This is a genomic window from Pontiella sulfatireligans (assembly GCF_900890705.1).
Taxonomy (GTDB): Bacteria; Verrucomicrobiota; Kiritimatiellia; order Kiritimatiellales; family Pontiellaceae; genus Pontiella; species Pontiella sulfatireligans.
This window is the reverse complement of sequence record NZ_CAAHFH010000001.1, coordinates 1,903,157-2,133,842: the sequence shown is the minus strand read 5'-3', so window position 1 is coordinate 2,133,842 and position 230,686 is coordinate 1,903,157. Positions and strand designations below refer to the sequence as shown.

Annotated in this window: 146 protein-coding genes, 1 tRNA gene and 1 pseudogene (2 of these 148 cut by a window edge); 105 read left to right on the top strand and 43 right to left on the bottom strand. The window is 53.4% G+C overall.

Annotation, left to right across the window (positions count from 1 at the left end; translation table 11 throughout):
* The 7 genes from SCARR_RS07145 to SCARR_RS07115 form a co-directional block, all read left to right on the top strand.
* Window positions 1–2,336: the 3' portion of a hypothetical protein gene (locus SCARR_RS07145; RefSeq protein ID WP_222846213.1), read on the top strand. The gene continues 67 nt to the left of window position 1, outside the view; only the last 2,336 of its 2,403 coding nucleotides appear in the window; its start codon lies beyond the left edge, outside the window; its stop codon occupies window positions 2,334–2,336.
* Window positions 2,337–2,525: 189 nt separating this feature from the next.
* Complete coding sequence (locus SCARR_RS07140) at window positions 2,526–4,520, top strand: DUF2961 domain-containing protein (RefSeq protein ID WP_136062129.1); 1,995 nt, start codon at window positions 2,526–2,528, stop codon at window positions 4,518–4,520.
* 12 nt (window positions 4,521–4,532) lie between these two features.
* The gene (locus SCARR_RS07135) at window positions 4,533–6,071 is read left to right on the top strand and encodes a sulfatase family protein (RefSeq protein WP_136060807.1); all 1,539 of its coding nucleotides are present in this window, start codon (window positions 4,533–4,535) and stop codon (window positions 6,069–6,071) included.
* Window positions 6,072–6,091: 20 nt separating this feature from the next.
* Window positions 6,092–7,141, top strand: a complete 1,050-nt coding sequence (locus tag SCARR_RS07130; RefSeq protein WP_222846211.1) for a glycoside hydrolase family protein — start codon at window positions 6,092–6,094, stop codon at window positions 7,139–7,141.
* A 59-nt stretch (window positions 7,142–7,200) separates the two neighbouring features.
* A complete protein-coding gene (locus tag SCARR_RS07125; protein ID WP_342803688.1) occupies window positions 7,201–7,890 on the top strand; it encodes an SGNH/GDSL hydrolase family protein in 690 nt (229 codons plus the stop codon).
* A gap of 50 nt (window positions 7,891–7,940) precedes the next feature.
* Window positions 7,941–9,344, top strand: coding sequence for a sulfatase (locus SCARR_RS07120; RefSeq protein WP_342803687.1), 1,404 nt, complete (start codon window positions 7,941–7,943; stop codon window positions 9,342–9,344).
* Window positions 9,345–9,377: 33 nt separating this feature from the next.
* Entirely contained in the window at window positions 9,378–10,307 is a 930-nt protein-coding gene (locus SCARR_RS07115) for an alpha/beta hydrolase (protein WP_168433083.1), read from the top strand.
* 252 nt (window positions 10,308–10,559) lie between these two features.
* Here the strand turns inward: SCARR_RS07115 and SCARR_RS07110 are convergent, their stop codons facing one another.
* Genes SCARR_RS07110 through SCARR_RS07100 form a run of 3 tightly spaced genes read right to left on the bottom strand, consistent with a single transcriptional unit; the run spans window position 10,560 to window position 12,278 of the window.
* Complete coding sequence (locus tag SCARR_RS07110; protein WP_136060802.1) at window positions 10,560–11,600, bottom strand: Fic family protein; 1,041 nt, start codon at window positions 11,598–11,600, stop codon at window positions 10,560–10,562.
* A 5-nt stretch (window positions 11,601–11,605) separates the two neighbouring features.
* Window positions 11,606–12,073 carry a JAB domain-containing protein gene (locus SCARR_RS07105; RefSeq protein ID WP_168433082.1) on the bottom strand — a complete coding sequence of 156 codons (468 nt, stop codon included), beginning with the start codon at window positions 12,071–12,073 and terminating at the stop codon, window positions 11,606–11,608.
* Window positions 12,066–12,278: a helix-turn-helix domain-containing protein gene (locus SCARR_RS07100; protein WP_136060800.1), complete on the bottom strand. Its 213-nt coding sequence runs from the start codon at window positions 12,276–12,278 to the stop codon at window positions 12,066–12,068. The genes SCARR_RS07105 and SCARR_RS07100 overlap by 8 nt, the downstream gene beginning before the upstream one ends.
* A 211-nt stretch (window positions 12,279–12,489) precedes the next feature.
* On the opposite strand from SCARR_RS07100, the gene SCARR_RS07095 reads away from it, so the two are divergent.
* The 7 genes from SCARR_RS07095 to SCARR_RS07065 all read left to right on the top strand — a co-directional run bounded on the left by SCARR_RS07095 (window position 12,490) and on the right by SCARR_RS07065 (window position 26,265).
* Entirely contained in the window at window positions 12,490–13,554 is a 1,065-nt protein-coding gene (locus SCARR_RS07095) for a glycoside hydrolase family protein (RefSeq protein ID WP_136060799.1), read from the top strand.
* An 81-nt stretch (window positions 13,555–13,635) separates the two neighbouring features.
* Entirely contained in the window at window positions 13,636–15,987 is a 2,352-nt protein-coding gene (locus SCARR_RS07090; RefSeq protein ID WP_168433081.1) for a sialate O-acetylesterase, read from the top strand.
* A gap of 103 nt (window positions 15,988–16,090) precedes the next feature.
* Window positions 16,091–18,019 (top strand): sulfatase family protein, encoded by a 1,929-nt coding sequence (locus SCARR_RS07085; RefSeq protein ID WP_136060797.1) that lies wholly within the window; start codon window positions 16,091–16,093, stop codon window positions 18,017–18,019.
* 116 nt (window positions 18,020–18,135) lie between these two features.
* Window positions 18,136–19,194, top strand: a complete 1,059-nt coding sequence (locus tag SCARR_RS07080) for a glycoside hydrolase family protein (RefSeq protein ID WP_187356364.1) — start codon at window positions 18,136–18,138, stop codon at window positions 19,192–19,194.
* A 528-nt stretch (window positions 19,195–19,722) separates the two neighbouring features.
* On the top strand, window positions 19,723–21,696 hold the full coding sequence (locus SCARR_RS07075; protein ID WP_136060796.1) for a beta strand repeat-containing protein: 1,974 nt from the start codon (window positions 19,723–19,725) through the stop codon (window positions 21,694–21,696).
* A 208-nt stretch (window positions 21,697–21,904) separates the two neighbouring features.
* Window positions 21,905–25,129, top strand: a complete 3,225-nt coding sequence (locus SCARR_RS07070) for a sialate O-acetylesterase (protein WP_136060795.1) — start codon at window positions 21,905–21,907, stop codon at window positions 25,127–25,129.
* Between the two features lie 32 nt (window positions 25,130–25,161).
* Window positions 25,162–26,265, top strand: coding sequence for an alpha-L-fucosidase (locus SCARR_RS07065; protein WP_136060794.1), 1,104 nt, complete (start codon window positions 25,162–25,164; stop codon window positions 26,263–26,265).
* Window positions 26,266–26,481: 216 nt separating this feature from the next.
* Here SCARR_RS07065 and SCARR_RS07055 read toward each other — a convergent pair whose 3' ends face one another.
* The 3 genes from SCARR_RS07055 to SCARR_RS07045 are packed head-to-tail and all read right to left on the bottom strand — an operon-like array spanning window position 26,482 to window position 28,143.
* A complete protein-coding gene (locus SCARR_RS07055) occupies window positions 26,482–27,708 on the bottom strand; it encodes a transposase (protein ID WP_222846209.1) in 1,227 nt (408 codons plus the stop codon).
* On the bottom strand, window positions 27,663–27,851 hold the full coding sequence (locus SCARR_RS07050; protein WP_136059844.1) for a hypothetical protein: 189 nt from the start codon (window positions 27,849–27,851) through the stop codon (window positions 27,663–27,665). The genes SCARR_RS07055 and SCARR_RS07050 overlap by 46 nt, the downstream gene beginning before the upstream one ends.
* The gene (locus SCARR_RS07045; RefSeq protein ID WP_136059843.1) at window positions 27,844–28,143 is read right to left on the bottom strand and encodes a DUF6788 family protein; all 300 of its coding nucleotides are present in this window, start codon (window positions 28,141–28,143) and stop codon (window positions 27,844–27,846) included. Before SCARR_RS07045 ends, SCARR_RS07050 begins: the two co-directional genes overlap by 8 nt.
* Before the next feature lie 181 nt (window positions 28,144–28,324).
* Here SCARR_RS07045 and SCARR_RS07040 point away from each other — a divergent pair, with 181 nt between their 5' ends.
* The 19 genes from SCARR_RS07040 to SCARR_RS06950 all read left to right on the top strand — a co-directional run bounded on the left by SCARR_RS07040 (window position 28,325) and on the right by SCARR_RS06950 (window position 77,965).
* Window positions 28,325–29,806: a sulfatase-like hydrolase/transferase gene (locus SCARR_RS07040; RefSeq protein WP_136060792.1), complete on the top strand. Its 1,482-nt coding sequence runs from the start codon at window positions 28,325–28,327 to the stop codon at window positions 29,804–29,806.
* A gap of 218 nt (window positions 29,807–30,024) precedes the next feature.
* Entirely contained in the window at window positions 30,025–33,468 is a 3,444-nt protein-coding gene (locus SCARR_RS07035; protein WP_136060791.1) for a M60 family peptidase N-terminal accessory domain-containing protein, read from the top strand.
* Window positions 33,469–33,644: 176 nt separating this feature from the next.
* On the top strand, window positions 33,645–36,029 hold the full coding sequence (locus SCARR_RS07030) for an autotransporter outer membrane beta-barrel domain-containing protein (RefSeq protein WP_136060790.1): 2,385 nt from the start codon (window positions 33,645–33,647) through the stop codon (window positions 36,027–36,029).
* Between the two features lie 89 nt (window positions 36,030–36,118).
* The gene (locus SCARR_RS07025; RefSeq protein WP_136060789.1) at window positions 36,119–38,716 is read left to right on the top strand and encodes an alpha-galactosidase; all 2,598 of its coding nucleotides are present in this window, start codon (window positions 36,119–36,121) and stop codon (window positions 38,714–38,716) included.
* Window positions 38,713–42,426: a glycosyl hydrolase gene (locus SCARR_RS07020; protein WP_136060788.1), complete on the top strand. Its 3,714-nt coding sequence runs from the start codon at window positions 38,713–38,715 to the stop codon at window positions 42,424–42,426. The genes SCARR_RS07025 and SCARR_RS07020 overlap by 4 nt, the downstream gene beginning before the upstream one ends.
* Before the next feature lie 242 nt (window positions 42,427–42,668).
* The gene (locus SCARR_RS07015) at window positions 42,669–47,633 is read left to right on the top strand and encodes a glycosyl hydrolase (RefSeq protein ID WP_168433080.1); all 4,965 of its coding nucleotides are present in this window, start codon (window positions 42,669–42,671) and stop codon (window positions 47,631–47,633) included.
* A 220-nt stretch (window positions 47,634–47,853) separates the two neighbouring features.
* Window positions 47,854–50,043: a hypothetical protein gene (locus SCARR_RS07010; protein ID WP_168433079.1), complete on the top strand. Its 2,190-nt coding sequence runs from the start codon at window positions 47,854–47,856 to the stop codon at window positions 50,041–50,043.
* A 55-nt stretch (window positions 50,044–50,098) separates the two neighbouring features.
* Window positions 50,099–53,095 carry a prolyl oligopeptidase family serine peptidase gene (locus SCARR_RS07005; RefSeq protein WP_168433078.1) on the top strand — a complete coding sequence of 999 codons (2,997 nt, stop codon included), beginning with the start codon at window positions 50,099–50,101 and terminating at the stop codon, window positions 53,093–53,095.
* Between the two features lie 83 nt (window positions 53,096–53,178).
* On the top strand, window positions 53,179–54,864 hold the full coding sequence (locus SCARR_RS07000; protein WP_168433077.1) for a LamG domain-containing protein: 1,686 nt from the start codon (window positions 53,179–53,181) through the stop codon (window positions 54,862–54,864).
* A 105-nt stretch (window positions 54,865–54,969) separates the two neighbouring features.
* Window positions 54,970–56,793: a sulfatase-like hydrolase/transferase gene (locus tag SCARR_RS06995; protein WP_136060783.1), complete on the top strand. Its 1,824-nt coding sequence runs from the start codon at window positions 54,970–54,972 to the stop codon at window positions 56,791–56,793.
* Window positions 56,794–57,068: 275 nt separating this feature from the next.
* Window positions 57,069–59,234: an alpha-L-fucosidase gene (locus tag SCARR_RS06990; protein WP_222846208.1), complete on the top strand. Its 2,166-nt coding sequence runs from the start codon at window positions 57,069–57,071 to the stop codon at window positions 59,232–59,234.
* A gap of 38 nt (window positions 59,235–59,272) precedes the next feature.
* Entirely contained in the window at window positions 59,273–62,818 is a 3,546-nt protein-coding gene (locus SCARR_RS06985; protein ID WP_136060781.1) for a sulfatase-like hydrolase/transferase, read from the top strand.
* 83 nt (window positions 62,819–62,901) lie between these two features.
* A complete protein-coding gene (locus SCARR_RS06980) occupies window positions 62,902–65,943 on the top strand; it encodes a LamG-like jellyroll fold domain-containing protein (protein ID WP_168433076.1) in 3,042 nt (1,013 codons plus the stop codon).
* A gap of 101 nt (window positions 65,944–66,044) precedes the next feature.
* Window positions 66,045–67,208 carry a glycoside hydrolase gene (locus SCARR_RS06975; RefSeq protein ID WP_136060779.1) on the top strand — a complete coding sequence of 388 codons (1,164 nt, stop codon included), beginning with the start codon at window positions 66,045–66,047 and terminating at the stop codon, window positions 67,206–67,208.
* A gap of 57 nt (window positions 67,209–67,265) precedes the next feature.
* Window positions 67,266–68,831: a sulfatase gene (locus SCARR_RS06970; RefSeq protein ID WP_136060778.1), complete on the top strand. Its 1,566-nt coding sequence runs from the start codon at window positions 67,266–67,268 to the stop codon at window positions 68,829–68,831.
* Between the two features lie 46 nt (window positions 68,832–68,877).
* Entirely contained in the window at window positions 68,878–70,782 is a 1,905-nt protein-coding gene (locus SCARR_RS06965) for a M60 family metallopeptidase (RefSeq protein WP_222846207.1), read from the top strand.
* The gene (locus tag SCARR_RS06960) at window positions 70,779–73,181 is read left to right on the top strand and encodes a glycoside hydrolase family 95 protein (protein ID WP_222846206.1); all 2,403 of its coding nucleotides are present in this window, start codon (window positions 70,779–70,781) and stop codon (window positions 73,179–73,181) included. The genes SCARR_RS06965 and SCARR_RS06960 overlap by 4 nt, the downstream gene beginning before the upstream one ends.
* A 160-nt stretch (window positions 73,182–73,341) precedes the next feature.
* Window positions 73,342–74,790 carry an arylsulfatase gene (locus SCARR_RS06955; RefSeq protein ID WP_407984805.1) on the top strand — a complete coding sequence of 483 codons (1,449 nt, stop codon included), beginning with the start codon at window positions 73,342–73,344 and terminating at the stop codon, window positions 74,788–74,790.
* Between the two features lie 4 nt (window positions 74,791–74,794).
* Complete coding sequence (locus SCARR_RS06950) at window positions 74,795–77,965, top strand: glycoside hydrolase family 2 TIM barrel-domain containing protein (RefSeq protein ID WP_222846204.1); 3,171 nt, start codon at window positions 74,795–74,797, stop codon at window positions 77,963–77,965.
* 338 nt (window positions 77,966–78,303) lie between these two features.
* Here the strand turns inward: SCARR_RS06950 and SCARR_RS06945 are convergent, their stop codons facing one another.
* Together SCARR_RS06945 and SCARR_RS06940 are read right to left on the bottom strand one after the other, a co-directional pair.
* The gene (locus SCARR_RS06945) at window positions 78,304–79,770 is read right to left on the bottom strand and encodes a sulfatase-like hydrolase/transferase (RefSeq protein WP_136060775.1); all 1,467 of its coding nucleotides are present in this window, start codon (window positions 79,768–79,770) and stop codon (window positions 78,304–78,306) included.
* An 86-nt stretch (window positions 79,771–79,856) separates the two neighbouring features.
* The gene (locus SCARR_RS06940) at window positions 79,857–81,359 is read right to left on the bottom strand and encodes an alpha-L-fucosidase (RefSeq protein ID WP_168433075.1); all 1,503 of its coding nucleotides are present in this window, start codon (window positions 81,357–81,359) and stop codon (window positions 79,857–79,859) included.
* A 164-nt stretch (window positions 81,360–81,523) separates the two neighbouring features.
* Here SCARR_RS06940 and SCARR_RS06935 point away from each other — a divergent pair, with 164 nt between their 5' ends.
* Window positions 81,524–83,767: a right-handed parallel beta-helix repeat-containing protein gene (locus tag SCARR_RS06935; protein ID WP_168433074.1), complete on the top strand. Its 2,244-nt coding sequence runs from the start codon at window positions 81,524–81,526 to the stop codon at window positions 83,765–83,767.
* Here SCARR_RS06935 and SCARR_RS06930 read toward each other — a convergent pair.
* A complete protein-coding gene (locus SCARR_RS06930; protein WP_136060772.1) occupies window positions 83,732–85,297 on the bottom strand; it encodes a sulfatase family protein in 1,566 nt (521 codons plus the stop codon). The genes SCARR_RS06935 and SCARR_RS06930 overlap by 36 nt on opposite strands.
* A 160-nt stretch (window positions 85,298–85,457) precedes the next feature.
* Here SCARR_RS06930 and SCARR_RS06925 point away from each other — a divergent pair, with 160 nt between their 5' ends.
* Window positions 85,458–87,527: a serine/threonine protein kinase gene (locus tag SCARR_RS06925; RefSeq protein ID WP_136060771.1), complete on the top strand. Its 2,070-nt coding sequence runs from the start codon at window positions 85,458–85,460 to the stop codon at window positions 87,525–87,527.
* Between the two features lie 234 nt (window positions 87,528–87,761).
* Here the strand turns inward: SCARR_RS06925 and SCARR_RS06920 are convergent, their stop codons facing one another.
* Window positions 87,762–88,418 (bottom strand): RNA polymerase sigma factor, encoded by a 657-nt coding sequence (locus SCARR_RS06920; RefSeq protein ID WP_168433073.1) that lies wholly within the window; start codon window positions 88,416–88,418, stop codon window positions 87,762–87,764.
* A 208-nt stretch (window positions 88,419–88,626) separates the two neighbouring features.
* Between SCARR_RS06920 and SCARR_RS06915 the strand changes: the two genes are divergently transcribed.
* The 19 genes from SCARR_RS06915 (at window position 88,627) to SCARR_RS06830 (ending at window position 121,413) form a co-directional block, all read left to right on the top strand.
* Window positions 88,627–90,933: a hypothetical protein gene (locus SCARR_RS06915; RefSeq protein ID WP_136060769.1), complete on the top strand. Its 2,307-nt coding sequence runs from the start codon at window positions 88,627–88,629 to the stop codon at window positions 90,931–90,933.
* Between the two features lie 83 nt (window positions 90,934–91,016).
* Window positions 91,017–91,844 carry a PEP-CTERM sorting domain-containing protein gene (locus SCARR_RS06910; RefSeq protein ID WP_136060768.1) on the top strand — a complete coding sequence of 276 codons (828 nt, stop codon included), beginning with the start codon at window positions 91,017–91,019 and terminating at the stop codon, window positions 91,842–91,844.
* A 120-nt stretch (window positions 91,845–91,964) separates the two neighbouring features.
* Window positions 91,965–94,958, top strand: a complete 2,994-nt coding sequence (locus SCARR_RS06905) for a CBM96 family carbohydrate-binding protein (RefSeq protein ID WP_136060767.1) — start codon at window positions 91,965–91,967, stop codon at window positions 94,956–94,958.
* Between the two features lie 22 nt (window positions 94,959–94,980).
* Window positions 94,981–95,757, top strand: a complete 777-nt coding sequence (locus SCARR_RS06900; protein WP_222846203.1) for a polysaccharide lyase family 7 protein — start codon at window positions 94,981–94,983, stop codon at window positions 95,755–95,757.
* Window positions 95,758–95,892: 135 nt separating this feature from the next.
* On the top strand, window positions 95,893–98,940 hold the full coding sequence (locus tag SCARR_RS06895; protein WP_168433072.1) for a right-handed parallel beta-helix repeat-containing protein: 3,048 nt from the start codon (window positions 95,893–95,895) through the stop codon (window positions 98,938–98,940).
* Between the two features lie 35 nt (window positions 98,941–98,975).
* Window positions 98,976–101,972, top strand: coding sequence for a glycosyl hydrolase (locus tag SCARR_RS06890; protein WP_136060765.1), 2,997 nt, complete (start codon window positions 98,976–98,978; stop codon window positions 101,970–101,972).
* Window positions 101,973–102,026: 54 nt separating this feature from the next.
* A complete protein-coding gene (locus tag SCARR_RS28065; protein ID WP_168433071.1) occupies window positions 102,027–102,200 on the top strand; it encodes a hypothetical protein in 174 nt (57 codons plus the stop codon).
* Window positions 102,201–102,386: 186 nt separating this feature from the next.
* Entirely contained in the window at window positions 102,387–104,561 is a 2,175-nt protein-coding gene (locus tag SCARR_RS06885) for a PDZ domain-containing protein (RefSeq protein ID WP_136060764.1), read from the top strand.
* Between the two features lie 196 nt (window positions 104,562–104,757).
* Window positions 104,758–107,739 carry a CBM96 family carbohydrate-binding protein gene (locus SCARR_RS06880; RefSeq protein ID WP_136060763.1) on the top strand — a complete coding sequence of 994 codons (2,982 nt, stop codon included), beginning with the start codon at window positions 104,758–104,760 and terminating at the stop codon, window positions 107,737–107,739.
* A 67-nt stretch (window positions 107,740–107,806) separates the two neighbouring features.
* Complete coding sequence (locus tag SCARR_RS06875) at window positions 107,807–109,483, top strand: alpha-L-fucosidase (RefSeq protein ID WP_136060762.1); 1,677 nt, start codon at window positions 107,807–107,809, stop codon at window positions 109,481–109,483.
* Between the two features lie 8 nt (window positions 109,484–109,491).
* A complete protein-coding gene (locus tag SCARR_RS06870) occupies window positions 109,492–111,072 on the top strand; it encodes an alpha-L-fucosidase (RefSeq protein WP_136060761.1) in 1,581 nt (526 codons plus the stop codon).
* Between the two features lie 20 nt (window positions 111,073–111,092).
* Complete coding sequence (locus SCARR_RS06865; protein WP_136060760.1) at window positions 111,093–111,419, top strand: hypothetical protein; 327 nt, start codon at window positions 111,093–111,095, stop codon at window positions 111,417–111,419.
* A gap of 160 nt (window positions 111,420–111,579) precedes the next feature.
* Window positions 111,580–112,461 (top strand): dTDP-4-dehydrorhamnose reductase family protein, encoded by an 882-nt coding sequence (locus tag SCARR_RS06860; RefSeq protein ID WP_136060759.1) that lies wholly within the window; start codon window positions 111,580–111,582, stop codon window positions 112,459–112,461.
* A 107-nt stretch (window positions 112,462–112,568) separates the two neighbouring features.
* Window positions 112,569–114,785 (top strand): right-handed parallel beta-helix repeat-containing protein, encoded by a 2,217-nt coding sequence (locus SCARR_RS06855; protein ID WP_136060758.1) that lies wholly within the window; start codon window positions 112,569–112,571, stop codon window positions 114,783–114,785.
* A 71-nt stretch (window positions 114,786–114,856) separates the two neighbouring features.
* A complete protein-coding gene (locus tag SCARR_RS06850) occupies window positions 114,857–116,347 on the top strand; it encodes an alpha-L-fucosidase (protein ID WP_168433070.1) in 1,491 nt (496 codons plus the stop codon).
* A gap of 4 nt (window positions 116,348–116,351) precedes the next feature.
* The gene (locus SCARR_RS06845; protein ID WP_168433069.1) at window positions 116,352–117,938 is read left to right on the top strand and encodes a sulfatase family protein; all 1,587 of its coding nucleotides are present in this window, start codon (window positions 116,352–116,354) and stop codon (window positions 117,936–117,938) included.
* A 1-nt stretch (window position 117,939) separates the two neighbouring features.
* Window positions 117,940–118,944, top strand: coding sequence for an SGNH/GDSL hydrolase family protein (locus SCARR_RS06840; protein WP_136060755.1), 1,005 nt, complete (start codon window positions 117,940–117,942; stop codon window positions 118,942–118,944).
* Between the two features lie 97 nt (window positions 118,945–119,041).
* Window positions 119,042–120,607 carry an alpha-L-fucosidase gene (locus tag SCARR_RS06835; RefSeq protein ID WP_168433068.1) on the top strand — a complete coding sequence of 522 codons (1,566 nt, stop codon included), beginning with the start codon at window positions 119,042–119,044 and terminating at the stop codon, window positions 120,605–120,607.
* Window positions 120,604–121,413: a glycoside hydrolase family 16 protein gene (locus SCARR_RS06830; protein ID WP_136060753.1), complete on the top strand. Its 810-nt coding sequence runs from the start codon at window positions 120,604–120,606 to the stop codon at window positions 121,411–121,413. The genes SCARR_RS06835 and SCARR_RS06830 overlap by 4 nt, the downstream gene beginning before the upstream one ends.
* A 206-nt stretch (window positions 121,414–121,619) precedes the next feature.
* Here the strand turns inward: SCARR_RS06830 and tnpC are convergent, their stop codons facing one another.
* The 3 genes from tnpC to tnpA form a co-directional block, all read right to left on the bottom strand.
* Window positions 121,620–123,143: an IS66 family transposase gene (gene tnpC / locus SCARR_RS06825; RefSeq protein ID WP_168432867.1), complete on the bottom strand. Its 1,524-nt coding sequence runs from the start codon at window positions 123,141–123,143 to the stop codon at window positions 121,620–121,622.
* Between the two features lie 64 nt (window positions 123,144–123,207).
* On the bottom strand, window positions 123,208–123,555 hold the full coding sequence (gene tnpB, locus SCARR_RS06820; RefSeq protein WP_136060751.1) for an IS66 family insertion sequence element accessory protein TnpB: 348 nt from the start codon (window positions 123,553–123,555) through the stop codon (window positions 123,208–123,210).
* Window positions 123,543–123,872 carry an IS66 family insertion sequence element accessory protein TnpA gene (gene tnpA, locus SCARR_RS06815; protein WP_136059628.1) on the bottom strand — a complete coding sequence of 110 codons (330 nt, stop codon included), beginning with the start codon at window positions 123,870–123,872 and terminating at the stop codon, window positions 123,543–123,545. The genes tnpB and tnpA overlap by 13 nt, the downstream gene beginning before the upstream one ends.
* Before the next feature lie 142 nt (window positions 123,873–124,014).
* On the opposite strand from tnpA, the gene SCARR_RS06810 reads away from it, so the two are divergent.
* Genes SCARR_RS06810 through SCARR_RS06785 form a run of 6 tightly spaced genes read left to right on the top strand, consistent with a single transcriptional unit; the run spans window position 124,015 to window position 133,114 of the window.
* Window positions 124,015–125,679, top strand: a complete 1,665-nt coding sequence (locus tag SCARR_RS06810; RefSeq protein ID WP_168433067.1) for an alpha-L-fucosidase — start codon at window positions 124,015–124,017, stop codon at window positions 125,677–125,679.
* Between the two features lie 18 nt (window positions 125,680–125,697).
* Complete coding sequence (locus SCARR_RS06805) at window positions 125,698–127,335, top strand: sulfatase family protein (protein WP_136060749.1); 1,638 nt, start codon at window positions 125,698–125,700, stop codon at window positions 127,333–127,335.
* 14 nt (window positions 127,336–127,349) lie between these two features.
* A complete protein-coding gene (locus SCARR_RS06800; protein WP_136060748.1) occupies window positions 127,350–128,912 on the top strand; it encodes a sulfatase-like hydrolase/transferase in 1,563 nt (520 codons plus the stop codon).
* Window positions 128,913–128,930: 18 nt separating this feature from the next.
* Entirely contained in the window at window positions 128,931–130,439 is a 1,509-nt protein-coding gene (locus SCARR_RS06795; RefSeq protein ID WP_136062125.1) for a sulfatase-like hydrolase/transferase, read from the top strand.
* A gap of 30 nt (window positions 130,440–130,469) precedes the next feature.
* Window positions 130,470–131,087 carry an RNA polymerase sigma factor gene (locus tag SCARR_RS06790; RefSeq protein ID WP_136060747.1) on the top strand — a complete coding sequence of 206 codons (618 nt, stop codon included), beginning with the start codon at window positions 130,470–130,472 and terminating at the stop codon, window positions 131,085–131,087.
* Window positions 131,087–133,114, top strand: coding sequence for a protein kinase domain-containing protein (locus SCARR_RS06785; protein ID WP_136060746.1), 2,028 nt, complete (start codon window positions 131,087–131,089; stop codon window positions 133,112–133,114). The genes SCARR_RS06790 and SCARR_RS06785 overlap by 1 nt, the downstream gene beginning before the upstream one ends.
* Window positions 133,115–133,129: 15 nt before the next feature.
* Here the strand turns inward: SCARR_RS06785 and SCARR_RS06780 are convergent, their stop codons facing one another.
* Complete coding sequence (locus SCARR_RS06780; RefSeq protein ID WP_168433066.1) at window positions 133,130–133,396, bottom strand: EF-hand domain-containing protein; 267 nt, start codon at window positions 133,394–133,396, stop codon at window positions 133,130–133,132.
* A 272-nt stretch (window positions 133,397–133,668) separates the two neighbouring features.
* Here SCARR_RS06780 and SCARR_RS06775 point away from each other — a divergent pair, with 272 nt between their 5' ends.
* The 3 genes from SCARR_RS06775 (at window position 133,669) to SCARR_RS06765 (ending at window position 140,834) form a co-directional block, all read left to right on the top strand.
* A complete protein-coding gene (locus SCARR_RS06775) occupies window positions 133,669–136,647 on the top strand; it encodes a hypothetical protein (protein ID WP_136060744.1) in 2,979 nt (992 codons plus the stop codon).
* Between the two features lie 100 nt (window positions 136,648–136,747).
* On the top strand, window positions 136,748–138,160 hold the full coding sequence (locus SCARR_RS06770; RefSeq protein WP_136060743.1) for a right-handed parallel beta-helix repeat-containing protein: 1,413 nt from the start codon (window positions 136,748–136,750) through the stop codon (window positions 138,158–138,160).
* Entirely contained in the window at window positions 138,111–140,834 is a 2,724-nt protein-coding gene (locus SCARR_RS06765) for a CBM96 family carbohydrate-binding protein (protein WP_136060742.1), read from the top strand. The genes SCARR_RS06770 and SCARR_RS06765 overlap by 50 nt, the downstream gene beginning before the upstream one ends.
* 146 nt (window positions 140,835–140,980) lie before the next feature.
* Here SCARR_RS06765 and SCARR_RS06760 read toward each other — a convergent pair whose 3' ends face one another.
* Together SCARR_RS06760 and SCARR_RS06755 are read right to left on the bottom strand one after the other, a co-directional pair.
* Entirely contained in the window at window positions 140,981–141,616 is a 636-nt protein-coding gene (locus tag SCARR_RS06760) for an RNA polymerase sigma factor (RefSeq protein WP_136060741.1), read from the bottom strand.
* 173 nt (window positions 141,617–141,789) lie between these two features.
* Complete coding sequence (locus tag SCARR_RS06755; protein ID WP_136060740.1) at window positions 141,790–142,464, bottom strand: PEP-CTERM sorting domain-containing protein; 675 nt, start codon at window positions 142,462–142,464, stop codon at window positions 141,790–141,792.
* Window positions 142,465–142,729: 265 nt separating this feature from the next.
* Between SCARR_RS06755 and SCARR_RS06750 the strand changes: the two genes are divergently transcribed.
* The 4 genes from SCARR_RS06750 (at window position 142,730) to SCARR_RS28060 (ending at window position 148,989) form a co-directional block, all read left to right on the top strand.
* Window positions 142,730–144,205 carry a sulfatase-like hydrolase/transferase gene (locus tag SCARR_RS06750; RefSeq protein WP_168433065.1) on the top strand — a complete coding sequence of 492 codons (1,476 nt, stop codon included), beginning with the start codon at window positions 142,730–142,732 and terminating at the stop codon, window positions 144,203–144,205.
* 93 nt (window positions 144,206–144,298) lie between these two features.
* Entirely contained in the window at window positions 144,299–146,101 is a 1,803-nt protein-coding gene (locus tag SCARR_RS06745) for an alpha-L-fucosidase (RefSeq protein ID WP_136060738.1), read from the top strand.
* Between the two features lie 13 nt (window positions 146,102–146,114).
* Window positions 146,115–148,694: a right-handed parallel beta-helix repeat-containing protein gene (locus tag SCARR_RS06740; RefSeq protein ID WP_136060737.1), complete on the top strand. Its 2,580-nt coding sequence runs from the start codon at window positions 146,115–146,117 to the stop codon at window positions 148,692–148,694.
* 124 nt (window positions 148,695–148,818) lie between these two features.
* Window positions 148,819–148,989, top strand: a complete 171-nt coding sequence (locus SCARR_RS28060; protein WP_168433064.1) for a hypothetical protein — start codon at window positions 148,819–148,821, stop codon at window positions 148,987–148,989.
* 148 nt (window positions 148,990–149,137) lie between these two features.
* Here SCARR_RS28060 and SCARR_RS06735 read toward each other — a convergent pair whose 3' ends face one another.
* Window positions 149,138–151,426, bottom strand: a complete 2,289-nt coding sequence (locus SCARR_RS06735; protein WP_136060736.1) for a right-handed parallel beta-helix repeat-containing protein — start codon at window positions 151,424–151,426, stop codon at window positions 149,138–149,140.
* A 133-nt stretch (window positions 151,427–151,559) separates the two neighbouring features.
* Here SCARR_RS06735 and SCARR_RS06730 point away from each other — a divergent pair.
* Window positions 151,560–151,751: pseudogene (locus tag SCARR_RS06730) on the top strand (transposase); the annotation flags it as partial.
* Window positions 151,752–151,824: 73 nt separating this feature from the next.
* On the opposite strand, the gene SCARR_RS06725 reads toward SCARR_RS06730, so the two are convergent.
* A complete protein-coding gene (locus tag SCARR_RS06725) occupies window positions 151,825–152,469 on the bottom strand; it encodes a response regulator transcription factor (RefSeq protein WP_136060735.1) in 645 nt (214 codons plus the stop codon).
* Window positions 152,448–154,460, bottom strand: a complete 2,013-nt coding sequence (locus SCARR_RS06720; protein WP_136060734.1) for a sensor histidine kinase — start codon at window positions 154,458–154,460, stop codon at window positions 152,448–152,450. Before SCARR_RS06720 ends, SCARR_RS06725 begins: the two co-directional genes overlap by 22 nt.
* Window positions 154,461–154,714: 254 nt before the next feature.
* Here SCARR_RS06720 and SCARR_RS06715 point away from each other — a divergent pair, with 254 nt between their 5' ends.
* The 13 genes from SCARR_RS06715 to SCARR_RS06655 all read left to right on the top strand — a co-directional run bounded on the left by SCARR_RS06715 (window position 154,715) and on the right by SCARR_RS06655 (window position 174,690).
* Entirely contained in the window at window positions 154,715–156,226 is a 1,512-nt protein-coding gene (locus SCARR_RS06715; protein WP_136060733.1) for an arylsulfatase, read from the top strand.
* 22 nt (window positions 156,227–156,248) lie between these two features.
* Window positions 156,249–157,913, top strand: coding sequence for a glycoside hydrolase family protein (locus SCARR_RS06710; protein WP_136060732.1), 1,665 nt, complete (start codon window positions 156,249–156,251; stop codon window positions 157,911–157,913).
* 36 nt (window positions 157,914–157,949) lie between these two features.
* Complete coding sequence (locus SCARR_RS06705; protein ID WP_136060731.1) at window positions 157,950–159,200, top strand: hypothetical protein; 1,251 nt, start codon at window positions 157,950–157,952, stop codon at window positions 159,198–159,200.
* A complete protein-coding gene (locus SCARR_RS06700; RefSeq protein ID WP_136060730.1) occupies window positions 159,197–160,801 on the top strand; it encodes an alpha-L-fucosidase in 1,605 nt (534 codons plus the stop codon). Before SCARR_RS06705 ends, SCARR_RS06700 begins: the two co-directional genes overlap by 4 nt.
* Before the next feature lie 17 nt (window positions 160,802–160,818).
* Window positions 160,819–162,345: an alpha-L-fucosidase gene (locus SCARR_RS06695; RefSeq protein WP_136060729.1), complete on the top strand. Its 1,527-nt coding sequence runs from the start codon at window positions 160,819–160,821 to the stop codon at window positions 162,343–162,345.
* Between the two features lie 8 nt (window positions 162,346–162,353).
* Complete coding sequence (locus tag SCARR_RS06690) at window positions 162,354–163,736, top strand: sulfatase (protein WP_136060728.1); 1,383 nt, start codon at window positions 162,354–162,356, stop codon at window positions 163,734–163,736.
* Between the two features lie 112 nt (window positions 163,737–163,848).
* Entirely contained in the window at window positions 163,849–165,429 is a 1,581-nt protein-coding gene (locus SCARR_RS06685) for a glycoside hydrolase family 32 protein (protein WP_136060727.1), read from the top strand.
* Between the two features lie 2 nt (window positions 165,430–165,431).
* On the top strand, window positions 165,432–166,847 hold the full coding sequence (locus SCARR_RS06680; protein WP_136060726.1) for a sulfatase: 1,416 nt from the start codon (window positions 165,432–165,434) through the stop codon (window positions 166,845–166,847).
* A gap of 5 nt (window positions 166,848–166,852) precedes the next feature.
* On the top strand, window positions 166,853–168,238 hold the full coding sequence (locus tag SCARR_RS06675) for a sulfatase-like hydrolase/transferase (RefSeq protein WP_136060725.1): 1,386 nt from the start codon (window positions 166,853–166,855) through the stop codon (window positions 168,236–168,238).
* Between the two features lie 8 nt (window positions 168,239–168,246).
* Window positions 168,247–169,740 (top strand): sulfatase, encoded by a 1,494-nt coding sequence (locus SCARR_RS06670; protein WP_136060724.1) that lies wholly within the window; start codon window positions 168,247–168,249, stop codon window positions 169,738–169,740.
* 156 nt (window positions 169,741–169,896) lie between these two features.
* Window positions 169,897–171,390: a sulfatase-like hydrolase/transferase gene (locus SCARR_RS06665; protein WP_136060723.1), complete on the top strand. Its 1,494-nt coding sequence runs from the start codon at window positions 169,897–169,899 to the stop codon at window positions 171,388–171,390.
* A 151-nt stretch (window positions 171,391–171,541) separates the two neighbouring features.
* The gene (locus tag SCARR_RS06660; protein ID WP_136060722.1) at window positions 171,542–173,194 is read left to right on the top strand and encodes a sulfatase family protein; all 1,653 of its coding nucleotides are present in this window, start codon (window positions 171,542–171,544) and stop codon (window positions 173,192–173,194) included.
* 23 nt (window positions 173,195–173,217) lie between these two features.
* Entirely contained in the window at window positions 173,218–174,690 is a 1,473-nt protein-coding gene (locus SCARR_RS06655) for a sulfatase family protein (protein WP_222846201.1), read from the top strand.
* Between the two features lie 456 nt (window positions 174,691–175,146).
* Here the strand turns inward: SCARR_RS06655 and SCARR_RS06650 are convergent, their stop codons facing one another.
* Entirely contained in the window at window positions 175,147–177,642 is a 2,496-nt protein-coding gene (locus SCARR_RS06650; protein ID WP_136060720.1) for a multiheme c-type cytochrome, read from the bottom strand.
* A gap of 319 nt (window positions 177,643–177,961) precedes the next feature.
* Here SCARR_RS06650 and SCARR_RS06645 point away from each other — a divergent pair, with 319 nt between their 5' ends.
* From SCARR_RS06645 to SCARR_RS06610, 9 genes are all read left to right on the top strand, one after another.
* Window positions 177,962–179,749, top strand: coding sequence for an FAD-dependent oxidoreductase (locus tag SCARR_RS06645; RefSeq protein WP_136060719.1), 1,788 nt, complete (start codon window positions 177,962–177,964; stop codon window positions 179,747–179,749).
* A 97-nt stretch (window positions 179,750–179,846) separates the two neighbouring features.
* A complete protein-coding gene (ccoS, locus tag SCARR_RS06640; RefSeq protein WP_136060718.1) occupies window positions 179,847–180,026 on the top strand; it encodes a cbb3-type cytochrome oxidase assembly protein CcoS in 180 nt (59 codons plus the stop codon).
* Entirely contained in the window at window positions 180,026–180,499 is a 474-nt protein-coding gene (locus SCARR_RS06635; RefSeq protein WP_136060717.1) for a QcrA and Rieske domain-containing protein, read from the top strand. Before ccoS ends, SCARR_RS06635 begins: the two co-directional genes overlap by 1 nt.
* A gap of 21 nt (window positions 180,500–180,520) precedes the next feature.
* On the top strand, window positions 180,521–181,864 hold the full coding sequence (locus tag SCARR_RS06630; RefSeq protein WP_222846200.1) for a cytochrome b N-terminal domain-containing protein: 1,344 nt from the start codon (window positions 180,521–180,523) through the stop codon (window positions 181,862–181,864).
* Window position 181,865: 1 nt separating this feature from the next.
* Window positions 181,866–183,626, top strand: coding sequence for a c-type cytochrome (locus SCARR_RS06625; protein ID WP_136060716.1), 1,761 nt, complete (start codon window positions 181,866–181,868; stop codon window positions 183,624–183,626).
* Window positions 183,626–184,999 (top strand): cbb3-type cytochrome c oxidase subunit I, encoded by a 1,374-nt coding sequence (locus SCARR_RS06620; protein WP_136060715.1) that lies wholly within the window; start codon window positions 183,626–183,628, stop codon window positions 184,997–184,999. Before SCARR_RS06625 ends, SCARR_RS06620 begins: the two co-directional genes overlap by 1 nt.
* Window positions 185,000–185,013: 14 nt before the next feature.
* Window positions 185,014–185,598: a cbb3-type cytochrome c oxidase subunit II gene (locus tag SCARR_RS06615; RefSeq protein WP_136060714.1), complete on the top strand. Its 585-nt coding sequence runs from the start codon at window positions 185,014–185,016 to the stop codon at window positions 185,596–185,598.
* Window positions 185,599–185,721: 123 nt separating this feature from the next.
* The gene (locus SCARR_RS28055) at window positions 185,722–185,862 is read left to right on the top strand and encodes a hypothetical protein (protein WP_168433063.1); all 141 of its coding nucleotides are present in this window, start codon (window positions 185,722–185,724) and stop codon (window positions 185,860–185,862) included.
* Window positions 185,863–185,945: 83 nt separating this feature from the next.
* Entirely contained in the window at window positions 185,946–186,710 is a 765-nt protein-coding gene (locus tag SCARR_RS06610; RefSeq protein ID WP_136060713.1) for a 4Fe-4S binding protein, read from the top strand.
* 213 nt (window positions 186,711–186,923) lie between these two features.
* On the opposite strand, the gene SCARR_RS06605 is transcribed toward SCARR_RS06610, so the two are convergent.
* Window positions 186,924–191,375, bottom strand: a complete 4,452-nt coding sequence (locus tag SCARR_RS06605) for a GEVED domain-containing protein (RefSeq protein WP_136060712.1) — start codon at window positions 191,373–191,375, stop codon at window positions 186,924–186,926.
* 301 nt (window positions 191,376–191,676) lie between these two features.
* On the opposite strand from SCARR_RS06605, the gene SCARR_RS06600 reads away from it, so the two are divergent.
* Window positions 191,677–193,392, top strand: coding sequence for a PTS sugar transporter subunit IIA (locus tag SCARR_RS06600; RefSeq protein WP_168433062.1), 1,716 nt, complete (start codon window positions 191,677–191,679; stop codon window positions 193,390–193,392).
* Window positions 193,393–193,584: 192 nt separating this feature from the next.
* Here SCARR_RS06600 and SCARR_RS06595 read toward each other — a convergent pair whose 3' ends face one another.
* From SCARR_RS06595 to SCARR_RS06585, 3 genes are read right to left on the bottom strand one after another with little or no spacing between them, the layout of a single operon-like run.
* Complete coding sequence (locus SCARR_RS06595; protein WP_136060710.1) at window positions 193,585–194,502, bottom strand: 3-keto-disaccharide hydrolase; 918 nt, start codon at window positions 194,500–194,502, stop codon at window positions 193,585–193,587.
* Window positions 194,502–195,137 carry a 3-keto-disaccharide hydrolase gene (locus SCARR_RS06590; protein ID WP_168433061.1) on the bottom strand — a complete coding sequence of 212 codons (636 nt, stop codon included), beginning with the start codon at window positions 195,135–195,137 and terminating at the stop codon, window positions 194,502–194,504. The genes SCARR_RS06595 and SCARR_RS06590 overlap by 1 nt, the downstream gene beginning before the upstream one ends.
* The gene (locus SCARR_RS06585; RefSeq protein WP_136060708.1) at window positions 195,137–195,904 is read right to left on the bottom strand and encodes a 3-keto-disaccharide hydrolase; all 768 of its coding nucleotides are present in this window, start codon (window positions 195,902–195,904) and stop codon (window positions 195,137–195,139) included. Before SCARR_RS06585 ends, SCARR_RS06590 begins: the two co-directional genes overlap by 1 nt.
* 201 nt (window positions 195,905–196,105) lie before the next feature.
* Here SCARR_RS06585 and SCARR_RS06580 point away from each other — a divergent pair, with 201 nt between their 5' ends.
* On the top strand, window positions 196,106–197,512 hold the full coding sequence (locus SCARR_RS06580) for a Gfo/Idh/MocA family protein (RefSeq protein ID WP_136060707.1): 1,407 nt from the start codon (window positions 196,106–196,108) through the stop codon (window positions 197,510–197,512).
* 14 nt (window positions 197,513–197,526) lie between these two features.
* Window positions 197,527–198,876 carry a Gfo/Idh/MocA family oxidoreductase gene (locus SCARR_RS06575; RefSeq protein ID WP_136060706.1) on the top strand — a complete coding sequence of 450 codons (1,350 nt, stop codon included), beginning with the start codon at window positions 197,527–197,529 and terminating at the stop codon, window positions 198,874–198,876.
* 118 nt (window positions 198,877–198,994) lie between these two features.
* Here SCARR_RS06575 and SCARR_RS06570 read toward each other — a convergent pair whose 3' ends face one another.
* The 5 genes from SCARR_RS06570 to SCARR_RS06550 all read right to left on the bottom strand — a co-directional run bounded on the left by SCARR_RS06570 (window position 198,995) and on the right by SCARR_RS06550 (window position 206,888).
* Window positions 198,995–200,080: a Gfo/Idh/MocA family protein gene (locus tag SCARR_RS06570; RefSeq protein WP_136060705.1), complete on the bottom strand. Its 1,086-nt coding sequence runs from the start codon at window positions 200,078–200,080 to the stop codon at window positions 198,995–198,997.
* Window positions 200,081–200,180: 100 nt separating this feature from the next.
* The gene (locus SCARR_RS06565) at window positions 200,181–201,617 is read right to left on the bottom strand and encodes a divalent metal cation transporter (protein WP_136060704.1); all 1,437 of its coding nucleotides are present in this window, start codon (window positions 201,615–201,617) and stop codon (window positions 200,181–200,183) included.
* A gap of 61 nt (window positions 201,618–201,678) precedes the next feature.
* On the bottom strand, window positions 201,679–202,824 hold the full coding sequence (locus SCARR_RS06560) for a Gfo/Idh/MocA family protein (RefSeq protein WP_136060703.1): 1,146 nt from the start codon (window positions 202,822–202,824) through the stop codon (window positions 201,679–201,681).
* Window positions 202,825–203,452: 628 nt separating this feature from the next.
* Window positions 203,453–205,702, bottom strand: a complete 2,250-nt coding sequence (locus tag SCARR_RS06555) for an HzsA-related protein (RefSeq protein ID WP_136060702.1) — start codon at window positions 205,700–205,702, stop codon at window positions 203,453–203,455.
* 1 nt (window position 205,703) lies between these two features.
* Window positions 205,704–206,888, bottom strand: a complete 1,185-nt coding sequence (locus SCARR_RS06550) for an ROK family transcriptional regulator (RefSeq protein WP_136060701.1) — start codon at window positions 206,886–206,888, stop codon at window positions 205,704–205,706.
* Between the two features lie 184 nt (window positions 206,889–207,072).
* Here SCARR_RS06550 and SCARR_RS06545 point away from each other — a divergent pair, with 184 nt between their 5' ends.
* The 4 genes from SCARR_RS06545 to tatA are packed head-to-tail and all read left to right on the top strand — an operon-like array spanning window position 207,073 to window position 210,905.
* Window positions 207,073–208,551, top strand: a complete 1,479-nt coding sequence (locus tag SCARR_RS06545) for a hypothetical protein (RefSeq protein ID WP_136060700.1) — start codon at window positions 207,073–207,075, stop codon at window positions 208,549–208,551.
* 39 nt (window positions 208,552–208,590) lie between these two features.
* Window positions 208,591–210,120: a S1 family peptidase gene (locus SCARR_RS06540; RefSeq protein WP_136060699.1), complete on the top strand. Its 1,530-nt coding sequence runs from the start codon at window positions 208,591–208,593 to the stop codon at window positions 210,118–210,120.
* Window positions 210,120–210,569 carry a hypothetical protein gene (locus SCARR_RS06535; protein ID WP_136060698.1) on the top strand — a complete coding sequence of 150 codons (450 nt, stop codon included), beginning with the start codon at window positions 210,120–210,122 and terminating at the stop codon, window positions 210,567–210,569. The genes SCARR_RS06540 and SCARR_RS06535 overlap by 1 nt, the downstream gene beginning before the upstream one ends.
* A 9-nt stretch (window positions 210,570–210,578) precedes the next feature.
* Window positions 210,579–210,905 (top strand): twin-arginine translocase TatA/TatE family subunit, encoded by a 327-nt coding sequence (gene tatA / locus SCARR_RS06530; RefSeq protein ID WP_136060697.1) that lies wholly within the window; start codon window positions 210,579–210,581, stop codon window positions 210,903–210,905.
* A gap of 56 nt (window positions 210,906–210,961) precedes the next feature.
* Here the strand turns inward: tatA and SCARR_RS06525 are convergent, their stop codons facing one another.
* The 4 genes from SCARR_RS06525 to SCARR_RS06510 form a co-directional block, all read right to left on the bottom strand.
* Complete coding sequence (locus SCARR_RS06525) at window positions 210,962–211,687, bottom strand: M48 family metallopeptidase (RefSeq protein ID WP_136060696.1); 726 nt, start codon at window positions 211,685–211,687, stop codon at window positions 210,962–210,964.
* Between the two features lie 73 nt (window positions 211,688–211,760).
* Window positions 211,761–212,708, bottom strand: coding sequence for an RnfABCDGE type electron transport complex subunit D (locus SCARR_RS06520; RefSeq protein ID WP_168433060.1), 948 nt, complete (start codon window positions 212,706–212,708; stop codon window positions 211,761–211,763).
* Window positions 212,699–213,697, bottom strand: coding sequence for a 4Fe-4S dicluster domain-containing protein (locus SCARR_RS06515; RefSeq protein WP_168433059.1), 999 nt, complete (start codon window positions 213,695–213,697; stop codon window positions 212,699–212,701). The genes SCARR_RS06520 and SCARR_RS06515 overlap by 10 nt, the downstream gene beginning before the upstream one ends.
* Before the next feature lie 32 nt (window positions 213,698–213,729).
* Complete coding sequence (locus SCARR_RS06510; RefSeq protein ID WP_136060693.1) at window positions 213,730–214,248, bottom strand: hypothetical protein; 519 nt, start codon at window positions 214,246–214,248, stop codon at window positions 213,730–213,732.
* Between the two features lie 220 nt (window positions 214,249–214,468).
* On the opposite strand from SCARR_RS06510, the gene gap reads away from it, so the two are divergent.
* The 3 genes from gap to SCARR_RS06495 all read left to right on the top strand — a co-directional run bounded on the left by gap (window position 214,469) and on the right by SCARR_RS06495 (window position 218,287).
* Window positions 214,469–215,464, top strand: coding sequence for a type I glyceraldehyde-3-phosphate dehydrogenase (gene gap, locus SCARR_RS06505; RefSeq protein ID WP_136060692.1), 996 nt, complete (start codon window positions 214,469–214,471; stop codon window positions 215,462–215,464).
* A 148-nt stretch (window positions 215,465–215,612) separates the two neighbouring features.
* A complete protein-coding gene (locus tag SCARR_RS06500; protein ID WP_136060691.1) occupies window positions 215,613–216,605 on the top strand; it encodes a sodium:calcium symporter in 993 nt (330 codons plus the stop codon).
* A gap of 155 nt (window positions 216,606–216,760) precedes the next feature.
* Complete coding sequence (locus SCARR_RS06495; RefSeq protein WP_136060690.1) at window positions 216,761–218,287, top strand: hypothetical protein; 1,527 nt, start codon at window positions 216,761–216,763, stop codon at window positions 218,285–218,287.
* A gap of 156 nt (window positions 218,288–218,443) precedes the next feature.
* Here the strand turns inward: SCARR_RS06495 and SCARR_RS06490 are convergent, their stop codons facing one another.
* Entirely contained in the window at window positions 218,444–218,860 is a 417-nt protein-coding gene (locus tag SCARR_RS06490) for a hypothetical protein (RefSeq protein WP_136060689.1), read from the bottom strand.
* Between the two features lie 263 nt (window positions 218,861–219,123).
* Here SCARR_RS06490 and SCARR_RS06485 point away from each other — a divergent pair, with 263 nt between their 5' ends.
* Entirely contained in the window at window positions 219,124–220,323 is a 1,200-nt protein-coding gene (locus tag SCARR_RS06485) for a phosphoglycerate kinase (protein ID WP_136060688.1), read from the top strand.
* A gap of 49 nt (window positions 220,324–220,372) precedes the next feature.
* Here SCARR_RS06485 and SCARR_RS06480 read toward each other — a convergent pair whose 3' ends face one another.
* The 5 genes from SCARR_RS06480 to SCARR_RS06460 form a co-directional block, all read right to left on the bottom strand.
* A complete protein-coding gene (locus SCARR_RS06480; RefSeq protein WP_136060687.1) occupies window positions 220,373–220,645 on the bottom strand; it encodes a DUF1294 domain-containing protein in 273 nt (90 codons plus the stop codon).
* Entirely contained in the window at window positions 220,642–221,118 is a 477-nt protein-coding gene (locus SCARR_RS06475) for a TIGR00725 family protein (RefSeq protein ID WP_136060686.1), read from the bottom strand. The genes SCARR_RS06480 and SCARR_RS06475 overlap by 4 nt, the downstream gene beginning before the upstream one ends.
* A gap of 53 nt (window positions 221,119–221,171) precedes the next feature.
* On the bottom strand, window positions 221,172–222,392 hold the full coding sequence (gene pcnB / locus SCARR_RS06470; RefSeq protein WP_136060685.1) for a polynucleotide adenylyltransferase PcnB: 1,221 nt from the start codon (window positions 222,390–222,392) through the stop codon (window positions 221,172–221,174).
* Between the two features lie 88 nt (window positions 222,393–222,480).
* Window positions 222,481–222,852: a DUF4186 family protein gene (locus SCARR_RS06465; RefSeq protein ID WP_222846199.1), complete on the bottom strand. Its 372-nt coding sequence runs from the start codon at window positions 222,850–222,852 to the stop codon at window positions 222,481–222,483.
* A gap of 167 nt (window positions 222,853–223,019) precedes the next feature.
* A tRNA-Arg gene (locus SCARR_RS06460) sits at window positions 223,020–223,096 on the bottom strand.
* Between the two features lie 159 nt (window positions 223,097–223,255).
* Here SCARR_RS06460 and hisG point away from each other — a divergent pair.
* Both hisG and SCARR_RS06450 read left to right on the top strand, forming a co-directional pair.
* Entirely contained in the window at window positions 223,256–224,128 is an 873-nt protein-coding gene (gene hisG, locus SCARR_RS06455; protein WP_136060683.1) for an ATP phosphoribosyltransferase, read from the top strand.
* 40 nt (window positions 224,129–224,168) lie between these two features.
* Window positions 224,169–224,258, top strand: a complete 90-nt coding sequence (locus SCARR_RS06450; protein WP_136060682.1) for an AURKAIP1/COX24 domain-containing protein — start codon at window positions 224,169–224,171, stop codon at window positions 224,256–224,258.
* A gap of 191 nt (window positions 224,259–224,449) precedes the next feature.
* Here the strand turns inward: SCARR_RS06450 and SCARR_RS06445 are convergent, their stop codons facing one another.
* From SCARR_RS06445 to SCARR_RS06430, 4 genes are read right to left on the bottom strand one after another with little or no spacing between them, the layout of a single operon-like run.
* The gene (locus SCARR_RS06445) at window positions 224,450–225,136 is read right to left on the bottom strand and encodes a CpXC domain-containing protein (protein WP_136060681.1); all 687 of its coding nucleotides are present in this window, start codon (window positions 225,134–225,136) and stop codon (window positions 224,450–224,452) included.
* On the bottom strand, window positions 225,133–226,122 hold the full coding sequence (locus SCARR_RS06440) for a serine/threonine protein kinase (protein ID WP_136060680.1): 990 nt from the start codon (window positions 226,120–226,122) through the stop codon (window positions 225,133–225,135). The genes SCARR_RS06445 and SCARR_RS06440 overlap by 4 nt, the downstream gene beginning before the upstream one ends.
* Window positions 226,119–226,784, bottom strand: a complete 666-nt coding sequence (locus tag SCARR_RS06435; RefSeq protein ID WP_136060679.1) for an HAD family hydrolase — start codon at window positions 226,782–226,784, stop codon at window positions 226,119–226,121. Before SCARR_RS06435 ends, SCARR_RS06440 begins: the two co-directional genes overlap by 4 nt.
* 8 nt (window positions 226,785–226,792) lie before the next feature.
* On the bottom strand, window positions 226,793–227,371 hold the full coding sequence (locus tag SCARR_RS06430) for a hypothetical protein (RefSeq protein WP_136060678.1): 579 nt from the start codon (window positions 227,369–227,371) through the stop codon (window positions 226,793–226,795).
* 469 nt (window positions 227,372–227,840) lie between these two features.
* Between SCARR_RS06430 and SCARR_RS06425 the strand changes: the two genes are divergently transcribed.
* Together SCARR_RS06425 and SCARR_RS06420 are read left to right on the top strand one after the other, a co-directional pair.
* Complete coding sequence (locus SCARR_RS06425; RefSeq protein WP_136060677.1) at window positions 227,841–230,288, top strand: GH36-type glycosyl hydrolase domain-containing protein; 2,448 nt, start codon at window positions 227,841–227,843, stop codon at window positions 230,286–230,288.
* Window positions 230,281–230,686 carry the 5' end (the start) of an MFS transporter gene (locus SCARR_RS06420; RefSeq protein WP_168433058.1) on the top strand. The gene runs 1,019 nt beyond the window's last position, so only the first 406 of its 1,425 coding nucleotides appear in the window; the start codon lies at window positions 230,281–230,283; the stop codon falls past the right edge of the window. Before SCARR_RS06425 ends, SCARR_RS06420 begins: the two co-directional genes overlap by 8 nt.

The window sequence follows — 230,686 nt, the reverse complement described above, 5'->3', positions numbered from 1 at the left end:
CTTTTGCTAAACAGGAACCCCTTAATATTTCGGGCGTCTATCCGCACTTGACGATGTTCAACAAACATGGCGAATGCGGTTCGGGCGCGGTCGTTCCGTGGGCGGGCAAATTATGGGCGATCACCTATGGTCCGCACATGCCCAATGGCTCTTCCGACAAGCTCTATGAAATTGCCCCCGACCTGAAACAGACCATCCGCCCCGAAAGCATCGGTGGCACCCCCGCCAACCGCATGATTCATAAAGAGTCCAACCAGCTCTTTATTGGGCCGTATGTCATCAGTGGGGAAGGGGACGTTCGAGTCATTCCTGTGAAAAATATGCCCGGCCGCCTCACTGGAAATGCGCGGCACCTAACCGATCCCTCCGGAAAAATCTATTACGCCACAATGGAGGAAGGGCTCTATTCCTTAGACGTCAACACGCTGGCCGTTAAGGAGCTTATTGCGGATGGGAACAGAAAACAGCCTTTGCAAAACGGTGTTGTTTCCCATCTCCCCGGCTATCACGGCAAAGGCCTCTATTCAGGACAAGGCCGCGTGGTCTATGCCAACAACGGCGAAAAGAGCACAGCCGCAAAAGCGAATCCCACAACGCCGTCCGGCGCGCTTGCGCAGTGGTTTGGGGAAGGCGACTGGCAGCTCGTCCGGCGCAACCAGTTCACGGAACTCACGGGCCCGAATGGAATTCATGGCAGTGAAAATCCGAAAACCGACCCCATTTGGGGCATGGGCTGGGACGCCCGCTCGCTGCTGCTCGGGTTGCTTGAAGACGGCGGATGGAGTTTTTACCGCTTGCCGAAGGGCAGCCACTCCTACGACGGCGCACACGGCTGGAACACCGAATGGCCGCGCATTCGCGAGATCGCCGAAGCCGATCTGCTCGCCACCATGCATGGAACCTTCTGGAAGTTCCCGGCCACCTTTTCCAAAGCAAACTCGGCAGGCATCGCGCCGCGCTCCAACTACCTCAAGGTGATCGGCGACTTTTGCCGTTGGAACGACAACGTCGTGATGGGTTGCGACGACTCGGCAAAGGCTGAGTTTCTGAACACGCGATCTTTCAAGGCAAAGCACGGCGCACCGAAACAGTCCAATTCGAACCTCTGGTTCGTCGAACCGGAACAACTCGATGGCTTCGGCCCGGTTATCGGGCGCGGCTCGGTCTGGCTGCGCGACGAGGTCAAAGTCAATACGCCCAGCGATCCCTACCTTTTCTCCGGCTACGACCATCGGCAGCTTTGCCTGACGCATTCGACGCTTTCGCCCGTCACATTCACCCTCGAAGTGGATACAACGGGGACCGGCGCATGGACAACGCTTCGCCGCATTACGCTGAAACCCAACGGCACGGAAATTCTCTTTTTCGATGAAGAGGAAGCCGGTACATGGATTCGGTTGGCGGCGAATAAAAATGCCACGGGCGTCACCGCCCATTTCCAATACCGCACCCGCGACCCGCGCACCGCGCAAAACGATCCGCTGTTCAACGGTATTGCGATCCCGGAGAAAGATGCCGCAACCGCCGGCGTCATGCGCAGCCTTGCGTACAATAGGCTAGGTCTTGCCCTTGCCGACGGCGGGTACTATGAACTGAATCCGAAAATGGAATTCACTAAAGTCAATGACGACAAAAAGGCTGCAGAATTGATCAAAGCAGTCGCCCAGCCTGCCAAGGCGTTCAGCGTCGATGCCGCATCGGCCATCATGGAAGAGGACGGTAAACGTTACCGTTTTCCGAAGAGCGATGCCTTCTCGGAAGACGGCTCACGTGTCTGCCGCGAAGTGGCCACGGAGCGCGATCTGCTCAACCTGCACGGCACCTTCTACGAACTGCCCGCGCGTAACGCGCAGGGCATGGCTAAGATTCGACCTGTCGCCACGCATAACCTGGCCATCCACGATTTTTGCTCCCACAACGGACTGCTTTTGTTCACTGGCCTCAATGACGGCGCAGCAGACGGGCATATCTTCCGCAGCGCCGATGGGAAAGCCGCCGTCTGGGCGGGGGTGGTCGACGACCTTTGGAAGCTCGGCAAGCCACGTGGCGAAGGCGGCCCGTGGAAAGATACCGCCGTCAAGGCCGGCGTCCCGTCCGATCCGTATATCATGACCGCCTACGACAAAAAGAGCGTCAAACTTTCCGCTTCCACTGCAACGCGCATCACGCTGGAAGTCGATATCGACGGAACGGGTCTGTGGGTTCCATACAAGACCTTCGAGGTGAAAGCCGGTGAAATGGTTTTACATGAATTTCCTGAAGCCTTCAGCGCTTACTGGGTACGGGCAACGAGCGACCACGATACCACCGCCATAACATGGTTTGTTTATGAATAAACCTGGGGGTTTGAAGAGAGTAATCCGGTCGCCCGCCGCTTGCGTTGTGTGATGCGTTAACGAACACTTGGAGAATGGATGATGTGTAAAAGACTAATGATTGCAGCCACGGCATTCCTGCTGTCGGTGAGTGCGTTCTCCTCGGTTGGGGCCGGAGAGCCTGTTTCGGTTGAATCGCTCTTGAACGAGATGGTGGACCGCTATGCCGTGGCGCGTTATCCGGAAGCGGATTTCCGACTGAAGCAGCACAGCAGCTACAATCGGGCGTCCAAGACGCCGGATGATCCTGAGGGGTGGTTTAACAACAAGGACAACAATACGAACGACAAGCATGACAGTTTTATTCGCATCGAAGAAAACAACGGACAAAAAGAATGGGTATTGATGGATCATCAGGGGCCGGGCGCGATCGTGCGCACGTGGATGCCTTGGCGAAATCCTAAGAACGGCGGTGCCGGCATTAACATGAAGATCTATCTGGACGGTTCCGATGAGCCGGCGCTTGAGGGCAACATGCTGGGCATGTTTGATGGGACGGGTATAATTCCATATCCTTTTGCCCATCCGTCCCTACGGTCATCTGTAAACTTTTTTCCGATTCCCTATGCGAAAAGCTGCAAGGTCACCACGGATAAAATGCCGTTTTTCTATATTTTCACGTTTCGTGAATATGATGAAAGTACACCGATCAAAACCTTCACGATGGATGATTTTGAGGCGGCCAGGGGTTTGACCGAAACTACGGGCAAGGCACTCTTGAACCCGGTCGCATCCGGTGCGGGTGAGCCGCTTCGTTTCAGTGCCAAGCTGGTAAGTCAGGAAGAGAAATCGATTGAGCTTCCGGCGGGCGGGGCTTCTGTGCGGGAACTTACAGTGAAGCTGGGCAGTTATGAGAATCTAGATGTGACGCGTCAGGTCATTCTCAAGATGGAATTTGACGGAAAGGAAACGGTATGGTGTCCAATTGGGGATTTTTTTGGTTCGGGAATCGGCCTGAATCCGGTGCAGGGCTGGTACCGCACGGTGGCGGAAAACGGAACCATGAGTTGCCGCTGGGTTATGCCCTACCAAAAGGGCGGCAAGGTTTCGCTGCTGAACCTCAGTGGTGCTCCGGTGGATGCTGAACTGGAAGTCAAAACCGGGGAGTGGGCCTGGGATGATCGTTCTATGTATTTCCACGCGGGCTGGCGCGGGCAGTATCCTGTTCCGACACGCCCGTATTCGGATTGGAACTATGTTGCGCTTAAGGGCCGAGGCGTGTATGTCGGCGATACCCTGACCATCATGAATCCGGTTGCGAGATGGTGGGGCGAAGGCGACGAAAAAATCTGGGTCGACGGGGAAGGTTTTCCGTCACTCTTCGGCACGGGAACGGAGGACTACTACGCCTATTCATGGGGAGGGCAGAGCACGGACTTTTATGAGCACCCATTCCACGCACAGCCAATGGCGTATAAATATAACAAGCTGAACCGTAAAACCGCCGAAAATGAACGCAATTCTATGGGCTACAGTGTAGAGACGCGCAGCCGCTCGCTAGATACCATGCCCTTCGGCAGTTCGCTGAAGCTGGATATGGAGGTCTGGTCCTGGACGGATTGCGATATGGGCTACGGCGTCGGGGCTTATTGGTATGGCTTCGTCGATACCACGTCCAACCGGAAACCGGAACCGGAAGAGGTGCTGAATGTTCCGCCGCTTCCGGATATGGATGGTGTTGCGCCGGAAGCTGCGACTACACCGTTTAAGGGTGCGGTCGAGATTGCCCCGAAGCTTGTCGTTTCCAAACCGGATACAATCGTACTCAAACCGCAGGATTTGAAAAAGATGAAGCTCAAGGGGGCATGGAACTCAGGGAATCATCTGCTGTTCAGGAACGCCCGGATTGGCGATGGGATTGAGATTCGCATCCCGGCCGCCAGTCCGGTTGCTGAAAAGTTGACCCTGCATGCCACGAAATCAAAGGACTTCGGTATTTTGCGTATCTCCGTGAACGGCAAACCTGCCGGTGTGGATGTAGATTTGTATGCCGCCAAGCCGGTTCCGTCCGGAGCGATCGAGCTGGGAGCCTTCGATCCGGTCGACAGCGCCTATGTGCTGCGCATCGAATTGGTTGGGGTGAACTCGAAAAGCAAAGGAACGTTCTTCGGTCTCGATTGTGTGACGCTGGTTGAAGCGAAATAGTTGAGAAATCGTATGAAACACGCTGCACTGAAAATACGAGTCTTATTGCATGCCCTCTTGCTGTTGGCGGGAGCCGTGATTGCGGAACAATCTCCCAACATTGTTTTGATTTTTACCGATGATCTCGGTTACGGCGATCTGAGTTGCTATGGAGCAACCAAGTTGAAAACGCCGAATATTGATAAGCTTGCCGTCGAAGGCCGCCGCTTTACCGATGCGCATTCGGCCTCTGCGGTTTGTACGCCTTCGCGCTATGCCCTGCTGACGGGCGACTATCCGCATCGGAGAAATCTTCGCAGTCCCGTCTTCCTGAAAAGCGGCCTGGTGATTGATGCAGAACGGCAGACATTGGCCGATGTCATTAAGGAAGCCGGCTATGCGACCGCCTGTATCGGCAAGTGGCATTTGGGGTTTGGTGAAAAAACGCCCGATTGGAACGGCGAGTTGAAGCCGGGGCCGCTTGAGCTCGGCTTTGATTATTATTTCGGTGTGCCGACGGTAAACAGCCACCCTCCGTTTGTTTATGTTGAAAACCATCGGGTCGTGGGGCTGCTGCCGGAGGATCCTTTTGTCTATGGCAAAAAAGCAAAGACCCAGGAGATTCATGAAAAAATGAGGCTCGACGAGATCGGTGGAGCCGACGCGTCTCACGCGCTTTATGACGATTATTTTGTGGGAACGAAGCTGACCGAAAAAGCGGTCGAGTGGATTAAAGCCCGGAAGAAGAAACCCTTCTTCCTCTATCTGGCCACTACGAATATTCATCACCCCTTTACTCCGGCTCCCCGTTTTCAGGGAACCAGCGAGTGTGGTCTCTATGGCGACTTTGTCCATGAACTCGACTGGATTGTGGGCGAGGTGATGAAGACGCTCGAAGAGCAGGGCGTGGCCGACAATACGCTCGTTATTTTTACCAGCGACAATGGCGGCATGTTTAACGTTACCGCTCAGGATGCCTGGGACGTGGGGCACCACCTCAATGGTGAACTGCTCGGCTTTAAGTTCGGTGCATGGGAAGGGGGACACCGCGTTCCCTTCATTGCTAAATGGCCGGGAAAAATTGAAGCAGGCTCTGTTTCAAAACAGCTCGTATGCAATGTCGACATGGTGGCAACAATTGCCGCGCTGACCGGGGTGGAGATTCAGGAGGGGCAGGCGCGCGATAGTGTGAATATGCTGCCGGCGCTGTTGGGCACTCCGGCGGAATCAGTGCGCAAGGATCTCGTCATTGCACCGAACAAGCTCAACTGTCTCTCTGTTCGCAAAGGCAAATGGATGTATATCGGAGGGAAAGGCAGCGGCGGATTCAACGGCACCAGGCGCGGTGTACATAGTTTTGCGGGACCGGCCGCCATCACGTATGCCGGTTATACAAACAGCGACATTGCTAACGGCAAGATCAAAAAGGGTGCGCCGTCCGCTCAGCTCTATAATCTGGAAAAAGATCCGCAGCAGACGACCAACCTTTATCGTGAGTATCCCGAGGTCGCGAAGGAGTTATCTGCTCTTTTGGCGACATACAAGGGCCCCGAGACGGAAAAGAAAAAATAAGGGAGCACTCGATGGAGATAATGATGAAAATGAAAACACTGCTGATCTGTTTGTTCGTGCTGCCCATACTGGCTTTGGCGCAGCCCGCTGGATTTGATTTTGAGTATGTGGGGCCAGCGGTGCAGACGGAGGGCATGCATGTCTGGGGTTCATCGCCGGTAATCGGTCCTGATGGAAAGGTTCACGTCTATGTGGCGCGGTGGCCGTTTGATTCACAGCCCAATTTTAATGGATGGTATAAAGACTGCGGAATTGCACACTATGTGGGCGATAAGCCGGAAGGGCCGTTCGAGTTTGTTCGTGTGGCCGTAGCGGATCAGGACGGCACCTTCAACGCGCCGCATAACCCGACCATTCAGCACATGGACGGAAAATATGTGCTCTGCTTTATCGTGAATGAAAACGACAAGCTGAAGACCCAGCGCATCATCATGTTAGTGGCCGATGATCTGAACGATACGTGGCAACCCGCTGCGGGGGCGGAAGAGGACGGAACCATTCTGCGCAAGTCAGCGGATTCCAATGATTGGAATCATACCGCAAAGCTGGGGGTCTCGAATCCGTCGCTGATCAAATTCAACGGCAAATACATGCTCTACATAAAATCCGTCATTCCAAAGGGCGGTTACACCTACGGTGTCGCGGTGTCGTCTAAACTTGAAGGACCTTATAAAAATCATCCGAAAAAGGTGACGGACGGAGGGATCGAAGATGCCTATGCGTTTACGATGGACGACACGGTTTACCTGCTTAGTCGCAATTTCGGGCATATAAAGGGGGGCTCTCACGGCGGCGGTCTCCTTTGGAGGTCCGAGGATGGTTTCTGGTTCCCGAAGGGCGATGTGGAGCTGTCCTTTAAACCTTTGTCGCATTATGTCGGCACTGCAGCTCTGAAAAACGGCACGAAATATCGGCCGCCGGCTAAGGTGAAGGACTATTCCGGCCGTCTGGAACGTCCGCAGATCCTGATGATTGATGGAGAGCCCGCCTATGTTTATATGGCGACCGGAATCAGCACCCGGGACGGATACGGCAGTTGCTCACATGTGTTCAGGATGAAGAAGCGTTGATTAATGATATGCATGACGCTTTAAAACATCATTGTTGCATATTCCTGCTCATGGCAACTGTGTTGAATAGTCGTGGAGCTGAAGGTCTGGCCAGTCAGACCGAGCTGTATACAGGGAAGGAATTTTCCAAGGCTTTTGCTAACCCGGAGGATGATCCGGCCCGTCCGGATATCCTGTTGATCGGGGATTCAATATCTATTGGCTACACGGTCGATGTGCGCAAGAAACTAAAGGGAAGGGCCGATGTGTTCCGCATTCCAACCAATGGAAAGTATGCCGCTTTCGGCGTGGAAAACCTGGACCAGTGGTTGGGTAAGCGCAAATGGGATGTCATCCATTTCAACTGGGGCCTTTGGGATATCTGCTACCGGAACCCGGAATCAAAAAACCAGGGGCATCGGGATAAAGAAAAGGGATCGCTGACTGCGACGCCGGAGCAATATCGAAAGAGCATGGACGCGATTGTGGCCCGGTTGAAGCAGACGGATGCCGTGCTGATTTGGTGCACAACAACTCCTGTACCGGAATTTGAAGCGGGTCGTAAGGTCGGAGATGAAATCAGGTACAATGGGATTGTTGAAGAGATTGCGATTAAGCATGGCATCCGGATAAATGATCTTCACTCCCATGCGCTTTTAAAGCTCCCTGAGGTACAGAAGAAAAAAGGGGATGTCCATTTTACGAATGAGGGGTATATCTATCTGGCTGGTAAAGTTGCTCAGGAGATAGCTGCGGTAATTTCAGAATGAGGAAGGGATTTAAAATGAAAGCATATGTTGGGTTCGTTATTTTTTGTTTCATGGCAACCATGTCTGCACGCGCTGCGTTGCCGAACGTGGTGGTCTTTCTGGTTGATGACCTGGGCTACATGGACGTGGGGGCCAACAATCCGAACTGTTTTTATGACACGCCGAATATTGACCGTTTGGCAAAGTCGGGTATGCGCTTTACAGATGGCTATGCGGCCAATCCGGTTTGTTCGCCAACGCGCTACAGCCTGATGACGGGGAAATATCCTACCCGTGCACGTGCGACCCAGTTCTTTGGGGGGAAAAACCGGGCGGAAAAATTCAATCCAGCCCCTTTTAACGACAATATGCCGCTGGATGAAATCACCATCGCACAGGCGTTGAAGGCCAAGGGCTATGCCACCTTCTATGCCGGAAAATGGCATCTGGGGGAATCCGAGGAGTACTATCCCCAGAACCGGGGCTTCGACGTCAACATTGGCGGGTGGAAAAAGGGCGGACCTTATACAGGGGGAAGATATTTCGCACCGTTCAAAAATCCGGAAATCAAGGAAGAGAGCCCGGATGGGGAACATCTTCCTGCTCGGTTGGTGCGGGAAACCGCAGGCTTCATTGAGCAGAATAAAGACAACCCCTTCTTCGCGTATCTCGCATTCTATTCCGTACATACGCCCCTGATGGGGCGCCCCGATCTCGAGGCGAAATATAAAAAGAAAGCCGCAAAAATTTCCGGTGATGGATTTGCTGAAGAAGAGCAGGTATGGCCGACGAACAAGCCTCGCAACGTTCGCGTGCTGCAGAAGCACGCGGTTTATGCCGCCATGGTGGAGGCGATGGACGAAGCGGTCGGAACGGTTCTCCAACAGTTGGAAGATTCGGGCGTGGCAGACCGTACGATCGTTATTTTCACCTCCGATAACGGGGGGCTTTCCACTTCGGAAGGATCGCCGACGAGCAACCTTCCGTTGCGCGGCGGGAAGGGATGGGTCTACGAAGGCGGCATTCGCGAGCCGTGGATCGTACGCTATCCCGGGGTCACTCGCCCCAATTCGATCAGTACCGAACCGATCTGCTCAATCGATCTGTTCCCGACGGTCGCGGCGGTTGCAGGAGCTGACGTGAAACACGAAATTGACGGGATCAATATTCTGCCGGCGCTCAAGGGCGGGACGCTGAACCGGGAATCGCTTTTCTGGCATTATCCGCATTATGCGAATCAGGGCGGTTTTCCCGGCGGGGCCATTCGAGAGGGAGACTATAAGCTGGTGGAACGCTATGAAGACGGGCAGGTGCACCTCTATGATTTGAAACAGGATATCGGCGAGCAGAACGATCTAGCCGCGAAATATCCTGAGAAGGTGGAACAGATGCGCAAGCGCCTGCATGCCTGGTATGAATCGGTCGATGCTCAGTTTCTTCGCGAGAAAGACGGAAACGCGCCTTGGCACCCTTAACCCCGGAAAAGAAGCTAACGGATGCGGACGACGATGAAGAGGATCTGGTTGAGTTGTTTTGTGCTGGTTTCAGTGGTCGCCTATGGCGGAGCCACCTGGGAAAAACAACAGGCAGTTGCCGAAAAAGCTGCCGCTGAATATCAGGCGAAATATCCTGATGTCAGCTCGGATAAAATCGTTTTCAAAACGGTTTCGCTTCCGGATGGCCGTATGTTGGAACTGGATTTTCGGATCGAACGCCCGAAGGAAGGCGGACCGTTCCCGGTGGTCTTCTATGTTCATGGCGGCGGCTGGGTTTCCGGCAGCAAGTCCGTATTTACACATCAGTCGTTTGTCTTGGCAGAACACGGAATGGCCGGGGTGCGTCTGGAATACCGCTGGAAAAGTCAGGGTGCGAAAGTTACAGAGGCCCTCAGCGATGTCATGGATGCCATTGATTATGTCCGACAGCATGCTGCCGAGTTGAACCTCGATTTTTCCAGGGTCGGATTAGCGGGCAGTTCGGCGGGCGGGCACCTTTCGGCCCTTGCGGCCCAGATGACGCCGGAGTGCATCTGCTACGACGGGTATAACGGATTGTTTGATGCCTTCAACCGGGATCGCAGTCGTTTCGGTGGCGGAAACTATACCGGCACGACCGAAAAGGAAAAAAAGGCGGCCTCTGCTCTGTACAATATTAAGACACCGCCGCCGGACACATTTCTCTACCACGGCACAGCTGATACCACGATTGATATCCGGCAGTCATACCGGTTTGCAGAGGCCCTGCGCAAAAAGGGCGGTGCGGCCGAGGTGCTGGTCTATGAAGGGGCCGGACACGCTTTCTGTAATAAAGAACCGTATCTGACAGCGACCACCGAGGCGCTGCTGGCACATACGGCGAACGTCTTTGGACTGACGGATAAAAAGCCAGTGCTTTCCGACGATGTCCTTACGCTGAACAATGACCCAGATAATAGATAGCTAAATCAGAAAATTGACTGTTGCTGATAGGAATGGTCCTCGTCGTGAAAACATAGTCAGTGACCTGCTGCTGTAACCATCTTCCAAAATGACGAACCGAGCCAGTGGCGAGCTGGGCTGGAGGAACGACAGCAACGAAGCGCAAATCATAGAGCCGGCTCGTCGTGGCATGTATTTTTATTCCGCAAGCTCGATTCTGAATGAGGCCATGTCGCAATTTGTCGCGATACTCTGACACGAAATGTCGCAATACTATTTGATGAATTCATAATTCGATTGACGGGCTGAACCCGTGATGCGAATAAGGTTGAGCTCGATCAGGCCGTTCATATCCCGTTGTAAAGTCCGGCGGGTTACGCCGGGACAAAGTTCTTCAACTTTAGAAATATGCACAGAAGTGCTCTTCATTAACAAATCGAGCGCTTTTGTTTGGCGCTCATTCAGTCCGTATTTTTGCACAAGAACATCACGGCGGATGACCTGTTCTCCACGTTCTTTCACTTCGATCATTTGGGTTTCGAGACCGGTGATGAAGTAGTCGAGCCAGTTGGTCATATCCATACTGTTTTCGCGGACGCTCTGGATCTTTTTGTAGAAGGTAGGCCGGTCTCGGTCGTAGTATTCGCTGATGGTGAATAGGCGCTTGAAGTCGTAGCCAGCTTTGTACAGGCAGAGGGTCGACAGCAAACGGGATGCGCGGCCGTTGCCATCCAAAAAAGGATGGATATGTACTAGTTGAAACTGGGCGATGCCGCTTATCAGCACGGGATGGATATCCAGCTCGGCATTCAGCCACTTTACCATTTCCGACATCATGATCGGCACTTCGACGGCCGAAGGCGGGGTATAGATGACTTCGCCAGTTGCAGCGTTGGCAACATAGTTCTGAAGTCGGCGATAATTGCCGGGGTCGGCTTTACCCCCACGAACACCTTCCACTAATTTTCGGTGAATCTCCCGAATCATTCGTTCATGGATCGGGTCTCCACTGTCCAGGCACTCAGAAACATATTCAAAAGCAGAACGGTAATTTAATAGCTCGCGTGTATCATCAGGGTCAGCTTCTGGGACGGCTTCGCCGCGCCATAACCGCTCCGCCTGATCCAACGTCAAATGCGTTCCTTCAATATGGGTCGTGTGATGCGCCTCTTTGATCAACGCCTCAGCGCCCATGTCCCGCACCCAGTCCTCCGACAACCGCGCCGCTTCCAAAAATCCGCGCGCTCGTTCAATCTGCGTAATTGCGGACGTCATTCGGTTGGTGATTGTGAATTTTGGGTTGAATGAGTTCATGATGATTAAACGACCGACTGAGTGGGTATGCCTTCAGAAATCAAACGTTCAGCCAAAAGATTGTTCTGCCCGTCTAGCAACAGGGCAATAAACTGCTCATCGCGCTTTCCTTCAAATTTGGGGTAACAATAGGCTGCAATCGCCTCTGCGGAATCAAACGACATCGGTAGAACATTCAGCCTGCGCACACGTTTCCCGATTTCGATGGCAGCTTTGAGCTGAGCGGTCTTGGCAATGCCCAACCCTTTAATTGCCATGATTTCTTCGGTGTGTGCTCTATCGATTCCTTGAAGTCCGCCCAATTCATCAACGAGTAAGCGTCCCATATCGATGGCTGAAGAACCTTCATTGCCGACTCGAAGGAGAATCGCCACGAGTTCCGCATCAGTCAGGGACTCTGCTCCGCATTGAATCAATTTCTCTCGTGGCCGTTCCCCTTCAGGCCATTTTCGAATGGGAAAGCGTTCAGTCATGAAGTGCTCCCTTTTCGCGTTGTTCTTTGCAGAAGGAGACAAATTGTTTTTTGGCCAATTTAGAAGGTGACGTCTTGCCATTCTCCCAACGATTCACCGTAGCGAAGCTGACACCAAGAGCATGAGCAAAATCTTCCTGACTTAATTTGAGCTGCGAACGGACGGTTTTTACGTGTGCACCAAAATTGTTCTGTTCATCGTTCATGATTTCACTTTCCTCCGCACTTGATAGGTAACAGGAAATATAGCATCCGTTATGTCATCTGCAAATTGAAAATAGTTCCGTGCGATTTTTGTCATACTGTAGGTCGGTTTGGCGTTTACGTATATATATGCTGAATCGTTTTTCGAGAAGGGACTGGATCAGCTTGGTCTCTATGCAAATGAAGTTTTTAGTAATTATATAGGAAAGAAATATGAAGATAAACTTGATGTTATTCGCGGGGCTGCTGGCTACCATCGGTGCACTCACGGTTTCCGGGGAAGAACATCTGGATCGTTCCTGGGCGGATCGCCTGGAATATGTCGGGGTTGCGGTTGAGGAACCGGACTATCATGTTTGGGGGTCGAGCCCGGTTATCGGGCCGGAAGGAAAGACGCATCTCTTTGTTGCACGCTGGCCCCTCAAGGAACAATTCAAGGCCTGGTTAACCCATTGCGAAATTGCCCGCTATGTGAGTGACAGTCCGGAAGGCCCTTTTGTATTCCAGGAGGTGGTGGTGAAGGGGAGCGGGGAAAAAGGAGCCTGGGATTTCCAGTCGCCGCATAATCCCACGATACAGAAAGTGGCCGGCCGCTATGTGCTCACCTACATCGCCAATGCCGGCGGAGTGAAAAGTGAACAGGTTGCATCGCAGCGGATCGGAATGATGATTGCCGATCGTCCCGAAGGCCCCTGGAAAAAGGCGGGGGATAACGGGATGATTCTTGCGCCTCCGACCGACCCTTCCATCTGGAGTTATCAATCAACGGTCGGGGTGAATAATCCCGCGCTCTTAGCACATCCTGACGGTCGTTTTTTGCTGTATTACAAGGCGATGGTAAAAGGTGATGTTCGTCGTATGGGTGTTGCGGTTGCTGATCAGGTTGACGGACCCTATAAATTTATGCCTGAACCGTTGACGAGCAACTCAACGACGATTGAGGATGGGTATGCCTTTTGTGAGAATGGAAAGGTCTATCTTCTGACCACGCACAACAAAGCAGGAACCGGCTATCTCTGGCCATCGGACGATGGAATTCATTTTTCTGAGCCCATGCTGGGTTACGATAAAATGAGTCAGTATCTGGATGCGCCGTTGCTTGCCAAAGCCAAGGTGCTGCGCAGTAAGAAGATGGAGCGTCCGCAGGTGCTTCTGCAGGATGGACACCCGACGTATCTCTATGTTGCATCGGGCGTAAATCTGAATGGTGGAAGGGGCAGTCACTCCTGCCTTTTTCGAATCAAAAGCCCGAATAAGTCCCGCTCCGGTTCAAAGTAGATGCCAATGAAACGACAGCACCTTAGGTTGGAGAATTAGATGCATTTTTTTAATATAGAAACGGGCCGAAAGAGAGCCGTCATGATGTTGATTTTATGGGTTTCATTGCAATCCATTTCTCATGCAAAACATTATAAGGTTTATCTGATCGGAGGGCAGTCCAACGCAACGGGGCGGGGCGATGCCGCCGAGCTGTCGGCCGGACTACAGGCAGCCCAGACCAATGTGCAGTTCTACTATCACAAGACGCTGGCTGGAGCTGATAACAATATGTTGCCTGAAGACGCGTGGATTGATCTGGCGCCGGGATCGGGGCATGGAAAAAATAGTCCGCCGGCGACACCCGGTGTGATTGAGTTTGGGCCGGAGGTAACATTCGGGCATGACCTTGCCTCCGCTTTTCCATCGAAGAATATTGCGATCATTAAATATTCATACGGCGGAAGCAACCTGCACTCGCAGTGGTCCGAGACGGGCGACCTTTATGCGATTTTTTTGACGACAGTCGACGAGGGGCTTGCCGCGCTGACCGCCGCCGGGCACACCTATGAGTTGACCGGCATGATCTGGCAGCAGGGCGAGGCGGACACCGGCGCGAGCTATGCACCTTTATATGAAGCAAACCTAACCGACCTGATTGCCCGCGTCCGCACCGATGTCTTCGGCGGGCTGAACCTCCCATTTGTCATCGGTGGCCTCTCTTTCAACCAGTATTCGGATATTACAAATCCATCCACCGGTGCCTACACGGTGCGGCTTGCGCAGGAAACCGTCGCCGCGAATGTGGATAGTGCCGGGTTTGCCGATGCAGACGACTGCGACACGTACGACGACTATAACATCCATTTGTCCGGGTTGGGGCAGGCGGTGCTCGGATCAGTCCACGCGGCGGAAATGATTGAGCTGGAGGCATTGGATCTGGATTCCGACGGCCTGTCGGCTGATCAGGAAATCGCGTTGGGAACGGATCCTGCAAATCCGGATTCTGACGAAGATGGCCAGAAGGATGGGGTTGAGTTCCGAGCCGGAACCAGCCCGACCGATTCAAATTCATTTTTCCGGGTAACCGGCATCGTTGCATCAACCAATAACGTTACGCTCACATGGCCCAGTAAGTCAGGGAATTCATACCGAGTGGAATACAGTACTAATCTATTGGAGTGGGCCGATACCGTATTGGATTATCCGGCATCGACTGTGGACTCAAATACCGTGTGGTCGAGCGCGGATGTCGGCGCAGAACCCAGCGGCACGAATATTTTAGCGTTATACGATGCCCAGACCGCAAACAACGGCGATTTTAATACCGACGCCTTCGATTCCGTGGATACGGAAAGCGGCACCACGGCAACGCGTCTGGCACAGGGCGGATCGTTATCCGGCGGCGGCTCAGCTGCATTCGTGCTGGCGAATGCGTTGTTTAATACCAGTGCCTCCGGTTCGCCCGGCTTCAATTTGGCGGACGTCAATCTCGCCAGCCAGAGCGCGGCGGCAGCGGCGGGCGACTGGTTCTCCTTTACGCTCCAATCGAACGATGAAACCGTTGACTATGCATCACTCTCGTTCTATGCGGACCAGCATTTAAGCGGCGCCAAGGTGGATGTCAGCTATACCGTAGGTGGAACCGAAACATTTGTTCTCCAGAGCTATGAACCCGTGGGCGCGAATGCCTCCGTCGCTTTGGTGGAGGTTGACTTTGCCAACTTTTCCAGCAGCGAGAATGTCATCTGGACCTTTTATCTGTATGGAGCGCCGACCACCGCCAATGGGACCCGCTTCGACGACATCACGCTGCGCGGCGCAGCAATCGCCCCTCCGAGCAGTGTCATTGCGCTCTACGATGCTCAGACCGGGATCAACGGCGACTTCAACACAACCGCGTTCGACTCCGTCGATGCTGAAGCCAGCACCACGGCAAGCCGGTTGTCGCAGGGCGGGTCATTGACCGGTGGCGGTCAGGATCTGTTTGTATTGTCGCACAGCATTTACGACAATACCGCATCCGGCTCGCACGGGTTCAACCTGGCTGGATCGACCATGGCAAGCCAGAGCGCGGCCTCAACAGCAGGCGATTGGTTCTCCTTTGCCGTCGAACCGAATGGAAACACGGTCGATTACCAAAGGATCACGTTTTATACGGATCAATGGGGAAGCGGCGGAAAGTTGGATATCAGCTATACCATCGGGGCGACCGAGACATTCATCCTCCAGGGGTATGTCATGCTGGAAGGCAATGTTCCCCTGGAGTATGACGAAGTGGACTTTGTTGATTTTTCCAGCGACCAGAATGTGGTCTGGACCTTTTATCTTTATGGAGCAGCGGCTGAGCTTAATGGAAACCGCTTCGACGACATCACGCTCTATGGGGCGTCGGGGGAGATTGAAAATACGGATCGTCCTGCATCTGTCTTCTATCGGGTTAATCTGCAATAGCTGGAAAGTTTTTAGAAAGGGCTTCCTATATTCATTGCCACTAAAGTTTACGAAGAGCCTAAGAGTAAGAATAAAAAATGAATGAACAGATAAGGAGTTTGAGATGAAGCGATTGATGTGCATCATTCTGTTGATCGGTTGCTTGGTGCAGGCAAAGCAGCCGAATGTACTTTGGTTGACGTTTGAAGATACGAGTGCCTATGAGTTCGGGTGCTATGGCAATCCGAACGTTTTAACGCCGACCGTGGATGGCCTCGCGAAAAGGGGTATCCAGTTCATGAATGCCTATTCGTCCGCACCGTATTGTTCTCCGGCCCGGTCGACCCTGATTACGGGCTGCTATGCAACGACGTATGGCATGGATAACCACCGACATCGGTGGGATACGCCGGCCGGCATTTTTTATCCGGAGCTGATGCGCAAGGCCGGTTACTACTGCACCAATAATTCGAAAACGGATTACAACACCACGCGCAATCATAAAGCGATGTGGAACGAGTGTGGAGGCCAGGCGACCTATAACAGCCCGAAGCGCAAGACGGATCAGCCGTTTTTTGCCGTTTTCAACGCCAATATCACGCACATGAGCCGCCTCACGAGTGTGACTCTGGAAGGCCGTCGCGACTTTTCAAAAGAAGGGCTTGATCCGGCAAAATTACAATTGCCGCCGCATATTCCAGACCTGAAAGAAACGCGGTCTGATTATGCCTTCCATCTTGAAGGCGTTCAGGACGTCGATAAATGGGTCGGGCTTTTCCTGAAGGATCTGGAGCAGCGCGGGCTTGCGGACGACACCATTATCTTTGTCTATTCCGATCACGGCGGCTGTCAGCCGCGCGGCAAAGGCTTCCCTTTTGATTCCGGCTTGCACGTTCCGATGGTTGTACACCTGCCGAAAAAATATGAATATTTATCGCACATGAAGCCCGGCATGCAGTCCGATCGACTGGTGGGCTTTGTGGACTTTGCTCCGACCCTATTGAGTCTGGTTGGTGTAGAACCGCCGGAATTCATGCAGGGCAAAGCCTTTATGGGGCCGTACGAAACCGCGCCTCGGACGCTGCAGTTTGCCTTCCGGACGAATCAGGAAAAACACTACGATCCCTGTCGCGCGGTCACGGACGGGCGCTGGAAATATATCCGTTCGTATCTGCCGAATAAGCCGTTTTGCCTGCGCAATGCGTTCCAATGGCAAATGCCTTCAAACCTCGGTTGGGATCAATATGCACTCGATCACCGCACGCCGGAAGCCGGACCGGCTAATCCCGCGTGGATGCAGCCGTATCAGTCAAAGGCTCCGGAAATGCTGTTCGATTTAAAAGTCGATCCGTTCGAATTGAACAACCTGGCTGACGATTCCGACTATTTCCAAACCTTGGAAAAAATGCGCGCGGCCGTTTCAGCACATATCCGCGAAAGCGGGGATCTCGGGTTTTTTCCGCCGACGACCAAGGTGAAACAACCGGGAGTCGCTTTGTATGATTGGGTGCGAGACACGAATTATGATTTAAATCGGTTGCACGAGGCCGCCGAAACCGCATCGGTTCCGGATGCTGGAAATCGAAATATTTTAATTTCCTATTTAGGCGATGTTCACCCGGAAGTTCGTTTCTGGGGGGCTTCTGGTTTGGGCCTGCTGGCCTCGCAGGGCCTGTTGGGTGCGTGTCCGGCAGAACTACGCACGGCTGTTGCTGATCCCGATCCCGCGGTGGCGGCGGCCGCGGCCGAGGCGTGTTGTTGCGCAGGAGCGTTTCCGTTTGGTATCGATCCGTTGATTCAAGGGCTGGAAACCATGAAAGGGGAGCAAAAAGATCCCTTCTACTCCGCCCTGGAAACGCTTTCATGGAACCCATCCATGCGCGAGAGGCTTCGGGATCATCTGGATCGCATTGTGGCCGCCGGAGGGTTCCCCGCAAGATCACTGAGTATTAATCTAAGTAATAAACCTGCTGGCAGCCTGTTTAATCCGCAGGCCCGTAAAAAGGGCATCCAGGTCAACAAGGATCGCCGGAAACTCAACCCCACTCCATAGCACCTGAGCGTTGCCCGATGACGCTGATGTCACTTTGCTTGTCTATTCGGCGTTAATGAGAATGTGCGGGCCACTAGCGCGCGATAATTTTGTATTTAACGACTTGGAGTAGTGGAATGAAATTCAAGATTTTGCTGTTTTTTGGGTGTGCGCTTTCCATGCTTAGCATGGCGGAGCCCTGTGAATTTGAGTTTGAATATGTGGGTAAGGCGGTGGAAACGGAAGGCATGCATGTCTGGGGTTCTTCGCCCGTAATCGGCCCGGAAGGGAAGGTGCATCTCTATGTGGCCCGTTGGCCAACGGCGACGCGGAAGGATTTTAACGGGTGGTATCGGGAGTGCGAGATTGCGCACTATGTGGGCGATAAGCCGGAAGGGCCTTTTGAATTTGTCCGGGTAGCCGTGCCCGATCAAGACGGAAAGTTTAACTCGCCGCATAATCCATCGATCAAAAAAATCGATGGGAAATATGTGCTCTGCTTTATCGTCAATGAAAACAACGACCTGAAAACACAGCGCATTGTTATGTATGTCGCCGACGACCTGAATGATGACTGGAAACCGGCTGCCGGAGCCGAGGCCGACGGAACCATGGCGCGGAAGTCCACCGAGCCTACGGATTGGAATTATACCGCCCGGCTTGGTGTTTCAAATCCTTCGTTGATCAAGCACGACGGGCAATATTTGCTGTACGTTAAATCTGTGGTCTTCCCATGGCCCAATTCAAAAAAACGAAAATATATGTATGGCGTTATGGTCTCCGATAGCCTCGAAGGGCCTTACAAGCATCACCCGAAATATGTTACTCCGGGCACCATGCCACTCGAAGACGCCAATGCGTTCAGCCTGGACGGTTCGGTCTACATGCTCAGCCGCGACTTTGGCGCTTCAAAAGGGTCCAGCGGCGGTGGACTGTTGTGGAAATCGAAGGATGGATTCCATTTTGATAAAAAAGACGTCACGCGCGCCTATGAAGACCTGGCGCACTATGTGGGCGAAGAGTCTTTGCATAATGCCACTGCATACCGGGGAAAGCGCGATGGCCATATGGAACGCGCGCAGGTATTGGCCATTGACGGCGAGCCCGCCTATCTCTATATGGCGACCGGAGTCAACACAACGCCCGACCACGGCAGCTGCTCGCACGTATTCCGGATGAAAACGCGCGGAGAATGATCAAAACGGTCGATATGCGGTAGGTATGTTCCGCATTCCATGTGCGCAAGCGTCTCGAAGGTCCATCCCGACCTTCCAGCCATTGGGATTTTACAACCTCTGGAATTTTCCATGCATTGGAATCTTCCAGACATTGGAAGTGTTGGTGGGATTGTAGACCTGTGGTTGTCTTGCGCAGGCTCAGACTCGCTCCGCGTCGTGTTAATGGCTCCAATTTAGGGTCTTTTGCACAAGAATGCGGCACAATGTACCGCCCGCATCTTGCGGGCTTCATGAAGCCGCCAAGATGGCGGCGATACGGTTTGCCTGCTCCTCGCAGAGAAAATATGGTTTATTCGGGAGCTAGCCTATACGGGACAAGCAATACGTAATACGCAGTACGAAAAAAATAATCATTTTCGTGTCACCATCCTGAATCTTCCGGCGTTAAAGGTGTGTTGAAGGAGGCTCTCTTAGAGGCAAATAATACCTTTTTGCTGGGGTTTCTGGATATTTTATATTCAAAATTGAAACGAATAGGAGAAGAGGATGACTAAAAAAATTATGACACTCGTCGCTGGCTTGCTGGTTTTCGGCATGACGGTAAATGCGCAAACCACCCAAACCTGGGATCCGGACGGTAACGGCACCAGCGATGGCGGTAACGGCACGTGGGCTACCTCCGCGAACAACTGGATTACGGCTTCTCCCTGGGTCAACGGCAACAACGCCATTTTCGGTGATTCCGGTGCAAACTACACCGTCAATATTGCGGATGGTGGTGTGACGGTGGGCGATCTGACCTATTCTGGATCCAACAAGCTACAGCTTAAGTCGGTAACCGACAATCTCGGTAGAATTACCATCAAGTCCGGTGGAGCGACATGGAATACGGGTGGCGGCGAGATCGAATTTCTCAACAACCAGCTCAACGATACTCCGCTTTCGATCAGTAGTGGCGACACATTGACCATTGCCGGCGGCGGTGTATTTGATGCGGGCGAAAAAAATAACGGTGCCGACTGGGTAGCTGCCGGAGCGACCCTTGACTTGACGTCTGCGACAACCGTGCGTGGGAATGCTGTAAACATCGGCAAGTTCGAAGCGGTAAATCTCGCTGGTGGCAGTACCTACATCAACGAGCGCAACGCAAATCAAACATTAGGTGTTAAATGGGGACTGGGTTCGGGTGTGGTATCTTTCGGCTCGCGTTATTCAAGGCAGGCCATATACAACGATGTGGTTAGCGGAGTTGGAACACTGGAAGTGAAATACAATTCCTTTAATGAGACCGCACAGGATTATTCAGTGGCTTTGAATGCGGCCAATACCTTTACCGGCGGTGTGATCGTTGACGGAACCGCCGCGACTACGATTCTTCAGATTAACCAGGAAAACCGTCTGGGTGCGACCCCCGGTTCTTTTGATGCGGACAACATCACACTCCGTAACGGGGGATATCTTAGAATCAACCAGGGTGGAGGCGGAATGACGCTCAATGCCAACCGTGGAATCACCCTTGACGGTGGCGGAGGGATCATCAACGGTAGCGGTCCCCATACCCTCAACGGCGCGATCACAGGTACAGGCGGGCTTGAGATCGGACGCGCTGGCGATAATTTCGGTAATACCATCACGTTTAACTCGGCTGCCAGCGACTACACAGGCGAGACGAAGATCACACGAGGTAAAATCATCCTGGGAACTGATAACGCCCTTTCTTCGGAAACTGTTGTGGCTGTGTCGGGATCAAGTGCCTCAACATCGGCACTTGTGATGAACGGGAAGGACGTGACCATTGCGGGCTTGAGATCTGAAGGCACAAACACTCGACAGCTCGAAAATGACGGTGGTTCGGCTTCCACGCTTACGCTTAATGTCGGCACCGGTGAAAGTTATACGTACGGTGCAAACTTAACGGGTGCCGATGCAATTAACATCGTTAAAACCGGTGATGGAACGCAGACATTCAACCGGGCTGGCGGATTTTCCACCGACGTCGGAACCATTGAGGTTAATGGCGGCTTGCTGGTTTGGAATGTGCTCGGCGGCGGTGCAACCTCCGTCGGAACCGGCGGCACGTTGGGTGGGTCGGGAACATTTGACGGCGCGGTAACGGTGGCCGGCAACCTGAACCCCGGCAACAGCCCGGGAACCCTGACCTTCAACGATGCCCTGACGCTGGAATCCACCGCAACTACAACGCTTGAACTAACCGGACTTCTTGCAGGCGAGTTTGATGTTCTGGCCAACGACGGCGGGGACACCTTGACGCTCGACGGCATCCTTGCCTTCGACACTACGGGGTACACCGCTGTATTGGGCGACAGCTTTCTTGTTTTTGATAACTGGGGCACTATTGCTGGAAGCTTTAGCAGCATTACCGGAACCGATCTGGGTGGCGGATTGAGCCTTGAATTGGCAGGAAGCACGGTCTCGGTCATTCCGGAACCGGCGACGTTGGGTCTGGTGCTTGCCCTTGGCGGAGGACTGCTCTGGATCCGCCGCGTGTTCATGGTTTAAGCTGAACTTGCTTTAAAATACTGGAGGGGCGGTTTTCTGCCCCTCTTTTTTTCTGCCTGCAAATGGATAATGCCAAACTTGAAAACTTATCAGCGAGTAATGTTTTCATAGAACCCACACTACAACAACGCTGCGCATTGTAGAGTCGGCTCTATGAGCCGAAATAAATGCCGGAAGGTTTAGGCTTGGTATAAATAGGAAAGGTCATATGAAAGTTCCACATATTTTGATGATGGCTTTGAGTGGACTGCTCGCCGGGGCGAATGCCGAGTTCGTTGTCAATGGCGATTTCGAGGCGGATGATATCACTGCCAATAATACCGTCACGAACATCACGGGGTGGACGGGGAACGAAACCGGCGGTGCCCTGAGAATGGATTACAATATAAGCGAGATTCCGGAAAATCCGAATCAGGTCGTTCGGATGACCGGCAACAAATGGATACGGCAGGATGTCAGCGGTTCATGGAGCTCCAACGATGTATTCACCTTTTCATTCAATGCCTGTGAGGTGTCGTGGAAATCCGGCGTCGCTGGAAACGCAGTGTGGGCCATGCTTAGAAATCCTGCGAATGACACCAAATATTTTTCCACGAAGGTTGTTCTTGATGGTACGCATGGCGGAAGTGGTGTCACGTACGCGGAGTGGCAGACCAACCAGACCTTCAGCTTCGAAATTCCCGCATATGCACTCATTGACGGAACCGCAACAGGCTCTGAGGGGAATGCCACGGAAGGTCAGGATCTAAGACTCTATTTTTATACAACCACGGATGCTGATTCGATCAACTGGGTTGACCACATTTCGCTGACCGCTGTGTATGGTGGCCCGCCTCCGCCGCTGAAGCTGGCTTCGCCGTTTCAGGATGGCATGGTGTTGCAGCGCGGTAAGCCGGTCAAGGTCTGGGGAACGGCTGATCCGACAAATCTGGTGACCGTTTCGATCAACGGAACGAACGCTGCCGCGATGTCGGATATTGATGGCAACTGGAAGGTTGAGCTGCCTGCCTTGTCTGCTGGCGGGCCGTATGAGCTGATGACGGTCAGCGGCAGCCAGACCAATACCCTGACCGATGTGCTGGTCGGCGATGTCTGGATCGCCTTTGGACAGTCCAACATGATTCGCCCTCTGAGCGAAATGACCAACAAACAGACCTACATCGATGATATTACCACCAACCGCATGATCCGCTGCCTGGAGATTGCCCAGGATGCGGCCCTGACGCCGCAGGAGAGCGGTTCGATGACCTGGCGCGACAATTCCAATCCCGGAGGCTGGAGCTCGGTTGCGGCCGTATTTGCCCATCAGATGCACGAGGGCAGCGGTGTGCCGACTGCGGTTATCTGGGCGGCGTGGGGCAGCTCCTCCATCGAAGGTTGGATGCCGATCCAGATGGCCGATGACTTCCCGCACTTTGATGCGATGATGGATCATTATCAAAGCATCGGTGAGTACAACGATGGCGTCACCACCTCGTCGATGTTGCCGGGTGGCTATGCCACGAATCTGGAAGGGATCGAAGCTATGATAAATGGCTCGGAAGCATGGAATGATGTCTTCATCCGCACGCGCCCGAACATCATCTACAACCAGCGGATTCATCCGCTGCTGAACTTCGGCATTTCCGGGTTTGTCTGGTATCAGGGCGAGGCGAACGCCGGTACTCCGGAGAACGTCGCCCAATACGGTTTCACGCTTCCCGCCTTTGTATCGGAATACCGCGAACTGTTCGACCAAGGCGACCTGCCGTTCCTTGGCGTGCAGCTGCCGTCGTATAACAGTACCTATTGGGCATGGTTCCGCGAGTCACAGAGTCGGGCCACGGCGCTGAGTAACGCCTATGTGGCCGTGACCATCGATACAGGGCTGGTGAACAATATACACCCTTACGACAAGGAGCCGATCGGCCAGCGCCTGGCGTTGCTGGGGCGGAAATATGCGCTTGGCGAGGACCTTGTGGCACACGGCCCAACCTTTGAGTCGATGAGCATCAGCGGCAATGAAGCGACCATCACCTTCAGCCAGGCTGACGGACTGACGACGGATGATTCGGCGGCTCCTGCAGTATTTGAGCTGGCCGGTTCGGACAAGGTCTGGCATGCAGCGACCAGTTCTTCGATTAGCGGTACGAATGTGATTATCAGTTCAAGTTCGGAACCTGCGCCGGTGGCGGTTCGCTATGCTTGGTCGCCCGCACCGGTGAACACGGTAAACCTCGTTAACAGCGATGGCTTGCCCTCCGCGCCGTTCCGTACGGATGACTGGCCTGCGACGGGGCTCGGTGCTCAGGCTCCGATGGCCGTGAAAGATGCCTATGGAATTCTTGAGGGCGAAACGCTGGCGGTGCCGGCGGCGGACGGTGTATTGGAAAACGACATGGACCTGAACTACGATGCGCTCTCGGCTTCGCTGGTTGCCGACGTGGCGTACGGCACGTTGGCTTTGTTGGGCGACGGTTCGTTCACCTACACGCCTGTTACAGGTTTTACCGGTAACGACTATTTTACCTATGCGGCGTCGGATGGCGTCCTCTCCAATGAAGCGGCGGTCACGATTTCGGTAAGCCCAACCAATGAACCGACGAGCTTTGTGGATTCGTTCGACAACGATGGACTCGGCTTGAACCTCGGCGAGGGCGGGGGCATGGTGAATCATACGATTGCCACCTCTTTCTTTTCGGATGACGGGAACTTAACCGCTTCGGGATCCGGTAATGGTACGCACCGGGCATCGGTCTACACGGCCAATGCATTTACGTTCACCAACGGATTCAGTTTAGATGTGACGTATGATATTGGCGTCGTAAATACGGAGATCGCCGATTCAGGCTCGTTTGGCTTGATGCATACCACCTCGCACCTCGACGGCCTGTTTATCGGGGACAATATCCTGGAAGGCATTGGCATGAGCCTGACCACCCGTCCAACCGGTGGCGATGGCTCGCAACAGGGGCTGAACCAGTTTTCCGGATTCGTTGGCTCCAGAACAAATCTAAGCAATGCGCAGATTGTGACCGCCGGAACGAACAAGACCTTTAACCTGACCGTTTTGGCCGATGGAAGTTTTACCTACAGCATCGACGGTGCGCCGGCCACGGCAGGAACGACCACGCTGGATCTGACGAAGGATTATCATTTTGCCGCCTACACGCAGCGGGATGCGCAGTTTGCGATCCAAAGCGTTTCGCTCGTGCCCATTGTGCCGGTCACGGAAATCGGCAATGTCGATTTTGAGATTCAGCCGGGAGGAACCGAGCTGGGCTTCAGCTGGTATGGCCAGATTGGTGCGACCTACGTCCTTGAAGCAACGGAAGATTTGGTGGATGGCCCGTGGCTAATGGTCACTAATATTCCAGGCTCTGGAGCGCCCATTTCAGTTACGGAAGAAATGGACAAGACCAACGCCTTCTACCGGGTCTATCTGGCCGAGTGATGAATGTTGAATGTCGAACAAGGAGAACTATTATGCCGATTCAAAATATAAACCGTCGATCGCTCCTGTGCAGCGGAGCCGCAACCACCGCAGCTTTGGCCGTGTCGCCGTCGGTGTTTGGGGACAGCGCGGTTCCCAGCTATTTGAAGGACTACGCGGCGCTGTATAAAAAAGATCCGCGTGCCGCTGCTCTGCAATATTTCAAAGAAGCAAAATTCGGTCTGTTTATTCATTACGGTCTATATTCACTGCTGGGCCGGGGAGAGTGGGTGCAGTTGCAGGGTAAAATTCCTGTTCGGGAGTATGCAAAACTGGAAAACGACTTCACGGCGAAAAACTTCGATGCCGATTTCATCACCGATATGGCGCTCGAAGCCGGGATGAAATATGTCAACATCACGACCCGGCACCATGACAGCTTCTGTCTCTTCGAATCCAAGTACACGGACTTCACGAGCACCAACTCACCGGCCAAACGGGATCTCGTTGCGGAGCTGGCCGAAGAGTGCCGGAAGAAGGGGCTCGGGTTTTACCTCTACTACTCACACGGTCGCGACTGGCGCCATCCACATGCGCCCAACAACGGGGACTGGGGAGGCAACGCCCGGCCGAAATATGATTCTCCAGAACCGTTCTATAAATACGGCGAGGATCAGGACCTCCAGATTTATGTAGAGTTCATGAAAAACCAGATTACCGAGCTGCTGACCAACTACGGCCCGGTCGGCGGCATCTGGCTTGACGGGGTTGCAACCCCCGCATCCCGCAAAGGAAAGCTGCATCTGTTCGAAACTCAGGAGCTCTACGACCATATCCATTCGTTGCAGCCTCAGGTTCTGGTTTCCTATAAACAGGGTCTGATCGGCACCGAGGACTTCAAAGCCCCCGAACGTCATTTTAAGGGAACATCTGATGTTCCCCTGGAATTCTGCGATACGCTGCAACCTTGGAAATGGGGATACGACAAAAGTTTGGACGGGAAGCATAAGACGGCGGATCAGGTCATGGAAATGCTCAGCAAGGCAAACAAAATGGATGCCAACCTGCTGCTCAATGTCGGCCCGCTGCCGGACGGCTCCATCCATCCGGAAGATGTGAAGACGCTGGCTGAAGTCGGCAGAAAGCTCAAGGCCTAGGCATGCACCTTCGATATCGTGCTGTGCTGACCGTATTGTTCGGCTTATTGGCCCACAGCGGAGTCTGCGCCAAAGCCCGGCCGAATATTCTCTTTCTGTTGGCCGACGACCAACGGGAAGGAACGCTGAGCATCGATGGGCATCCGGTGATCAAAACCCCGAACCTCGACCGTTTGGCCGGGGAGGGGCTTAATGGGAGGGAGGTTAAGCATTTTTTTACTCCCTTTGGCCGTACTGTTGCGCGAGTATTTCGTACTCAACGCTTAGGAATTTCGCTGTTTCAACCTCCGTTAGCATTTCAGCTCCTTTTTGAACGGAAAATTCCGACGGAGGCGTGCGGCAAATCCGTGGCTCTGCCCGCCATGGCTTATAGATGAACCAGCAGCCTCTGATTGCCCTCAGGCTCGAATCCATCTTTTTCCTGATCCCGCGCCGCGGCCCCAGGGCGGCTTGAAGGAAGGTATGAACCAGCTCTATGCATAATGTGAAGCAGTGTAGCTTTATCCCTGCCTTTTCAGGAAGAAGGCTGGGGCGTCTGATTCTGTTCCTGAGTGCCGCCGACAGATTGAACAGTACGATCGCAGCAAACAGAAGCTGTTCAATTCGCAGGAGCTTTCGTTTGCGGATTCTCTCAATCCCGATCCTTGTCTTCAGGTGACGGAAGGCGAGTTCGACGCAATAGCGCTGCAGGTATAGCTTCGTCACTTCCCGCCACCCGAAGACAACTTCGTCAATCAAGGTGGTAATCAATACTTGCGAACGGAGCTTGGAGGTGCCGCGCGTTCGGATCAGGCGCACCTTTATGCACGTCCCCAAAAGATGATGGTGGCCTGGATAGTTGGCCAAATGGATTTTGCTCAGCTTGATGCCGATGACAGCGGAGCGCTTTTTTGCCTTGAGGAACTTCTTTGCAAGTGCGCAGTTCTTGAGCGGCATCAGCAATTCATGGTTCTTATCCATGCTGATCGCGATGAATGCCATGCCGTTGTACCCTGCATCGGCCATGTACAGGGATCGGGTCGCATTCGAACCCATATGCCCAATGGCAATGGCTCGTTCCGGGGTGTTGCAGTGCTCGAACCTGAAATCCTCGAACGTACCGGTGGATAACTCATAGAAGCCGAGTGCTTGGGACTGGACATAATGACCCTGCCCCGCTCCGTATTTATCCCTTGTCGGCTGTGTATCGGCGAACGAAACCTTGGTTCCGTCAGGTATCAGGACCTTTAGGCCATGGAATGTGCGGCCGTTCGTTCCATATTCATTCCGATGGCTATGCACGTGCAGTTGCCGCACGATATCGGCAGGCAGTTTGGCGCATGCCTCATCATTCGCTTCCCTTGCAGGAAGCATCCCGTCTCTCTCCCTGACAATGCCCAGTTCAAACAGTTTGGCGATCAGCCGGGCAACGCCGCACCCAAAGCCCTGCTGGGCATCGAGCACAAGGGAGAAAAGAACAACCTCCAGCGGGAAAACACGCGATCTGGAAAACGCCCTTTTTTTAGGGCCGTCATATCGAAGGTTTCTTTCGACACAAGCTCTCCGAAGCTTGCAAGGAGACGGTTGGACTTGTCGGTGTTAATCATCGTGGCCTCCCTTCTTGATCAATTTCATGTTTATCGTGCTCAGTTCGTTGTGCAGCAGCCTTATCCTTGCCCCCTGGGCCGCTGCCGCCTTGAATTGGTTTAGATGCGCCGCCGAGATGTAGGTAATCTTGTTTTTTCCCCTGATGCTATGGGAGAGGTAGTAGAACGGGCTCTCCTTGCCGCAGGTCTTTCGGGTCGTTTCAACAACCGACCCGTTCACCCAAAGCGGCGCTTCACCTATTTCCTTCAACAGCACATCGCGTCGTGTCCTCAATTTTTCGACTTCATCCATCCCCGCCGCGCTCCTTTTTTTGAATATGCGTATACGCATATCACACGGCGCAGAAAAAAACAACCTGCGTTCTGCGAAATCTTGACAGGATGGCGAGTTAAGGAGGCTGTTCCCTCTTCAGAAGAGGAGTTGCAACGTTCATTTATCGGTGCGTAGCGGTTGGCCGCAACTCAGCATCAAAATGCTTAACCTCCCACCCATTAGGGAGGGGCTGCGGTTTTCCAATGCCTATATTTCCAACCCGATTTGCATGCCCAGCCGTGTGTCGTTTCTGACGGGGCAATACGAACGGGTGCATGGCGTGGGGTTTTCATCCCGCCATGAGCTCTCCATGAAACAGTGGAAGCAAACCTATCCGCAGCTGCTGCGGAAGAACGGATATTTTACCGGCTTTATCGGCAAGCTGGGCGTCGATAAATATCCCTTCAAAAACGGCCGCGGCGGAGAAACCTTCGACTTCTGGTGCGCCCACGACGGGTGGGCCGCATTCTTTCCGAAAGGAAAGAAAAACTGCATTGCGTATGAAGGCCTGAAGGAAGACATCATCACCCCCATGATGGGCGAGGCCTTTGAAAATTTCCTTAATCAGAAGGATGCCGATAAACCCTTCTGCCTATCGGTCAGTTTTTCTGCGCCGCATGGATCGATTACCGGTTCCATGATTCCGTGGGAGCAGGGCAAAGGCCGCATGAAGCATCCGGCCAATGGAAACAAGAGGCTGGCCGGACATCCGATTTATGGCGACCTCTACCGTGATGTGAAGATTGAGCTTCCTGTAGAGACGGCTACAGACGCCGGACAATTTATACCGTCGGAACTGATGAAGCAGGACGGCCGGAAAAACACCTACTCCTTTAGCTATGACCTCAAGACCAGCTTGGAGCAGCATTACCGCTACTACCAGCTGATCACCGGAATCGACCACGTTGTCGGACGAATGATCCAAGGTCTGGAAAAACGCGGCCTGCTCGAAAACACGATCATCATATACTCCAGCGACCATGGGCTGCTGATGGGCGAATACGGAATGGGTGGGAAAGCGCTGGCCTATGACCTGACGGCCAAGGTGCCATTCATTCTGTACGATCCCAGCTTGCCGAAGGACCGTCGTGGCGAGGTACTCGACGCCTTGGTTATGAATGTAGATGTTGCCCCGACCATTCTGGACTATGCCGGCCTTCCTGAACTTGATTTTTGCCAAGGGAGGAGTCTCGTTCCGCTCGTTCAGAATCCCGATATTCCTTGGCGCGATTCCGTATTCATTGAAAACCTGTTTGTCGGACGCGACAACCCGTTCGTCGAAGCCGTTCGTTTCAAGAAGTGGAAATATGTCCGCTACTTCGATCATTCCAAAGGGTGGAACTACGACGATAAAGACGTCGACTTCCGTAATCAAACACCGGTCTTTGAACAACTGTTTGATCTGGAGCGCGATCCGGAAGAACGCGTTAATCTGATGGAAACCGGTGCGTTCCCGGAAACCCTCGAACAACTTCGAAAAAAATGCCGATCAGAATCAAAGGCCATGATCGAGTTCCGCAATGCGTTCCGAAAACGCATATCCTCGTTAAATTTGTCGCATCCTCACGGGATCTGGATGGGAAGGGGTAAGGTAGGGCCTTACCGCCGGGGCGTCCGTCCACACGAGTGGCTTTGCGACTGAGGGGCACATTCGGCGAACGCGCCCTACCATTGCAATGCGTCAAACTAAACCGGAAATGCTTCTAACACCGCAAATGAACGGCCAGAAGGCGTTCCTGTCTACAATTGCAGGGGTAGCTCCATATTTCCCGGTTTTGCGTCACCATTTGCACAAATTCAGCGTCACCTTGGGTTTGCAGTCGGCGTTTAAGGGATTGTGGAAGCTAAAAGAGGAAATGAATGAAATTTTGGAATATTAGAACCAAAATATCCGTAACATTGATCGCCATTGCGTTCTTTGCAATTAATGGCAGGGCGAAGGCTTCCAACCAGATTATCGCCGGGTGGCACGATTTTAATGACGGCTGGCAGTTGTATAGAGACTCAGGTTCTTCCAAATCGGCGGATGAGTTTTTGACCGGTATTTCGGCCACGCTTTACGGCGGGGACGGGACCCGCGATGCGTGGGGTTCAACCGACGGAACCTATGGGATCTCCAATGTGGTGGAAACGTCCGCGACAGACGGTGCAATGTCTCATCGCACAGACAAACCAAACATTTACCTTACGCTGGTGAACAATACAGGTTCAGATGCGGTGCTCGAGCAGGTGGTTTTTGATCTAGCCAGCGTTTCGCTGAATGCCCCCCAGGAGTTGATTCTTTATTACGACAGCGGCGATCTGGCGGTTGCCGATGACACCCAGATAAATTCCGCTGCGGGCGTCAACTCGAACGGGTTGGCCAATGTGAGCGACTATCAGGACTACAACTGGTCATTGTCTGGTCTCGCTGATCAGACGTTGGCGAGCGGTGAAACCGCCGCATTCCGTCTCTTTGTCACGAACGCCAATAACAATTTTCAGGCATTGGCTCTGGATAATATTGCGGTTCTGGGGCAGGGCACGCCGGGCGATCTGCTGCTGGCCGCCATGGCGGCACTGAAAAACCATATTACCGGAGCGAATACCCTGACGACCGCTCAAATCAAAACGCAGGCTGGAATTTTTGCCACGTATGCAGATGAGGTGGGGGACTCTGAAACCAATATTGTGCAGGCCCTCGATCTGGTTGAAACCTATGAGTCCGTTGCCGGGTATCTCTTTAACACCGGTGAATTTTCCCGCACGGATGCTTCAACTCCGGCGAAGGCGCTTCGTCTTGCAATGTTCGACGTTTACCAGGCCATACTTGACGATGTCTATAACGCCTCAAATCTGGTGGCTCACCGCAGCTTGCTGGACAATTACAAGTTTGAGTCTTCTGACTATTTCCCCGGCGCGGTCACCCCGCCCGCCGACTCCAATGCCGTCTATTCCGTGCAGATCAATGCTTCGCAGCCTGAGGCGTGGGGCTATGAGGTGTCGTTCCAGTTTGAAGCTGCGCGCCGTCCGACCGGGGCCTACCTGGCTCCCGGCAGCATCGCCACCGTAACGGTTCCGACCGCGCTCGTCGGCCAAGGATACGAGATCCGCGTCGGCGCTCATGTGGCCGATCTTAAGAACCGCCCGAATAACTACAAGCGGTTGAACCGGGTTTCGCTGACTTATCCGATCAACAGCACCACGGTCGAGATCGCCAGTCCATTTGGCGGGGGTATCTATATTGAAGTGCCGTACGGAATCGAGGAAAGGCTGGCAACAGTTGAGTTCAAGAATACGGTTCGTGCACCGTTTTATTCCAACTCCTCCACCCGCCAGACCACGCTTTCAGAATGGCAGAATGCGGAGCGCAGCCATCCCGGCGCGTGGGCGGACTTCGAGACGGACAAGTTCATGCTCACCGTGCCCACCGACTGGATTTATGCCTATGACGATCCTGTAACGCTGATGGCTGATTGGGACAAGGCGATGGATGCGTGTTCCGATATGCAGGGGCTGCCGCGCGTGCGCCCCAAAACCGTGCTTTACTGCATCATCGATGTTACGCTGGATGCCAACGTCTTTTCGCCTGGTTATCCACAGTCGAACGACAACTACAACCCCACTTCGTCGGCGGGTGGCAACAAGGATCACGACTATCTCAACGGGCCCAAGTTTGCGGGATATCACCACCTGCATGAGTTCGGGCATGCCGCCTATATCACCAAGTTTACCGGAGAATTGGAGTCGGCGGTCAATCTATTCTACGTCCCGGTGCATCATCGTATGTTCAATGTCTCCCTCGATGAAGCTTTCGGCCGTTCCATCGGAGACTATGGAAGCCGCACCATCGGCCGCGACCAGGCCGCTCTTGGGTGGATACTCTCTGAAAACTTCCAGACGGGATATCCGATGGACGGAACATCGACGACCAATAACCAGATGAAATACCAGCATCGCGGTTATGGAAAATATGTCGATATCGCTGGCATTTTCGGATGGGATGCATTGAGCAATTTCTGGCACTCGGTGGCGGTAGACGCTGAGAACGGGAAAACATATCCAAGAAATACCGATCCCGCCGACAGCCGCATCCTGCGTATGTCGAAGGCCGCCGGGGTGGACCTGACTCCTCTGATTCATTTCTGGGGCATTCACCCGGTTAATGCGTCCAACCTCAAGGCCGCCATCAACGCGGAAGGTCTGCCTAAATCTGCACTCATTTACGACCGCCTCGTGCGTTATCAAACGGTTGTTCCAATGGATGCGGCCGGATTTGAGGCTCATTATCAGAAATATAAATCCGGGATTAAGCAGAATACAGAAGGCGACCGCTATGAAGCCATGCGGACAGATTGGAATGCAACGCTCGGCGCATTGACCGTTTCCCGTGTGCAGGAAATCATCGATGAATATTTTCCCAATGGCCGCCCCGCCGCGGGAGAAGTCCAGTCTCTTCCTTATGCCGAAAGTTTTGAAACCGACCTCGGGGCATGGGTGCAATCGGTTGCAGATGATTTTGATTGGACATTGAACGGCGGATATACCGACACGACCAATACCGGCCCTAGCGGAGCCTCGGATGGCGGCCAGTATCTCTATCTGGAGGGACACGATAACGGTGTGCAGTACAAAACGGCTTCGGTGGAATGCCTGTTTGATCTCAGTGCGGTCGATCATGCGGAACTGACCTTTGATTATCACATGTACGGCGAATACATCGATTACCTGTCGGTCGATGTTTTCGATGGAGCCACTTGGACTTTCGATGTCTGGATTCGTACGAACCAACATCACTTCAGCAGCGAAGCTGCATGGTCAAATGCGGTGGTGGATCTGACCGCTTTCGTGGGGAACGACGAGGTAACCCTCCGTTTCCGGGGCAAGCAGAAGCAGTGGCATACCGCCGATACGGCCATTGACAACATTACCGTGACGGGCGCGGTATATACCCCCTTTGAGCAATGGACCGTAACCGCCTTTTCCAATGCCCCGCCCGGAACGGATCTAACCGCATCCGGCAACCCGGACGGCGACCGGTTCAACAACGAACATGAATGGGCCCTGGTCCTTGATCCCATGGTTGGTGATCGTCCTGCAATGAATATGATTTTTGATGATCCCAATTTCATCGTCACATACAACCGCAGATTGAACAGCGGAATTTCTGTTAGTGCAAGCTGGTCAGATTCGTTGGTGGATGCTGACTGGAGCACAGCCGGCATGATCGAAGTCTCCATTGGACAAAATGGAGATGTCGAGACCATGGCGGCTATTGTGTCGTTTTCAGGAACAAACCGGTTTGTCCGGATGGAAGTGCAGTAAGTGCCATCAGACAACCCTATTGATGGGTTTCGCGGGCGAAGAATATTTTTTTCACCTCCGTGTCACCATCCCGCCGTTGCAGGCGTTAGAGCTTATGTAGGTGGGAGTTTCGTTAGCCTTTAGAGCCGGAACTTCCAATAAGAGCGAGAGAATCAACAAACATCAGGAGGAACACGATGAATAGGATTAAATTACTTACAACTTGTGCAGTTATAGCGGTACTGCAGGCGTCGGTAGTTCAGGCGCAATTAACTTGGGACGCAGTGGCTGGTGATGGTGTTGTAACCCATTCGAACGGGGTTTGGGATACCAGCACGGCAAACTGGACGTCGGATGACGGTGTAAACAATACGACATGGGTGAACGGCTCAGACGCAGTTTTTACGAAGAATGCGAGTAATACGGTTGCGACCGTTTCCGTTGATTCAGGGATAACCGTTGGAAATCTTACCGTTTCTCCAACCAATGGAAACGGGCAGGTCACGCTGGCGGGATTGCTCGACAATACTCAATTGACGGTGAAATCGGGTGGCGCAACATGGGCGCTGGGCGGACGAATTCTGGAAATACTTGGAAACCAAGCCAACGACCTCGGTCTTACGATGACCTCGGGAGACACCTTGACGATCACCGAAGGCGGAGGCACCGGCGGAACTTTTGATGCGGGTGAAAAGGCAAACGGCGCGGACTGGGGCGTTGCCGGGTGTACGCTGGACTTTCAGGTTCCGGGCACCCTGAAAGGGCACGTGGCCAACGTTGGAAAGTTTGACCTTGTTAAGATGGTGGGTGGATCAAAATATATTCATGAACGCAATACCGACCAGGGTTACGCCAATAATTGGGAGCTCGGTGCAGGGATTGTGACCTTCGACAACCGTTATTCACGCAATTTAGTAATGAATGGAGTCATCAGCGGCGCGGGCACTCTGAAAGCGCAAAATCTGGGAACGAGGTTGTTGAAGCTGGTCAACACCAACAATACATTCAGTGGCGGTATCGTGGTTGACTCGGCAGCAAACCGTACCGAGATTCAGAACTTTAGCGGCAGCGACGCTGCCTTTGGAGCGGTTCCTGGAACGTTTGATCCCGATAACATCACGCTTATGAATATGGGCGAACTGAAGGTGCAGAACATTACCATCAACCCGAACCGTGGAATCACGCTCGATAACGGCGGAATAATCATCAACAATGGTGGCGCTACCGTCTATGACGGAACCATCACCGGAACCGGACCGCTGCAGGTTGGACGTGCTTCCGGGTCGGACGGCAATACGCTGTTGCTTACCTCGAACACGCACGATTATACTGGTGGAACTCATATCTGGCAGGGATCGATCACAATGGGTATCGATAATGCCATTCCGACCAACAGCTTGCTGACCATTGGCGGTACAGGTAGCTCAAGATTGTATATGAACGGGTATGATCAGACCATCGCCGGATTGAATACTGCAGGGAGCAATACACGGGAGATTAAAAACGATGGTGGCGGAACGAACGCGACGCTGACGATTAATGTTGCGAATGGCAAAAACTATACCTATGGATCCGCTATTTCGGGAACCGACGCGATCCATCTCGTCAAGAATGGCCTCGGCACACAAACGATCAGCACCTCCGGATTTACTACCGACCCTGCCTCGTTGACGATCAACGATGGCTTCATGGCCTGGAATGCGGGCGAAGGACCGAGCGGCTTGACCACCGTGAATTCAGGCGGAACCCTGGGCGGCACCGGTACCTTGTCTTCCGACGCGGCGTTAAACTCAGGCGCACGGATCGCACCGGGAAATAAAGGCGGACATAATAAACTGAAGTTCCTGGCCAACCTGGATCTCAGTGCAATGATCGACGACAATGCCGGAGGGATTGAAATCTCGTTTGGCGGATTGGATGATCAGATCGTCGTAACCAATGCCGCAGCCAATGGAACCATCAACATGAGCAACCCCTCCTTCGATGAGTTTTTCGACTTAGGCTTTGCCGACTTTACCTTCATCGATACGACCGGTATTGCCGATGGCGTTTACACCGTAATGGTGGCCGATGCGGTCTCGGGCACTCTGGACCCGACCGATTTGAGTGGCCCCGTGGGCGCCAAAGGTGCCACAGGCACGCTGTCGATCGATACCGGCGTAGTGTTACTGACCGTCGTAGCGGGTAATTATACCCCATACGGTGAGTGGTTGACTAAGTATGGTCAAGATGATGGCGAAGCCGATCCCGATTTCGATAACTACAACAATCTTCAGGAATATGCCTTTGGCGGCGATCCGACCAATGCGGCTGTACAGGGTCATGTTCCCGTCTCTGAAGTGATTGTGGATGGATCGACGAACTGGTTGACCTACGCCTACGGCTACCGCTCCGATACCAACAGTGGTGTCACTGTAACTGCCGAAACAACAGGTAATCTGGTGATTGGCACTTGGACAACCGCAGGTGTTACCGTGCTGGGAACCAACACGATTGATGGCACCTACGATACAATCACCAACGGGATTCCAATGGACGGAACAACGGACTTCCTCGGAGTATTTGTTGAGCAAACACCCTAATAGAAATTCGTAGTTGAAGATGGGCCGGGGACAGGCGGAACGCTGGTTTCCGGCCCATTGAATTATACAAGACACGAAGGTAAAAGTTCATGTATCGGCTGATCACCTTTCTTATTGCATCCATCTCCCTGTCGGCTTCGTATGGAGGCGTTTTCCAACCCTTGGAAAAATCCCTCGGGGCGGCATCGGTTCGGGCCGGCGACGATGAGATTATTGTTTCGTCGGGTTTGGTCGAGCGGCGCTGGAAATGGACCGGAAGCGGTCTGGCGACCAGCGGCCTGCGCGATCTGCGCTCTGGAAACGAGTGGATTGAACAGGCGGTCGATATCCGTGCTGACTGGAACTTTCCCGGGCTGGCCGAAGGCCGGGCCAAACTACTTTCTTTGACCGCCGAAGAGTCGGACGATGAGGGTTTCACCTCCCGGCATCTGGAAGTGGTGGCGGAGATCGAATATCCAGCCACTGGAACTTTTCTTAAATATGTCATCTGGGCGTATCCGGATGCTCCCGGACTTCGCACTCAGATTTGGTTGAAGGGTGATCCTGAAGGTTGTGACATCACGCAAGCTGCTGGCGATGGCGTATCCATCGGGTTGGCCTCAGGAAAGCCACACCGAATTCCTGCAAACATGCCGGAATGTTCAATTGCTCCCGAATACCACACATCCACTCTCTATCATGGGAAAGAAGTTGAACTGAAGATAGAGGGCATGAAGCGCGACCGGAATTATAAAGCGATGCTGACCTGGTGGGATACCGGCTCGGGGAAAAGGCGTACGCAGTCCGTTAAAGTTTTAAGTATGGATGGCGAAAGTGCGGTGCAGGTTGTTCCGCCAACGGAATTGCCGGCGAGCCGCGATCAGCAAAGGCCTGCGGAAGTGGTTTTCAATATTCCGGATGAAGTCCGAATCGGCGACATGGTCCGAGTTAAGGTGCAGAAAGAAAAGGGCGTGAATGCCCATCTGTTTGAATTCTGGGTCTACGAAGAAGGAAACGCTTCTTCGGAGCCACATTTGAGCGGCAATGAAAAACGGCTGGCGGAACTAAAAAGCAAAGCACCCGCTGGTTACCGTCTTGCGGCCTATCTTGACTGTGGCTGCAAGTCTGCTCCCTCGCCGGCGGCATCGGCGGGCAATGGCAATCGCGTGGACTTTCTTCCGGTGGTTGGAAGTCAATTAACAGCCTTTGGATACTTCAACGATACGCAGCATCGGCACACACCGGATCACCACATGGTTCGCGAAGAAGCGCTTTCCGGAAAATCGGTGGATTGGGCCAGTGTCCTGTTTGTGGAAAAGAAGCAGGGCGGGATTGCCTGGGTCAAGGAATCGCACAAATGCGTCAACCGTTCCGGTGTCGATACCGGCGAATTTATTTCCGATGCTTCGGGACTACATAACACGGGCTCCGCACTTTCGGCAGCTGATCTGATGCCGGACGAATACCGCTGGTGCTGGGCCACCTGGACGGTGTTGTATCCGGAAAACACGGAGTATGCCCGTCAACTCGCGATGAAGCGGTTCGGCCGTGCACGCTTTCCGGTCGATCCCAATCGCGATGTGTTCGTGAAGGCCAATACCTGGGGCAGCGGCAACAGCGGTGAAGAGTCGATGGCCATGGCTTCAGAAAAGGAAGTGCTCAGGGAGATCAAGTCGGTTGCCGACCTGGGGATCGATGTGCTGCAGATTGATGACGGCTGGCAGTGCGGTAGACAGCAACCCTCGAACAAAGCGCAGGCTTGGCATGTCCGCGAGGACTGGTATCCCGCCGGTTGGGAAAATGTGCGCGCCGCAGCGAAAAAGAAAAATCTTAAGCTGGGGCTTTGGACCGCGGCATACGCCGGACTGGATGACCTGAAGCGCAACTATGACGAAGGCGGATTCGTGACGTGGAAATATGACTTCGCCCGCATTGCCAACTACAACGATCTCTACAGCCATTGGAGCAAGCTGCGCGCGTTTCTGCTCTATACGGGTCACAATGCCCGGATGGCGGTGGATGTGACCGAAAATGCGCCGCGATTCGGCTATTTCTGGGCCCGCGATTTCGGCTGCGTCTGGCTTTCGAACCGTAAACCGGAAAATCCGTCGAACACTATTCCGAAGCCGACGCTGATGCTGCGCGAAAATCGCGAGCTTTCAAAATACGTTAACCTCAACAAGTTTGAGCTGCCGATTCAAAATTTTCAGCGGGTGAACCAACAGAAGAGCGACGCGCATTTGTATGGCCACCCCTATGAAGTCGCGTTGGGACTCATGGGCATCCCGACCTTTTTTCAGACAACCTATTATTATGAAGGTCAGGCGCGCAACGAAGTCCGGGGTTTGGTCCAACTCTACAAAAAGTATCAGCAGGAGTTGTACAAGCACTATGTCTTTGCCATTGGTGATGATCCGAATGGAGCGGCATGGAGTGGTTTCCAATGGTTGGAACCCGATTCCACCGAGGGTTTTCTGCTCATCTTCCGCGAACGGGGAAACAAAGAGACCCATAAGTTGATCCCGCTGATGAACGTTGCGGAAGGGCAAAGGGTCGAATGGGTAGACCTGCGCTCCGGCCGGAAAGGGCGCGTTGTCCTTGGTGAAAACGGAAGTGCTCCCCTTCAAATCCAGCAGCCGGCCGATTTTCTTTTTTTGAAATACCGTCTTAAAGAATATGAGATTACCAAAGTAGATGTGATGAAATGAAAAAAGCAATTTTAGTTTGGGCGGTTTGTCTCTTATCCATTCAGGGCATTTGGGCGCAGGAGACGTTTAATCTGGCCAGATACCAGTCGGTCACCACGGACTCCTACGCAACGGACAAGCCGGAGCAGTTTGCCAACGACGGTTTTATCTCGCAGGACAGCCGCTGGGTAAGTACTGGTGTTGGCCCGCACTGGCTCGAAATTGAGCTGGCGGTTCCGATGACGATCGGCAGTGCCCACCTGTTCAGCGGCGGAACCTGGAATGCAGCCATGGCCAACTTTGTGCTGCAGTACGATAATGGCGGAAGCTGGATCGATATTGCCGGCACCGATGTGTCCGGCAACACGCTGCCCGAACTCAATCTGATGTTTACCACTCCGGTGACGGCTCAAAAATTCCGGCTCTACACGACCGATGGAACCGCCCGCGTCATTGATCTTGCGCTCTATCCGCCGACCTCAGACGGTTCGCCGGTTCCCTTCGGCACCGATGTGGATCTAAATCTGGCCAAGCTGCGGCAGGTCGAAGCGTCGTCCATCAGCGGCGTGAATTATCCCAAGCTTGCCATCGACGGCTACGCCGACGACACCTCCTGCTGGGTGGGTGGACCCGGAACACAAGAGCTGGAAATTTCCTGGCTTCAATCGGAAAAAATTCGCGGCATCCATCTCTATTCGGGGTTGGAAGGCCAGACCGGCACGCAGATCCAGAGTTTTAATGTGGATTACTGGGATGGTGCTGCATGGGTCACCTTTTCCGGTGGCTCGGTGACCGGTAATACCGCGCTGGAGCGGGACGTGCGCTTTGATGCCGCAGCGACGACCTCCCGAATCCGCATCCAGACGCTGGATGCCGCTGCACCTCGAATTCGCGAGCTGGCCGTGCTGCCGGAAAACAATACGGGTGGCTATCCGCTTTGGACGGACGTGTTGGATGAAGCACCGCCAACGGAAAGCTTTATCGATTATGGCGATAGCTACTATACCATTGAAAACCGCGATGCGGGACTCAACCTGTCCGTTTCGACGAACGGATCGATTGTGACAGCTGACGAGCCGTTGTTTCAGGTTCTGCTCAATATCGGAACGGACTCCTACCGCTTGCGCAGTAAAGACAGCGGAGAATGTTTCGAGGTTTTACTCGCCGCCACGAACGAAAGTGCGGCGGTTGTGGAGGGCGTCTATTCCAGCATGCCGCACCAGCGCTGGCGGCTGGTCGACTCCGGCAACGGCACACCTTTCCGCATCGTCAATATCTGGAGCGGTAAGGCCCTCGATGTCGAGGGCGGGGCGGTTGTTCAGAAAAGCATCACCTCCGATGCCTCCCAGGAGTGGTCGTTCAATTATCAAACGCACTATCCCAAGAAGGGGCAGGCGGCGTTTTTCCACTACAACTACATGTATCAGCCGAGCTGGTTCTACGGTTGGAATCATAATCAGGAGGATGAGTGTGAATACGGGCAGTATGCGCCCATGCAGTGGGGCGGGATCGCCTCAAGCACGCCCGGCATTCTTCGCAGGCAGCCGGGCTGGTATGCCAAGGCCAACCAGACTTCCGTGCTGGGTTTCAACGAGCCGGACAAGGCGTATCCACAATCGAACATTGCCGAGGAAGCCGCCGCGGATATGTGGCCGCGGCTCGAACGCATGAACCTTCCGCTGGTCGGGCCGTGCCCGGCGCAGCACAACGGGTCGTGGCGCCAGAACTATGAAGCGATTGCCGAGGTTCGTGGCCTGCGCTCTGAATACATGGCGCTGCACTGGTATGCCGGCTGCAACGGCGGCAGCCCCCAGAACATCATCAATGTGATCAACAGCGTCTACAACGCCTATGGCAAACCCATCTGGATCACGGAGTTTGCCGTGAAGGACTGGTATGCAACCGGCTCCTGGAGCCGGAACGACAACTATAATTGGCTGGCCGAATTTCTGTGGCGCGCCGAGGGCATTGCCCATCTGGAAAAATATTCCATCTTCGAATGGGGCACCGAGGACAACAATGCCGACCCGACCGTTGGAGACGGCCCGACCATGGGGCTGCATGTTCGCAATGACAAGACCAACTCGGGTTATGAAGATTTATCGGAGTGCGGCCTGCTGCTGGCGGGGTGGGATGGCGATACCACCATACGCGACGAAAAAGAATACATCATTCATAACAAGGGGCGCAGTCTGCGTTTGATTGACCATCCGGCAAGCAATACGGTTTCCCATGCCAATATCCTGCACCGGGGAGGGACGGATCAGTTCATGTTCCAGTCTGCGCCGAATGGGAATAAATATATCGTTGGCGTCAACGATGGTCGCCGACTCCATTACAACGGTTCGACCGTCGGCCTGTCGCCGGCCGGAACCACTGGATCGACGGTTGAATGGGAGCTTACGGCGGATCAATACGGATGGTTCTTTATCGATCATCCTTCAACCAGTAAGCGACTCCGCATTGCCAGTGATAATGTGATTAATGTCGATGGCAAAAATGCTTACGATAATCTTAAGTTCCGGTTTATCAAGCCGGCGCAGCCCATCGGGATTGCGGAAACACAATCGCTGCCGTATGCCGAAAGCTTTGAAGAAAGCATGGGCGGCTGGGTTCAGTCCGTTGTGGATGACTACGACTGGCGGCGCAACAGTGGCGGAACGGCCTCACCGGCAGCCGGCCCCAGTGGTGCATCGGACGGCGATTTTTATCTGTACGCCGAAGGGCATGATTCGGGCGGGTCCTACAAGGCTACGACGATTCAATGCTCCTTCGACCTCAGCGGGGCAACCTCCGCAGAGATGAACTTCGACTATCATATGTATGGCACGTACATCGACTATTTATCGGTTGATGTTCATGACGGCTCGGCGTGGGCTTCCAATGTCTGGACGCGTTTGGGCCAGCAACACTCCACCAGTACGGTTCCATGGTCCGTTGCAACGGTTGATCTGACGGGCTATAGCGGAAACAGCAACGTAACGATTCGCTTCCGGACGAAACACAAGCAGTGGAACTCAGCGGATCCGGCTATCGACAACATCCGGGTGGGGGATCCAGGGGGCTTAATCGTCACGGTTCCTGTGGCCACGGCGGAGCCGGGCGATGCGTCCGTGACGGTCAGTTGGTCAGCGAGCTCGGGGAATCCCCCGATCACTTATACGCTCCAGCGCAGCACGGTTTCCGGCGGGACCTATACTGAATTGACCAATGGAATGTCTTCAACCAGCTATACCGACAATGCCGTCACCAATGAAATGACCTATTATTACGTGGTTTATGCAACCGATGCGGACAGTATGGATTCTGAGCTTTCAGAGGAAGTGTCAGTCACACCGTCGGTGTTCTACGGTCCCTACGGAACCTGGGCAGCAGAGGCCTTTGCCGGCGCGCCGGGAGGGACCGACGCAACCCCGGCAGGCAATCCGGACGGCGATGCGAATGCCAATGAACTGGAATGGATTCTGGCCACGGATCCGATGGTGGTCGATTCGCCGATTACTTCCATGTCGTTTGATGATCCACATTGGATCATCACCTACACCCGCCGTAAAATCGACGGAGTCAGTGTCTATGCCGAATATTCGCCTGAGCTGACAGACCCCAGCTGGGGAACAGCCGGGATTGTCTATGAAGGGGTTATTGGGACGAGCGGGGATGTAGAAACCGTGGCTGTACTGATTGAATATGACCTGGATTATAAATTTATTCGGCTCCGGGTTGCGCAATAGTTGCGGGGGATGCCCTGGGCAGACAGCCCGTTCCCATGTCACTTCCCGTTAAATACCGGCGTTAAAGCTTATAACCGCCTGATCAGCTATTCCCGGTTTAGTGGTGGTTTGTGCGGTGCTTTAATCCGCTTAACGGGCAAAAAATCTAAGAATGAACAGAGTTGGACGCGGATAGTCGAATAAATGGGATGGTTGTGTCATTCCGTGGATCATTCCTGCATCCGGATTTAAGAGGAGTTTTAATGAGAATGAAAAAAGCAGTTTTAGTACTAGCAGGTGGCCTTTTATCCCTTCAGGGCGCCTTTGCACAAACCGTGGTGTTTGAGGCCGACTTTGAGTCGGGCACGAACGCAACGTCCGGCACGATCACGTACACCGCAGGTTACAACGTCCAGACGGCCGTCACCGCCGGTCCGGATGCAACATTGGGCAGTAATGTACTTTATGCCGATCCGACTGACGGATCGGCTGCGGCCACGGACATTACACTGACGCCGTCGAATGCGGTATCGCTGGCCGGCGGACAGTCAGCGGTGGTATCGTTGGATATGGCGATCCGGCGCACCAACGGAGCCACCAAAAGCCACTACGTGACCGGCTACGATTCAAACGACAGCATCATCTTTCAATTCGTCTTGGGGGAATTAAATGAATTTGGAAACGGCGGCGCTGATCGCCAACGCCCCGGATATGCTGACAGTGGCGGAAGCCATTCCTTCTCTGCGGGCCAGATTGCTTCGGGCACGAACCCTGGAAGCTTTTGGTTTGGCAGTGACGGGAACGCTGCCGACGGACTCAACGCCACTAAAGACGCGCATTTCGAGATCACCGTCTCCTCGGGGGGCTGGTCTCTTTACACGGTAAAGGCGGACGGAACCACCACGGCGCAGACCACCACGCTGCCGACCTACGACAGCGGCACGTTTTCAGAACTCGCCTATGTCAAGGTGACCGGTGAGAGTGCAGCGGCCGGGGGCTTTTTTGACAACCTCACCATTCAGTCTGTCGCCGGACCGGTAATCCTGCCGGATTCGCACGACTTTTATTTTAATCTGGCCAAATACCAGTCGGTGACCGCGGACTCATCCGCATCGGCCAATCCAGTCCAGTTTGCCACCGACGGCTTTGTATCGCAGGACAGTCGCTGGGTCAGCACCGAGAACGGACCGCACTGGCTCGAAATCGAGTTGGCCGCTCCGATGGCGATCGGCAGCGCCCATCTGTTCAGCGGTGGGGCATCGGATTCAGCGATGGCCGATTTTGTGCTGCAGTACGACAATGGCGGAAGCTGGGTCGATATTGCCGGCACGGATGTGTCCGGCAACACACTCCCCAACCTCAACCTGGCGTTCGACGCGCCTGTAACAGCACAGACGTTCCGCCTCTACACAACGGATGCAACGGCCAGTGTGAAGGAGCTGGTGCTCTATCCGCCGACGCTCGTCGGATCGAATGTGATGTTTGGAGTGGATGTGGACCTCAATATCGCTAAACTGCGCCAGTATGAATATTCCTCCGTAGACGGTGTGCATTATCCGCGTTTGGCCATCGATGGCTATGCCGACAACGCTTCCGCCTGGGCCAGCACCAACGTCGCCGGGCCGCATGATTTGGAAATCCATCTTCCGCTAGGGGAGAACATCCGCGGCATCCAGCTTTACTCCGGCTATGAGGGCGCAACGGGCACGCAGATCCAGGATTTTGAGGTGGCCTACGATGATGGTGGCAGCTGGGTTCTTTTTAACGGCGGATCCGTTTCAAACAACACCGAGCTGGATCTGAATCTTTGGTTTGGTGCCGCGGTAACCACCACCAAAATCCGCATCCGGTCGCTCGATTCCAGCCAGGCCGTGATCCGCGAGTTGGTGGTGCTGCCTGAAAACAATGCGGGCGGATATCCGCTCTGGACGGATGTGCTCGACGAAGCCCCGCCGACGGGAAGTTTCATGGAGTATGAGGATGCCTACTATACCATTGAAAACCGTTCCAATGGTTGGAGCCTTTCCTCTTCGACCAACGGGTCGACCACCGTGACCAACGAACCGTGGTTCCAGGTGCTGCTCAATATCGGCACCGACACCTACCGTCTGGTCAGCAAGGACAGCGAGCGCTGCTTCGAGGTGTCGCTGGCTTCCACGACCGGCGGCGCGGCTATTGTTGAAGGTGACTATTCCTCCATGCCGCATCAGCGCTGGCGGCTGGTGGATACCGGCGACGGCACGTATTTCCAAATTAAAAATGTCTGGAGCGGAATGGTGCTCGGTCTCGACGGCACCAATGTGGTGCAGCAGGCGGCCGGTTCGGAGTTTTCCAAACATTGGAAAATCAACTACGAAACCCATTTCCCGAAACAGGGCGAAGCGGCCCATTTCCACTTTAGCTCCATGTTCAAACCCAGCTGGGTCTACGACTGGAGAAATCAACCAAAGGTTCCTGTAGATTTTCCGCATATGCCGATGCAGTGGGGCGGTGCCGGAGCCGCTGCGCTGGATATCCTGAAGTATCAGTCGGAATGGTACGGCCGGGCCAGCCAGACGACGGTGATGGGATTCAATGAGCCGGATCTGCATGATCAGGCGAATATGGCTACGAACGTTGCGGCCTATCAATGGCCGCGCCTAGAACGCATGAAGCAACCGTTGCTGGGCCCTTGTCCGGCCGGCTACAAAAACTACTGGCGAACCGGTTATGAGGCGATTGCCGAAAAGGAAGGCCTGCGCTCCGAATATATGGCGATGCACTGGTATTCGACGGCAGGAGCAAAAGACGGAAGCCCTAGCACGCTCATCAGCAATATGGAGTATCTCTACAACCTCTACGGCAAGCCGATCTGGCTGACGGAGTTTTCGACCCGCAATTTTAACGGCACGATGACAAACTGGAGTCGCAACCACAACTATAACTTCCTAGCCGAATTTGCATGGCGCGCGGAAACCCTGCCGTGGTTAAAAAGATGGTCCCTCTTTGAATGGGGTAATGGCGGAGGGGATCCGGCAACAACGGATGCCGGCAGTGATGACCCGACCGATATGAATTCCCCGAGGCTGGCGCTGCACTTTAACAACGACAGTTCGGATCCCGGCTGGGAAGACCTGACGGAGTGTGGTCTGCTGCTGTCCGGCTGGGACGGCAATGCCAATGTCGTGGATGAGACGTCATACATTATTCACAACAAGGGACGTTTCCTGCGCCTGATCGACCATCCGGCCTCCAACACGGTGAGCACTGCCGATGTCGAAAACCGCGCCGACACCGAACAGTTTATTCTCGAGGCTGCGCCGGGCGGAAATAAATACATCACCGGTCTCAGCGACGGCCGCCGCCTTTCATACAATGGCTCCATCGTCGGGCTCGCGGCGAAAGGCACCACCGGGACGGTGGTTGAATGGGAGCTGAACGAATATCAGTACGGATGGTTCTATATTGATCATCCTTCAACGGGCAAACGACTGCGCATCAGTAACGCCAATGCGATTGATGTCGTGAATGATACCATAACGGACGACAACCTGCACTTCCGTTTCATCAAGCACTATCTGCCGATCACCCTGACGGAAGTGCAGACGCTTCCATACCGGGAAAGTTTTGAAGAGGGCATCGGCGCCTGGCGGCAGTTTGATGAGCAGGACCGGTTCTGGGAAGTGGGTTCCGGCGGAACACCGACTGCGGCATCGGGCCCGAATGGCGCGGCGGATGGCAATTTTTATCTCTTCTCTGAGGGGCATGATGCCGGATCCTATGTAACGAATGTAGTGGAGTGTTCCTTTGATTTTAGCACGGTTTCCTCGGCGCAGCTGGGTTTCGACTATCACATGTATGGCAACTACATCGCGTTCGTGGCGCTGGATGTTTTCGATGGCTCCACCTGGATTTCCAATGTCTGGAAAAAGAACAACCAGCAGCATTCCGGCCGTGATCAGGCCTGGACGAAGGCGGCGGTTGACCTTTCAGCTTATGCGGGCAACAGCAATGTGAAGCTGCGCTTCCGCCCGGCGAACAAGCAGTTCAACGCGGCCGACCCGGCCATTGATAATATTCGCATTGATGAAGACAACTCCAACAGCCCCGTTGCCAACCCGCTGAGCTTCGTAATCGATGAAGACACGGCAGTCGCGACTACGCTGTCCGGCAGTGATGCCGATGGAGACATTCTCAGCTACAAGGTTACAACACAGCCTTCCGGCGGAACGCTGAGCGGCACCGCTCCGGATTTAACCTACACGCCCGGTGGAGATTTTTATGGTTCAGACAGCTTCACCTACACCGTCAATGACGGTTTGGCCGAAAGTCCGGAAGTCACGGTTTCAATCACCGTTAATCCGATCCTGATCTCGCTGCCCTATGCAGAAAGTTTTGAGGCGGGGATGGGTGATTGGCAGCAGGTTGCTGCTGATGACTATGACTGGACGCTCCGCAGCGGCGGAACGCCGAGTGGTGCGGCCGGCCCGAGTGGAGCTTCCGACGGCACATATTATCTCTATGCTGAAGGTCATGATGCCGGAGGTTCCAACAATACAGCTTCCGTGCTGGCCCGTTTCGATTTCAGTGAGGCGAGTACACCCGAATTGACATTCGACTACCACATGTACGGCGGCTACATCGATTATCTTGCTCTGGATGTTTTCAACGGCTCTACCTGGACGCTCAATGTCTGGAAAAAGAACGGCCAGCAGCACGGCAGCAGCGCAGCCGCCTGGTCCTCTGCAATGGTTGATCTTTCCGCCTATGCGGGCACCAGCGTTTTGACGCTTCGTTTCCGCACGGCGAATCTGGAATGGAATTCGGCCGATCCGGCCATCGACAACATTGAGATTGTGGACAACATGCTTTCCCCGTACGAGCAATGGGCCGAGGATGCCTTTGCCGGAGCCCCGGGCGGGTCGGACACCTTTGCAACTGGCAATCCAGACGGGGACTCAAACAACAACAATCTGGAATGGATCCTCGCCACCGATCCGATGGTTGCCGATTCGCCCATCACGGCGATGACGTTCAGTGATCCAAACTGGATCATCACCTACACCCGCCGCAAAATCGACGGGATCAGTGTCTATGCGGAATATTCGCCGGAACTGGAGCCTCCGAATTGGGGGACCACTGGTTTCGTTGAGGTGGTTATCGGCGACGACGGCGAAGTTGAAACCGTGGCGGTTCTGATCGCCTACGATCTGGATTATAAATTTATCCGGCTCCGGGTAGATCAATAGAATTTATCCGGATTGAGGCGGAATGCTGACGGTATGTGTGGTCGGCATTTCGCCTTTCTTTTTCCGTAACTGCTGAATACGAGGAACACTCTGATTTAATCGTGAACGATATGATAGAAGGAAAGAGACAATCGGTTTTTGGGCGTGTTGAGACGCTCCGGGAAGATTCTTTCTCCGGGCTGTCGCTTTCATGCTGTTGCAAGAGCCGAAAAGGAGTCTCATGAGGCGTTCCATATGGGTGGCGGCCTTGTTGATGGGGGCGTCACTGGGCTGGGGGCAGTCGATCACCGTTAACCCAACTAATTACCGGCAAGTCATTGATATGATGGGGGGGGACATGGAGCGAAGCTCCAAGGCCATCCAGAATGCATCGAACAAAGCTGAGATGATTCAGTGGGGATTTGGCGACATTGCCTTTAATACATGTCGCGTACAATATGATAAGAACCAGGAGCTGGAGGAAGGCACTAAAAACTGGGCCTTCTATGACAAGCAAGTGGCGACCATGCAACAGATTAAAGCAGTCAATTCAGACATCCGTTTTTTTGCCACCTTGCGGTCTGATTACGATGGGTATGGCGACAACAACAATCTGCCTGACTGGTTTTGCAACTATTCCACCAAAGTAGTCGATACGGACAAATATGGAATTTTCCTGGCCGACTATGTGGAATACATGAGTCAGCAGGGAGTTCCCGTCGACATGATGTGCATCGCCAAGGAATGGAAAGCTTATTTTCCGGCGGCGGTTGCCAAAGACGTGATTATCAAACTCAACAGTGAACTAAACGCACGCGGCGTTGCCGTGCCCTTAATCAGTGATCAGGGATTCTGGAATCTAAGTGGCTGCATCAGCTATATCGAAGATGTCGCGAGTTTGGGAACGGAAGATCTCTATTGGTCCTTCAGTTGCCATGATTATCAAAACCAGGGTCTTTCATACTGGATGACCGTTGAATCAAAGGCAGCAGCTCTGAGCAAATCGGTCTACAATGATGAAAGCAGCCACGGTGGCGGTGGCCCGACCTATGGCGAAGAACCCGAAATTTCAAAGCCCATAGGTGCCTACGTGGGTAAGTGCGAAATGTATGCCGCCGGGATAAAAGGGGAGATGATGTTCGAAATCTGGTCGCGCGGCATAAACCGGGAAACCCGGCCGATCTACTGCCCCTCAGGAGGAACCGGGGTACGGAAGCGTGGATATTACATCATGAAACTGTTCGCCAATCATGCGGTGGACAGCACCTACATTACGTCCGATGTTGAGTCGATGAGCGATGTTCACACCATGGCCTTTCGAAAGAATGATCAAATTGTCCTCTGGGTTATCAATGAAGGCACAAACTCCTTCAACTCCGTCCCGATCGCATTGGACGCATCAGCGATCAGTGGATCCGTGAACGGGAGCTTTTGGACTGCGGATACGAGTATCACAGGATCGGCAAGTTCGCATCCGGCTTCAGGCAGTAGTTTTGTTGCATCCATTCCTGCGGAAAGCCTGAACTGCTACATCTTTAATATCGGTACTCCCGGGGTGCCGTATGCCGAGAGCTTCGAAAGCGGATTCGGCGCGTGGACGCAGTCCGCGGACGATGATTTCGACTGGACGCGTTGGAGCGGCTACACCCCGACCACCAACACAGGCCCCAGCGCCGCTTCGGATGGAACAGGGTATCTGTACATTGAGGGGAATGATGATTACAACGGCCACCACAAGATTGCGCAGATTGAAAGCATTTTCGATTTCAGCACGGCTACTCATCCGGAACTGATATTCGACTACCACATGTATGGAGTAAACATCGATTATCTGGCCGTCGACGTGTCCGATGGCACCAGCTGGACTTCCAATGTCTGGATGGGTTCGGGGCCGGTGCACACCAATAGCGAAAGCGCTTGGTCGAATGCGGTGGCTGATCTCTCGGCCTATGCCGGAAATGATGAAGTAACCATCCGCTTCCGGGCCAAAGAGGGGTATTGGCATGTTTCCGATGTGGCCATTGACAACATTCTTGTGCAGGAGCATGAATATACCCCTTACGAACTATGGGGGCTCGATATGTTTGCCGGAGCTGCGGGCGGAACGGATGCCTCCGCAGAAGGCAATCCGGATGGCGATGCGAATGCCAACGGGCTGGAATGGATTCTGGCCACCGATCCACTGGTCTCCGATTCGCCGATCACCTCGATGTCGTTTGATGATCCAAACTGGATCATCACCTACACCCGTCGTGTCATCGATGGCGTTAGCGTCTATGCTGAATTTTCGCCCGAACTGCCGGCCCCGAGCTGGGGAACAACCGGGCTCACTGAAGTGGTCATCGGAGGCGAAGGAGAAGTCGAAACCGTAGCTGTGCTCCTTTCCTGTGATCTGGATTATAAATTTATACGTCTACGGGTTGAACAATAAAATTGAACACTGAAACATGGGGAGTCGTGTCGAACGTGATCCCTTAAAGGAACATATGAAACGGATTTATATTATAGGTTTGTTGTTGCTGGCTGTGGGAGCGAGTACCTGGGGCGCTGTTCTCTTCGAAGCGGACTTTGAGTCGGGGACGAACGCGAATACCGGCACGATTACGTATAACGCGGGCTACAATGTCCAGACGGCGGTAACCGCGGGGCCGGATGCGACGCTGGGCAGTCAGGTGCTGCTGGCCGATCCAACCTCAGACGGGGCTGCAGCCACGGATATTACGTGGACGCCGATGTCTGCGGTATCGCTCGCCGGCGGTCAATCGGCGGTGGTGTCGCTGGATGTGGTGTGGTGGCGCAACAATGGAGCGAAAAGCCACTATGTGACCGGCTATGATTCCGGCGACAACATGATCTTTCAATTTGTCATGGCGGATCTGGATGAATTTGGAAACGGCGGTGCCGACCGCCAGCGTCCCGGATATGCCGACCAATACGGGGCCTATGCTTTCACCTCCAACCTGATTGCTGCAGGCGTGAGTCCCGGCAGCTATTGGTTTGGCGCGGACACCAACCCTACCGATGGGCTTCTCTCCACCAAAGACGCGCATTTCGAAATTACCGTCTCCTCATGGGGCTGGTCTCTTTACACGGTCAAGCAGGACGGAACCACTACGGCCCAAACCACCACACTGCCGACCTACGGCGGTGGAATCCATTCGGAACTCGCTTACATTAAGTTAACCGGCGAAAGTTCCGCTTCTGGGGCGTATTTCGACAACCTCACCATTCAGTCTGTCGCCGGGGCGGATCTCCTTCCGGACATCTGGCTGGATGCCAGCCAGGGACTCGGGTTGGTTGATGAACGTGTGGCCGTCTGGACGAATCTGGCCGCACAGGGTACCTTCGATGCAGTGCAAACTACGGTCTCCAAGCGCCCTGCGCTTTTGTATGAAGCCTGGCCGGGCCATCAAGTCATTCATTTCGACGGCGTAGACGATATTCTGACGCTGACCAACACCGCAGGGAATGCGCTTTTTGAGGACGAAGTGACTGTGTTTTATGTGGGTCGGACAACAGGCGGAAGCTTCGCCGGCACCGGTGGTTTTGTCGGCAACTTCCAGACCGGTTCGAGTTACAAGAACGGCTGGAACTTGCGTGCGCAGTCGGACGGCTCGTATCACTTTCTGGTCGGCAATGGAGCCTGGAACGATGTGGCGGGCGGAACAGCCCTGCTTGGCGATGATTTTGTGCTGCTCAACGGTCGCTATTCCAACGAGGGCGACGGAACCGGAACCATGGAACTGTTCAGTAGCCTGCTCGAAAATCCAGCGACGCTCGGAACAAGTCCCTTTACACCGAGCCCGAGCAGCGTTGATATTTCCATTGGCATGTTTTGCGGCTGGCAATCGTTGGCCTTCAATCAGGCGGTTGAGTGCGACGTGGCGGAAATCCGCATTTATGGCCGGGCGCTTTCCGACCTCGAACGGGAGGCGGTTTGGGGCGAGCTATCGGCGAAATATGCCGTAGCCGAAGAGCAGGCGATCACGGTGAACAGCTTTTCGCCCTCCGGTTATGACGTGCCGGCGGACACCTCCGTTGAAGTGACGTTTAATATTGCGATGAACCCCGCAAGCGTCACGAATGTCGTGGTCGGCATAGGAGGTCTTGACGGTCTTCCGGAAAACAGTGACTGGGTGCGTGCCACGGGGCAGTGGACGGCTTCGGCGGGCGATACTGTGTTTGCCTTTACGGCGGACCCGGCGTTTGAACCCGGTGACCTGGTCATGGTTGAGATTCCTAATGCCGTGGTTTCGGCCGGGGGAACCGCCTATGCAACGTCGAGTCGTAAAACCTACGCCTTCATCATCGAAAACGGGGTGACCTATCCGGTTACCACCACGTTGATTGATCCGATGTCGATCGTTTATCACGACAACGGGGATGAGCATATTCTTCCGCTCAAGCTGTTTGTTCCGGCCACCGATGAGCCATGCCCGGTCATGTTCTGGGTCAACGGTGGCGGGTGGTCGGGCGGGAACTCCGGCACATGGGAGCGCTCTGCGGTTGGCGAGGGGATGATGGGTGATTATTTGAGTGAAAAGCTGGGCGTTGCGGTGGCAGACGTTGCATGGCGCAGTTCGAGTAATTCCGAGGGAACCTTCTCAAAGGCCGTTACCGATATCGGTCTGGCCGTTGAGTATGTGATCGCTCATGCAGACACCTATGGCATCGACATCTCCCGGATGGGGCTCTATGGCGGGTCGGCCGGAACACCGACGTCCGCGCTGGTCTCACAGCTCAATACCAACATCAGCTGCTATATCGGCTTTAATGGTCTGTACGACTTTGTGACCCGCACCGGTACGTGGTCATTCGGCGGCGGAACCAGCTTCGAGCAAAATGTGCCGAGCTATACGGCGAATTCCGCAGCGCTTAATATTCGGGCAAATCCGCCCGATACCTTGCTGCTGCACGGGTCCGCCGATACGACGATTGAGCATCAGCAAAGCGAGCGGTATAGGGACAAGATCCAGCTGGCCGGAGGAAACGCATCGGCCCTGATTTATCGTGATGAAGTCCACGCCTTTTTTAACCCGGGTCGTGCGATGCATTTGCCAACCCTGTATGCGTGTACAAAACATCTCAATCGGGTTTTCAACCTTGGGTATGGAAACTGGGCACGGTCGTTTAATCTTTCTGAAGGAGAAGGCGGAAACGATGACAACGATGATTTGAGCAACCTCTATGAGTATGGGTTGGGCGGTAATCCAACCAATTCGCTGGATACCGGAATGCTGCCAACCTTCGGAACAAACGGGGAGGCGATGCAATACATCTATCCCCGCCGTACGGCGGCTGACAGCGGTATTACCTATTCCCTGGAGCTGACCGACAACCTGATTTCCAACGACTGGAAAAGCACCGGCTATACCGAAAGCGGCGCGGGTGCGATCGACGATGTCTTTGAGTCGGTCACCAACGACGTTCCAATCCTTGGAACCACCAACCGGTTCATTCGTCTCAAGATCATAAGGCAATGATGCAAACGTGTATAACAAGGTCTATCTGCATCACCGTAGTTGCCATGGCCGTGAGTTCGTTCGGGTCGATCTACACGAACGATATGGATTATGTGCTGGGTGATGTTAAGCAGGCATTTATTCAAAATAAGATTTCTACGGAGGCGCAGTGTAACAATCTTCTGGTTGGGTTTCAGAAAATGGGGGTGAATGGGATTCGCGTGCCGATCTTTGCAACAGGACTTGATCCTAATAAACCCATGTTCGATTATTTTTATCAACAAGCCGTGGCTCAGGGATTCCTGGTTTTTGCCAATCCGGCCCAATCGAGTGGAGGCCACCGAATCGCCTGTGGCGTTTTAGGCGGTGATCGTTATCCTGTTAAGGATGATCCAGTAGCCACTCAAACGCTGATCAATAGGATTCAGGATTTTGCGGCAGAATATCCATGCAAGTGGATTAATGCATTCAATGAAGATGGACAGGCTGGAGCGGTTTGGAGTGCTGATCAGATGAATACCATTTATTCCACGCTGCATACTAATTTGAATGGGGCAGAGCAGGTCGGGCCTGGTGTGTGGGGGATTCCTGCAAGTATTCAGGTGTTAAACAATACCGACATGAGAGACTATATTGCCGTCGCTACAACCCATAATTTGGGTTTCCATCACAGCTCCTGGTCAACATTCATTGCTTTGGCCGATGCGGCGAATTTGCCCGTTTGGGATTCCGAAGTGAATCATTATGATAAGTACGGAACAGGAACTCGTTTGGAAGCTGCTATCGCAAATGAGGTGGATGGTTTGGTGCTATACGATTCATGGAAAGGCATCAGTTTGACCGATGGTTCTGTAAGTTCGGCTAACCAGACTCAGATGGCTTTATATTTGAAATCAACACCTGGTCTTGTGGCGAATTGGTCGATGAACGAGGAATCGGGTATCACCGTTCCGGATGATTCCGGCAGTGGGTTTGATGGCGTGACGACCAATGCTGCGTGGACTGACGGTATGGATGGAAACGCATTGCTGCTGAATGGAAGCAATGCGCTGGTCACCATTCCCGCAGCGGCTTTCGGAACCATTCGCGATGAGGTCACCGTTGCCATGTGGGTGTTTGGCGGCACGAATCAACCGTCTGACGATTCAGTTTTTTATGCAGAGGATGCCTCGGGGAATCGCATCATCAATATTCACCTGCCATGGAGCGATTCCAAGGTCTATTGGGATGTCGGGAACGGCAATGGATATGATCGCATCAGCAAAACGGCTGCATCGAACCTGTTTATGAATGCATGGAATCATTGGGTGTTTACAAAGAATGCGGCCGTGGGAAGCATGAAGGTTTATGTGAACGGGGAACCCTGGCATTCCGGTACGGGAAAAACGAAAGTTCCGGCAGGGATCATTTCGGCGGCCATTGGAACGGAAATGAATGGGACTTTTTACGACGGCCGTGTGGATGACGTTCGCCTTTATAACTATGCGTTGTCGACGAATGACGTGAGTAACCTGTATCAGAGCTATCCATATGTGGCAGGAACCTATGAACTGGAGATCAGTTCGGGCGGAATAGTAGACGATGGTTTTGGCGGCCAGACCATCACGTTCTCGGTCGTTGATTCTTTCCTTGGGCATAATTATCGGATCCAAGGGGCGGACGATCTGGTTAACTCGGATTGGAAGGACGCATCCAGAATTGTTCCCGGCAACGGGGGGGAGCTGCAAATTGCTATCCCCATGGATTCGGGAAAAACAAACCAGTTTTACAGGCTGGAAGTTTGGAAATAGCAGCGTTTTTTACCCATGCTAGGCGTCACATTAAGGGCTGTCGGGGAGTTTAAATATCGGATGAGCTATCGGCAGTGCCCTGCAAAATACGGAGTGGATTTAAAAATGAAACAATTCGAATGGTTGGCCATTTTCTGTGCCTTGAGCCTTGCGGCCATGGGCAATGCGCATAAGCCGAACATAGTTTATGTTTTGTGCGATGATCTCGGTTGCGGCGAAGTAGGCTACAACGGGCAGGAGATGATCCAGACGCCACAGCTGGATGCTTTGGCTGCCAAAGGCATGCGTTTTACAGCACACTATTGCGGTAGCTCGGTCTGCGCGCCTTCACGCGGTTCATTGATGACCGGAAAGCATCCGGGGCATGGCTATATTCGAGCCAACAGCCCGGGCTATCCCAATGGACAAACCCCCATTCCGGCCGACTCGGAGACACTGGGCAAGCTGATGCAGCGGGCGGGATACAAAACCGCGTGTATCGGAAAATGGGGGCTGGGCGGCGAAAAGCCGGACGGTACGCTGAACTACGGATTCCCGACCAAACAGGGGTTCGATTATTTCTTCGGCTATGCCGACCAGCGCCGGGCACACAACTATTATCCTGCATTCCTCTGGCGCAACGAAGAGAAGGTGCAGCTCGGCGGCAAGGTCTATAGTCACGACCTGATGACAGAGGAAGCGCTCAAGTTTGTCTCCGAAAATAAGACCCGTCCGTTTTTCCTCTATCTGGCTTATACGATACCTCACACCAAATATCAGGTTCCGGATCTCGGTCAGTATGCCGATAAGGATTGGCCGGAAAAAATGAAGATACACGCCGCGATGACTTCGCGCATGGATCGTGATGTGGGCCGCTTGATGCAACAGCTTGAAAAGTTAAAGCTTTCCGAAAACACCTTGGTCATTTTCAACAGCGACAATGGTGCGCACGGCGAACAGGGTTCCGAAAAATTCTTCAACACCTCCGGCGAATTACGCGGCATTAAGCGCAGCATGTACGAGGGCGGGGTGCGGTCGCCGATGTTTGCCTATTGGCCCGGAACCATCCGGGCGGGAACGGTCAGCGACCACATGTCCGCATTCTGGGATATGCTGTCGACGTTTTCCGAGCTGACGGGCGAACCGGTGCGTGGGGATACGGACGGAATCTCCATGCTGCCAAGCTTGCTGGGCAGGCCGCAGCCGCAAAAGCACGACTATCTCTATTGGGAACTTTACGAGCGTGTGCCGAATCAGGGGGTGCGCATGGGCAAGTGGAAAGGCGTGGTCGTGGATCGGCGCAAAGGACAGAAAATCGAGCTTTACGATCTGACCGCCGATGAAGGCGAGCAAAAGGATCTGGCGAACGAATACCCCGAGGTGGTGGAGCGCATCCGTCAGGCTATGAACGATTCGCATGAACCCAGCCCGTTGTGGGATAAATCATTCCCCGACCGTATGTTTAATGTGGACGCCGCCCGTAACGCTTCCGGCATTGCAAATGAGAAGCAGGTTTTTGCTAAGGTGCCGTCCGATTGGAAATGGGTTTCGCGCGACGGCACGGTGTCGCATAGTTCGTTGTCCGCTGAATGGGGTGTGCCGCACAACCATACGCTGCTGACGACGATGGAGGGCAAGCAGTCGTTTCACACCGATGCGGAAAAGGCGCCGTGGGTGATTATTGATCTCAAACAGGCGCAACCTGTGGTGGGACTCGAAATCCTGAACCGACCCGATGGCCATGCCGGGCGAACCCGCAATCTTCATGTCTGGATTTCCACGGATGGGAAAAACTGGCAGCAGGTATTCAAGACCGACAAGGCCGAACGCCAGTGGTTGGTGGATCTTCACCAGCCGAAACAGGCTCGTTATGTGAAAATCGGTTTGGTGAATTCTGAGCCGGAATATTTCCACCTGAAAGGTGTGAAGGTCTTTGCAGAAAAACACTAAGCCTCCGCATCGGGAACAGAAGAGCGTCGCGACCGTGAAAATATACAGATGTGCGCCAGATGGACGTAGTCGCTGACCAAACCCAAGTGGCACTTTGACGGAGACGGAATATCTGAGAGTTCAATCGGATTGAATGGAGATTCGGATACGATTGCGGTGTCGGTTCCGATGGATGCAACAAAATAAGTGTGTTCAGGGTAAAGCGCTCGAACGACGGGGACGGTTAGAATATGAAATGGATTGGTCTTTCAGGTTTATTGTTACTCGGAACTCACTTGATCTATGCCGCAGCACCGGCAGAAACGGTGGAGATCGATCCGGAAATCCGCGGCGTACTGATCACGGATCGGGGTTGCGACATCAAGAGTGCCAGTCAGATCAATGGCTTGACGGCAGCGGGCGAGCCCTATGACGGGAGTTGGGAGTCGTTGCAGAAGATGCCGGTTCCGGCATGGTTTGATGACGGGAAAATCGGCATCTTTATCCATTGGGGGCCTTACAGTGCCATCGGGTATCGCCAGGGAGGACGGGGTTATGCCGAGCACGTCCCCAAGCAAATCTATTCCGGGCGGGACCATTACTACCCCTATTTGAAGGAGCGCTGGGGAGCGACACCGCCGGAGTTCGGCTACAAAGATATTATTCCGGAGTTCAAAGCGGAAAACTGGGATCCCGAGGCGTGGGCGAAGCTCTTTGCGGATGTCGGGTTCAAGTATTGCGTTATGACGGCTGAACATCATGATGGCTGGGCAAACTGGGATTCAGATCTCACTCCTTGGAATGCAATGGACAAGGGCCCGAAGCGGGATCTCGTGGGCGATCTGGGAAAAGCCCTGAAGAAGCAGGGGCTTAAATATGCGCCGTCCTATCATCGTGAACGTCACGCCTCATTCTTCGGAAAGAAACTCTACGTTGTGAATGTGGAGCCTCAGGATGATATTGCCGAAGAGATCAGGCGTGTTCCCGAGGCGGCCTCTCTCTATGGTCCGTTCGGAATCTCCACGGCGTTTGTCGATGATTATGTGGCTCGTTGGAAAGAGATTCAGACGAAGTATCAGCCGGATTTCCTGTGGATAGATGATATCCCGATCTGGACCCGTGATGGAAACAAGGTGCTGGCTGGCCAGGCGAAACCTGAAGTTCAGTATTTCTACGATCAGTGCCGGCTCATGATCACCGATTTCATGAACGACGGTGCGGCGCGGGGGGCGGAAGTTTACGTCAACAACAAGGGCGGCAACCGCAACTGGCCGGATGGAGTGGGTTGTTTGGAGAAAGACAACCTCAAGCTCAAAGTGATCGGCCCAAAATGGGAAAGCTGCACGACCTTTGGAACGTCGTTCGGATATTTGGAGAACGATACGTACAAGTCGATCCCGAGCATCATCCACGAGATGGTCGAGGTGATCAGCCGCAACGGGAACTTTCTCGTGAATATTGGGCCTAAGCCGGACGGGACCATTCCGGAGCCTCAAATGGAACGTTTGCTGGCGATGAAGAGCTGGCTGAAGGTCAACGGCGAAGCCATTTACGGATCCCGCTACTGGAAGGCGAGCGAGCAGAAAAATGCGCGATTGGCTTTCACGACACATGGGAAAAACCTCTATGCGATCAGGTTCAAAAAGCCTGACGCGCCATTCGTCATTACAGGCACGGCAGCGTGGGGTGCGGAGAAGATTAAATCCGTTCGCCTGCTCGGATCAGATGCCAGCGTGGTTTGGCAGATGACGCCCCAAGGTTTAAGAATCACGCCACCTGCGGATCTTGGTCAGAGTGACCATGCCTGGTCTTTCGAGATTGTGACCGATGAGGAACAGCACCACCCGAACGTGATCCAACACAACGCGACCAAGGCCTTGCAAGGCACGAAAGAGGTCGATTTAGAAGGACATGATACAACGAAGATACGCGCCGTTCCGGGCTCAACGGTCGTGGTCGAAACCGCATCGAATGCCGATGGTTTTCAGAAGTTTCTTCCTCCGTCCGCTTCGGGCGCGAAGGTCACCGCGAACCAGAAAACCGGCAACGATCCACTAGCGTCACTAACGGATGGAAAAGTGGCCGCGAAGTTTGGTCCAGTGTTTGGAAACGGTATTCAAAATGGAGCCTATAAAATGGATTTGGGTTCGGTGAAATCGGTTTCGGCCATTACCAGCTGGTCTCATAATATGAAGGGATTCCGCGGGGCTCAAAAGCTGACCCTTTACGGATGCAACGCAACGGCCGATCCGGGGTGGGATCTGAACCGGTTTACACCGCTCGGCCTGATCGATACGACCGGAGAAGCCAAGGCGCCGTTCACGGCAGCCTCTCTGCGGGCCTCTGCCGGAAAGCCGCTTGGTGAGTTCCGCTGGATTATTTGGGCCGTTTCACCGATTACTGAAAAAGGCGGCGGCGAAAACACCGCTTTTCAGGAGCTTTCCGCCGAGTGCATCAAATAGGCATTACGTAGAGGTCTAAACCAGGACATACCTTAAATATGCAAATTAATAGAATCAGCTTAATCGTTGTTTTGGTTTCCGCCTTTGCTTCGGCTCATGCGGAAGAATGGTTATGGACGGGTGCGGACGATGGCACCACGTTTGACAATCCGTTGAACTGGGATCCTGCACCATCTTCCTTCCCCTCTCCGGCGACAAATGATCTTTGGATTGCGGGCGGTGCGCCGGTTGCGGTTTCCAATATTTATCTAGGCGCTCAGCGTCTGCGCATTTCATCCGGCTCGCTGGTTGCGGAAGGGATTTCCGCTGATGGAGATACCTCCGACCGTCGCGCCGGAATGATTCTTGAAGGTGGCTCGGTCGAGGCCGACTATCTCGAAGACGTGATGTGCGGGCTGGAAGGCGATGCCTCGCTGGTGCTGCGTAATACGAACTCCCCGCTGCGCGATGCGTGGATCGATCTCGGCTCGCTGGACTGTTCGGTGGTTTTCCAAGGGTTGGAACCCGCCGCTGTTGAGGCGCTGGCCAACCTGCGCGTTTCGGTGTTTGGAATCCAACCGGTCAGGAACAAAAACTATCGGCTGATCGATACCGGTTCGGACACCATCCTTGAACCCTGTTTCTATGAATGGACGGGCGACGGCGATGGCGTTTCGCTTTATCAGGGCGCAAACTGGGATACGGATCCCGATACAGCGGGCACTCAGTCAACGGATAATTGGAGCAGCACGAAGAAGGCTCCGGCCGGGCTCTATATTCCATCCGGCAACGTGGGGGGCGGCGGATTCGGCGTAAACCTGAATCTCTACCAGTTCCACATCGTTATGACCGGTGGAAAAATGAAGGGGCAGGGCGGGGGCGGCATCGTGGGTGGTGTGAATGCGCGTAATGACCGCAATCCGTTCCATCTTTCCGGCGGTACGCTGGAAATCGATTGGCTACGGCAGCTTGAACTGCATATGAGCGGGACAGGAAAAGCCGTTTTGCGCAGTGTCACTGAGGCGCTCGACAATGCGGTCGTCACCATGAAAGGCGAAGGCGTCTCCATTGAATTTACACAGGCCACATTCAATCAGGTGACCGATTATTACCTGCCTATGATTTCTGCTGACGGTGCGCTGGCGGTATCGCCGACCAACGGTGGTTTTGTCATCAATGTTCATCGCGACGCCGATGACGACGGCATGGACGATATTTGGAAAGCCAACTGGGCAGGTGCCGAGGATGGTGACGGCTTGGGTCTGTTGGGTGAATATTGGGCAGGCACCGACCCTTCGAATCCGGACACCGACGGCGATACGCTCCTGGACGGTGTAGATCCCGATCCGCTCAAGACTGATGCCGATGGCGACGGGCTGGCCGATCCCGACGAACTCGCAGCCGGAACCGATCCTCTCAACCCGAATTCCGATGGCGATCGTTTCCTAGATGGCGGCGAAGTGCTGCGCGGCACCGATCCGCTTAATCCGGAAAGCCAGCCGAGTGCGCCAAATATTATTCTGGTTATGGCGGACGATGCCGGCTGGGGCGAGCTGGGGTGCTATGGCAATACGGCCGTGCAGACGCCCGTACTCGATCAGATGGCGACGGAAGGGCTCCGCTTTACCAGTTTCTATGCCAGTGGCTGCGTCTGCGCGCCGACGCGCTATTCCATTTTGATGGGGCAGCACACGGGGCGCGCCGCGTTGCGCTCGTGGAATGTGCGTCTGCGCCCCGGCGACCAGACTCTCGCCACCATGCTTCGCGATGCCGGATATAATACCGGAGTGTTCGGCAAGTGGGGTGTCGGCGACGCCGGCAACGGGGGCATGCCGACGCAGGGCGGGTTCCATCGCTTTTTCGGCATCGTGGATCATCAGGAAGGCCACCGCCACTATCACCGCTACATGTGGCGCGATCTTGATCCGGTCTTCTATAATCCAGTAACTGCATGGAAGCACTGCGACCAAGCACTGGATTTTCCAGGGTCTGGAAATTCGGGAATCATGAACGGCAGCCTTGAAGCGAACCGTGGGAATCTTCATTCGCACGATCTCATCACACAGGAGCTGTTCTGTTTCATTCAAGATCATACCAACGAGGCGTTTTTTGCCTATTGGAATCCCATTCATCCGCACGGGCCACTGCAGGAAAGCGCACATCCGGACGATCTCGACGATGGCGACGGTCTTCTCGCAGACACCTCGGTGCGCAGCATGATTGACGCCTTCTATTCCGGTTCCGGCCTCGGCGGCGACCAGTCGATCCGCGCTTCTCAAACCACGTCCATCGATCACGACATGGGGCGATTGATCACGATGCTCAATGAAAAGGGTATAGCTGACAACACAATCATTCTGTTCACGTCCGACAACGGGGCGGATGCGGTTTGGGCGGATGATCCATCTCTGATGCTTGTGGGCGACTTAAACGGCAATAAGTGGATTCTGCACGAGGGCGGCATCCGCGTTCCGCTGATCGCATGGTCGCCGGCACTGATTCCGGCCAACGAAACCATCGACCATCCGACCGCGATGGATGATCTGTATCCAACGCTGGCGGAACTTTGCGGCGGTTCCAACCATCGGAACCTCACAGGGCACTCATTTGCCTCGCTGCTGACGGGCTGCGCATCGGCATCGCTCGACCCATGGCCGCTCTATTGGGAATGGGCGAGCGGAAACTATTGGGAGCGCGCACTGCGCTACGGCGATTGGAAACTGCGCCGCCTGCGTTCGAAGACGGATGCAACCGATACCTATGAACTCTACAACCTGACCGCAAACCGCCAGGAATCGATTAATCTGGTATTGACCGAGCCAGAAATGTTCGCGCAGCTCGCCAATATGATGGACGATCCCTACTGCCACGATGTCGGTTTTGAAAACTTCCGGGCGACGGACGAAGTGGCGCTGGCCGATGGCGACCAAAAGCTGGCAAAGGGAACCGTGGGTTTCATTCTCGACGAAGGAATGGCCACCTGGACGCCGCTGGCTGTGGCGCAGTCTAATGCGATCGGCATCACGCTCCGCATGAAACTTGATGCCGGGGAGCAGGGGAGCTTTGCCCTGACGGATGATAGCGCAACTGTTTTCCTGACTTTGGAAATTGATGAAGCAACGGGAACCTTCCGGCTGAACGGCACATCCGGTGCGTTGCCTGTTCCCGACGCCGATGGAGCATGGACGGCTACATTGGTTTGGGAACCGAATGGGCTGAGCCATGTGGATGTTGGCGGGACTATTGTTCAGCTTTCGTCGCCAGCCGGGATGTCGAACGTGGCGCAGGTGCGCTGCCAGTCGCCGGTCGGAACCGCCGAGTTCGGCAGCTTCCGCCTGCACGGAGTGGCCGCGCAAGTGGCGTTGGCGAAACTGGTGGTTGATCCAAAGGTTGGAAGCCAGCAATTGATCCAGACCCGACAAAGCGGTGCGAAGCAAGGCTGGGTCTACAAGCAAACGGACAGTTTAACCAACGGCTGGATCAATGCCCCTGTCTTGAAGGAATCCATACTGCCGGGCTACGGCGGATGGGAAACGGTCGAAACCAGCTTTCCGCTGGAATATCCATTGCCCGACCAGCGCTTCTACTCCTCCGTGTTTGAATAGGAGCATTCATCCCAGAGAGAATAAGTGCTGTGGCATGTCATTCCTAAGCCCTCACGAACGTTAAAGATTATATGAAGAAACTCATGATAATTGCACTATGTCTTACCGTTTCGGGCGTTGCACATGCTGCCACGTCCGGAGATGTAGTCGTATCCCCGGAGAATAAAGGTGTTTTCATTGATAAATTCTTTAAGGATTATAAATCAGGAAACAATCCCAATCCCAGTAACGGCGCGTTGGATGATCTGTTTATCGACGACGGCTTGAACGGTATCCGCACGCCGATCTGGGGCAATATTAACCAGCCTGCACACCCGACCAACGGGGTCGTAATCAGTTCCTATTACACGGGGCATGTGAATACCATCCTGCGGGCAAAAGAGCGAAATCCCGACCTGATTGTTTTCGCCAGCAAAAAACTCAATGGCGACGATTCCTTTCCGGACTGGACGAAGGATGGGAGCGGCGTTCTGGCCACGCCCTACGCCGAAATGCTGGCGGACTATATTGAATACATGGCCACACAAGGCATCGAAATCGATGTGCTAGGCATCGACAACGAACGGCAATACAACGAAGGCAACATCACTCCGAGCCGCCACAAGGATATTGTTGATGAACTCCAGGCGCTTTCTACGGCACGCGGTTTTCCCATGCCGCTGATCATCGGCCACGAAGACTTCCAGCCGAACCGCAACAGCTGGATGGCCAATCTGATGAATAATGGTTGGGGCGACCGGCTCGATCTCTTTGGTACGCACTACTATCCCAATTCCCGCCCGCTGGCCAATCTGCAGTCGGATCTTGGATGGGCGGGGTCCCGCGAAAAGTGGCACACCGAGCTGCATTGGGACACCAAAGCGGAAAATGATGATATGGACGAAGCCGAACAGGCCATCTGCGCTTTGTGGGATTGTATTGACAATGGAATGAACGGGTTCATGTGGTGGAGTTATTCTCGTACAGGATTCCGGGGAAGCCTGATGAAGGCCTGCTCTGTTCCGATCACTCAGGCGCATGCTCTTGCCGTGGACGATTTTGACGGGGCGGGAATTTCAACGCTGGGTAAACTGCAAACCCGCGCTTTTCTGAAGGGCAGCCAATTGACCATCTATGCGTTAAACGTCAATTCCGGTTCTGATTATTCCAATATGGTTTTCCGCATCGACAGTGGCCGCATCCTCGGCCATGTTTCGGCGCAGCAGTGGACGAGCACGAATCAGACGTCGGGAACGGTTTCAGCAATGGTTCCGCTGGATGGCCAATCCTTTGAGTTCACGCTGCCGGACCGCTCTATCAGCTCGTTCACCTTCACGTATGCGCCCGGCGGCTTATTTTCGCATTATCCGTTCGAAGGCGATGCCGATGACATTTCGCCCAATGCATTGCACGGCACAGAAATCGGTGGCGTGTCCTATCCGGCAGGGCGCGCCGGCTTCGCGGCATCCGGCACCATCGGTATTCCTTTTGCCTCGTTCGATGATCTGCTCGCCGCCTTCTGGCTGAAGACTGATGTCTCCAGCGGTGCCCTGATTGCGGGCGATGAGCTGACCGTGGATTTGGCGGCTTCGAACGTGGTCTTTTCCATTGGCACGAATTCGGTCACTTCGTTCAAGCCAATCAACGACGGACGGTGGCATCATGTGGCTGCCGAACGCACGGTGGCCGTCGGCGAAATGCGGCTCTATGTTGATGGCCGTCTCGAAGCCTATGGCAACGGTGCGGGCGCAGCGCTGAGCGAAACCAGCCTCGTGCTGGGTGGTTTTGCGGGGCTGCTGGACGAAGTCAAATTTTATGACCGTGCGCTGCAGTCCAACGATGTCTCCAATCTTTATGCTCCATCTGTTCTGCTGGATGTGGGAGGCAATGCCGAGGAAAGGGGGCCAGTCGAAAGCTTTGTTGCATTGACGCAATGTCCAGCTGGCTCGGACTACCCCTATATAGATCTGGTTGAAGATGACGGATCATGGCTGCCCGGCTATAACGGGACGACAAAACGTAATATGGCCACCGCAACGGCGAGCGATCCGGCATTGCCTCCAAACGCAGGAAGCCAGTATTTCAAGACCACGACCGGAAGCTGGTGGCGCGGCATGAACAAGCCACAACTTGACAACCTGCTGGTCGAGGCGGGCACCTACACCGTGAGCTTCTACGTCGGCGACGCCGATACCAACGTGCTGTTTTGCTCGGCGGGCGATACCAATCTTCCTGTCGCCGGAAACCACGTCGGCCTCACCGCTACCGATCCGGTCAACCCGGTGCTGCCCGACATGAATGCTTCCGTCAACTCGCTGCTGCACTATCTTGATCCAGCGGTGACGGTAAACTTCAATGTGACCGCTGTACCCGGTGATGGCCAGTGGATGCAATGGGGCATCGACTACACCGTACCGACCAATTCCCCTATGATTGGAAGAGAGCTGGGGTTTCTTTTCCGTAAACCGTCCTCCAGCATCCCAGAAACTACGGCCGCTTTCGATGGGCCGCTTATTATTGATTTTATCCCGGCTGAAACGGGTTCTGAACCTTGGCCACTGATTGAGTATGATCTTGCCGGGAGTACTGCGACGCCGACAAATGATTACGATGCACTGCCTTCGCTGCTGGTTATGGGAACGAATGCCATCGTGCCGGTCGCCGACCTTATCGAAGAAGGGACAGAGCACATTGTCCTGGATCTGATCCCATCGACTAATTACTACATCGCCGGATCCGCAAGTGGAATCATTGCCATCATTGATCACCCCATGGATGCGTGGCGCGCCGAGGAGTTTGGGGCCAATGCCGCAAATCCCGCCATTGCGGGTGATGTGGCGAATCCGGATGGGGATGCGCTAAGCAACGAACTCGAGTGGACGTTGGTGACCGATCCTCTTGTGGCAGACCGGCCGGCCATGACCCCGACCATCAGTGACCCTTATTTCATTGCCAGCTATAAACAGCGTTTGAACGGCTTCTATACGGTGGGCGCGAGCTGGAGCTGTTCTTTGACCGATCCTGATTGGCGAACCGATGACATGATAACGTCGAAAATCGGGGAAAGCGGCGATGTCGAAACATGGGCTGTACTCCTGTCGCTCGAAGGGACGAACAAGTTTGTACGAATTGAAGTGAGTGAGTGAGTAAGGTGCCAATTATGTTGAGAGTTGCGATAACAGTTTTAGGTCTGTGTGTTAGTGCGAATGCATACGACGAGGTAGTGGTGTTTCCAAAGGAGAAGGGGGTGAAGATCAACCGCTTCTTTTATGATTTCAAATCACCTTCCGCTCCCAGGAAGTTTTCCCAGAACGGGTTTGCGAAAACGCTGTTGGAGGATTATGGGTTCCATGGCATTCGCACCTCAATCTACGGTACCGGAAAAAAGCCGGCTCATCCGGAACCCGGGGTGGTGTTGGAAGAGTACTACAGAGGGGAGACTGACGGGTTGAAGCTGGCCCAAAAAATCCGCCCGGACCTGATCATTTTTGCCAGTAAAAAACTCGATGGAACCGAATCCTTTCCCGAATGGACCAAGGACGGTAATGGAGTCATCCCCGAAAAATATGCGATTCTCGTCACCGATTATCTGGAATACATGGAAAAGGAGGGACTGAGGGTTGATGTGCTCGCCATTGATAACGAACGCCGCTTCAACGAAGGCGATATTATGCCGGACAAGCATCGTTCGATTGTGGAGGAACTACGCCGACTGATGAAGAAGCGCGGGTTGCACATGCCCAAAATCATCGGGCACGAAGATTTTGCCATGGGGCGCGACGACTGGATGAAACGGTTCGAAAAGGAGGGCGACGACACCATGGATATTTTCGGGGGGCACTACTACCCCGAATGGCGCCATCTCGACCGCCTCAAGTCTGATCTCAAATATGCCGGTAAGCGCGAGAAATGGCACACTGAGCTGCACTGGGATTCCAAACCCGCCGACGATCCGTTTATGGTCGCCACCAAGGCCTATCTGGCGCTCTGGGATTGCACGGATAACGGGATGAATGCATTCATGTGGTGGGATCTGAATCCAAAAAAAGGATTGAGAAACCATCTGATGCATGCGGTCACGGCGCCGCTTGTCAACGCCTGGCCGATTAAGGTGATCGATCCCGACGGCTCGGAAACGGTTGATGAAATGGAACTGCACACCCGGGCATTTCTTCAGGATGACACGCTGACGATTTACGCGGTTAATTTAGATCCGTCCAAAGCGTGGAAGGATCTTCGCTTCAAGTTCGCCTCCGGCCGCATTGTTGGAGAAGTTGAAGGGCGGCAATGGGCGGATGGGGGTCCCGCCGAAGGCAAAGTTAGATCGTTTAGTCCTTTTACTCGGAGCAGTTTTCGTGTTGATCTTGCTCCGCGCACCGTCAATGTGTTTGCCTTTAAGATTAATCGATAAAGACGGCCTGCTGCACAACGAGAATCAGGGTCTGCCCCTCAAAAGGAAGTTTGTTCAATGAACGTAAAGAAATCCATAATCACAGGTCTGTTGTTTCTAGCATTGGGATCGGTCGCTCTCGCTTCAGCGCGACCAAATTTTGTGTTCATTCTTGTAGATGATCTCGGAATTCGCGATATCGGCGTGGAGGGCAGCACTTTTTACGAGACGCCGAATATTGATGTGTTGGCGAATTCGGGCATGCGGTTTGAAAACGGCTATGCGGCCTGCCGGGTTTGCAGCCCATCGCGTGCCAGCATTATGCTGGGTACGGCACCGCCTCGCCATGGCATCACTCAATATATAGGCGCCAAGTCCGGCATGGCCTACAATCGGGGCGATCCTGTCATGCCGACCGAATATGTTCACAACCTGCCTGCTTCCGAGACGACGATGGCGGAAGCGCTGCGCGCCGGAGGCTACGCCACGTTTTTTGCCGGGAAGTGGCATCTGGGCGACGAAGGTTCGTGGCCGGAAGACCACGGCTTCGAAATCAACAAGGGGGGATGGAGCAAGGGTTCGCCCATGGGTGGATTCTTCGCTCCGTGGAAAAATCCTCGCCTCGAAAACGGCCCCGCCGGCGAATCGCTGACCTTGCGTCTGGCCGAAGAAACCGCCTCTTTTATTGAATCCAGCAAGGATAAGCCGTTTCTCGCCTATCTTTCTTTCTACGCTGTGCACGCCCCGGTTCAGACCACTGAAGAGCTGTGCAATAAATATCGTGAGAAGGCGAAGAAGATGGGGCTGGATGATAACGATGAGCGCTTTATGTTCGATCGGCGGCTGCCGGTGCGGCAGGTACAGGACAACCCGATTTATGCCGGTATGATGGAGACGCTCGATGATGCCGTCGGCATTGTGCTCGATAAACTTACGGAAACAGGGCTCGATAAAAACACGGTGGTCATCTTTACCGGCGACAACGGCGGCGTTTCTTCGGGCGATGCTTTTGCGACCAGCCTGTTGCCATACCGAGGGGGCAAGGGCCGCCAGTGGGAAGGGGGCATTCGTGAACCCTATTACATCCGAGTGCCGGGCATGACCAAACCGGGGTCGATTACTCCGGTGCCCGCAATCGGAATGGATTTTTTTCCGACGATGCTCGAACTGGCCGGTCTGCCACTGATGCCGAAGCAGCACGTTGACGGCGTTAGCCTTGTGCCCGTGCTCAAGGGCGGAACCATTGCCGATCGCGATCTGTTCTGGCACTATCCGCACTATGGCAATCAGGGCGGTGAGCCCTCGTCCATCATCCGTTCCAAGGATTGGAAGCTGATTTACTACCACGAGGACGGGCGCTATGAGCTCTACAATCTTTCCGACGATCTTGGAGAGCAAGCTGATGTGGCATCGAAGTATCCTGAAAAGGCGGCTGACCTGAAAAGCAAACTCAATGCCTGGCTGAGCGATGCCGGTGCCGTTATGCCCAAACCCGACCCTCGTTTCTCGACAGAAAAATTCGAAGCAAAAGTCGAAAATGCCCGCACAAAAAAACAACAGGGCCTCGAAAAAGATCATGCCCGGTATCTGGAACCCGGTTGGAAGCCCAATGCCGATTGGTGGGGCAGCTCCGCCGCGGACTAGGCATTCTGCAAACGAAAGATATATGAAGGAATCAGGTGCAGATGCCATGATGCGATTCGGGATAGTTTCAACGGTGAGTCTATTGCTTGTTTTTTCAATGACCGGTGTCGTGCACGCTTTCGAGCCATTGCTTGATAAGACGGTGGAGATGCAGCGGGAGTTGGAACGGTTGGGACGAGATGAGTCTGCCATCGCTGCGGCATTCGAGCTTGTCCATCAATATGAAAGCACGGTCGGTCCGCTTTTCATGACGCCGGAAACCCAACGAGGTTTCCCTCGAAAACCTGCGGGCGGATTGAAATTAGAACGAGCCATTTTTTCCATTCAGCAGGGATTGATGGATTATGCTTACACCCCAGAGAATCTGAAAAAGTTCAAACGCACGCTCGAGGGTGCTAAATTTGAAACCTCCGCTTATTTTCCCGGAGCGGTCGAGCCGCCATCCCGCCCCGATAGGATACAGACGGTGCGCATTAACGCTTCGCAACCGGCGATGGCGGGAAGTCCGGTAGCCTATCAGACTGATCCTGCACGTCGTCCGACGGGATGCTATCTGGCACCGGGCTGTATTGCTGAGGTGGCGGTGCCGCGTTCGATGGTGAACAAGGGCTATTCCGTGCGTGTCGGTGCGCACTCGTGGGATTTGGAAAAGAAGCCCGTGATCAAACGGTTGGATCGTGTGTCGCTGGTGTATCCAATCACGGAGTCCCGGACGCTGATTGCGAATCCTTTGGGCGGGGGAATCTATATCGAGGTGCCGTACGAAGCGGATGCGGGTATCGTGACGATACAGATGAAGAACGTTGTCCGTTCACCGTTTTTCTCGGCGCGAAACTTTGATAAAACGACCTTGGCCGACTGGAGTAAAACGGAGCGGAAGCACCCAGGGCCGTGGACGGACTTTGAGTCTGACAAGTTCATGATGCAGGTGCCGACGAGCTGGATTTGCAATCTTGACGATCCGACGACCCTGATGCAGGACTGGGACAAAGCCATGGACGGGGTTTCCGAGCTGTTCGGTCGCCCGCTCGTGCGGTCTAAAACCGTGCTGTATTTACAGGTGGATGCAACGTTGCGTGGCAATGCCAATTTTCCTGGATACCCGCAGTCCAACTATGCCTACGACCCGAATAATCCCGCGCAGTGCAGACATTCTTGGATGATTAAGGGGCCGCAGTATGCCAACTGGACGGTATTGCACGAGGTGGGTCACTCCCAGCTGTTTTCCAAGTTCAAGGGCGAGGTTGAGGCCGCGGTGAACCTGCCGCATGTTGCCGTTATGAATCGCAAGTTTGACTGGAGCCTGGATCAGGCGTTCGGCGATGCGGTGAACAATATGAAATATCTCGCCATCGATGAGGTGGCGGTGATGTGGATGGTTACTGAAAACTTCCGGCTGGGCAATCCTATGAATATTTCCAACCGTCCGGGCGATGAAACCAAATACCAGCACCGCGGATTCGGGCGGTATGTGGAGATTGCCAACCTGTTCGGGTGGGAGGTGCTCGGCCGCTTCTGGAATGAGGAAAACGAGCGCTATCAACCGGGTGACAAAGTGCCGCAGAACAACGATCCCACTGATGATCGCATACTTCGGCTTTCGAAAGCCGCGGGAGCCGACCTGACGCCGCTGATCCACTTTTGGGGTGTGCAACCGGAGAATCCTGACGCGCTAGCAAAACGGATGCGAAAAGAAGGGTTGAAATCATCGCGCAAAATATATGAGCGTCTGCAATACTATAAAACCATGATTCCGATGGATAATGCCGCCTTTAATAGGCATACGGAAACCATATACCCAAAGGGGCTGGGCAAACCGAAAAATCTGCTTTATGGCGAGGGCTGGTACTCGGTTTGGCTGGATCGGTATAGCGAGGAACACGGCAGGGCGACGCAGATCGCCTTGCAGCAGATTATTGATCAATATTTTGACGAAGGGGTGAGAAAATGAAAAAAATTCTAGTCAACTCCGGACTTGTTGTCCTTATGGGCATGATGTTCGCGCTCGAAACCGATGCTGCCCCAAAGCAGAAAAAGAAGAGCAAGTTTAATTATTCGGAAGCGTCGGAAGTCCAGCCGCTGAATCAAGCGCCGTCCAGCTCTTTGTCATTATGGTATAACCGTCCGGCCACGCATTGGGAAGAAGCGCTGCCGGTCGGCAACGGGCGATTGGGGGCGATGGTCTATGGCGGGGTTTCGCAGGAACTCATCCAGCTGAACGAGGATTCCATCTGGGCAGGCCCGCCGGTTCCAGTGGTTAAGGAAAACATCCGAGGCACCATCGATGACGTTCGGCAGCTTCTCTTCGACGGGAAATATGTAGAGGCGCAGAAAAAGCAGCAGGCGGTTATGGCCGAGCGCATCTCGCCGAGAAGCTACCAGACGATGGGGGAGCTACGCCTCGATTTTGGGCACACCAATACCGCGAGCGGGTACCGCCGAGATCTGGATCTCGACACGGCAATTGCTTCCACGCGTTACAAAGTAGGGGGCACCACCTTTACCCGCGAAGTGACGGCAAGTGCGGTGGATGATGTCATTGCCATCAAAATCACGGCGGATAAACCCGGTTCCGTGTCCTTCCGTGCCCGGGTTGAACGGGATGGGGTTTTTGCGGTTACGGCGGAAGGAAACGATACTCTGATTGCTTCCGGCCAGGCGTCGCAAGGCGACAAGCATATGGGCGTCAAGTTTGCCAGCGTCTATAAGGTGGAGACCGAAAACGGCACCACTCGGATTGAAGACGGGGTGCTATTGATCGAATCGGCGGATTCCGCCATCCTCTATATTGTGGCGGAGACCGATTACAACCGGGAAGATACCGCGCAACCGTTTACGCATGACTTGGTTGAAAAATGCAATAATATCATTTCTGCCGCGCAGAAAAAAGGCTGCGACAAGCTGAAGGCGGATGCCGTTGCTGCGCATCAGGCGCTGTTCCGGCGGGTCGTCTTAAATCTTGGAAAACCCTCAAGCAGGCCGACCCTTGATCGGCTGAAAGGCTATGGCAAAGGCGAGGATGACCCGAATTTTGAGGCGCTGTATTTTCAGTATGGCCGCTATCTGCTGATCACCTCGTCGCGCCCGGGTTGCATGCCGGCCAATTTGCAGGGCATCTGGTGCAAGGATCTGGAGGCGCCCTGGAACAGCGATTACCATATAAACATTAATATGCAGATGAACTATTGGCCTGCCGAAACCTGCAACCTGTCGGAGTGCCATCTGCCGTTTATGGACTATATTGAACAGCTGGTGCCTTCGGGCAAGAAGACCGCACAAGATCTGTATAGCTGTCGGGGATTCTTGGCCGGCCACACCTCCGATGCCTGGCATTTCACTGTGCCGTTCGGCAAGGTCCAGTATGGCCAGTGGGTTGTTGGCGGCGCTTGGTGCACCCAGCACTTTATGGAGCACTACCGCTTTACCGGCGATCAGGAATTCTTGATGGATCGGGCTTATCCGATCCTGAAGGAAACATCGCTCTTTTTTCTGGATTGGCTGGTTAAGGATCCAAAGACAGGCAAGCTGGTGTCTGGGCCGAGCACCTCGCCGGAAAATGTATTTTTCGCGCCCGGAACAAAAACGAAATGCAACCTGACCATGGGGCCATCGATGGATCAGGAAATTATCTGGGATGTGTTTTCAAATACGCTGGAAGCTTCGAAAATTCTCGGCATACGGGATGAATTCACCCGTAACGTTCAGCACGCGCTCGACAATTTGGCGCTTCCGCAAATTGGAGCAGACGGCCGGCTCATGGAGTGGACGGAAGAATTTGAGGAACCTTCGCCCGGTCATCGGCATATTTCCCATCTGTTTGGGCTCCATCCCGGCCGCCAGTACAACGTATACAACAGCCCGGAAATGGTCGCTGCCGCCAGAAAGACTATTGATTACCGCCTGTCAAAAGGCGGCGGGCATACCGGCTGGAGCCGGGCGTGGATCATCAACTTTTGGGCGCGTTTCCGGGACGCTGAAAAGGCGCATGAAAACATGGGCCTGCTACTCAAGAAATCCACCTACAACAACTTGTTCGACAAACATGCGCCTTTCCAGATCGACGGCAACTTTGGCGGCACGGCCGGCATGGCTGAGATGCTGCAGCAATCGCACGCCGGCCTTATTGAACTGCTTCCCGCGCTGCCGAAAGCCTGGGCGGACGGATCGGTCAGCGGCCTTTGCGCCCGAGGCGGGTTTGAGGTGGACATGGCGTGGGAAAACGGAACGCTCGTCACGGCCACGCTGCGTTCGAAACTGGGCAACCCATGCACAGTTCGCTACGGCGACAAAACAGCTGCGTTAAAAACCCAAAAGAACGGCACTTACGACTTAACAACGATTTTACGATAAGGATTGCGAATGAGAAACCATCGGTGACAGTAATTCTTGCCGTTTAGGTCTGATCCTTTCTTCGCCGGCGCGTCACTTTTTGCGATGAGCCGGCGTTTATAGTGTAGGAATGGGTGCCATTGGTTGGCGCCTTGATTTATTTAGCGGAGAAAATGCGATGATGAAGAGATGGAACTATTTGGTGTTGTGCTGTGCCATGGCGACAGGGGCAGCGGCTGCGTCGCGGCCGCTTGTGGCGAGCTCGCCGAAACCAAACATAATTTATATTTTGGCCGATGATCTCGGCTACGGCGATTTGAGCTGTCTGGGGCAGGAACATTTCCAGACGCCGAACATTGATGCGCTGAAAGAGAAGGGCATGTTTTTTGCGAACCATTATTCCGGCAGCACGGTCTGCGCGCCGTCGCGCTCGGCTTTGCTGACCGGCCAGCATACGGGGCACACATTCGTGCGTGGGAACAAGGAAATCATGCCTGAAGGGCAGCATCCGATCCCCGACGAGGTGCTGCTTTTGCCGGAAATGCTGAAGCCCGCCGGCTATGTTAGTGGCGCGTTCGGCAAATGGGGGCTGGGCTATCCCGGCTCTGAGGGCGATCCGCTTAAGCAGGGCTTCGATGTGTTTTACGGTTATAACTGCCAGCGGCTTGGACACCACTATTATCCCTTTCACCTTTGGGATAACGAAGAGAAGGTGGTTCTGGACGCCAATGCTGGAACGGCCAAAGGTGCATATGGGCCGGAGCTGATCCATGAACACACGCTCAAATTTATTGAGGACAACAAAGACCGGCCGTTCTTTTGCTATGTCGCGTCCATCATCCCGCACGCCGAGTTGGCGGCTCCCGAGAAGTACATGAAACAGTTCAGCGGGATAATAGAAGAAGGAGAGCCCTACGAAGGGGTGGATGAAGGGCCGGAGCTGCGCCTTGGCCGTTATCAGTCGCAAGCGGAACCCCATGCGGCATTCGCGGCGATGATTACATTACTTGACGATCAGGTCGGTGAAATTGTTGCGCTGTCGGAGAAATTGGGCATTGCCGACAACACGCTGATTATCTTTACGTCCGACAACGGCGCGCATCAGGAAGGCGGGGCGGATCCGCAGTTTTTCAACAGCAACGGGCCGTACCGCGGTTATAAGCGCGACCTTTTCGAGGGCGGGGTGCATGTGCCGATGATGGCCTATTGGCCGGGCAAGATTGCATCGGGAACGACCTCGGAGCATATTTCTGCTTTCTGGGATATGGTGCCGACGTTCACCGAACTGGCCGGTGTTGAAACGCCAAAGAATACGGATGGCCTTTCCATGGTTCCGACATTGCTAGGAAAGGGCGGCCAGCCGGAGCACAAGTACCTCTATTGGGAGTTTCATGAAAAGGGCGGCCGTATTGCCGTACGCATGGGCAAGTGGAAGGGCGTGCGTTACAACGTACTCAAAAATCCGAATGAACCCATGAAGCTGTTCGACCTTTCGGTTGATCCCGGCGAGCAGAAGAATATCGCCGCCGAGCATCCAGAGACGGTTGAGCAGATCCGGCACATCATGGATGGCGCGCGCACCCACTCCGAAATCTTCACCTTCGGCCAGACGCAGTTTAAAGGAGAATAGTATATTGAAAGCTTCAATCTTTTTTTTATTGGCGGCTTCAGTCGCATCGTCCCATGCCTTTCAAAACGACTGGGAAAACGAGCGGATGATCGAGCAGGGGAAGCTGAGCACCCGTGCAACATCCTATTCCTATGAAACCGAAGCGGATGCGCTGAAGGGGGATCGCGCAAAGTCACGCATGGTTTTGCTTAACGGCGATTGGAAGTTTAAGTTTACGCCTGACTCAAAAGACCGTCCGATGAATTTCTTCAAGACCGGATACGATGCGTCCTCATGGGATACGCTCAAGGTTCCGTCCAGTTGGGAGATGAAGGGGCATGGACAGCCCATCTACACCAATGAAAAATATCCCTTTACTCCAAACGAACCCTTTATTGACCGTACGAATCCTGTGGGCTCCTACGTTCGGGATTTCGAGGTTTCAAAGGATTGGAAAGACCAGCGAATCATTCTCCACTTCGGCGGCGTTTCTTCAGCTTTCTACGTATGGTTGAACGGGGAGCTTGTCGGGTATAGTCAAGGCAGCCGTCTGCCTGCCGAGTTCGACATCACTGAATTTGTGAAGGAAGGCAAAAACCGGTTGGCGGTTCAGGTGTTCCGCTGGTCGGACGGGTCCTATCTGGAAGATCAAGATATGTGGCGGTTGAGCGGTATCCATCGCGAGGTGCTGCTGCTGGCTCAGCCTAAAATCGCCCTCAACGATTTTTTTGTTCGGACGGATCTGGATGAAAATTATGAAAATGCACTGTTGCGCGTTCGCCCCCGGATTCTCTCGGATGCGCTGGATAATTCCAAAGGATGGAACCTGACGGCTCAGCTGTATGGCGCTGAAGGAAATCCCGTGCTTGAAAAACCGATGCACAGCGGGGTGCATAAGATTTTGAATGAATTCTATCCCCAACGAGACAATGTGCCGTTCGGGTTGCTCGAAGCGCAGGTTTCCAATCCCCGGAAATGGTCGGCGGAAGATCCTTACCTCTACACGCTGGTTTTTAAGCTGACGGATAAAGACAACCAATTAATGGAAGCGCGCAGCTGCAAGGTCGGCTTCCGGTCGGTCAAAATCAGCGACAAGGCCGAAGTGCTCGTCAACGGGGTTCCCGTTAAGATGATGGGGGTCAACCGCCACGACCACGACCATCTTGAAGGCAAGGCGCTCACCCGCGAGGATTATCGCCGGGATGTGGAACTCATGAAGCAGTTCAATTTCAACGCCGTTCGCACGTCGCACTATCCCAACGATCCCTATTTTTACGACGTGTGCGATGAATACGGCATCTACGTCATGGACGAAGCCAATGTCGAATCGCATGGAGTACGTGGGCAGCTGGTGAACCGGGCATCCTGGCATTATGCGGTGAACGATCGTGTCATCCGCATGGTGGAGCGCGACAAAAACCACCCGTCTGTTGTTTCCTGGTCGCTTGGTAATGAAACCGGCTACGGGCCGATCCATGCCGCCGCGGCATCGTGGGTCAAAGATTTTGATCCCACTCGATTTGTTCACTATGAAGGCGCACAGGGCGATCCAAACCATCCGGACTACATCCCCAGAGGAGGCTTTGAATCACAGAAGTGGGAGCTTCCTGCAAACCCGGATGATTCTCCGTATGTGGATTGCATCAGCCGCATGTATTCCTCTGTTCCCCAGCTTAAGGCGCTTGCCGAAGCTGAACACATTACGCGGCCGATTGTCATGTGCGAATATGCCCACGCCATGGGCAACTCGCTTGGCAATATGACCGACTATTGGAACCTGATCCGCTCCAAGCCTAATTTGCTGGGCGGTTATATTTGGGACTGGATCGACCAAGGCGTGCTGACCACCAATAAAGACGGCATGGCTTTCTTCGCTTATGGCGGCGACTTCGGCGACCAGCCCAACAGCGGCAACTTCTGCATGAACGGAGTAATCAATTCCGACCGTACGCCCGGTCCGAAAACGTGGGCGTGTAAATATATCTTCCAGCCGGTCGCTTTTGAAGCCGTCGATTTGAAAGCAGGGAAGGTGACGCTGATCAACCGCTTCAATTTTACCAATACGAAAGACTATTCCATTCGTTGGAACCTATCCGAGGAGGGTGCCGTGGTTCAGGAAGGCGTGTTGGGAGCAATCGATATTCCGGCAGGACAAAGCCATGAAATAAAAATCCCATTCCAATCTCTGGAAAGCTCTTCAGGCACAGAGCAGTGGCTTCGTCTGAGTGTCCATGAAACAACCGGCAAACCCTGGTGCAAAGCCGGTTTTGAAATTGCAAAGGAACAGTTCCTTGTTAAAGGCAGGGATGGCTCGCCAAGCCGGCCGGAAACGGACGCCAAGCTCTCTTCAAAAGAGTCGAATAAATTCATCGAGCTCACAGGAAAAGGTTTCTCGGCAAAGGTGAATAAGGCTACTGGCGAACTCAACAGCTATGAGATCGATGGGGACGAATGGATTAAAAGCCCGCTGCGCCCGGCATTCTGGCGCCCTCAGACGGATAACGACAAAAAGGGAGGGAAAACCCATAAGCTGATGAAGTACTGGATGGAACTGGACGGAAAGCTTAAAACCGAATCGGTTGAATTACAGAAGACGGATAAATCATCAGCAATGGTTGTGGTTAAGAAGAGCGCGGATCAAACCGATCTTGTCATAACCTATACCTTCAACGGAAACGGCGAGGTGGAAGTGGCCATGGAACTTGATGCTGACCCTTCTTTGCCGCCGATGCCTCGGTTAGGATTCGCCATGGGGATATCCAGTGATTTTTCGACGACGCGCTATTTCGGCAAAGGACCCTGGGAAAACTATGTCGACCGCAATGCCGGTGCCGAAGTCGGGTTGTATGAACAGCCGACGTCGGAAATGCACTTTGAATATGCCATGCCTCAGGAAAACGGAAACCATACTGAAACACGCTGGGTTGAACTGGCTGGCGGCGAAGGTACACTGCGGGTCGATGGAGCCGAACCATTCGGCTTCTCTATCTGGCCTTGGTCGGCGGAAAATCTGGAAGCCGCGCAGCATACCTATGATCTGGCAGATCAGGGCTTTTACACGCTTAACATTGATCACAAACAGATGGGCGTAGGCGGTACCGACTCCTGGTCAACTAAAGCCCTTCCGCTGGAGCATTACCGCGTGCCAGCAGGAAAGTACAGCTGGGCATTTACTTTGAGTCCTGTTAACCGCTAGTACGATGCTTTCAGTTTTAATCATATGGTGGTGGGGGCAAACTTCAAAACACTAATCTTTGGAGCACTGTTCCAATCAGGATGATAGAGTAGTTTTGGTGGCGGGAGTTTAGGACCCCCCTTAATTATCTCCAGCAATCATATTTTAAATATAGCCCGGTCGGTTCCCCTCCGTCAACCCGGATGTCCCGTGTGGAGTGTCTGGCTGTTGCGGTAGATTTGTAAGTATTTTAAGGCTAGGTGGTTGTGCTGTCTACGGGATGCCTGTCCTCACGGCCCCGCCAAAAGAGTGGTGTAATTAAGTGAATGTCAAAGTCTAGAACGCCTGCCTGACAGCATCTAGTGCGTACTTTTCTTGTTCTTTGCCGAGGCGGCTTTCTTCCAGCTTTCGACGGGGTTGTTATAGTCGAGCGGGTCGCTGAGGTCGGCGCTTAGTGTGAGCAGGGCGGTTTTCAGCTCCTTAACTTTTGATGCGTATTCCGGATTTGTGGCCAGGTCGTTCTGCTCGAACGGGTCGGCCTTCATGTTGTAGAGACGGTTGGCGTCGGCGGTGGGGTAGTGGATGAGCTTCCAGTCGTCTTTGCAGATCATGCGCTGCTGCCCTTTATATGCGCCGTAGATGGAGTCGTAGTGTTTCTTTTCGCCTTTGAGCATGGGCAACAGGCTTTTGAATTCTACATCGTCCGGGATTGGAGCGCCGGCGAGGTCGAGCGCGGTGGGCATGATGTCCTGCAGATAAATCGGCGCATTATTCTTTTCGCCCTTTTTGACGTTGGGGCCAACGACCATGAACGGGACCCGGACACTGTGGTCGTACATATTCTGCTTGCCGATCAAGCCGTGGTGACCGATGGCCAGGCCGTGGTCGGCGGTGAAGACAATGTAGGTGTTATCGGCCTGGCCGGTTTCTTCCAAGGCCTGGAGGATGCGGCCAATCTGGTCGTCCATGTGGGTGATGAGGGCAAAGTATTCCTGCCGGTTGACCTTCACGGAATATTCGGTGCGAGGGAACGGGGCGAGGCGTGCATCGCGCAGTTCTTCGCCGCAGCCGATCTCGTCCTGATATTTATATTTCGGAACAAAGTTTTCTGGCAGCTTGACGCGGTCGAGCGGATAGCGGTCGACGTATTCCTTTGGCGCCTGGCGCGGGTCGTGGGCGGCGTTAAAGGCCAGATACATGAAGAAGGGCTCGTCGTGGGTTTTGGCATCGTTGAGGAAATTGATACTGTCGTCGGCAACGACTTCGCTCCAATGTTTGCCGCCTTTCCAGAAGCCTTCATATTTGGTTTCCCAGGGTTTCCATCCGTTTTTGTAATCTTCTTCATCAACGGGACGGTTGTAGCCTTCCGGCGTCTGGTTGGGCATGCCGGGGCGTTCGTGTACCGCAACATCGAAGATGTCTTCCGGTTTGGCTTTCACGTGCCACTTGCCGGTCATATAGGTGCGGTAGCCGGCTTTATTCATTAGCTGCGACCACATGCGCCTGTCTTGGACTTCCTTTTTCATTTTAGGGCCGGTGTCGTGGGCATAGGTGTTCCAGACAAAGCGCCCGGTGTTGAGCATGGCTCGGCTTGCCACGCAAACGGCGCCGTTGTATGCACCCATGTTGTAGGCGTGGGTAAAGGTTGTTCCGGCTTCGACCATCTTGTCGAGGTGTGGGGTGTCGATATCGAGCAGGCCGTATGCCCCGATGGTTTCGTATGACATGTCGTCCGCGAAGATAAAGAGGATGTTAGGCTTATCGGATTTGGCATGAACCGTTGTCAGTGATCCCAAAATGGCGATTGCGAAGAGATGTTTCAGCATGAGGCGCTCCTTGGTGTTTCGAAAAACTCTCCAATCTCTGGATGTTTCCAGAGATTGGAACTGCCGGAATGGCATGGGGGAGAGGATTATTTTTTAAATCCAATTTTGAGTGCGTATGCATGCTCGCAGGGTTTTTCTTTCGGGAACCAGATCTGGAGCCCGTCCCCACTGCTTTCCCAGTCGAGTTTGCCGTCATGTCCGAGCAGTTCCACGGAAACCACTTCGGCGACGCGGGTGTTCATGGCGGTGATGTTTTCGAGTACAACCGGTTTTTTCTTGGCATTGGGCCAATCCATGACGAAAGCATAAAGGGTGTCGCCTTTGGTTACGTAGCGGATATCGCGTGACGTCAGCGCCGATTCGAGGTCGTGCGCGCCGATCTCTCCTTTGCCTTCGCCGAACATATACCACGGGCGGGTGCCGTAGATGGCTTCGCCGTTGACGTCGAACCATTCGCCGACGTTGTTCAACAGGTCGGTGGCTTCTTTGTCCAGTGTGCCGTCGGCCTTGATCGGAATGTTGAGCAGCATGTTGCCGTTCTTGGAGACAATGTCGATGATCTTGTCGACCACGAGGCCGGGCTTCATGTAGGGCTTGGCCGGGTTGTAGCCCCAGGAGCCGATCGAGTCGTCGGTCTGCCATGGCTTATCAAGAATCGAGGCGGCTTTGCCACGCTCGTAGTCGAGGGTGGCGATGCCGTCGGCGTAGAGGCCCTGCCATGGACGTTCTTTGATGGCCATGACGCCTTCGGGGCGCTGGTTGTAAAAGTGGGCGATGACATCCATGCCGGTTTTTCCTGCGTCGCTGCCGCGGAAGGGCACGGCGCAGTCGAAATAGAGGGTGTCTGGTTCATAATCGTCGATGAGCTGCTTGACGCGCTTGGCCCAGAGGTTGCGCCATTCCGCCGGAGCATCGTAGGGTGCGCGCGGATGCGTGCTTTGTCCGTCGTTGGATGGATAGAGTCCTTTGGCCTTACCTTGCGCTCCATCGTAGGGGACGCCTTTTTTCGGGCCTTTGGTATCGGCCTGGTTTGCGGTGTTCAGCCAGCTGTAGGAACGGGAAAGGTGGGTGGTGACGCCAAAGCGCAGGCCGGCTTTGTGCGTGGCATCCTTCCACATGCGGATAAGGTCTTTTTTCGGCCCCATGTTGACCGCGTTCCATTCCTGGTATTTGGAGTCCCACAGGTCGAAGTTATCGTGGTGCACGGCGCAGGGCGTGAAATATTTGGCGCCGGAGCGCTTGAAGAGTGCGAGCAGGGCATCGGGATCAAAGTTCTCGGCCTTCCACATTGGTATAAAGTCGGCATAGCCGAATTCGGAAGGATGGCCATAGGTTTTTATATGATGGGCATATTCGGGCGTGGTTTCGTCGTACAGCTTGCGGGCATACCATTCCCCCTGTTCAGCGACGGAGTACGCGCCCCAATGCAGGTAGATGCCGAACTTGGCATCGCGGAACCAGTCGGCGCATTCGTATTGCTGCAACGATTCCACGGTGTTTTCGAACATGGGTCTGGCTCTGGCTCCGGCATGCGTACTGAGCGTTGCCATGCAACCAACGATTGCCATTCCAGTGATTATTTTTCTCATCAAATTCCTCCTGTGGATTGCTTTCATAAAGTGCTTTAACCATTCAACCCCGCTACCGGGTGATTGTTTGATCATTCTACGGGAAAATAGCTAATAAACTATAATTCATCAAAGAAAACGGTTCGGCGGAGTTTCCTTGTATGAACAGTTTTATAGGAAAACAGATGAAGAATTTGACGATTATAGCGGGAATGCTCTGCACAGCATCGGCATATGCTGCAGAGTTTTATGTGGCAACTACAGGGAGTGATGTTTCTCCAGGAACCTTAGAACGGCCTTTTGCATCATTGCAGACTGCTGCTCAAAAGATGTCGGCGGGGGACATTTGCTTTGTGCGGGGGGGAACCTATTTCCAACCCTTGGAAATCGAAGAGATGAAAGGGGCAGCCGACCATCCATTCATTTTTCGGGCCTATCAGAATGAAACCGTGGTGTTGGATGGGACTGCTTCCATAACACCGGACTGGGATGAGTGGGAAGACGGCATCGTCAAAACAGCCGTCGAGCAGGATATGTGGCAGCTGTTTGAGGGCAATACACCGGTTGATCTTGCCCGGTGGCCGAATGCGTCGGTCAGTGACGGTTCGATCTGGGACGTACATAAATCCATGCGGTCAACCGACCGGAAATGGGACAACAAACTGGGGCGTTCCGAGAGCGTTACGCAGCCGGGTATTGTTTTTGACCGCAATCATGAGGGCTTCGGGGCACAGACGCTGGCTGAAACCGGGAAAGATTTTTCAGGAGCGATTGCCGTTCTGAATATTGGCCATTGGCTGACCTGGGCGCGGCCGGTGCTGGAGCATAAGGCGGGCAGCAACCAGTTTACGTATGATCCTGAAGGCACGCGCATGTTGAAGTTTCTGGAATATTGCCTCTATGGTCTTCCGGCGCTGGATCATGAAAATGAGTGGTGGTTCGATGCGAAAACAAAGACCCTCTATTTTAAGCCTGCACCGGGGCAGAAGCCGGATCTGCGCGGCAAGGTTCGCGATTTTAACCTGGTTGCCCGCAATTGTGCGCATGTGCAATTTATCGGGATCGATTTTTTTGCAACCACGTTTCTGTTGGATGAGTGTGAGAACATGTTGATCGAAGATAGTCAGCTGCTTTATCCCAGCACGCACAAGTTCGTGTTGGGAGAGTTGGGCTGGTTCAGCAACAAGCCGCCGGCGGATGGCGGCAACGCCATGACGCTCATTTATAATTCGGGCGAGGGCGATTGCGGCAATGTAGTCAGGAATTGTTCTATTGAATATCCAAACTCCCCGGCCATTGGGCTGTTTAGTTCCGGCGCGGTGTTGGAAAACTGCTATGTCCACGATGTTGAATGGGTCGTTAATTCCAGCGGGGGAGCAGGGGCGCTGGCAGGGGGCGATCGGGTTACGGTCAAAAACTGCACCCTACACACCACGGGTGCGTCGGAAGGCATTCGTCTTGGAGCTGGATCAACGATTGAAGGGAACCATATCTACAACACCAGCCTGCTGCAGCACGACGGCTCGGCCATCAACATCGGCACGCCTTCGCAACCCGGCACGGTGGCCAGGCGCAACTGGGTGCACGATACCAAACAGCAGGCGATGCGGTTCGATTCAACCACCAGCACATTCGGCACCGATGCGGCCGTTGTCGAGAACGTCTTTTTCAATGTTCAAGATGGAACTGGCGGCAACAAGTTTAAGGGCGATTATCAGTTGTTCGCGAAAAATACGGCATTTGATTGTTTCGTGGCGATCCCGAAAGGATTTGGCGCAACCGATGTCCACAACGAACATACGCTGGTCTGCAACAATCTGGTGGACCACTTGGTTGAATGGAATATGAAAAGCCGGACGAACGGTATTCCTGCAGAAATGATGGCTAACATGTCTGGCGAAGGATCTGTGCGTCGCCTGCTCCGCGATCCCGACAACTTCGATTTTCGGCCAAAAAAAAATGTGACGGGGCTTATCGATCAGGGCGTGAACATTTGCCGCGCTGATCTTCCCGGAGAGAAAATCCGGTTTCCGGGAATCGAGGCCGTGGGTCAGCCCGATATCGGCGCCTATGAAGCCGGAGCCGCTACCTACTGGATTCCTGGTTGCAGAATGGAAACCGCCGCTACACCAGTACCGAAGAATGGGGCGCAGCATGTTCCTCTCGATACTGACCTGATGTTTCTCCATGCGTACAAGATGGATTCCCACAAGATCTACTTCGGTACGTCCCCGGATGCTTTAAAGCCGATTGCAGAGATCAAAGGCTTCTCCAACATAGTCGATCCCCCCGAACTAGAGCCGGACAAGACCTACTACTGGCGGGTTGGTGCCAATACCGGTGAAAGTGAACGGCTTTCCAATGTCTGGAAGTTTACGACGGGCGAAGGACGATCAGAACTCGCCAAAGCTTCCGGGTTGTCCTTTTAACTGCTCGGAAAGCAGTCGCTTCATCATCGCCAGCTTTGGGGCGTATTCCGGATTCTTGGCGAGGTTGTTCTGTTCGTTGGGATCTTTTTCGAGATCGTAGAGCTGGTCGGCGTCCCAGTAGCAGGCATAGTTTTTGGGAATCTTTTTTTCCAAACTGCGCCCGCCGCGCGTGGAAGCAATGTGGTAGAGCGATTTTGGTTTTCCAGACGTTGGGATATCAAAGTTGGCCTCGCGGTCGGGATGTACACGCCATGCAATATATTTGAAACCGTCCTTCAGCACCGCGCGGCTGGAGCCGATCTGCAGATGGATTGCATCGTGGATCGGCTTGTTTACGCTGTTGAGGATTTCGACAAAGCTTTTGCCGTCCATTTTGGGTTGGCTGGTTGCGGGAATACCGCAGAGGTCGTAGACGGTTGGGGCAAAGTCAATGTTGCCCAGCAGCTGCTCCGTCCGCCATCCGCCCTTGAGGTTTTTTGCCCACACAAACGCAGGGACATGCGCGCCCCCTTCGTACAGCGCCCCTTTGGCTTCCATTCCGTTGTCGACAAAGAAAAAGATGATCGTGTTGTCGAGTTTGCCCATGACTTCGATTTTGGAAACGATGGCATTGATGCCATCGTCAAGCCACAGGGCATCGGCGTGGTCGCCCTTGATGTTATAACCTGCAGCCTTGAGCCGTTTCGGAATAGTGTTGCGTCCAGGCTGGACATTCAGTTCCTCTTTTAAAACGCCGCCGGGCGTGAAAAGGGGATTCGCGGAATACTTGTGCCCGGCAGGGCCGGGACCATGGTTGAGGGTGGAACAAAAGTGGAGATAGAACGGCTTGTCCTGCTTGGCGGCGAGGTCGAGGAAGTCGATTCCTCCCTTGGTGATCCAATCCTGGTTGTGCGCTTCCATCTTGATCGGCATATGGCCGGGGACGTTGCCGGCATAGATGCTGGCGGCATAGTCGAAGCCATTGTTGAGGACGCTCTGAACTTCGGCGGCCTGCTTGCTTTGCAGGAAGGCCTGTGTTTTTGGATCGAACGGATCGGCCTCGCGCCATTTCGTGATGCTCGGAACCTTGATTGCTCCGTCGTTAAGCACGTGGTTCTTTCCCGCGAAACCTGTAAAGTATCCGTTGGCCTTGAGTACGTTGCCCATATTGGGTTTTCCGGGAGTTATGTGCACATTGAAATGCGGGTTGGGCTGGTTGCCGAATTCTGCCATGTCGTTCAAGAAGCCCTTGTCCTGACTGCGGCTGGGATATTCGCCGGTCAGTACGCTGTAGCGGCTCGGGGTGCATACTGTGGACGCGGCATACATCCGGTCGAGAATAATGCCCTCGCTCGAGAGGCGGTCGATGGTCGGAGTCAGATTCAGCGATTTCCCTTCGGCGTCTCGTCCTTCCTGAAGAAAATTAAACTCCGTCCGCCACTGGTCGTCGGTCACGATGAATAGAATGTTGGGGCGTTTAGATGCATTGGCCATGCCGGTGGCCAGTGCGCAGATGGTCAACAGGCTGACCACGGTTTTGCATTGTTTCATGAACAATTCTCCGTTTATTGAGGAAGTCGCTTCTCCTCTATAACACTCTTTAGCGCTGAAGGTTTGATGCTTTTTATCGTTTGGTTCGCAAAATGAATAAAATTTGGAGTCGGTGGCGGGGTTCCATTCTTATACGGTTCACGTACCTTTGACGGAAACTATGAAACACCACCCAACATTTGATAGCAACGGAATGCCGGAAAAGATCGCCGGTTTGGAAAAGCTTTACGACAGCGACTGGTTGGACGCAGACGAGGAGGAGAAAGAGTTTCTCTATCCGATTTCTAAAATGCTGTCGGAGGTGCCAGAGCACTATGGCGAGGAAACTTTCGTCAAGGCCGGCGGGGAAAAGCGGATTTTCAAGGTGCGCGACCTGCGCACGGATCGTGTTGTTGCCTTGGCGCGTCCTATTGAAGGAGCATCGGCCGAACAGAAAGAAGGATTCCTGCGCGAAGCCCGCCTTACGGCCTGCCTGCAGCACCCGAATATTATTTCGGTCCATGACATTGGCTTCGATGCGGACGGCGAAGCCTTTTTTACGATGGAGTTTGTCCACGGCAGCACTTTGAAGGAGATTGTCGATAAACTGGAAACCGGCGATCCTGACTACGAGCGGCGTTTTCCGAGGCTCCGCTTGCTGGAGTTGTTCGTGAAGATTTGCGATGCCGTGGCCTATGCGCATTCGCGCAATGTGGTTCATCTGGATTTAAAACCCTCTAACATCTTCATCGGCCCATTCGGCGAAGTGCTTGTATGCGACTGGGGGTTGGCAAAAATCATACAGTCGGATGAGCCCCATACTCAGCGAATCGAGGGAATCCCGGAAGAAGAGCTGCCCAATGGCGATATCCTTAACGATCTGACTCGCCGGGGAACCATTAAAGGCACCCCCGGTTTCATGGCGCCCGAACAGGTGGGCAAGAGCCAGCAGGTGTCGGCAAAGACCGACATCTATTCGCTTGGTGCCTTGCTGTATTATATTCTCGCGCATCGCCCGACTTTTACGGGCGACTCCATGGCCGATGTCGCGGAGCAAACGCTCAAAGGGGGCATTGTTTCTCCATCGAAGCTGGTGAAGGGCATCCAATTCGGGCTGGAAGCCGTGGTTATGAAGGCCCTGAAACTGGATCCATTTGAACGCTATGCATCGGTCGGTAAGTTTCGCAATGAGCTGGATCGCTATCTGCTCGGCTTTGCCACCGAGGCGCAGCATGCGGGGTGGGTCACGCAATTCAAGCTTTTGATCAAGCGGCGCCGGATAGCATTCCGCGTAGCCATGTTTTCGTTTGTGCTGCTTTGCATGATTGTGGTTTTTGCCTTCGTAAAGGTTGTTGGCGAAAAACAGGTGGCTGAAGATAATCTGCGCCTCTACATTGAAGAGACTGAGCATTCCCGCGCACTCAGCGACAGCATCCGAGCAACGGCAATGGACTTGATTAACGCCGAGGACTTTCTCCACGCCGAGGGCAAGATCAAGGCCATTGAAAGCCACCTCTCTCAAGAAACCGACCCGGAAAAGATTTATGCGCTGACGGAGTATCTGGCGTTGCTGCATTTTGTGATGCAGGACTTTAATAAAGCATCTGAATATTTTGGGCGCATCGAGGTTGTGAAACGGTATCAGGATTGCGAACAACTCGCGAAGAAGTATGCCGTAATCAAGCCGCTTGACCACAAGTGGCTTGAACCGTCCGATATGTGCGACCTGCTGTTCGAGGTGAAGCGGCATATCCGGGCGGTGAACTATTATCTCGCCTATTATTATTTGAATAAATCGATCAAGCGGCCGGCTGATGAAATTTTGCCCGTGGTGGAAACAATGCTCGATATCCTGAACTACGAATCGTATAGGGATGTAGGAGAGCACTCCCTGCACGCAACCGAAGATGCAAGGGGCTGGCACCTTTCGCTTTCGGGTACGCAGTATGCGTTGTTCCAACTCCCCATCGCGGTTCCTCTATATGAATCCAACGTGCTGAAACCCCTGCGGCTCTATTCGCTGGACGTGAGCTATTCGGGATTCAACGATATTGAGCGCCTGCATGGGATATCGGTCAAGGAGCTGAATATTGCCGGGATTAAAAGCATCCCTCCCCATAAATTCTATGCGTTCACTCGGCTGGGCGTGGAGCGGGTTTTCCACACCTTGGAACATTCCGATGAGTATCTGGCCGAGCATGCGCCGGGGGTGGAGTTTGTTCGGGTGGAGGAACAAGGAAGCAGTATGTAGTACCGCCTTTGGAAAGGTTCCGCCTTTGGGCCCCCCGCCAGTTGCGCTGGATTTCATGAACGGGACTGGAGGGCGAGGCTCTGTCCGAGCCAGTGCACGGAATGGCTCCGACGACGCAAAGCGAGTCTGAGGAACGCAAGACAACCGTCGCCCTCCACCATAAGTCATGAAGTCCCAAACAAGGCGGCTCTAGAGGACTGGCCGCCTAAAGGCGGGACTACATGCTATTTTTCCTCACTCCAGCTCTTCCTTGAGTTGCTGCAATTCGATTTTGAACCGGGATTTCACTCTGGATTTCAGCGTGTTGACCGTGCTGAACGTCATATTTTCCTGTTCCGAGATCTGCTGAGCCGTAAGGCCCTGAAGGCTCAGCTTGAAAACAGTGATGGCGTTTTGAGAAAAGAGCTGTTCGATATTCTGCAACGCAAGGTGGGTCAGGTAGACGCGCCACTCTTTTTCGGCGATTTCCTCGATGTCCGGCAGGCGGATGGAATCCAGGTAGCTGATCGTGGAATCGCCTAGCGCTTTTTCTTCACGATCAATCCGGCGTTTGCGCGAGCGGATAAAGTTTAATACAGTATTTTTCGTGACGGTGCTAAGATAGTTGCGGAATCGTAGCTCCTGCACATCGAGCTCCGGCAACCGCTTCCAAATCTTGATCATGATTTCCTGATGCAGCTCATCGGCATCGCTGGCGGAAACATTCATGCTTATGAGGATGCTGTAGACATAGCGCGAATATATGCTGAACAGCTCTGCCCAAGCCTCATCGTTATGCTGGTCCTGGACACGTTGAATAAGTGTTTTCCGGGTGGCATAGATGTCGGTGTTCGACGGCTGTTTGTTCTCGTCCATATCCACTGAACGTAGTCGAAGCGCTATTTTGATCAAGTTTTTTCCAGCGGCTGGAAGTTCACAGGCCTTGAAACCTATAGAAAACAAGGGCTGCAGGCCTTGTTTTGGATTTGGACATATTTTTTTCGTTTTTTCATCAAACCCCATTTTTGGGCGGAGTTAAATGAGTTACATAGGGCGTGTATTAGGAAAACGCGCCGTTTCGTTAACCTTAGTTAATAAACTGAAATACAGGAGGATAAGGATGAAAGTGAATAGATGCTTAGCAATATTGATTGGCGTCGCTGTCAGTGGCAGCGCGATGGCAGCAAACTGGGTTTGGGATGGCGATGCCGCTCCGGACACGAGTTGGGTAAACCCCACGAACTGGAATAATAATACAATGTACACGGACAATCTGCCGATATTGGACACGGGCGATTTTGCGACGGTAGAGCCGGGGACTGACTACTCTACTGCGTCTGCACCGTTGCGCATCGGTCAGAATGGGGCGGCCGAACTGCAGGTTGTCGGCGGCGATCTGACCATACTCAACAACGTTTACATGGGGTACCTTGCTGCGGCAGGACATGGAACTCTGACGGTGAACAGCGGATCGTTCACCACGACGGGCAACATGATTTTCGGCAACAACGGCGCGCCTAGCGGAACGCTTAACCTGAACGGTGGCGCGGTTAATATCGCTGGTGGGTTGCAATTACCCGCAACCGCCGGAACCTATACCATCGGATTGAATGACGGCACGCTTACGTGTGGAGCAATAAATCCCGGGAGCGGCGCCAACATTGATATGACGATTGGTAGCGGAACGTGGCTGATTGAGAGCGACGAACGGAACGATATTGGGCAGATGCTGTTCCAGGGACAGCTGTCGGCGGATCCGGGCCTCAGCATCAATGTCGATTATGACGAAGTTCTGACCAATACAACCGTTACGGCCACAGCAACCCCGACCGGCGACACGCTGCTGATCTCCTCTCCGGGCGCACTGCTTACACTCGAACTTGACGCGCCCTCGACCATCGCCACGGGCGATATCGTCGTCGGCTATCTAGAAGGGGCGTTATTGGCCAACGTCGAGGTCTCCGATATTCTGATTGGCGAGGAATCCAACACGAACGCCTTCACGCTCACCTCTTCAACCGCGTTCTCGCTCACCGACGCCGTTCCGAGCAACGAAACTGTTTCCATTCAGTTCGACAACACCGTCGCGGGCCTGACGCACAGCGAATTCGCGACTGGCACCGTCTTCATCGTATGGAACGAGGTTGGTAATCCGACAAGCCAGACCAACCAGATTAATCTTCGTGCGAACTTTACCGATTCGCCAGCTAGTTTTGATCTTGACCCCGCACTGGTTGACCTGTTGCTGTCCGATCCCTCCACGACCATTACCGGCACCGTGGTTGCTTCCTATGTAGAGGCCCAGACCGACGCGACAAACGTCATCGTTTCCGCCCTGTCCATCAGCAACGCTTCCCACGCGGGATTCACGATTCTGACCGGAACACCGCTCGACCTCGTCAGCCCCGCTCCGAACAGCAGCGACCTGAACGTTATGTATGACAACACCGTTGGAGGTCTCGCAGATGGTGAAACTGCAACAGCAGATCTCGTGGTTACCTGGCAGGAAGCCGGTGGAGTTGAGCAGGAAGAAATCGTCCCGTTCACGGTTACCTATGCGGCAGCCATCCAGAGCGAGCTGATCATCGATCCGGACATGACCTCCTTTGCAGGTAATGTCCGCTGGTTGGAACGTCAGCACGTGGACAATGGATGGTACACACGTAATGCTGCGTGGACCCTCGATGCGAGCGGCGAAGGATTTGTTAAGAATCTTGTGAACGACGACGCGGTGGCGCAGGCAAGCGCGATTACCTTCATGACCGGCGGTGTTTTGACCGTCGAGTTTGACTGGACTCCGGCCACAAATGCCGTGACTGCTGACGATCTCACGCTGCGTTATAACTGCTATGCGTGGTTCGACGACACGGGCAGCGCCGCAGGCGACGATATGATTCTGTTGGACACGGAGAAGAAAGCATATAGTTTGTCAGGAAATTCGGGGTTGATCGACTTCGCGGACAACTTAAAGGTCTATCTTAGTCCGGCTCCGAATAAAAAATATGCGATCGACACAATCGTCGGCGTGGCGGGCGTCACCACTAATGTCGTGATCGAATACGACGTGAGTGGGTTGGCAGAAGCCGTCAATGATGTGGGTGACTGGGATTTCTGGGGCATCCGCTTCGAAACGCCGGCTGCTGCGATTGCCGGCGGTAAAGTCGGAAACGTTTCCGCCTGGACCGTACCCCCTGTAGTTGAAGGGCCGGATTCGGTCAACGATATCACAATGGCGATTGACGGAAGCGATCTGATTACCTGCTTCATCGGTGAAGAATACGGAACCTATGCTCTGCAGAGCTGTGGTGATCTCGTCACTGCAAACTGGACAAATGTTGGCGATACCGTTACCGGCGTTGGCGATATCTGTCTTACCAACAGCATCTCGGCAGAGCAGGCGTTCTTCCGCATTAAACTTGAGGAATAATCAACCTGCCTTAAGTAATGCGATTCCGTAAAGCAACCCGGGAATTCCGGGTTGCTTTAAGCTGAAACAAGAAAGGGAAAATAATGAAAAAAAGCCTGTTAATTATAAGCATGATAGCGGTTGGCGGCTTGTCTGCCCATGCCGCGCTCCTCGTGTATGAGGGAATGGACTATGATACGGGATCCGGCACAATTGATTCCGTCGGTACCGCAAATACAGGTACTGGATTCGGTGGTGCTTGGCAGACTGACGACGGTTCTGCTTCATTCACCGTTGGGGCAGACAGCCAAAGCTGGGGCACTCTCCCTACGAGCGGCAATAAGCTTAACCGGACGGAAACGAGCGATGCAACGGTCAGTCGCAGCGTTAGCGCTGATTTGTCTGGTGCCAGTGAGCTTTGGTTCAGCTTGCTGTTGGATGTGTCCGATATGAATGGATCAATCGGTATCGCTACAGGAGCCTTCGAGGGATATGGGAATGGAATTGGCACCTTTACCAATGCGGCCAGTGGAGGTTTTGCCATTGAAGTTGATAACGGGGGCACATGTAATATAAGTGCGAAAGTTTGGGGTACAAATGCTGGGGATAACGAGGGCGATAAAGTCTCTCTTGCCGGTCAGCATTTTCTCGTCGGTCAGATCACGTTTGATACGGATGGAGAGAAGGATACCTTCAAGCTCTACAATGTGGGGACGGACTTTGCTTTAGGCACTGCTTTCTCAACGGCAACCGCTGCGGTTGACGAATCATTGCTGGATACGTTGTCCATTGCTTCAAAGCGTAGATACGGAGTGGATGAGATCCGCATGGGCACCAGTTATGTGGATGTTATTCCGGAACCGGCTACGCTGGGTCTGGTTACCGCATTTGGGGCCGGGGTTCTGTTTATCCGCCGTCGTTTCATGATATAGTTTCCAAACACTGGAAACGATGAAAACTCCGCCGGGGGGAATACCTTGCGGAGTTTTTGTCTATTCATCATTCTTCGTATCAGTTTTAGGATTAAATGGTTGGGTTATAGAGGAGAAACCATGCGAAAGACGCTCAGTATTCTGTTTTTATGTCTGAGCAGTTCGGCTTTTGCCGCGGACTATTTCGTCGCAACCAACGGTAGCGATCTTGCCAGCGGAAACCTTGCTGCTCCATTCGCAACCATTCAAAAGGCGGCGGATGTTATGGGGGCGGGGGAGGCCTGCTACATTCGTGGTGGCACCTACCATGAAGCGGTGGTGATCGACAACTTGGACGGAATATCGGGGTCTCCCGTCACCTTTACGGCCTACAGCAACGAGGTGGTCACGCTTGATGGTTCGCAGTCGCTCGCGGATCTGGGCTCTACCGGTTGGACGCTGCATAGTGGAAATATCTACAAAACGACGCTGACGACCGACATCTGGCAGCTCTACATCGATGGCGAGCTGATGATTCCCGCCCGTTGGCCTAACGGCAATTTTGACGATGGGTCGATCTGGGACTGGGAAAATAGATGGGCGCAGGGCAATGAAGGCGCTTCTACCAATGGTGTTTTAGTAGATGCTCCACATGCTAATGCCGATCTCGCTGCAACGGGCCTGGATATGACCGGAGCGATGGCTGTTCTGAATGTGGGCAGCTGGAAAACCTGGACCCGGGTGGTTAACAGTCATAGTGCAGGAACCAATACCTTTACCTACAACTCTGCCAGCAGCTACAAGAGTGTGCACCATCGCTACTTCCTGGAGGGAAAGCTTAATCTGCTCGATGTGGAAAAGGAGTGGTTCTACGACACGGCGACCCAAACACTCTACCTGCAGGTTCCCGGTGGAGGAGTTCCTGCGGGCGATATCCGCGGAAAAACCCAGACCTATGCGTTGGATGTAACAGGATCCAGCTACCTTAATTTGAAGAAGTTAAATTTCTTCGGAACCACCTTTAAATTTTATAATTCGGAAAATGTGCTGATCGAGGGGTGCGACCTGCTGTATCCCAGCTGTTCCATGCGCATGCTTGGGCGCATTGCTGCGCCTCTGGCAACAACAATCACTCAGCCAGGCAAGGCTGATGCCTCCAACTGTACGGTGCGAGACTGCTCCTTCTCCTTTGCCGAGAGTTATGCCATTTTTACGGACGGTGATAGTAACCGGGTTGAAAACTGCTCCTTCGATAATATCGACTGGGTGGTGTCCGAGTTGCCCTACCTTCAGGCGGGCATCTATATGCGTGGCCCAAACAGCGTGTTTTCGCGGAATTCGATAAACACGGCGGGTGCTTCGGAATTCATGGAAGTGGGGGAGACGCCGCTGGTCGAAAATTGCGAGTTTATCAACTATGGTCTGGTGCAGAACGATGGCGCCGCGATTCAATACACCATCGGCGCGCAACCGGGCTCGATCACTCGTTACAACTGGTTCCACGACGCGATCAAATACGGAGCCCGATTCGATGCTCCTGTCGGTGCTTCTTACGGAGGAAACAGTGGAACCATGCACAACAATGTGGGGTGGAATGTGCCGGCGGCTCTGATGCTTAAGGGCGAACTTCACCATTGCTATAACAACACCGCCTTTGATACGTCAGCAAATGGAATCATTATTTTGGATAATGATGCCTTGTCAAATGCGGGTACTATCACCCGCAACAACGCGGCGGAAAAATTGTCGGGTCACCGCTCGAACTTTGAAACGATTCCGGGCACGCACGACCACAACTGGAACGGGTATGTCACGTCGCTGGATATCCGCACCCAGTTGCGCGATCCCGACAATCTGGATTTTCGCCTGATCGCGGGCTCCGATATTGTTGATGGGGGAACCAATATTGCAGGCATCACCGTCGGCTATCTAGGAGCTGCTCCGGATATGGGGGCGTATGAGCAGGGAGACTCCTCCTACTGGATTCCCGGACGAAAGCAAGCCTTGGCCTCAGCGCCGGTGCCGCCCGATATGGCCGACGGCGTAAAAACCGATGCCGACCTGATGTGGCGCGAAGGCTATCAAGCGACGTCGCACAATATTTATTTCGGCACCGAAGCCGGAAACCTTTCAATGGTTGGAAACCAGACCAACAATATTTTCAATCCGGGAATACTGGCCGAGGGGCAGACCTATTATTGGCGCGTCGATGCCGTTACCCCGACCGGTACGGTTGCCGGAGCCGAGTGGCAGTTCTGGGTTGAAGCCGGGATTGCCGGAAGCATCGCTGCTTTCACACCGACGGACGACGCCTATGTTCAGGACACCACACCAGACACCAACTATGGCGATTCCGATCAGATCAAGCTCATCACACAAATTGCATACGGCTACAACCGCGAGGGCTATCTTAAATTCAATGTCAATGTACCCGGCATCATTAATTCCGCGTCGTTGGAACTGTATAACTCAGGCGGGAGTCACAATGTCGGTGTGGGCGTTTATTCCATGACCGGAACGGCATGGAGTCAGGATACGATTACCTGGAGTAACCGTCCGCCCATCAATGGTTCCTTGCTTGATGCAGGCAATGTGAATTCGGGTAGCTGGGCTATGTTCGAGGTCTCCGCCGCCGTGGCTTCCAACGGGTTGGTTTCATTCGGCCTGATCCGAAACCCTCTGGATACACAGCGAAGCATCAACACGAGCGAAACGACCAACGCCCCGATCCTTACGGTGTCATACATCCAGCCGTCGCCCGCCTATCACTATGTCCAGTGGGCGGACAATTTCAGCATTTCCAATGCGCCGGGATATTATTCCGATCCCGATGGCGACCAGCTTTCAAACCTTGCTGAATATGGGTTGGGCGGTGATCCCGGCAATTTCAATGACGCACTGTTTCCAACCTTTGGAAACATGAACTATGCCTACCGTCGCCGCACCGATGCCACGGAGCGCGGATTGAGCTACAATCTCGAAGAATGCACCAACCTCGTTTCCAATGATTGGAACATTGTGTACGGTCTGCCAGTAGGCGTGAGCCCGCTCGAACCCGGTTTCGAGGCCGTTACCAATCAGATCCCGGCTACGGAAACGAACCAGTTCATCCGCCTGCGCATTAATATCCAGTAAATCAAGAGGACGATTAAAACGGATGACTATAAAGCGGCAACTTTACCTTCTTTTGGGAATCGCACTCCTGTTCGGTTCGGGGTTGATGGCTGGCGCAGAGGGAAAGGAGCACCCCGCAGAGGTTCTGGATCTGCAACTGTGGAAGCTCACTTTGCCGTATGCACGCGAGAACGGGAAAAAGCCGTTGGAGATTTTTCAGCCCAACCTCGCGGGATTTCAGAATCCGATCTGTTTCTTTGTCAACAAGGAGCGGGATGGGGTGGTCTTTCGGGCGCATTGCAGCGAAGTGACGACGAAGAATTCGAGCTATCCTCGCTGTGAACTGCGCGAGATGGCCGGGCGTAAGGCCAAGCGGGCGGTTCATAAGGAGAAGGCGGCCTGGGCAACGGATGACGGTGTGTTGCACCGGATGACGGTGACGCAGGCCATTACAGCACTCCCTCCTGTAAAGTCGCATGTGGTCTGTGCGCAGATTCACGATGCGGGGGACGACTTGATTATGATCCGGCTGGAAGATCGAAAGCTGTTTGTGGAGCGAAACCGGTTTGGCGACGTACTGTTGGATGCGGACTATGAACTGGGAACCCGGTTTACGGTGAAGATCGAGGCGAGCGATGGCCATGTCCGGGTTTGGTATAACGATGTGCTGAAGATGGATTGGGAACGCTCAAAAAAGAAATGCTATTTCAAGGCCGGTTGCTATACGCAATCAAATACCAGCAAAGGGGATGCTCCGGAATCCTATGGAGAAGTTGTGATTTACCAGCTGAAGGTCGAACATCTAAGTCTTCATGAGTGACTGTTGAGCGCGTTTTGTTTCTAGTCGATGGGCTGTCCCTCATTAGTTAATGGATTGCGGTATCCGTCAAATTTTCATCCGGTGGCGGGGTCAAATATTGTGATCGGGGTGCTCAGCGCCAAAAGAGTAATTTTGATGAAACAAGTATATATTATAGGGGTATTGTTTGCGGTCGGGCAGGCACTTGCCGCGAACTATTATGTGGCGACAAACGGAAACGACCTAACCGCCGGCGCAATCGGCACCCCATTCGCAACCATCCAGCATGCTGCCGATGTGATGGGGGAGGGGGACACCTGCTACATTCGCGGGGGCAACTACCATGAAGAGGTTGTGGTTAACAATCTGAATGGCACCTCGGGATCTCCGATTACCTTTTCGGCTTACAATAACGAAGTGGTTGCGCTGGATGGCTCGCGGTCGGTCGAGGATCTTGGATCAACCGGTTGGACGCAGCACAGCGGAAATATTTACAAAACCACGCTTACCTCTGATATTACTCAGGTATTTGTGGATGGTGAATGGATGATGCTGGCCCGCTGGCCGAACGCTCGATTTGACGACGATACCGCGTGGGATCGCGAAACCCACTGGGCACAGGGCAATGAAGCGCTCTCCTCTGCAGGTTTGGAATACGACGATCCCAACGATGGCAACGACCTCGCAGCGTCCGGTCTCGATATGACCGATGCCATGCTGATTATCAATCTTTGGGGAATCAATGCCTCAATGGTGACTAACCATGTTGCCGGCAGCGATCATTTCCAATATGTGGAAACCGACTGGAACGAGGCACGCCACTACTATTTCATGGACTCGAAACTTAACCTGCTCGACAACGAGACCGAGTGGTATTTTGATCCGTCGGATAACACCCTGTACCTGTGGATGCGGGGCGGCGGTATGCCGACCGGCGATATCCGGGGGAAGACCATGGCGAATGCGTTTACCTTTTCCAACTGCCAATATGTCACCGTTAAGAACCTGGACTTTTTTGCGACGACCTTTCAGGTATCGGATGGCAACCATATCACGGTGGAAGATTGTGATTTGAACTATCCGGTATTTAACCGCCGGACGCTGGGCGATTACGGAACACTTGCCCGCACGCATATCGACGGTTCTCCAAATTTCGCGATGCTTAATTGTTCGATGGGCTATACGGATGGGGTGGCATTGCGCTTTGATGGCAGTGACTTTGCTACGGTTGAGAACTGCGAGTTCCATCACATCGACTACAGTTGCGGACATCAATCCGGACAAAGCTCTTCCATTTGGTTCCGAAATTCCGAGGACAGCGTTTATCGCCGGAATACGATGTATAAGACCGGATCGGGGCATGGCGTTATCGCATCGAGCAGAACCCTGTTTGAACTCAACGATTTTTCGGACCTGGCGCATCTGCAGCATGATGCGGCGGCAATTCATTTGATGCAGGGGCATCGTGATGTGGTGGTAAAAAACAACTGGTTCCACGACCTGCGTCGACCGGCGGTTCGGTTTAGTGATGGGCCGAAGGATTATCTTCCGCTCGCCCCGTTAATGCGAACGGGAATCCTGCATCACAATATTTCGATTAATTCGCAGTCGGATATTCCCATACAGCTTAAGGGCGACGAACGACAGGTCTATAATAACTTATGCGAAGGTAACATGCGTTTTTCTGATGACTCCGGGGATCCGTCAACCAGCGGCATTCACGCCAACACGATCAGCGCAAACAATTCGGTCGGAACCTATATGACCTTGGCACCCAGTGCTTATGTCGCTCCATCGGGTACGCACAGCAACAACTGGGAGGGCGGCCTGCTTTCTTTGAATATTAAGGATCAGGTACGTGACTGGACAAATCGCGACTATCGGCCTCGTCCGGGTTCAGACTGGATTGATGGCGGCATGGTGGTTCCGGGGATCACGGATGGTTATCTGGGCTCAGCTCCGGATATCGGCGCCTACGAATCCGGCGACTCCAGCTACTGGATTCCCGGGCGTAAGCTCGAGCATGCTTCCAAACCTGTTCCGCCGGCGCAGGCCAGCTCCGTAAAACTCGATGCCGACCTGATGTGGCTAGGTGCCTACGAGGCAACCTCGCATACTATTTATTTCGGTCTGCATCCTTCCACGATGGAATGGATGGGGAATTTTACGAACAATATTTTCAATCCCGGTACGCTGGCTTCCAATAGCGTCTATTATTGGCGAGCGGATGCGGTCACACCGACCGGAACGGTCGAAGGGGTAGTTTGGCAATTCGATACGTCTACCCCGTCTCCGCAGTATGTAGAAGTTGGACTGCTGGCCGATCCTGCGAACAGCAGTGTCAGTGGCTATGGCGGCTCCGTGGAAAAAACGCTGAATGATCCGTTTGTTTATGATCCGAGCGCGCCGGAAATACCCCTTCCTTTTCAGACGTTCAGCACCGCAACCGGTCGGTTGGGATTCCATGGAAACGAGGCAGAAGGCGTGGATGTTGTGATTGCTTATTCGCTGGAAGCCGGCGTGCTCTCACTGTCATCAAATCAATTGTTCGCGATAGACCTGTATGGGCGCGACGGCTACTCCGATCGCGATGATAATATTGATGTCGCATTATACGACGGTCTTAATCTCGTCACGAACTCCACCGGCAACGCCATTGCCGGAGCGTATGATCACGCGCGGATAGTATTGCAGGCTCCGGCTTCGTTTGACCGGATTGTCATCACCGGCCATGACTCCGGCGCCACGGGCAACCAGTTTACCTTGATGGAAATGCGCGCAGCTATGGAGGCTCCTCCCTCCGCTGCGGAACTTTATGCGGATTGGGCCAATGAATATGCACTGGGTGTTGATGCCGGTTATGGTTGGGACGCCGACGGGGATCGCTTGGATAACCTGACCGAGTATGGCCTTGGCGGCGTTCCGACCAATGGAAGTGATGCTGCTTTGATTCTTCCAACCTTTGGAACGACAATGGTTGGGAACGCGCTCGAATATGTCTACCGTCGCCGTACGGACGCGGCAGCACGCGGGTTGATCTACACTCTCGAAGAATCCACCAACCTCGTTTCCAATGATTGGAATATTATATCCGTTCTGCCATCAGGCACCGCTCCGCTTGAACCCGGCTTCGAGGCGGTCACCAACCAAATCCCGGCCACCGAAACCAATCAGTTTATCCGCCTGCGCATTTCAATAGACTGAGAATTTTTATTATCGAAGATGATGAAGTAGGGCCAATGAAAATTAGTAAATTGATCGTCTACCTGCTGTTCATGCCGGTGCTGGCCTGTCAGCTGGCGGCCGCGCAGTCATTGGATGACGGGTTTAGGAATGTATCAGGCGAGGCCCGGCCGCAGGTTTGGTGGCACTGGATCTATGGGAATATAACCCGCGAGGGCATTACCTCGGATCTTGAGCTGATGCAACGACTAGGAATTGGCGGTGTGACGCAGTTTCACAACGCCTTTCTAAAGGATACAAGACGCCCCGACTCGCCGCGCGGCCCGGTTCGTTTCATGAGCGATGAATACCGGGAGCTGGTGAATTATTCACTGAAGGAATGCGAACGTCTGGGCATGACGATGGGGCTGCAGATTTGTGATGGCTTTGCCACGGCCGGCGGGCCATGGGTTACTCCGGAGCAGGGAATGCGGGGACTGGACGTTAAGATCAGTAACGCCACCGGTGGAAAGCGGTTCGAAGCGCGCCCGCCGAAAGACACGATAAATATTTTGGCTTATCGCGGTACGGGAAAATCCGTCGTTCCTAAATCGGTGCGGATGATTTCTCCCGGCAGTCCGTATATTGATGATGATAATGATTCCGCGCCGTTTAGCCTAGGCCGCGATGAGTTCATTGACATCACCCCTCATGTGGAACAAGACGGCATGCTCCGGTGGACGCCGCCTGAGGGGAATTGGGCCGTTCTGATGTTCTTTGATCGGTTGCTTCGAAAAACCAACCATCCGGCTTCTCCCGAGGGGCATGGCTTGGAGTGCGATAAGCTGAGTGGCGAGGCGGCGGATGTGGTGTATGACCATGTGGTCGGCCCCTTGATCGAGGATGCCGGAGATCTCGCGGGAAAGACGCTCGATCATGTGCTGATCGATAGCTGGGAGTGTGGCTATCAGTCGTGGACCAAAGATTTCGTTGAAGAGTTCCGCTCGCGGCGCGGGTACGACCCAACCCTATACCTTCCGGTTTTGGCTAAACTCCCTGTGAGCGATAAAGAGATTTCGAATCGATTCCTTGTCGATTACCGAGTGACGCTGGACGACCTGCTGGCCAATGAGTTCTACGGTCACATCCGCGACCGCCTGAATAAAAAAGGCATGAAGCTCGAAGCCGAAGTGATCTATGGGTGGAAGCATATGTTTGGGAACCCGATCCGCCTGTACGGCGTTTGCGACGTTCCGATGAACGAGTTTTGGATACGCGGAAAGAAGCCCCCGGGGTCAGGACGAGTTTACACCGGTTTCGCTGCTGCGGCGGGGCATGTCTACGGGAAACGGATCATCAAGGATGAATCGTTTACGGTGGGCGCGGGCAAAGGAGATTTCTCCCTCACTCCAGCGCACCTGAAGGCTCATGCGGATCGTGTCCTCTGTCGCGGCACCAATAAGTTTGTGCTGCACACCTCCGTTCATCAGCCCGATGACAGCAAGCCGGGATGGACCCATGGTTGGAACGGCGTCAACTTTCACCGTGGCAATACCTGGTGGCTTTACGCGGATGGTTTCGTGAACTATTTGGGGCGCTGTTCCTACATGCTGCAACAAGACCTGTTTGTCGCGGACGTCTGTCATTATGTCGGATACGAGGATACCTATAGCTCCGGGTATGGTGACTTGACACTGAAAGGATTGCCCGAAGGGTATCGTGCGGATCATTGCGACAACTCGGTTTTACTTGAACGGATGGACGTCAAAGACGGACGGATCGTGCTTCCCGATGGCATGTCGTATGCCGTTCTGCTATTGGCGGACAAGAAAACGATGGCTCCCGAGGTTCTGAAAAAAGTGGATGAACTGGTCAGAAAGGGGGCGACGGTAATTGGTCCAAAACCTGAATCCGCTCCGGGACTCGAGAACTATCCGGAATGTGACCGCATCGTCCGCGATCTCGCCGATCAGTTATGGATTGATCACGCTGATAAGACTGTGACTGAAGCTCGCGTGGGCAATGGACGTATGGTGTGGGGAGCATCCTTGGCCGAGTTGCTCAAGCAGATGGAGCTACAACCGGATTTTACGTTTAAGGCGCCACGCGGAACCCAGATCAACTTTATCCACCGCCAAAATTCTGACGTCGATATCTTTTTTGTCGCGAACTCCGGACAGGCCTGTATCGCCGACTGCTGGTTCCGCATTGCCGGAGAGCAACCGGAGCTGTTCGATCCCATGACCGGGGAAATTTCCGATATTGCGATCTATGAAGAGCAAGGTGGCCGAACAAGAATCCCGCTGCGATTCGAGGCGCAAGGCGCTAGGTTTATCGTGTTCCGCAAGCCATCCAAGGATCATATCGTAGAACTTAATCACCGGGGTGCGATTGTCTTTGCTCCCGGAAAACCAATTGGAGAAATGTTCGAGTCCTTGTCGGCCGAGTTCTTTCTTAATTCCGGCAGTGGGGTTTCCGTTACGGTTAAAGATAATGTGGATTCCTTGGAGTGGATCATGGCCTCGGGAAAGAAAGGAACGCTCGCACCCTCGGGCCTTCCGAAAGCGGTCGAGCTGAAAGGCCCGTGGTCGGTCGAATTTGAATCGGATCGCGGCGCGCCTGCTCGAATTCAGATGAATCAGCTATCTTCGTGGACGGAGCATGAGGCGCGCGGGGTCAGGTATTTCAGTGGTGTTGGCACATACAAAAAGTCCTTTGCTGTTCCGAGTGCTTCCTTGGGGAAGAATTCAAAGCTGATACTTGATCTAGGCGATGTTCGGGAGCTGGCGGAGGTCGTTGTGAATGGTCAATCGGCGGGAACGTTATGGCGCCCGCCCTTCGAAGTGGATATCTCACACCTTGTTCGTTCTGGGAAGAACGAGCTTGAGGTCAGGGTGGTCAACACCTGGGCCAATCGGTTGATCGGCGATAAAACCGTTCCCTTGGCAGAGCAGGTATGTCGAATCATTTCTCCCGATCCCAAGTGGTATACTGCCGAGTCAGCATTACCGGAATCCGGACTGCTCGGGCCGGTTGTTCTGCGAGTATCAAGGATCTATAAATCAGAACATTGATGTTGCTGTGTGTTGGAGTGAACAGAATTTACTTAGATGAAGGAGTTATAGGATATGAGGCAGATAGGAATATTAATGCTGGCAGGGATGCTCGTTGCAGCAAACGCTATGGCGGCAAAAGAGATCCTCGTTGCGGTTTCAGGGAATGATAAGAATCCGGGAACGGATAAAAAGCCGTTTGCAACGGTGGCGGCGGCGCGCGACGCACTCCGTGGTTCCGGCGGCTAGGTGGTGATTCATGGCGGAACGTATCGATTTGCGGAACCGTTGCGGCTAGAACCGCGGGACAGCGGTGTAACCTATCGTGCGGCGAAAGGTGAATCGGTAGTTTTCACAGGCGCAGAAAAACTCAGCCTGAAATGGGAGCCTTGGAAGAACAGTATTTACAGGGCAAAGTTGGAGCGCGATCTCTCGATGGATCAGCTGTTCGTGGACGGTGTACGGCAGCACATGGCGCGTTATCCGAATTATCAGGAATCTGAAATCCAATCGACGTCGAAAGATAAGAAGCACCACCGGACGACTCCATATAACGGCGGTGCCGCCAATGCCTGGAGCAAAGATAAGGCTTCGGAGTGGGCGGACCCGACTGGGGCCTACATGCATGCCATGCATAAAGGATTATGGGGTGGCATCCAGTACAAGGTAACGGGCAAGAAGGCGGATGGCAGTCTGGCCTACGAGGGCGGCCTGCAGAACAACCGCATGGCGAGCATGGATATGAGTCCGGTTCATAAAGATTTCCGCATGATCGAAAATGTATTCGAGGAACTAGACACACCCGCCGAATGGTTCTTCAATCAGCGCGAAGGCTGGCTCTATTACAAACCTGCTGCCGGTGTTGATCTGGCGGAAAAGCCGCTGGTGGAAGCCGTATTTGAACTGCGTCATCTGGTGGAGGTGTATGGGCAGATCGTGGAGCCCGTGGCTCAAATGACCGTTGAAGGGGGGAGCAAAGTAAAACTGGCGATCGATCTTCCGGAAGTCATCAAGCCTGTCCAGCATGTTGCATTCAAAGGCATCACCTTCACAGGAACCGCCCGCACCTTTATGGAAACCAAAGAGCCGCTGTTGCGTTCGGATTGGACTATCTACCGCGGTGGGGCAATGCATATCCGCGGTGGCGAAGACGTTCTGATTCAGGACTGCACATTTACCCAGATCGGCGGCAACGCAGTTTTTGTCGATGCTTATAACCGGCGGGTCACGGTGAAAAGCTGCGTGTTCAAGGAAAACGGTGCGACCGATGTTAACTTTGTCGGCTCCCTGGCCGCGGTGCGTTCACCCATGTTCCAGTATGGCGCGCCACCGATGGGCATCGAGGATTTTGACACGGAGCCGGGGCCGAAAACGGATGACTATCCCGCCGACTGCCTGGTGGAGGATTGCGTGATGACGCTTTGCGGGCGCGTAGAGAAACAGACGGCCGGAGTCAATATCTCGATGAGTTCCCGGATTACGGTGCGGCATAATTCCATCTTCATGGTTCCACGCGCAGCCATCAATATTTGCGACGGCACCTGGGGCGGGCATCTGATTGAATGGAACGACTGCTTTGATACCGTGTTGGAGACGGGCGATCATGGTTCGTTCAATTCCTGGGGGCGCGACCGTTTCTGGTGGCCAGCCAGTCCTGCCGGTCCACGCAACCGCGATAAGAACGGCGTGACGGAGATTGAAAAGTTTATGCAGAAGCATCCGGATATGATGCGCTGGGATGCTATTGAACCGGTCGTGATGCGCAACAACCGTATGTTCTGTGTGAACGGGTGGGATATTGATTTGGACGACGGATTGAGCAACTATGAGATCTACGACAATCTCTGTTTGAGTGGCGGACTGAAAACCCGAGAGGGTTACTACCGCAAGGTTTTCAATAACATTATTTTCAAGCACTACACCTGCAATGTTCCTTATCCGGCACCGGTCTATGATGAGTTCTACAGCAATGTAATTCTTGGAGAGCATTATGTGCAAAGCGTGCCCGGACTATGGAAGGGATCGCGCGACCGAATTCTTTTCCATAATCCGGAAATCAAAAATCCGATTCCGGCCACGGCAATCACGGAGTTTTCGCTGGATGACATGAACAGCCTCGTGGGGAATGCTCGGTTTGCCAATGCAGCGAAAGGCGACTTTACGGTTCCGGCGGATTCGCCTGTAGTCAAGCTGGGTTTCAAGAACTTTCCCATGTCCGGGTTCGGCGTGGTTTCTGAACACCTCAAAGCCATGGTTCCGGAGATGAAGTTTGCGTTGCCTGAAACGTATTTCGACAATACACTGAAAAATGCAGCTCCTAAGCAGGTCATATGGGGTGCGAGGATTGAAACGCTGAGTACGGAGTCGCAGATGACTGCTTACGGTTCGCGCGGACTGGGTGGCACCATTATCATGACCTTGCCTGCCAAGTCAAAACTGGCGACTATGGGCTTTGAACTTGATGATGTAGTCTTGGTGGTTAACGGCATGGATATCCGTACCGTTCCTGATTTTAAGCGGGCGATCGTTAACCGTTGTAAACCGGGAAAAACCTATAAAGCCAAGGTGTTGCGCGGTCAGAAAGAGATGGATCTCACATTTGTTCGTTAATGTAGATGTGAAATATTCTATGCACCGGAGATAGGGCGCGGTTAGCACTATCCAGCTGCAGGATGATGGTTTAATGCCTCTCAACAGAGGCAGAATCCAGATAATCGTAGAAATATGGATCTGTTCGTCTAACTTTCCTTTATTTGCGGTGTCAAATGGGTGATTCAAGCGAACTATCGCTAAAAGAGGGAATCTGATGCGACGGGCTATATCTATTTTAATGCTATGTGGGGCGGGGCAGGTTCTGGCCGCCGACTATTATGTGTCGACGAACGGTAGCGATCTTGCAACCGGAAACCTTGCGGCTCCCTTCGCAACCATTCAAAAGGCTGCCGACGTGATGGGGGCGGGAGACACCTGCCATATCCGCGGCGGAAACTACCACGAAGAAGTGGTCATAGATAACCTTGATGGCACAGCGGGGAATCCCGTTGTCTTTACGGCCTACAACAATGAGATTGTGACTCTGGACGGTTCGCAGGATGTTGGCGATCTTGGTTCATCGGGATGGGCGGTGCACAGCGGGAATATCTACAAAACCACGCTCTCCTCCGAAATTTCGCAGGTTTTCGTGAATGACGAGTGGATGATGTTGGCGCGTTGGCCGAACGCGCGCTTCGACGATGAGTCGGCTTGGACGTGGGATAACTGGGCGCAGGGCGATGAGAGTGTGTCGACCAATGGGTGGGAGTTTGATGATTCCGCCAGCGGGCATGACCTGGCCGCTTCAGGGTTGGATATGACCGGCGCCATGGGCGTACTGAACCTCGGCAACTTTTCAACCAAAGCGCTGGTGGTGACAAACCATGCGGCCGGCGTGAACAATTTTATGTACGACTCGTCGTCTCTCGGCATCTACAAGACCGTGAACCACTACTATTTTTTCGACTCAAAGCTCAACCTGCTGGATAACGAGACGGAGTGGTATTTCGATCCAGCCACCCGCAACCTCTACCTCTGGGCGCCGGGCGGCGGCGTTCCCGCAAACGTGCGCGGCAAGAACCAGGACAACGCCTTCTTCTTCACCAACAGCCAGCATATCCAGGTCAAGGGACTCAATTTCTTTGCCACGACGTTTCGGATGGATAATTGCGACAATATGACCGTCGAGGACTGCGACCTTCAATATCCCTGCTTCAACAAGCGGACGCTGAGGGAAACCGGCGAAATTTTCGGAACGCGCATCGAAGACTGCACCTATGTCAAAGTGCTGAACTGCTCGTTTGCGAACACCGATGGCTTGGTGATGAAAATCAGGGCAGGCAACCACAATACCGTCGAAAACTGCGAGCTGCATCATCTTGATTATACGGTGGCACACCACAGCGGCAACTCGGGATTTATTTGGTTCAACAGTTCTGAGTTTGGAGTTTTTCGCAACAACACCGTCTACACGACGGGTGCGTCGGAAGGAGTGATGACCAGCTCCGACATGCTGGTGGAGCTGAACGATATTTCCGGTGGCGGTCAGTTGCAGAGCGATGGCGCGATGGTTCACTTGTTCCAAGGGCAGGAAAATGTCGATGTGGCCCGCAACTGGTTTCATGGCAACCGCAAGCCTGCTCTTCGCATGAGTGACGGCCCGAAGGATTACCTGCCGCCGGCCATGGAGGTGAAAGGCGTTGCCCGCCACAATGTTGTCTTTGGCGCGGATTTTCTATCGTTGCAGTTCAAGGGCGATCTGAAAGAAGGCTATAATAATCTCTGCGAAGGATACATCCGGTATTCCGACGACTCCGGCGATCCGACCAATAGCGGCATCCACGCCAACAGCATTTGCATTAATAACGCAACCGGCGACTACATTGATTTCGTAGCACCTACCCGGACGGAGACCAACAACTGGGAAACGGTGGTTGAAGGCGTGTCCATTACCACACAGGTTCGCGACAGGGCCAACCTTGACTTCCGCCCCGGGGCCGGTTCTGATTTCATTGATGCCGGTTCCGTCGTGCCCGGCATAACGGACGGCTATTTCGGCAGCGCGCCGGATATCGGTGCCTATGAATCGGGCGATTCCAGCTATTGGATTCCTGGACGCAAGCTTGCCCATGCCACCACGCCGGTGCCTCCCGATATGGCCGATGGCGTAAAGACCAATGCCGATCTGATGTGGCTGGAGGGATACCAGGCGACTTCACACAAGGTGTACTTCGGTATCGAGTCGGGAAATCTTCCAATGGTTGGAAACCAAACGAACAATATTTTCAATCCCGACACCCTGGTTTCCGGGGAAACCTACTATTGGCGGGTCGATGCCGTCACCCCAACAGGCACGGTTCCCGGAACGGAATGGCAGTTCCGGGTGGAAACGTCCGTCGATGCGGGAACCATTCCATTTGTCCCAACGGCCGACTCCTATGTGCAGGATACCGCGCCCAATACCAATTATGGCGATGCAGACTTTATCAAACTGATTACTCCAGCAAACTATACCTACACCCGGCACGGCTACATGAAGTTCAATGTCGATGTGCCGGGGAACATCACATCCGCGACGCTGGAGCTGCATAATTCAGGTGGAACCCATAACAAACAGGTTGGTGTCTATTCTATGACCGATGTATCGTGGGAAGAAGACTTAATCACCTGGAGCAACCGTCCGCCTATCGACGGGGTTCAACTGGACTTCGACGATGTTGACTCGGGGGAGTGGGCCGCGTTCGATGTCTCGGCTGCGGTGGTGTCGAACGGGTGGGTTTCGTTCGGGTTGATCCGCGGAGTTGTCGATACCCAGCGCGGGATCGATTCCAGGGAGAGCGCCTATCCGCCCGTACTGAAGGTGTCGTCCATCAATACGTCGCCCGCCCATTCTTTTGTCGAATGGGTGGACGATTATGATGTTGATGCCGCGGGCTATCATGCCGACCCCGACGGCGACCATCTCGATAATCTCACGGAATACGCCATTGGCGGCGCCCCCGATGATTTCGATGATGCTCCGCATCCAATTTTCGAGAATCTGGAATATGTCTATCGTCGGAGAACCGATGCCGCTGCACGTGGCTTGTCTTACGCGTTGGAGGAATGCACAAATCTTATTTCCAATGATTGGAGCACCGTGACTGATCTGCCATTCGGCACAGCTCCGCTCGGCGCCGGTTTTGAAGCCGTCACCAATAAGATCCCAACCACCGAAGAGAACCAGTTCATTCGCCTACATATCTCCCTCGATTAGTTCATCAAACTCTGCCGTGCGGCGGAGTTACATGATTAAACCAATCTAACGAAGGCAGGTAACAATCATGAACTCAATTTTGAAATACTCCCTAGTCTCAATCCTGGGCGTGGCATCGCTGGCGAGCGCTGAAAAGGGTGAAAACGAATATAATGACCTGGTGATTGCGAAACTGGGGCAGGAGGAAGTCGCACAGCTTGAAGCCATTGCCGGAAAATGGAAGCGGCCGGTCTATTCGAAGCCCGATCCAAAATATGCGGCTGACTGGGCGGAAATTACCGGCTACCAGATTCCTGAATGGTTGATCGATGCAAAGTTTGGCATGTACACGCACTGGGGTGTCTATTCCGTGCCGGGTTTCAAGGGCAACACCTACGTTCGCAACATGTACACCCCGAACGGGGTAAAGGGTAAAAAGGTTTCTTTAAGCGAGGATACCTATAACCACCATATCAAGACCTACGGCGACCCCACAGAATTCGGCTACACGGATTTTATTCCCATGTTCAAGGCCGAGAAATACAAGGGCGAAGATTTCGTAAAGCTGATGCAGGACACCGGTGCAAAGTTTGGCGGACTCGGTCTGGTGCACCACGACGGCTTTCTGATGTGGGATTCCAAGGTCAATCGCTGGAACTGCGCGAATATGGGGCCGAAGCGCGACCTATACGGAGAATTCGTGGAAGCCGCCAAGAAAGCGAACTTCAAAACCGTCGCCACGTTCCATCATGCGCGCACCTATAATTTCGCCTATAAGGATTTCGACGAAAGCGTCTACACGGAAGATCAGAAGGCCAAGCTGGACCTGTTCGATCCGGAAAAGGCCGACTTTTTCTGGGGCATGCCCAACGGCGAAAAGACGATTCAGGATTTTGCAGCCGAGTGGCGCGCCAAGATCATGGAAGTCACCGAAAAATACAGCCCCGACCTTCTCTGGTTCGATGGCATTAACCGTACGTTGCCGAACTCGCCGGAAAACTATGTGGTGGAAGTGTTGAAGGATTATCTGAAATCCGGAACGGCCAATGGTCAGGAGCCGGTGCTCTGCAACAAGCTGCCGGGAGGCGATCGCCAGAACTATTGCCACTTTAACTTTCCGGAAAACACGGGCATCCGCTGCTACGAAGGCAATCGCAACATGCCTCCCGATGCCGGAGAATACTGGCTGACGGACCGCGCGATTTCGTATCCATGGAGCTATACGCACGACAAGGCCTATAACCTCGGTGCCGATATCCACGTCCGCGCCATCTGCGACCAGACGGCGCGTGGCGGCATTTACCTGCTTTCGCTCACGCCGATGGCCTCCGGCGAGATCCACCCGAAGGAAAAAGCCATCTGCTATGGCATCGGCGACTGGCTGAAGGTCAACGGCGAGGCCATCTATAACACTCGCCGCTGGATAATTCCCGCCGAAGGTCCAATCACCGCGTGGAAGCTAGTCGAAAGCCGTGAAGGCATCATGTGGGATTATAAGAAGTCGGATAAGGATGGGGCCTACCGTTTCACGCAGTCCAAGGATGGCAAGACCGTCTATGCCATCATGATGGCCTGGCCGAAGAGCGGCAAGACCGTCATTAAGTCGCTTGCAAAAGGCTCGGAATACCGCCCGAGCGCCATCAAGTCGGTCGAGCTGATCGGCTTCGATGGGGAATTAGAATGGAAGCGCACGGATAACGGACTTGAAATCATGCTGCCCAAGAGCAAGCCCTGCGATTTCGCCTTTGCATTCAAGATCAAATAGGAGCTGGCATGAAGAGTATATTCACTTGTTTTGCGTTGGCGTTCGCCACCGTCACCGCCGCCGTCCGGGCGGAGTATGAGCCGAACTGGGATTCGCTGCGGGAACACCAGGTTCCTCAATGGGCGAAGGATGCCAAGTTTGGTGTTTACGCCCACTGGGGCATCTATTCCCAGGTGGGCGGTTGGGATGTGAACAAAAACTGGGCGAATGATGTCATCTGCGCCTACCATGGGGTCTACAACCCGCGGATGACGGATAAGCGGCGCGAATTTGAAAAGTATATCGGAGCCGTTGAAGAGGGCGTTGGGTACAAGGATCTGGCGAATCAGTTTAAGGCCGAAAACTTCGACCCGGCCGCGTGGGCCGATTTAGTGAAACGCTCCGGCGCGCGATATGCAGGCATCTGCGCAGTGCATCATGATGGCTATGCGATGTGGGACAGCGACGTTGTCGATTATTGCGCGGGCAAACTGGGGCCGCGCCGTGATCTTCTGGGAGAGATCATGAAGGAGATTAAAAAACGAGGCATGAAAACCATGACCTCGTTTCATCATGGACGAACCTATAAGCATTTCCAGAGCGTTCGGAAAAACCTCGAGTCCACGCCGGAAATGGCCAAGGCAGACTTGCTGGATCCCTCGCTGCGGAATTATTACTGGTTCATGGGCGACGAGGAATATTTCGCGAAGGTTCGCTACGACATGACCAAGGAAGTGATCGATAAATACAAGCCGGATGTCCTGTGGTTTGACGGCGGTGGCGGTGGTTACGGAACCGAACGCATACTGGCCGACTTTTTCAATATGACTGAAAAGGAAGGCAAGGATGTTTGTGTTCATAACAAGGGCAACTTCGGCAAAAACTTCGGACTCTACTCCTATGAAAACGGGCATAAACGTCCGCTCTATATCGAATGGCCGTGGGAAGATGATACGCCGTCTGCCATAGGGTGGTGCGATTGGTCTTGGCAGAAGGGCATGGAATACAAAAAGCCGCGCGATGTCGTCGTTCGCCTCTGCGATTTAGTGGCTCGTAACGGTGGCCTGCTGCTTTCCATGAACCCGCGTCCGGACGGTACGATGGATCAGGGACAGATTGATCTGCTGGAAGGGATCGGTTCTTGGTTGAGCCAGAATGGCGAGGCGATCTACGACGCCGTGCCATGGAAAATCTTCGCCGAAGGACACACGGAAAAGCTGGAATACTTCCAGTACCACCATGACAGCAAAAAACCTTCGCGCGGCATCCAGCCCGATCCGTCAAAACTGGATCACACCGACGTGCGCTTTACCCGCAACGGCGAAAAACTCTATGCGACTATGCTGGGCGTCCCGCCTTCCGGCGTTGTGAAAATTCAATCCCTCTCTACGGAAACCAGTGTTTCAAATATCAATAAAATCAAATCCATAAAATTACTGGGGCATGGTGCTGTAAAGTGGAAGCGTTCGGACGAATTTCTTGCAATTGAACTTCCTCCAACGTTGCCCAACGAGTGGGCTTTGTCGTTCGAAATTCAGGTCGAGGGCGAACTCGATAAGAGCAAACCGCCTTATGATGAAAAGCTGATGACTTTGCCCAAACAGACGTAAGTTTATTGAGGATTGCAGTCATGAATATGTTTAACCGCACGGGCTACTTATTCGCCATCTCTATTGTTGCAATGACCGCATTCGGTGCGAGTAGCAGGCCGAATGTCATTGTGCTTTATTATGACGATGGAACGGGTGGCGGCGGAAATGGCGCCCGCTGGGATGCGGACAACAACGACCTGAAATCAGCCAAGGGGAAAACTGGAGGAACTCCTTGCCAGTTGTTCAACCTCAAGGACGATGTTGGCGAAAGGAATAATCTTCTTTTATCTCCCGGTGAACATGCCATCACCAAGGAGAAACAATTATTAAAAGTGATGAACGAAATCCGGGGCGAAGATACATAGGGAAAAATGGAAATGTTGCATTAGGGATTTCATGGCTACCCGATGACTGCACAAGAGAAAATCGTCTTTGGCGCAAAGTGGAAGAACTTTCCGTAGCAGTCTTAGGTTGTTGTCATAGTTTCCCGTCAGGTTATAGTTTCGCATCAGGAGGGAGACTCTAATGAGAATTTTGATAACTGGTGCGTCTGGGTTATTGGGGCGAGCATTTGTTCGGCAATTTGAAGGGGATTATGAGTTGTATGCAACGGGTTTCTCCCGTTGTGTTCCCCCGGTGCAGCGTTTGGATCTGCGTCGGCAGGATGAAGTAGTGGCTCTCGTGGAGACTTTTCAGCCGCAGTTGATTATCCACGCTGCTGCGGAACGTCGTCCCGATATCTGTGAAAATGATCGTGATGCAACGGATGCGCTGAATGTTTCTGCTGTTACATTTCTGGCCGCCGCGGCCAGAGAGGCTGGTGCTGTTCTGGTGTGCCTGTCCACTGATTATGTTTTTGATGGAACATCGCCGCCGTATGCGGTTGATGCGAAACCCAACCCGTTGAATTATTACGGGGAAAGCAAACGGGCCGGAGAGATTGCCGCACTGGAGTCCGGAGCGGAGGTTTGTGTACTACGGGTGCCCATTCTTTATGGCCCGGTTAAAAGTCTAGATGAATCTGCAGTTACCATAATTGCCCGCTTTCTGGAGCAGAACGAGGAAACCGCAGTCGATCATTGGGCTGTTCGGTATCCCACGCATGTGGATGATGTTGCGGTAGCGGTGCGGGGGGTGGCTGATCTACTGGAGCAGGGCGAGCGCTTGCCTGAAATTCTTCACTTTTCGGGGAATGAGGCCTATACGAAATTTGAGATGGCGAACATCATCGCGGAAGCTTGCGGGCTCAGCAGCGTGCATCTCCGAGCGGACAGCACTCCTGCGGAGGGCGCTCCGCGCCCAAGCAACTGCCATCTGGACGATTCTCTGCTGGCGAAGCTCGCGCCAGTTCAAAAACGTGTTTTCCGCGAGGAAATTGGCGGCCTCGTCAAGCCATTCCTCAAATGAATGAATGTGGCGGTTTGGGAATAAAAGCATCAAATTGCGGAGCATTGCGGCGTTTAATTTAATACCTGCTTCAATATTTTTATTAAGACGAAACAAAAGGGAATTTGATGAATTTGAGAATTGGTAGATTTGTTTTACTTGGATTAGGGATGGCGGGGAGTGTTTTCGCGGCAGACTTATTTGTGTCGCCCTCCGGCAGTGAACAGAACAATGGGAGCATTGATCAACCGTTCCAAACCTTGGAACAAGCCAAGGCCAAGGCGACAATGCTTATCAAGTCCGGTTGTTCTGAAGATATTATTGTGAACCTGAGGGGTGGTCGTTATCAGCTGGATGAAACGCTGGTTTTAGGGTTGAAACAGTCTCCAGTAAATGGGACGGCGCTGGTTTTTCAGGCCTACAAGGACGAGATTCCGGTTCTTTCTTCGGGTACACCTGTAAATGGGTGGTCCAAGGCTGTCGAATATCCGGAAGGTACTCCCTCCGCGACAAAGGGAAATCTCTGGGTGGCGGATATGCCGGAAGGTGTCGATACGTTCCGCACGCTGTTCGATGGCGATACGCGCCTGACCCGTGCCAAGAGCGAGGAATTCCAGATGCCGCGCAACGACGAGGTCAAGCGCGCCGACAGCCAGAATGTTTTCTACAACAAGGATCGCATCCATCTGCGCATGTTTCCGTTCGAAGACCAGATCAAGGATTGGGCCAACCTGTCCGATGTAGAAGTATTCTTTAATCCGGTTCCGTGGAATTTGAACTTTATCCAGCTTGAATCAGTGGATATGGATAAGAAAATTGCCTATCTGGCCTTCGAGGCAAACGCGCTTCCATTCTCCAGTGGGAAACATCGGTTTGGATGGGTGGAGAATGTGATCGACTATCTGGATGAGCCTGGCGAATGGTGCGTGAATACGCAGACTCGCAAGATTTACTACTGGCCGGCATCGGGAACGCCGTCGAAAAACATTCTGGCACCGCAGCTGATGGAGCTGGTTCGTGTTGAAGGCAAAATCCGATACGATCTGCCAAGCGATATTCCAGCGAAAAATATTCAGTTCAAGGGCCTGACGTTCAGCCATGGCGACCGTACGGTATGGTACAAAAACCGCAAGGGTTGGGGCATCCAGCACGACTGGGATACGTTCGACTATGGCAACGCACTGTTGCGCTTCCGGGGCGCGGAAAACTGCCTGGTCGACGGCTGCCGTTTCACCAACAGTGGCGGAAGCGCTATGCGGCTGGACCTGCACGCGCAGAAAATCGCCATACGCAACAACTATATCAGCCACGTTGGGCACATGGGCATCCTGTTGGCGGGTTATGGTCCGGGCACCAAGGACGTAAATAAAAACAACACCATCGAAAACAACATTATCCACGACTGTGGTGAAATTGTTTGGCATGGCCACTCCATCTTCGTGTGGCAGAGCGGCGAAAACCTGATTCGGAAAAACTATATTCACGATGTTCCGCGCAAAGCGGTCGGCCTATGCGGCGTACGTTGCCAGATTTTGCTGAAGCAGGAGTGCAATTTCGATGAAGCATCGCGCACCATCCGATGGAAGGAGATCGAAGACACGATTGATGAATCCAAGACCATCATCCAACGCTACGCGCCGTATCTGCATGCCCGAAACAATACGGTTTCATTCAACCGCGTGGAGCGCACCATGCTCAAGCTCAGCGATGGTTCGAGCATCAATGTGTCCGGTGCCGGATTGGGGAACAAGGTGCATAACAACTACCTGTACGACATCCCCTATGTTGGTATCCGCACCGACGACTGGCAGGACGGAACGGATATTCGCAACAACATTGTGCACGAAGCCAAGAATATCGGGATCATCCACAAAGGTATCAATACCATTGAAAACAACATCCTGATCAACTGCGGTAAAGGGATCCATTTCCGCGCCTATCCGCAGCAGTTCTTCGAGCCGAAGTCGGACATTCAGCATAATATTTTCTACAGCACCTCTGCAACATACATTCCAAACACGCTGTTCAAGTGGGGCAAGATGTTCCTTCACCAAGAGGGCACGAAAACGGTTCCGTACGAATACAACATGGACTACAACGGCTATTTCTGGCCGGGCGCTGAAGAGGATCTGGCGGAGAAGCGAAAGAATGGAATCGAGGAACACGCTGTCATCATGGATCCACAGTTCCAGGATCTGGACAACTTTGACTACCGGGTAACCAATAAAAAGCTGATCAATGCCATCGGCTTCAAGCCGTTCGATGTATCAATTAAGAATTTTGGTGTGGGCAAGGGCTATCCTGAAAAATATATGGCCATGGATCAAGATGAGTTGTCCCGATGATTTTCGGAGATTAACGTTTGAACTCATTTTATAAAATGGGTTGCGTGCCAACTGCGTTGTGGAGAATGATTATGAGTGGGAAACGAGTGAAGTTGGCGCTGTCAGGTCTTGTCGCGTTGTTTGGAATCAATGTGTTGGCCGCGCAATTTGAGCCGACCTGGGAGTCGCTGGCGGAAGCGCCGGTTCCGGAATGGTGGGACCAAGGGAAATTCGGCATCTTTATTCATTGGGGGCCTTATAGTGTGGCTGGTTACAAGGATGGACATCGCGGCTACGCCGAAGCCATCACCGCCGATATGTACAAGAGGCCGGAGCGCTACACGGACTTCATGATCGAAAAATTCGGCGCAACGATGCCGGAGTTTGGCTACAAGGATATGGTGCCGATGTTCACCGCGAAGAACTGGGATCCGGTCGCGTGGGCCAAGCTGTTTAAGGATGCTGGCGCGACCTATGTGATTCCGACTGGCGAACACCACGACGGCTTCGTGCTGTGGGATTCTGAACTCACTCCCTGGACGGCTACGAAAAAAGGCCCCAAGCGCGACCTGATCGGTGACCTCGGGAAAGCGGTCCGCGCCGAAGGCATGAAATATGGAATTTCATACCACCGCGAACGACATCCCGATCGCTTTACCCGTGAAACCGGTTTGATCGACGAAGAAATTAAGCGCATGCCGGAAGCCGCCTCGCTCTACGGTCCGTTCGAATACGACGACGCTTTTATTGCCGACTATGTTGCCCGATGGAAAGAGGCCGAAACGAAGTATCAGCCTGATTTCCTCTGGATTGATGATGTTCCGTTCCTGCGGGAAGATGGCCCTCAGGTCGCAAAGTTTGAAACGGCATTCAAGGAAATGATTGCGGACTATCTGAACACCGCTCAGAAATGGGGCAAACAGGTTTATTTTAATAACAAGGGTAAAACCATCAACTGGCCGAAGGGCGTGGGCTGTGTTGAAGCCGATAACCTGCAGTTGGATGCCATTGGTCCGCGCTGGCAGAATCCGGCCACGCTCGGCACCTCCTATGCCTACATGGAAAACGAGGAGATCAACGAGCTCTACAAAACGCCCGCGGAACTCATTCATCTGCTGTGCGACGTTGTCAGTAAAAACGGGAACCTGTTGCTGAACATCGGCCCCAAGGCCGACGGCACCATTCCGGAAGGCATGCAGACTCGTCTGCTCGCCATGGGCGAATGGCTCAAGGTGAACGGCGAGGCCATCTATGGTTCCAAACCTTGGAAAACCTACGGCGAATGGAGTGGCGAGCTGATCGAGGACGAGGCAGGTGTGGTACATACCAGCCACAGCATGTACATCCACGAAAAAGAGTTCCGCTTTACAGCCAAAGAAGACGTGATTTTCATTATCGCATTCCAACCTTTGGAACAGGACGTGGTGCTGGTTTCCTTCAAAGGTTTTGACCAAGATATCAAATCGATTTCGTTGCTTGGTTCGGATATAACGGTTGAATGGGACATGACTTCAGCCGGCCTTAAGCTTTCAGCAAACGATGCACCGTTTCGTTTGGCTGCGGTATACAAGTTGGAGTTGTAACAAAATGAATCGCCGGAATTTTATACACACCGGGATTGCTGCCGCGACAGCGGTTCCAATGGCTCGGGCTGCTGATCAGCAACGCCCGAATATTATCCTGCTGCTGACTGATGACCAAAGTTATCGAACCTTAGGGTGCTATGGCAACACGCAGGTAAAGACGCCGAACCTTGACCGTCTGGCAGACGATGGTGTTGTTTTTGACCGGGCGTATGATACGACGGCCATCTGCATGGCGAGCCGGGCTCAGGTTATGACCGGTATGTATGAATATAAAACCGGGTGTAACTTTCAGCGTGGACCATTGGCTGAGGAAAAATGGGCGAGCTCCTATCCCGTTCAGTTACGGGATGCGGGATATCATACCGGCTTTATCGGCAAGTTTGGTTTCGCGGTGAAAGGGGTGGATGGAAATTCCGGCTATCACAGCAATGAAGATTTGCCGATCGATTCGTTTGATGAATGGTACGGCTGGCCGGGGCAGGGCGATTACAATACGGAAAAAAATGAGTTTGTTTCCGATTATGCCGAAAAGTATCCCCATGTAACCCGGGCCTGCGGTGCCGTAGCTCAGGATTTTATCAAGCGTTCAAAAGAGCAGAGCAAACCATTCTGTTTATCGGTCAGCTTCAAGGCGTCGCATGGGCCCATGAAGCCCGACCCGTTTTTTAATGATGTATATGCCGATACCGTCTGGGAAGAACCTCCCAATTTTGATGAGGCGGGAGCGAGCCTTCGCCCGCCGCAGGCCAAAGCCGGAAGGCAGTATCGGCATTACAAGGATTTCAAGCCTGAGCACTATCAGGAAACCATGCGGAAATATAACCAGCTGGTTTACGGCATCGACTATGCCGTCGGAATGATTCGTGAAGAGCTGGAACGACAGGGCATTGCGGAGAATACCGTAATCCTGTTTTTAACGGATAATGGGTACAGTTGCGGTGCAAACGGCATGGGAGGAAAAGTGCTTCCATACGAAGAGCCAAGCCGGACGCCGATGATGATTTATGACCCTCGTCATCCGGTCTCCGGAACGGGTGCGCGCGTTAAAAGCGTTACAGCCAATATCGACATGGCTCCGACCGTGCTCGACCTTGCGGGGCTTCTGGTGCCGGATCATATGGATGGGAAGAGCCTGTTGCCGTTGCTGGATTATCCATCAGGCCGAATTCATGATTCCATCCTGTTGATTAACAGTTTCGGTATTGCGCCAACACATTCACTGGCTGTAGTCATTGAAGACTATAAGTATATCCACTGGCCGTTTGCGGAGGGCATGGATGTCGCAGAGGAACTTTTCATGCTGAAGTCCGACCGGTTTGAAATGAATAATCAGGTGGGTAATCCGGAAAAGCAGGAAGTGCTCCAGCGCATGCGGAAAATATATGATGATTCGCTTTCGATTTGGGAAAAGGAATGCGTAGCGGAATATGGGTATCCACAGCTTGGAAAGATTTATGACCGGAATCTTTCGTGGACAGAAAAAACCGCAAACATGGATAAACGAACAAAAGCACACTATCTGGAATGGCAGGCAGAATTTGAGAAGTCGTATGGCAGTAAAAAACGAAAAAACTCCGGGAAGCAATAAGATGAAATGTGCCGTTATTCTATTTCTGTTTTCAGCCATCGGCATTCATGCCGCTGAAAACAAGCAACCTGAGATACTACGCTTTTCGGTTCAAAAAAAACTGCAGGGCGAGCAGGGCGTTGAACAGATTGTTGTGCGCGGCGTTGCAAAGGATGCCGAAGACGGTCCCCGGTTAGACTACGCCTATCGCATCGTTTCCGGGGGAGGTCGATTGGAGCTGGTCAAACGCTATGCCATCTACCATCCGGAAAGTCCCGGCAATGTGGTTTTTGAACTAGCCGTGACCGATTCTTCCGGTTCCATCACTACCGCCACCACAGAATTCTTTGTGGGCGGAGGAGATTCAAAAAAACTCTATACCGACAAAGCGATCTGGATGGCGGCGCTTGCGCCTGCATCCAGAAAACAATCCGCGTTTCAGTTTGTTGTGCGCGATCCAATGCTACCGAATATTCTGCTGATCGGCGATTCGATTTCCATTGGCTATACGCCCTATGTTCGGGAAGCACTGAAGGGAAAGTGCAATGTCTATCGCATACCTGAAAACGGCGGCGATTCCAAAAAGGCGCTGGCGCAATTTGAGTTCTGGATGGGCGATAACAACTGGGATGTGATTCATTTTAATACCGGCCTCCACGACATGAAGCGCGTGATCAATAATCAGCTCGATGTCAACGGCGAGCATGTAAACAGCCCGGACGCCTATCGCACCAATCTTGAAAATTATTTCCAACGGTTGGAAACGACCGGAGCCAAACTGATCTGGGCCAATACTACCATCGTACCGGATGGGTCAGGCGGTCGCGTTAAAGGTGAAGAAGTTCAGTATAATCGGGTTGCGGAAGAGGTTCGCCGGAAACATCCATCCATTGTGCTGAATGATCTTTATGCGCTGACCGAAGCAAATCCTGCTGATCAGAAGCCGGCAAATGTCCATTTTGAAGAGATCGGAAAGCAGCGGCAGGCCGAACTGGTCGCCACAAAAATTATGGAAATGCCGAAGTGAACTACCGGAAGAATGAAGGAAGACAGGATAAAACGAACTTGGGAAAGAAATGATGGCGAAAAATCATAAGACGAAATACGTACTAATTTTGGTTTTGATGTCACGTTTGAGTTGCTCTTGTTATTCTCAGGAAAAAGAGCTCACTTGGGAAGAGTTGCGGGAACAGTTTGAGTGCCCCGCTTGGTTCGCCGAGGCACGGTTTGGAATCTGGGCCCATTGGGGCGCACAGACCCAGCCGGAAAAGGGGGGCGGATGGTATGCCCGCCACATGTATATGCAGGATGTCGGAAATCAGCTTTGGGGAACAAATGCGTATCCGTATCATTGTGAAACCTATGGCCACCCCTCGGAGATTGGATATAAGGATGTCCTTAACAAATGGAAGGCAGAAAATCTGGATACGGATGCGTTGTTGACCTATTTCAAAAATATCGGCGCTAGGTATTTCATGATTTTGGCAAACCATCATGATCGGTTCGATAATTTTGACTCCACCCACTTCGCATGGAACTCGGTGAATGTCGGCCCGAAGCGTGACATCGTAGGCGAGTTTGAAAAATCAACGAAGAAGGTCGGGCTTAAATTTGGCGTGAGCTCCCACGATGACCGCTTTATGCAGTGGTGGCTTCCCGCGTTCGGCGCCGATAAGGACGGGCCGTATAAAGGTGTTCCCTATGATGGCCACATGACTAAAGAAGATGGCATTGGCAAATGGTGGGAAGGACTGGATCCCGCCGAACTTTATGGTCTGCCCCCTGAAAAACGCACGCCCCAATGGGAAAAGGGCGTGAAGGAAAACTGGGTGCTTCGTCACAAGGAACTGGTCACGAAATATGATGTGGATATGTTCTGGTTCGATGGCAACGGCTTCCCCTACAAGAATTATGGCAAAGAGGTCTGTACGGATTTTTATAACCGTGCTCTCAAAAAAGACGGGAAGATTGATGTGGTTGTGGTGGGTAAATGTAAAAACGAACCCTCCACCATCCAGGACGTGGAGCAGGGCGGAGCAGAAGAAATTAAATCGGCACCGTGGCAGGGTACCCTGACCTTTAATAGTTGGTTCTACAAAAACGAGCGGCCGATCAAACACAGCGCGCGAACCGTGATAGAGATGCTGATCGACATGAACAGCAAGAACGGCAACCTGATGATGAATGTGGAGTTGATGCCTGATGGCACCATTCCGCCGGAGCACAGGAAAATCATGGATGAGCTGGGCGCATGGGTGAACCTGAACAGCGAAGCGATCTATGCGAGCAAGCCATGGAAGATTTACGGCGATAACCTCGACTCCCACCTGCGCGTCGAGAAAGGCGCTATGGGGGAAATAGATTTGAAGGCCTTGAAAAAGCGTAAGAAACAAACGCACTTCAATACCCGCACGCTTGCAAGTCCTGCTTTCGGACATGATGAGGTTCGCTTTGTAACTAAAGGCGACACGTTATATCTTTTTGTGATGAATCCTACGGCGGGTAAAATTAAGGTGCCGTCGTTGGGACTCTCCTCAAAATATAATTCCGAAAAGATTAGTTCCATTTCAATGATTGGAAATGGATCCGCAATTGAGTTTGAGCAAACGCCGGAAGCGCTGATGCTGAATGTGCCGGAGAGCCGACCGAACAAATATGCCGCCGTCTTCAAGGTCGAAGGGGTGCTGTGATCAAGAAGTTTTTGGTGTTCGTTGTTATTATCAATATGTCGAATCTAGGTTGCTCCATGGGTGCGGATAACGATTCCAGATGGAAACTAGTGTGGTTTGATGAGTTCGACGGAAAAAGGTTGGATGATTCCAATTGGATAAGGTGTCATCGAGGGAAATCTGATTGGGCGAATACCATGTCAGATGATCCACGATTGCTTGAGATCGACGATAGTAAGTTACACCTTCATGGGATTGCCAATGACGCGAGAGTGGAAGACCCGGCGCCTTATTTGACAGCTGGAATTACCAGCAAGGGCAAATTTTCGGTTCAGTACGGTAAAGTGCAGATTCGGGCACGCTTCAAGAGTGCCCAGGGGGCCTGGCCGGCGCTTTGGATGCTGGGCGTCGAGGGGCAATGGCCTGCTAACGGCGAGATCGATCTGATGGAACACTTGAATTTCGATCAAAAGATCTACCAAACGGTGCATTCAGAATATACGGTGAAATTCGATAAAACCAATACACCGAAAAGCGGGGGTACCGCCGCGATTAAGCGTGATGACTGGAATACCTACGGTTGTGAATGGGATGCGGATCAGATTGTTTTTACGGTCAATGGAAAGTTAACCCATATTTATCCTCGAGTACCTTCAGCTGGCGACAAACAATGGCCGTTTGACCAACCCTTCTATTTCATTTTTTCCATGCAGATTGGCGGGAAATGGGTGAATGGGTCTGGGGCAACCAATCCCGAACACTATCCCGCTAGCATGAGCGTTGACTGGGTGCGCGTTTACGAGCAACAGGCGTTGCTTGGGCAATAAAAAGCATGGCTGAACGGTGCACTTTAATGAGTGGCCTTCCTTGCTGCGTAAACGCATCCTTTCGGTCTATTTCGTTTAGCGCCTTCCGATAAAGCGGTGTTTTGCCCAGCGTCATTGGCTTTGGAAAAACTGAGATCGGAATTCTTTGTTTTTGATTAACTGCCGCTACATCGTATGCGTCTGTTCGTTCACCCACTTGACAGCATTTATGCTGACTGTGCGCGGGATGAGTTCCATTGAGCCGGAGTCCAGCTGGCAGCTTCGTTCTGTCCCATGGTTGGAAGGGCTTCGAGCACATCCCGCAAATAGTCGGCGGGGTTGATGTCGAGTTTTCGGCAGGTTTCGATGAGACTGTATATGATGGCGCTATCCTGACCGGATCGGGGGCTGCCGAAGAAGAGGAAGTTTTTCTTGCCGATGGCCGTGGGCCTGATGGCATTTTCGACAAGGTTATTGTCGATTTCCAGCTTCCCGTGCTCAAGAAACAGGTTCAGGCTGTCCCAGCGTTTGAGGGTATAGCTGATAGCTTCTCCGAGCTTGCTTTTGGGCAGTTGTTTTTTCTGTTCACGATCCAGAATGGTTTTTATTTCATTAAGCACTGGAGCAGAGTGTTCCTGCCGATAGGTTGCCCGGTCGAGCTCCGGTTGTTTGCGCAACGTGGTTTCGTTGCGATAGAGCTTCGCAATGAGTTTGATAATTTTCCGGCTGATTGAATCCCCGGCCTCATGAAATTTACGCCGGGCATGTGCCCAGCAGCAGGCATGAATAATATTTCCCTTTTCCTGTTCATGAGCCGGGTCGTTCAGCCATGACGGATAAGAACCGTATCCATCGCTTTGCAGAAGACCGGCGTAATCTGTCAGCATCGAATCAAGACATGATGCAGCACGACTCGGAAACCATTCAAAGAGCACTCCAACGCCTGGACTGTGATAGGCCCATAGGTATCCATTGGGACAATGGTCCTTTTTCGGGTCTTGGTATTTGATAAAAGTTTCGTCGGCCTGAATATACTCACTTTGCCGGATTTCATTTCTCAGTGCTTCGTAGATCAACGTTAACCAGTCGGCGATAAGATACATCCAGTTGCCCATGGTTTTGCGGCTGATTTCGATGCCGTGGCGGTATTTTAAAACCTGTTCCTGACGGTAGAGCGGAAGATGGTCGCAATATTTGCTCAGAATGATCTGTAGGAGCAGACCGGCAGAAGCATAGCTGTTTGGAATCAGTCTTGCCGGAGCTGGTGCGATCAGCGGCGGCACTTCACGGTTATCAATCTCAATAAACTTTTCTCGAATGATTTCACGGATAAAATACCGGGTCGGAACAACGTCGAGCTCCCGTACTTTTTCCTCCCCGATTTTTTTATAGCGACCAGGATTTCCCTGAACCTCATCGGGAATGATGATCACCTGCTCAACCGGCAGGTCTTCCGGGACCCGTTCCTTGAGCGGCTTGCGCTTTCCTCGACGGGACTCAACCGGCTCTGAATCATCCTGTTCGGCCTCTTCCGCTATTTCCAGAGCCTCTTGGGCTTCCTGCAGTTCATCGAGCAGTAGTTCCATCTGATCCGGGCTTAACTTTTCGGAACTGCGCCCGAACAGTTTTTTCAGCAGATACTGAACTTTCTCATTAAGCAGTTTAACTTCGGTTTTGAGCTGAGTGTTTTCGGCATTCAGAGACGTCCGCTCCTTTACCATCAGATCAAAATTTTCCCGGTTAAAATTCATGCCGTACATTATACCAAAACACGTTGAAAATGCGGCACCAACCTGATGGAAAATGCAAAAAAAATCAGCGCTGATACCAAGGTTTGAGCGAGCCTTGTTTTTGATCAACTCCATCGAGCAGCAGGGCCAGCGCTTCCGGAGCAAGACTAAGCTTTTCATCTGCGCCAACGCCTTGAGGCCAACTGAAACAGCCCTTTTCAAGCCGCTTGATAGCAACCCACATGCCGGTACCATCCCAGTACAGCGTCTTGATCCGGTTTTTCCGTCGGTTCGTAAACACAAACAATGTGCCCGAACACGGATCTTCATTTAACCTATCCTGCACTACACAGTGCAATCCGTTGAAGCTCTTACGCAGATCCACCGGCTCAACCGCCAGAAATACCCGGATTGAATTACTTAATCCAAACATCCGGCAGCCTCCCGCAGAACCATACCGAGTTCATTCAGTGACGGAATTGGAAGCTGAACCTCAATCCCGTTCGGCAGAAAGATCTTCAGTTCATCTATCTCAGGAGGTCCGGGCTGAACTTCCACCTCGCAAAAAGCAACCTCAGATTCCTGACGTTCAATTCGCAGCCAACGGGCCAGCGTTTTCGGGTTGATGCTCCATTCCCGGCAAAACGCCGCCTGGGTCAGCCCCGCTGAATTAAACTCCTCGATCAGTTCCCGGCGTTCTTCCTCCGTATAGGAAGCCCGCCCCGACACATTGTTTTCATTCGTATCCATGCCTGACAAATTATCAGGCTTTGCCGGAGCTGACTACGGGGTGAAAGAAGAGGCGTTTACGCTACATCATCAAAAAGTTGGTCGGTAGTGGAGTTCCATGGTTGATCACTTGTACAGATTTAAACCTATTTGGAGATTTATTATGGGAAACCTTGGAAAGCAATCAGCGCTCTTAACCGTTATTGCGTTAATAGGAATCAACGCATTGGCTGCGGACTGTGAACCTACCTGGGAGTCGCTGCAGACGGTGGCCATTCCTGAGTGGGTTAAGGATGCCAAATTCGGAATTTATACACACTGGGGACCGTATTCGGTGCCTGGTTATAAGGGAAATACCTACATCGCCGAGATGTATACTACCCCGGAGAAGGATAAAGAAGGCTACCGCAAGTTTCATGAAGAACAATTCGGGCCGATTGAGACGTTTGGCTATAAGGAAATTGTCGATCAGTTCACCGCGCCGAAGTTTGATGCAAAAGAGTGGGTGGATGTCATGGAGTCCGGTGGGGTAAAATTTGCCGGCCTCTGTCTGGCCCACCACGATGGGTTTGCACTCTGGGACAGCGAGTATACCACGTGGGATAGCATGGATCGGGGGCCGAAACGCGATCTGTATGGAGAGATTGCCAAAGAAGTGCGTAAGCGTGACGACATGAAGTTGCTGGCGACCTTTCACCATGCCCGTTCCTACGGATTTTCACAAAAATCGGCGAAGAATGCCGGTTTTACAGACGAAGAAAAGGCGAAGCTGGACATCTTTGATCCGAAGTATGCCGATATCTATTTTAATCCGGATTATATGACCAAGGAGCAATTCGGCCTTGAATGGCAGAATAAGGTGAATGAAGTAATGCGAAAGTATCAACCCGACATGTTCTGGTTCGACGGCCTTTCCGGATCGATTGTTTCGGGGGTGATTAATGAGGATGCATTGCTGAACTGTTTTGCCGATTACTACAACAACGGCACTCCGTATGTAGAACAGACCGTGATCGCCAATAAACTTCCGGGTACAACGCTATGGAATTTTCCAGTCGGTTTCGGGCTGCGCTGCTATGAAAATGGTCGTGATATGGAGCGGGATGTGCGCGGTGACTGGTTGATTGACCGGGCGATCGGTTATCCATGGACGTGGGTTCGCAATAAGACCTATAAGCAGAAGGCGTCCTATCATATCGTCAGCATCGTCGATATTTCCGCACGCGGTGGTGTGATGCTGCTTTCTCTCACGCCGAAAGGCGACGGTTCGATTCCTGATGAGGAAAAGAAAATTATGGCCGGTATCGGCGCATGGCTGCGGGTCAACGGAGAGGGGATTTATAGCACCCGTCCGTGGAAGGTAGTCGAAGAGGGCGTAACGGGTGATGAACTGCGCGTTGTTCGCGAAAACAGAAAAAAGCCGGGCGTGATACAGGCCAAGTGGGGCTTTGATCAACTGGAACAAAGCAAGGGACAAGCGTTTCGTTTTACCCGGAGCAAAGATTATTCATCGCTGTATGTGCATGTGGTTGGTGTTCCTGAAAGCGGGGCGGTTACCATTCAAACCCTGCGTACAGGAAACGTGGCGAAGAACGGTGCCGGCATAGCGTCCGTTTCCATGTTGGGGTCTGATGAAAAGATCGACTGGAAACAGACGGATGAAGGGCTGATGCTCGTATTCCCGGAAGTGCTTCCGTGCGAGGTCTCCTACACCTTCAAGGTCACTCCGAAAGCTGGAAAGATTGATGATGCGCCGCGAGAAAAGCTGGATGACCCCATCAAACGCAAAGGGGACTGGCCGGTATTTAAAGGATCACCACTGGGTTAATTGATAACGGGAAAACGTATGACTTTTATTAGACTGTTCTTATTGTTGTTGGTCGGAACTGCGTCGGTTCAGGCGGCGGGGCGCCCCAACATTTTGTTCATCATGTCGGACGACCACGCGGCACATGCCATCGGCGCGTATGGCGGGCGGTTGGCGCCGCTGAATCCGACGCCGACACTCGACAAACTGGCGGCGGAGGGCATGGTGTTGGAGAATACATTCTGCAACAATTCGGTCTGCAGTCCGTGTCGCGCCTCGATCCTGACGGGGCAATATAGCCATGTTAACGGTGTGCGAAATCTTGGAGGGAAGGTGTGCGAGGAAAATCAGACGTTGCCGTTGGAGATGCGCAAAGCGGGCTATCAGACCGCTGTCATCGGCAAATGGCATCTCGGGATTCAACCACTGGCATTTGACTATTACAAGGTGCTTAAAGGGCAGGGGAAATATCACAACCCGGAATTTGGTCTGCGGGTTTCGCCGGATGCCGATGAGCTGCAGGTTACGGAAGAAGGGTATTGTTCGGATCTAATCGCCCGGTCATCCATTGACTGGCTGAAGAACCGGAACAGAAAACAGCCATTTATGCTGCTCACTCATTTTAAGGCACCACATGGCCCGTGGGATGCGCATGAGCGCTACGACAGCCTCTATGCGGAAATCGAGATTCCTGAGCCGGATAGTTTGTTTGATAATAAGAAAAACGGCTCGATCGCTACCCGTGGTTATAACGATGAACTTCTTTTTAATATCGGAACGTCGGTTGGCCGACGCCATGCATATCGCACGCAGTTGAAAGGGATCGGTCGGGATCAGAAGGCATCGGTTGCCGCGATGACGGATGACGAGGCAAAAAGCGCCAGTTATCAGTACTATCTGAAGACGTATCTGCGCTGTGTGCGCGGGGTGGACGATAATATCAAACGGCTGCTCGATTATCTTGAATCGGAAGGTGAACTGGATAACACGCTGATTATCTATACCTCGGACCAGGGCATGATGCTGGGTGAGCACGACTATGTAGACAAACGCTGGATGTATGAGGAATCAATGCGCATGCCGTTCATCGTTCGTTATCCCAAAACCATTGCGGCGGGTACGCGCTCCGACGCGCTGATTAATAACACCGACTTCGCGCCGATGATTCTGGACTACGCTGGGGTCGCGACCCCCGCCTCCATGCAGGGCCGCAGCTTCCGGTCGATTATGGAGACCGGCAAGGAACCGTCTGACTGGCGCCAGGCCACCTACTACCGCTATTGGATGCATATGATACATCATTACAACCCAGCCCATTTTGGCATCCGCACCAAGGAGTGGAAGCTGATCTTTTTCTACGGCGCGGATGAAAAAAAGGCCAACGGTAATCGTCGTACACCGCCCGGCTGGGAGCTCTACAATATTAAAAATGATCCGTTGGAAATGAACAATCTGCACGGTAATCCTGAATACAAGGAAATCGAGAAAAAGCTGAAAGAACAGCTAAAGGCAACGCGTACCGAGGTGAAAGATTCAGATGCGAACTATCCGCATATTCAGGCGATTGTTGAAAAACACTGGAATGGCGGTGAAGAAGAGGCCATTCAAATTTCCAACCAAGTGGTGAAAACCCCGATTGGCGTGAAAACCAAAGGCCATAAGAAGAAAAAGAAATAACCAGGAGAAATATAATGCAACACCGATTTAAAATAAGCGCCTTATTGTTTGTCGGGCTCTGTGCTTTGGCTCAAGCCGCAGACAAACGACCTCATCGACAAGCTTCCTCCTTCCCTAAAGCTACGGCGGACAGGCAGGATAGGCCCAATATTCTATTCATCATTGCCGATGACCAGTCGCCGTTTGATTTGAAGCTGTATGATCCATCTTCAGAGCTGGATACCCCGGTGATTGACCGCTTGGCGGCCGACGGGATGGTTTTCGACGGGGCGCATCACATGGGCGCGTGGATTGGCGGAGTCTGCACTCCGTCTCGCCACATGATCATGAGTGGGCGGACGGTTTGGCATATTCCGGGAAAGCCCGGGAAGGCGAGTCATCCGAATGCTGATAATCCAGAGCTGGTTCCTCCGAATCTGGCGGACTATACCATGGGGGCCGTATTCAACCGAGCGGGCTACGATACGATGCGCACCTGCAAGCGGGGCAACAGCTATCAGGCGGCGAATGATCTGTTTACCGTGGTTCATGACAAAACCAACCGAGGCGGGACCGACGAAAAGGGCAGCGCCTGGCATGCCGAGCGGGTGTTGGACTATCTTGCAGAACGCGAAAAAACCGGGGACGAAGATCCGTTCCTGATCTATCTTGGATTTTCCCATCCGCATGACACTCGGGATGGAAAGCCCGAACTGCTTCGCAAGTATGGAGCGACGAACCATCGGGATGAAAATTCGCTGCCGAAACCGGATCCGGAAAATCCGGCGCCAGCGCTTCAGCCGAACTATCTTCCGGCTCATCCTTTTCACCCTGGGCATAAGAATCTTCGCGATGAGGTGGCCGTTTCCGGTGTCTGGACAAATCGAGATGAAGCGACCATCCGGAATGAGCTCGGTCGCGAATATGCCTGTGCGGAAAATCTTGATATACAGATCGGCCGGGTGCTTGAGAAACTTGAAGCCATGGGCGAGATAGAGAATACCTATATTTTCTATACCGCAGACCACGGTATCGCGATCGGCCGTCATGGGCTGACTGGAAAACAAAACCTCTATGAGCACACCTGGCGGGTTCCCTTTATTGTGAAAGGGCCGGGCATTGAAGCCGGCACACGTGTGCCGGGCAACATTTACTTGCTCGACACGCTCCGGACCCTGTGTGATCTGGCTTCTGTTGATGTTCCGGAACTCACTGAAGGAGTCAGCTTTAAACCGGTGCTGGAAGGTGAGATGACGCAGGTTCGCGATGTGCTTTACGGGGTTTATTCCGGTGGAACCAAACCGGGAATGCGTTGTGTCAAGAAAGGCGATTGGAAGCTGATCAAATATGATGTGCTCGATGGCACGGTCCGGGAAACCCAGCTTTTTAATTTGTCCGATAACCCAGGTGAGCTGCTTCTGGAACATCATGATCCGGATGTGGTGGCGCTTACCGGAAATCGTCCCCAACCTAACCAGGTTAATTTGGCCGAGGATCCAAAATATGCGGATAAGCTCAGAGAGATGGAAGCGTGTCTGCTATCGGAGCAGCAACGACTGGATGATCCCTATCGGTTATGGGATCAGCCGGCTAATTAGAGGAAATAGGTGACTGAAATGATAAAGCGCATTGTTTTTTTATTGATAGTTATTGCAACGGTAGTCGGCTGGGCAATACCTGTTCGCGCTGCCGACATTTCAAAGCCCAATATTATCTTTGTCCTGCTGGACGATCTGGGCAAGGAGTGGGTCGGCTGTTATGGCGCGGAAGGCATTGAAACGCCACGAATTGACGAGCTGGCCGAAGGCGGCATGCGGTTCAACAATGCCTACTCCATGCCGCAGTGCACGCCGAGCCGCACCTGCTTCCTGACAGGGCAATATCCGTTCCGTAACGGCTGGGTGAACCATTGGGATGTGCCGCGCTGGGGCAAGGGCTACTTTGATTGGCGCAAAAATCCAAGTATTGGGCGAGTGATGAAATCGGCCGGCTATAAAACCGCGGCCGCCGGCAAATGGCAGATCAACGATTTTCGTGAGCAGCCGGATGCGATGGTGAAGCATGGATTTGATGAATACTGTATGTGGACAGGATGGGAAGAAGGTAACGATCCGAGCGGCGAACGCTACTGGAATCCCTACATCCATACCAAGGAAGGCAGTAAAACCTACACGGGCCAATTTGGTCCCGATATTTACAACCAGTTCCTCGTCGATTTCATCACCGAAAATAAGGATGAACCCTTCTTTATCTACTATCCGCTGGCACTGCCGCACGGCCCGCTGACCACCACGCCGCTTGAGCCGGATGTGACGGAAAAGTATGATATGCATAAGGCGATGGTTCGTTATTGCGATCACCTGACCGGCAAGCTGATGGATCACATCGACGAGCTAGGCATCCGTGACAACACCATCATTGTCTGGACCTGTGATAACGGCACCTCAAAAAGTTTGACGAACATAATGAATGACCGAGAGGTGCGGGGAGGAAAAACTCTGACGACCGAGAATGGTGTGAATACACCGTTCATTGTCAACTGTCCCGGCACGATCCCGGCGGGCGTAGTTTCCGATGCGCTGGTTGACTTTTCCGATATGCTGCCTACCTTCGCCGATATGGGCGGCGCGGAACCGGAGTCCAGGTTTGTCTATGACGGGTTTTCTGCCAAGGATGTATTCACCGGAAAGGTGAAAAACTCCGGACGCGAATGGAATATGGCTATGGGCAGTCACGGTGGGGTCAGCACTGACAAGGGCATTGAAAATATCTACTATTTCCGCGACCGGGTCATTCGCGAGGAGCGGTATAAATTGTTTGTCGGCACTGACCGCAAACCGGAAAAGCTGGTGGATGTCATCAACGATCCTGACGAGAAAAAGAACCTGATCGATAACCCCGAGTATGCGGCAGTCGTGAAACGGCTGTACAAGCCGATCGAAGATATGCCTGTAACGGACAGCGATCCGGTTTATACGGTGATCCCGGATTATCCCGTCTACAAGAATGACGGAAAACGCAGCAAGATTCATAAGATTGGACATCCTGATAATCCGAAGGGCGATCATCTGGAACTCAAAAAAAAAGAAATAGAAGAGTACCTTCCACACATCGGGAGACCGTGATATTTTTCAAGATATTGGATCGGCTAACCTATGGAAAAAAACTCACAAACAGGGCGTAATGAGCAGTTTATTACGCGGAAGACGTTGCTCCAGCGCGCGAGCGATCCGGATGATGAGGCCGCTTGGACTGAGTTTGTTTCTTACTATGAGGGATTCATTCGGATTCTGATCTTAAAAATGAATGTAGCACCGGATATGCGCGATGATCTATCGCAGGATATTTTGGTGAAGGTCTGGAAAAAGCTGTCATCCTATGATGCTGATCGGGCCGGTTTCCGAAGTTGGCTGTCTGGAATCATTCGTAACACGGTTTATGCCTATTTTGATACCTATGCGCGCCGTCAGAAAAAGCATACGCTTTATAAAAGTGATCATGAAGTTTCCGGGCTGGGTTCTGTGGAGGAGTTTGATACCCTTTTTCAGCGGGAGTGGAAGGTGTATATCACAAAACTGGCGATCGATAAGGTTCGGGATTCTTTTTCCGGCAAAGCAATGGACGTATTTGAACTGTCGCTCGATGAGGTACCGGCCGAAGAAATTGCCCGGCGGTTGAATATGCAGCGCTTTTCGGTCTACTCGCTGAAAAACCGGGTAAAACGCCGGCTTTTGAAAGAAGTGGAAAAACTCCGTGAGGAGCTGGAGTTCTAATGGCCGACAGGGAAAACAACGAGCTTCCTGGTTCTCGTGAAGAGCGATTGGCCGGCCTTTATGACACCGAATCTTCCGCCGATGATCTCAGCAGTGAATACACCCTGTTTACCCGTATTCGGGATGTTACGGACCGGTACAGTTTTTGTGACACAATTGCCGTTGGCGGAATGAAGACGATCAGTCGGGTGCATGACTGCAAGGCTGATCGTTATGTGGCCATGGCTACCCTTCACGAAACGGCTCCTGAGGAATGGTTCGAGCCTTTTCTGCGTGAAGCGTGTTTGACTGCCCGGCTGGAACATCCAAACATTATTTCCATTTATAATATCGGCATAAACGATGCCGGGCGCCCGTTCTTTACCATGGAGCTGAAGGTAGGGGATTCGCTGGCCGGAATCCTTAAGAAGCTGAACGAGGGAGATGCCGTTCACCGTGACCGCTATCCGCTGGAAGTGTTGCTGGATATCTTTGTCAAGGTGTGTGATGCCGTGGCCTATGCCCATTCGCAGGGGGTGCTGCATCTGGATCTGAAACCGGGCAATATTCAGGTAGCCCCGTTCGGTGAGGTCAAGGTTTGCGACTGGGGATTGGGCTGTATTGTGGATGAAGAGGGAATCGGTGAAGATCCGTTGCGGATGCATCCCGACCTGCTCAATTCGGTGACGGCATTCGGGAAAATCCGCGGAACCCCGGGGTTTATGGCACCGGAACAGATTAAAGGATTGTCTCGGCCGACCGATCAGGCCGACGTTTATGCGCTCGGAGCCATTTTATTTTCGCTGTTGGCCCATGTCGCGCCATTTTCAGGGAGCAGTGAGCAGATTATGTCGATGACCTTGAAGGGGACAACCGGTGCTATCCCGCACTCGGCCCCGAAGAGCCTCGTGGCAGCAGTCCACAAGGCTATGGCGCTTGAACCGGAGCAGCGTTACCGAGGAGTTGAAGAGCTGTGTAGTGATATTCGTAATTATCTGCTAGGATTTCCGACCTCCGCCGAGGGGGCGGGGTTTGGGCGAATGCTTATGTTGCTGTATAAGCGCAATCGCCGGATCTGCCGGACCATAGCCATTGGTTTGGTTTTGGTCATGGCCATTACCGCCTGGTTTATGGTGGCTCTTAGGGAGCGGGAACAGCGCGAGCGCACGGCAAAAGAGCATGCGGAAAACTCCTTCCGGCTGTATCGTGCGGAAAAGGAACGGGCGGAAGAGAGGCAACGGGATCATGCCACCGAACTGCTCGACAGCAGTTTGGCGGCATCCGATATGCTCCCCTATGTTGCTCATCGGGATGAACGAGCCTATCTGGAAATGCTCTATCAGCTGAATCTGGCGATTGAACTCAATCCCAAAGACACCTATATCCGCAGTGAAAAGGGTTATATCCTGTTTATCCAGCAGTGTTTTAACGAGTCCTCTGGCCTTCTTCAATATGCGCAAAAATATGTCCCATTGGAAGCCGTTGCCGCGAAGTATGCTGCAGGCAAAGTGGACGATGAGCTGTTGAAACCTGATGAGTTGGCTGAGCTGTTTCGCTCCGTCAAGCATGGCTCACAAGCCTTCCGACGAACATTGATAGAAAAGATGGCGGCTTATGACCTTAGGCGTCGTCCCGATTTGTCGGATCGCAGTATTGTGGTAGAAGCGGTGTTAGAGTCATTCAACCCTGCTTGGACCAACCGCATTTATGAATTTGATGCCGAGCAGCGTTCGCTCACCATTGGAGGGGCGGGGCTGGAAAACTTAAAGAGCGGTGACCGTGGAACCTCGCATCAGAGTCTGCTTCGATGGCTCAACCTGCATACACTCGAATTACGCGATACCGACTTTTCCAAGTTGGGTACATTACGGGATCTTCCCCTTGCCCGTTTGGACATTCGCAACGCTGAATCCATTGCTGGACTAGGTGCCTTGAAAAGTTTTGATTTACTCGCAGAGGTGGTTGTTGCTCCCGGGCAGTTCAGGGAGAGTCAAATCAAGAATGTCCCCGGATATATCACGGTTATCGAGTTGCCGTTAGCGGAGTGAGCGCAGGATGAAGGATTATTTCTTCCGCTTAACTCTGATGGAAAATTCCTCTTCGTCGAGATAGCCATCCTTGTTTTTATCCTTGCGCTTGAACTGGTTGTCAGCTTCTTTTTTATAGCCTTCCTTGCCTTGTTTCTCAAAACGTTGCCTTATGCTTTCAGTATACTCCGCCTTGGAAATTCTACCGTCCTTGTCGGTGTCGATATTGCGAAATGCCTGTTCGGCAGCCTGAACACTGCTGATCAGCATTCCGCAAAGGAGAACTATTATCCATCTTTTCATTGCGTTTCCTTTTTCCGATATACCCTTCATCTGAATACTTCTTATACCAGAATAAGCGGGATCTACAAGCACGTGTGTACCATGCGTGGCCACACCTTGGCGCTTTGTCTTCGATAAAAAAACTTTTGATTCGACTGTTTAGAACCCTCTGGTCTGGCTGAATGAATAATGAAGTACTCCGCCTGAGATGGGTGGAGTTAAGCCCGCATTAAATGACTAATGTTGTTTTTGGGAATTTTTTGCTGAGAGACAACCAAAACAGGAGAGAAGAGATGAAACGATGGAGATGGTTAAGCTTGGCGGTCGCCATGGCCGGGACGGTTCAGGCGGGTTTGTTAATCGGGTTTTCCGATCCGACTACAGGAGATCCGGTCGGAGGCAGCAGTCTGGACGGATTCGCGAACAGTAGCGGTTGGAGCAGTGTGGCGAATGATGCCCAGGAAGACAACTCCGGTATCTATGGCACCGGAACGGCTGTTTCCGATGCGGCCAATAGTAACGATACATCATGGAAACTGTTTCCGGCGAGTGTCGGGGTTACAGCCTCTATCGATTTTGCGGTAACCAATAATACAGGCAGCGCCGTCGATCTGGCGTGGTTTGTTTTCCGCGGTTGCGCCCGTAAGGCAACGGCGGCGGAAGATTATTCCGTGGAAATTCTGGGTGGCGGATCGCTTACTGCGGGAGTCATCGACAGCGACACGCTGCCCATTGCTCAGGACGGCTATATCGGCTATGATATCGATCTTTCCGGGTTGGCTGACCGTACGCTGGAAGACGGTGGAACCGCCACGTTCCGCCTCTCCGTGTCGGGTAACTCAGGTAACGCATCCACGGATAATACCTATATCGACAACGTGGCGATTGCGGCCGATACATCCTCCTTCGCATTCAACCTGAACCCGAATGACTCATTGACCTTTGAGTCCGATTATCCGGCAACGGTGTCCACCAATGAAATTGTCGCCAGCTTCATCGGGGAGTTTTCCAGTGTGCAGATTGAAAATCTGGTGGTTACAAGCGATTCGAATGAATTCAGTGTTTTAACGAGCACTCCGTTCACCATGAATGATCCCAACCCGTCCAACGCACTACTCAAAATTGAATTTGACGCTACCCTTGCTGGCCCGATTGGTCCTGCCGTTGACGCATGGAGCACCACCGGTTCAGTGGATGTGGTCTGGACGGAAGTTGGCAACGGCACCATGAATACCAACGAAATTGAACTGATTGGCCGTTTCAGGAATCCGGCGGTCGGTTTCGAAATTGACAGTAGTCTGGTCATGTCGTTGGGATACCCCGATACCGCAGTGACGAATGACTTGACGGTTTCCTATGATCAGGGGCGTCCAGGACACACCAATGTCCAGATCACGGCGATCAATATTCTCGATGCATCGACCAATGGGTTCTCAACCACCACCTCACCGTTTACCCTGACGGATCCTGCGCCTTCGAACTCGACCATCTCAATTGTGTTCGACAATTCCGGCGGGCAATTAGGAAGCAAAGACACCGCAACAGCGAATGTTGAGGTAGTCTGGGGTGAACTGGGCGGAAGCACCAACTATACCGAAACCGTTCCGGTTTCCGTGCAGTATGTGAACCTGCCCCAAGGCGTCATGCAGCTGCTCATGGCCAATCCGATCGTCGGCGTGGACGAACCCCATGGCTCGCCTCAGGCACTTAATGATTTCGGACTCCTGACCAATAAATGGTATGGACAGAATATTTCATACAATACCGATGGTTATTTAAAGCAAACCTCCGGCACGGGAAACAACCGTTCTTCATTTAATATCATCGAATCCGGGACCGCCGGGCAGGATAATTTCGGGCCGGTGGATACGGTGGCCTTGACGAACGGCCTCTACCGTTACGACTTCGTTTATGAAGTGATCAGCAACAGCACCCCCGCCGTTTGGTCGATTGATGCCTATGCTTTGGTCGGTCAGGAGGCTTTTTCTGTCTCCAACAATACGGATTATGTGTCGCAGGATCCTACCACCGGAAATGTGGAATACAACGGTCCGGTTGGACACGGCACGGCCTATCCAGAGCAGCATCCCAGTGGAAGCTTGAGAGGTTCGAATGCGGTGAGCAAAACGACCGGATCGGTTTATCTGAATGTTCAGGACGGTATGGATGCTATGTTCCATCTCTCCTCTTCCGGTGCGCCGGAAATTCGTCTCTATGAGCTGACGCTGACGCGTGAAGGCGAATATGACCCCAATGCAGAAGATCCCAATCCGCCGAATTCAGTTATTGCAGCCGATTTCAGTGATCTGAGCGCGACGAATTCGATCTTTGCCGGATTGGATCAGACCGATACCAACACCAATGGTGTCAACAATACCTGGCGGGGAACTCTCACCTCGTGGGAGTCCCAAGCGCTGAAATCAGTGGCCGGCGATCTAAATAGCAAAGCAACCGCGATTATTACGCGGTCCGGTACGAGCGGGTATGACGATGTCGGGGTTCAGGATACGATTCCGCTGACTTCAGGGGAGTATGAACTGACGTTGGATATTGATATCACTGGTGGATTCCCGTCGAACGAATCGGTGGTGCGTGTAGAGTTCTATGCCCTCTCGCAGGATTCGACCGGTAACGTCAATCAGGTGCGCATCAAGCATACCGAGAATGCTCTTCTTAGTGACTATATGATTGCGGATGGAACGGCAGCGTTCACGTTGCTCGGTTCCAAGACCTATACGGCCAATGTCACGGAAAAGATGACGCTGTCCGGCATGCCGGTTCAGGATGGGCAGGATGTGGCGTTGGTATTCTACCATGCGTTTGGGCCGGATCTGAAGATCGACAATGTCCTATTGGTGCGTACCGGCGATGTCGTGCTTTCCGGTTATGATGGCTGGGCTTCAGGGTTCACAGGTTTCTTTGATACGGCGCTGGATTCAGATCCTGATGGAGATGACCTCAGCAACCTGATGGAATATGCCCTGAATGGTGATCCAACGGATAGTGGCGATGCCGCATCGATTAAACCGGTCGTGTCCACAGTAATGGATGGTGGAAGCAACTGGCTCTACCACGTCCATAACGAGCGCACTGACGACGGAACATTGTCCTATGTAGTCGAAGCCGGCAACAATCTCGTGTTCACAAATTGGAACTCGGCGGGAATCGAGTTTGTGGATGAATCAGCTTCAGTCGGAAATTACAAGTCCGTCACCAACCGCACGGACACGGATGCCTCTGCGGAGTTCATTCGCCTGCAGGTTGAGAAATAGAAAGGCTAAAATTCAACAAACGGTTGAAAGAGAAAAGTCCCGTCCGGTGTTTCCGGCCGGGATTTTTGACGGTAAATATTAGATTTAATAAGAGGTATTAATGAAAACAACAGCGTCCATCTTTTTATGTCTAGCCGCCATCGTCTTCAATTCCCAGGCCGTGGATTATTATGTGGCCACGAACGGGAGCGATTCGGCATCGGGAACCTCAACCAGTGAGCCGTTTGCAACGATTCAGAAAGCGGCAGACGTGGTGACGGCGGGCGGTACGGTGTATATCCGCGACGGTACATACCATGAGGCGGTTGTTGTTGATAACGTAAACGGCTCGGCGGGCAATCGGGTGACGTTTAAAAACTATAATGATGAAAAGGTCATATTGGATGGAACCGAATCGCTGTCGGACATCGGCGGTTCATGGACGCCGCATAGCGGCAATATCTACAAAACCACGTTGAGTAAGGATATCTGGCAGCTGTTCATCAACGGTCGTATGCAGGTGACAGCCCGTTGGCCGAATGCCAACACAAACCCTACGGACCCGCTGCAGACCAAGCCCGGAAGTTCGGAAGCCGTTGACGGCACATGGTGGAGCAAGGAAACCACCTGGGCCAATGCGGACATGCCGGGCACGACGGAATACAGTCAGACGGAAAACAATCCCACTTACCACGATTTGGCAGGAACGGGGATCGACTTCACGGGAGGTTCGATCGTCTATTCTTTCCTGTCGCAGGGCGGGGACGGGAATCAGGAGCGATTGATTACGTCACACACCGCAGGCGGCAACATATTGGCCCACGCCAGCTACAGCGGTCCCGGAACGAAGAAAGGCCACTCCAGCACCGACAAGTTTTTCATCTTGGAGCATCTGGATGTACTGGATCAGGCGGAAGAGTGGTATTACACGCCCTCCAACAATACGGTTTATGTCTGGGGCGATCCAACCGGGAGCGAAGTGCGAGGGCGGACGATCAGACGTGCTTTTACCCTGAACAACACCTGCTCCTACATCACGATTAAAGGGCTGGACTTTTTTGCAAACAACTTCCGTTCCGATGCTGCGAATTTTGTGGTGGAAGACTGCACCTTCTCTTTTCCCGATGCATCCCGACGTTTGCTGGGCGAATATCCCGCGGAGAGCAACGATGCCATGACCGATTATGGAACGTACATCGGCGACGGGCCGTTCGCCATGACCAACTGTGTCTATGAATATGCCGAAATGGGCATTCTTTTTGGCTCCGGCGCCACGGATGCGTCTTCGTATCATAACAATCTGTTTCGCCACATCTCCATGCTTGGGCTGGGAAAAAACGGGGCGCTCCAGCAAGTAAATAGTTTTACGCGCAATACCTTTCATACGGCCGGAAACCGTGAGGTGCTTAAGAGCAAAGCCAATCCGGCGGCAACCCGTAAGCAAAAATATAATCACATTCACAACTGGGGGTATCTCCAGGTGCATGACGGAGCGGCCTTTCAGGTTTCCCCCCCCGCACATTGCGGGGACTGACCGCTCCTATAACTGGGTCTACGATGCCAAAAAATATGGCTACCGCTGGGATGCGCACGACGGGTTAAGCGGACTTCATCATCATAATGTCGGCATGAACCTGCACGGGGCGTTCCAGATTAAAGGCGACGACCACGATACCCATAACAACACCGGACTTGGCGGGTTGTCCAAAAACGACTTTATCATTCTGGCCGAATACAGCGATGTGTTAGGGCATGATGAAAATATCAACAGCCGTACCTGGAACAACCTGGGGGATAAGATTGCCGGCCACCGAACTGATTCGGTGCTGGTCGTTCCCATTCCGGGCGACCACACCAATAACTGGAACGGGTATCTCGAATCCGGAAGCGCGAGCGATCAGCTTCGTGATGTGGCCAACCTTGATTTCCGCCCGAAATCCGATTCCGATCTCGTTGATTCAGGAAAGGTGATCGCAGGAATAACCGATGGATATGTTGGGTCGGCTCCCGATATCGGAGCCTATGAATCGGGAGACTCCAATTATTGGATTCCGGGTTGTCAGGCTGCGCAGGCCTGCACGCCCATTCCGCTACACGGTTCCGATAATGTAAAAACCAATGCCGATCTGATGTGGTTGGAAGGCTATCAGGCGACTTCACATAATATTTATTTCGGCACCGAATCCGGCAGCCTTCCAATGATTGGAAACCAGACCAACAATATCTTCAATCCAGGGCCGCTGGCCGAGGGACAGACCTATTATTGGCGTATTGATGCCGTCACACCGACCGGAACAGTGGCTGGAACAGAATGGAAATTTAGTGTGGATACTTATTTTGTCTCGGCAACGATTAGTTTTAACCCGCTACATGATTCGTATGTTCAGGATACGTCACCGAACTCCAATTATGGTTCGGATTCACAACTCAAATTGATTACGCAAATTACGTATGGATATAACCGTGAAGCGTACATGAAGTTTGATGTCGACGTACCGGGGGAAATTGTGTCTGCCACGCTGGAGTTGCATAACTCCGGCGGGAGCCACACCAAAGGGGTGGGTATCTATTCCATGACCGATACATCCTGGGATGAGGCTACGCTCACCTGGAACAATCGCCCCCCGATCGACGGAGTCCATCTTGACGATCAGGATGTGAATTCCGGAAGTTGGGCCTCTTTCGAGGTCTCTTCGGTGGTGGTTTCCAACGGTCTGGTTTCGTTTGGCCTGATTCGTGACCCGCTCGATAGCCAGCGCTCCATCGATTCGAGGGAGAGTGCCTTTGCCCCCGTACTAAAGGTGGAATATGTGCCGGATACTGATTATTTCGCAGATTGGGCCGGGGGATATGCCCTTGGTAGCGAAAGCGGCCTGCTCGATAATCCCGATGGCGATATGTTCAATAACCTAACGGAATATGCCCTCGGCGGATCGCCGACAGATCCAGGTGATGCAGCGGCAATTGTTCCGATTTTTGACGGTATGCATTATATTTATCGCCGTCGCACCGATGCAACCGAGCGCGAGCTGACCTACACCCTCGAGGCACGTACCAACCTGGTTGCCGGAAGTTGGAGTGTTATCGCCGCCGCCCCGAGCGGAGTTGCTCCGCTGGAAGTCGGCTTTGAGGCGGTAACCAATCAGATCGTTACGACGAATGACAGTCGCTTTGTCCGCTTGCGTATCAGTGCTCCGGCCAACCTGCCACCTTTGTTTGCTGCGGACCCATTGACTAAGGCCAGCGGCATTGAAAATGTGGCCTACAGCGGTTCTGTCGCTGGTGACGCTTCCGAACCTGAACATAATTCGATGACCTTCTCGAGAGTTTCCGGACCGGCGTGGTTGAGTATGGCTTCCGATGGGACACTTTCCGGCACTCCGGGGGTAGGTGACCTTGGTCTAAACACCTTTATGGTGCAGGTGAATGCTGCAGGCGGAAGCGATACCGCAATGCTGAACATTACGGTGCTTGCCAATCAACCTCCTGCATTCACTGCTGACCCGTTCAGCAAGGGCAACGCCGCGACAAACTCGGCCTATGGTGGTTCTGTCGCGGGTGCCGCCTCCGATCCTGAAAACGATGCAATGACCTTCTCGAAGGTTTCCGGGCCGGCGTGGTTGAGTGTGGCTTCCGATGGTACACTTTCCGGTACTCCGGGTGCAGGTGACCTTGGTCTGAATACCTTTACGGTGCAGGTTGATGCCACGGGCGGAAGTGATGCCGCGACGGTAAATATTACGGTAAGTTCTGTCGGAGCAATGCCAAGCGGTTATCCAGCAGGTGTCGGAACCAATGTAGGTGACGAATGGATCAGTCGCGTTCAGTTTAGTACAATCGACCAGAGTTCCGGCGCCGATGGCGGCTACGTGGATCGGACCACGGTTTCCGCCAGTGTCACTGCGGGTTCCAGCCACACCATGACGGTGACGTACGGGTATTCGGGCACGGCTTTCAGCGAAAATCTGAGCATTTGGATCGATTTCAATCGAGACGGCGACTTCACGGATGCTGGTGAGCAATGCCTAACGGTAAGCAACCAGCAATACAGTGGAAGCGGTAGCATTACGATTCCATCGGGAGCTTCATTAGGTGAAACCCGCATGCGTGTGGCCATGAGCTATTCATCGCAGGCGGGCCTCAGCGCCGATGGCAGCGGCAGTTTTACCTATGGTGAAGTAGAAGATTATAAACTGGTTGTTGAGTAGCCTGTAAGAGGCGCATTCTGCGGGCGGCAGAGTGCGCCGGCAGGTTACAATGAGTGGGCGGCTATCAAGAGGTAAGGCCCCTGCGGTGAGCGAAACGCAGGGGCCGTACCCATCATCCACGGGTTGGGTTATTTCTAATCGGATTACTAAGAGCGGAAATAAACTTCTCGTTCAAGACTGTTTCGAAGATCATAAATCTCGTTGGTTAGAGTCGATTTGACGCGCGATTTCAACGAATGGACTGTGTTGGCGGTCAAGCCAAGTTCTTTCGCAATTTGTAGCACCGATATCCCGTTCATACTTTTTCGAAATACTTCGATCGCATTTTTGGAGAACAGGGACTGAATTTTTTCTATAGCCAAAGTGGCCAGATGCAAGCGCCATTCATTCTCGGCAATGTGGTCGGTTTTCGGGAGGAAGGTCGCAGCGTAATAATCCAGGGAGGTGTCTGATACCGCATTGGTTTCCCTGCTTAGTCGGCGTCTCTCGGAACGAATAAAGTCCAGCACCTCATTTCTTGTAGTAACCCTCAGGTAGGAATTAAAGTTGTTCATTTTATCAATATTTACCTCAGGCAGCCGTTTCCATAGCCTGAGGATGACCTGTTGGTGAATATCTGCCGCATCGGCTTCGGAGATATTCATGCCCCGAATGACGGAATAGATGAAATGTGTGTAGAACTTCATGAAGTCCGCCCACGCCTCTTCGTTGTCCTGCTTCTGTACACGGCGGAGTAGGCTTATTCCTGTTTCATGCTGATCAGTTTTGTTGATATGGCTCATGAACTATACACGCCGTTTTCGCTTTCCGGATTTTCTCATCCGGGTAAGCGGGATACATAGTATATTTGCGGGGGAATTTTCGCTTCCCTTGTCTGTAACTTTTGCATTAAAAAAAACACCGCCTTGCGATAGATAGCGCAGGACGGTATTTATTTGCATCTAGACCTGTGAGATCAGAGCATGAACTTACGACGAACTAAGAGAAGAGCGAATCCGGTTGTAGCAACCAGGCCAAGTGTTGCCGGTTCCGGAATTACGCTGACGTTGTCGATAACGAATTCCTCATTGCCATTAGCGGTGAAGAGCACTACAAGCGTATCATGGCCCGTAGAATCAAACGCTGCACTGGTAATGGTTGCACCATGCGTGAATACGGTGTCCGCGATTAGCTGATCCTGAGCTCCAGCACCGACTACCGAGACAAACCCATCGGTCGCCTTTCCGAGATCGATCTTGACCGGATCGGTGGAGTTGACTCCCCAAACGGAATAATAAGCGTTTGTGCCCGCAGTGACCAGTAGGCTGTCAAAGTTAAGGCTCAAACCGCTACCGGTGAATGCGGTGGCATCAATGATCAGACCGCACGCGCGGGCGTTGCCTCCTGAATCAACCGTAAAGCCATTGGATGCGTCGAGTGACGTGGCAATAACGCCCATATTAGCCTGGTCCGCGTGGATGAGGTCGCCGATGGCGTAGTCAATACCAAGTACTAGGGCGCCGTTTCCAGCGTTCGTAATGTTTAGGCCACCGCCTTCAAAGTCCTCGGTGAATAACGCAGCCGAAGCGCTGCTGACGAAGCCCGTCATAATTATTGCATATAGCAATGTAACTGGTTTTTTTTGTTTCATCTGTTATTTCCTTTTTTCGTTTTTCCCCTTCTGCCATGGAGACACAGCGGGGTTATGTTTCCTAGTTAAGCTGGCGAGGGGGAATCTAAACAGAAACCGAGTTGTTTATTTTTCGGGTTTCTGACGACATGGCTAAAGCAGTTGATTTTATGATTTTTCTGTTTAGATTTTCGGAGGCCAACTGAATGAATATACAGATGGCTTTGTCAAAAAAATCCGTGGCTGGGGTGTTCAAACTATTGAAGGTTTAATGAAAAGGATAAAAATGATTCGGAATTTTATATTGGGTTTAGTGGTTGGGGCAGGGTTGGTGCATGGGACTTCGGCTGCGAGCCAGCCAAATATTGTATTAGTCATGGCGGACGATGTGAGTCCGGACATGTTTTCGTGCTACGCACCGCTGACGCCATATGGTATGGAACTGGCGGCCAATACGCCGAATATCGATAAGCTCGCCGAAACAGGTGTGGCGTTTAAAACCGCTTATGCATCAGCCATGTGCGGGCCATCGCGTGCGCAGATCATGACGGGGAAATATGGCTCCACCACCGGGGCGTTGCAGAATGGGTTGTGGCTGAATGGTTCTCGCGAAACCATCTACAGCAATCATCTGGCATTCGGGAAAATGATGTCGGAGGCCGGTTACGCTACCGCGATTGCCGGCAAATGGCATGCGGGCTCGCAAATGCCCTACGAAGCGGATGTGGGCTTTCAGGAATATTGCCTGTGGGAAGGAGCCAAGGAAGTGCTGCTCGCCACCGGACAGGAATTGAAAAAGAGCGATTGTGCGTGGGAGGATGAATCAACGCCTTCCAGATATTGGAAACCCTGCTTGGTTCAAAACGGTGAGCTGCTGAAGGTGACGGACGATGATTTCTGCCCTGACCTCTGCTGTGATTTTATCTGCGACTTCATGGAACGTCAGAGCAAGGCGGGCAAACCGTTCCTGGCTTATTGGCCGACCGTATCGCCGCATGGTACCCGTAGCGGGCAACCGACCAATCCGCTACGCGGCAACCCCGGCGATCTCGGTACTAAAGGTGATAAAGACAACGGCCCTCGCTTTAAGTCACTGATTGAACACATGGACTCCACCATCGGTCGAATTCAGGCCAAAGTGAAGGAACTGGGCATAGAGAACAATACGGTCATCATTTTCTGCTCCGACAACGGCACCGCGGTTACCGCCAAAACGCGTGGCGTTGAACGGGGATGCCACGTGGTCTTTATGGCTGCCGGAGCAAGGATTAAACAACGCGGCCTGACGGATGAGCTTATGGACTTTTCTGATATTGCCCCGACGTTGGCCGACTATGCCGGTATTGAGGCAAAGCAGACCGTTCCTTATGACGGAATAAGCCTTAAACCGTTTTTAACGGGCAAGGTAGATCAGACCAAACCGCTGATCCACGGTTTCATTTCCACCTCGCAGCTTGTGCGTTCGAAGGATCATTTGCTGGAGGTCTACAACCCCATGCTCGGTATGCCCGACGGTCGATTCTACTACACCGGCGAAAACCGTTTCTGCAAAGGCTATGGGCGTGTTGACTCAAATCCCGAGCATGCTGCCGCCAAAAATCAGTTTTTCCAGTATTTGGAACAATATCCGGCCATGACCGCCGATCACCCGCATTGGCAGACGAAGGCCGGCAAGAAATTCTACAAGTCCTATACCTCTCCGAAGGAAAAGGAGAAACACCTCCACAACCACAAGGACTATACGTTTTACGACGAGAATTAAGATAGGCGTCAAAACTTCCTCTGAATGCGGTGTTTTATTATCGAGTGCACGGACTTTTTTTAGAGTCTGAAAACATCATATTCGAGGAAATGGATGAAAATACGATTTTACGGCTTAGTTATGCTCGTACTGACCTGCTTGGGTTGCGGGTTGTCTTATGCAAATAGTGTAACGTACGAGAAGGCGCTTCAGGATTGGAGCGCCATGAAGTTTGGGCTGTTTATCCACTGGGGCATCTATTCTATCCCGGCGGGAGTATGGGACGGCAAGCAAATCGAAAAGCTGGGCGAGCAAATCCAGCGTCACGCAGCTATTCCGCACGATGACTATGCAGCGCTGGCGGGGCAGTTTAATCCGGTGAAGTTTGATGCCGACGCGATCGTTGGTCTGGCGAAGAAGGCCGGCATGCGCTACATCGTGCTGACGGCCAAGCATCACGACGGCTTTTGCATGTTCGAGTCCGCCCATACCGATTTCGACATCATGGATGCCACACCCTACAAGAAGGACATCCTGAAGCAGTTGGCTGAAGCCTGCAAAAAACACGGACTGAAACTGGGCGTCTACTATTCCACGCCCGACTGGCGCTTCAATGGCCCGCACCCGGAAATCAATCCACACGACGGTAAGATTTCCGTGTTCAGCAAGGTGTCGAAGGCAAACGAGGACTATCAGGTGGCGCAGCTTAAAGAACTGATGACCAACTATGGCGATATCGTGGAGCTCTTCTTCGACATGGGTGAACCGACTCCGGCGCAGAGCAAGCGGTTTGCCGACGCCGTGCGGGATATTCAGCCAGACTGCATGATCAATGGCCGCATCATGAACAATCAGGGCGATTTTATCACGATGCCCGACAACCACATGCCGGATATTCCGCTTACCGAGCTGCCGTGGGAATCGCCGGGCACCTTCTATCATACGTGGGGCTATAAATCGTGGGTCAAGGGCGATCCGCTTGAGAAACAGATTCCCGCACAGATTCGCAAGCTCGTTACCATCGCGGCGCGCGGCGGAAACTTTTTGCTGAACATTGGGCCGATGTCCGACGGAACCGTTGTGCAATATGAGCAGGATGTACTCAACGGCATTGCGGAGTGGACGGCGAAATATGGCGAGTCCGTTTTTGGCACGGGCGTCACGCCGTTCGCGAAGTTGCCGTGGGGTGAATGCACCACCGGTGACGAAAAGCTCTACCTGCATGTTTTCAATTGGCCGGAAGATGGAAAAATTAAAGTGCCGGGCTTGCAGAATCCGGTGATCGCGGTTTATCCGTTGTCGAACCCCAATAAAAGCCTGCGCTATTCCAATGGTGTTATTTCCCTCAATGGGGTAGAGCAAGACCCGTGCGACACGGTTATTGTGATTGAATATGAAGAGCCGCTCAACGTGGAGCCGGTCCGCACTGAACCAAAGCCTAACGGCACGCTGGTTCTGTCCGATGCCACCGCAATCCATCACGGAAAATATGGCCGCGAAAGCTATCGTTCCATTTTGCCCGACTACTACCGAACGTGGAATGTCGGCGATCTCGAAGCGGGGAAATACGATGTGTCGCTGGTCTATAAACTCAAATCCGCGCAGAAGGATTTTAAACTCGAAGTAGTAGGTGCAACGCTCGACTTTTCCCTGAAAGGAAAGGCCGGCAAAGAAGAGTCGTTCATTATGGATGGCAATGAAGAGGTTTCGGATATCGTGAAAGGTGCTGACGGGAAATGGCAGAAAGTCACCGTCGGAACCATCAAAGTGCCCAGTTCTGGGAAAGCCGTTCTCACGCTTCGCCAGGGGCAGGAGTTCGAATTCAAGGCCACACTCGACGAATTTAAGAAACAGGACGCGAACTATCGCTCCATGAAGCTGGATATCAAGGCACTTGTGCTCAGTAAAAAGAAATAGATTAGGATAAAAAATGAAACCATTTTTATATGTATCTGCTTTGCTGGCCGTTCAGGCTGTTGCGGGAGAGTTTTATGTGTCGCCAACGGGTAACGATGATGCGGCGGGTTCGTTGGCGACGCCGTTTAAAACTATTGACCGGGCGCGTGATATGGCGAGGAGTACAAAAGATCATGTAACCGTCTATCTGCGGGGAGGAACCTATCGGATTAATCAATCTGTAGTCTTCGGCGTTGCGGACGGCAATACGAGTTATATGGCCTATAAGAATGAAAAGCCCGTCATCTCATCCGCTGTTCCGGTAATGGGATGGGAAAAACATAAGGGCGGCCTCTGGGTGGCCGATATTCCGGAGGGTGTGACGGATTTCAAGGTGATGTTCGATGGCAACCGCATGCTCGAACGCGCCCGCAGCCGGGGTTTTCAGAGTCCGCAGCAAAATTTCAAGAAGTTTGCCACCCGCAATGTAGCGTTGCCGGAAGACCGGCCGCTGCTGCGCCGGTTGGAGTTTCCTGAAGGCGAGATCGAGGCCTGGGATAACATTGAAGATGTGGAAGCCTTTTTCTGCGGGGTGCCATGGACGTTTAATTTTTCGTCGATCGAAAAGGTGGATGAGGAAAAGAATATTGCCTGGTTGAAATACGAGGGCAACACGCCGCCGTCCACCACGCCGAAGCCGTACAACCCTTCCTACATTGAAAACCACATCAGTGTGCTGGATCAACCGGGCGAATGGTGCGTGAACACCCGAACCCGCAAAATTCATTACTGGCCGGTTAACGGAACTCCGGGCGATGAAATCTGCGTGCCGACGCTGGTTGAGTTCTTTCGTGTCGAAGGCGATATCGATTATGACGGTCCGAAGGACACCCCCGTTAAAAATATTACGTTCAAGGGGTTAACATTTACACAGGGCGATCGTTATTCCTGGTGGGACGACCACAAGGGCTGGGGCATCCAGCACGATTGGGACAAGTTTGATTGCGGCAATGCGCTATTACGCTTTCGCGGTGCTGAAGATTGCGTGGTGGACCAATGCCGTTTCATTAATTCCGGCAATTCGGCGGTTCGCCTCGATTTGCATGCACAAAATATTACGGTTAAAAACAGTCTGATCGATCGCGTTGGCCACATGGGCATCCTGCTGTGCGGATATGGTCCCGGCACCAAGGACGTCAATAAGAACAACAAGATTGTGAACAACCTGATCCGCCGCACCGGTGAGCTTGTTTTGCATGGACATGCGATTTTTATCTGGCAAAGCGGGGAAAACTTTGTGGCCAACAACCACATTCGCGAGGTGCCGCGCAAAGCCATCGGCATTTGCGGCGTACGGGGCGCGATTTTCATGGAAGGCAAAAAGGTCGACTGGGACGAGGCCAGCAAGGCGATGCGCTGGCACGAATTGGGCGCTGATATTTTTGAAGATAAAGACGGCACGCTCCAACAGCGTATTCTTCCGTTCCTGCATGCGCGCAACAACCTGATTCAAGACAACTATGTTTATCGGGCCCGCACCAAGATTGGTGACGGAGCGGCATTGAATGTATCTGGCGCGGGGACTGGAAACGTGATGCGTCGCAACATGCTCTACATGAGCCTCGGCAACGGCATGCGTTGCGATGATTGGCAGCAAGGCACTACCTTCGACAGCAACCTGATTCTTTCGGGCGGTGTTGTACACAAAGGACGTAACAACCTGATCAACAACATTTTCATGAACAGCAATATTCGTTTCAGCCTCTTTCCTGGGCAGCAACCGGATCCGGGGTCTGAGGTAAAGAACAACCTGTTCTATTTCTCGCGCGAGATCGCGCCCTACACCGGCCGTCAATCCAATTCCATCAACACGCCCGAATCGTGCGATCTGGAAAACAATCTCTATTTTTGTGAAGCCGGTAACGGCTATCTGGAAAAGTTTGTTGCGGAAAAGCACGCGGCGGGTATGGATAAAGGGTCGGTCGTCGCCGATCCGAAATTTGCGAAAAAGATCAACTGGTCAGCGGATGCGCAACCGGAAGATTATCGGTTGGCCAATGATTCTCCGGCGGTAAAAATGGGCTTTAAACCAATCGATGTTTCGAAAATTGGACTCACGGATGATTATCCTTCCGAATTCCTTGGGGAAGTTTTCCCTTCAAAGCGGGGTCAACTCGTTTCAGGAAAAGCCATCGCCAGCAGCACAGGCAAAGGCGATATAAATAAAATTTTCCAATCTTCGGAAAGCATGACAACGGTATTTGAAACTAAGCCTGAGAATGCGCCTTATGTGGAAATCGAGCTCGATAAAAAGGTTCCAGTCGATGGCCTTGAAATTATTGCGGATGTAAAGGATCGCCAGAACGCCCTGCGCAGTCTGACCGTCTGGACTTCCAATGACCGTAAAAACTGGGTCGAAATCTGGCGTGCCGATCCCTACCACATTGCGATGGGGCGCGACTGGATGGTGAATCCCTACGATGTGCTTCCGGCTAAGTATGTAAAAATTGGCCTGCGCCCGCAGGCGGAGCTCCAGATGACGCCGGAAGACGAACGGATGAAGATGGGCAGGAATGTGTTGCGGTTAAATCGAATCCGAATTTATTCAAAATAGCGTAACCTATACAGCAAGGAACTAACCTATGAATAATAGATGATCATTCATCAAAATCTCTGCAGTGAATGGAGCCTCGCGACCTCTCTTTAATATTGGAACCGCAGGAGACTCGCCTGACCAAATGGTGAACCATGCGAGTTTTTGGGCGAATGGCATGGCCTTTGCCGACATCAGTCGCTTCGCCCGTGATGATAATTTCAACCTCGTAGCGGTTGCGGAAGTGGATGGTGCGCGGCTAGATCGGGTTTTCAACTCTCTTCAGGAGCCTACGAGCGGCTCGCAGTTCGAATGATTCAAGATGGTTTTATCGGCAAGGTGAAAGAGGTCTTTATATTTTGTCATAAAATCTGGGGCGATTCTTCGCCGCGAATACCGCAAGGGCTGGGATGTTCAAGGATTATAAGAACTGCATAGGATTTATGGAGAGAAGGTTTTGCTTATCACTCGACTTTGAAACTCCACGGTTCGCCTTCGATTACGGAGCCGTCAGGCATGACGGCATCGACCCGCCATGTGTAGTTCTGGGCACTCCTCAACTCGCCGGGGTCGATGATGTTGCCGCCGTGCAGTTCAATCCTGCCCTTATGATCTTTTGCGGCGTTCATGAAGTTAACGATGTGCTTTTCAGCTTTGTAGGCGGGCAGGAACATCAGATCCGCATCCTGCTTTACAGCGATGGCTCCGTTCGGAGGGATCGGTGTGGAGGCGGTTTGTTTCTTGCGACCGGGGATCCAATAGTTGGAATCACCAGCTTCGTATGCGCCGATGTCCGGGCGGTTTCCAATAAATGGAGGAAGCTCAACTTGGATTTTGTCCGAGGGGAGTTCTTTCACTGCGTACCCAGCGTCTATGATGGTCGAACCAGGCTTTGGGCGAAAGTCGAGGTTTGAAGGGTCTCGTAGAAACTCTGCCACCACTCCTGTGCCGGTGATGTTCTTTTCTTGACGGGCGTTTAGTTCCTCATCAGGTTTTTTAGTGCTCCAGGCCACCATGACATCGGCGAGCGTATTGCAGACGAGTGTGTTTTGATTGTGGGGCGGTGTATTTCCGTAGCCATTGGGAACGGCAAAAATGCTGTCATAGAACGTGTTGTTAAACAGAAGGTGGTAATCTCCTTTAAACTTGCTGCCGCCCTGGCCAAGGTTGAATACCACATTGTTGTGCACACAGCCCTCGGATCCCATGCCGCTGGTTGTGGAGTCGAATCGGATGCCCTGCCGGTTGGTGTCGTGAACCCAATTGTAGCGAATCAGGGTTCCGGTCTGGGCCCCGGTGCCAATGTTAATGGCGGAGCCGTCGTGCTGAAGATTGCCCATGTTCCAGAGGCGGTTGTACTCAACCACGGAACCTTTGCCCGGACGAATGCCTTCGGAGTTGCCACCCGAATGAACCGTATTGCAACGGATGATGGCTCCCGGTCCTGCCGGTACCGAGCCGCTCCCTCCTCCGGAGTTCACATCCCATTCGATGTCGTGAATGTAGCAGTTCTCAAGAATGCTGCCCGGGCTGTCGATGTTGATGGCCGGAGAGTTGGCGTAGGCGATTTCGCAGTTGCGTACCATGTTTCCAAACGGTCCTTCGCCGTCGTTCACAACATGGGTCATGACATTGGCCGAAGATTTGTATTTATGATTCTTCTGCTTGTTTGAATCGGAACTCGTTTCATGGCACCAACCGAACTCTCCCAGCATAAATTTATGAGTAGAGGGATAGAGCAGGCTGCCGTCTTCTATGGTTACGTACTCGCATCCATTCATCGAAAAGGTGCTGGCGAAAAATTCCAAACCCTGGAAAACAAGGTGGGAGCAGTCATACAGTTTAAGGCTGAAGTCGCGGACTTTTCCAGAGATTGGAAGCTTATTGGGATTCCGGTCATCGGATGTGCGTAGGTAGGCGGTTTTAGATTTGGCGTCGTACCACCATTCATTCGGTCGGTCCAGTGCGGGAAGTCCGAGAATATAGTAGGCGACATATTTCGACATCCGCGTTCCGGTCCTGTCGTATTCAAACCAGTCCTGTCCGGCCTTGTGTTCTGTGATCGGCCGTGACCAAGTCAGCCAGTGGCCGATGTTCAGCACGGCAATGGCTCCGGTGAAATCAACGCCGGTTTCTTCAAGCGTGGTCTGGTTGATGTTTCCGCGAACGTCCAGCTTAACATCACCTTCGTCGTCGGAATCGTTTGTGTGTGGAGTTGGATTCCGATCGCAGATCACGCCGTCGGTGGTTTTGCCCAGATATTCACCTTTTTTAAACGTCCGATCGGTAAAGCGCATGCATTCTTCCATTTTCCAGATCGATCCGTCTTCAAATGAAGCATTCGGCCATCGTGCCACATAAACCAGTTTGCTTCCGCAAAAAAGTTGCCAAACGGGTTCGTTCAGCTTCATTTTATAAATGCGGTTTTTCCAGGGAGACCACCGCGGCTCGAGTTTAACGGTGCCATCCATGATTGCTCGTTCACCGGAGCAGGGCTTAAACGTTATTGGTTCGTTCGCTGTGCCATGAATGCCCTCCATCAGGGTTTCGCATTGATAGCGACCGTTGCGTAGCCAGCAGGTATCTCCCGGCTTCAGGGCCTGAGCTGCGCGATCAATGGTTTTAAACGGGCTCGCTTCGCTTCCATTGTTACGGTCATTTCCTTCAGAGGGTGAGACAAAAACATCGGCTCCGTGCACGGATGCCGTAAGCAGGAAGATCAATATGCTGAGCAAAAAGGATGTGTAGTTCATTATGATTATTTAACACCAGTATTGGTCTGGAGTTTGACCTAAACATGTATTTATTCCGTTTTCCAAAACGGCTCTTTCGAACTATGAGCACGGGGAATCCTCAGAAATAAGGTCAACGACGCACATCCATTGAGTTTCCGGCAATCTCAAGACCTGGATCAATGGTACGTATCATGGGGTTGATCCGAAATACCTCCAGACTTATTTCGACGAATTTACATTTCGATTCAATCGCCGAAAAACACCCATGGCCGCTTTTCAAACACTTTTGGGGATCGCTACTCAAAAAGCTCCGCAAACATTGACCGATTTGAAGAATTCTTAGTCAAATGCATAGGCATGATCATTTGTTACCTACTCGAATTTATGTGAGAGAGAATGGATTATTTGGGGTAGGTTCAGATCAATCCCTTGCGGATGGCCGCAGCGACGGCGGCTGTTGTGTTGGGAACCTGAAGTTTTTTATAAATGATTTCAGAATATTGGGTGATGGTTCTGTAGCTCAGGTTGAGTTTGTCTGCGACCTCCTTTTTGATGTAACCCATTGCCAAAAGCTCCAGAACTTGGCGTTCCCGTTTTGTCAATGGATTCTTTTTCGGGAAATCTGTTGAATCGAGGGCGTTCAGTACAAGCCGCGAAAGCTGAGGGTCAATAACGCAACCGCCTTCGTAGACTTCCCTGATGGCATTTCGGATATCTGCGATAGATGATCGTTTTAAGATATAGCCGGCTGCTCCAAGCCGAATGGCTTCCAGAGTCGCGAGATAGTCATCGTTTTGGGTCAGGACCAGGATGCCTGTGTCCGGGTAGTTTTGTCGCAGGATCGGAGCAAGCATAAGGCCGCTCTTCCCCGGCAATTGCAGGTCGAGCAGAATGATGTCTGTTCGGATCAGCTCATCGCCGTACATATTGTCCATGCACTCTTCCGCGCTGCGATATATTACCGAGCAGGACAAGCCTTCGCTGATGAGCAACATTTTTTCCAACGATACAGCATAATTTTTATTATCTTCTATTATAGCTATGCGGATTGTTTCGGCCATCTCAGTACTCTTTTAGGTATGGTTAGTATGATTCGGGAGCCTTGCTCCGGTTTTGTCTCAACAATCATGGTTGCATTCAGACGTTCGGCCCGGCTTTCAAGGTGCCGTAACGGGAGGCGGTTTTCAGGAATACCCTGGCCGTTGTCGGAAACTGTAAGTATGATTTTTGAATCGATCAGCTGGGTTTCGATTTCCACCCGGTCTGCTTCTGCATGTTTGATGACATTGTTAAGCGCTTCTTTGACAAAGAACAATAAGTCCCATTTTTGTGTGGGATTGAGTTTGTTCAATGGACGGTGGGAATCGTCGAATATGCATTCGAAATCCATGGTTCCCAGAATCTGAAGTGCGGCGGCTTTTATGTGACCGCGAATTTTGATGCCGTTTTGTCGTTCTTCCAGAAAGCGGATAAATTGCTGGGTCTGGGCTGCTGTTTGCTGGGATGTCTGTGTGATGTCGTCCAGCAGACTGCTAAGCATTTCGTCATCTGTTGGGGCAAGTTCCTTTACCAGTTCTGACGAATGCGAAATACTGCTGAGGTTTGCACCGACCTCATCGTGCAGGTCGCAGGCAATCTGTTCGCGCATGTGTGCAGCGCGTCGCAGTGTCAACAGGCGAACCAGCCAAATCATGAGTATCAGAAACACAATAAATACAATCGTAGCGGCGGCAATCACTTTCCGATGGATTCGCTCCCGTGCCAGTGCACCATTAAGTTCGGCCTGCAATGTCGTGTGCAGGCGTTGTAATTCAATTTTTAGAGGGTACTGTTCCACCCATTGGCGGAGCGGAATAATGGTTCCTTCGGTAACCAATCCATCGGTTAGAAAAATCGGATGGCTTGGCCTTTCCTTCCATTGATTAAGAAGCGTCTGTTGCGGTATGAGGCCGTGCGTTAATGGTTGCCCCTTATGCAGAAGTTCGAACTCATCTAAGCCGATCGGAATAGTTTTCTGGTTCGAGAATCCGGGGATCGGGTCTGACAACGTTAAACGAAAATATCGCCCTTTTGCGGGGGGGAGCGTGTGCATGAACGGGCCGGCACGCGGAACCCGGTTTTTTCCCGTTGTTTGAAAGAGAGTGCGCGGAGATGGGTCGTGGGGGGTTCCCAGTAGTTCAAGATGAATTTTTGAGGGGAACCCGAAGCCTTTGAATGGAGGAAGGGTATAGGAAATGGCTGAACTGGTCGGCCAAAGCCTGAGTTCATCAACCTGCTGTACAGTTCCCAGATCGTACAAAAGGGTGACCTTTTTCGCCGTGGCAATGAAGTCGCGAGTTTGATTCTCTAGCTTTTGGTCGGTGGGGGAAAATAACGAAAATCCATCCACCAGATATTCCGGGCTCCAAATGTTTTTATTAAATTTAAATTTAGGGGCGGTCACTTTTGCGTTCAGCGCAATATTTTTATTGTTCTCGAAAATAAACACTTCGCTGAATGCAATCTCATAGTTGACCCACGTTCTCTCTTTGTTCAGCGGTGCACGGGTCGTGGTGATCCGAATGGCTGTGGTTGGTTTTGCGTTATGCACAGGGAAAATCTGAGGCTCAATGCCTTTCAATAGATAGTCTGCATTACGGTGGTCTATAATGATTTCTGAAGAACCATCTGGAAGTATTCGTTCAATGAAAAACTGTAGAGGGAACCCCAGTGGATAGAGTTTGTTGCCATCCTCTGTGTGAGCTGCAGGCATTAGAGCGATCATGTCCACCTGATTTGTCCCAGGGAATTCTATGTCGATCGTTACCTGCTCATCTTCGGATGAAAGAGATGTGGTGAGAAATCCCATCGTCCAGGGAGTGACACTGGGAAATGAGGTCGGGAGCTGGTCAATTTCCAGATTAATTTCCGCGATTTGATTTTTGATCTCGCTGGAGGATTCGCTGTTCGATGCGTAGACGCTTCCGTGTGGCAACAGGAATGCGATTCCTATCGCAAAGAATACTCCCTTGCTCCGATATTTTATTACTGAAACTGACAGATCACTATTCATGTTGAACCACTCATCGGTTACCTGAAGAAAGTATCTTTTTTATGGGATTCTGTAAAACGTTCCATCCCCTGTTTTTTTACCGTATTGCGGAATTTAGCATTTTGAATGATAAATTGAACTTATGCGCATCTAAAGGCGATTCTTCTTGGAGGATCATCTCGGAACACCCGCATATAAATAGAAGGCAGGGGCCGATTCCGGTCCCGGAAAAAAGGTATGTGCCTGTTTGTGATGAAACGATCTGAAAGGGACCCATGTTTTATAAAATTCTGAGTGTGTTACTTTTTGCTGCAACCGTTGTTGCGGGAGCGGATCGTCCGAATGTGATTCTTATTTTTGCGGATGATTTAGGGCCAGGGATGCTGGGGTGTTACGGACAGAAGATTGTTCAAACACCGCATATTGACCGTTTAGCCGCCGAAGGCATGAAGTTTAACAACTATTACGGCGGTGTTTTTTGTGCACCATCCCGCTGGACGCTGTTAACGGGTATGCACGACGGACGTATTGGCGGGTGGGGCCATAACCGTGGCGGATTGCCGATTTTACGAGATGCCGGAAAAATTTCAGAGGAAGAATATCAGAGACAGCTTACCGAGCTTAAATCCAAGACGCATCCCATTGCTCCAAACGAGGTGTTTCTCGCGCAGTTGGTACAAAAGGCGGGGTATAAAACTGCGCAGTTCGGAAAGTTGGATCGAGGTTTTTTGACCTGGCATGAACGCGTGAAACGCTTGGGTTGGGATTTTTATGAAGGGTATTATGACCATACCCGTTGCCATGGTTTTTATCCGCCATATCTCTGGCGTAACGGGGAACGTTTTGAGCTTGAGGGCAATACAATGCCGGACTGTGGAAAAACAAGTGAAGCAGGAGATGAACCAATCGGTTATGGCGGTAAGACCTATTCTCAAAATGTGTTTATTGATGGAATTCTGAACTATCTTCGTGAGCATAAGGATGAGCCGTTTTTCCTGTATCATCCAACTCAGCTTCCCCATGGCCCTGTTGCTATTCCGGAGTTGCATCCGGATTTTGCGGATGACCCCGGACTTTCATTGGCAGAGAAAAAATATGCATCGATGGTAAAGATGCTCGACGATCACGTGGGACTGATCATGGCTGAGTTAAAGGCTTTGGGTATCGATCAGAATACATTGGTTGTCTTCACCTCCGACAACGGACATGAGCTCTATTACGGCCCCAAAAAGGAGTACAGCAAACAGCTGCTTCCGAACGGAGAGAAGGCAAACCTGACTGATCGAAAATGGCGCACGTCGGAATGTGGCGATGTTTTTGACGGAGCCGGTGGACGAGCCGGGCTGAAACGCAGTGGTTATCAAGGCGGTATGCAGTGTCCTTTGATTGCCCGTTGGCCGGGCCGCGTTGTGCAGGGAAAAGAAACCAGTCTGCTTTCAGCGCATTATGATTTTATGGCCACGCTGGCTGACGTGGTTGGCGTAGAGCTTCCTGAGGGGAAGGATGGGGTATCCTATCTGCCGACACTGCTGGGGCTGCCGCAGAAAGAGACCCATGACTATGTAATCGTGAATAACCAAAGGACCACGATGGGCAGCAGTGCTGTGATTGATCGCGATGGCTGGAAGCTGGTTGAGATTGGTAAGAAGCGCGACGGGTATCAGCTATACAACATTTTGAATGACAATGCGGAACGCCATAATCTGGAAAGTCAGTATCCCGAAAAAGTCAAATACCTGACGGGTATACTAACGCGGGAATTGGATTCGGAACGGCCGGATCTCTGATTGAATACATGGGAAAATTTAGATGTATATAAAGAATGTTAGCATGGCGATGAGTGTTGTCGTCGCTTGTACAATCCTTCCTGAGGGGTTCGGCCAGGTTGTGGCGCGGAGCCGACCGGCGGAATGGGACGGATTGGTGTATGGCGGGCAGTTTAAGGATCTGTTTGAACCGATGCCTGTTCGACAGACGCTGACCAGTCATACCTGGGGAGGGGAAAATGTAACGCCTCGTGACGTCAGCAACGGTATTGAAGATCCGGATTGGGCCTATTGGTGCGGAGATCCTTACCGAGATGAGAATGGGCTTTCCCATCTCTATACGGCGCGCTGGCCGGAATCACATAAGAATGGCCATATGGGTTATTTTGATTCGCGGGTTGTTCATGCGGTCGCAGAAGATCCTTTGGGGCCTTATCGAGTCGTCGGGGATGTGGGCTGGGGGCATAATCCAGACCTGTATCAAAGCCGCCCGGGCGAGTATGTGATCTATTGCACTCGTTCCGCCTTCTACCGTTCGAAAAGTCTCTTTGGTCCGTGGAAACCCGATGCCTATAATTTTGACAACCGCGAACGCTATTACTTTCCGCGTTATGTCAATTTTTCACCCATTTCACGGGATGATGGTTCCATGATTGCTGTTTCGCGCCACGGGTACATGTGGGTGAGTCGGGATGGGTTGCGTGACTGGTACGAAGTTAGTGAGGAGTCGGTCTATCCAAAGGTGGACGGGAATTTCGAGGATCCGGTCATGTGGAAAGACGATGTTCAGTATCACATCATCGTTAACGATTGGAAGGGCCGTATCGCCTATTATCTGCGCTCGCTGGACGGGTTCCGATGGGTGGCAGAACCTGGTGAGGCTTATGGCCCCGGCATTTCCCGTTATGAGGACGGCACCGTGAATGACTGGTATAAATACGAGCGCTTACGCTTTCTTCAAGACGAACATGGCCGTCCAACACATGCGCACTTTGCCGTCATTGATTGCGATAAACATTCCGATAAAGCGAATGATAACCACAACTCCAAGATGATTATCATGCCGATGACGGTTGCGCGCCTGCTTGAGATTCAGAACGCTGATTCGGTCTCTACCGGTACGAATGATATTCGCGTTAAAATTAAGGCGGAAGACGACTTTGATCCGCATACGGACATTGACCTTGCATCCCTGCGTTTTGGTGCTTCGTCGGAGGTCAACTATGGTCGTGGTGCCCAACTCTTGAAGACGGAGAAGGCCGGTAAGGATTTGATGCTGGTTTTCGCTGGCAGGGACTGTGGCTTTTCTGCTGAAAACTTTGCGTGCAAACTGATGGGTAGAAGCAAGGGCGACAAGCTTCTTTTCGGGTGGGCCCGGTTGCCGGGCAAGGAGCATCTGGTTGCGCACTTATCGGCCCTTTCGCCTACATTTGAATACACCGACCGAGGCATGGATGCCTTTGTGGAGGTTAAAAACTTCGGCGAAGTTTTTTCTGACCCTTCAGTCGCGAAAATCATCGTTAGAGAAAACGGTAAAGAGGTTGAGATCGGCACCCAGCAAATTCGTCCGCTCGATCCTTTTGAAAAGACTGTTATCCGGATTGACTGCAACGAGAAATTCGCTCCTGACAGTCAGCATGATATCACTGTGTTGCTCGTATCTCCTGATGTAAAGCCGGTTGCATTTACGAAAAACTTCAGGTTCTGAAGCCGCCGACAGGCATTGAACCTAAAAGGAATATTAATGATTCATTTTACAAAACAAATTTGGTGGTCGTTGCTGGTGTTTGCTATGAGCATCATAACGGCAGAGGCCGTTTACAAAGAGACCATGGATCCGAAAGGCATTCAGCTGAATGTTCAGACTGATTGTGGTCTCAGTGGCAAGGGAGAGGCCATTGATAGTGAAAAACTGCAACAGGCTATTGATGAGCTGGCAGGGAAGGGCGGAGGTGTCCTGATTTTTCCTGAGGGGATTTATCTGCTGGGTCGTGTCCGGTGTCGGTCAAATGTCCATCTGGTTTTTGATGCCAAAGCAGTTCTTAAGGCTGATTTGAGCAGGAGTCAGGGAAAGGGCATAAATTTGTTTAGCCTTGGGCTTCCTGGAGAGCGAATAACTAATGTCAGTCTACGAAGCAAGGGAGGAAGAGTCCGGGTTGAACTCGCCACTTCTGAAAAAGTGATCAAAGCCAGCTTTGTGGTGTGCTTTGGTGTGGAGAATTTTCTGATCGAAGGTTTTGATATTTATGACGAGCAGAGCGACGGTGCTTGTGTCAGTTTTGGTTTTGATTCTGATGGGAATGTGTCGGCCATGCCTGTTAACGGAACCGTTCGCAACCTAACGGCATACAACTGTAGGTATGGTTACGGTTTGGTTCAAACCAGCGCTGCAAGATTCGTTCACTTTGAGAATCTGCATGGAGTGGGCGGGTGCACTCTGAGACTGGAAGTTCCGCATGGCCCCACGGATAACATGGAATACAGAGGTGTGTGGGATATTACCGCCAGGAATATCAGCTGCCAGGATGGGCACTGCGCCGTTATTCTTGGGCCTCATTTTACGAAGAATGGAGTTGTCAAAATTTATGATGTGCGATCTGAAAGCTGCGCATTTGCCGTGAAGGTAGGTCATGGATATGTTGGATCCAGGCATGAAGGAAACCCGAATTTAAAGCCCGGATCTTTTGCGCCCGGCACATGGGTGAAAAACATACATGCAGTTTATGGGGTGAATGCACAGCTTCATACGAAAGATGCGGTTTTACTTCCTGAAGAGCGTCTTCATTTATTTCAACCCAAAACCGAAAAGGGTGGCTTGGTTGGGCGCGGGCCTTCCGTTTCCGCAGTTTTGAATATGGGAGGGTATGCCAAAATTGAAAATGTGACCTGCGAGGGGTTTGGCAACAAAGTCGATCCAGTAATCACGAAAGAGAATACCGTTACCCAGAAACCCTACAGATTGTTTTCTGGAAAAAATAAAAAGGTAAATGGATGAGAAAAATATTTTTTTTGGTAACCATGGGAATGGTGGCTGCAACCCTGGCTTCAAGCTACGAACCGACTTGGGAGTCGTTGAAGAACTATGAAGCTCCTGAATGGTATGAAGATGCCAAATTGGGCTTCTGGGTTCATTGGGGCGTTTATTCGGTGCCGGCTTTCATGGGGGATCATGCAGGGGAATGGTACGGACGCTGGATGTACTGCAAAGAAGGACAAAGCAGTCGCCACGATCAAGCATTAGCCACACACCAGCATCATCTTGAAACCTATGGAGATCCTGCAGTCTTCGGCTACAAGGATTTTATCCCGATGTTTAAGGCGGAAAACTTTAATGCCGACGAATGGGCTGATTTATGTGTGATGGGCGGTGCCAAATTTTTTACGATGATGGGAGCGCACCATGATTCTTTTTGCCTGTGGGATACGAAACTTTCGAAATGGAATTCAGTTAATATGGGTCCTAAGCGCGACCTCGTTGGAGAGATCGAAAAGGCGGTTCGAAGAAAAGGACTGAAGTTTGGGGTGTCTAATCATACGGCTTGGAACTACTGTTTTTTTCAATGGAATCACATTAACGGCTATGACGCCAAAGATCCGGCCTATGAAGATCTGTACGGAACGCCGATCGTTCCTGACGGACTGGATGAAGTAAGAGTACGTCCGGAAGAACAGGAAGGGAAGGGGCGGGGTCAATGGTTCGACCGTTCGCGTAACCTGATCCAGCCGAGTGAGCGCGATCTGAACCGATGGCTGGCACGCACCAAAGAGCTCGCCGACATGTATCAACCGGATCTTTACTATTTTGACTGGGGGTTCCGTCCTTCTGTATGGGAATCCCGTCGGTTGGAATTCGGTGCGCATTATTACAATAAAGCGATGGAGTGGGGCAAAGGAACCTTCGGAGCTCCTGACGTGGTCATCAATGCTAAAGGAACGCAGTTTAAGCCGGGAACAGCCGTGCGCGATTTTGAGCGCGGCGGCATGGATAAGATCGCCGATATGGTCTGGCAGACGGATGACTGTGTATATAACGATCATAACTGGGGCTATGTGCCGGGGGTTGCCATCAAGCCAACCAATCAAATCATTGATCAGTTGATGGATATTATCAGCAAACGGGGGGTGCTGATGCTTTCCTTCGCACCTAAAGCCGACGGAATCTTTCCGGATGATCAGAAAGCGATGATGCGCGAACTGGGGGAATGGCTTAAAATTAACGGAGAAGCGGTCTATGCAACCCGACCGTATGAGGTATTCGGAGAGCTCGGTTCGCAGTGGATGGAGAAGGATGAACACGGCCGAAAGAAGATGATCGCCACTGCGGATGATATTCGTTTTACACGGAACAAATCCAATACAGTACTGTATGCAACGATGCTCAAATGGCCGGGCGAAAAGGTGGTTCTGAAAACATTCAAGGAAGTGGATTTGTCGGGAGTGAGCTCTGTCCGCCTTCTGGGTGCCGAAGGCGACCTTTCATGGCAGCCGACCGAAGCCGGCCTGGAGATACAGCTGGCCAGAAAGCCTTCCTATGGAATGGCCTTTCCGATTCGCATTGAATTTGAACAACAGATTGCCGCTCCGGCGGGGAAATAAAGATTAAGGGAAATAATATGATTAATAAAATAACGGCTCTCATTCTTGTCGCTGGGTCCATTTCCGGGCTCGCTTTTGCTGATGGATCCAATGAGCAGGAACCTTATAAATTTGAAAATAATGTTGAATCACTCAAACATTATAAATGCCCGGAATGGTTTCGGGATGCCAAGTTCGGCATCTATTTGCATTGGGGGGTTTATTCCGTGCCGGAACGCGGAGAGTGGTATCCACGATATCTCTATATAGAGACGGGAAGTCAGTATAGATATCACGTGAAAACCTATGGACATCCTTCCGAATTCGGCTATAAGGATTTTATTCCGATGTGGCATGCTGAAAACTTCGATCCGGATGCTCTGGTTGGTCTCTTTAAGCAGGCTGGCGCAAAATATTTCACGCCCTGTGCGGTTCATCACGATAACTTCGATTTGTGGGATTCCAAATATCATGAATGGAATTCGGTCAAAATGGGTCCCAAAAAAGACCTCACCAAAATGTGGCGGGATGCAACCCTGAAGGCCGGGCTGCGCTTTGGCGTAACGACCCATCTTTCGCGTAGTTACAGTTGGTTTAATACTTCGAATCAGGCGGACACCAAAGGCCCTATGAAGGGGATCCCCTATGATGCAGCACAGGGAAAAGGAAGCGGTTTCTACCCAGCGAACGATGGCCAGAGTATTTCTCAAAGTGCTCCGAAAAACCCGCCGGTTGAATGGCGCGAAAACTGGAAAAAGCGAATGACCCAGCTTATCGATGATTACGAGCCGGATCATTTTTACTTTGATTGCGCGGTTCCATTTCTTGGAGATGATGAGAGTAGAACCGGAATGGACGTTATTGCTCATTATTATAATAAGCGACCTGAGGGCGTGATGTGTATTAAAGCCCGCAAAGGACAAGGGCTCTACGTTGACGGTATTGCCACCCTTGATTTCGAGCGCCATAAATCCGATGACGTGCTGGTGGATGCCTGGCAGACCGATGACTCTATTGGCCCTTGGGGGTATAAAGCCGGAGCCAAATATGTGGAGTCTGGTTTGGTGATTGATAAAATCGTCGATATTGTCAGCAAAAACGGGAATATGCTGCTGAATATTCCCATCAAAGCGGATGGATCGTTGGATGACCAAGCTACCCAATTATTGAAAGATGTCGGACATTGGTTCGATGTGAATGGTGAGGCCATTTACGCAACTCGTCCGTGGGTTATCAGTGGTGTAGGTGATACCGATATGGATCATAAAGCACAAATATCTCCCATGACCTGCGAAGACATCCGCTTTACCCGAAACAAGGAAAACACGGTTTTATATGCCACGGTGTTGGATTGGCCGGGCAGCAAGCTCGTGCTTAAAACATTGGAGGGAACCGATCTAAGTGATGTGAGGTCCATTCGGCTGCTTGGTGTGGACGGCGAATTGAAATGGACTCAGAGCGCCAATGGTCTGCAAATCAACATGCCGTCAGAGCCAGCCTGTGAATATGCTTATTCCGTTCGCATTGAGTTTAACAAGAGCATTGTTGCTCCAAACGCAAGGTAGGTTTTGTTATGTATGTAGGACGCATTTTAAAGGCAGTGTCGCTGGGAGTGCTGTTGGCCGGAGGGGTATATGGAGCAGCGTCTCAATCGAAGCCGAACATTGTATTGTTTTTTGTCGATGATCTGGGCTGGGCGGATTGCAACTATCGAAATTCGACGATATTTGAAACGCCCAATATAGATGCGCTTGCAAGAGGCGGTATCGATTTTGAACAGGCTTATATTGCCAGCCCGTGCTGCAGTGCGAGTCGTGCAACGCTTCTGACCGGTAAACATCCGGCGCGTCTGAAGATGGTGCGCCACACCTATGGGAGTTCTAAGGTGGCTAAACCGATCTACGATGAAAATGGACGGGCAAGCCATCATCTTTGGCTGTCGGATCCTGCACAGTTCCCGAGCAAGAACTGGGTCGATCTGGACCAGGTAACATATGCGGAAGCATTGAAAGAACTGGGTTATTATAATCTCTTCCTGGGGAAGTGGCATGTTGGCCATGAAGAACATCATCCGGTTAAGCAGGGATTCGACCGCCAGATCGGCACGACGAATCAAGGCAATCCATCGAACTATTATCCGGATTATTTTAACACTTCCGATGTGTTTTCGAATGAAAAGGAACAATACCTGACGGATAAGCTGACTGATGAGGCGGTGGACTTTATTAAGGGGTATGATAAATCGCAACCCTTCATGATGTCGTTTTGGTATTATAACGTGCACACCCCGCACATTGGACGAAAAGATTTAGTTAAGCATTTTAAGGCAAAGGGGCTGGCCGGAAAACAGGCGGAGTATGCTGCGATGGTGGCTTCGGTGGATGAGTCGATTGGTCGTGTTCGTGAAGCTTTGCAGGAAAAGGAGATTGATCAGGAGACGATCGTTATCCTTCTTTCTGATCAAGGGGGGTATTTTGAAAACCCTCCATTTCATGGAAACAAGCACAACGATACGCTGTATGAAGGCGGGGCCCGAGTCCCTTTCTTTTTCAACTGGCCCGGTGTAACTAAGGTTGGAGCGGTGAACTCCAGTGTTGTGCAGTCGACGGATCTGTTCCCGACGCTGGTTGAGATTGCAGGTGGCGATATTTCAAAATATGCAGAACTGGATGGCGTTTCATTGGTTTCGACGATACGCGGAAACTGTGAACTCAATCGCGGTGCGCCTGTGTACGGTTATCGTGCTTATGAGGATCTCTATCTCTCTGTACGCGAAGGCGATTGGAAGCTGTTGGCGTACCGCAGTGGAATCGTGAAGCTTTATAACATTGCCGAGGATATCCGAGAACAGAACGACCTTGCATCTTCGCGGTCTGACATAGTGAATAAGCTGAAGAAGAAAGCCGTTCTATGGGAACATGAGATGGGCGTTCAGCAATATTCCGGGTTGAAGTGAACGGGGCTGTGCCTGTTAGCAATTTATGAGAGATTCTGGAGAGCCGTTTTTCCAAACAACAGGGCCTGGCAGTTCAAAGCTAAGTGCAAAAAACATTAACGATGAGTAATGTATGAATAAGTTTGGTTTTTTAACGGGGTTTTTGGTGTCGGCATCGATTTGTCTCGGAGCAGAGCTGGCCCCGGAGTTGTTGCAGCGTGTGAGTGAAGATCCGCACGTCGTTGCCTGTCGCGAAAACCGGGAAAAGATCGCGGATGATTTGCACCGGCCACTTTACCATTATTCTTCCCCGTTAGGGAGAATTCATGATCCGAATGGATTTTGTCAGTGGCAGGGGCGCTACCATCTCTTCTATCAGTACATGGATGCTGATCCCAAAACCAAGGGCATCTGCTGGGGACACACCTACAGCGATGATCTACTGCACTGGAAAGATCTTCCTGTCGCTTTGAAACCGACGATTGAGAGCAGTGTGTACAGTGGACAGACTTTGGTTGAAGAAGACCGTGTGATTGCTATTTGGCATGGAAAGGGAGTCGGGAGCATGATTGCTACTTCAACGGATCCCCTGCTGCTGAACTGGGAGTACAATTCGAACAATCCGGTTATCCCCAGTAAGAAAGAACTAAGGCAAGGGCCTTATCAGGTTTTCGACCCTTGTATCTGGAAGCAGGATGACGGTTATTACTATGCGCTTAGCGGATCCTATAAAGACGGGAGAGTTGGGAAGGACTGTACGGGTGAAGTTCATGCGTTCCGGTCAAAAGATCTCTCCGAGTGGAAATGGCTCGGGGATATGTTTACAGACAGCGAATTGTCGGAACCCGGTGAAGATATGGTGGTGCCGAATTTTTGGCCGATCGGCAACGGTAAGCACATGCTGCTCTGTTTCAGTCATAAAAGGGCGGGACACGGCTACGTGGGCACCTACGATCCCCAAGCGGTAAAATTCAAGCCGGATTATCTCTTTCGGGCCAACCACGGGGCGAAAGCAACCCGGAAGGGGGGATTACGATCGATAAATTCAAGCGTGCACGCTCCGTCGGCAACCGTAGACAGCCTGGGTCGATATATTGCGTTTTTCAACATGTGTGATTACAAGGGGGAAGAGGGCTGGTCAGGCATAATGACGCTGCCCCGTATCTATTCTCTGGCCGAAGACAATTCCCTGCGTATTCGTCCGGTTGAGGAATTGGAAAAACTGCGTTTTGACCATAAGCAAGAGAACGCCATGAAGATTACGGCGGATAAAGAAGTAAAGCTCTCGGGCATTGCTGGCCAGGCGATGGAAATCGCTGCCGTTATTCGTCCGGGGGAGGCGAAAGAAGTTGGTCTGAAGGTGTTGCAGTCTGCGGACGGCAGCGAGTATACGCTTATTCGTTTCGCAGACAGCACGCTTACGGTAGAGAACAAACATCCGCTCATGGACAAAAGGCTTAACCCCCAGCCGGAACCGGGACCGCTCACGCTGGATGAAAACGAACCCCTGAAACTTCGGATTTTCATCGATCACAGTGTAGTGGAAGTATTTGCCAATGAACGTCAGTGTTGCAGTCTACGGGTCTATCCGACTCAGGAGAATGCACGCAACGTATCACTTTACAGCAAGGGAGGGGATGCCGAGCTGACCCGCCTCGATGCTTGGCAGATGCGTTCCGTCTGGCCGGAACTGAAATTCAAGGAAGGAAAGTGATCATGAAAATGAAGATGTTTAACCGAATGACAGTTGTTCTTGCCTTTTGCCTCTGCGGAGGAGCGACCATAGGGGCTCAGCCCAATATTGTGCTGATTCTTGCGGATGATCAGGGATGGAACGGCCTGTCGATACCGATGGACCCGAAGGTGCCTGAGTCTGCGAGTGATTATTATCAGACACCGAATCTGGCACGGATGGCCGAGGATGGCATGCGTTTCAGTCAGGGGTATGCTGCGGCTCCTGTTTGCTCCCCGTCGCGTCATAGTATTCAGTTTGGCATGAGCCCCGCCAAAACGCGGGTTACTTGCAATAAACCGAACTACATTCAGTTGTGTGATCCCAAACAGGCGTTGCCTAACTTGATTAAACAGGCTGATGGACAGTATGCGACCGCACATTTCGGGAAATGGCATGTTTCCATTGATCCCGGCGAGTGCGGGTATGATGAATCCGACGGCCCGACGGATAACAAGGAGGGGAATTCAAAGAACATCGATGATCCGAAATGCACCTTCGAGGTAACGGATCGTGCTGTGGCTTTCATGAAGAAACAGGCTGAATCTAATCAGCCGTTTTTTGTGCAGGTTTCCTACTATGCCGATCATCTGCCTTTTCGTCCGTCTCTGGAGATGAAGGAAAAATATAAGGCGCTGCCACCGGGCGAACGGCACAGCGATTCGGTCTTCGCGGGCATGAACGAGGATCTGGATCGGGGCGTTGGGCGTCTGCTCGACTCCATTGACCAACTGGGGATTTCAGACAATACCTATATTGTCTACACGGCGGATAACGGCTTTGCCGAATCCAACAGTAAACTGCACGGCATTGCCAAACGCAAGGCATGGCCGCTTAGTTACAGTAAGGGATATGTTCGCGAGGGCGGTATCCGGGTTCCGTTTATTGTGCGGGGGCCGGGCATCAAGGCGGGCGTTTGTTCCGATGCTCCGGTCGTGGGATACGACCTGATGCCAACCTTCCTGGAATGGATCAATCCGGAGTTCAAGCTGCCGGAAGTCACGGAAGGCGGAAGTCTGGTGCCCGTTCTTCAGCATGCCGGCGAGGGAAGGGTTAAACGGAAAAATGATTTCTTGGTTTTCCATTATCCCATGGGCGAATGGCCTTCGTTGTCTTCTATGATTGTGGGCGACTATAAGCTGATGAAGATCTGGGCGCGGGATCGTGTAGAGCTGTACAATCTTCGCGATGATATCAGCGAATCCAAGGACATCAGCACCGCCTATCCCGAAAAAGCGGAGCAGATGGATGAGGTCATGATGAAATATCTCGATAGCATCAATGCCATGCCTCCCACGCAGAAGGATCTGGAGATCGACCGCATGGGTGAGCTGATGATGAAGTGCAAAACTCTCAAGGGGAAAAAATCTGCCGCCGGCAAGGGAAAGAAGAAAGAGTAATTGAGATGAGTGCGCCATATTTATTAAAACAAACAGTGCTGGTGGTTCTGATGTCGGTGGTTGGGACGGCCACCGTACATTCAGCGCAGACGAGCGGCACAAAAAAGACGTTGCCCAATATTGTGCTGATTCTGGCCGATGATCAGGGGTGGAATGCCCTGTCTGTTCCAGCTGATCCCGATATCCCCGATTCAGGCAGCCGTTACTTCCATACGCCCAATCTGGAACAATTAGCTATGGAAGGCTCGAGGTTTTCATGGGCCTACTCCGGTGGGCCGACCTGCTCGCCCAGCCGCCATTCGATACAGTTTGGCCGCACGCCAGCCAGTCTGGGGATTGTTGGATATTCGTCGAAAGCCAAAACCGTTAAGGCCGACAATCGCAATTCGTTGGCCAATGTTTTGAAGCGGGCTCGTCCGGACTATATCACCGCCCATTTTGGAAAATGGCATATGATTCCATCTCCGGAGGATTTGGGGTTTGATGTCAATGACGGTCCCAACGGAAACAAGGAGGGGGATTCAAAGAATCCCGATGACCCCAAGCTGATCTATACGCTGACTCGCAAGGTCGAGGGATTCATCGCGGATCAGGTGAAGGCAGGGAAACCTTTTTTCCTGCAGGTCTCGCATTATGCCAATCATTTGACGTATCAGGCCCTGCCGCAGACGGCGGGAAAATATGAAAATGAGCGAGCTGGGCTTAAAACAAAATATCACCACGATGCCCTGTGGGCGGCGATGAATGAAAATTTGGATGATTCGGTAGGGACTATTCTGGCCAAGTTGAAAGAACTCGGGATAGAGGACAACACCTACGTCATCTATACTGCCGATAACGGGTATGAGAATAAGGCATCTGCCAAATTGCCAGCCCACGAGCGCGGTTACTATAAAGCCTTTCCGCAACGGGCGCACAAATACACCCTTAATGAAGGGGGGATTCGGGTGCCGATGATTATCCGCGGTCCCGGCATCGAACCGAACACGGTTTGCCGAACGCCGGTTGCGGGGTTGGATCTGCTGCCGACCATTCTTGATTTTACGGGTGTTGGTGATCAGGTCCCTGAATCGGTGGAAGGGGGCAGTCTGCTGCCGATGCTGAAGGGGAGAACTCAGGTTAAACGCAACATACCTGGTTTTGTCTTTCGATATTCAAAACTCTGGCAGCGCGATGTCGCCATTGTTCAGGGCCAATACAAACTCTTGATGAATGCGGATACCCGGATGATGTATCTGTGGGATCTGTCCAATGATATTGGGGAAGAGCGTAATCTTATAAAAGAGTATCCAGAAGTGGCGGAGAGGATGCGGCGGACGATGGTTGATTATTTTCATGGGGTCGATTGCGATGCAATGGATGCAAAAAATAAATCGAAGAAAAAGAAATAGAAGGAAAAATGAAAATACACAAAATGATTTTGACGGTTTGCGTTGTTGGAGTGCTTCCGATGGTTGGGGTTGCGGCGGCTCGGGAGAAACCGGATGTGCTGTTTATTGCGGTTGATGATATGAATGACTGGACGACTCTGTTCGACAAGGACAACCCGATCCAGACGCCGAATCTGGTGCGGTTAGCTGAGCGCGGCTGTTTCTTCAGCCGTGCGTATTGCACGACGCCGTGTTGCAATCCCTCGCGAACTGCCGTCATGATTGGCCAGAGGCCGACGACCAGCGGGGTTTACGGTAATCGGCAGGACTGGCGGAAATATCTGCCTGATGTCGTTTCTCTTCCGCAGTATTTTAAGCAGAACGGTTACCGTGCAAACGGGGCCGGAAAAATATTTCACCGCGGCAACACCGTGGGCGAAGGGAACGACACGGCTTTCCATGAATATTATAAACCAAAAAAATCCGATATCAGCCGGTTTAAAAGCAAGACGGCCGGAACTGGACCCTGGACGCCCTCTCGCAAGGAGAGGGGTAACCTTAACGGGTATACCAAAGCGGAAAACAAGCACCTTGCCGGCGCGGCTTTCGACTGGGGTGAGTTGAATGTCGAAATCCAGCAGGACGAATACACGGTGGGCTATGTTGGCGATGTGCTGGAAAATTTTCCGAAGGATAAACCCCTGTTTCTAGGGGCCGGGATTCATCGGCCGCATTTACCGTTTTATGCCCCGCCGGAAACATTTAAGCGGTATCCGTTTGAGAGCGTTGTGTTGCCGCCCATGCCTGAAGGCGATCTGGACGATGTGCCCGCCATTGGAAAGGTTATGGCTGCATCGCAGGATTTTGTCTTTAAGCACACGTCGAATAAGCCGGATGACGACGCGGGAAGTTTGAAGAAGATGGTGCAGTGTTATCAGGCGGCCTCCGATTATGCCGACGAGATGGTGGGTCGCATACTCGATAAGCTGGATGAAACCGGCCGGGCGGATAACACCATCATTGTCCTATGGTCAGATCACGGTTACCACCTCGGGGACAAAAGCTCCTGTGTGAAATTTTCGCTGTGGGAGAAATCCGACCATGTTCCGTTCGTCATTGTTGCTCCGGGGGTTGCAACACCGGGAACACGTTGTGACAAACCGGTCAGCCTGGTCGATATTTACCCAACGCTGGTTGAACTGGCCGGTCTGCCTGCAAAGAGTGATATTGACGGAACAAGCGTGGTGCCTTTGCTGAAAAATCCGACGCAAAAGTGGAACCCGGCCATCACGACGATGGGGCCGGGCAACCACGCGATCCGGTCGGACCGGTGGCGCTACATTCGCTACAAGGACGGCACCGAGGAACTCTACGACCATGAAAACGATTCCTGGGAATTGAACAACGTCGCGGCGGCATATCCGGAAGTGATCGAGGAACACAAAAAATGGTTGCCCGAAAAAGAAGCGCCGATGCCGGAAAAATACCTGAATGCATGGATATACGGCCCCTGGGATAGATAATCATACCGCAATTCCTATTGTTTATAATCCTGTAGACGGTCGTTTTGTATAACTCCTAAGCATAAGCAATGATCCGTCAGAATTAATGTAGAAAAAGCGATGTTCCCCGGAACTTTTCCGAGGCTGGAAAATTAATATTTAAGGAGAGAATACGTTATGAAGAAAACCTGTTGTCTGATGTTGGCTGCCTTAGTCTCAATGGCGTATGGAGCCGAGGTGCGGAAACCTAATTTTTTGTTTGTCCTAGCGGACGATCAATCACCGTTTGATCTAAAGATCTATGATCCGAAGTCTCCATTGGATACGCCGAATCTTGATCGGATTGCGGCTAGTGGGCTGGTATTCGATGGGGCATATCATATGGGCTCCTGGTCGGGGGCGGTCTGCATGCCTTCGCGTCACATGATTATGTCCGGACGTACGGTTTGGAATATTCCTAATGCAAAAGCTAAAGGCGTCAATGGATGGTCGCGGGATTGCCCGTCCGATATTGTGGAGCAGACCATGGGAGCCATTTTTAACCGTGCAGGTTATGATACTATGCGCACTTGCAAGAAGGGCAATAGCTACCAGGCGGCTAATGATCAGTTTACGGTGTGCCATGATGCGACCAAGCGAGGTGGTGATGCCGAGAGCGGCAGCGCGTGGCACGGTAATCGTGTGCTGGAATATCTGGAAACTCGCGAAAAGAGTGGGGATGACGATCCTTTCCTGATTTATTACGGATTTTCCCATCCGCACGATCCGCGCAATGGAACTCCGGACCTGCTGCGGAAATACGGAGCTACCAATCATAAGGATAAGAAAACCCATCCAGTACTCAATCCGGAGCGTCCTGCGCCGAAGCTGCAGGTTAACTATCTCCCCAGCCACCCATTCCACCACGGGCATCTGAATCTCCGAGACGAGGAAAAGGTTTCTGGGGTTTGGACGAATCGCGATGAAGCAACGATCCGGAATGAGCTCGGGCGGGAATACGCTTGTTCGGAATATATGGATATTCAAATTGGGAAAGTGCTCGATAAGCTCGAAGCCATGGGGGAACTGGATAATACCTATGTAATCTATACCGCCGACCATGGCATTTCGATTGGACGACATGGGTTGACCGGTAAGCAGAACCTATATCAGCAGACCTGGCGCGTTCCCTATCTTGTAATGGGGCCGACCGTGAAAAAGGGGGTACATGTTGAGGGCAATATTTATCTGCTCGACACCTTGCGCACGTTGCTCGATCTGGCGGGTATCGAAGTGCCTGAAGCAACAGAGGGTAAAAGTTTTAAGCCTGTACTCGAAGGAGAGTGTGATCAGGTGCGAGAGGTGATGTACGGGGTCTATTGCGGCGGAACCAAGCCCGGCATCCGATGCGTGAAAAAGGGTGATTGGAAGTTGATTAAGTATGACGTGCTCGATGGAAAGGTCCGCAAAACCCAGCTCTTCAATCTGGCAGAGAATCCGAATGAATTGTTGCTGGAACACCATGACCCTTCTGTGATTGCGCTGACGGGAAATACGCCGAAACCAAACCAAAAAAATCTGGCAGACGATCCCGAATATGCAACGAAACGGAAGGAACTGGAAGCGCTGCTTTTAGCTGAGCAGAAGCGACTGAATGATCCATATCGGCTGTGGGATCAGCCGAAGGATTAAGTCGGAACATGTTGTGGAACAACAACCTGAACGGGTGCAGCGAATGCGCGAAGAGGCTCATACCCGATTTGAAGAAATGATGAGCCAATCACCGTACGACAATTAACCGGATTATAAATAGGAGAAAACTGTTTTGAGAACCTTTAGAATAATGATTAGATATGTGCTGTTGATCAGTTTGTTGGGCATGGGCATCCAAATCAAAGCAGCAGACCGCCCCAATGTGTTGCTGATTTTTTTCGATGATATGGGCTATGGCGACATGGGTGCGAACGGGGCGAGCGGAGCTCGAATCCCGAATGACTCAGCGTTCCTTAATGCCAAGACACCAACTCTTACCCCGAACCTTGACCGGTTTGCGGAAGGGGCGATGCGATTCACGAACGGGCATTCGTCCGATGGGGTTTGTTCCCCGTCGCGCTATTCATTGATGACGGGACACTATTCCTGGCGGACGACGCTGAAGAAAGGGGTAACGGGCGGCTACAGCAAAACGTTTATGGATGCCGATCGTTTCACCATCGGGAAACTGTTCCAGAAGAATGGGTACAAGACCGCTATGGTGGGCAAATGGCATATTGGGATGCAGTTTTACAGTCCTTCCGGAGATCCCGTAGATTTAGGGAATGATGCGAAGGTGCTTCAGAAAAATAAAATTGATTTTTCGAAACCGGTGATGGACACGCCATATCATCGCGGCGGGTTTGACTATTATTTCGGGACGCCGGCATCGCTTGATATGCCTCCTTATGCCTGGCTCGAATCTAAAGATGGTGAAGTCCACATGCTTACCAGGGGCGGTATTGTGAACAACGACCAAGAAGTCGATTTCAGTCTGGCAAAGGTTGCGACCAATAAGGATCTTGCTGAAGGCAAGCGCTTCGGTCGTCCGGGCGTTAATGATCCTGATTTCGTTTATGCAGATTACCTGCAGGTGCAGGCTGCGAAAGTTACGCAGATTATTGCCGAGCGTGGAAAGGACGGTGCGCCGTTTTTTATCTACGTTCCAATGCCAGCGCCGCACACGCCGCACACGGTGCAAAAGAAATTCGAAGGCAGCGCCGGATGGACGTACGGCGATTACGTGGCGCAGACTGATTTCTATACCGGCGAAATTCTGAAGGCGTTGGGCGACCCCAATGACCTGAAAAGTCTGGCTGCCAATACCGTGGTGTTCATTACCAGCGATAATGGGCCGGAAAGCGGTGCTTACAAATCCAGTCTGAAAGCGAATCACGATGCCAACGGCCCTTGGGCTGGACGCAAGCGTGATAACTACGAAGGCGGAACGCGCGTGCCCTTTATGGTTCGCTGGCCCGGCAAAGTTAAATCCGGCTCGACGGATCATCCCTGCTGGCAGGGTGATTTTGTGGCAACGATGGCCGATGTGCTTGGGTATCCACTAGGCGAGGAAGAGGCTCCTGATGCCGAGAGTTTCCTCCCCGTATTGGTAGGCAAGAAGATGCCGGAGAAACGCCGGGCGGCTTTCATTCAGCATTCGTCCAGCGGTCAGTTCGCCATTGTCGATGCTGCCGGCGAATGGAAATTAATCGATGGAACAGGTGGAGGAGGAAACAAAACAACCTGCGATGCTGATAATGGAGAAACCCTGAAAAAAGGAACGACCTGTGGAACTCCTCGTCAATTGTTTAACCTGAAAAAAGATCCAGGTGAACGCGTAAATCTGCTGAGAGATCCATCACCTGACATTCTCGATAAAGAGCAGGAACTCTACAATATGCTGAATGCCATTCGCGGGAACTCCGATTGGGGAACAGATGGTTCAAGCAATGTCCCTCGCTGAAAATCAAACGCTGATAATGATGAGTGAAATATAAAATAATGAAATATACGATTACATTTTTTACTGTAGCAATGGTCGCTTTCTGTTTTGCGGTGGATGCGAAACCAGAGGAGAAGCCGAATGTCATCCTGATGATGTGCGATGATCTGGGGTGGGGGGACACGGGCTTTAACGGCAATAAAATTATTAAAACACCGCATCTGGATCGGATGGCTGAAGAGGGGGCGGTGTTGAGTCACTTCTATTCGGTCGGGCCGGTCTGTTCGCCGACGCGTGCTTCGTTTTTGACGGGGCGCCATTATTACCGTCTTGGCGTTTGGACGGCTAATGTCGGGCACCTGCCCAAAGAGGAATATACGATTGCCCGCATGATGAAGGCGAATGGATATACGACCGGCCATTTTGGGAAGTGGCATGTGGGAACACTCAGCAAAACCATGTCTCCCAAGGGGGAAAAGCGCAAGCCGGCGGTTAATTATGCCCCTCCGTGGGAACGCGATTATGATTCATCGTTTGTTACGGAGTCAGCTGTACGGACTTGGGATCCGGCGGAAGGAAAGCGGGCAAAAAACAATCCGTATTATGAAAATGGCATAGTGGCTGCCGATAACCTGAAGGGATGTGATTCGCGTGTGCTGATGGATCGGGCCATCCCGTTTGTTCAAAATGCGGTAAAAGAGGACAAACCCTTTGTTGCAGTGATTTGGTTCCATGCGCCACACGAGGATATTCAGGCAGGTCCGGAATATTTAAAGATGTATGAAGGGCATGGAGAAGCGGCGCATTATTATGGTTGCATTACTGCTGTGGATGATCAGGTCGGACGTCTACGGGCCGAATTGGAAAAACTGGGTATCGCCGATAACACGGCACTTTTTTTCTGTAGCGATAACGGGCCGGAGGGCAAGGAGCCAAAGGATCGCTCGAAAACGCGCAGGGCCGGTAGTGCAGGCGACTTCAGTGGACGCAAGCGCAGCCTGCTCGATGGTGGTGTACGTGTGCCCGCTTTGGCGCTCTGGCCCAATCATGTTGCACCGGGTTCTATGGTTGATACGCCGATGTCGGTGCTCGATTATCTGCCTACGGTAAGTGCCATGACCGGGGCAAAACTGTTGGATCAGCGGGTGTTGGATGGCGAAAATATCCTGCCGATTCTCGTGGGCGATAAACAGTTGCACTCCAAATCGATTCCGTTTCGATATGGCAAATACGCCGGTTTAGTTCATGGCAAATTTAAGTTGATTATCGAATCGCCCACGGATCCGTCTAATGATCGCCTGTTCAATTTGGCTGAGGATAAGACCGAATCCAAAAATGTGATTCAGGAACACCCTGAAAAGGTCCAGAAAATGCGCGCAGAGATTCTGGCTTTTCTTACATCCGCCCAAAAAAGTCACAGTGGCGGGGAATATCAGGGGAATGGATTCCTCCCGGTAGATTCTTGGAAGGCGTTGGGGGCTGAAACAGGCAGGGGAAAGAAGAAGTCAGCTCAATAGTCAAGGAATGAAGGCGGGAGCTCAGTGATGGTTAAATTCGAATAGAGGGTGAAATTTACTTTTGACTGAGTGCTGGTGTTGGGAGCTTTAGCTGTACCCCGGCCCAATATTATTCTGGCTCTGGCGGATGTGTCACTTCCTGATTTTTAGTTGTCACTTTTAGTTCTGTTTCTCTCATGGTTTAGGCTCCGTCCTGGAAGCCGGGGTGTTCGGAAGTTGCGCCTCCCTGAGGGAGGGGCAACTCTCGCCCTCCTCCGGAGGAGGGCGAGAAGCTCTTGCGCCACCTTTTTAAGTGCTTGGTATCCGATGCGTGAAACTCCTGCATCAACTCCCGGCGTTCTTCCTCGCTGTACGAAGCCCGCCCCTGCGTATTATTTCATTCGTATCCATGCCCAGCAAGTTATCAGGCTTCAGCGCGGCTGCCTACGGGGTTGCGGAAGAGACGCATACGCTTTATCAGTTGTTGGGCAGTTTCACTTTTACGCGGTACATGCCTGTGCCGGCGGCATTGGTTCTGAGAAGATCCATTTCGTCGTCGATGCCGCGCACATAGCCGCTGATATTGTTCCAGGACGCCGATTGCACCAGATTGGTGGTTTCTTCTAGGGCATAGTCGCGGGAGCGGAGCGATTCAAATTCGGCCTCCACTGCTGTAAAACTTCCGGTGGGGGTGAATTCGGCGGTGAATACGAAGACCGAGTTGCTGTCGGTCGGGATGGTGTAGGCCGTGTATTCACTCAGGTTATCGGGGCCGTCGCCGTCGCTGTCCATCGATGCAACCGCGTTGGTGCTTCCTCCAAAGTAGAGTTGCTCCCAGTAGGCGGGGATGCCGTCGCCGTCGAGGTCCGATACGTCGAGCTGTACAAGGGTGTTGGTCATCAGCACCGGCGCTGCGCCGGGGACGTCCTTGTTGTGGTCCCACAGCTGCCAGATGGTGTCGCCCCATGCCTTCATGCCGCTGAAGAAGGGGTCGGTCTGGGCGAGGTAGGGCAGGTCGCCTCCTGCACCAACCGTGTTCGGAAGCGTGCCGTTTGTGCCATTGATTTCATCGCGCAGGAATTCGATGAATTCGCGACTGGTGGTTTGGTAGTAGAGCGCGGCTTCGATCCTCTCCGTGCCTTCAGGCAGCTCGATTTCGATTTCGTCGTAGCCACCCTCGTATTCGGCCTGTGTGTAGAAGTTTTCCGAATCGTGGAAGTTGGTGTCGGAATGGCCGTCCCAAACCGGTTCGCATAGCCGCATTGCCGCCTCGGCAATGCGGAAGCCGCGCGGCAGGATGCGGTTGTCTTTGTAGCGATGGGTGGCTAGCGCCATGTGGAAGGTTTCATCAACGTTCAGGATGGAACTGCCTTGGTGAACCTCGTAGACCAGCTCGTCTTCATATTCTTCCCATTCGCTCAGCTCGGGGCTGCTTTGCGAGTTTTCCAATCCCTTGAGGGTGCCGATGCCAGAGTCGTATGGGTTGATTTCATAGATGAGCTGGTCGTTGGCATACGCTTTGACGTTCAGGAACATGCGCCGCCCTTCGGGATAGCCGGAGATCAGCTTGTGTCCGGTATGGTTTTGCAGTCGCAACGTAAACTCGCTGTCGTTGAGATCGTAGTTGGCATTGGTCATGGAGATGGAGTCCTGCAGCATTTGGCCGGAATACGTCACGGTTTCGAGCAGCAGGTTGGGATCAAGCAGTTCGCCCTGCGAGAAGTCGAGGGTCAGGGCTGCGGGGCCTTGCTTGAGCAACGCCTCGTTGGCGGCGTCGTAGTTGGGCGATGTCGGCTCAATGCTGGCCAGTACATAGGGCACCCAGAGATTTCCTCCGATCATCCGGTGTTCCGGCACCCCGCTCAGCGGATGCGCCGTCGATCCACTTGGTCGGACCTGTCCCTGGTTTGCGGCTTTCGTCCCGGACAGATCTCGGAAGTGGCAGTCCTGGCAGGTAGCGATCTTGTTTCCGGCATGGGAGGTTTCAAACAAGTCGGGGCTGTAGGGGCCGGTTCCCTCCATGCCGCCTTGGGCGCCAAATCCGGAGAGCATGAATTCCGAGAAGGTGCGTTCGACGTGGGCATAGCTGTAGGCCGGTTGCGATTCGGATGGCAGGATCACGCCATGGCTGGCATTGGTGCCTATATAGGCCAGGTTTGCCAGCGCGGGGTTGGAAATGTCGTGGCAGGTGCTGCACATGTATTTGCTTTTGTGGTAGCGGCTGTAGAGCCATTCATGCTTGGCCGGTGCATCGGAAAAGGGGCCGCGTTTTGCATCGGCCTTGCCGGTAGCGAGATTGTCGGTAATCAGAAATATATGGCCGCCTCCGTTTTCCGTGTAGGTTGCGCTGGCCGGAGCGTTGTTAGAGAAAAAGGGGTTTCCGTTGAAATAGTCAATTTGAGCAGCCGCCAAAGCATCAGCGTTTCGGGTAGCGTCGGCCGCTGCTTGGGGAGCCGTTCCGGATTCGTCCCAATAGCCACTCCAGTCGCTGCCCTCGCGGGTTCCATCATAGGTGGCTTGGTAGAAGGGGTCGTACATGTAGTGGCAAATCTTGCAACTGACCCCATTGAAATCCTCGCCCTGCATCAACGACGCATTCACCGGATCGGAGCGGCCATCCAGCCAGCCCATCGGGAAATGGCACTTCACGCAGATATCGGCGGCGTTCGGGGTGCCCAGCGTCCAGATGGCATCTTGGGCGGCAACAGTCAATCCGGCCCAAAAGATGGGGTCTCGGCTGGCTTGCGCCATGAGCGAGCCCTTCCAATTTTCCATCTCAAAGGTGCTTCCTCCGTGGCAGCTCAGGCATTGCTTGTCCGAATCCAGGCCGGTCACCTGTCCGGGCTGGGTGCCTGGCATGCGAACCAGCGGATCGTCTTCAACCGGTTTGGGGGTCCACGCGAGTACTAGACAGGCCAGTATTCCGGCGATGATCGGCTTGAGCCAGAGTGAACCAGAGCGATGCGTCTTCATGGTGGGTGCCTCCTGAGTTTAGACTTTAGATCTGTATTTTACCGAGAAATTGATGGCTGATAAAGATATAAAGCACGTTAAATGAAGAATATACGCAAAAGACGATTATTCTTGTCACCTATTTGTTTTTCCGGATGCAAATCAAAAATAACCAATTCTAAACGTCGGGAAAACCGCTTCTAGCACTAATTCGGTATTTAAATACCAATTTAGGGTTGAAATCGGATCGGCGCGGTGCAATAAATCCACTTCATTAAAGACGTGATTAAACCGCACATGTTTGTTAGGGTTTCACTCTGTTTAGGAGGCAAGTACCGTTATGGCAATGGAAAAGATCAAGGTTGAGCTTCCAACCGACGACTACTATGAAGCCGAGGTTGTATGCCGGAACTCGTGTCCTGTAAGCACGGACGCGCGTGGCTATTTGATGGCTACGGTGGCTGGAAAGTATAAAGAAGCGTACGCCATTTCCCGTGCCACCAACCCCTTTGCCTCGATTTGCGGGAAGGTTTGCGGCGCCCCGTGCGAAAAAGGCTGTCGCCGTTCCGACGTCGATGAAGCCGTTGTGATCCGTAACATCAAGGGCTATTTGACGGAGAAACACGGCCCCGAAGCGGGCGACCTCGCAACGCCGCTGACTTATTCCATTGCTCCCGGCTCGGTAAAGCCTGAGTTGAACGGAAAATCCATCGGCATCATCGGCGGCGGCTGCGCGGGATACACCTGCGCACACGATCTGGCCCGCCTCGGCTACAGCGTGACCGTTTACGAACGTTGGGAAACGTCCGGAGGACAGCTGGTGCAGGGTGTTCCGATCAACCGTTTGTCCCGCAAAGTGGTGGCCGACGAGCTCGCTTCCATTGAGCTGTTCGACAACATCGAGGTCAAAAACGGCATCGATGTCGGTAAAGACATCACTTTCGAGGAATTGGAAAAACAGCACGACGCGGTTTATATCGCGGTCGGGCTGGCGCGCGGCCGCAAGATTCCAATTGCGAATTCGGATCATGAAGATACCCATATCGGCCTCGAATTCCTGTTTGATTTTAATATGCGCGAGGCATGGGACCTCACCACCACCCGTTCTATCGTTATCGGCGGAGGTGATGTGGCGTTCGACGTGGCCCGCTCGGCCTTGCGTTGCGGTTCGCCGGAAGTGCAGCTCGCCTGTCTGGAACGCGAACTCCTTGACGAAATGACCGGCTCGGTCGATGAGCGCGACGGCGGCCGACGTGAAGGCGTCGTGATCAACGACGGTTGGGGCCCTCGTGAAATCGTGGTTGAAAACGGTAAGATCAAAGGGTTGACCGTCAGCAAGGTGATCCGCGTTTTTGATGAGGACGGAAAGTTTTCCCCGCAGATGGAAGAGGAAACGCGCCTGATTGAAGGCGACGCGGTATTTTTTGCGGTCGGGCAGGGTTCCGATCTGGATTTTCTGGAAAACTCCGGCGTTGAACTGACGCCGCAAGGTTGGGTGAAGGTTTCCGACGAAGAGACGTTGGCAACGAACAAGCCGAATGTTTTTGTGGGCGGCGACATTGCCCACGGCCCGAAACTGTTCATTGATGCCGTGGCGTCGGGCAGCAAGGCGGCGCAAGGCATCCATGCCTACATTTCTGGCGGGAAGCCCCAGTCGCTCAAACGCAAGCTCACGTTCACAGATCTGCCCGAATACGGCCGCAAATCGGGCTATGTCGACGAAGAGCGCGATGAACGCGAAGAGCTTCCGGTCAAGCCGGCCGAAGAGCCGCACGTTAACTCAACAGTGGAATATCCAGAAAAGGAAGCCAAAGAGCAGGCCGGCCGTTGTCTGGAATGCCACATCCACCCGACTTTTGAGGGCGACATCTGCATTCTTTGCGGCGGTTGCGTGGATGTCTGCCCCTCGTATTGCCTTTCGATGGTGACGGTCGACCGCGTGGACGGCGGCGAGGAACTGAAGGTTTTGGCCGAAATGGAATTCGGCAGCATGGAAGTGGCGGAGGCCGAAGGATCGGTCATGCTGTTTGATCCGCTCAAATGCATCCGTTGCGGCATGTGCGCGCAAAAGTGCCCGACCGGCGCCTGCCAAATGACGGAAAACAGTTTTGAGGACTGCTATGCGTGATATAGGCAGAATAATTTAGTGGCAGAATAATTTTTAGAATCAGAAAATACGCAATACGCAATAGAAATTACGAATTACTCATTACGGATTATAAACGATGCTAACACTGACGATCATACTTTTAATAACGACCACGTTGTTGGGCGGCATCTTTTTCGTCCTTTTCCGCTGGGCGGTGAAGGACGGGCAGTTTGACGATCCGGAAGAAGCAAAATATGTAATTTTCCGCGAAGAGGAAAAGCACGCGAACGGTGCTGTTGATGGAGGAAGTAAATAATGGCTAAGACAGAAAAGGACGGGAAAAGCCGGCGCGAGTTGATTACGTTGGGCTCGGCATTCGGTTTGATGGGCTTGGCGGCGGCAGGCACCGGCGGGGCGCTTTTTAAATATATGTTTCCGGTGGTTTCCTACGGAACCCCTCAAAAGTTTTTGATTCCGCTCGACGATCTTCCAGATGTGGGTGACGAATTGATCTTTGACGATATGAAGGTGGTTTTGCGTCGTCAGACCGAAACCGAAGTGGCGGCCATTTCGCTGGTCTGCACCCACCTCGGTTGCACGGTCAACCGCGTTGAAACCGGCTTCCAGTGCCCGTGCCACGGTTCGCAGTATGATTCCGACGGCCTCGTGGTTGGCGGCCCCGCGCCGAAGACCCTGCCTTGGCTGGAAATCAAGAATGTGCCGGGCGGCCAGATCGAAGTCGATACAGGAACGTCGATGCCGGAAGGCACCTTCTACGCTGTTGTTTAGTTTGTTTTAAGGGGAGAACCAATGAATGAATTAATTGAGATGGCCAAGGAGTTCGGAACGAAGCTCTACTACTCCTTCTTCCGTCATCGTTTAGACAATACCGGACTCACTAAGTCGAAGATCATGTTCAGCAACGTGCTGCTGCATATCCAGCCGGTGAAGATCCACAAGCGCTCGGTCAAATTCAAAACCACGATGGGGCTGGGGCTGATCACCTTCTACCTCTTTCTCATTTTGTCGGTGACTGGCATTCTGCTGATGTTCCACTATGTTCCATCGACCGCCATCGGCCCCGACGGGCTGCCGGATGCCTACAGTCGCATGCTTAACCTGCGCAGCAACGTGTTCTGGGGTGGATTCCTCCGCAATATGCACCGCTGGGCGGCGCACGGAATGGTGGCCTTTGTGGCGTTGCACATGTTGCGCGTCTATCTCGCTGGCGCGCACCGGGGCGGTCGCGAATTCAACTGGGTCATCGGCTGCATCCTCGGTCTGCTGACCGTATTCCTTTCCTACACCGGCTATCTGCTCCCATGGGACCAGCTGGCCTTCTGGGGCGTTAAGGTCGGCACGGAGATCGCGAAGATTGCACCGGGCGGCGCGCTCATCCGCGGCATTCTGCTCGGCGATACCGATGTGGGGTCCGAGGCGCTCATCCGCTTCTACGTCCTCCACGTTGCCGTGCTTCCGGCGGTTATGGGCTTCCTGATTGCCGTTCATTTTTTCCGCATCCGCAAGGATGGCGGGCTGGCCAAACCGGCCGACACCTCGAAGGAAAAGCAGATTCCCGACGAAGAGTTCGGCGAAGTGAAAAACAACTCGGTCTTCAAATCCGCTCGCAGCTACAAGCTGGTGGAAATCGTCAAAGGCAAGGAGCCCAAGGTGAACGAAGAGGTTGACCAGATGATGTTTGCCTGGCCGAAGCTGATTGTGCGCGAGCTGATCGTGCTGCTCGGCGTCGTGGCCTTCCTGAGTTTGATCTCGGTCTTGTTCGACGCGCCGCTCGAAGGGCCGGCCGATCCGAACCACCCGACCAACCCGTCCAAGGCGCCGTGGTATTTCCTCGGTCTGCAGGAGCTGGTTTCCTACCACGGCTTCATCGGCGGCATCGTGATCCCCGGTATTCTAGCCGCCGGCGTGATGGTGCTTCCCTACATCGAAATCTTTTTCGAATCGTTCACCAAAACCTACCGGAAAAACATTCCCGGCGTTTGGTTTGCCAAGGAACGCAACCTGGAGAACGCGCTGTTCATCGGCATGTATCTCTTCATGCTGTCGCTGATTATTATCGGGGTCTACTTCCGTGGCCAAAACTGGGACACGATTTATCCATGGGTGCACGAAGTGACCGGGGGAGGGCACTAACATGATTAAGGATTATCGCATATTGTTTATCTTGGCGCTGGCTGGGTTTGTGTTGCTGGGCGCTTCGCTCTTCAAGGCATTCGACCAGGACTTCACGAAGCACCAGAAGAACTACTACAAGCAGCTCGACGTGGAAGACTACACGGTTGAGATCAAGCAGGTGAACGTCAAGACGCCGGGCAAGGTCTTGATCGACCGTTGCCAGTCGTGCCACATCGGCGCGTCCAATCCCGACGCCGCCGGATTCGAGCCGCCGCTGGCCGCCCACCCGCCGATTGTTCCGGGCGTTGAAAAAGACCCGCACGACTTTGCGAAAATCGGCTGCGTGGTCTGCCACGATGGAAGCGGCCGTGATCTGGACATTCATGCTGCGCACGGCGAGCTCCACGGCTGGCCGGCACCGTTGCTGAAGGGAGAAATCGCCCAGGCCAACTGCGTCCGGTGCCATGCCATGGAGGACGGAACCTTGGCCGGAGCGGAGCACTACGTTAAAGGGCAGGAGCTCTTTCTTGAAAAGGCCTGCTGGGGCTGCCATACGATCGCGGGGATTTCCTCCTCGTCGCAGGCGCCCGAGCTAACCGATGCGGGCGGCAAGTTCAGCTTTGACTACCTGGTTGAATCCATGGTCGATCCGTCGGCCAATATCGCCAACTCGAAGATGCCCACGTTCGGCTGGGTGCACGACGAAGAAACCGTTGCGGCTATTGCCACCTATCTCAAAGGCCAGCAGAAGGACCGCCTTCGCTCGGCCGACAGCGCACCGATCGGCTACATCAAGCCCAAGTCGGATCTCGCCCGCATTGATTCGCCCAGCGTGGCGGCCGGGCGCAGCCTGTTTGCCGGCGCTCCGTACGAAGGTTCCGTGGCCAAGGGCGGCTGCGTCAACTGCCATGCCATCCGCAACAGCGACGGCGATCTGGCCGGCGGCAACATCGGCCCCGAGCTGACATGGACGATCCGTTCGCGCGGCAGCAAGTACGTGAAGGAGCACATTGTCAATTCGCGCTCCCATGTGGCCGATTCCATTATGCCGACCTTCAAGGACTACAACGATGCCGAGCTGGAAAGCCTGGTTTCCTACCTCTCCACGTTGGACTATAAACTCGGCAGCAAGACGGACGGCCCAAAGCTCTACGACACCTATTGCGTCTCCTGCCACGGAGAGGATTTGAATGGAGAGGGCAAGATTGCCGCCATGCTGGATCCGCTGCCGCGCGACTTCAGCAAATACCAGTTTGTGGCTTCGTACGACAAGCGGTTCAAAGATTCCATCCGCGATGGCGTGAAGGGCACGGCGATGCCGGCCTGGAAAGACATCATGTCCGACCAGCAAATTGAAACCTTGGTCGGATTTATCAAGGATAAGAGTCTCAGCGGGCATGACGGCTTCAGACGCATGGAAGTAACGCTTCCTGCCATTGGAGACAAGGAACGTCAGGACTATCGTAACAAGGGATTGGTTGTTGAAGCCGGCAATCCGGAAGACGGCCACGAAGCCTTCCAGAAATTCTGCACCTCCTGCCACGGCAAGCTGGCCAACGGCAAGGGGCCGAACGCCTACGATCTGGAGCATCCGCTGCCGCGCAACCTGATTAACGCAGCGTTCATGAACCAGGCTGCCGTGAACGACGCGCGTCTTTACGAATCCATTCTGCTGGGTGTTGCGGGAACGCCGATGCCGGCGCATGACCACCTGAGCGACCAAACCATTCTGGACATCATCGCCTTTATCCGGGCGAACACCACCGAGGAAGCGAAATAATGAAACAAGATACTGCTGCAAAAACGATGATCATTTCGTCGTGCATCTTCTTTGGATTCGCACTGACCATGGGGATTCTGACGGCGCTGAAATTTGTGGTGCCGACGGTTGGGGATATTGAATACCTCTCCATGCCGCGCCTGCGCATGCTGCACACGAACATCAACCTGTTCGGCTGGCTGCTGCAAGCCAACATGGGAATCCTCTTTTGGATTCTTCCCCGCATCCTGCACACCAAGCTCTTTTCTGAAAAGCTGGGCGTGGCCATGGGCGTGCTCTACAACCTGACCATAATCGGCGGACTGGTTTGCATTGCGCTGGGCAAGGTTAAGAACGTTGAATACGGTGAAATCCCGCCTCCGTTCGACTACCTCGTCGCGGTCTGCTGGGTCATGTTCTTAATCAATGTGGTCGGCACCGTAGCCATCCGGAAGGTGAAATACCTTTATGTAACGGTATGGTACACGCTGGGTGCCGTCATCTGGACCACCTTTGTCTACATCACCGGCAACATGCTGAGCCAGATGCCGGTGATGGCGGGTTCAAACCAGGCCAACCTGATTTGGTTCTATGTCCATAACGCCGTGGGCCTGATCTTTACCCCGCTCGGCGTCGCGATTGCCTACTACCTGATTCCGAAGCAGCTCGATACGCCAATCTACTCGCACAAGTTGAGCATGATTGGTTTCTGGGTGATCTCCTTCGTCTATGTTTGGACGGGCGCCCACCATATGCTCCACGGGCCGAGTCCGCACTGGCTGCAGACGGTATCGATCATCTTCTCGTTCAGCCTGATCATTCCGGTGATGGCGGTGATCACCAACTTCTTCGGAACGTTTGCAACCGCGCCGCGCGGGAAACGCATGCTTGGGCCGATACCGAAGCTGCTGATGATGGGCACGGTCTACTATGTCTTCACCTGCCTGCAGGGACCTTTCCAGGCGATCCGCTCGGTGAACGAAATCACCAGCAAGACCGACTGGGTTGTCGGCCATGCCCACATGGCGTTGTTCGGCGCATTTTCCTATTATGCGATGGCGGGCATCTACTACGTTGCCCCGAAGCTGGCAGGTCGCAAGCTCTATTCTGAAAAGATGGGCGATCTGCACTTCTGGCTGATGACGCTGGCAAGCATCCCGTTCTTTGCCGTTCTGTGGATCGGCGGAGTCATCCAGGGCTTTGCTTGGCTGAATCCGGAAAACACCTTTGTGGAAACGTTGGCTGCGCTTAAGCACGCCCATTGGATGCGCTTTAGTACGGGAGCGGTAATCTTCGGATCCTACTTCCTGTTCTTCTATAACATCATGCAGACGTTCTTCGGGAAATATAGCGAAGATGCGGAAGTGGAAGCAGAAACCGTTGCGGCCGAGTAGGGGGAATAGGAATCATGAAAATCGATGTTGAAAAAAGCTTGCTTTGGACCGCTACCGGCGCCTTCCTTTTGTTTGCCGTTGGAGCGGCGCTGACGACCATCGTGCCGCCGATGGTCAGCCCGGAAATGTGGAAGTCGGACTATCCGGTCCACGAATACACCGAGCAGGAGCAGCGCGGCATTCAAATCTATTTGAGCGAAGGGTGCGTCTATTGCCACACCCAGCAGATTCGCCATCTGGATTCCGACAAGCGCCGCTATGGCTGGCGCTTGGTGGATGCGCCTGAATCCGAGTCGTGGGAATATGTCAACGACCGGATCAACTTCCTCGGCACCAAACGCACCGGGCCCGACCTGGCGCGCGTCGGCGGAAAATATTCCTCGGAATGGCATTGGGCGCATTTCAAGGATCCGCGCAACATGGGTGAAAAGTTCCCGAACCGGAAAGGGGTCTACGAAAAGGTTTCCATCATGCCTTCGTTCGACTATTTGACCGACGAAGAGATCAAGGATCTGACCGCCTACATCCAAACGCTCGGCCGCAATAAAAACTGGCGTGTTGACAAAGACGGCAATCCGCTCAACGACTACGAAAAATAAACAGGCGCGTGTATGAAGCCGCGAAAGAACGCAAGGAACGCGAAGGGATCATCGAAAACGGTTCGCCGTGTTGTTTTGCGTTCTGTGCGTTGTTTCGCGGGTAATTAAATTTGGAGATTTTCAATGGAAGAGAAGCAATACGAACTCGAAACCACGACCGAGATCAAGCAGGGGCACGCCGATGTCGGCAAGTTCAATATCGCTGTTGAGATTGTTCTGACCATTGTCTGCATCGTCTATCTCATCCTGCACTTCAATCCGTAGTGGTTTTGGCAACGAATGAATGTAAAGCAGCGAGTGCGCTCGACATTATATTCGTTGCTTTACATTCATTCGTTGCGATTTAAATGACGATGTCAAAGTATTCGAAACGCAGACGGGCCATTCAGGGAATTAGCATCGCGCTTCTCCTGAGCATTCCGTTGCGCTTTTTCTGCTTCGATCTGGAACAGGAATGCCTGCGGGTCTTCGGAATGGATTTTGGACTAGCCACCATGTTCTATCCGCTCTTTGCCATTGTTGGCTTGCTGCTGGTGGTCATCGTTCTCTCGATGAAAAAAGGGCGGATCTTCTGCTCGCACATGTGCCCGATGCACATGTTCCTCGAAACCGTCAACAGCCCGAAAAACAAAGAGTCGGATTCCCGCCCGGTCAAGGTTTGGATTTGGTCGGTCGTGCTTTCGCTTTTCCTGACCGAAGTCATCCTTTCGTTTTTCCAGCCGCTGGATCACCAGGTCAAGATGATCGCCTCCGGCCATCTTCCAATCATTGGAATTTCCGTCGCGCTCCTGTTCGGTTTCATGGGGCTCTTCGTACACTACCAGGAGCACTTCTGTAAAAAGGGCTGCCCCTATGCGTTGATCCAAATGCTGCTGCAGTCCGACAACACCCGTTTTATGGAATTTGCCAACCCGGAAAAGACCTGCACCAACTGCCGGGGCTGCGACGACATTTGCCCCTTCAACCTCCGCGCCCGCTTCGAAAGCAAAGGCACCGACTGCACCAACTGCAACCTCTGCGCCGAGGCCTGCACCACCGAACTAGGCGAGGACAAAACCCTCTTCCACCTCATCGACCCTCAACCGGCTGAGGGTGCGGCAGAAACGAAGTGAGAGGCTGGCGCGGAGCGCCGGCAGTGAAACGGTAAATTTTTGGTGGTAGAACAGTTTTATCTAGCCGTCCGGGTCTTGGCGTTTCAATGGATTCGCATTTTGTATCGATGCAGGAACGAGCGGAAGCCCTACGCCCCCAAAGCAACGGAGTTGATCAGCAGCCTAAGGCGCCCCGCGCGGGGCGCCTGCGTTGCTGTTAATGTTGATTTGGAACTATGGCGTCCACGGCGCGATTACGCGGTAGAACTTCGACGTTTCCGCCGCCATGTTGTTGGTTTGCCAGTTGACTGGGCCGATGATCGAGGGGCCTGCGGGCACCCACGGGCCGGTCACGAGGTTGGTGCTCGATTCCATCTGGTAGGTGATGCCGCTTTCAACCGTCCACTCGTTGGTCGAAACCGCGTGCGACGCATTGAATGTTTGGTTGGTGATGACGATGTTGTTGGTCGGCGCGGGCTGGTACAGTTCCACATAGTAGTCTTCCACTTCGCCGTCGGCGGCGCTTCCACTCGGAAGCGGTGTTCCCGCAGAGGAAATACGGAAGCGGGCGAAGGTTGGCCCCAGCGCCGAAGGTTGCGGAACGGTAAAGCTAAGGTTGTTCAGCCCGGGCGCTACCGTCAAGCCAAGAACCTTTTCGCCCGCCGACCATGAGCCGTCGGCGTTGAAGTCGATCCAGGCATCAAGCGTCCCGCCCGAGACCCCGGCCACCACGTTCACCGTGGCGTTCGATCCGGCCACGATCTTCGAGGTAAAGGTGACGCCATCCTCGTCGTCAAGACCCACGTTGTCATCCAATACCGCCGGAGAGGGTTGGCCGTCCGGTTCCGGATCGATCGTCGCTCCAAGCATGACCCCGGCCGTGATGGTGTGGCGGGCCCCTGTCGGCAGCAGGGTTGGGTATGAATTCGTAGCATCGCCAAAGTCGGTTCCGCTTACGAGTCTGGAAATGAGGAATTCATAATCCTCGACCTCGCCATCGAGCGCCAATCCGGTGTAGGACGGCACGCCGCCGCTGGTGAAACGGAAGCGGCTGTAGCCGGGGCCCCAGGCGGCAGTGAGCGGAACCGGGAAGAGCAACGAATTCACGCCGGCGCTCAGCGGCTGGCCACTGAAGATTTGATCGCCGGTCTGCGCCCAGCTGCCGTCCGCATTGAAGTCCATCCACGCATCCAGCACGCCGGGTTGCGACGCGATCACATCGACGGATGCATAGCCGCCAGGCATGAGCGTCGCGCAGGTCAGGAATACGCCATCCTCATCGTCGCCCAGCGACGGATAGAGGAGGTCATTGTCATCGCCGTCCGCATTGATGCTTGGCTGGCCGTCGGGTTCGGAATCCACTTGGTTGCCGAGGAACATGCCGGACATGATAACATGGTGGGCGCCGTTATTGGCCGCCAGGGTGGGGTAGCCGGTGGGCGAATCGCCCCAGTCGATATCCGAATTCGGGTAGACATCCACCATGTAATCCTCCACCTCGCCATCCTGTGCCGGGCCGGTGAAGGTCAGGCCGCGGGCGCTGCTGTAGCGGAAGCGGATGCCTGCATAGACGTAACCACTCGTGCCGTTCGGCGGAACAACGAACGTCAGCGAATTGTTGCCGGGCGTCAGCGGCACATCCGTGAGCACCTGCTCGCCTGGATCAGTCCAGAGGCCGTTGCCATTGGCATCGACCCAGCATTGGAGGTAGCCGGCCGGGCCGCTGGCCATCACATTGATCTGGGCTACCGTACCGGGAATGAACGGCGTCGCGAAGGTAACGCCGTCCTCGTCATCGCCCAGCGATGGATAGAAGGCGTCGAGGTCGTCACCGTCGGCTATTGGGGTTGGCTGGCCGTCTGGCTCTGGGTCCACAAGCGCGCCGAGCGTCGGGTTGAGTCCGCCACCAAGGATGATGTGGCTGGCGCCGCCGTTGATGGACAGCGTCGGGTAGGGACCATCTGGCGCATCGCCCCAGTCGATCGGATCTTCTATCACAACCATGTAGTCTTCGACTTCGCCGTCGGAGGCGTAGCCCGTGGCAGGCAACCCGCCGGCCGTGCTGAGACGGAAGCGGGCATAGCTGGTTCCGGGAACCGCAGTGTTAGGCACCGGGAAACTCAAAATGTTGGCGCCAGGATTCAGTACATAGGAGGTGAATATTTGGTCGCCTGAAGTCCAGGTTCCGCTTCCGTCGAGGTCCATCCATGCATCCAGATACGCCTGCGCAGTCGATGTCAAGGTCACCTGCAACGTAGCTTGAAGTCCGGGAACGATGAGGGAGGTGAAGACCACACCTTCTTCGTCGCCCGGCGGGTAGGGAACGGCACCATTGATGTCGTCGCCGTCGGCTAATCCTGTGGGCTGTCCGTTCGGTTCGTTGTCGATCAGGGTACCCAGCATGAAGTTGGGAATAATGGCATGGTTTGCGCCGCTGTTGCCGGCCAAGGTGTTGAAGCCGACCGCACCGGCGGCGTCGGGGGCGTCGCCCCAGTCCAGCTCCTGCCCTTCTTCAATGAAGACCTCGTGGTCTTCGACTTCGCCGTCGGGCATGCTTCCTGTTGGCCATACGCCGACGGACGGGAGGCCTGCGGCCAGGCTGTTGATGCGGAAGCGGCCGAAGGTTTGACCCAGCGTGGCGCTGGCCGGAACGCTGACGGTCATTGGGTTTGGACCTTGGATCATCCAGCCGCTGAAGATTTGCTCCAACGGCCCCCAAATGCCGTCGGCGTTGTAGTCGATCCAGGCATCTACATAGGCGCCGCCCGCGCCGGAGCCTGCTGCGCCGTCATCGACGGTAATGGTTATGGTTGCGGTTTGGCCTGCGGCTAGGAAGGGAATGATGATGCCGTCTTCGTCGTCGGGCTTCGCTCCGTTCATGTCGTCGCCCAGAGCGTTCGGGTCGGGTTGCCCGTCGGGTTCGCCGTCGGGCTGGTCGGTCTGCGGCATCGAGACGTCGTCGAAATAGGGCGCGCCTTGAACAATCTGATGTACCGCTCCGTTGTCGGCCGCGAGAGTCTGGTAGTTGCCCGGGCCGGTGCCAACAAGCGGGTCGGGGGCGTCGCCCCAGTCATACTCGTCTTCCTGCGGTTCGCCGCCGTCGATGACGAAGGCGAGGTCGAGCGACTCGCCGGTGATAGGGTCGACCAGTTCCTGCCATTGCATCTGGTTGGTGACGGGCCGATCAGTCCAGACGGCATCGTCCATGAAGTGCTCAGAGACGGAGGTTTTCCAGCCCCAGGTCTGCCAAAGGGTTTCGACGGCTAGGTCGAGCCAATAGATTTCACCGGCGGTCTGCACGAAGGCTTCATCGGAGGGAAGGGTGACCTCGTAGCGAAAGTATTGCCAGTGGTTTTCGGGTTCGACCTCCTGGGTGTTGGGGTCGTACCAGCCTTGCAGCGACGGGATCTCGGGCACCACCTCGACGATCCAGCCGACAGGGGGGTTGGCGGGGTCGATGTCTCGCTGCCATTCGGGGGGCTCCTGCGGCATGCTCCATGGGGCGAGCTCGCCTGCGGGAATATCTTTATGGATGCTGAGGTGGAGGTTGGTGATGCCGCCGAAGAGGTCGCCCTGTTCATCTTCATAGTCATCGTTCTTATACGACCCCCAGAAGGTGATCTTGGTGATGGGGCCGTTGGAGGTGCAGCGGAAATCGTCGGCCAGGATTTTGCGGAGGCCGTCGTCGGGATTGTAGTTGCCGTTGCAGGCGCGCACGTCCCAGCCGTTGGGGTCGGGCAGCTGCGGCCAGTGCATCTTGTGGGTCGGGTCGTAGGGCGGCTCTTCGTTGTGGAAGACGGAGACGTCGGAACCTCGGAGCGGTTCTTCGGGGTAGGGCATCCAGTTGTCGCCCGCGAGGCTTTCAATCCATGTGCTGATTTTCAGCGAAGTTGTGCGATTGGCAAACAGATCGGTGCCGTCCTGTTCGGAAGCATAGATGGTTCCATATCTCGGATCGGAAGAATCCATGGGCGGGTCGATGGAGAACGAGAGGGTGCGCGAGACTGACTGGCCGATATTAATATCACCGAAATCCCAAGTGGGTACGTAGTAGTCCCCCGCGCCGCCGATACCTTGTGTTTCCTGCGGATTCCAGCAATACCAGCCTAATTGATCTTCGTTATCGGCAATAATCCAGCTGGGATACTGCGGGACCAGATAGGGACCGGCAAAGACTGCTGGAAGGGTGTTGATATCGGCAATTGCGAACTCTGCCGACAGTTTGGCGTCTTCCAGTGTGCCGACATAGCGATCTGTTCCAGCCGGACGCGACTCGCCGTGCTGGTTGCTCGACAGGGAGTCATCGCCGATGGACGAGGGGGTGTCATTGAAGACGGTGGCTTCCATCTTGAATCCGATGATGGGGTCGCCGTAGACTCCGGCGGCACCGGTGGAATACTGAAGAGAGCCGTAGATCACATAGCCGTAGATGGCATCGACTTCCCTTGCGCCGCCAGCGAAGTCGAGCCGGTTGTCGTGGAACTCGTACGGACGGTATTCCTCGTTGCCTTCGAGATCGATAAACCATTGGCCGTTGGTGGAGCCGGGGTCGACGGGCGGACCATCGAGGTAGGTGGAGGTAATCGGAGGTTCGGTGATGGGCAGCGACGGCGCTGCCTGCAGCGAAACGGCTGCAATGGAAAGGGCTGCGATGAGCAGCGTGGTGCGGAATGCTCGTGCTTTCATGGTCTCTCCCCAGTTAAGCCCCTGCGGGCGGTTAATTTGATTACAATGTTATCTCTCCTTGCTTCCGAATAAATCGGGTTTAGCGCTGATTTTAAAAAGTGTCGAGAATTAATGCTTATTATTCTGTAGGTATATAAGGGGATCATTAAAGGCATATTTTCAGGACGTGATGCACCTCCGAAAAAGGAGCTTGCATTCGGACGGCGTATTTAGATTTCATCTTGATTTCTTGCCAACAGGCGGGCGCTTTGCCACACTGCTAAAAATCCGTAGGATATGCCTCCTGCATGAAAGGGAAACAGTGGAAGCACTGCAGCAAATAATTGATTCAATCTTGCACACCGAGCACCTAAGCCCGTTTCTGGTGGTCGGCATTCTGATTCTAGCCGGCTTTGCCGGCGGATGGGTGGCCAAGCTGTTGAAGCTGCCGCACGTGACCGGCAATATTTTCGGCGGTGTGGTGGTGGGCCCTGCCTGCCTCGGGCTGATCGGCACGCACGAGCAGCTGCACGATCTGCAGCCCCTCTCCACCTTTGCCATGAGTTTGGTGGCGGTCAGCATCGGCGGCCATTTGTCTTACCGCCGCATCCACAATTCGCTGCGTCGCATCATCAGCATTTCCCTGCTCGAAGTCGGGTGCTCGGTCGTCACGGTAATGACGGCGGCGCGGCTGTTCGGGATGGACTGGCCGACCAGCTGCCTGCTCGGCGCCATATCCGCTTCCACCGCGCCGGCCACGACGATTGCGCTCATCCGCGAATCGCGCGCCAAAGGGCCGTTTGTAAAAACGCTGATCTCGGCCGTGGCGCTCAACAACATTCTTTGCATCCTGCTGTTTGTAATGATGCGCACGTTTGTGACGTCGTATTTCGAAAGCGGCGAAACCGCCGGCAAGATCGACGACGCGCTCATTCTTTCCGGTTACCACCTGGTCGGCGCCTTGGCGCTTGGTTTGGCCGCCGGCTGGATCTGCAAGGTATTGGTCAGCAAGCCGAAGTTCCACGACTTCACCACCATCCTGCTGGCCATCATGCTGCTCGACGGACTCGCTGCCTATCTCCAGCTCAGTCCGCTGCTGGTCAACCTTTTCTTCGGCGTCTTTCTGGGCAACAGCTCCGAGGTGGCCGAACGGCAGCTGACCACGCTGGTGCCGCTCGAACCGATTCTCTATGTCTGCTTCTTTACGCTGGCCGGCGTTTCGCTGCACATCGACGCCATGCTGGCGGTCGGTGTGCTGGCGCTGATCTATTTCTTCGCGCGCGTGCTGGGCAAGAGCATCGGCGCCGCGCTCGGCGGGCTGCTCGGAAAGTGCTCGCGCCGCATTTGGCAAAACATGTCGTTTGCGCTCTATCCGCAGTCCGGCATCGCGATCGGCTTGGTGATTCTGCTCAGCAATGACGCCTACATTCCCGCAGAGATCATACAGGCGGTGAGCGCGATTATTCTGGCGGGCGTCACCTTGGCCGAAATTGCCGGCCCGTTCTGCACCAAGGCGGCGCTGGCGCGCTCCGGCGAGGCCGGGCGCGACCGCGAGCGCCTCGTTGAGTTTTTGGCCGAGGAGTTTATTGTGGTCAACCTCAAGGCGGCCGACAAGTGGGACGCCATCCGCCAGCTGGTGGCCTTCATGATGCGCACGCACCGTGTTGAGCACATCACCCAGGAAGAGCTCTACCAATCCGTTGTGAACCGCGAAAAGGATATGTCCACCGGCATGGGGCGGAATATTGCCATTCCGCACGGCCATATTGAAAAAGGGCCGGAGATCCAAGGGGTGATGGCCATCTGCCGCGACGGCATCGATTTTGATTCGCCCGACGGCGAGCCCGTTAAAATCATTATGCTCATCATCACGCCGGAGGATAAGAAGGACATGCACCTCAAAGTGCTCTCCAGCCTCTCCTCCATGGTCCGTGACGACGCCATCCGCTCCCGCCTCATCGCCGCCATCAGTCCGGAGGATGCGATGGAGGTCATCGAAAGCAAGGAAGCGCGCGACTACAACTATTTTCTCGATTAGCGGGGAATTAGGAAATGACGCATCCTTTTTCGTGGCGGTGGATTCCAATCCGGTGTCTTGCGGATGGAGGCGCCGGATTGGACGCGCTTGAGCGAAGCGAAAATAATTTGTGTAGCAAATAGTGAGCAACGGGAGCGTTTCACCGAGGCTTGAGGAACGAAAGCAATGAAATGGCAATCCGGTCCCACGCCTTTAAAGCTCGGTCGCCCAGACGTTGCGGTAGACGACGGGGTTGCCGTGGTTCTGGAAAAAGACCGGCCCTTTGGCGAGCTGCGGTTTTTTTGCGCCGTTTCCTGTGCCGGTTTTCAGCTCGAAATCATCGTGGACCTTTACGCCGTTGTGGAAAAGGGTGATGCGGGCGTTCTTAACCTTCTTGCCACCCTCGAACTCGGGGGCTTGGAAGTCGATGTCGTAAGTCTGCCAGCGCAGAGGCGGGTAGGTCATGTTGACGTCGGGAAGCTTTTGTTTGTAGAGTGATCCGCACCATTGCTTGTTGAGCGACTCAGTTTTAATGGCATTGTTGTCAGGATTCTCGTAGTCGAGTGCAAAGGTATCGATCACTTGAATCTCATAGTTGTTGAAGATGTAGATGCCGCTGTTCCCCCGATCCTGACTGGAAGGGTTTTTTCCCGGCTTGAGCGGCTGCATAAACTCAAGGTGCATCGAAAACGAACTCAAATCCTTCAGCGTCTTCCCCCCCGCCATAAGCAGGCCGTCTTTGATGTTGGAAAAGTCGTCCGGAAAAACCAGCACGGCGCCGTCGGGGGCGCGCATGCCGAGGGTCGGGCTGGAGCGTTCCGCTTTCGCATAACCGGCAATCAAGGTTTTTAAGGCTTCCGGTGCCAGCTTTTCCGATTTGATGGGGGATTGGTCCCAGCCGTCGCCCGGTAGTCCGCCTTGATAGGTGGCGACCAAAAAATCGCCGTCCTTGAGCAGATTGGCTTGCACAGCCGTGCCACCCGACTTGGCGAGGTATTCGCCAATCAGTTTAAAATTTGGAACCACGCCGGCCGCCTCCGCTTCGCTCATGTAAACGGGAGTAGGCCCGGGTTTCGCGGCGGAAGTCATTAAGACAGAGCAGATGGAGAGGGTAAGGATCAATGATTTCATTAGAGCTCCTTTATGCGGATATTGCGGAAGCGGTAGAGTTGGCCGTCTTCGCCGTGGTGCTGGATGGCGATGTAGCCTGAGGCGTCGAGGTCGTCGGTATAGTCGGTGCAGAGCACGCCGTTAACCCAGATGCGCAGGCGGGGGCCTTCGCATTGAATCGTATATTTGTTCCAGTCGTGGCGCTTGAAGGAGCCTTTGGTTTTTTCGCGGAAGGCGTTGCCGGAGGGGGAATCGTTGGGTTTGCGCGGGTTGAGCCATTTACGGCGGCCTTCATCGTAGAGGCCGCCCGACCAGGCGCGTTCGGAGGTGTCGCACTCGGCTTGGTAGCCATAGACTTTGTTGGGCTCGACATGGCAGCGAAACATAATGCCGGAGTTGGATTTGCTTTCGGGCATCAGTATTTCGGCTTCGAAGATAAAGTCGGAGTAGGTTTTTTCGGTGCAGAGAAAAAACTTTTTATTGGCCATCAGCTGGATTTCGCTGTCCACGACCTTGGATTCTCCCCATTCATAAGGGTTGTTCCAACCGGTCAGAGTTTCTCCGTCAAACAAATCAACCCAGCCGCCCGTTTCGGCCTGCAACGTTAAACCACCGGTCAATGCGGTCAGAATGAGTACGCGTGCGATTGTTTTCATTACAGTTCCTTCACTTTGATGTTGCGCCATAGGATGGTGCCTTCTTTGCCGGCATGAACCTGCAGGCTGAAGAATCCCTGTTTGTATTCTTCGTTTTTCCAGTTTGCCGCAGGTATGCCGTTGATCCAGGTTTTGAACGTGTCGCCTTGTGCTTTAATGGTTACTCGGTTCCATTCTCCTTCGTTTAGAGCTTTGCGGACCGTGGCATGAGCTTCGAGCCAGAGCGGGTAGTACCATCCGCCGCAGGCCTGCCCGTAAATGCCGCCGGACCAGCCGCGGTCCTGCGAAAACCCTTCCATTTCGCACTGCGGGCCGAAAACGGTTTCACCTTTTTCACCGGGCTTGGATTGTGCGCGCATCATGACGCCGGAGTTGCTGGTAACTTCCCACTTCATATCGCAAGTGAAAATAAAGTCAGTGTAGTCGGCTTTGTCGGTGGAGAGGTAGGTGCTTGGCGAGCCTTTGATGCAGGTTCCTTTGATTGTTCCGTCAATCGCTTCGAACGTGCATTTCCCGCCCTTTGGAGTCCAGCCGGTCAAATCTTTTCCATTGAACAGGGGGGTGAACCCTCTCTTCAGCTTGGGCTCTTTTTCGGTGTTCAGCAGCATGTCTTCCGGTTTTGGGACAACCTTCTGTTTTTCATATTTCTTGATGTATTGCTGCTGGCTTTCCGAAATCGTATTGGCCTGCTGATCTACTTGTTGCGTGGTGCACCCAGCAAGTAATAGAAGGGCGCTTGATGCCGTAATAAAAAGGGTCTTCTTCATGGAATGATTCTCCTGGTTTGTATCGTTCCTTTTGTAACTGATATACCGCTTCTGACGCATCCCACAAGTGATAATGGACAGTGCGACCAATATTTGTCACTGAAGATTACAAATAGGGGTTGCTTTTGCAAGCGCCAATCGTTAGATTGTTTTCACTTATTGGAAAACCATGTTCTAACGGCCACTAAAGGAGACGACGGAATGAAAATTTCTAGAAGACAAACACTAATGACCGCCAGTGCGGCCGCAACCTACTCTCTCATCCCCGGAAAAGTGCTAGGCGCGAACAATCAGATAAATCTTGCAGCCATCGGCATTGGCCAGCAGGGCGGAAACATTCTACGTGCGATTGGCGGACAACCGGGGGTGAACGTTGTTGCACTGTGCGATGTGGATATCGACAGTGATTCTCCGGTAGTTCCTAAAGGTGTGGAAAAATATTCGGTGCAAGGCTGGATGAGTGAAGGGGCAACACCTGCCACCGCGGCCTCGAAGTTCCCCAATGCGAAGAAGTATCGCGATTTCCGTAAAATGTTTGACGAAATGGGGGATGAAATCGATGCTGTATGCATCGGGGTTCCCGACCATTCTCATTTTCCGATCGCTATGGCGGCGATGATGCTGGGCAAGCCCGTTTATGTGGAAAAGCCACTGGCGCGTACGTTTCAGGAATGTCAGCTACTCATGGATGCCGAGCAGAAGTACGGTGTCGTTACACAGATGGGGAATCAGGGGCATTCGGGCGATAACTATCATCAGTTTAAACTCTGGAAAGAGACCGGCATCATTAAGAACGTTACGCATGTTGACGCGCAGATGAACTCGTCGCGCCGCTGGCACCCTTGGGGCGAGATCGCCGGTTTCCCGGCGTCCGAAACCATTCCGCCCGGAATGAACTGGCCGGTCTGGCAGGGAACAACCCCGATGCACGTTGATTTCAACAAGCGCCTGCACTACGGAAACTGGCGCGGCTGGCATCAGTTCGGAACCGGATGTTTCGGCGACTGGGGTGCGCACATTCTAGACACCATTCACGAGTTTCTGGATCTGGGCCTGCCGGAAAAATTCTCAGCAAAGAAACTGGTCGGGCGCAACGACTATGTTTTCCCGCTCCAGTCCACCATTAATTTTGCGTTCCCGGAACGAAACGGAATGCCGGCCATGGATATCGATTGGTACGACGGTCAAGGCAATTATGCGCCGACCCCCAAGGAAATGGGCAACAAGAAATTCAGAGGGAACGGAAAAGTTATTTATTCTGAGGATCTCGTTTTCCAGGGGAGCACCCATGGGCGCCCGCTGCAGATTGTTCCATACGACAAATTCAAGCAGATGCTGATCGACGGAAAGGTTTCCAAGGACTATGGCAAGCATTCCGACCATCACGCCAACTTCATTAACGCGGTCCGTGGTGATGAAAAGACGCGTTCGCCGTTCTCCGTGTCCGGCCCGCTCTGCCAGATGTTCGCGCTTGGCTGCATTGCGCAGCGCCTCGGCGGAGAATATGAATTCGACCGAAAAACCAAGCGGATCACGAATGACCAACTGGCTAACAGCTATCTGATGGACGACGTCCGCCAAGGTTGGGAACAATACTACAAAATCTAATCGAGGAATATTTAATGACACGTTCTATCTCAAGAAGAAATCTTACGTTGGCGGCTGGAGCCACGGCCTCCATATCCCTCATTCCCGGACGGGTGCTCGGCGCCAACGGGAAGGTGAACGTGGCCGCCATCGGTATCGGTGGTCGGGGCGGCGGTGTCATTAAGTCGATGAACCAAACCGGGATCGCTAATTTTGTCGCGCTTTGTGATGTGGCCTTGGGCAGCAAGCATACCGCGGCATCCGAAGGAATGTTTCCGGACGCGAAAAAGTTCACGGATTACCGCGTCATGTTCGACCAAATGGCGAACGAGATCGATGCGGTCCTCGTCTGCATTCCGGACTTTTCCCATTTTCCGGCCAGCATGACGGTGATGTCGTTGGGCAAGCACGTTTATGTTGAAAAGCCGATGGCTCGCACGTTCCAGGAAGTGGAGCTGATGATGCGCGCCGAAAAAAAATACGGCGTTGTCACGCAAATGGGCAACCAGGGCCATTCCGACAACAACTACTATCAGTTCAAGGCATGGAAAGAGGCCGGCATCATTAAGGACGTCACCCATGTTGACGCCTACATGAACAAAGGCCGCCGTTGGCATCCGTGGGGCGATGTGCAGGGATTCCCGACCGGCGAAATCAAGCCGGAAAACCTCGATTGGAATTTATGGAAGGGTACTACCCCGAAGGCGATTGACTACAGCAATAAGCTGCACCCGGGGAACTGGCGCGGCTGGCACCAATTCGGCACCGGATGTTTTGGCGACTGGGGCGCGCACATTCTCGACACCATCCATCAGTTTTTGGACTTGGGGCTGCCTGAAACCATTTCTGCAAAAAAACTAGAAGGTCGAAACGACTTCATCTTTCCGATGGAATCAACCATCAACTTTGCCTTCCCTGCGCGCAACGGCATGCCGTCGATGGACATCGATTGGTACGACGGCAAGAACAACAAGCCACCGGTGCCCGAGGAGTTTGCCGGGCGGCAGCTGAAAGGGCCGGGCAAGTTTATCTACAGCAAGGAATACATTTTCCAAGGAGGCAGCCATGGCTCAACCTTGCAGGTTATCCCGTACGAAAAGATGCGCGAGTTGTTGGTTGCCGGAAAACTGCCGAAGGATTTTGGCAAGAACTCCAACCACTACATGAATTTCTTGAAAGCTTGCCGGGGCGAGGAACAAACCAATTCACCGTTCTCCGTGGCCGGTCCATTGACGCAGGTGCTCAATCTCGGCTGCATTGCCCAACATCTCGGAGGCACGCTCGAGTTTGACCGAAAGACCAAACAGATCACCAACAATGAACTGGCCAACAGCCTGTTGCAGGACGATGTCCGCAAGGGTTGGGAGCAATATTACAAGCTCTGACAAGCTTGTGAATTTTGATTGCTGAATTTTGATTTTTGATTTGAGGGTTTGCGACAGCTTTTCTTTAGAGAGGCCAATGCCGATTGAGTTCCACAAATCAAAACCCGGCAATCAAAAATCAAAATTCCTGTCCATCCGCCAGCGCCTGCGCTTTGAGCGACAGCTCGGCGGCTTTGAAGGCGTGGGCCTGGGTCATAGCGTGTTCGGTGCGGTTGAGGCTGTCGAGAATCAGCTCGCCAAAGAAGGGGAACCCAACGCTTTCGAAGCATTCGATTTCCTGCTGCGTCTCGCCGTTGGTCAGGAAAATGCGACTGTCGGGGGCCTGCCGGCACGGGTCCATGTATTTGCGGACTTCCAGCGTGCCTTCGGTTCCAACCACAAAGGTGCGGCCGTCGCCCCAGACGGGCGACCCGTCGGGCGTGAACCAGTCCATTCGGCAGTAGAATGATGCGCCGTTGTCGGCCGTCAGCGAAACTTCGCCGAAATCTTCCAGCCCGGGCTTGTCGGGATTGTTAAAGTTTTCAACGCGGGCAAAGTTGACCTCCGCATCCGTTGCACCGGTGTAGGCAAGGAACTGTTCAAGCTGGTGCGAGCCGATGTCGGTGATGATGCCACCGTATTGCTCTTTGTCGAAAAACCAGTCGGGACGGATGTCTTTGCTCAGCCGGTGCGGCGCCAGGTTGACGACTTGAAGCACGCGTCCTACGGCGCCGTCGGCAATCAGCTCGCCGGCTTTCATTCCTGCTTCGTTGTGCAGGCGCTCGCTGTAGTAGACCATGTAGCGACGACCGGTTTCGGTCGTTTTTCTCCGCGCGGCTTCAAGCTGCAACAGGTTGGTGAAGGGCGACTTGTCAGTAAAGTAGTCCTTGCCGGCTTCCAGTGCCTGGAAGCCGATTTCGGCCCGCTTGTTCGGAATCGCGGCGGCAGTGACCATTTTGACTTCGGAATCACCTAGCAGTTGCGCATACGAATCTGCGACTTGTGCCTCGGGGTTCTTTTCGAGAAAGGCGGCCACCTTTTCGGGGTCGGGATCGTAGACCCATTTCAGCGTGCCGCCGGCGTCGCGCAGGCCGTTGACCTGCCCGTAGATGTGGCCGTGGTCGAGATAGGCCGAGGCAAAGGCGAACTCGCCGGGCTTCACCACTTTTTCAGCTTCTGCGGTCGGGGCATAAGTTGCGCCGTTGGCAATATTTGGTTTGCTCATATTTCAGTTCCACTTTTCTAAACAGAAGGACGCAAAGTCCGCAAAGGGGGATGAATGAATTTCTTTGCGCTCTTTGCGGGCTTCTGTAGAAGATCGTTGTTTATTTTAGTTCTGCAGGTTGTTCGACTGGCGCTTTGCGGGCGTTGCGGACCTTGTCGATTACGCCACCCTTGATTTTGATGGCCGCGCCGATGGTGGCCATGGCAATGGCGACCAGCAGGATAATGTTCACGAGAGCGTGCTTCCAGCCGGTGCCGACGGCGTCGCCGATGTAGCTGCGCTTGTTGTTCATGATGAAGAAGATCACGTAGGCGATCGGCAGCATGGTCAAGCAAACGGCCGAGGCGGCAACGGGCATCCACATCGGGGTGTTGGTGATGACGCCCAGAATGCCGATGGCTGGAACGAGGGCAAACATGCGGAAGCGCTTGGTAGTGTATTCAAGGCCGAACATTTCGCAGATGGTGAATCCGCAAACGACCATGTGCGTGCTGATGGCGCCGCAGGTCATGGCAATGAATCCGAGGTCGAAGATGACGCGGCCAATCGGGCCCATGGTCTGAACCAGCGCCTGCGCCGCGTCCAGCGGCTTGAGCGGCGTGGACGGATCCAGCGGATAGACGGTGTTGGCCATGGCGATAATGATTAGCGACGTCACGAGAATGAAAGGCAGGAACATGGAGAGCGCCAAATCCCAGCGCATCAGTTTCCGGTGCGATTTTCCCCAGCCCTTGGCGAGCAGGGTGTAGGGGTAGAGGAACGTCATGTTGATTCCGACTGCCGCGCCGATGGCGCCGAGCACGGTGGTGACGCCTTTGGCGGTGGTCGGCATTCCGAAGCCCCAATTGCACTCCTTGAGCACATCCACTTTGATGCCGGTCTTCACCACCACGGCGCCGAACATCAGGACCACAATGGCGATCGTGCCGCGCAGGAACCATTCGTAGATTTTGATGCCTTTGGCGTCTTTCCCATAGTTCCAAGTAGTGGAAATATTGATGCCGAGGATGAGCAGTCCAATGCCCCAGCTGGTGGCCAAGCCGACGCCGGTAAAGCCGTCCGCGTTTTCAGTGATGCCACCCATTTGGATCGCCAAATCGCGCGCGGCTCCGGCAGCCAGTCCATATTGCGGAAAGTGCCAAATGACCGACGCCATTACGGTGCCCAATGCCCAGAGGAAAATAAGCGGTTTGTTGATTTCGCGGCCAAACGCTTTGTAGGGGCGCTCGCCGGAGGTGAGCACCACTTTGCCGAGCGCGCCGAGCATCATGATGCCGAGGAACATGGCAAGCGGCTGAACCCACAGAAGGGAGTAGCCGTAGTAGGCGCCGGCAACAATCGAGGCCGCCGCGCTGCCCGCTCCGAGGGTCATCGCGCTTTGGAGCAGGCCGGGGCCGGTGCGTTTTAGATATCCTTTAACCTTGGTTCCAAACGGCGCGGTTTCCAGCGCATCCAGTTCGGCAACTTCTTTGGCCAGAATGGCAGGATCCCATTTCCCGGTCATCGGGAGCCCTTTTTGACTTTTATCTTCGCTCATAATTTTCCCCTAGTTGTTCAACACCAATATGTGTCACACCTGCGCAGGTGTGACAGGGTTCTTATCTATACGATTTCGACATATCCACTTTGGCCGTCGTCTGCACCACTTCGCGCGGTTTGGACTGTGCAATCTTTTCGTTTATCGCCGCTTCGTAGGCCTCGCTGTCGAGCGGCAGTTCAACGGCATCGTTGATCCACGAGGAATAAATCATCGCGCCGGCAAGCTCCAGCGAACGGAGGCCTTCAACGGCCGGGGCGATTAGTTCGGCTTCGCCACGGGTGGCTTTTACAAAGTTGTTCAGGATGGCGGCGTGCTGGTTGACGGCTTCCAATGGTTGGAAAACCTTTTCGCTGGTTTCAGGGCAGCCAAACATTTCATCGGTGCTGCGGCTAAAGGCGGATACTGATTCGCTGTTGCAGATCAGTTTGGCTTCGTTGCCGTCGGTAATGACGGTTCCAAGGTCGCCGACAATTTCGAGCCGGTTGCTGCCGGGGGCTTCGCCGGTGCTGGCGCAAAATTGGCCGGTCGCGCCGTTGGGGAATTCAAAGTAGGCGTTCACTTCGTCCTCCACTTCAATGTCGTGGTATTTCCCGAAGGAGCAGTGGGCGCGGATTTTCGAAGGCATGCCGACGAGCCACTGGAGCACGTCAATGTTGTGCGGGCACTGGTTCATCAAAACCCCGCCGCCTTCGCCCTTCCACGTGGCGCGCCATGCGCTGGACTGGTAGTAGATTTCCGGGCGGAACCAGTTGGTCATCGTCCACGAAACGCGCTGCAGCTCGCCGAGCGCGCCGTCGTCGATCCACTGCTTAATCTTGACGTAGCAGGGATGGGTGCGCTGGTTCATCATCAGCGAAACAATTTGGTCGTCGCGCTGCTGGGCGGCCAGGATGCGTTCGCCCTCGGCTTTATGGCAGGCGAGGGGCTTTTCCATCATTAAGTGAAGGCCGGCTTCCAACGCCTGGATGCCGAGCGGGGCGTGAAGCGCCGTGGGCAGGGCAATCAGTACGGCGTCCACCAAACCGGATTTAATCAGCGCCGATCCGTCGTCAAAACAGGCAATGCCCTGGGCTTTAAAGTCATCCATCGACTCGATGGGCTGGTTCGCGACGGCGACGATTTCGCAGTTTTCGACCAAGCCGTCCTGAATGTTTTTTGCATGTACCCGGCCAATGTTTCCGAGTCCGATGATGCCTATTTTCATAAGAGGTCCTTAATTTGTCATTTAAAGTAACAATTAAGGGGCGACTATGTCAACCGTGGGGTGGTTGAAACTTTGAACTGCATTGCATCTTGCAGGTTTCTTCTCAGCTGATTCAGCCTAAAGGCTGGACTACATGCCTTCTCCACCTATCGTACGTAGTCCAAGCTTCAGCGTGCCCGAGCGATTTTCTGCTGCCCGCAGATCACGCGGACAGACGCTGATGCAGGGCAGGGCATTCAGTGGAGCATTACATCGCATCTGGGGATGAGCGGGAAGCACGTCCTCTTGGGCGACGACGAAGCGTCGCGCTCCATTTTTTGCGTTGCACGGGGCAGGCGGAGCGCCTGTTGAATTGTCATGCATTCGACTTCCACAGAAAGATCGCTTTCCGCCCTTCGGCCGGTGAACCGATACTACACCTTCGTTTGGTGTAGAGACGTTTCACCTGAGCTTGCGAAGGAAAACGTCCTATTTGACTGTGAGGTCTCAAGCAAGAGCGCCTTAAGCATAGTAGCGTTAAAGTCTGTGTCAAGCCACGTATGCAATGTTTCTAAACGCGGAACAGACACGAAGCGAGACTGGAGCGACGTAAGCAATAAAAGAAATCCCACCTTATTGGCTGACCGTATTAGTTGTTGGCTTCGTTCGTCGCGATAGAAGGCGGGACGCTTCGGCTGACGGCATCGGCCAGCGTGACTTCCGGTCGATAGTTCGGGTGTTCTGCAAATTTGGCGTTTTTGCGCCCCCAGTAGGACGGGTGGAATTGGCCATTGGCGTCGATCCAATTGGCGATGCGGATGAATTCCTCGTCGGAAAGTGCGACGCCCCGGTGCCGCATGGCCTGCCGGCGAGCCAAGGCGGCTTGATCAGGGTCGCGGAGCTTGAAGCGGCCGTTTGCATGGATGGCCAGCAGGAGGCTGGTGGGGGATCCGGAGGAATAGGGCGGCAGATATTCAATGCCGGCAGAGCCGACGTTTTCGTTGAGCAATTCGCGGCTGCCGAGCAGGCCGGGGCGCCCTTTGGGGCGGCGGACGAGGTTGTTGTAGGAGACGCTGTAGGTTCCCGCGGGATTTCCGGTCAGGTTCAGTTCGGCTTTGGGATCTATGTTTCCATGGCATTCGATGCAGTGCGCGTCCCATATCGGCTGGATTTGGCGGGGATAGTCGAACACCTTTTGGGCGGTTTCTTCACCGGGCTGCGGTTGGGGCGTGGACGGGGCGCGTGTCAGGGCCTGAACTTTTCCGCGATGAGCAGGAGCGCTGTTCGGCAGTTCGTGGCACCCGACACAACTGCGGGTTTCGCCGGGCATGTAGTTCACATAGGTGCGTTCCGTTTGGATCGCCATATAGTTTTTGTCCAAGGCTTGGAAATATATGTTTCGTTCGGAGGGAACGGTAAAGTGGGCGGAACCGTCGGCCTCAACCGGAACGATGCCGTGCTGAACCTTTAGGCCGAGAATGCCGTGCCCGAGCGCCGTATGCGCCATGCCGTCGCGGTCGCTCTTGAACCAAGTGTTGCGCGCCGCCCAGGGGCGCGGCACCTGCTCCATGATGCGCAGGTGTTTAATGGTTCCGGGCTCTACTTGCTCCATGCCTTCATAGACGTCGGTAACCACGCAGGTGGCATGCTCGCTCTCGGACAGGTCGCTTCCGGGTACGGGTGGCTTTTTGCGAGGCATAAGGGGGAAGGGGTGCCAGCAGGAGATGGCCGGATCGCGATAGAGCAGCGTGTCGGCTCCGTTTTCGTTGAGGAGGGAAAGATCGTATCCCGCCGGCTCGTTCCACTTCAGTCCTTTTGGCTTATGCGAAACGATGAACAGCTTTTCGGAAAGCGGGTAGGGATCTTTAAAGAGCCGCCCGAGCGTACCGGTCTTGTCCATGAACCATTTTCCGTTTTCATCCTTGAAGTAGAAGCCGGCGTGGCCGAGCGCGTTGACATCCTTGGTGACGAACTCCATGGCTTCGGTGGAGCGGATGTTCTTGCTGGTATCGACGACAATGACCGTGCCCATGGCATTGTTGGGGCCCCAATGGGTGGTGCCGAGCATGGCGATCTTGTTTTCCGCTCCGGGGACGGGGCGCGGATAAATCATGGTTTCCGGGTGGCTGATGGTGTTGCCGTAGATTTCGACCGATGCCGAGCCGTCGGGCTTCATGGCCCACAGGCACTTTAGGTTTCCGGCGGCTTTGTCGACATATTCCCAACGGTGGTAGAGAATCCGACCGTCCGGCATCACCACTGGCGACGCCTCGGAAACCGAGCTGTTGCTGAGCGCCCGCATATGGTTCCCGTCGCCGTCCATCCGATAGAGGTTTTTGGTGGTGAAAACGTCTGAAGAATTGCAGAGAATGGAATATTGGCAGCGGGTGGTGGCGAATACGATGCCGCCGTCGGGCAGGCAGCACGGATGCAGATCGTCCGTGCCATGATGGTAGCCCTTGCTGCTGTACTTTTCGATCAGCTCCTGTTCGTTGGGCTCGGGGAAGGTCAGTTGTTTGAGGCCGGAGCCGTCAATGTTCACTTCATAGATGCGGTAGCCCTCGCCATTGCTTTTCTTATAGTCGAACACGACTTTTTTTGCGTCGAACGAAAGATCGAACCGGTTAAACACACCGCCCGCCAATGATGGGACGAGTTCGCGCTCATTTCCCGTTTCGAGGTTCAGGACGAAAATGTTGCCGCCCGGCTTCCATTTGCTGTTTACGTATTCCGTGTAGACATGATTGGCGTCGAGCGTGAAGCGTTTGGTGAACAGCAGTTCCCTGACTCCGGCATCCAGCAGCGTTTGCGCGGCTTGCGGTTGGAATTCCGCATGGCTGATTCCTGCGAGCAGCAAGGTGGCCCCGGTGAGTTTTCGGATGGTTGAGGGAATAAGCATGTTAAATCATTGATCTCACAAGTGGAATGGGATCGTTCATGATGGAGTCAAGCACCAGGCAGGCGGCGCCGAAGACGCTGTCGTCGTCGCGCCCGGAAACTTTGATGCGCACGTTGGCGCGCGGGTGCTTCAGTGCGCGCTGATCGACGACGGACCGGGCTTTTTCAAGCATGAACGGGAGAATCGGACGCATGGCGCCACCCAAAATAACGGTATCGAAGTTGAACAGGTTAATGAAATTAACAATGCCGATGCCGAGCATTTCGGCCATTTCAGCCACCACGGCGGTGAGTTGCGCGTCGCCGTCGCGCAGGGCCTGCGCGGTTTCGTCGGGCTTGACCGGTTGGCCTCCCGTTTTGCGGGAGAGGGCGGTCAGGCCGACTTCCGTGATCCAGCAACCGTGGTCGCCGCAGCTGCACGGTTCGCCGTCGGGGCGGATTTTCATGTGCCCCGCTTGACCGGCAAAGCCGCCTGTGCCGCCGAAGAGGTGGCCTTCGAGCATGAGCCCGGCGGCCATGCCGACGCCAATGCTGAGGTAGGCCAGATTCTGGGCCTTGGAGCGGTCGGCATAGTTATAGTAGCCCAGCGCCGCGGTGTTGGCTTCGTTGCTGAGATAGACGGGGACGGAAAACTGCTTTTCCCACATTTGCTTGAGCGGCAGGTTTTTCCATCCGAGGGTGGGGGCGTAGACCAGCGTGCCGCCTTCGGCGTCGACGAGCCCGGCAAGGCCGACCCCGATGCCGAGCGGCTTGAGGTTTTCGCCGTTGCCCCAGTCGAGGGCGTCGCGCACCAGCTTTTCAGCGGTGGCGATGATTTCGGTCTGCGCCTGCTTGGGATTGATCTGCGCGGACTCCCGCCAGAGGGTCTTGCCTTTAAAATCGACCGCCACGACAATGATTCGGCTGATGTCGATTTCCGCGCCGATGGCAAAACCGCCGTTGTGGGCGAGCTCAAGCAGCAGGCCCGGGCGGCCCGCGCCGACGCGCCGGAACTCGGTTTCCACCACGAGGCCGGCAGTCAGCAGATCGGTGACAATGTTCGAGGCGGTGTTGCGCGTCATGCCCAGCTCTTTGGCCAGATCGGCGCGCGCCAGCGTGCCGCGTTCGCGCAGCAGTTTCAGGATGGCTGCCATGTTGAGGCGACGGACGGTGACCTGATCGGCCTTCTTATCGGTAAAGCGTTGCATGCAGTATCTCCAGATTTGTATCTATTGTGAACAAATCAACCGCGCGATAAAAGGCCGGATGCCGTTTTTCTTAGAAATTGTTAAACCGGCGCGGTTATCAATCCGCGGGTTGCTCTTGTTTCGCAGGCCTCGATAATCTATATTTTACCATCGTTATTGCTGGATGTTTTCCCCGAAGGGATGGATGAAAAAACTTTTTCTCATATATGCGTTGCTGTTGTCGGTCTGCGTCTTTGGCGCCGAGCCGATGGATTCGTTGCGCCAAGTGGCTGTTCCGAGTGAGGAGTTTGTCCGGATTCCGGCGTCATACATTCTGCACAAGTTGGAAAACTATGCCCGGCAAAGCGGGCTTCCTGCGCTGGCTTCCTTTTCGGTTGAATGCCAACTGGAGGGGGTTGAAAGCCAGCGGGCGAGTTTCAATATGGAGGGGATGAACCTCCTGCAGGCGATCGACGCGGCGGCGGAAGCGGTTGGCGCCGGCGTGGAATATATAGACGGCGGAGCGGTGCTTAAGAATCCGGCGGCGGTGGTGGTTCGTGAACCCGAGCCGGTCAAAGCGCCGGAACGTGTCGCGGTGGACGGCAGCGAATATTACGGCAAATACCGCCAGGGCTATGAGCAACGCATGGCGGAGGCGAGGAATGCCAATGCCGTTTCCCATTTGACCAAGTTGTACGACGGCGCGCTTCGTAAAATCTATGACGAGCTGGTGATGTCGGGCAATGTCGTTGGCGCTTTGGCGGTGAAGGCCGAGCGGGACCGGATCCGTACGCTTTCGGCGGTGGTCGCTTCTGGAACCTTCGGACCAAAGCCCGCACCGAAAATGCGCGTGATGGAAAAGAAGCCGCCGGTGGTGAAGCCGCAGGCTTCGACCGATTCCATCATCAAACTTTTCGGAATCAAACAAACCTGCACCCGCCCGGTGTTCCTGCTGATGGCCGGCCCGGCTATGGTGGCGGACCGCGATCAGCCTGGGTTTGGGCGGATGAAGTTTCATGTGATCCGGAACCGGTTGCTCGACGTGGTGGGTGGCTTGTCCGAGGGCTCGCAGTTTAATGCATCGTTGTTCTGGGCTGCGAATACCTCACCGTTCGATGCTGAAATGCAGCCGGCAACGGAGCGGCACAAGGCTCTGTTTGCGGAGTGGCTGGCGCCGGTCAACCCGCTCAAATCGAACGATATTTACGGCACTGGACTGCAGGCACTCAATATGAAACTGAGCAATCTTCCATGGCCGAAGCGGCTGAAAGCGACCGTCCCTTCCGGCGGGCCAAAATGGTTGTACGACTATAAACCGAGCAAGTCGGTTGCCGCATGTTATACAGGCAAATCCCGAGGCTTCATGCATTGGGCGGAGGCGCTGTGCTTTGCCATGGAGCAACGGGCTGATGCCATTTTTGTCATTACCTCGAACTATGTGGTCTCCCGCGAGGACTCTCCGGATGACCTGAGGGATTCATTGCGGGAAGCAGCCAAACAAATCTATGGGCCGGACAAGAAAAAATATCCCACGGTAAACGTGATTGTCATATCCAACAACAGTGCGTCTACTTTGGGCAAATTCAAGTCGGTATTGAAGGTTTTCGACGGCGAGGTGGTCGCGGTAGACGATGTTAAGAAATATATGATCCGCGACGAAAAGAAGCTGCTCGACTCGCTCTGATTGCCGCCGTTGCGGCAGTGCTTTTTTTATGGAGAACGAATGAAGATTAGATTGATGATTTTAATGTGCACGGCGGCTTCCTGCACTTGGGGCGGCGAGCCGGCTGATTCGCTGGCACGGGTGGCGGCGCCGGATGAAGAGTTTGTTCGCATCCCCGCAAAATATGTTTTCCAGAAGATGGAAAAGACCGCCCGTCGCAGCGGCGAGCCTGCGTTGGCGGCATTTAAGGTGGACTGTCAGCTTCCCGGATTTGAAGATCTGCGCATCAGTGTGAACATGGAAAACCTCAACCTGCTCGACGCGATCGAAGCCGTGGCTGCATTGGCTGGCGGAAGGGTGGAGTATGTAACCGGCAGCGCCGTATTCAAAGCATCGGACGGTTCCGTGGCTCCTGCGCCGGAACCCGTGAAGGCGGAACCGGTCGCCGCGCCGGCTTCCCGCAGCAAAGAGAAGGAGGCGGTGGTCTCTTTTTCGGATGTCGACCAGGCCTTGGTGTTTATCGATACGGGCGTTGGGCGCGGTTCCGGCTTTGTGCTCAACATTGGCGGCAAGGCCTATCTCGTGAGCAACCAGCACAATTTCATGGGCGCCGCAAAAATCCGCCTGAACACCATGGGCGGCGATTTGCTCGAGCCGGTTTCATTCGAGTTCTGTGAGGATCGCGACCTCGTCCGGCTAGAGCTTTCTTCCGAGGACGCTGCGCGGGTCAAAGTGCTCTCGCTGGCCTCCGGGAATCCAGCAATCAACCAAGACATCGTGGTGTACGGCAACAGCGCGGGCGGCAATGTGGCAACCGAGCTCAAGGGCAAGGTGCTGGGCGTCGGCCCGGCTGATATTGAGGTGGATGCCGATATTGTATCCGGCAACAGCGGCAGTCCGGTGCTTGACTCGAGCGGCAGCGTGCTGGCGGTGGCCACCTACATTACCTTTGAGCTGGAATTCAATGATGACGACCAGCGCAAGCAGATCTACAAGGGCACCCGCTTCGACAAGGCGCGGCGCTATGGCGTGCGCATTCCGGATGATGGTTGGAAAAAGGCGGACTTGCGCAACTTCTTGAACCAAACCTATCGACTGGTCGACGCAAAGCACTTTCTTGAAGCGACGCATATTCTCATCGAATATTGGAATGCCAACGAAGATTATGAAGTGCAGGCGCGACAGCTCCTGGCGGCCTATTCGACACGCAGCAACCGGGTGCGGCGACCCTATGAATTCCACTATACGGAAACCGAGCAGCAGCTTTCCATGTTGGTTTCTTTGTTTAAGCGCAACCATGAGGAATTTACCGCCGCTGTGGGCGACATGGATTTGTCCAAGCAGGAGCTGGCGGAAATCAAGCGCGACTACGGGAAAAAATCAACCAGCAAAGTCGAGACGCTGGACAACTACATTCGGACTTCGATGCTTTCCCGGATGAGACGCATGCAGGACGGCATCGCGGATTACGATTGGATGACCCGCTACATGGCGGATGCCGCGGAACCCCTCGTCGAAATGGCCGGGGAGCTGATACGGTTGCTGGAGTCGAGCGAAAACCCCTATGAGCGGATCAAGGAGCGGCTCTAATGCGCTGCTGCTTGAACCATGCAGCGATCGGTCTGGCTCTTCTGTTGTTTGCCGGTTGCACGACGTATTCAACCGAACCCGACGGCCCGGTGGTGGACGACTCGAAGTCGCTCGCCTACCTTGAAGCCGGCATTCGCCCGGAAGTGCTGCTCTTCCCTGACTACCTCCTGCTGGAGGACTATGAACTCAGCCAGCACGGACGCATTCCCGAAACCACCTTGGTGGGAGGGCATTTGCAGGCGCCGTTCCCGCTCAGCACGGTGCGTGGGAGCTACAACGACATGCTGGCCACCATGGAATGGACCACCGACAAGGCCGAGATCGGCAAGCAGTCCTTCCGTCTGATGGCCTCGAAAAATTTGGAAAGCGTGGAGATTCGGGGCGTGCAAGGCACGGGACCGACCCATGTGTTTATCCTCTACACCCCCGCGCCACTGGCCGGCAACTAGGAGTTTGAAATGAATGAAATAGCTTTTATCCCAGGCATGCAGGGCGGTACGGAAATTCTGATTGTTTTGTTTGTGATCCTGCTTCTTTTTGGATCGAAAAAACTGCCGGAACTTTCGCGCTCGCTCGGTCGCAGCCTCGGCGAATTCAAGAAAGGCAAGGAAGACCTCGAGCGCGAAATCCGCGGCGCGCAGGATGATTTTCAGAAACAGGCGGCCCAGCCCGAGCCGGTGGCCGAACCCAAACCTGCCGCCGACCCTGCTCCTGAATCCGACCCTGCTGGCGAAGAGGAATCAACAGAAGAGCGCAAAGTGAGCGAAGCTGAAATTAAACAGTAAGTGCGTTTTTTGCAGCCTGTCTTTGCGCGTTTAGCGACCTTCTGTAAAAAATTAAGCTATTGTTCCTGCATCCGACGATGAATCCGGTCGGTGCGGTCGGCCAAGGCCGGGTGCGAGGAAAAATAGGCGCCCGTGAAACCTGGTTCGTTGGAGTGCTCGGCGAGCATGGAAAACAGCCGGCAACCGCCGCTCGGGTCAAAACCCGCCGCCTGGGTTAGCGCAACGGCAAAGCGGTCTGCGCGGAATTCCTGCTCCCGCGAATAGCCCTGCTGCACCAGGCGGGCGAGCAGCTGCTGCACCGGCGGACTTACGCCGCGTGTACGCAGACGCAGCAACCCGTTGATCGCCGTCTTGGTCAAAAAACGCTTGTTGGCATCGCCGTGGATTCCATGGGCGATCTCGTGTGCCAGAACAAATGCAACGGCATCGACATCCTCGCCGCACTGGTCAAACAGATTTTCGGACATATAGATGAAGCCGCCGGGAATGGCCAGCGCGTTGAGCTCGCCTGACCGGTCGAGTCTGAAGCGGTATTGCCGCTCTTTGTTCCGCAGTTTGGAGAGCAGTTTTTCGGCAATTTCCGCTAGGCGATTGTTTTCGAAGACGGACACTTTCTCTTCATAAACCTGCGCCAGCAGATAGCCCATCTGAAATTCCGCTTCGATCTTTTCCGTCTCCGTTCCTGCCAGCGACTGCATGATCCAGTTGGCCTTGAAAAAAATCGGCGCGCTTTTGCGCCCCAGCATGTAGGCCAGGCTTCGGTTGGTAGAGTCTTGTTGCATTGGAGGTTTTTAGAGGACAGGATCACTTAATGACAGGATTATTTATTCCGTTGAAATGTGATGATCCTGTCATTCAATCATCCTGTCTCTTCTGAAGACGTCGTCCTAGCGTCGAAAAGGCGATGCGGTCTAGCAGGGGGGAGAGTAGGTTGCCGAGCAGAACGGTGTAGACGATGGCTTCGGTGTAGAAGGTGAAGTTGCGGATCAACGCGTTGCTGACGCCGATGATGACGCCGCAGGCGAGCTTTCCGCTTTTGCTCATTGGGGTTGAAACGGGATCGGAGACGATGAAGACGGCGCTAAAGAGGGTGGCGGCGGAAAAGAGGTTGAACAGCGGCGAGTTGCCGCACAGCGCCGTGGTGATGGAAAAGGAAAGCAGGAAGGCCACCGGTGTGCGCCAGCTGGAAATGCCTTTCCAGCATAGCAGTATGCCGAGCAACAGGATGATAAGCGGGAAGGTTTCGCCGGGGCTGCCGGGCACGAGTAGAAACAGGTCTTCCCAAATGCCTCTTATTCTGCCGAACAGGAGCTGGGGCCATTCGAGCGGGAATCTTTCCCAGCAATAGAGCTCTTGGGGTGTTGCGCAGGAGATCACGTCGGCCGTCGGCGTGCCCCAATTGACCACGTGGCTTGGATAGACCAGCATCAGGAAGAGCCGACCGGCCATGGCGGCGTTGAAGCGAAGCGGCAACCCAGACATTGGAAGCTTTGCAACCCAAACCGCAATCAGGATGGCAAACAGCATGGGCAGGAACGGCATGCTGGGCGGCACGCTGGCGGCAATCAATGCGGCCGAGAGTCCGGAGCCGGTGCAGGCGAGACGCAGCTTCCGCTTTGCGACGAGCGTGAAAAGCGTTTCGGCGATCATGCCGAGCATGGTGTAGCCGATCAGCTGGAAAATGAAGGGTGAGCGGTAGAGAATGCTATAGAGGGTGGCGGGAACCGCCAATGCAGCCAGCACCCATGCGGCCATGTTGGTGCTGCGCACGCCGGTTCGGAGGAATGGACTCATCAGAGGCATCTTTTGCCCTCCGCCAGAGATTGGACGAGCGGAATGTCGGAGGGGCAGACGGCGGAGCAGACGCCGCAGAGGAAGCATTCCGTCATTTGCATCTTAAATGCCGCTGACTTGGTTTTGCCTTTCTGAATCCTGTCGACGAGCGTGAAGGGATGCAGGCCAAGCGGGCAGGCGTTGTTGCACGCGCCGCACCGGATGCAGGGGCGCTCTTTCCGCTCTGCTTTTTTGCGTTCAAGTATGATCAACGACAGCGTTGTTTTTTCAATGCAGTCGTCGAGACCCACCTCGCTGCCCATCATTAAACCGGAATCGACGATGAACTGGGTTTGGAGATCGAACGGGAGGTCAACGGTTTCGAGCACTTCACGAATCGAAAGGCCGACGGGTGCGATAATGTTTTTGTAAAATCCGGTCGAGGGCATGGAGAGCGTCAGCGGGCGTTCGACCACGGGGATGCCGTCGATGATGGCCCGGCCGATGGCGCGGAGGGACGCGACGTTTTGGACGAGGTGGCCCATTTGGTAGGGGCGCACGCCGGGCGGCGGCGTTTTTCCGATCAGCTGGGTGAGGATCAGTTTTTCCGCCCCGGCCGGATAGCGGTCGGGGAAGGAAATGATATCGAACTCGCCGTAGTGTTTCTGAAGTTCGGCGATGAAGGCATCGTCCTTCTTGACGGCCAAAATTATGCGCTTCGCACCGATCGCCTTGGCGCTGGCGTTGGCGCCGGCGGCCACCCACAGCGATTCATGCAACAGCACGGATTGGTCGATGGTGATGCCGGGTTCGCATTCAACGCCGTTGATGACCAGCGTATGGGCGCCGATGCCGGACCGGATTTTTTCCGCGGCCGGAAAACCGCTGCCGCCCATTCCGACAAGGCCAATTTCATCGAGGAAGGCGGGAAAGGTTTCTGGGCTGATTTCGTCGATCCCCGGGAAAATGCGCTCCGGTTCAGGGTAGGGCGTTTCCATCGGCCGTATTGCGTATTGCATACTGCGTATTTTATTGGACGAGAGCATGCGGGCTATTTTTTCTTCGGCTTCGTCCAAGCGGGCAGCGTTTCCATTTCGAGGGCGATGCGGCGGGCCATGTAGTTGAGATAGCCCGAGGTCTTGATGCCGTAGCGCGTGGCTCCGGTGAGGCCGTCGACGGCCGATTTTTCGGCATGAGGATCGAAGGGGACATCCTGAAATGATTTAAGCACGGTGAGCACCATGTTCCGGTCTTTGGCGTTTTTGATTTTGGAAATGTCTGGGAATAGGGCTTCATGCAGAACAAAGCCTTCGGGGGTTTTGTGGACGATCACAACGCCGGTGATGGGCTTGTAGGATTCGATTGTCCGGTATACGACGCCGACTTTGGCCTCGCCGTTGGCGTCCCAGCCAATATACATGCGTTTGATGGTTCGGGAGTAGGGGGCGTCCGAAGATGCGACTTCAAGGCCGGCCATGGCTTGATCGACTGCGGTTTGAATCGGATCGGCTTGGGCGGTTGAGACCCATGCCGTGATTAAGCCTATGCTTAATACCCTAAATAGCATCATTGAACTCCACATTGAACAGAACGGCGCAAGATACGGGTTTCGGACGAAGGAACGCAAGCGAATAGCGGTTTAGCGCAAATTCAAGGAGGTATTTTATTGGCATGGTTTTATGGAAAAAAGCCGTGCATGGTGGTTGACGGCATAAATGCGGTTGGGTAGTGTTCCGGCTCATTTTTAACAGAAACGGCAGTTTCTAAACCTAAAAGGAAAGGTGCTAAACATGGCTACTAAAGTTGGTATTAACGGTTTCGGCCGTATCGGACGTATGGTTTTCCGCGCAGCAGCAACCCGCGAAGACATCGAAATCGTAGGCATCAACGACCTGCTGGACGTTGACTACCTCGCATACATGCTCAAGTACGACTCTGTACACGGTCGTTTCGCAGGCACTGTTGAAGTAAAAGACGGTTCCCTTGTTGTAAACGGTTCTGAAATCCGCATCACCGCTGAGCGTGATCCGGCCAACCTCAAGTGGGGCGACGTCGGTGCTGAAGTCGTTGTCGAGTCCACAGGTTTCTTCCTGACCGACGAAACCGCACGCAAGCACATCGCTGCCGGCGCTAAGAAAGTGGTTCTTTCCGCTCCTTCCAAGGATGCTACCCCAATGTTCGTATGCGGTGTAAACACCGATTCCTACGCTGGACAGGACATCGTTTCCAATGCGTCCTGCACCACCAACTGCCTGGCGCCGGTGGCCAAGGTCCTGAACGACAAGTTCGGCATCGATAAAGGTCTGATGACCACGATCCACGCCGCCACTGCAACTCAGAAAACCGTTGACGGCCCGTCCATGAAAGACTGGCGCGGCGGACGCGGCATCTTGGAAAACATCATCCCGTCTTCCACCGGTGCGGCTAAAGCAGTAGGCAAGGTTATCCCGGAACTCAACGGCAAGCTGACCGGCATGGCCTTCCGCATTCCGACCTCCGACGTTTCCGTCGTCGACCTGACCGTCTGCCTCAAGAACGAAGCTTCCTACGAAGACATCTGCGCAGCATTGAAAGAAGCTTCTGAAGGTTCTATGAAGGGCATCCTCGGCTACACTGAGGAAATGGTTGTTTCCACTGACTTCCGCAACGAAGAATGCACTTCTGTATTTGACGCGAAAGCCGGCATCCAGCTTGACGGAACTTTCGTCAAAGTTGTTTCCTGGTACGACAACGAGTGGGGTTACTCCTGCAAGGTTCTCGACCTGATCAACGTTATCGTTGGCTAAGCCCTCGATTAACTTCGATTCAAAAAAGCGTCCCTTCCGGGGCGCTTTTTTTATTCATTAAACACTAAGGAACGAAGGGCTCTAAGGGAGGCAGGTACCTTTTAATCAAACTTGGTGCTCTTCGTGTCTTAGTGTTAACTTCAATTGTATGGAACTTGTTCACGAAATCATCTCATCCCTCGGCGCGTTTGCGCCGTATGCCTGCATTGCCTTGTTCCTGCTGGCGAGCCTGCTGGTGGTTTGGCGCTTGGAGGTGTTGTCGGGGCAGGGGGTGGAAGGAACGGTGCTCGGAACCATCTTCATGCCGTTCTGTTCGGGTATGGGCAACATTGTCTTTGCGGTGGTGCTGGCCAGGAACAAGGGAGACGGCGACGACGTGCTCGTCAACTGCCTGTTCAACAACGTGACCAACTTGACGCTGCTGATCGGCCTGCCGGTACTCATCTGGAGCATGGCGAGCATTCCGCGGCGCAAAAGCCAGGCGGCGATGCGCGAGCATAAGGTCGGTCGGCTGTCGCTGGCGCTCAATTTGGTGGCCGCGTTGTTCTTTTCCCTCTTCGTCTGGCTCTTGGCGGCCGATGGCGAGCTGTCGCGCATGGACGGATTTGTGCTGATCGCCTTGTTTGTGTTTTGGCAATGTTTCCACATCTACGACGTCAAAAAGACCAACCTGCTCAAAAAGACGAGCTATCCCAAAACGCTGGTCATTGACGTGGCTTTGCTCTTGGTGGGGGCTTTCGCCGTTTTCATCAGCACGGACTGGCTGGTGCAGTGGTTCCAAACCTTGGAAAGCGATGCGATTCCTCCACGTATGCTGGGTTGGGCGAGCGGGGTGCTGATGGTGCTGCCGAATGCGTTGCTGGCCTTTTACTATGGGGCAAAAAACCGCATGGACGTGGTATACACCTCGCAATCCGGCGACGCCCATATCTGCATTCCGCTCTGCATCGGGCTGTTCGCCGCCTTCCGCGCCATCCCAACCGGGGCGTTCCTGCAGCAGTCGCTGCTGATTCTTATGGGCTTGAGCGCCGCCCACCTGTTGTTCGTGGCCGTGCTCGGCCGGCTTCCCCGCCTGTTTGGCGCGGTGTTCATTGTCGCGTTCGGCTATTTCCTCTGGGTGGGAATGGGAAGAGGTTTGTAGTTCCGCCTTCAGGCGGCTCTGCGGACTGGCCGCCTTCCACCTACGCCAAGGCTACGGCGGACAAGAAAGGCGGAACTACGAACCTCTTTGCCGTTTTCGAATCTCGAACTTCGGGCTGGCGTTTGGATTTTCCCGCAATCAAAGTCAGGGTCGATATGAAAACAATACTACGAGTCTTAATTCTGTTGATTTGTATGTGCACTGCGGAAGCCACGCCCCGTGAGGTCGTTGCCTATGAGGCGTTCGGGGCGGTGGGGGATGGCGTCGCCGATGACCTGCCTGCAATCCGTGCCGCCCACATCCACGCCAATGAGCATGGCTTGTTGGTTCGCTCGAATCCCGATGCGACCTATCACCTCGGGCGCCGGGCATTGACCGTGATTATTGCGACCGACACCGACTGGAGCACCTCGCGCTTCACAATTGATGACACCGATGTGGAGAATCATAAAAAACCGCTCTTCGAAGTTCGCTCCCTGCTGAAGCCGGAGACGTTGGAAATCGACCGGCTTACGCGCGATCAGAAGCGGGTGAACGCGCGGCCGGAACGCGATTGCTTCGTGACCGTGGAGAATAAAAACAAGCGGATCTTCATCCGGCGCGGCCTCAATCAGAACAGCGGAAGCCCCTTGCACGACTGCTTTATTCTGCGCAAGGATGGTTCGATTGAATCGCCCATCGATTGGGATTACGAAGAGGTCACGTGGATCATTGCCCGCCCGATCGACGAAAACACGTTAACATTGCGCGGCGGCGTATTCACAACGATCGCCAACCGCACGAAGCAGAAGAAGGGGTATAATTATTGGTCGCGCAACATTGTTGTCAAACGTTCCAATACCGTTGTCGAGAACCTGACGCACTATGTAGAGGGCGAGACCGATATCGGGCATCCGTATTCCGGTTTCATCAATGTGCGGGACTGTGCGGAAATAACCCTGCGCGATTGCTTCGCCACGGGGCATAAAAGATACACAACCATTGGTTCTGCGGGAAAGCCGGTCAGCATGGGTTCGTATGACTACAGCATGAACAACGTCGTGAATCTCCGCATGATCCGATGCCGGATGGATCATATCCTCGATCGATCAAAATGGGGTGTGATCGGATCGAATTTCTGTAAAAACATCCTACTCGAAGATTGCGAACTGTCGCGCATGGACGCACATCAGGGCGTCTCCGGTTCCTACACCATTCGTGGCTGTACGCTGGGGCACATGGGGCTTAACGCGATTGGGCGCGGCTTGCTGACGGTGGAAGATTCAACGCTGTACGGCTGGAATTTGGTGAATTTCCGGAGCGACTACGGCAGCACTTGGGAAGGGGATCTGGTTATCCGGAACTGCCGGTGGATCCCCGCGCGGGGAGCGGTGGTTGTTCCGTATATGATCGGCGCGAGCAATGATGGAACGCACGATTTCGGCTATCCCTGTTCCATGCCGCGCCATATCACCATTGATAATCTGACGGTCGAGGACACGAATGTCCCGAAAGATTATGAAGGCATGTATTTCTTTGCCAATCATGATCCGGGCGGCAAGAGCAATGCCGCGCGCCCGTTCCCGTATCAACTGACCAAAACCATAACGGTTCGCGGGCTAAAAACCGCCAGCGGGAAGAAGCCGCGAATCTCGCCTAATGCGACGGTTCGAAAAAGCGTGGTCGTAACGGAGAAAAACTGAACTGCACAGACGTTGAAGCAAGAAGCCGGGAGTATGGGGGCGACTTGCTTTGCGTGAAGCAGGCGGGACGCCTGCGGTACATTTTCCGTATCGCAGGCGTCCCGCCTGCCCCGTCGAACGGGATGCGGGTGCGTGCCCGTCCCCTCGGTTCTCTTGCTAAGAAATCGGATCGGCAATAAACGCTTCGAGCAGTTCGGTGAAATGAATCTGGGCGCTGGTCCACTTTGGGTTGCTGGTGATTTCGCCGGTGCTCTTGGCCGTGTTGTTAAACAGCACAAAGAGGTTCTCGCCAACGCACATATGGGCGTCGAAGCCGGTTCCGTGCCCCTCGTGCGAAAAGGCAAAGTCGCCAATGCCCGTATTGGCGGGGTCGAGCGTGCCGCGCAGCGCCGCGATGTCGTCGTTAAAGTCGGCGAGGAAGTCGTCTTTTCGGGAACCGCCGTATTCGACCAGCTTCCAGCCCCCTTCGTTCTTCTCCACCAGCGCCCATTCGTCGAACACGGGTTCGCCGATGGCGTTTTCTAGGCTGATGAGTGCGGTTTCAATACGGTCTGCGGCGGCGGCTTGGTTCATTTTAAAATCCTCGGAAGTTGTTTGCGGTTCAGAATATAGAATTTAGGGGAAGGGGCAATAAAACAAAGTTCTGGAGTGCGGCGGCAACCAACGGGCGACACCGCTTTTCTGACGAAAAGAGCGGTGTGGCGCTCCGCTTCCCACCGCACTCCAAACCTTTACCCCAACCTTTGCAATGCTGCTCCTTTCGTTTGACTCGCTTTTGGATATGCTTATAGTCAACGGCTTATTTTTACGAACGTTTAACCATAAAGGGAATTATTATGAATAAGCTGACGATCAAAGATCTCGATGTCCAGGGCAAGCGCGTGCTGATGCGCGTTGACTTCAATGTGCCGGTAAAAGACGGCGTTGTGGGCGATGACACCCGCATTACCGCGGCGCTTCCGTCCATCAACTATGTGCTCGAAAACGGCGGTTCGCTCGTGTTGATGAGCCACTGTGGCCGCCCGAAGGGCGAAAAGAACATGGAGTTCACCCTCAAGCCGGCGGCCGACCGCCTGGCCGAGCTGGTCTCCGCCAAGGTTACCCTTGCTCCCGACGTAATCGGGCCGGAAGTCAAAGCGCTGGTTGAAGCGCTGCCCGCCGGCGAAATTCTCGTGCTCGAAAACGTACGCTTCTACAAGGAAGAAGAAGGCAAAGGCTGCACGGCTGAAGAGCAGGACGCCTTCGCAAAAGAACTCGCTTCCTTCGGCGATGTCTATGTTTCCGACGCCTTCGGCACTGCGCACCGCGCGCACGCCTCGATGGCCGTCGTTACCAAATACATCGACCAATGCGCCGCCGGCTTCCTGCTTTCCAAGGAAATCGAATATCTCGGCAAGGCGCTCGAAGCGCCGGTCAAGCCGTTTGTTGCCATCATCGGCGGCGCGAAGATCTCCGGCAAGATCGACGTGGTCACCAACTTTTTGGACAAATGCGACGCCATTCTGATCGGCGGCGGCATGGCCTACACCTTCTACAAAGCGCAAGGCAAAGCCATTGGCGGATCGTTGGTCGAGGACGATAAAGTCGAGCTCGCCGGTCAAATTCTCCAGCAAGCCGAGGCCAAGGGTGTCAAGCTTATGCTGCCGGTCGACAACATGGTGGCTGACGCCTTCTCGGCCGACGCGAACACCAAGGTTGTGGGCGACAGCATCGAAGATGGCTGGATGGCGCTGGACATTGGTCCGAAGACCATCGAACTCTACTGCAACGAAGTGGCTTCCGCCAAGACCGTCGTTTGGAACGGCCCGATGGGCTGCTTCGAAATGAAGCCGTTTGCGGCTGGAACCTTCTCCGTCTGCGAAGCGGTCGCCAAGTCCGACAGCATCAGCATCATCGGCGGCGGCGACAGCGTTGCGGCGGTCAACCTGTCCGGCGTTGCGGATCAGATGAGCCACGTTTCCACCGGCGGCGGCGCTTCCCTCGAATTCATGGAAGGCAAGCAGCTCCCCGGCATCGTTGCCCTGACCGACAAGTAGAGGCGTGACGCGTAATGCGTGAAAAAGCCCGGCCTGTGCCGGGCTTTTTTTATGATCGCGCGCGGATGAAGAGGTAGCAGGCCATGCCTGCAAAGACGAGAACGACGGATGCCAGTTTGAGCTGGAAGCTTCGTTTGGCCGTTTTGTGGCGGAAGGCGAGCATGCCGGCGACGATGCCGATGATGCCTCCTAGAAAAGCAGGGGCAATCAGCTGGGCTTCGGGGATGCGTTGCTTGCCCTTAACGGCCAGCCGCTTGTCGATGCCCATTTGAATGAATCCGATGAGGTTGACGGCTAATACAATGTAGACGATCGGGTTCATTTTTTACCTGCTAGTTTGATGGCCAGCGCAACGGCTTCTTTCGCTGTGTGCGCAAGGTGGATGCCGGGGTCGGCCTTGCCGTCGCGATGCACCTCCCAAGTGTGGAGTCCGACGATTGGAACCTTCAGGCGCAGGGCGAATGCGAGTTCGGAGAGGGTCCCGTAGGCGCCGTGGACGGCGATGACGACATCGCACGAGCGGACGAGCAGGGCGTTTCGGTAGGCGCCGAGGTCGGTGGGGATGGCGATGTCGATGAATTCGTTGGCGGCGGTTTTATCGGTGCCGGGCAGGATGCCGACGGTTTGGCCTCCGGCTGATTTTGCGCCTTCGGCGGCGGCGCGCATCATGCCGCCGAGTCCGCCGCAAAAGAGGATGGCGTTCGCTTCGGCAATGCAGCGGCCGACTTCGCATCCCAGCTGATACTGTTCGCCCGTTGTGGTATTCGGCCCCAAAACTCCAATGTGCGTTTTCATGTGGAGAGCTTAGGGGGTTGGTCTGCGGGTTTCAAGCGTTGGGTCGGTTGCGGCTACTCCGCTTTTTTGACTTTTTGCTGGCGGAGGTTGGTCCAGAACTCAAGCAGTTCCTGATTGCGGTTGTGGACCTTGGCGGAAAACTTAAAGTAGAGGAAGGCGTCGAGAAACCCTTTGGTTTGCATGAAGCGTTGCGGCCGTTTGCCTTGGGTTTTCTGGAACCGCGACTGGTTGGCCATGATATCACAGACTTGATAAATTACCTGCTTGGGCACGCGGACATTCTCGCACATGCCGCGCAAATGGCCCTGAACGGCGTTGCGTGTGGCGTCGTGCGGCGAGGAGCCCTTGTCGATCAGCTGCTGGATGAGGAATTCGTGGTATTCGCCGAACGGCAAGGCAAAGAGGACGCCCGGATGAACGCGCAGGTTCGCCTTCCGCCAGCGGTCCATTTGCTCCAGCGTTTGAATGACCCAGCCTTGGCGAGCCTTGTCCTCGTCGAGCCAGTGCGAAAAGTCGTGGAACATCGGGTGCAGCAGGCCGGTTCTTTCCAGCCATTGGAAAACCGCTTTGGCATGTCCGCAGAAAAAGAGCTTCTGCACTTCCTCGTACATGCGCGAGGAGGCGGCGGAGGCAAGCTTGTCTTTGTTGCGGCAGATGGAGTCGTAGGCTTCTTTTTCGATCTCAAAGCCGAGGGTGCCGGCAAAACGCGCCGCGCGGATCATGCGTACGGGGTCTTCGGCAAACCGCGTGTCGGGGTCGCCGATGACGCGGATGATCTTTTTCTTCAGATCATCGAGCCCGCCGGCATAGTCGATGATGGAAAAATCGGCAATGTTGTAGAAGAGGGCGTTGACCGTGAAATCCCGGCGCAGCGCGTCCTCTTCCGGCGTGCCGAAGACGTTGTCGCGCATGACCATGCCTTCTTCTCCGGTGCGGAAGGTGTTGTCGCTGTGGATGGTTTCATCCTCGGGCACGGGGGCGCGAAAGGTCGCGGTTTCGATGATTTCGCCGCGGAAAAGGATGTGCGCCAGCCGGAAGCGGCGACCTACCAGCCGGCAGTTCTTGAACATTTTGCGGAGTTGCTCGGGCGTGGCGTCGGTAGCCACGTCGAAATCCTTGGGGTTGCGGTTCAGCAACAGATCGCGGACGCCGCCTCCGGCAATATAAGCGGTGCAGCCCTCGTCTTTGAGGCGGTACAGCACTTTGATGGCGGCCGAGCTGATGTTCTTGCGGCTGACGTTGTGGTCTGGTCTTTTAAGAATGGTTGGTTCCATAAGCGGTGCAGAGTATTCCAATGGGTTTGCAGAAAAAAGAAAAACCGCCCCTAGCAGAACGGTTTTGCATATCTATAGAAACAGGAAATTAACTGTCAAGATGCTCTTCGATCCAGCGCAGGATGACATTCACAACGAGGGCGGCCTCGTCTGCGGTCAGCTCTCGGCCCATTTCAATGCCGAAAAATTCTTCAAGGCTGGCGCGGTCGTTGCATCCGCAAGCGTGTTGCGCAATAAAAACGGGGTGCCCCTTGGTGGGTGTCTGGCGCCCGTCGTTCTTCGGGTTGGCGGGGGCAAGGCGTTTGTTCACGAAGTCAGCGGCGTGCAGGCGCAGGATATCGATTCCGCGAGACGTCACATATTCCTGTTCCGGTTCGCCGAGTATGAATTTGTCGATGCGTCCGTCGTCGCTCAGTTTTTTCTTGAGTGCGTTCCAATCTTTGTCTGATAGTTTTACCACGGTTAAACCCTCTTGTCTTGAATTTCGATGTAACTGCAACAGCATAAATAATCGTTGGCTTGGGCGCAAGCCTCCACTAGCATGAAATACTATTCAGGGAGAAGGGGGCCGAGCCGATCTTGCACGAAGTTCTCTGGATGTTGCTTCCCCTCGACTATGGAGGCAAATGGCGCACCCGGCAGGATTCGAACCTGCAACCCTCTGATTCGAAGTCAGATGCGCTATCCAATTGCGCCACGGGTGCCGTGGAAAGGCATAAATAGGTAGCGCTTTTTCGGGGGAGGGTAAAGCGGATTCGAACAAACAGCGCGCAAATGTAAATTATTTGCAATCAGGTGTTGGACGGCCGTCTTTGTTCCTTTATATTCCGCGCTTTCCCAAACCAACCGAAGGAAAAGGATTTATGAACAAACTGGTTATTGGATTGCCTAAAGGAAGCTTGCAGGAAACGACCTACGCCCTGTTTAAAAAAGCTGGATTCAGCATCAAGGGCGGATCGCGCTCTTATTTTCCGTCGATCGACGACGACGAGATTGAAATCCGCGTCATGCGTGCTCAGGAAATGAGCCGCTATGTCGAGCACGGCATGCTCGACGCCGGCATTGCCGGACTGGACTGGATCGAGGCCAACGGCTCCGATGTGGTCAATTTGTGCGATATGGTGTATTCCAAGCAAAGCAAGCGCCCAGTGCGCTGGGTGCTGGCCGTTCCGAACGATTCCCCCATCAGCTCCGTAAAGGATCTTGAAGGCAAGAAAATTGCCACTGAGGGTGTCGGCATTGTCGAACGCTGGCTCGAAAAGAACGGCGTTAAGGCCGAAGTCGAGTTTTCATGGGGCGCAACTGAAGTGAAGGTGCCCGATTTCGTGGATGCCATCGTGGACATCACCGAAACAGGAAGCTCGCTCAAAGCCAACAACTTGAAGATCGTTGAAACGCTGATGGAATCCTACACCAAGTTTTTCTGCTCCCAGGATGCCTGGGCGGATGAATGGAAAAAGGAGAAACTTCAAAAGATCGCTCTGTTGCTGAAAGCGGCGCTGGACGCGGATGACAAGGTGCTTCTGAAGCTCAACGTGGAAGCTTTCAATCTTGAGAAAGTCAAGGGACTGCTGCCGGCTCTGCATTCGCCGACCATCAACTCGCTCACCGACGAGGGCTGGTATGCCATCGAAACGGTGGTCGATGAATCAGTTGTCCGCGAAATCATTCCGGACCTGAAGGCCAACGGCGCAGAAGGAATTATTGAAATTAGCTTGAATAAAGTCGTGGCGTAACTACTGTACTAGCCCTTTTAGGACACAATTAGGAGAAAACATGGGTACCATCAAAAAATGGCGCAAGACCAAAATGTCGAACCACAAACGGCGCAAGCGTCGTCGCGCGGATCGTCATAAAAAGAAATAGGCCCTAAAAGCCTGATCAATTTCAAGGCTGGAGCCTTCGGTTCCGGCCTTGCTTTTTTTTCAAACCCTTGGAAATCCGTAGAGGACGCGATTTCCAAGGGTTGTTTCTTGAAACCTGAAAAGAGAAACTTGAAACCTGAAATTGCATCGGCTTCCGCCGGATTGATCTTTTCAGGTTTGTCCTTTCAAGTTTCAGGCTTCCTCTTCATCTTCCAGCAGCAGCTGGCGGGCGCTGATGCAGGGGCCGGGAAACATTTCGATGAACTCGGAGGGATCCTCGTCAAAGAGCTCGTTCATTGAGTCGTAGGCCTTTCTGCCGTAGCGAAGCACTTGTCCGAGCTTCTGCTCTTTCACATCTTGCACGACAAAGCACATCTCATCATCGGTTGAATCCTGTACGTTGAGCAGGATGCGGGATTTGCGTGGGTGGATCTTTTCCATATTGCGCGTGTAGATGCTGTATTTTACATATTCCACCACGCGCTGGTTCAGGCCCGCCTCAATCAGGAAGATCAACTCCACCAGTTCCACCCGGGAGAGCACCAGGCGCACGCGTGGCGCCTCGACGTCCGGCGGGAGCATTTCATTCATCTGTTCGAGCGATTGCTCGAACTCCTCTAGAATATCTTCCTGCGACATTTCCCCGGTTTCCGGCACCCAGTGGATCAAAATATTATTTTCCGGATCGTTGTAGAGTAACGGGAGATCGACCCGGAAGCTGGTGTCGCAGTCCGTGCACTCAATGCGGTTGAGCTGGTTCTGCATCAGAGATTGCTTCAGCTCTGGATCTGTGGCGACATTGACGGCGTCGTATAAGCGGACGTCCTGCAGTGTGCCGCAGGACGGGCAAGTAATGTTTACGGTTCGGCTAATACTCATTGGAAATCTTCTCCATTCAATCGTTCGTCGTTTAAAATTGCGTGATACTGGTGCTCGAGATCGGCCACTTCGCGCTGCCAGAATATTTCGCTTCCCCAGTCCGGAAAATTGGACTGGAACTTAAAGTCATCCACCTGCGTGCTGCACCACGAAAGAAAGTAAATAATGCGCATGGCCCGCAGGATTTCCACTAGGCGAAGCTGGCGGTCGTCGAACTCCATGAATTGCTCATAGCCCTCGATCATTAAGCTAATTTCGCGACGGGTGGTGTTTGCATGGCCCGGAAGCAGCAGCCAAATATCCTGCACCGCCGGGCCCGTTACCATATCGTCGAAATCAATCACCATCAGCCCCTCGTCGGGGCGCTCCAAAATATTGGCGCGGTGGCAGTCGCCGTGTATGCGCTGCAGTTCGACGCCCTCGAACTCGCGCAAGGCGATCTCTATAATGCGGTTTGTTACGTCCTTGAAGCGGCCGGTTTGATGCGCCGACATAAAGCCGCCGTCGAGGAGCATTTTCACCTCGGGAATCGTGGTCGTTTCCGGATGCATCACGAGCCGGTTTTCCGCCTCATAGTGGCTTCCGGCCAAGTGGATGCGGCCAATCAGGCTTCCGAGGCGCCTCCATCCCTCGTCATCGCGCAGCTCCATCTCGCGTCCCGATTTCTTTGGGAAGACAGAAAACAGGATGCCGTCGTATTCGCCAATAGTGCCGCCATCGGCAAGCGCCAGCGGCGCAACTACGGGGATTTCGGCTTCTGCACAATCGAGCACAAAATCGTGTTCATCCTGCAGGGCGTCCCGGTTCCAGCGTCCGGGGCGGTAGAACTTGGCAATCAAGCGGTCGCCCGTGGCGGATTGAAGCTCGTAGACCCGGTTGATGTAGCTCGGAAGCGGAGCGGTCAGCCCGGTAAAGTCGTAGCGCAGGCCGCTTTCTACCGCATTCAGGATGCGGTCGGGTGTTAGGTTGTTGAAATCAGCGCTCATACGTCCAAGGCTTGAAAAAGGTGCTCCGCATCCTCGAACGAGTCCACGATGATGTCCGGGCTCTCGGCTTCGAGGGTGGCGCGGTCGAACTGTCCGTTGCAGACGGCCACTGAAACCATGCTGTTGGTGCGCGCCGCCTCGATGTCGGATGGCGTATCGCCCAGCAGGAATGATCCTTCAGGGTTTCCTGCGCGTTCCAGCGCCAAAGCGGCCATGCGGTTGCGGTCGCCGTCATCGTCGCCAAAACCGCCGATGTCAGAGAAATAGGAGGCAAGGCCGCCGTGCTTGAGCTTCAGGTAGGCGCACGTCCGGATGTTGCCGGTAACCAGAGCAAGGTTCCAATGTGTTGAAACCCGCTCCAGAAACGCTCCCACCCCAGGAAATACCGTGGGAGGGAATTTGGCCATGTTTTCATCGAGCAGGCCGGGGAGCAGTTCAAAAAACCGCGCCGTGTGCATGGGGTCAGGTTCAAGGCCCTGTTCCCGAAGCAGCTGCTCCACCACCCGGATATCCGTGGCGCCGGCAAAATTTATGTGCGCCATATCAACCGCAACGCCGTAGGCGGACTCGAACGCATCGCCAAAAGCAATGCGCCCGGAACCCTTGGCATGCAGCAGCGTTCCGTCGATATCGCAAAAGATATAGCGACTGTGCGCCGTCATGGTTCGATCTAATCGACGAGGTCGATCAACTCGTTGATGGCATCGGCTTCGGAATTCGCCGTCTTTTCCGGGCGGCGTTCCTTCGGCTTGTTGTCGCCACTACCGGACTTTTGGGGACGCCGGCGAGGCGGACGGTTGCTGCGGGGGGCGCCGTTTTTGTTTCCGCGCTCTGGGGCTTCCGGATCACCGCCCACATCGAATGCCTTGCGGAATGTACTGACGCGCATGGCTTTTACACTGCTTCCTGCTAGTTTTTCAGCCGCGGCATTGCCCGAAAGCAGTATGGCGCCCGGGCCCTTAGATGCGGCGGTTTTGGCCAAAAACTTTGCGTGTACATCCGCTGACTTGCTGTAGAGGACTGTAATGTCTTCGAATTTTTTTCCGGCCGGGGCCTTGTTTAGGGGCGCACCGCAAAGCACAGCCACCACTTCAATTTTTTCACGCTGCGAGAACCGCGTCAAACGACGAAGCGTCTGCAGCTGGTTTCGCGGGGGCACTTTTCCCTTCATTCCCATTGAATCGTTGAGGGATAGGCAGTCTACAACCAGCACGGTTTTGGCTGGCTTGAACAGGTTGAATAAACCCATGATATGTTCCTTTATGTTCGTGTTTCATTGTTCCATGCACATACACCGTCGTTCCGATCGCAACCATCCATAGTGTGTCCGCGACGAGGGGCGGTGTGTTAGCCGTGCAGTAAAAGCCAATGAACCTAACTGATCCCGCTCGTATGCGCAAGTCTTGAATATCAGCAGGAATGAAGCGCGAGTTGCCTCAAATTAATTGAAGCCTCCGCGTCCGAGAGGAGGTCGTCGAGGCGTCGCGGGAACTATAGGCCTCCTTTCATGGGTGGCGAGGCTGTTGAGTTCCAAGCGCTTAAGTGGATGGGTAGGTTCTTAAGCTGCGCCAATATCTATAGATAGGTAAATGATATATTTATAATGATTATTGAATGGGGCAATATAGAAGGTGTTGAGATAAAAAACAACATGATAAGTTGACATCGATCTATAAGTGATATATTGATGTTTTGTTTTAAGCAGGGGAGCCTATCAGATGCAGTATGGATATTTTGACGACGAAGCCCGCGAGTATGTAATTACGGAACCGAAAACGCCGTTTCCGTGGATCAACTATCTGGGCAATGAAGAATTTTTCGGGCTGGTTTCGAACACCGGCGGTGGCTACAGCTTTTATAAGGATGCCAAGTTCCGGCGGCTGACCCGCTACCGCTATAACAACGTGCCGATCGATACCGGCGGGCGCTACTATTACATTAAGGATGGCGACACCGTCTGGAACCCCGGGTGGAAGCCGACGCAGACGGAGCTCGATTCCTACGAATGCCGCCATGGCCTAAGCTATTCCAAATTCACCGGCGTGAAAAACGGGGTGAAATCGGAGCTGACCTGCTTCGTGCCGCTGGGCGTCAATGCCGAGGTGCACAAGCTTTCCATCGAGAACAATTCCACCGTACAGAAAAGTTTAAAGCTCTTCTCGCTGGCGGAATGGTGCCTATGGAACGCGCAGACCGACATGGAAAACTTTCAGCGCAACCTTTCGACCGGTGAAGTGGAGATCGACGGATCCGTGCTCTACCACAAAACGGAATACAAAGAGCGTCGCAACCACTATGCGTTCTTCTCGGTAAACGCGCCGATTCAGGGCTGCGACACCGACCGCGAAACCTTTACCGGCCTCTACAACGGCTTCGACGCACCGCAGACCGTGCTCGCCGGCGCTCCGCAAAACACCGAAGCGCACGGCTGGTCGCCGATTGCGTCGCACTATCTTGAAATCGATCTGGCTCCGGGCGAAAAGCGCGAGCTGGTCTTTGTGCTGGGCTACGTCGAAAACGCCGAGGAGGACAAGTGGGAATCCAAGGGCGTCATCAATAAGGCCAAAGCAAAAGAGATGATTTCCCTGTTCGATACGGTTGGAAAAGTGGATGCCGCGCTGGCTGACCTTTCCAACTATTGGAAAAAACTGCTCAGCGTCTATCAGGTGGAGAGCGGCGACGAAAAGCTCGACCGCATGGTCAACATTTGGAACCAGTACCAGTGCATGGTGACGTTCAACATGTCGCGCAGCGCCTCGTTCTTTGAGTCGGGCATCGGCCGCGGCATGGGTTTCCGCGACTCCAACCAGGACCTGATCGGCTTTGTGCATCAGATTCCGGAGCGCGCCAAGGAGCGTATTATCGACATTGCCTCGACGCAGTTTGAAGACGGCTCGGCCTATCACCAGTACCAGCCGCTCACCAAGCGGGGGAACGCCGAGATCGGCGGCAACTTTAACGACGATCCGCTGTGGCTGATCCTTTCCGTTACGGCCTATATCAAAGAGACCGGCGACTGGAGCATTCTCGACGAGTCGGTCCCGTACGACAACGACGAGAGCAAGGCCACCGATCTGTTCGGGCATCTTTCGCGTTCCTTCAATTTTACGGTGAACACCCTCGGTCCGCACGGACTTCCACTCATTGGAAGAGCCGACTGGAACGACTGCCTCAACCTCAACTGCTTTTCCAAAGATCCGAACGAATCGTTCCAGACCACGGAAAACGCGTCGGGCGGTCAGGCGGAGTCGCTGATGATTGCCGGCGAGTTTGTGCTCTACGGCCGCGAATACATCCGCCTCTGCAAAATCCGCGGACTCGACGCCGAGGCCGAAGCCGCCCAGATCCACGTTGACGCGATGGTTGAATCGGTGAAGACGCACGGCTGGGACGGCGACTGGTTCCTACGCGCCTACGATTTTTACGGCAAGAAGGTCGGAAGCCACGAAAACGAGGAAGCGCAAATCTTCATCGAATCGCAGGGTTTCTGCACCATGGCCGAGATCGGCAAGGAAGAGGGGCTTTGCGAAAAGGCGCTCGACTCCGTCAACGAACGCCTCGCCACCGAGCACGGCATCGTGCTGAACAATCCGGCCTTCACGAAATATGTGATTGAGTACGGCGAAATCTCAACCTACCCGCCGGGCTACAAGGAAAACGCCGGCATCTTCTGCCACAACAACCCTTGGGTGTGCATTGGCGAAACCAAGGCCGGCAACGGCGACCGTGCGTTCGACTACTGGAAGCGCATTGCACCGGCCTACCGCGAGGATATCTCCGAGCTTCACAAGATGGAGCCCTATGTCTATTCGCAAATGATCGCCGGCAAGGATGCGTTCAAGCCGGGCGAAGCCAAAAACTCCTGGCTCACTGGAACGGCCGCTTGGAACTGGGCAGCGATCTCGCACTATATTCTCGGCATCCAGCCCGACTATGATGGCCTGGTGATTGATCCGTGCATTCCGAAGGCTTGGAAACAATACTCCGTCACCCGTCGCTTCCGCGACGCAGAATACTGTATTACGATCAAGAATCCGGACGGCGTCAACAAAGGCGTCGTCCTGTTGCTGGTCGATGGCGTGCTCACCAAAGGGAATATGATTCCGATCTTTGGCGACCACGGCGTTCATGAAGTTGAAGTCATCCTTGGAGAAGCTCATGTCTGATCAAGCACAACCCATAGTGGCCGCAGAAGACCGCGTGCCGATGGGGACGAAGCTGGCCTATGCGCTGGGCGGTCCTGTGGACATTCTGGCGGTATGGATACTGGTGAGCATTGCTTATCCGTTCTTCAATATGGAGCTGCATATGCGGCCGCTCTATGTGTCGATCATTCTGATGTCGCTTCGGTTGTGGGATGGCATCATCGACCCCATCATGGGCTGCATTTCCGATAACTTCCGTTCCAAGTGGGGAAGGCGCCGGCCCTTTATTCTAGTCGGTTCCATTCTGGCCGGCCTGGCCTATCCGCTGATCTGGTGGTTCCCGATGGATTGGAGCCAGGAAATGATCATGCTGTGGGTGATCGGTTTCGGCATTCTCTTTTATACCTGCTTTACCGTTT

Bases quoted from the DNA above. Each gene is read 5' to 3' on its own strand.
- SCARR_RS06450 (WP_136060682.1), top strand. From the start codon at position 224,169: ATGGGTACCATCAAAAAATGGCGCAAGACCAAAATGTCGAACCACAAA.
- SCARR_RS06445 (WP_136060681.1), bottom strand. From the start codon at position 225,136: ATGAGTATTAGCCGAACCGTAAACATTACTTGCCCGTCCTGCGGCACA.
- SCARR_RS06690 (WP_136060728.1), top strand. From the start codon at position 162,354: ATGTATGTAGGACGCATTTTAAAGGCAGTGTCGCTGGGAGTGCTGTTG.
- SCARR_RS06725 (WP_136060735.1), bottom strand. From the start codon at position 152,469: ATGGCCGAAACAATCCGCATAGCTATAATAGAAGATAATAAAAATTAT.
- SCARR_RS07020 (WP_136060788.1), top strand. From the start codon at position 38,713: ATGAAAAAAGCAATTTTAGTTTGGGCGGTTTGTCTCTTATCCATTCAG.
- SCARR_RS06870 (WP_136060761.1), top strand. From the start codon at position 109,492: ATGAAGAGTATATTCACTTGTTTTGCGTTGGCGTTCGCCACCGTCACC.
- SCARR_RS06595 (WP_136060710.1), bottom strand. From the start codon at position 194,502: ATGAAATCATTGATCCTTACCCTCTCCATCTGCTCTGTCTTAATGACT.
- SCARR_RS07025 (WP_136060789.1), top strand. From the start codon at position 36,119: ATGTATCGGCTGATCACCTTTCTTATTGCATCCATCTCCCTGTCGGCT.
- SCARR_RS06800 (WP_136060748.1), top strand. From the start codon at position 127,350: ATGCAACACCGATTTAAAATAAGCGCCTTATTGTTTGTCGGGCTCTGT.
- SCARR_RS06790 (WP_136060747.1), top strand. From the start codon at position 130,470: ATGGAAAAAAACTCACAAACAGGGCGTAATGAGCAGTTTATTACGCGG.
- SCARR_RS06575 (WP_136060706.1), top strand. From the start codon at position 197,527: ATGACACGTTCTATCTCAAGAAGAAATCTTACGTTGGCGGCTGGAGCC.
- SCARR_RS06935 (WP_168433074.1), top strand. From the start codon at position 81,524: ATGAAGAATTTGACGATTATAGCGGGAATGCTCTGCACAGCATCGGCA.
- SCARR_RS06635 (WP_136060717.1), top strand. From the start codon at position 180,026: ATGGCTAAGACAGAAAAGGACGGGAAAAGCCGGCGCGAGTTGATTACG.
- SCARR_RS06740 (WP_136060737.1), top strand. From the start codon at position 146,115: ATGAAACCATTTTTATATGTATCTGCTTTGCTGGCCGTTCAGGCTGTT.
- SCARR_RS06700 (WP_136060730.1), top strand. From the start codon at position 159,197: ATGAGAAAAATATTTTTTTTGGTAACCATGGGAATGGTGGCTGCAACC.
- SCARR_RS06675 (WP_136060725.1), top strand. From the start codon at position 166,853: ATGAGTGCGCCATATTTATTAAAACAAACAGTGCTGGTGGTTCTGATG.
- SCARR_RS06860 (WP_136060759.1), top strand. From the start codon at position 111,580: ATGAGAATTTTGATAACTGGTGCGTCTGGGTTATTGGGGCGAGCATTT.
- SCARR_RS06910 (WP_136060768.1), top strand. From the start codon at position 91,017: ATGAAAAAAAGCCTGTTAATTATAAGCATGATAGCGGTTGGCGGCTTG.
- SCARR_RS06735 (WP_136060736.1), bottom strand. From the start codon at position 151,426: ATGAACTACACATCCTTTTTGCTCAGCATATTGATCTTCCTGCTTACG.
- SCARR_RS07115 (WP_168433083.1), top strand. From the start codon at position 9,378: ATGAAGAGGATCTGGTTGAGTTGTTTTGTGCTGGTTTCAGTGGTCGCC.
- SCARR_RS06930 (WP_136060772.1), bottom strand. From the start codon at position 85,297: ATGAAACAATGCAAAACCGTGGTCAGCCTGTTGACCATCTGCGCACTG.
- SCARR_RS06720 (WP_136060734.1), bottom strand. From the start codon at position 154,460: ATGAATAGTGATCTGTCAGTTTCAGTAATAAAATATCGGAGCAAGGGA.
- SCARR_RS06670 (WP_136060724.1), top strand. From the start codon at position 168,247: ATGAAAATACACAAAATGATTTTGACGGTTTGCGTTGTTGGAGTGCTT.
- SCARR_RS06880 (WP_136060763.1), top strand. From the start codon at position 104,758: ATGCGACGGGCTATATCTATTTTAATGCTATGTGGGGCGGGGCAGGTT.
- SCARR_RS06770 (WP_136060743.1), top strand. From the start codon at position 136,748: ATGAAAACAACAGCGTCCATCTTTTTATGTCTAGCCGCCATCGTCTTC.
- SCARR_RS06680 (WP_136060726.1), top strand. From the start codon at position 165,432: ATGAAAATGAAGATGTTTAACCGAATGACAGTTGTTCTTGCCTTTTGC.
- SCARR_RS06555 (WP_136060702.1), bottom strand. From the start codon at position 205,702: ATGCTTATTCCCTCAACCATCCGAAAACTCACCGGGGCCACCTTGCTG.
- SCARR_RS06495 (WP_136060690.1), top strand. From the start codon at position 216,761: ATGAAAACAATACTACGAGTCTTAATTCTGTTGATTTGTATGTGCACT.
- SCARR_RS06945 (WP_136060775.1), bottom strand. From the start codon at position 79,770: ATGCTGAAACATCTCTTCGCAATCGCCATTTTGGGATCACTGACAACG.
- SCARR_RS06835 (WP_168433068.1), top strand. From the start codon at position 119,042: ATGTCACGTTTGAGTTGCTCTTGTTATTCTCAGGAAAAAGAGCTCACT.
- SCARR_RS28055 (WP_168433063.1), top strand. From the start codon at position 185,722: ATGGAAGAGAAGCAATACGAACTCGAAACCACGACCGAGATCAAGCAG.
- SCARR_RS06430 (WP_136060678.1), bottom strand. From the start codon at position 227,371: ATGGGTTTATTCAACCTGTTCAAGCCAGCCAAAACCGTGCTGGTTGTA.
- SCARR_RS06915 (WP_136060769.1), top strand. From the start codon at position 88,627: ATGAAAGTGAATAGATGCTTAGCAATATTGATTGGCGTCGCTGTCAGT.
- SCARR_RS06500 (WP_136060691.1), top strand. From the start codon at position 215,613: ATGGAACTTGTTCACGAAATCATCTCATCCCTCGGCGCGTTTGCGCCG.
- SCARR_RS06875 (WP_136060762.1), top strand. From the start codon at position 107,807: ATGAACTCAATTTTGAAATACTCCCTAGTCTCAATCCTGGGCGTGGCA.
- SCARR_RS07065 (WP_136060794.1), top strand. From the start codon at position 25,162: ATGCCGATTCAAAATATAAACCGTCGATCGCTCCTGTGCAGCGGAGCC.
- SCARR_RS06865 (WP_136060760.1), top strand. From the start codon at position 111,093: ATGAATATGTTTAACCGCACGGGCTACTTATTCGCCATCTCTATTGTT.
- SCARR_RS28060 (WP_168433064.1), top strand. From the start codon at position 148,819: ATGGTGAACCATGCGAGTTTTTGGGCGAATGGCATGGCCTTTGCCGAC.
- SCARR_RS06540 (WP_136060699.1), top strand. From the start codon at position 208,591: ATGAAGATTAGATTGATGATTTTAATGTGCACGGCGGCTTCCTGCACT.
- tnpA (WP_136059628.1), bottom strand. From the start codon at position 123,872: ATGGATACGAATGAAAACAATGTGTCGGGGCGGGCTTCCTATACGGAG.
- SCARR_RS06650 (WP_136060720.1), bottom strand. From the start codon at position 177,642: ATGAAGACGCATCGCTCTGGTTCACTCTGGCTCAAGCCGATCATCGCC.
- pcnB (WP_136060685.1), bottom strand. From the start codon at position 222,392: ATGGAACCAACCATTCTTAAAAGACCAGACCACAACGTCAGCCGCAAG.
- SCARR_RS06750 (WP_168433065.1), top strand. From the start codon at position 142,730: ATGATTCGGAATTTTATATTGGGTTTAGTGGTTGGGGCAGGGTTGGTG.
- SCARR_RS07005 (WP_168433078.1), top strand. From the start codon at position 50,099: ATGAAACGGATTTATATTATAGGTTTGTTGTTGCTGGCTGTGGGAGCG.
- SCARR_RS07105 (WP_168433082.1), bottom strand. From the start codon at position 12,073: ATGACTGAACGCTTTCCCATTCGAAAATGGCCTGAAGGGGAACGGCCA.
- SCARR_RS28065 (WP_168433071.1), top strand. From the start codon at position 102,027: ATGAGGCAGATAGGAATATTAATGCTGGCAGGGATGCTCGTTGCAGCA.
- SCARR_RS06510 (WP_136060693.1), bottom strand. From the start codon at position 214,248: ATGATGCTATTTAGGGTATTAAGCATAGGCTTAATCACGGCATGGGTC.
- SCARR_RS06570 (WP_136060705.1), bottom strand. From the start codon at position 200,080: ATGAGCAAACCAAATATTGCCAACGGCGCAACTTATGCCCCGACCGCA.
- SCARR_RS07050 (WP_136059844.1), bottom strand. From the start codon at position 27,851: ATGATTAACACCGACAAGTCCAACCGTCTCCTTGCAAGCTTCGGAGAG.
- SCARR_RS06925 (WP_136060771.1), top strand. From the start codon at position 85,458: ATGAAACACCACCCAACATTTGATAGCAACGGAATGCCGGAAAAGATC.
- SCARR_RS06780 (WP_168433066.1), bottom strand. From the start codon at position 133,396: ATGAAAAGATGGATAATAGTTCTCCTTTGCGGAATGCTGATCAGCAGT.
- SCARR_RS07030 (WP_136060790.1), top strand. From the start codon at position 33,645: ATGAATAGGATTAAATTACTTACAACTTGTGCAGTTATAGCGGTACTG.
- hisG (WP_136060683.1), top strand. From the start codon at position 223,256: ATGAACAAACTGGTTATTGGATTGCCTAAAGGAAGCTTGCAGGAAACG.
- SCARR_RS07010 (WP_168433079.1), top strand. From the start codon at position 47,854: ATGAGGCGTTCCATATGGGTGGCGGCCTTGTTGATGGGGGCGTCACTG.
- SCARR_RS07085 (WP_136060797.1), top strand. From the start codon at position 16,091: ATGAAGCGATTGATGTGCATCATTCTGTTGATCGGTTGCTTGGTGCAG.
- SCARR_RS06755 (WP_136060740.1), bottom strand. From the start codon at position 142,464: ATGAAACAAAAAAAACCAGTTACATTGCTATATGCAATAATTATGACG.
- SCARR_RS06845 (WP_168433069.1), top strand. From the start codon at position 116,352: ATGAATCGCCGGAATTTTATACACACCGGGATTGCTGCCGCGACAGCG.
- SCARR_RS07090 (WP_168433081.1), top strand. From the start codon at position 13,636: ATGATGTTGATTTTATGGGTTTCATTGCAATCCATTTCTCATGCAAAA.
- SCARR_RS06560 (WP_136060703.1), bottom strand. From the start codon at position 202,824: ATGAAAATAGGCATCATCGGACTCGGAAACATTGGCCGGGTACATGCA.
- SCARR_RS06805 (WP_136060749.1), top strand. From the start codon at position 125,698: ATGACTTTTATTAGACTGTTCTTATTGTTGTTGGTCGGAACTGCGTCG.
- SCARR_RS06610 (WP_136060713.1), top strand. From the start codon at position 185,946: ATGACGATGTCAAAGTATTCGAAACGCAGACGGGCCATTCAGGGAATT.
- SCARR_RS06565 (WP_136060704.1), bottom strand. From the start codon at position 201,617: ATGAGCGAAGATAAAAGTCAAAAAGGGCTCCCGATGACCGGGAAATGG.
- SCARR_RS06665 (WP_136060723.1), top strand. From the start codon at position 169,897: ATGAAGAAAACCTGTTGTCTGATGTTGGCTGCCTTAGTCTCAATGGCG.
- SCARR_RS07140 (WP_136062129.1), top strand. From the start codon at position 2,526: ATGGTGGACCGCTATGCCGTGGCGCGTTATCCGGAAGCGGATTTCCGA.
- SCARR_RS06550 (WP_136060701.1), bottom strand. From the start codon at position 206,888: ATGCAACGCTTTACCGATAAGAAGGCCGATCAGGTCACCGTCCGTCGC.
- SCARR_RS06745 (WP_136060738.1), top strand. From the start codon at position 144,299: ATGAAAATACGATTTTACGGCTTAGTTATGCTCGTACTGACCTGCTTG.
- SCARR_RS06660 (WP_136060722.1), top strand. From the start codon at position 171,542: ATGATTAGATATGTGCTGTTGATCAGTTTGTTGGGCATGGGCATCCAA.
- SCARR_RS07070 (WP_136060795.1), top strand. From the start codon at position 21,905: ATGAAAGTTCCACATATTTTGATGATGGCTTTGAGTGGACTGCTCGCC.
- SCARR_RS06485 (WP_136060688.1), top strand. From the start codon at position 219,124: ATGAATAAGCTGACGATCAAAGATCTCGATGTCCAGGGCAAGCGCGTG.
- tatA (WP_136060697.1), top strand. From the start codon at position 210,579: ATGAATGAAATAGCTTTTATCCCAGGCATGCAGGGCGGTACGGAAATT.
- SCARR_RS06955 (WP_407984805.1), top strand. From the start codon at position 73,342: ATGAAGAGATGGAACTATTTGGTGTTGTGCTGTGCCATGGCGACAGGG.
- SCARR_RS06615 (WP_136060714.1), top strand. From the start codon at position 185,014: ATGAAAATCGATGTTGAAAAAAGCTTGCTTTGGACCGCTACCGGCGCC.
- gap (WP_136060692.1), top strand. From the start codon at position 214,469: ATGGCTACTAAAGTTGGTATTAACGGTTTCGGCCGTATCGGACGTATG.
- SCARR_RS06525 (WP_136060696.1), bottom strand. From the start codon at position 211,687: ATGCAACAAGACTCTACCAACCGAAGCCTGGCCTACATGCTGGGGCGC.
- SCARR_RS07040 (WP_136060792.1), top strand. From the start codon at position 28,325: ATGCTTAACCTCCCACCCATTAGGGAGGGGCTGCGGTTTTCCAATGCC.
- SCARR_RS06715 (WP_136060733.1), top strand. From the start codon at position 154,715: ATGTTTTATAAAATTCTGAGTGTGTTACTTTTTGCTGCAACCGTTGTT.
- SCARR_RS06585 (WP_136060708.1), bottom strand. From the start codon at position 195,904: ATGAAGAAGACCCTTTTTATTACGGCATCAAGCGCCCTTCTATTACTT.
- SCARR_RS07080 (WP_187356364.1), top strand. From the start codon at position 18,136: ATGAAATTCAAGATTTTGCTGTTTTTTGGGTGTGCGCTTTCCATGCTT.
- SCARR_RS06960 (WP_222846206.1), top strand. From the start codon at position 70,779: ATGAAAAAAATTCTAGTCAACTCCGGACTTGTTGTCCTTATGGGCATG.
- SCARR_RS06520 (WP_168433060.1), bottom strand. From the start codon at position 212,708: ATGCCTCTGATGAGTCCATTCCTCCGAACCGGCGTGCGCAGCACCAAC.
- SCARR_RS06855 (WP_136060758.1), top strand. From the start codon at position 112,569: ATGAATTTGAGAATTGGTAGATTTGTTTTACTTGGATTAGGGATGGCG.
- SCARR_RS06625 (WP_136060716.1), top strand. From the start codon at position 181,866: ATGATTAAGGATTATCGCATATTGTTTATCTTGGCGCTGGCTGGGTTT.
- SCARR_RS07035 (WP_136060791.1), top strand. From the start codon at position 30,025: ATGAAATTTTGGAATATTAGAACCAAAATATCCGTAACATTGATCGCC.
- SCARR_RS06850 (WP_168433070.1), top strand. From the start codon at position 114,857: ATGAGTGGGAAACGAGTGAAGTTGGCGCTGTCAGGTCTTGTCGCGTTG.
- SCARR_RS07045 (WP_136059843.1), bottom strand. From the start codon at position 28,143: ATGGATGAAGTCGAAAAATTGAGGACACGACGCGATGTGCTGTTGAAG.
- SCARR_RS06885 (WP_136060764.1), top strand. From the start codon at position 102,387: ATGGATCAGCTGTTCGTGGACGGTGTACGGCAGCACATGGCGCGTTAT.
- SCARR_RS06545 (WP_136060700.1), top strand. From the start codon at position 207,073: ATGAAAAAACTTTTTCTCATATATGCGTTGCTGTTGTCGGTCTGCGTC.
- SCARR_RS07120 (WP_342803687.1), top strand. From the start codon at position 7,941: ATGGCAACCATGTCTGCACGCGCTGCGTTGCCGAACGTGGTGGTCTTT.
- SCARR_RS06535 (WP_136060698.1), top strand. From the start codon at position 210,120: ATGCGCTGCTGCTTGAACCATGCAGCGATCGGTCTGGCTCTTCTGTTG.
- SCARR_RS06685 (WP_136060727.1), top strand. From the start codon at position 163,849: ATGAATAAGTTTGGTTTTTTAACGGGGTTTTTGGTGTCGGCATCGATT.
- SCARR_RS06620 (WP_136060715.1), top strand. From the start codon at position 183,626: ATGAAACAAGATACTGCTGCAAAAACGATGATCATTTCGTCGTGCATC.
- SCARR_RS06695 (WP_136060729.1), top strand. From the start codon at position 160,819: ATGATTAATAAAATAACGGCTCTCATTCTTGTCGCTGGGTCCATTTCC.
- SCARR_RS06440 (WP_136060680.1), bottom strand. From the start codon at position 226,122: ATGAGCGCTGATTTCAACAACCTAACACCCGACCGCATCCTGAATGCG.
- SCARR_RS06645 (WP_136060719.1), top strand. From the start codon at position 177,962: ATGGCAATGGAAAAGATCAAGGTTGAGCTTCCAACCGACGACTACTAT.
- SCARR_RS07130 (WP_222846211.1), top strand. From the start codon at position 6,092: ATGATGAAAATGAAAACACTGCTGATCTGTTTGTTCGTGCTGCCCATA.
- SCARR_RS07135 (WP_136060807.1), top strand. From the start codon at position 4,533: ATGAAACACGCTGCACTGAAAATACGAGTCTTATTGCATGCCCTCTTG.
- SCARR_RS06905 (WP_136060767.1), top strand. From the start codon at position 91,965: ATGCGAAAGACGCTCAGTATTCTGTTTTTATGTCTGAGCAGTTCGGCT.
- SCARR_RS06475 (WP_136060686.1), bottom strand. From the start codon at position 221,118: ATGAAAACGCACATTGGAGTTTTGGGGCCGAATACCACAACGGGCGAA.
- SCARR_RS07075 (WP_136060796.1), top strand. From the start codon at position 19,723: ATGACTAAAAAAATTATGACACTCGTCGCTGGCTTGCTGGTTTTCGGC.
- SCARR_RS07110 (WP_136060802.1), bottom strand. From the start codon at position 11,600: ATGAACTCATTCAACCCAAAATTCACAATCACCAACCGAATGACGTCC.
- ccoS (WP_136060718.1), top strand. From the start codon at position 179,847: ATGCTAACACTGACGATCATACTTTTAATAACGACCACGTTGTTGGGC.
- tnpC (WP_168432867.1), bottom strand. From the start codon at position 123,143: ATGAATTTTAACCGGGAAAATTTTGATCTGATGGTAAAGGAGCGGACG.
- SCARR_RS06980 (WP_168433076.1), top strand. From the start codon at position 62,902: ATGATAATTGCACTATGTCTTACCGTTTCGGGCGTTGCACATGCTGCC.
- SCARR_RS07095 (WP_136060799.1), top strand. From the start codon at position 12,490: ATGAAGATAAACTTGATGTTATTCGCGGGGCTGCTGGCTACCATCGGT.
- SCARR_RS06630 (WP_222846200.1), top strand. From the start codon at position 180,521: ATGAATGAATTAATTGAGATGGCCAAGGAGTTCGGAACGAAGCTCTAC.
- SCARR_RS06810 (WP_168433067.1), top strand. From the start codon at position 124,015: ATGGGAAACCTTGGAAAGCAATCAGCGCTCTTAACCGTTATTGCGTTA.
- SCARR_RS07000 (WP_168433077.1), top strand. From the start codon at position 53,179: ATGGATTATGTGCTGGGTGATGTTAAGCAGGCATTTATTCAAAATAAG.
- SCARR_RS06775 (WP_136060744.1), top strand. From the start codon at position 133,669: ATGAAACGATGGAGATGGTTAAGCTTGGCGGTCGCCATGGCCGGGACG.
- SCARR_RS06580 (WP_136060707.1), top strand. From the start codon at position 196,106: ATGAAAATTTCTAGAAGACAAACACTAATGACCGCCAGTGCGGCCGCA.
- SCARR_RS06840 (WP_136060755.1), top strand. From the start codon at position 117,940: ATGAAATGTGCCGTTATTCTATTTCTGTTTTCAGCCATCGGCATTCAT.
- SCARR_RS06765 (WP_136060742.1), top strand. From the start codon at position 138,111: ATGACGGAGCGGCCTTTCAGGTTTCCCCCCCCGCACATTGCGGGGACT.
- SCARR_RS06605 (WP_136060712.1), bottom strand. From the start codon at position 191,375: ATGAAAGCACGAGCATTCCGCACCACGCTGCTCATCGCAGCCCTTTCC.
- SCARR_RS06705 (WP_136060731.1), top strand. From the start codon at position 157,950: ATGATTCATTTTACAAAACAAATTTGGTGGTCGTTGCTGGTGTTTGCT.
- SCARR_RS06785 (WP_136060746.1), top strand. From the start codon at position 131,087: ATGGCCGACAGGGAAAACAACGAGCTTCCTGGTTCTCGTGAAGAGCGA.
- SCARR_RS06760 (WP_136060741.1), bottom strand. From the start codon at position 141,616: ATGAGCCATATCAACAAAACTGATCAGCATGAAACAGGAATAAGCCTA.
- SCARR_RS06710 (WP_136060732.1), top strand. From the start codon at position 156,249: ATGTATATAAAGAATGTTAGCATGGCGATGAGTGTTGTCGTCGCTTGT.
- tnpB (WP_136060751.1), bottom strand. From the start codon at position 123,555: ATGTTTGGATTAAGTAATTCAATCCGGGTATTTCTGGCGGTTGAGCCG.
- SCARR_RS06480 (WP_136060687.1), bottom strand. From the start codon at position 220,645: ATGAACCCGATCGTCTACATTGTATTAGCCGTCAACCTCATCGGATTC.
- SCARR_RS06590 (WP_168433061.1), bottom strand. From the start codon at position 195,137: ATGAAAACAATCGCACGCGTACTCATTCTGACCGCATTGACCGGTGGT.
- SCARR_RS07100 (WP_136060800.1), bottom strand. From the start codon at position 12,278: ATGAACGATGAACAGAACAATTTTGGTGCACACGTAAAAACCGTCCGT.
- SCARR_RS07015 (WP_168433080.1), top strand. From the start codon at position 42,669: ATGAGAATGAAAAAAGCAGTTTTAGTACTAGCAGGTGGCCTTTTATCC.
- SCARR_RS06435 (WP_136060679.1), bottom strand. From the start codon at position 226,784: ATGACGGCGCACAGTCGCTATATCTTTTGCGATATCGACGGAACGCTG.
- SCARR_RS06995 (WP_136060783.1), top strand. From the start codon at position 54,970: ATGAAACAATTCGAATGGTTGGCCATTTTCTGTGCCTTGAGCCTTGCG.
- SCARR_RS06795 (WP_136062125.1), top strand. From the start codon at position 128,931: ATGATAAAGCGCATTGTTTTTTTATTGATAGTTATTGCAACGGTAGTC.
- SCARR_RS06890 (WP_136060765.1), top strand. From the start codon at position 98,976: ATGAAAATTAGTAAATTGATCGTCTACCTGCTGTTCATGCCGGTGCTG.
- SCARR_RS06425 (WP_136060677.1), top strand. From the start codon at position 227,841: ATGCAGTATGGATATTTTGACGACGAAGCCCGCGAGTATGTAATTACG.
- SCARR_RS06895 (WP_168433072.1), top strand. From the start codon at position 95,893: ATGAAACAAGTATATATTATAGGGGTATTGTTTGCGGTCGGGCAGGCA.
- SCARR_RS06965 (WP_222846207.1), top strand. From the start codon at position 68,878: ATGATGCGATTCGGGATAGTTTCAACGGTGAGTCTATTGCTTGTTTTT.
- SCARR_RS06490 (WP_136060689.1), bottom strand. From the start codon at position 218,860: ATGAACCAAGCCGCCGCCGCAGACCGTATTGAAACCGCACTCATCAGC.
- SCARR_RS06515 (WP_168433059.1), bottom strand. From the start codon at position 213,697: ATGCAATACGCAATACGGCCGATGGAAACGCCCTACCCTGAACCGGAG.
- SCARR_RS06985 (WP_136060781.1), top strand. From the start codon at position 59,273: ATGCAAATTAATAGAATCAGCTTAATCGTTGTTTTGGTTTCCGCCTTT.
- SCARR_RS06970 (WP_136060778.1), top strand. From the start codon at position 67,266: ATGAACGTAAAGAAATCCATAATCACAGGTCTGTTGTTTCTAGCATTG.
- SCARR_RS06940 (WP_168433075.1), bottom strand. From the start codon at position 81,359: ATGAGAAAAATAATCACTGGAATGGCAATCGTTGGTTGCATGGCAACG.
- SCARR_RS06900 (WP_222846203.1), top strand. From the start codon at position 94,981: ATGACTATAAAGCGGCAACTTTACCTTCTTTTGGGAATCGCACTCCTG.